At 69.3% G+C, this 226,783-nt stretch carries 207 protein-coding genes, 3 tRNA genes, 3 pseudogenes and 1 riboswitch (2 of these 214 only partly in view); of the genes and pseudogenes, 102 read left to right on the forward strand and 111 right to left on the reverse strand.

Features of this window, described 5'->3' with window-relative positions; genetic code table 11:
• From ACFW9O_RS06845 to ACFW9O_RS06855, 3 genes are all read left to right on the forward strand, one after another.
• Positions 1–613: the 3' end of an MFS transporter gene (locus ACFW9O_RS06845; protein WP_384605938.1), read on the forward strand. 644 nt of this gene lie to the left of the window's left edge; only the last 613 of its 1,257 coding nucleotides appear in the window; its start codon lies off the left edge, out of view; it ends in the stop codon at positions 611–613.
• Positions 614–789: 176 nt separating this feature from the next.
• Positions 790–2,166 (forward strand): NtaA/DmoA family FMN-dependent monooxygenase, encoded by a 1,377-nt coding sequence (locus ACFW9O_RS06850; protein ID WP_384605941.1) that lies wholly within the window; start codon positions 790–792, stop codon positions 2,164–2,166.
• Positions 2,163–3,395: an LLM class flavin-dependent oxidoreductase gene (locus ACFW9O_RS06855; protein ID WP_384605945.1), complete on the forward strand. Its 1,233-nt coding sequence runs from the start codon at positions 2,163–2,165 to the stop codon at positions 3,393–3,395. Before ACFW9O_RS06850 ends, ACFW9O_RS06855 begins: the two co-directional genes overlap by 4 nt.
• A 39-nt stretch (positions 3,396–3,434) precedes the next feature.
• Here ACFW9O_RS06855 and ACFW9O_RS06860 read toward each other — a convergent pair whose 3' ends face one another.
• Positions 3,435–3,962 carry a GNAT family N-acetyltransferase gene (locus tag ACFW9O_RS06860; protein WP_384605947.1) on the reverse strand — a complete coding sequence of 176 codons (528 nt, stop codon included), beginning with the start codon at positions 3,960–3,962 and terminating at the stop codon, positions 3,435–3,437.
• Between the two features lie 75 nt (positions 3,963–4,037).
• On the opposite strand from ACFW9O_RS06860, the gene ACFW9O_RS06865 reads away from it, so the two are divergent.
• The gene (locus ACFW9O_RS06865; protein ID WP_384605950.1) at positions 4,038–4,628 is read left to right on the forward strand and encodes a TetR family transcriptional regulator; all 591 of its coding nucleotides are present in this window, start codon (positions 4,038–4,040) and stop codon (positions 4,626–4,628) included.
• A 48-nt stretch (positions 4,629–4,676) separates the two neighbouring features.
• Entirely contained in the window at positions 4,677–9,299 is a 4,623-nt protein-coding gene (locus ACFW9O_RS06870) for a HEAT repeat domain-containing protein (protein ID WP_384605951.1), read from the forward strand.
• A gap of 195 nt (positions 9,300–9,494) precedes the next feature.
• On the opposite strand, the gene ACFW9O_RS06875 is transcribed toward ACFW9O_RS06870, so the two are convergent.
• Entirely contained in the window at positions 9,495–10,406 is a 912-nt protein-coding gene (locus tag ACFW9O_RS06875) for a glycoside hydrolase family 11 protein (protein WP_384606620.1), read from the reverse strand.
• 597 nt (positions 10,407–11,003) lie between these two features.
• Positions 11,004–11,924 carry an NAD(P)-dependent oxidoreductase gene (locus tag ACFW9O_RS06880; RefSeq protein ID WP_384605954.1) on the reverse strand — a complete coding sequence of 307 codons (921 nt, stop codon included), beginning with the start codon at positions 11,922–11,924 and terminating at the stop codon, positions 11,004–11,006.
• 46 nt (positions 11,925–11,970) lie between these two features.
• On the opposite strand from ACFW9O_RS06880, the gene ACFW9O_RS06885 reads away from it, so the two are divergent.
• The 3 genes from ACFW9O_RS06885 to ACFW9O_RS06895 all read left to right on the forward strand — a co-directional run bounded on the left by ACFW9O_RS06885 (position 11,971) and on the right by ACFW9O_RS06895 (position 15,092).
• The gene (locus ACFW9O_RS06885) at positions 11,971–12,327 is read left to right on the forward strand and encodes a winged helix-turn-helix transcriptional regulator (protein ID WP_384605956.1); all 357 of its coding nucleotides are present in this window, start codon (positions 11,971–11,973) and stop codon (positions 12,325–12,327) included.
• A 79-nt stretch (positions 12,328–12,406) separates the two neighbouring features.
• A complete protein-coding gene (locus ACFW9O_RS06890) occupies positions 12,407–13,150 on the forward strand; it encodes an aminoglycoside 3'-phosphotransferase (protein WP_384605959.1) in 744 nt (247 codons plus the stop codon).
• A gap of 127 nt (positions 13,151–13,277) precedes the next feature.
• Positions 13,278–15,092 carry an alkyl/aryl-sulfatase gene (locus tag ACFW9O_RS06895; protein WP_384605962.1) on the forward strand — a complete coding sequence of 605 codons (1,815 nt, stop codon included), beginning with the start codon at positions 13,278–13,280 and terminating at the stop codon, positions 15,090–15,092.
• A gap of 43 nt (positions 15,093–15,135) precedes the next feature.
• On the opposite strand, the gene ACFW9O_RS06900 is transcribed toward ACFW9O_RS06895, so the two are convergent.
• On the reverse strand, positions 15,136–16,482 hold the full coding sequence (locus ACFW9O_RS06900; RefSeq protein ID WP_384605965.1) for an SGNH/GDSL hydrolase family protein: 1,347 nt from the start codon (positions 16,480–16,482) through the stop codon (positions 15,136–15,138).
• Positions 16,483–16,534: 52 nt separating this feature from the next.
• Positions 16,535–17,260, reverse strand: coding sequence for a polysaccharide deacetylase family protein (locus tag ACFW9O_RS06905; RefSeq protein ID WP_384605968.1), 726 nt, complete (start codon positions 17,258–17,260; stop codon positions 16,535–16,537).
• 323 nt (positions 17,261–17,583) lie between these two features.
• Here ACFW9O_RS06905 and ACFW9O_RS06910 point away from each other — a divergent pair, with 323 nt between their 5' ends.
• Entirely contained in the window at positions 17,584–18,540 is a 957-nt protein-coding gene (locus tag ACFW9O_RS06910) for an alpha/beta hydrolase (RefSeq protein WP_351166127.1), read from the forward strand.
• A gap of 12 nt (positions 18,541–18,552) precedes the next feature.
• Here the strand turns inward: ACFW9O_RS06910 and ACFW9O_RS06915 are convergent, their stop codons facing one another.
• Positions 18,553–19,755 (reverse strand): PucR family transcriptional regulator, encoded by a 1,203-nt coding sequence (locus ACFW9O_RS06915; RefSeq protein WP_384605970.1) that lies wholly within the window; start codon positions 19,753–19,755, stop codon positions 18,553–18,555.
• Between the two features lie 41 nt (positions 19,756–19,796).
• On the opposite strand from ACFW9O_RS06915, the gene ACFW9O_RS06920 reads away from it, so the two are divergent.
• The 5 genes and pseudogenes from ACFW9O_RS06920 (at position 19,797) to ACFW9O_RS06940 (ending at position 24,437) form a co-directional block, all read left to right on the forward strand.
• Entirely contained in the window at positions 19,797–21,113 is a 1,317-nt protein-coding gene (locus ACFW9O_RS06920; RefSeq protein ID WP_384605973.1) for a PHB depolymerase family esterase, read from the forward strand.
• A gap of 348 nt (positions 21,114–21,461) precedes the next feature.
• Positions 21,462–22,061, forward strand: a pseudogene (locus ACFW9O_RS06925) (ATP-binding cassette domain-containing protein); the annotation flags it as partial.
• A 231-nt stretch (positions 22,062–22,292) separates the two neighbouring features.
• Positions 22,293–22,938, forward strand: a pseudogene (locus ACFW9O_RS06930) (ATP-binding cassette domain-containing protein); the annotation flags it as partial.
• Between the two features lie 296 nt (positions 22,939–23,234).
• Positions 23,235–23,945 carry a class E sortase gene (locus ACFW9O_RS06935; RefSeq protein ID WP_384605975.1) on the forward strand — a complete coding sequence of 237 codons (711 nt, stop codon included), beginning with the start codon at positions 23,235–23,237 and terminating at the stop codon, positions 23,943–23,945.
• Between the two features lie 24 nt (positions 23,946–23,969).
• The gene (locus ACFW9O_RS06940) at positions 23,970–24,437 is read left to right on the forward strand and encodes a cyclic nucleotide-binding domain-containing protein (protein WP_384605978.1); all 468 of its coding nucleotides are present in this window, start codon (positions 23,970–23,972) and stop codon (positions 24,435–24,437) included.
• 325 nt (positions 24,438–24,762) lie between these two features.
• Here ACFW9O_RS06940 and ACFW9O_RS06945 read toward each other — a convergent pair whose 3' ends face one another.
• On the reverse strand, positions 24,763–25,575 hold the full coding sequence (locus tag ACFW9O_RS06945; protein ID WP_384605980.1) for a transglycosylase family protein: 813 nt from the start codon (positions 25,573–25,575) through the stop codon (positions 24,763–24,765).
• A gap of 124 nt (positions 25,576–25,699) precedes the next feature.
• Between ACFW9O_RS06945 and ACFW9O_RS06950 the strand changes: the two genes are divergently transcribed.
• Positions 25,700–26,065: a PH domain-containing protein gene (locus ACFW9O_RS06950; protein ID WP_351166143.1), complete on the forward strand. Its 366-nt coding sequence runs from the start codon at positions 25,700–25,702 to the stop codon at positions 26,063–26,065.
• Between the two features lie 41 nt (positions 26,066–26,106).
• On the opposite strand, the gene ACFW9O_RS06955 is transcribed toward ACFW9O_RS06950, so the two are convergent.
• Both ACFW9O_RS06955 and ACFW9O_RS06960 read right to left on the reverse strand, forming a co-directional pair.
• Positions 26,107–26,844: a peptidoglycan recognition protein gene (locus ACFW9O_RS06955; RefSeq protein WP_384605983.1), complete on the reverse strand. Its 738-nt coding sequence runs from the start codon at positions 26,842–26,844 to the stop codon at positions 26,107–26,109.
• Between the two features lie 73 nt (positions 26,845–26,917).
• Positions 26,918–27,562 (reverse strand): ScbR family autoregulator-binding transcription factor, encoded by a 645-nt coding sequence (locus ACFW9O_RS06960; protein ID WP_351166147.1) that lies wholly within the window; start codon positions 27,560–27,562, stop codon positions 26,918–26,920.
• A 105-nt stretch (positions 27,563–27,667) separates the two neighbouring features.
• Between ACFW9O_RS06960 and ACFW9O_RS06965 the strand changes: the two genes are divergently transcribed.
• Entirely contained in the window at positions 27,668–28,576 is a 909-nt protein-coding gene (locus ACFW9O_RS06965; RefSeq protein ID WP_384605986.1) for a ScbA/BarX family gamma-butyrolactone biosynthesis protein, read from the forward strand.
• 21 nt (positions 28,577–28,597) lie between these two features.
• Here the strand turns inward: ACFW9O_RS06965 and ACFW9O_RS06970 are convergent, their stop codons facing one another.
• Both ACFW9O_RS06970 and ACFW9O_RS06975 read right to left on the reverse strand, forming a co-directional pair.
• Positions 28,598–29,362, reverse strand: a complete 765-nt coding sequence (locus ACFW9O_RS06970; RefSeq protein ID WP_384605988.1) for an SDR family oxidoreductase — start codon at positions 29,360–29,362, stop codon at positions 28,598–28,600.
• A 21-nt stretch (positions 29,363–29,383) separates the two neighbouring features.
• Positions 29,384–29,974, reverse strand: a complete 591-nt coding sequence (locus tag ACFW9O_RS06975; protein WP_384605991.1) for a ScbR family autoregulator-binding transcription factor — start codon at positions 29,972–29,974, stop codon at positions 29,384–29,386.
• A gap of 190 nt (positions 29,975–30,164) precedes the next feature.
• Between ACFW9O_RS06975 and ACFW9O_RS06980 the strand changes: the two genes are divergently transcribed.
• The gene (locus ACFW9O_RS06980; protein ID WP_384605994.1) at positions 30,165–31,073 is read left to right on the forward strand and encodes a zinc-binding alcohol dehydrogenase family protein; all 909 of its coding nucleotides are present in this window, start codon (positions 30,165–30,167) and stop codon (positions 31,071–31,073) included.
• A 52-nt stretch (positions 31,074–31,125) separates the two neighbouring features.
• Positions 31,126–32,205 (forward strand): acyltransferase family protein, encoded by a 1,080-nt coding sequence (locus tag ACFW9O_RS06985; RefSeq protein ID WP_384605997.1) that lies wholly within the window; start codon positions 31,126–31,128, stop codon positions 32,203–32,205.
• A gap of 66 nt (positions 32,206–32,271) precedes the next feature.
• Here ACFW9O_RS06985 and ACFW9O_RS06990 read toward each other — a convergent pair whose 3' ends face one another.
• The 4 genes from ACFW9O_RS06990 to ACFW9O_RS07005 all read right to left on the reverse strand — a co-directional run bounded on the left by ACFW9O_RS06990 (position 32,272) and on the right by ACFW9O_RS07005 (position 35,360).
• Entirely contained in the window at positions 32,272–32,580 is a 309-nt protein-coding gene (locus tag ACFW9O_RS06990; RefSeq protein WP_384606000.1) for an SCO5918 family protein, read from the reverse strand.
• A gap of 51 nt (positions 32,581–32,631) precedes the next feature.
• Entirely contained in the window at positions 32,632–34,194 is a 1,563-nt protein-coding gene (locus ACFW9O_RS06995) for a DEAD/DEAH box helicase (protein WP_384606003.1), read from the reverse strand.
• 316 nt (positions 34,195–34,510) lie between these two features.
• Positions 34,511–34,714, reverse strand: coding sequence for a cold-shock protein (locus ACFW9O_RS07000; protein WP_031090619.1), 204 nt, complete (start codon positions 34,712–34,714; stop codon positions 34,511–34,513).
• 301 nt (positions 34,715–35,015) lie between these two features.
• Entirely contained in the window at positions 35,016–35,360 is a 345-nt protein-coding gene (locus ACFW9O_RS07005; protein ID WP_384606006.1) for a MerR family transcriptional regulator, read from the reverse strand.
• Between the two features lie 341 nt (positions 35,361–35,701).
• Between ACFW9O_RS07005 and ACFW9O_RS07010 the strand changes: the two genes are divergently transcribed.
• Positions 35,702–36,286 carry a hypothetical protein gene (locus ACFW9O_RS07010; protein WP_351166163.1) on the forward strand — a complete coding sequence of 195 codons (585 nt, stop codon included), beginning with the start codon at positions 35,702–35,704 and terminating at the stop codon, positions 36,284–36,286.
• Between the two features lie 33 nt (positions 36,287–36,319).
• On the forward strand, positions 36,320–37,168 hold the full coding sequence (locus ACFW9O_RS07015) for a GNAT family N-acetyltransferase (protein WP_384606009.1): 849 nt from the start codon (positions 36,320–36,322) through the stop codon (positions 37,166–37,168).
• A 4-nt stretch (positions 37,169–37,172) separates the two neighbouring features.
• On the opposite strand, the gene ACFW9O_RS07020 is transcribed toward ACFW9O_RS07015, so the two are convergent.
• On the reverse strand, positions 37,173–37,583 hold the full coding sequence (locus ACFW9O_RS07020; RefSeq protein WP_384606011.1) for a hypothetical protein: 411 nt from the start codon (positions 37,581–37,583) through the stop codon (positions 37,173–37,175).
• A gap of 104 nt (positions 37,584–37,687) precedes the next feature.
• On the reverse strand, positions 37,688–38,422 hold the full coding sequence (locus ACFW9O_RS07025; RefSeq protein ID WP_384606014.1) for an alpha/beta hydrolase: 735 nt from the start codon (positions 38,420–38,422) through the stop codon (positions 37,688–37,690).
• A gap of 161 nt (positions 38,423–38,583) precedes the next feature.
• Here ACFW9O_RS07025 and ACFW9O_RS07030 point away from each other — a divergent pair, with 161 nt between their 5' ends.
• The 3 genes from ACFW9O_RS07030 (at position 38,584) to ACFW9O_RS07040 (ending at position 41,209) form a co-directional block, all read left to right on the forward strand.
• The gene (locus ACFW9O_RS07030) at positions 38,584–39,069 is read left to right on the forward strand and encodes a peroxiredoxin (RefSeq protein ID WP_351166171.1); all 486 of its coding nucleotides are present in this window, start codon (positions 38,584–38,586) and stop codon (positions 39,067–39,069) included.
• 105 nt (positions 39,070–39,174) lie between these two features.
• A complete protein-coding gene (locus ACFW9O_RS07035; RefSeq protein ID WP_351166173.1) occupies positions 39,175–39,696 on the forward strand; it encodes an NfeD family protein in 522 nt (173 codons plus the stop codon).
• Between the two features lie 73 nt (positions 39,697–39,769).
• On the forward strand, positions 39,770–41,209 hold the full coding sequence (locus tag ACFW9O_RS07040) for a flotillin family protein (protein ID WP_383175107.1): 1,440 nt from the start codon (positions 39,770–39,772) through the stop codon (positions 41,207–41,209).
• Positions 41,210–41,282: 73 nt separating this feature from the next.
• On the opposite strand, the gene ACFW9O_RS07045 is transcribed toward ACFW9O_RS07040, so the two are convergent.
• Positions 41,283–41,711 carry a DUF6892 domain-containing protein gene (locus tag ACFW9O_RS07045; RefSeq protein WP_384606018.1) on the reverse strand — a complete coding sequence of 143 codons (429 nt, stop codon included), beginning with the start codon at positions 41,709–41,711 and terminating at the stop codon, positions 41,283–41,285.
• Positions 41,712–41,851: 140 nt separating this feature from the next.
• On the opposite strand from ACFW9O_RS07045, the gene ACFW9O_RS07050 reads away from it, so the two are divergent.
• Positions 41,852–42,322 carry a cation:proton antiporter regulatory subunit gene (locus ACFW9O_RS07050; RefSeq protein ID WP_384606020.1) on the forward strand — a complete coding sequence of 157 codons (471 nt, stop codon included), beginning with the start codon at positions 41,852–41,854 and terminating at the stop codon, positions 42,320–42,322.
• 2 nt (positions 42,323–42,324) lie between these two features.
• Entirely contained in the window at positions 42,325–43,578 is a 1,254-nt protein-coding gene (locus ACFW9O_RS07055; protein WP_384606023.1) for a cation:proton antiporter, read from the forward strand.
• Between the two features lie 72 nt (positions 43,579–43,650).
• Here the strand turns inward: ACFW9O_RS07055 and ACFW9O_RS07060 are convergent, their stop codons facing one another.
• Positions 43,651–44,721: a PucR family transcriptional regulator gene (locus tag ACFW9O_RS07060; RefSeq protein ID WP_384606025.1), complete on the reverse strand. Its 1,071-nt coding sequence runs from the start codon at positions 44,719–44,721 to the stop codon at positions 43,651–43,653.
• A 305-nt stretch (positions 44,722–45,026) separates the two neighbouring features.
• Here ACFW9O_RS07060 and ACFW9O_RS07065 point away from each other — a divergent pair.
• Positions 45,027–45,401: pseudogene (locus ACFW9O_RS07065) on the forward strand (hypothetical protein); the annotation flags it as partial.
• Positions 45,402–45,469: 68 nt separating this feature from the next.
• Positions 45,470–47,452, forward strand: a complete 1,983-nt coding sequence (locus ACFW9O_RS07070) for an NAD-binding protein (protein ID WP_384606027.1) — start codon at positions 45,470–45,472, stop codon at positions 47,450–47,452.
• Between the two features lie 33 nt (positions 47,453–47,485).
• On the opposite strand, the gene trpS is transcribed toward ACFW9O_RS07070, so the two are convergent.
• Positions 47,486–48,553 (reverse strand): tryptophan--tRNA ligase, encoded by a 1,068-nt coding sequence (gene trpS / locus ACFW9O_RS07075; RefSeq protein ID WP_384606029.1) that lies wholly within the window; start codon positions 48,551–48,553, stop codon positions 47,486–47,488.
• Between the two features lie 174 nt (positions 48,554–48,727).
• Positions 48,728–48,856, reverse strand: coding sequence for a DUF6126 family protein (locus ACFW9O_RS07080; protein ID WP_329209287.1), 129 nt, complete (start codon positions 48,854–48,856; stop codon positions 48,728–48,730).
• A 155-nt stretch (positions 48,857–49,011) separates the two neighbouring features.
• Here ACFW9O_RS07080 and ACFW9O_RS07085 point away from each other — a divergent pair, with 155 nt between their 5' ends.
• The 3 genes from ACFW9O_RS07085 to ACFW9O_RS07095 all read left to right on the forward strand — a co-directional run bounded on the left by ACFW9O_RS07085 (position 49,012) and on the right by ACFW9O_RS07095 (position 51,320).
• Entirely contained in the window at positions 49,012–50,109 is a 1,098-nt protein-coding gene (locus tag ACFW9O_RS07085; protein WP_384606033.1) for an LLM class flavin-dependent oxidoreductase, read from the forward strand.
• A gap of 5 nt (positions 50,110–50,114) precedes the next feature.
• Positions 50,115–50,774, forward strand: a complete 660-nt coding sequence (locus ACFW9O_RS07090; RefSeq protein ID WP_384606034.1) for an FMN reductase — start codon at positions 50,115–50,117, stop codon at positions 50,772–50,774.
• Positions 50,775–50,897: 123 nt separating this feature from the next.
• Complete coding sequence (locus ACFW9O_RS07095; protein ID WP_384606037.1) at positions 50,898–51,320, forward strand: universal stress protein; 423 nt, start codon at positions 50,898–50,900, stop codon at positions 51,318–51,320.
• 67 nt (positions 51,321–51,387) lie between these two features.
• On the opposite strand, the gene ACFW9O_RS07100 is transcribed toward ACFW9O_RS07095, so the two are convergent.
• The 4 genes from ACFW9O_RS07100 to ACFW9O_RS07115 all read right to left on the reverse strand — a co-directional run bounded on the left by ACFW9O_RS07100 (position 51,388) and on the right by ACFW9O_RS07115 (position 54,299).
• Positions 51,388–51,759 (reverse strand): hypothetical protein, encoded by a 372-nt coding sequence (locus tag ACFW9O_RS07100; RefSeq protein WP_356417024.1) that lies wholly within the window; start codon positions 51,757–51,759, stop codon positions 51,388–51,390.
• Between the two features lie 133 nt (positions 51,760–51,892).
• Positions 51,893–52,750: an ABC transporter permease gene (locus tag ACFW9O_RS07105; protein WP_384606039.1), complete on the reverse strand. Its 858-nt coding sequence runs from the start codon at positions 52,748–52,750 to the stop codon at positions 51,893–51,895.
• Positions 52,747–53,718, reverse strand: coding sequence for an ATP-binding cassette domain-containing protein (locus tag ACFW9O_RS07110; protein ID WP_384606041.1), 972 nt, complete (start codon positions 53,716–53,718; stop codon positions 52,747–52,749). The genes ACFW9O_RS07105 and ACFW9O_RS07110 overlap by 4 nt, the downstream gene beginning before the upstream one ends.
• A gap of 170 nt (positions 53,719–53,888) precedes the next feature.
• A complete protein-coding gene (locus ACFW9O_RS07115) occupies positions 53,889–54,299 on the reverse strand; it encodes a hypothetical protein (RefSeq protein WP_384606043.1) in 411 nt (136 codons plus the stop codon).
• Between the two features lie 126 nt (positions 54,300–54,425).
• On the opposite strand from ACFW9O_RS07115, the gene ACFW9O_RS07120 reads away from it, so the two are divergent.
• Together ACFW9O_RS07120 and ACFW9O_RS07125 are read left to right on the forward strand one after the other, a co-directional pair.
• Complete coding sequence (locus tag ACFW9O_RS07120) at positions 54,426–55,304, forward strand: hypothetical protein (RefSeq protein ID WP_384606046.1); 879 nt, start codon at positions 54,426–54,428, stop codon at positions 55,302–55,304.
• Between the two features lie 99 nt (positions 55,305–55,403).
• A complete protein-coding gene (locus tag ACFW9O_RS07125; RefSeq protein ID WP_351166205.1) occupies positions 55,404–56,345 on the forward strand; it encodes an NADP-dependent oxidoreductase in 942 nt (313 codons plus the stop codon).
• A 24-nt stretch (positions 56,346–56,369) separates the two neighbouring features.
• On the opposite strand, the gene ACFW9O_RS07130 is transcribed toward ACFW9O_RS07125, so the two are convergent.
• Positions 56,370–56,774, reverse strand: a complete 405-nt coding sequence (locus ACFW9O_RS07130) for an RNA-binding S4 domain-containing protein (protein ID WP_351166207.1) — start codon at positions 56,772–56,774, stop codon at positions 56,370–56,372.
• A 333-nt stretch (positions 56,775–57,107) separates the two neighbouring features.
• Positions 57,108–59,177 (reverse strand): PhoX family protein, encoded by a 2,070-nt coding sequence (locus tag ACFW9O_RS07135; RefSeq protein ID WP_384606050.1) that lies wholly within the window; start codon positions 59,175–59,177, stop codon positions 57,108–57,110.
• 270 nt (positions 59,178–59,447) lie between these two features.
• Between ACFW9O_RS07135 and ACFW9O_RS07140 the strand changes: the two genes are divergently transcribed.
• Positions 59,448–61,025, forward strand: coding sequence for a VWA domain-containing protein (locus ACFW9O_RS07140; RefSeq protein ID WP_384606052.1), 1,578 nt, complete (start codon positions 59,448–59,450; stop codon positions 61,023–61,025).
• On the opposite strand, the gene ACFW9O_RS07145 is transcribed toward ACFW9O_RS07140, so the two are convergent.
• Both ACFW9O_RS07145 and ACFW9O_RS07150 read right to left on the reverse strand, forming a co-directional pair.
• The gene (locus tag ACFW9O_RS07145; RefSeq protein ID WP_384606622.1) at positions 60,959–62,152 is read right to left on the reverse strand and encodes a sensor histidine kinase; all 1,194 of its coding nucleotides are present in this window, start codon (positions 62,150–62,152) and stop codon (positions 60,959–60,961) included. The genes ACFW9O_RS07140 and ACFW9O_RS07145 overlap by 67 nt on opposite strands.
• Positions 62,153–62,214: 62 nt before the next feature.
• Positions 62,215–62,868: a response regulator transcription factor gene (locus ACFW9O_RS07150; RefSeq protein WP_351166241.1), complete on the reverse strand. Its 654-nt coding sequence runs from the start codon at positions 62,866–62,868 to the stop codon at positions 62,215–62,217.
• 147 nt (positions 62,869–63,015) lie between these two features.
• Here ACFW9O_RS07150 and metG point away from each other — a divergent pair, with 147 nt between their 5' ends.
• Entirely contained in the window at positions 63,016–64,629 is a 1,614-nt protein-coding gene (metG, locus tag ACFW9O_RS07155) for a methionine--tRNA ligase (protein ID WP_384606054.1), read from the forward strand.
• Between the two features lie 73 nt (positions 64,630–64,702).
• Here metG and ACFW9O_RS07160 read toward each other — a convergent pair whose 3' ends face one another.
• From ACFW9O_RS07160 to aspS, 3 genes are all read right to left on the reverse strand, one after another.
• A complete protein-coding gene (locus ACFW9O_RS07160; protein WP_384606056.1) occupies positions 64,703–65,458 on the reverse strand; it encodes a hypothetical protein in 756 nt (251 codons plus the stop codon).
• Positions 65,459–65,664: 206 nt separating this feature from the next.
• Complete coding sequence (locus tag ACFW9O_RS07165; RefSeq protein ID WP_384606058.1) at positions 65,665–66,597, reverse strand: intradiol ring-cleavage dioxygenase; 933 nt, start codon at positions 66,595–66,597, stop codon at positions 65,665–65,667.
• Positions 66,598–66,743: 146 nt separating this feature from the next.
• A complete protein-coding gene (gene aspS / locus ACFW9O_RS07170) occupies positions 66,744–68,561 on the reverse strand; it encodes an aspartate--tRNA ligase (protein WP_351166219.1) in 1,818 nt (605 codons plus the stop codon).
• Positions 68,562–68,756: 195 nt separating this feature from the next.
• Between aspS and ACFW9O_RS07175 the strand changes: the two genes are divergently transcribed.
• Entirely contained in the window at positions 68,757–70,865 is a 2,109-nt protein-coding gene (locus ACFW9O_RS07175; RefSeq protein ID WP_384606060.1) for a SpoIIE family protein phosphatase, read from the forward strand.
• 27 nt (positions 70,866–70,892) lie between these two features.
• Here ACFW9O_RS07175 and ACFW9O_RS07180 read toward each other — a convergent pair whose 3' ends face one another.
• From ACFW9O_RS07180 to ACFW9O_RS07190, 3 genes are all read right to left on the reverse strand, one after another.
• Positions 70,893–71,948, reverse strand: a complete 1,056-nt coding sequence (locus tag ACFW9O_RS07180; protein ID WP_384606063.1) for an AI-2E family transporter — start codon at positions 71,946–71,948, stop codon at positions 70,893–70,895.
• An 88-nt stretch (positions 71,949–72,036) separates the two neighbouring features.
• Positions 72,037–72,993: a pirin family protein gene (locus ACFW9O_RS07185; RefSeq protein ID WP_351166225.1), complete on the reverse strand. Its 957-nt coding sequence runs from the start codon at positions 72,991–72,993 to the stop codon at positions 72,037–72,039.
• A gap of 185 nt (positions 72,994–73,178) precedes the next feature.
• Complete coding sequence (locus tag ACFW9O_RS07190) at positions 73,179–73,619, reverse strand: SseB family protein (protein ID WP_351166227.1); 441 nt, start codon at positions 73,617–73,619, stop codon at positions 73,179–73,181.
• A 166-nt stretch (positions 73,620–73,785) separates the two neighbouring features.
• On the opposite strand from ACFW9O_RS07190, the gene ACFW9O_RS07195 reads away from it, so the two are divergent.
• The 3 genes from ACFW9O_RS07195 to ACFW9O_RS07205 all read left to right on the forward strand — a co-directional run bounded on the left by ACFW9O_RS07195 (position 73,786) and on the right by ACFW9O_RS07205 (position 77,411).
• The gene (locus tag ACFW9O_RS07195) at positions 73,786–75,612 is read left to right on the forward strand and encodes an acyl-CoA dehydrogenase (protein WP_384606066.1); all 1,827 of its coding nucleotides are present in this window, start codon (positions 73,786–73,788) and stop codon (positions 75,610–75,612) included.
• A 174-nt stretch (positions 75,613–75,786) separates the two neighbouring features.
• Positions 75,787–77,085 carry a M18 family aminopeptidase gene (locus ACFW9O_RS07200; RefSeq protein ID WP_384606069.1) on the forward strand — a complete coding sequence of 433 codons (1,299 nt, stop codon included), beginning with the start codon at positions 75,787–75,789 and terminating at the stop codon, positions 77,083–77,085.
• Positions 77,086–77,189: 104 nt separating this feature from the next.
• Positions 77,190–77,411, forward strand: a complete 222-nt coding sequence (locus tag ACFW9O_RS07205) for a DUF6458 family protein (protein WP_351180967.1) — start codon at positions 77,190–77,192, stop codon at positions 77,409–77,411.
• Positions 77,412–77,573: 162 nt separating this feature from the next.
• On the opposite strand, the gene ACFW9O_RS07210 is transcribed toward ACFW9O_RS07205, so the two are convergent.
• Positions 77,574–79,385, reverse strand: coding sequence for an NHL domain-containing thioredoxin family protein (locus ACFW9O_RS07210; protein WP_384606072.1), 1,812 nt, complete (start codon positions 79,383–79,385; stop codon positions 77,574–77,576).
• 64 nt (positions 79,386–79,449) lie between these two features.
• On the opposite strand from ACFW9O_RS07210, the gene ACFW9O_RS07215 reads away from it, so the two are divergent.
• Positions 79,450–79,956, forward strand: coding sequence for an LURP-one-related/scramblase family protein (locus tag ACFW9O_RS07215; RefSeq protein WP_384606075.1), 507 nt, complete (start codon positions 79,450–79,452; stop codon positions 79,954–79,956).
• A 62-nt stretch (positions 79,957–80,018) separates the two neighbouring features.
• Here ACFW9O_RS07215 and ACFW9O_RS07220 read toward each other — a convergent pair whose 3' ends face one another.
• Entirely contained in the window at positions 80,019–80,810 is a 792-nt protein-coding gene (locus ACFW9O_RS07220; RefSeq protein WP_384606077.1) for a carbon-nitrogen family hydrolase, read from the reverse strand.
• Between the two features lie 198 nt (positions 80,811–81,008).
• On the opposite strand from ACFW9O_RS07220, the gene ACFW9O_RS07225 reads away from it, so the two are divergent.
• On the forward strand, positions 81,009–81,833 hold the full coding sequence (locus ACFW9O_RS07225) for a maleylpyruvate isomerase family mycothiol-dependent enzyme (protein ID WP_384606080.1): 825 nt from the start codon (positions 81,009–81,011) through the stop codon (positions 81,831–81,833).
• 125 nt (positions 81,834–81,958) lie between these two features.
• On the opposite strand, the gene ACFW9O_RS07230 is transcribed toward ACFW9O_RS07225, so the two are convergent.
• Both ACFW9O_RS07230 and ACFW9O_RS07235 read right to left on the reverse strand, forming a co-directional pair.
• Positions 81,959–83,266 carry a nitrate/nitrite transporter gene (locus ACFW9O_RS07230; protein WP_384606083.1) on the reverse strand — a complete coding sequence of 436 codons (1,308 nt, stop codon included), beginning with the start codon at positions 83,264–83,266 and terminating at the stop codon, positions 81,959–81,961.
• On the reverse strand, positions 83,263–83,925 hold the full coding sequence (locus ACFW9O_RS07235) for a GntR family transcriptional regulator (RefSeq protein ID WP_351180985.1): 663 nt from the start codon (positions 83,923–83,925) through the stop codon (positions 83,263–83,265). Before ACFW9O_RS07235 ends, ACFW9O_RS07230 begins: the two co-directional genes overlap by 4 nt.
• Before the next feature lie 198 nt (positions 83,926–84,123).
• Here ACFW9O_RS07235 and ACFW9O_RS07240 point away from each other — a divergent pair, with 198 nt between their 5' ends.
• Positions 84,124–85,023 (forward strand): D-alanyl-D-alanine carboxypeptidase family protein, encoded by a 900-nt coding sequence (locus ACFW9O_RS07240; protein WP_384606085.1) that lies wholly within the window; start codon positions 84,124–84,126, stop codon positions 85,021–85,023.
• Between the two features lie 74 nt (positions 85,024–85,097).
• On the opposite strand, the gene ACFW9O_RS07245 is transcribed toward ACFW9O_RS07240, so the two are convergent.
• The 3 genes from ACFW9O_RS07245 to pdhA (ACFW9O_RS07255) are packed head-to-tail and all read right to left on the reverse strand — an operon-like array spanning position 85,098 to position 88,659.
• Positions 85,098–86,516, reverse strand: coding sequence for a dihydrolipoamide acetyltransferase family protein (locus ACFW9O_RS07245; protein WP_384606087.1), 1,419 nt, complete (start codon positions 86,514–86,516; stop codon positions 85,098–85,100).
• An 11-nt stretch (positions 86,517–86,527) separates the two neighbouring features.
• On the reverse strand, positions 86,528–87,508 hold the full coding sequence (locus ACFW9O_RS07250) for an alpha-ketoacid dehydrogenase subunit beta (RefSeq protein ID WP_329209228.1): 981 nt from the start codon (positions 87,506–87,508) through the stop codon (positions 86,528–86,530).
• A gap of 2 nt (positions 87,509–87,510) precedes the next feature.
• Complete coding sequence (pdhA, locus tag ACFW9O_RS07255; protein WP_384606091.1) at positions 87,511–88,659, reverse strand: pyruvate dehydrogenase (acetyl-transferring) E1 component subunit alpha; 1,149 nt, start codon at positions 88,657–88,659, stop codon at positions 87,511–87,513.
• A 347-nt stretch (positions 88,660–89,006) separates the two neighbouring features.
• On the opposite strand from pdhA (ACFW9O_RS07255), the gene ACFW9O_RS07260 reads away from it, so the two are divergent.
• The 3 genes from ACFW9O_RS07260 (at position 89,007) to ACFW9O_RS07270 (ending at position 91,267) form a co-directional block, all read left to right on the forward strand.
• A complete protein-coding gene (locus ACFW9O_RS07260; RefSeq protein ID WP_351166411.1) occupies positions 89,007–89,666 on the forward strand; it encodes a response regulator transcription factor in 660 nt (219 codons plus the stop codon).
• 85 nt (positions 89,667–89,751) lie between these two features.
• Entirely contained in the window at positions 89,752–90,183 is a 432-nt protein-coding gene (locus ACFW9O_RS07265) for a pyridoxamine 5'-phosphate oxidase family protein (RefSeq protein WP_384606096.1), read from the forward strand.
• Between the two features lie 82 nt (positions 90,184–90,265).
• The gene (locus tag ACFW9O_RS07270; RefSeq protein WP_384606625.1) at positions 90,266–91,267 is read left to right on the forward strand and encodes a phosphotransferase; all 1,002 of its coding nucleotides are present in this window, start codon (positions 90,266–90,268) and stop codon (positions 91,265–91,267) included.
• A gap of 14 nt (positions 91,268–91,281) precedes the next feature.
• On the opposite strand, the gene ACFW9O_RS07275 is transcribed toward ACFW9O_RS07270, so the two are convergent.
• Complete coding sequence (locus ACFW9O_RS07275; RefSeq protein ID WP_384606098.1) at positions 91,282–92,853, reverse strand: protein kinase; 1,572 nt, start codon at positions 92,851–92,853, stop codon at positions 91,282–91,284.
• 292 nt (positions 92,854–93,145) lie between these two features.
• On the opposite strand from ACFW9O_RS07275, the gene ACFW9O_RS07280 reads away from it, so the two are divergent.
• The 6 genes from ACFW9O_RS07280 to ACFW9O_RS07305 all read left to right on the forward strand — a co-directional run bounded on the left by ACFW9O_RS07280 (position 93,146) and on the right by ACFW9O_RS07305 (position 101,063).
• Entirely contained in the window at positions 93,146–94,783 is a 1,638-nt protein-coding gene (locus ACFW9O_RS07280; protein ID WP_351166417.1) for a protein kinase, read from the forward strand.
• A 977-nt stretch (positions 94,784–95,760) separates the two neighbouring features.
• On the forward strand, positions 95,761–95,991 hold the full coding sequence (locus ACFW9O_RS07285; protein WP_384606100.1) for a hypothetical protein: 231 nt from the start codon (positions 95,761–95,763) through the stop codon (positions 95,989–95,991).
• Positions 95,992–96,040: 49 nt separating this feature from the next.
• The gene (locus ACFW9O_RS07290) at positions 96,041–96,673 is read left to right on the forward strand and encodes a PadR family transcriptional regulator (protein WP_384606102.1); all 633 of its coding nucleotides are present in this window, start codon (positions 96,041–96,043) and stop codon (positions 96,671–96,673) included.
• Positions 96,674–96,784: 111 nt separating this feature from the next.
• Positions 96,785–97,549 (forward strand): ABC transporter ATP-binding protein, encoded by a 765-nt coding sequence (locus ACFW9O_RS07295; RefSeq protein ID WP_384606105.1) that lies wholly within the window; start codon positions 96,785–96,787, stop codon positions 97,547–97,549.
• Positions 97,546–100,413, forward strand: a complete 2,868-nt coding sequence (locus tag ACFW9O_RS07300; RefSeq protein WP_384606107.1) for an FtsX-like permease family protein — start codon at positions 97,546–97,548, stop codon at positions 100,411–100,413. Before ACFW9O_RS07295 ends, ACFW9O_RS07300 begins: the two co-directional genes overlap by 4 nt.
• A gap of 101 nt (positions 100,414–100,514) precedes the next feature.
• Positions 100,515–101,063 carry a bacterial proteasome activator family protein gene (locus tag ACFW9O_RS07305; protein ID WP_329209210.1) on the forward strand — a complete coding sequence of 183 codons (549 nt, stop codon included), beginning with the start codon at positions 100,515–100,517 and terminating at the stop codon, positions 101,061–101,063.
• A 136-nt stretch (positions 101,064–101,199) separates the two neighbouring features.
• On the opposite strand, the gene ACFW9O_RS07310 is transcribed toward ACFW9O_RS07305, so the two are convergent.
• The 7 genes from ACFW9O_RS07310 to pdhA (ACFW9O_RS07340) form a co-directional block, all read right to left on the reverse strand.
• Entirely contained in the window at positions 101,200–102,186 is a 987-nt protein-coding gene (locus tag ACFW9O_RS07310; protein ID WP_384606109.1) for an NAD(P)H-quinone oxidoreductase, read from the reverse strand.
• A gap of 69 nt (positions 102,187–102,255) precedes the next feature.
• The gene (locus ACFW9O_RS07315; protein WP_384606112.1) at positions 102,256–103,398 is read right to left on the reverse strand and encodes a potassium channel family protein; all 1,143 of its coding nucleotides are present in this window, start codon (positions 103,396–103,398) and stop codon (positions 102,256–102,258) included.
• The gene (locus ACFW9O_RS07320; protein WP_384606114.1) at positions 103,356–104,936 is read right to left on the reverse strand and encodes a molybdopterin molybdotransferase MoeA; all 1,581 of its coding nucleotides are present in this window, start codon (positions 104,934–104,936) and stop codon (positions 103,356–103,358) included. Before ACFW9O_RS07320 ends, ACFW9O_RS07315 begins: the two co-directional genes overlap by 43 nt.
• Positions 104,937–105,031: 95 nt before the next feature.
• A complete protein-coding gene (locus ACFW9O_RS07325) occupies positions 105,032–105,907 on the reverse strand; it encodes an NTP transferase domain-containing protein (protein ID WP_384606116.1) in 876 nt (291 codons plus the stop codon).
• A gap of 57 nt (positions 105,908–105,964) precedes the next feature.
• The gene (locus tag ACFW9O_RS07330) at positions 105,965–107,392 is read right to left on the reverse strand and encodes a dihydrolipoamide acetyltransferase family protein (protein WP_384606119.1); all 1,428 of its coding nucleotides are present in this window, start codon (positions 107,390–107,392) and stop codon (positions 105,965–105,967) included.
• A complete protein-coding gene (locus tag ACFW9O_RS07335) occupies positions 107,392–108,423 on the reverse strand; it encodes an alpha-ketoacid dehydrogenase subunit beta (protein WP_351166439.1) in 1,032 nt (343 codons plus the stop codon). Before ACFW9O_RS07335 ends, ACFW9O_RS07330 begins: the two co-directional genes overlap by 1 nt.
• Positions 108,420–109,574, reverse strand: coding sequence for a pyruvate dehydrogenase (acetyl-transferring) E1 component subunit alpha (gene pdhA, locus ACFW9O_RS07340; protein ID WP_384606122.1), 1,155 nt, complete (start codon positions 109,572–109,574; stop codon positions 108,420–108,422). Before pdhA (ACFW9O_RS07340) ends, ACFW9O_RS07335 begins: the two co-directional genes overlap by 4 nt.
• A gap of 212 nt (positions 109,575–109,786) precedes the next feature.
• Between pdhA (ACFW9O_RS07340) and ACFW9O_RS07345 the strand changes: the two genes are divergently transcribed.
• Positions 109,787–110,308, forward strand: coding sequence for an Lrp/AsnC family transcriptional regulator (locus ACFW9O_RS07345; protein ID WP_384606124.1), 522 nt, complete (start codon positions 109,787–109,789; stop codon positions 110,306–110,308).
• A 25-nt stretch (positions 110,309–110,333) separates the two neighbouring features.
• Here the strand turns inward: ACFW9O_RS07345 and ACFW9O_RS07350 are convergent, their stop codons facing one another.
• Positions 110,334–110,927, reverse strand: coding sequence for a TetR/AcrR family transcriptional regulator (locus ACFW9O_RS07350; RefSeq protein WP_351166445.1), 594 nt, complete (start codon positions 110,925–110,927; stop codon positions 110,334–110,336).
• Positions 110,928–111,050: 123 nt separating this feature from the next.
• Between ACFW9O_RS07350 and paaN the strand changes: the two genes are divergently transcribed.
• The gene (gene paaN, locus ACFW9O_RS07355) at positions 111,051–112,751 is read left to right on the forward strand and encodes a phenylacetic acid degradation protein PaaN (protein ID WP_384606128.1); all 1,701 of its coding nucleotides are present in this window, start codon (positions 111,051–111,053) and stop codon (positions 112,749–112,751) included.
• A gap of 86 nt (positions 112,752–112,837) precedes the next feature.
• On the opposite strand, the gene ACFW9O_RS07360 is transcribed toward paaN, so the two are convergent.
• From ACFW9O_RS07360 to ACFW9O_RS07370, 3 genes are read right to left on the reverse strand one after another with little or no spacing between them, the layout of a single operon-like run.
• Positions 112,838–113,548: a TrmH family RNA methyltransferase gene (locus ACFW9O_RS07360; protein WP_351166449.1), complete on the reverse strand. Its 711-nt coding sequence runs from the start codon at positions 113,546–113,548 to the stop codon at positions 112,838–112,840.
• Positions 113,545–114,894, reverse strand: coding sequence for an HTTM domain-containing protein (locus ACFW9O_RS07365; RefSeq protein ID WP_384606130.1), 1,350 nt, complete (start codon positions 114,892–114,894; stop codon positions 113,545–113,547). Before ACFW9O_RS07365 ends, ACFW9O_RS07360 begins: the two co-directional genes overlap by 4 nt.
• A complete protein-coding gene (locus ACFW9O_RS07370; protein ID WP_384606133.1) occupies positions 114,813–115,808 on the reverse strand; it encodes a DUF5819 family protein in 996 nt (331 codons plus the stop codon). The genes ACFW9O_RS07365 and ACFW9O_RS07370 overlap by 82 nt, the downstream gene beginning before the upstream one ends.
• 115 nt (positions 115,809–115,923) lie before the next feature.
• Here ACFW9O_RS07370 and paaA point away from each other — a divergent pair, with 115 nt between their 5' ends.
• From paaA to ACFW9O_RS07395, 5 genes are read left to right on the forward strand one after another with little or no spacing between them, the layout of a single operon-like run.
• Positions 115,924–116,943, forward strand: a complete 1,020-nt coding sequence (gene paaA, locus ACFW9O_RS07375) for a 1,2-phenylacetyl-CoA epoxidase subunit PaaA (protein ID WP_384606136.1) — start codon at positions 115,924–115,926, stop codon at positions 116,941–116,943.
• Positions 116,940–117,230, forward strand: coding sequence for a 1,2-phenylacetyl-CoA epoxidase subunit PaaB (paaB, locus tag ACFW9O_RS07380; protein ID WP_030972485.1), 291 nt, complete (start codon positions 116,940–116,942; stop codon positions 117,228–117,230). Before paaA ends, paaB begins: the two co-directional genes overlap by 4 nt.
• Positions 117,227–117,928, forward strand: coding sequence for a 1,2-phenylacetyl-CoA epoxidase subunit PaaC (gene paaC / locus ACFW9O_RS07385; protein WP_384606139.1), 702 nt, complete (start codon positions 117,227–117,229; stop codon positions 117,926–117,928). Before paaB ends, paaC begins: the two co-directional genes overlap by 4 nt.
• Positions 117,922–118,419, forward strand: a complete 498-nt coding sequence (paaD, locus tag ACFW9O_RS07390; protein WP_351166457.1) for a 1,2-phenylacetyl-CoA epoxidase subunit PaaD — start codon at positions 117,922–117,924, stop codon at positions 118,417–118,419. Before paaC ends, paaD begins: the two co-directional genes overlap by 7 nt.
• The gene (locus ACFW9O_RS07395) at positions 118,420–119,481 is read left to right on the forward strand and encodes a 2Fe-2S iron-sulfur cluster-binding protein (RefSeq protein ID WP_384606142.1); all 1,062 of its coding nucleotides are present in this window, start codon (positions 118,420–118,422) and stop codon (positions 119,479–119,481) included.
• A 201-nt stretch (positions 119,482–119,682) separates the two neighbouring features.
• On the opposite strand, the gene ACFW9O_RS07400 is transcribed toward ACFW9O_RS07395, so the two are convergent.
• The 4 genes from ACFW9O_RS07400 to ACFW9O_RS07415 form a co-directional block, all read right to left on the reverse strand.
• Positions 119,683–120,027, reverse strand: coding sequence for a rhodanese-like domain-containing protein (locus tag ACFW9O_RS07400; protein ID WP_351166461.1), 345 nt, complete (start codon positions 120,025–120,027; stop codon positions 119,683–119,685).
• 46 nt (positions 120,028–120,073) lie between these two features.
• The gene (locus tag ACFW9O_RS07405) at positions 120,074–121,063 is read right to left on the reverse strand and encodes a hypothetical protein (protein ID WP_384606146.1); all 990 of its coding nucleotides are present in this window, start codon (positions 121,061–121,063) and stop codon (positions 120,074–120,076) included.
• Between the two features lie 58 nt (positions 121,064–121,121).
• Entirely contained in the window at positions 121,122–122,570 is a 1,449-nt protein-coding gene (locus tag ACFW9O_RS07410; RefSeq protein ID WP_384606148.1) for a DUF2252 domain-containing protein, read from the reverse strand.
• 145 nt (positions 122,571–122,715) lie between these two features.
• Positions 122,716–123,789, reverse strand: coding sequence for a hypothetical protein (locus tag ACFW9O_RS07415; protein ID WP_384606150.1), 1,074 nt, complete (start codon positions 123,787–123,789; stop codon positions 122,716–122,718).
• 80 nt (positions 123,790–123,869) lie between these two features.
• Between ACFW9O_RS07415 and ACFW9O_RS07420 the strand changes: the two genes are divergently transcribed.
• On the forward strand, positions 123,870–124,322 hold the full coding sequence (locus tag ACFW9O_RS07420; protein WP_351166469.1) for a MarR family winged helix-turn-helix transcriptional regulator: 453 nt from the start codon (positions 123,870–123,872) through the stop codon (positions 124,320–124,322).
• A gap of 102 nt (positions 124,323–124,424) precedes the next feature.
• Here ACFW9O_RS07420 and ACFW9O_RS07425 read toward each other — a convergent pair whose 3' ends face one another.
• Entirely contained in the window at positions 124,425–124,769 is a 345-nt protein-coding gene (locus ACFW9O_RS07425) for a helix-turn-helix domain-containing protein (protein WP_329209169.1), read from the reverse strand.
• 157 nt (positions 124,770–124,926) lie between these two features.
• On the opposite strand from ACFW9O_RS07425, the gene ACFW9O_RS07430 reads away from it, so the two are divergent.
• Entirely contained in the window at positions 124,927–125,538 is a 612-nt protein-coding gene (locus ACFW9O_RS07430) for an FMN-dependent NADH-azoreductase (protein WP_384606154.1), read from the forward strand.
• Positions 125,539–125,780: 242 nt separating this feature from the next.
• Positions 125,781–126,458, forward strand: a complete 678-nt coding sequence (locus tag ACFW9O_RS07435; protein WP_384606627.1) for a response regulator — start codon at positions 125,781–125,783, stop codon at positions 126,456–126,458.
• Positions 126,459–126,496: 38 nt separating this feature from the next.
• On the opposite strand, the gene ACFW9O_RS07440 is transcribed toward ACFW9O_RS07435, so the two are convergent.
• The 3 genes from ACFW9O_RS07440 to ACFW9O_RS07450 form a co-directional block, all read right to left on the reverse strand.
• Positions 126,497–127,135 (reverse strand): phosphatase PAP2 family protein, encoded by a 639-nt coding sequence (locus tag ACFW9O_RS07440; protein ID WP_384606156.1) that lies wholly within the window; start codon positions 127,133–127,135, stop codon positions 126,497–126,499.
• 158 nt (positions 127,136–127,293) lie between these two features.
• Positions 127,294–128,940: a sensor histidine kinase gene (locus ACFW9O_RS07445; protein ID WP_384606159.1), complete on the reverse strand. Its 1,647-nt coding sequence runs from the start codon at positions 128,938–128,940 to the stop codon at positions 127,294–127,296.
• 189 nt (positions 128,941–129,129) lie between these two features.
• Positions 129,130–129,212, reverse strand: a tRNA-Leu gene (locus tag ACFW9O_RS07450).
• A 315-nt stretch (positions 129,213–129,527) separates the two neighbouring features.
• Between ACFW9O_RS07450 and ACFW9O_RS07455 the strand changes: the two genes are divergently transcribed.
• The 7 genes from ACFW9O_RS07455 (at position 129,528) to ACFW9O_RS07485 (ending at position 137,922) form a co-directional block, all read left to right on the forward strand.
• The gene (locus ACFW9O_RS07455) at positions 129,528–130,388 is read left to right on the forward strand and encodes an FhaA domain-containing protein (protein ID WP_384606162.1); all 861 of its coding nucleotides are present in this window, start codon (positions 129,528–129,530) and stop codon (positions 130,386–130,388) included.
• Positions 130,389–130,398: 10 nt separating this feature from the next.
• Entirely contained in the window at positions 130,399–130,914 is a 516-nt protein-coding gene (locus ACFW9O_RS07460; RefSeq protein ID WP_384606165.1) for an FHA domain-containing protein, read from the forward strand.
• Positions 130,915–131,043: 129 nt separating this feature from the next.
• Positions 131,044–132,537, forward strand: a complete 1,494-nt coding sequence (locus ACFW9O_RS07465; RefSeq protein ID WP_351166483.1) for a Stp1/IreP family PP2C-type Ser/Thr phosphatase — start codon at positions 131,044–131,046, stop codon at positions 132,535–132,537.
• 23 nt (positions 132,538–132,560) lie between these two features.
• Complete coding sequence (locus ACFW9O_RS07470) at positions 132,561–133,961, forward strand: FtsW/RodA/SpoVE family cell cycle protein (protein ID WP_384606167.1); 1,401 nt, start codon at positions 132,561–132,563, stop codon at positions 133,959–133,961.
• Entirely contained in the window at positions 133,958–135,412 is a 1,455-nt protein-coding gene (locus ACFW9O_RS07475; RefSeq protein ID WP_351166487.1) for a penicillin-binding transpeptidase domain-containing protein, read from the forward strand. Before ACFW9O_RS07470 ends, ACFW9O_RS07475 begins: the two co-directional genes overlap by 4 nt.
• Before the next feature lie 171 nt (positions 135,413–135,583).
• Positions 135,584–137,575, forward strand: a complete 1,992-nt coding sequence (gene pknB / locus ACFW9O_RS07480; RefSeq protein WP_384606170.1) for a Stk1 family PASTA domain-containing Ser/Thr kinase — start codon at positions 135,584–135,586, stop codon at positions 137,573–137,575.
• Positions 137,576–137,685: 110 nt separating this feature from the next.
• Positions 137,686–137,922, forward strand: a complete 237-nt coding sequence (locus ACFW9O_RS07485) for a hypothetical protein (RefSeq protein WP_384606173.1) — start codon at positions 137,686–137,688, stop codon at positions 137,920–137,922.
• Positions 137,923–137,950: 28 nt separating this feature from the next.
• On the opposite strand, the gene ACFW9O_RS07490 is transcribed toward ACFW9O_RS07485, so the two are convergent.
• From ACFW9O_RS07490 to ACFW9O_RS07510, 5 genes are all read right to left on the reverse strand, one after another.
• Positions 137,951–138,682, reverse strand: coding sequence for a class E sortase (locus ACFW9O_RS07490; RefSeq protein WP_384606175.1), 732 nt, complete (start codon positions 138,680–138,682; stop codon positions 137,951–137,953).
• Between the two features lie 26 nt (positions 138,683–138,708).
• Positions 138,709–140,028 carry a class E sortase gene (locus tag ACFW9O_RS07495; RefSeq protein ID WP_384606177.1) on the reverse strand — a complete coding sequence of 440 codons (1,320 nt, stop codon included), beginning with the start codon at positions 140,026–140,028 and terminating at the stop codon, positions 138,709–138,711.
• Positions 140,025–140,663, reverse strand: a complete 639-nt coding sequence (locus ACFW9O_RS07500) for an aminodeoxychorismate/anthranilate synthase component II (RefSeq protein ID WP_384606179.1) — start codon at positions 140,661–140,663, stop codon at positions 140,025–140,027. Before ACFW9O_RS07500 ends, ACFW9O_RS07495 begins: the two co-directional genes overlap by 4 nt.
• The gene (locus tag ACFW9O_RS07505; RefSeq protein WP_351166497.1) at positions 140,660–140,848 is read right to left on the reverse strand and encodes a hypothetical protein; all 189 of its coding nucleotides are present in this window, start codon (positions 140,846–140,848) and stop codon (positions 140,660–140,662) included. Before ACFW9O_RS07505 ends, ACFW9O_RS07500 begins: the two co-directional genes overlap by 4 nt.
• A 142-nt stretch (positions 140,849–140,990) precedes the next feature.
• Complete coding sequence (locus tag ACFW9O_RS07510; RefSeq protein WP_384606181.1) at positions 140,991–141,716, reverse strand: DUF881 domain-containing protein; 726 nt, start codon at positions 141,714–141,716, stop codon at positions 140,991–140,993.
• Between the two features lie 179 nt (positions 141,717–141,895).
• Between ACFW9O_RS07510 and crgA the strand changes: the two genes are divergently transcribed.
• Positions 141,896–142,150 carry a cell division protein CrgA gene (gene crgA, locus ACFW9O_RS07515; RefSeq protein ID WP_329209142.1) on the forward strand — a complete coding sequence of 85 codons (255 nt, stop codon included), beginning with the start codon at positions 141,896–141,898 and terminating at the stop codon, positions 142,148–142,150.
• Between the two features lie 257 nt (positions 142,151–142,407).
• Here the strand turns inward: crgA and ACFW9O_RS07520 are convergent, their stop codons facing one another.
• Positions 142,408–143,316 carry a rhomboid family intramembrane serine protease gene (locus ACFW9O_RS07520; protein ID WP_351166501.1) on the reverse strand — a complete coding sequence of 303 codons (909 nt, stop codon included), beginning with the start codon at positions 143,314–143,316 and terminating at the stop codon, positions 142,408–142,410.
• Positions 143,317–143,545: 229 nt separating this feature from the next.
• Entirely contained in the window at positions 143,546–144,073 is a 528-nt protein-coding gene (locus tag ACFW9O_RS07525) for a peptidylprolyl isomerase (RefSeq protein WP_384606184.1), read from the reverse strand.
• A 349-nt stretch (positions 144,074–144,422) separates the two neighbouring features.
• Here ACFW9O_RS07525 and ACFW9O_RS07530 point away from each other — a divergent pair, with 349 nt between their 5' ends.
• Entirely contained in the window at positions 144,423–145,148 is a 726-nt protein-coding gene (locus tag ACFW9O_RS07530) for a DUF5324 family protein (protein ID WP_351166505.1), read from the forward strand.
• Positions 145,149–145,547: 399 nt separating this feature from the next.
• Here ACFW9O_RS07530 and ACFW9O_RS07535 read toward each other — a convergent pair.
• Positions 145,548–145,620: transfer RNA gene (locus tag ACFW9O_RS07535), tRNA-Ala, on the reverse strand.
• Positions 145,621–145,790: 170 nt separating this feature from the next.
• Between ACFW9O_RS07535 and ACFW9O_RS07540 the strand changes: the two genes are divergently transcribed.
• Positions 145,791–146,339, forward strand: a complete 549-nt coding sequence (locus ACFW9O_RS07540) for a DNA-binding protein (RefSeq protein WP_266922196.1) — start codon at positions 145,791–145,793, stop codon at positions 146,337–146,339.
• A gap of 106 nt (positions 146,340–146,445) precedes the next feature.
• A complete protein-coding gene (locus tag ACFW9O_RS07545; RefSeq protein WP_384606187.1) occupies positions 146,446–147,828 on the forward strand; it encodes a serine/threonine protein kinase in 1,383 nt (460 codons plus the stop codon).
• A 24-nt stretch (positions 147,829–147,852) separates the two neighbouring features.
• Here ACFW9O_RS07545 and ACFW9O_RS07550 read toward each other — a convergent pair whose 3' ends face one another.
• From ACFW9O_RS07550 to ACFW9O_RS07560, 3 genes are all read right to left on the reverse strand, one after another.
• On the reverse strand, positions 147,853–149,190 hold the full coding sequence (locus tag ACFW9O_RS07550; RefSeq protein ID WP_384606190.1) for a hypothetical protein: 1,338 nt from the start codon (positions 149,188–149,190) through the stop codon (positions 147,853–147,855).
• Positions 149,187–151,136, reverse strand: coding sequence for a VWA domain-containing protein (locus ACFW9O_RS07555; RefSeq protein ID WP_384606193.1), 1,950 nt, complete (start codon positions 151,134–151,136; stop codon positions 149,187–149,189). Before ACFW9O_RS07555 ends, ACFW9O_RS07550 begins: the two co-directional genes overlap by 4 nt.
• A gap of 174 nt (positions 151,137–151,310) precedes the next feature.
• Complete coding sequence (locus ACFW9O_RS07560; RefSeq protein WP_003958712.1) at positions 151,311–151,445, reverse strand: DLW-39 family protein; 135 nt, start codon at positions 151,443–151,445, stop codon at positions 151,311–151,313.
• Between the two features lie 294 nt (positions 151,446–151,739).
• Here ACFW9O_RS07560 and ACFW9O_RS07565 point away from each other — a divergent pair, with 294 nt between their 5' ends.
• On the forward strand, positions 151,740–152,114 hold the full coding sequence (locus tag ACFW9O_RS07565) for a DUF6344 domain-containing protein (protein WP_384606196.1): 375 nt from the start codon (positions 151,740–151,742) through the stop codon (positions 152,112–152,114).
• Between the two features lie 354 nt (positions 152,115–152,468).
• Here the strand turns inward: ACFW9O_RS07565 and ACFW9O_RS07570 are convergent.
• The 9 genes from ACFW9O_RS07570 to dnaA all read right to left on the reverse strand — a co-directional run bounded on the left by ACFW9O_RS07570 (position 152,469) and on the right by dnaA (position 165,233).
• Positions 152,469–152,542 (reverse strand) — tRNA-Ile (locus tag ACFW9O_RS07570).
• Positions 152,543–152,612: 70 nt separating this feature from the next.
• Complete coding sequence (locus ACFW9O_RS07575) at positions 152,613–153,209, reverse strand: DUF3566 domain-containing protein (protein WP_329209125.1); 597 nt, start codon at positions 153,207–153,209, stop codon at positions 152,613–152,615.
• Positions 153,210–153,302: 93 nt separating this feature from the next.
• Positions 153,303–155,930: a DNA gyrase subunit A gene (gene gyrA, locus ACFW9O_RS07580; RefSeq protein ID WP_351166516.1), complete on the reverse strand. Its 2,628-nt coding sequence runs from the start codon at positions 155,928–155,930 to the stop codon at positions 153,303–153,305.
• A 46-nt stretch (positions 155,931–155,976) separates the two neighbouring features.
• Positions 155,977–158,046: a DNA topoisomerase (ATP-hydrolyzing) subunit B gene (gene gyrB, locus ACFW9O_RS07585; RefSeq protein ID WP_351166518.1), complete on the reverse strand. Its 2,070-nt coding sequence runs from the start codon at positions 158,044–158,046 to the stop codon at positions 155,977–155,979.
• 403 nt (positions 158,047–158,449) lie between these two features.
• Positions 158,450–159,028: a DUF721 domain-containing protein gene (locus tag ACFW9O_RS07590; protein ID WP_384606199.1), complete on the reverse strand. Its 579-nt coding sequence runs from the start codon at positions 159,026–159,028 to the stop codon at positions 158,450–158,452.
• Positions 159,025–160,155 carry a DNA replication/repair protein RecF gene (gene recF / locus ACFW9O_RS07595; protein ID WP_329209123.1) on the reverse strand — a complete coding sequence of 377 codons (1,131 nt, stop codon included), beginning with the start codon at positions 160,153–160,155 and terminating at the stop codon, positions 159,025–159,027. The genes ACFW9O_RS07590 and recF overlap by 4 nt, the downstream gene beginning before the upstream one ends.
• Before the next feature lie 52 nt (positions 160,156–160,207).
• Positions 160,208–161,086 carry a phosphogluconate dehydrogenase (NAD(+)-dependent, decarboxylating) gene (gene gnd, locus ACFW9O_RS07600; protein WP_384494699.1) on the reverse strand — a complete coding sequence of 293 codons (879 nt, stop codon included), beginning with the start codon at positions 161,084–161,086 and terminating at the stop codon, positions 160,208–160,210.
• Positions 161,087–161,218: 132 nt separating this feature from the next.
• Positions 161,219–162,349: a DNA polymerase III subunit beta gene (dnaN, locus tag ACFW9O_RS07605; protein WP_329209120.1), complete on the reverse strand. Its 1,131-nt coding sequence runs from the start codon at positions 162,347–162,349 to the stop codon at positions 161,219–161,221.
• Positions 162,350–163,442: 1,093 nt separating this feature from the next.
• Positions 163,443–165,233 (reverse strand): chromosomal replication initiator protein DnaA, encoded by a 1,791-nt coding sequence (gene dnaA, locus ACFW9O_RS07610; RefSeq protein ID WP_384606202.1) that lies wholly within the window; start codon positions 165,231–165,233, stop codon positions 163,443–163,445.
• A 382-nt stretch (positions 165,234–165,615) separates the two neighbouring features.
• On the opposite strand from dnaA, the gene rpmH reads away from it, so the two are divergent.
• From rpmH to ACFW9O_RS07655, 9 genes are all read left to right on the forward strand, one after another.
• Positions 165,616–165,753: a 50S ribosomal protein L34 gene (gene rpmH, locus ACFW9O_RS07615; RefSeq protein ID WP_078850492.1), complete on the forward strand. Its 138-nt coding sequence runs from the start codon at positions 165,616–165,618 to the stop codon at positions 165,751–165,753.
• An 18-nt stretch (positions 165,754–165,771) separates the two neighbouring features.
• Entirely contained in the window at positions 165,772–166,143 is a 372-nt protein-coding gene (gene rnpA / locus ACFW9O_RS07620) for a ribonuclease P protein component (RefSeq protein ID WP_351166526.1), read from the forward strand.
• Complete coding sequence (yidD, locus tag ACFW9O_RS07625) at positions 166,140–166,499, forward strand: membrane protein insertion efficiency factor YidD (RefSeq protein WP_356430091.1); 360 nt, start codon at positions 166,140–166,142, stop codon at positions 166,497–166,499. The genes rnpA and yidD overlap by 4 nt, the downstream gene beginning before the upstream one ends.
• A gap of 3 nt (positions 166,500–166,502) precedes the next feature.
• Entirely contained in the window at positions 166,503–167,756 is a 1,254-nt protein-coding gene (yidC, locus tag ACFW9O_RS07630; protein WP_351166530.1) for a membrane protein insertase YidC, read from the forward strand.
• 14 nt (positions 167,757–167,770) lie between these two features.
• Entirely contained in the window at positions 167,771–168,280 is a 510-nt protein-coding gene (locus ACFW9O_RS07635) for a R3H domain-containing nucleic acid-binding protein (RefSeq protein WP_329209109.1), read from the forward strand.
• A gap of 108 nt (positions 168,281–168,388) precedes the next feature.
• Entirely contained in the window at positions 168,389–169,105 is a 717-nt protein-coding gene (gene rsmG, locus ACFW9O_RS07640) for a 16S rRNA (guanine(527)-N(7))-methyltransferase RsmG (protein WP_383174820.1), read from the forward strand.
• 303 nt (positions 169,106–169,408) lie between these two features.
• Positions 169,409–170,485 (forward strand): AAA family ATPase, encoded by a 1,077-nt coding sequence (locus ACFW9O_RS07645; RefSeq protein ID WP_351166564.1) that lies wholly within the window; start codon positions 169,409–169,411, stop codon positions 170,483–170,485.
• Positions 170,482–171,582: a ParB/RepB/Spo0J family partition protein gene (locus ACFW9O_RS07650; protein ID WP_384606209.1), complete on the forward strand. Its 1,101-nt coding sequence runs from the start codon at positions 170,482–170,484 to the stop codon at positions 171,580–171,582. Before ACFW9O_RS07645 ends, ACFW9O_RS07650 begins: the two co-directional genes overlap by 4 nt.
• A gap of 304 nt (positions 171,583–171,886) precedes the next feature.
• The gene (locus ACFW9O_RS07655) at positions 171,887–172,504 is read left to right on the forward strand and encodes a GNAT family N-acetyltransferase (RefSeq protein ID WP_384606211.1); all 618 of its coding nucleotides are present in this window, start codon (positions 171,887–171,889) and stop codon (positions 172,502–172,504) included.
• A gap of 118 nt (positions 172,505–172,622) precedes the next feature.
• On the opposite strand, the gene trxA is transcribed toward ACFW9O_RS07655, so the two are convergent.
• The 7 genes from trxA to ACFW9O_RS07690 all read right to left on the reverse strand — a co-directional run bounded on the left by trxA (position 172,623) and on the right by ACFW9O_RS07690 (position 182,071).
• On the reverse strand, positions 172,623–172,955 hold the full coding sequence (trxA, locus tag ACFW9O_RS07660; RefSeq protein WP_351166538.1) for a thioredoxin: 333 nt from the start codon (positions 172,953–172,955) through the stop codon (positions 172,623–172,625).
• 48 nt (positions 172,956–173,003) lie between these two features.
• Positions 173,004–173,975, reverse strand: coding sequence for a thioredoxin-disulfide reductase (trxB, locus tag ACFW9O_RS07665; protein ID WP_351166540.1), 972 nt, complete (start codon positions 173,973–173,975; stop codon positions 173,004–173,006).
• 126 nt (positions 173,976–174,101) lie between these two features.
• Complete coding sequence (locus ACFW9O_RS07670) at positions 174,102–175,016, reverse strand: anti-sigma factor family protein (RefSeq protein WP_384606214.1); 915 nt, start codon at positions 175,014–175,016, stop codon at positions 174,102–174,104.
• Positions 175,013–175,708, reverse strand: coding sequence for an RNA polymerase sigma factor SigM (gene sigM / locus ACFW9O_RS07675; protein WP_384606216.1), 696 nt, complete (start codon positions 175,706–175,708; stop codon positions 175,013–175,015). Before sigM ends, ACFW9O_RS07670 begins: the two co-directional genes overlap by 4 nt.
• Before the next feature lie 25 nt (positions 175,709–175,733).
• Positions 175,734–177,434, reverse strand: coding sequence for a protein kinase family protein (locus tag ACFW9O_RS07680; RefSeq protein ID WP_384606218.1), 1,701 nt, complete (start codon positions 177,432–177,434; stop codon positions 175,734–175,736).
• Positions 177,435–177,564: 130 nt separating this feature from the next.
• The gene (murJ, locus tag ACFW9O_RS07685) at positions 177,565–179,724 is read right to left on the reverse strand and encodes a murein biosynthesis integral membrane protein MurJ (RefSeq protein ID WP_384606221.1); all 2,160 of its coding nucleotides are present in this window, start codon (positions 179,722–179,724) and stop codon (positions 177,565–177,567) included.
• Between the two features lie 49 nt (positions 179,725–179,773).
• Positions 179,774–182,071 carry a DUF6049 family protein gene (locus tag ACFW9O_RS07690; RefSeq protein WP_384606225.1) on the reverse strand — a complete coding sequence of 766 codons (2,298 nt, stop codon included), beginning with the start codon at positions 182,069–182,071 and terminating at the stop codon, positions 179,774–179,776.
• 180 nt (positions 182,072–182,251) lie between these two features.
• Here ACFW9O_RS07690 and ACFW9O_RS07695 point away from each other — a divergent pair, with 180 nt between their 5' ends.
• The gene (locus ACFW9O_RS07695; RefSeq protein ID WP_384606228.1) at positions 182,252–183,694 is read left to right on the forward strand and encodes a CCA tRNA nucleotidyltransferase; all 1,443 of its coding nucleotides are present in this window, start codon (positions 182,252–182,254) and stop codon (positions 183,692–183,694) included.
• A gap of 101 nt (positions 183,695–183,795) precedes the next feature.
• On the opposite strand, the gene ACFW9O_RS07700 is transcribed toward ACFW9O_RS07695, so the two are convergent.
• The 3 genes from ACFW9O_RS07700 to ACFW9O_RS07710 form a co-directional block, all read right to left on the reverse strand.
• Positions 183,796–185,085: an MFS transporter gene (locus tag ACFW9O_RS07700; RefSeq protein ID WP_384606229.1), complete on the reverse strand. Its 1,290-nt coding sequence runs from the start codon at positions 185,083–185,085 to the stop codon at positions 183,796–183,798.
• A gap of 122 nt (positions 185,086–185,207) precedes the next feature.
• Positions 185,208–186,290, reverse strand: a complete 1,083-nt coding sequence (locus tag ACFW9O_RS07705; protein WP_383174785.1) for an inositol-3-phosphate synthase — start codon at positions 186,288–186,290, stop codon at positions 185,208–185,210.
• Positions 186,291–186,349: 59 nt separating this feature from the next.
• A complete protein-coding gene (locus tag ACFW9O_RS07710) occupies positions 186,350–187,051 on the reverse strand; it encodes a helix-turn-helix transcriptional regulator (protein ID WP_351173570.1) in 702 nt (233 codons plus the stop codon).
• A gap of 387 nt (positions 187,052–187,438) precedes the next feature.
• Between ACFW9O_RS07710 and ACFW9O_RS07715 the strand changes: the two genes are divergently transcribed.
• Positions 187,439–190,129, forward strand: a complete 2,691-nt coding sequence (locus ACFW9O_RS07715) for a transglycosylase domain-containing protein (RefSeq protein WP_384606232.1) — start codon at positions 187,439–187,441, stop codon at positions 190,127–190,129.
• 145 nt (positions 190,130–190,274) lie between these two features.
• Positions 190,275–191,777 (forward strand): glycosyltransferase family 87 protein, encoded by a 1,503-nt coding sequence (locus ACFW9O_RS07720; protein ID WP_384606235.1) that lies wholly within the window; start codon positions 190,275–190,277, stop codon positions 191,775–191,777.
• 42 nt (positions 191,778–191,819) lie between these two features.
• Here ACFW9O_RS07720 and ACFW9O_RS07725 read toward each other — a convergent pair whose 3' ends face one another.
• The 3 genes from ACFW9O_RS07725 to ACFW9O_RS07735 form a co-directional block, all read right to left on the reverse strand.
• Entirely contained in the window at positions 191,820–192,851 is a 1,032-nt protein-coding gene (locus tag ACFW9O_RS07725; RefSeq protein ID WP_351173561.1) for an alanine racemase, read from the reverse strand.
• Between the two features lie 76 nt (positions 192,852–192,927).
• The gene (locus ACFW9O_RS07730; protein ID WP_351173558.1) at positions 192,928–194,046 is read right to left on the reverse strand and encodes a peptidoglycan bridge formation glycyltransferase FemA/FemB family protein; all 1,119 of its coding nucleotides are present in this window, start codon (positions 194,044–194,046) and stop codon (positions 192,928–192,930) included.
• A gap of 128 nt (positions 194,047–194,174) precedes the next feature.
• Positions 194,175–194,495, reverse strand: coding sequence for a hypothetical protein (locus tag ACFW9O_RS07735; RefSeq protein ID WP_384606238.1), 321 nt, complete (start codon positions 194,493–194,495; stop codon positions 194,175–194,177).
• A 284-nt stretch (positions 194,496–194,779) separates the two neighbouring features.
• Between ACFW9O_RS07735 and rpsF the strand changes: the two genes are divergently transcribed.
• The 4 genes from rpsF (at position 194,780) to rplI (ending at position 196,519) form a co-directional block, all read left to right on the forward strand.
• On the forward strand, positions 194,780–195,070 hold the full coding sequence (gene rpsF / locus ACFW9O_RS07740) for a 30S ribosomal protein S6 (RefSeq protein WP_006604399.1): 291 nt from the start codon (positions 194,780–194,782) through the stop codon (positions 195,068–195,070).
• 74 nt (positions 195,071–195,144) lie between these two features.
• A complete protein-coding gene (locus ACFW9O_RS07745) occupies positions 195,145–195,774 on the forward strand; it encodes a single-stranded DNA-binding protein (RefSeq protein ID WP_384606241.1) in 630 nt (209 codons plus the stop codon).
• A 43-nt stretch (positions 195,775–195,817) separates the two neighbouring features.
• Positions 195,818–196,054 (forward strand): 30S ribosomal protein S18, encoded by a 237-nt coding sequence (gene rpsR / locus ACFW9O_RS07750; RefSeq protein ID WP_003967857.1) that lies wholly within the window; start codon positions 195,818–195,820, stop codon positions 196,052–196,054.
• Positions 196,055–196,072: 18 nt separating this feature from the next.
• Positions 196,073–196,519, forward strand: a complete 447-nt coding sequence (gene rplI / locus ACFW9O_RS07755) for a 50S ribosomal protein L9 (RefSeq protein WP_329209068.1) — start codon at positions 196,073–196,075, stop codon at positions 196,517–196,519.
• 147 nt (positions 196,520–196,666) lie between these two features.
• Here the strand turns inward: rplI and ACFW9O_RS07760 are convergent, their stop codons facing one another.
• A complete protein-coding gene (locus tag ACFW9O_RS07760; RefSeq protein ID WP_384606244.1) occupies positions 196,667–198,004 on the reverse strand; it encodes an MATE family efflux transporter in 1,338 nt (445 codons plus the stop codon).
• Between the two features lie 458 nt (positions 198,005–198,462).
• Between ACFW9O_RS07760 and dnaB the strand changes: the two genes are divergently transcribed.
• The gene (gene dnaB / locus ACFW9O_RS07765; protein ID WP_329209064.1) at positions 198,463–199,938 is read left to right on the forward strand and encodes a replicative DNA helicase; all 1,476 of its coding nucleotides are present in this window, start codon (positions 198,463–198,465) and stop codon (positions 199,936–199,938) included.
• Between the two features lie 294 nt (positions 199,939–200,232).
• Here the strand turns inward: dnaB and ACFW9O_RS07770 are convergent, their stop codons facing one another.
• Positions 200,233–201,378, reverse strand: coding sequence for an RNA polymerase sigma factor (locus ACFW9O_RS07770; RefSeq protein WP_384606248.1), 1,146 nt, complete (start codon positions 201,376–201,378; stop codon positions 200,233–200,235).
• Positions 201,375–201,782, reverse strand: coding sequence for a YciI family protein (locus tag ACFW9O_RS07775; RefSeq protein WP_384606630.1), 408 nt, complete (start codon positions 201,780–201,782; stop codon positions 201,375–201,377). The genes ACFW9O_RS07770 and ACFW9O_RS07775 overlap by 4 nt, the downstream gene beginning before the upstream one ends.
• A 622-nt stretch (positions 201,783–202,404) precedes the next feature.
• Here ACFW9O_RS07775 and ACFW9O_RS07780 point away from each other — a divergent pair.
• Positions 202,405–203,505 (forward strand): NADAR family protein, encoded by a 1,101-nt coding sequence (locus ACFW9O_RS07780; protein WP_384606250.1) that lies wholly within the window; start codon positions 202,405–202,407, stop codon positions 203,503–203,505.
• 24 nt (positions 203,506–203,529) lie between these two features.
• On the opposite strand, the gene ACFW9O_RS07785 is transcribed toward ACFW9O_RS07780, so the two are convergent.
• Positions 203,530–204,111 (reverse strand): TetR/AcrR family transcriptional regulator, encoded by a 582-nt coding sequence (locus ACFW9O_RS07785; RefSeq protein WP_384606253.1) that lies wholly within the window; start codon positions 204,109–204,111, stop codon positions 203,530–203,532.
• Between the two features lie 149 nt (positions 204,112–204,260).
• Here ACFW9O_RS07785 and ACFW9O_RS07790 point away from each other — a divergent pair, with 149 nt between their 5' ends.
• Positions 204,261–204,845, forward strand: coding sequence for a dihydrofolate reductase family protein (locus tag ACFW9O_RS07790; RefSeq protein ID WP_384606256.1), 585 nt, complete (start codon positions 204,261–204,263; stop codon positions 204,843–204,845).
• A 98-nt stretch (positions 204,846–204,943) separates the two neighbouring features.
• The gene (locus ACFW9O_RS07795; protein WP_384606259.1) at positions 204,944–206,323 is read left to right on the forward strand and encodes a serine hydrolase domain-containing protein; all 1,380 of its coding nucleotides are present in this window, start codon (positions 204,944–204,946) and stop codon (positions 206,321–206,323) included.
• Between the two features lie 51 nt (positions 206,324–206,374).
• Here the strand turns inward: ACFW9O_RS07795 and ACFW9O_RS07800 are convergent, their stop codons facing one another.
• The 3 genes from ACFW9O_RS07800 to ACFW9O_RS07810 are packed head-to-tail and all read right to left on the reverse strand — an operon-like array spanning position 206,375 to position 208,505.
• Entirely contained in the window at positions 206,375–207,538 is a 1,164-nt protein-coding gene (locus tag ACFW9O_RS07800; RefSeq protein ID WP_384606261.1) for a winged helix DNA-binding domain-containing protein, read from the reverse strand.
• Between the two features lie 28 nt (positions 207,539–207,566).
• On the reverse strand, positions 207,567–208,019 hold the full coding sequence (locus tag ACFW9O_RS07805) for a GNAT family N-acetyltransferase (RefSeq protein ID WP_351173520.1): 453 nt from the start codon (positions 208,017–208,019) through the stop codon (positions 207,567–207,569).
• Positions 208,020–208,046: 27 nt separating this feature from the next.
• Positions 208,047–208,505, reverse strand: coding sequence for a MarR family transcriptional regulator (locus ACFW9O_RS07810; RefSeq protein ID WP_351173517.1), 459 nt, complete (start codon positions 208,503–208,505; stop codon positions 208,047–208,049).
• Positions 208,506–208,644: 139 nt separating this feature from the next.
• On the opposite strand from ACFW9O_RS07810, the gene ACFW9O_RS07815 reads away from it, so the two are divergent.
• Positions 208,645–209,856, forward strand: a complete 1,212-nt coding sequence (locus ACFW9O_RS07815) for an MFS transporter (RefSeq protein WP_384606265.1) — start codon at positions 208,645–208,647, stop codon at positions 209,854–209,856.
• Positions 209,857–209,940: 84 nt separating this feature from the next.
• A complete protein-coding gene (locus ACFW9O_RS07820; protein ID WP_384606268.1) occupies positions 209,941–210,375 on the forward strand; it encodes a heme-binding protein in 435 nt (144 codons plus the stop codon).
• 80 nt (positions 210,376–210,455) lie between these two features.
• On the opposite strand, the gene ACFW9O_RS07825 is transcribed toward ACFW9O_RS07820, so the two are convergent.
• From ACFW9O_RS07825 to ACFW9O_RS07845, 5 genes are all read right to left on the reverse strand, one after another.
• Positions 210,456–210,941, reverse strand: coding sequence for a DUF2269 domain-containing protein (locus ACFW9O_RS07825; protein ID WP_384606270.1), 486 nt, complete (start codon positions 210,939–210,941; stop codon positions 210,456–210,458).
• A gap of 108 nt (positions 210,942–211,049) precedes the next feature.
• Positions 211,050–211,529: an NUDIX hydrolase gene (locus tag ACFW9O_RS07830; RefSeq protein WP_351173505.1), complete on the reverse strand. Its 480-nt coding sequence runs from the start codon at positions 211,527–211,529 to the stop codon at positions 211,050–211,052.
• A 52-nt stretch (positions 211,530–211,581) separates the two neighbouring features.
• Positions 211,582–212,478 (reverse strand): LysR family transcriptional regulator, encoded by an 897-nt coding sequence (locus ACFW9O_RS07835; protein WP_384606632.1) that lies wholly within the window; start codon positions 212,476–212,478, stop codon positions 211,582–211,584.
• Between the two features lie 283 nt (positions 212,479–212,761).
• Positions 212,762–213,886: a cystathionine gamma-lyase gene (locus ACFW9O_RS07840; RefSeq protein ID WP_384606274.1), complete on the reverse strand. Its 1,125-nt coding sequence runs from the start codon at positions 213,884–213,886 to the stop codon at positions 212,762–212,764.
• 66 nt (positions 213,887–213,952) lie between these two features.
• Entirely contained in the window at positions 213,953–214,330 is a 378-nt protein-coding gene (locus ACFW9O_RS07845; RefSeq protein WP_351173499.1) for a phage holin family protein, read from the reverse strand.
• Between the two features lie 78 nt (positions 214,331–214,408).
• Here ACFW9O_RS07845 and ACFW9O_RS07850 point away from each other — a divergent pair, with 78 nt between their 5' ends.
• From ACFW9O_RS07850 to ACFW9O_RS07865, 4 genes are all read left to right on the forward strand, one after another.
• Positions 214,409–214,726, forward strand: coding sequence for a cupin domain-containing protein (locus ACFW9O_RS07850; protein ID WP_351173496.1), 318 nt, complete (start codon positions 214,409–214,411; stop codon positions 214,724–214,726).
• A 127-nt stretch (positions 214,727–214,853) separates the two neighbouring features.
• The gene (locus ACFW9O_RS07855; protein ID WP_351173493.1) at positions 214,854–215,063 is read left to right on the forward strand and encodes a DUF5326 family protein; all 210 of its coding nucleotides are present in this window, start codon (positions 214,854–214,856) and stop codon (positions 215,061–215,063) included.
• A gap of 293 nt (positions 215,064–215,356) precedes the next feature.
• Positions 215,357–216,127, forward strand: a complete 771-nt coding sequence (locus tag ACFW9O_RS07860; protein ID WP_351173490.1) for a helix-turn-helix domain-containing protein — start codon at positions 215,357–215,359, stop codon at positions 216,125–216,127.
• Between the two features lie 101 nt (positions 216,128–216,228).
• Complete coding sequence (locus tag ACFW9O_RS07865) at positions 216,229–216,666, forward strand: SsgA family sporulation/cell division regulator (protein ID WP_329209020.1); 438 nt, start codon at positions 216,229–216,231, stop codon at positions 216,664–216,666.
• A gap of 51 nt (positions 216,667–216,717) precedes the next feature.
• On the opposite strand, the gene ACFW9O_RS07870 is transcribed toward ACFW9O_RS07865, so the two are convergent.
• Complete coding sequence (locus tag ACFW9O_RS07870; protein WP_384606278.1) at positions 216,718–218,073, reverse strand: YibE/F family protein; 1,356 nt, start codon at positions 218,071–218,073, stop codon at positions 216,718–216,720.
• A gap of 71 nt (positions 218,074–218,144) precedes the next feature.
• A riboswitch (TPP riboswitch) is annotated at positions 218,145–218,278 on the forward strand.
• Here ACFW9O_RS07870 and thiC point away from each other — a divergent pair.
• Both thiC and ACFW9O_RS07880 read left to right on the forward strand, forming a co-directional pair.
• Positions 218,271–220,100, forward strand: coding sequence for a phosphomethylpyrimidine synthase ThiC (gene thiC / locus ACFW9O_RS07875; protein WP_351173484.1), 1,830 nt, complete (start codon positions 218,271–218,273; stop codon positions 220,098–220,100). It overlaps the preceding riboswitch by 8 nt.
• Before the next feature lie 315 nt (positions 220,101–220,415).
• A complete protein-coding gene (locus ACFW9O_RS07880) occupies positions 220,416–220,772 on the forward strand; it encodes a DUF805 domain-containing protein (protein WP_351173481.1) in 357 nt (118 codons plus the stop codon).
• A gap of 192 nt (positions 220,773–220,964) precedes the next feature.
• Here the strand turns inward: ACFW9O_RS07880 and ACFW9O_RS07885 are convergent, their stop codons facing one another.
• The 3 genes from ACFW9O_RS07885 to ACFW9O_RS07895 all read right to left on the reverse strand — a co-directional run bounded on the left by ACFW9O_RS07885 (position 220,965) and on the right by ACFW9O_RS07895 (position 224,326).
• Positions 220,965–221,801 (reverse strand): hypothetical protein, encoded by an 837-nt coding sequence (locus ACFW9O_RS07885; protein WP_351174424.1) that lies wholly within the window; start codon positions 221,799–221,801, stop codon positions 220,965–220,967.
• A gap of 182 nt (positions 221,802–221,983) precedes the next feature.
• Complete coding sequence (locus ACFW9O_RS07890) at positions 221,984–223,039, reverse strand: metallophosphoesterase (protein WP_384606282.1); 1,056 nt, start codon at positions 223,037–223,039, stop codon at positions 221,984–221,986.
• A 174-nt stretch (positions 223,040–223,213) separates the two neighbouring features.
• Positions 223,214–224,326 (reverse strand): LacI family DNA-binding transcriptional regulator, encoded by a 1,113-nt coding sequence (locus ACFW9O_RS07895; protein WP_384606285.1) that lies wholly within the window; start codon positions 224,324–224,326, stop codon positions 223,214–223,216.
• Between the two features lie 404 nt (positions 224,327–224,730).
• Between ACFW9O_RS07895 and hisC the strand changes: the two genes are divergently transcribed.
• Positions 224,731–225,810, forward strand: coding sequence for a histidinol-phosphate transaminase (gene hisC / locus ACFW9O_RS07900; protein ID WP_384606288.1), 1,080 nt, complete (start codon positions 224,731–224,733; stop codon positions 225,808–225,810).
• A 284-nt stretch (positions 225,811–226,094) separates the two neighbouring features.
• Positions 226,095–226,783: the 5' portion of a cytochrome ubiquinol oxidase subunit I gene (locus tag ACFW9O_RS07905; protein WP_384606291.1), read on the forward strand. The gene runs 820 nt beyond the window's last position; the window shows 689 of its 1,509 coding nt (coding positions 1–689); the start codon lies at positions 226,095–226,097; its stop codon lies beyond the right edge, outside the window.

A 226,783-nucleotide genomic window follows, 5' to 3' on the forward strand; every position in this document is an offset into this window, starting at 1 on the left:
GCGGCCGAAGATGCTGCGGACCCTGCGCATCCCCGGCGTGACCCCGGTCCTGTTCGTCACGCTCGTCTTCGTGCTGGCCCACACCGTCCTGTACGCGTACATCGCCGCGTTCCTCGACGACCTGGGCCTGGACGACAGCACGGGCCTGGTCCTCCTCGTCTTCGGCGCCGCGTCGCTGGCGAGCATCTGGATCGTCGGCGCGCAGATCCAGCACCGGCTGCGCGGCCTCACGATCGCCGGCGCCCTGCTGGTCGCCGTCGCCGCCGCACTCCTGGCCGTCGCCTCCGACACGACCGCCCTCGTGTACGTCGCGGCCGTCCTGTGGGGCCTGGGCTGGGGCGGGGTGCCCACCCTGCTGCAGACCGCGGTCGGCGACGCGGGCGGCGAATCCGCCGACGCCGCCCAGGCCATGCTCGTCACCCTCTGGAACGTCGCCATGGCGGGCGGCGGCATCATCGGCGGCATCCTGCTCGACGCGGTCGGCAGCGAATCCTTCCCCTGGACCGTCCTGCTGCTCCTGCTGCCGGTGATCGCGGTCGTCCTCCGCGCACGCGGCGCCGGCTTCCCCGCCAGGCGCCAGGTGTCCCAGGACGTCGGCCCGGACCCGAGCTGATCCGCCGAGCCCGGTCCCATCCGGCCCGAGCGCCACGGAGTCGGCGTCCTCGGCACTCCCGACACGCGTGAACAGCACATGAAGTCAGGCCCGTTGACCCGCGCACGCCGCCACCGGCCCGTGCACGCCCGGAGGGCCCCACCCACAGCCGGACCTTCACAGGAGGAGACCGCACCGTGCCCGTCACCGGAAAGAAGCAGGTGCACCTCGCCGCGCAGCTGCCCGGCATCCACAACGTGACCGTCTGGTCGAACCCCCGGTCCGGGAGCCAGATCTCCGTCGACTCCTTCATCCGGCTCGCGCAGACCGTCGAACGCGGCAAGTTCGACTTCTTCTTCCTCGCCGAGGGGCTGCGGCTGCGCGAGCACAAGGGGCAGATCTACGACCTGGACATCGCGGGGCGCCCGGAGAACCTGACCGTGCTCAGCGCACTGGCCGCCGTCACCACGCACCTCGGCCTCGCCGCGACCGTCAACGCCACCTTCAACGAACCGTACGAGGTGGCGCGCCGGCTCGCGACGCTCGACCACCTCAGCGGCGGGCGGTCGGCCTGGAACGTCGGCACCAGTTACGACGCCTTCACCGGCGAGAACTTCCGCCGCGGCGGCTTCCTCGACGAGGCGGACCGCTACACCCGGGCAGCCGAATTCCTGGCCACCACACGCGAGTTGTGGAACAGCTGGGCGGACGGGGACCTTCGTGCCGACACGGCTGCGGGAGAGTTCGTACGGCCCGGGGCGGGCCGGTTCGCCCATCACGGGGAACACTTCGACATCTCCGGCCGGTTCACGACACCGCCCGGCCCGCAGGGACACCCCGTGATCATCCAGTCGGGCGAGTCCGACGCGGGCCGTGAGTTCGCCGCGTCCGACGCGGACGTGATCTTCAGCAAGCACAACCAGCTCGATGCGGCCCGCGACTTCTACCGGGATGTGAAGCGGCGCCTGGCCCGGTACGGGCGGACCCCGGACGAACTGAAGATCATGCCCACCGCCAATGCCGTCGTCGCCGACACCGACGAGGAGGCCGTCGCGTACGCCGCCGAGGTCGCCCGCGACCTGGTGAGCCCGCAGACCGCGATCACCCACCTGGAGGCGGTCTGGGGCCGCGACCTGTCGGGGTACGACCCGGACGGGCCGCTGCCCGGCATCGAGCCCGAGGACGACGCCCATTTCCTGAAGGGGCACTCGGTGTTCCGCAAGGGCCGCGCCGAGACGGCCCGGCGGTGGCGGAAGCTCGCCGAGGAACGGAACCTGAGCATCCGCGAACTGGTCATCGAGGTCGGCGGCCGGCAGACGTTCGTCGGCAGCCCGCAGACCGTCGCCGACGCCATCGACCACTTCGTCCAGACCGAGGGCGCCGACGGATTCGTCCTCGTCCCCCATCTGACCCCCGGCGGGCTCGACGACCTGGTGGACCGGGTGGTGCCGCTGCTCCAGGAGAAGGGCGTGTTCCGCGAGGACTACGCGGGGACGACGCTCCGGGACCACCTGGGCCTGAGCGCCCCCGACCGCACCGAACGGCCCGTGGACAACGAGAAGGAGGCCTCGTGACCGGCACGACCGGCAGCACCCCGCTCCACCTCGCCGTCGCCCTCGACGGCGCGGGGTGGCACCCGGCCGCCTGGCGGGCGGCGGACGCCCGGCCCGGTGAGCTGCTCACGGCCGCGTACTGGGCCGGCCTGGTCGCCGAGGCCGAGCGCGGCCTGCTCGACTTCGTCACCTTCGAGGACGCCCTCGGACTGCAGACCGCGGCCTTCCACCTGCCGGACGACCGCACCGACCAGGTCAGGGGCAGCGTGGACGCGGTGCTGCTCGCCGCCCACCTGGCCCCCCTCACCCGGCGCATCGGCCTGGTCCCGACGACTAACGTCACGCACACCGAACCGTTCCACCTCGCCATCGGCATCGCCACGCTCGACCACGCGAGCAAGGGCCGCGCCGGCTGGCGTCCGCAGATATCCTCGCGCGCCGCCGACGCCTCCCACTTCGGCCGCCGCAGCACACCTCAGCTCACCGACGACGACGTACGCGACCCCGAGCTGATCGCCGCGCGACTGCGTGAACTCTTCGCGGAGGGTGCCGAGGTGGTGGAGGCCGCACGGCAGCTGTGGGACAGCTGGGAGGACGACGCGGAGATACGGGACGCGGCCACCGGCCGCTTCATCGACCGCGACAAGGTGCACCACATCGACTTCCGGGGAACGCGGTTCAGCGTGAAGGGCCCCTCGATCACACCGCGGACCCCGCAGGGGCAACCCGTGGTGGTGAGCCTCGCGCACGCCTCCACCCCCTACGAGTTCGCGGCGCTCGGCTCCGACCTGGTCCACATCACCCCGCACGACCGTGCGGGCACCGCGGCGGTCCTCGCGCAGGTCGACGAGGCGGTGGAGCGCACCGGCAGGGACATCCGGGACCGGCCCCTGCGGAGGTTCGCGGAGCTCCTGGTCTTCCTGGACGGGGAGCCGGGCGCGGCCGCACGCCGCAAGGCCCGCCTGGACGAACTGGCCGGCGCCGAACTCGCCTCCGACGCCGAGATCTTCACCGGCACACCCGGCGAACTTGCCGACCTGCTGCTCGATTGGCGTACCGCCGGCCTCGACGGCTTCCGGCTGCGGCCCGGCACGCTGCCGCACGACCTCACCGCGATCACGCGCGGCCTGGTCCCGGAGCTGCAGCGGCGCGGCGTGTTCCGTACGGCGTACGACGCCACGACCCTGCGCGGCCACCTGGGCCTGCCGCGCCCCACCAGCCGCTACGCGGAGGCGGAAGCCCGTCGATGACGGCCGGTCGCGCCAGGTCGGCACCGGTCCGCCGTCGGTTCAGCGGGCCGCCCGGCCCGCGGCCAGGTCGAGGGTCCAGTTCTGGCCGACGAGGTCGTGGCCGAAGCTGTGGTGGGGTTCCTCGTCGGTGAGGGTGAAGCCGAGGCCTTGGTAGATCTTCCGCGCGGCCACCAGGACGTCGTTGGTCCACAGGGTCACCTGCCGGTAGCCGGCTCCCCGCGCGAAGGAGAGGCACTCCTGGACGAGTCGGGTACCGAGGCCGAGGCCCCTGGCCTTCCTGGTGACCAGGAGGATGCGCAGCTTGGCGACCCCGGGTTCGTCGCCGGCGACGAGGAAGACGCAGCCCGCGCGCTCACCGTCGACCTCGGCGATCCACGCGGCCTCCCTCGCCGGGTCGTGGCCGGTGCCGTAGTCGGCGACGATCTTGGCGACCAGGGCCTCGAAATCGGTGGTCCAGCCGAACTGCTGGTCGTAGACCTCACCGTGGGTCATCACCACCCAGCCCAGATCTCCGGGGCGGTCGGCGCGGCGTACGACGACGTGCGGCTGGTGGTCCCGCTGCGACATGGGTTTTCCTCTCCTGGCCACCGGGCGGCACCCGGGCTACTGACACAACTGTTTCAGTAACGTTAGGCTACCTCCATGCCCCAGGAAGCGACAGTTCCCTCCGCCCGGCAGGTCGAGCTGCTGGAAGCCGCCTACCGGTACGCGCTCGCGCACGGTCTCTCCGACCTCTCCCTGCGCCCGCTCGCTGCGGCTGTCGGCTCCAGCCCCCGCGTCCTGATGTTCCTGTTCGGCAACAAGGACGGCCTGGTCAGGGCGTTGCTGGCGCGGGCGCGCGTGGACGAGCTGACGGCTCTGGAGCAGCTCGGCGATGCCGACCGGCCCATCGGCCTGGCTCCCGCGGCGGGGCGGATCTGGTCCTGGCTCGCCGCCCGGGAACACCGTCCGCTGCTGCGGTTGTGGGCCGAGGCGTACGCACGGTCACTCGTCGAGCCCGAGGGCGCGTGGGCCGGCTTCGCCCGCACCACCGTGAACGACTGGCTCGACGTCCTGGCGGCCTGCCAGCCCGAATCCGAACGCCACAGCGAGGACGGCGTCACCCGCCGCACCCTGGTCCTGGCCGTGCTCCGCGGCGCGCTGCTCGATCTCCTCGCCACCGACGACGAAGCCCGCACCGCCGCCGCCGTCCACCACCAGCTCGCGAACCTGTCCGCCCCGGCGACCCGGTAGCTCCCGAAATCCCGCTGGTGGAGCCGGGATCGCCCTGGCTAGCATCCGATGGTGACGATGCCGGACCCGCTCTTCCACGATGCCGTACGCCGGGCCGACGTCGGCCTGCTGTCCGGACACCTCGACGCGCAGGTCTGCCCACCGGCCGTCCTCGGGCGTCTGATCCGGCACGGGGATCCCCGAATGCGGTACCTGGGGCTGGTCCTTCTTGCCGAGCGAGTCACCTCGGGCCCGCCCGTCGCACGTCCCGAGACGGCCGAACTCGCCGCGCTCCTGCCGGTGTCGGTGACCGGGCCGCCGGAGACGGCACTCGTCATGGCCGGGCTCTACGAGCGGCTCGGGCCGCTCCGGAAGGACCGCCCCTGGCCTTCGTGGCGCACGGCCGAGCTACCGGTGCGCGTGCGGATCGCCTGGCTGCGCGCCGAACTCCTCAACGACCCCACGGTCATCCGGAGGGAACCTGCCGGTGAACTGCTCTACCAGGCGGTACGGGAGGCGAGTGCCACCGGCGCGCACCGGCTCGCGCCCCTCCTGGACGAACTGGCGGACACCGGCGACCCGGTGTTGCGGACCGAGACCCTCCGACTGGCCCGGCAGGGACTTCACGCGGGCCTGCTGGCCCCCGCCCGGGTCCGCGAGGTCCTCGTCGGCCTGCTCGCCGGCGGCGGCGCGGTCGTCATCGCCGCCCTGGAGGAACTCGCCCGCCCCTGGGCGACGATGGACCCGGTCCCGCCGGGACACCTGTCCCCCTTCCTTGCCGCCGGTCCGGCGGGCCAGAGACCCGAAAATGCCGACGCGGCCCTCGTGGCCGCCGCCCGCCACGGGCACGCCGGCCTGCTGCGGCAGGTCGTCGGCGATCCGGAACTGCCGCCGGTCCTGCGCCGGAGAGGGATGGAACTGCTCGGTGACCTGGCGGACCGCGAGGACATCGGCGAACTGACAGCCATCGCCGCACAGGACCCCCTGCTCTTCGCCGGGCCCGCGGTGACCTGCCTGCGCGGGCTGCACCGGCGGGGGCACTTCGCGGGCGACCCGCACGCCCCGTCCGTGGTCGGCCTTGCGCTCGCGGACCACTCGATTCCGCCCGGGGAGGTCGCGTCGGTCCTCTTCACCTGTCGGCAGGTGGTGTTCCGGGCACTGATGGACGCGCCCGTGGACGATCCCGGCTGGCCGCGCCGGCTCGACCTGCTGGTAGCCCTGGCCGGGCAGGGCGCGAAGGAGCTCCCGGTCGGGGAGGCGATCACACGGTTGCTGCCGCGCGTCACCGCGCCGGGGCCGTTCCTGGCCGCGATCCGCGAACTTCGCCATGCGGACGCCGAGGAGGCCGTGCTCGCGCTGCTCCCGTCGGCACCCGCCGCGGCCTTGGAGACCCTGGAAGCCATCGGCGGACACCGGACGGTTCTGGTGCTGAGGAAGGGACTCGGCCTCGCGGGCACGGACGCACCCGGGAGCAAGGGGGTGATCGCGCCCCATCTGCGGGCCGCGCGAAACCGCGCCCTGGAGCTCCTGTGGCATCTCACCGGAGATCCGGCACAGCGGCGTGCCCTCCTCGTCCGCCTCGATCCCGCCGACCTGCCGCCCCGCATCGCCCGCGACCTCGGCGGGCCGGACGAGCAGGAACTGGCGCTCCTCAGCTCCCACCTGGACCCCGGCAAGCCGGTGGCGGCGCTGTGCAGACTGGCGGCCCACGGCGGCGCCGGCACCCTGCCGGTCATCGAGGACCTGCTTGCGCGCATCGTGGGCGACCTGGCGGCGGCCTGGGAATCGGGTGCCACCGACCCGGGGCCCGACAGCGGGCACACGGCCGGTGAACCCGCCGTACCCCAGGAGGTACTGGACGCCGTCCACGCCCTGGGCCGCCGCCTCCACGAACGGGGACGGATCAGGCCCTCCTGCCTGCTCGACGCGGCGGACGCGCACACGGCCGGGCACGCGCTCGTCGCGACGACAGCGCTGAATCTGCTGGACCGGCCGGGACTGTCCTCCGGTGAGCGGACGATCCTGCTCGAACTGCTGCTCCGAGCCCCCGGCACGCGCACCCGCGCACGGCTGCACCGCATGCTGCGGCACCGCGACGGCCACGTACGCAAGCACGTGATCGCGCTGCTCGCCCGCGACGCGCAGGGGGACGACGCGCAGACGCTGTCGGCGACCCTGATCGCGCTGACCACCTCCCAGGACGTCCGGACCGTCCGGCAGGCACTCCTCGCCCTCGGCCACGCGGGAGCCCGCTGGGCCGGTAGCGCGATCGCGGCGTGCCTCGACCACCCGAACATGAACATCAAGAAGACAGCGGCCGCGGTCCTGGCCGAGGTCGGCACACCGACGGCCGTACCCGCCCTGCTCCTCCGCCTCGGGCACAGCGACAACCCCGGGCTGCGCACCGCACTCGTCGAGGCGCTGCGTGCAGTGCTCGGAGAGGCGTACGCCGCGACCCTGCTGGCCGCCGCCGAGCGGAGCGACAGCGCCCGCGCCCGCGAACTGCTGCTGGAAGGACTCGACGGCACACTGCCGGTCCGTTCGGTACTCGCGCTGAACGACCAGGCATCGCCAGTCGTGCCGACCCTGCTCGCTCTGGTCGCGGGCGGTGCGGTCCGTCTCGCCTCCGGGACGGTCGCGGACCTCTCGGCGTCGTCGGCCGAGCACGGCATCACCGCGCCCGCCGCACGCCGGCCGGCAGCGGACGAGGGCACCGGGCCGGATCCCGACGTCACATGGCTGCTGAGGGAGGGCTGGGATCCGTCGCTCGCGTTGCGCGTGGCCGTGAGGGACGAGCACCCGCACCCCGACCGGGTACGCGGACTGCGGCCCATGCTGGCGGACTGGCTCCGGCTCGCCGGCTCCGAACCCGCAGCCCGGGACCGGGTGGTGCGGTTCACGCTGCGGCTGTGCCCCGCACCGTGGGCGGCGGAGGAGCTGACGGCCCTCGCCCGGTTCGCCCCGCTCCTGACCGATGTGCTCGCCGAGGCCTCGGACGAGGGCCTGCACGACCTCTTCGCCGTATTCGAGGCGATCGCACCCACCCTCTCGCCGGTCAAAAAGGCGGCCGTCGCCGACGCCGTACGCGCCCGGCCTCCCGTCCCTGGGGGAGGCCGGTCCGCGCTGGCTCTGCTGCGCCGCCTCGACGCCGTGCTGGTCCGCGCCGATCTCGATCAGGCACTCGCCGCGGCCCGGCTCGGTGCCGACCCCTGGCTCGCCGAGGCCGCCGTACTGCGGGAGGCATTCGCGGTCCCGGAGCCCACCACGGACTCCGGGCCCGCCGAGGCCGCAGTGTGGCGGGCCGCGCTGGAGGACGCGGTGCGCACACCGGGCGCCCTGGAGGAGTTCCTCCGTACGGACACCTCCAGGGTCCTCTCCGCGGACCGCCTGAAGGCACTGATCGAGGTCCACCCCTCGGCCGGCCCGGAGGTCCGCGCCGCCCTCGTCGACCGGATGGAAGGCCTCCAGCCCCTCGACGCACCCCCGTGGAACATCGCCGAGACCGCTCACCTGCCCGCGCCGGCGGCACGGAAGGTCAGCGCAGACGATCTCGACCAGCCCCGTTCGACCGCACTTCGCGAGCGCCTGTTGGTCATGCTGCGAGGATCCGCGCCCGATCGCAGAACGACCGCGGCACTGGCACTCCTGAAGTGGCCCGAGCCCGAGGCCCGGCTTCCCGTGCTGCGGGCGTTTCTCCGCGGCCACGTCGACATACCCGTCGGGGACGACCTGGCCCGCATGCTCAGCGCCCTCGGCGAGAGGGAACTCCGCGCCGACGGCGTCCTGCGCGACCAGGTTGCTCTCGCGGCCCTGCGACTCGACCCGGAGGAACTCGATCCGCTGGTGCCGCTGCTGCTCGAACAATGGGAGGACGGCCGAACGACGGCCGCGACGGGACAGGCGCTGCTCAGTGTCCCGGCCGATGTCCTGGCGGAGCACCTCGGCAGCCGCCTGGACCGCGGGGCCTGGGGGTACCTCGACCTGCTCGTCGGCCGTCCGTTGCTGCGCACATCCGCACTGGTCACCGTCTGCCGACGGCTGCGCGCCGAGGGACGTGACGACCTCGCGGACAGGATGCGTCTCGTCGAGGGCCCGCTGCGCGGACCCGACGCAGCCCGACAGGACGCGGCCGCACTGGAGGCGCTCCGCGTTCGCGCGCCGCATGCCGCGCCCACCGGGGCCCGACAGTGTCCGTCCCGGCAGGAGTTGCTGGACCAGGCCCGTACCGGCGATCCGGACCGCGTACGCCGGGCACTCACCCGGCTCGCCGAGACGTACCCGCGCCCGGACACGGACACGGCCGAGGATCCCGAATTGCGGGACCTCGTGCTTGAGTTGCTGCGCCACCCCAGGACGAAGGTCCGTCTGCACGCCCACCGGGCCTCGCGGGCGATGCTGGACCGCCAGACCTACCTCCGGCACACCGAGGTCCTGCTCGACGACCCCCGGCACGACGTCGTCCGGGCCGCCGTCCGCGCCCTCTGCCACGCCTCCTGGACGCCCGCTGCCCCTGCCGTGACCGGCCTGCTCGCACACGCACACCCGGTGGTCCGTAGGGCCGCGGCCGAGGGGCTCCTCGCGATGGGCATCTCGGCGGTCCCCGCTCTCCGGCGTGCCGCCGACCACGCCCGTCCCGACAGACGGTCGCTCTACACGGATGTCCTCGACCGGATCGCGGCCTCCCAGGAGTGAGCGCCGCTACTTCGCCGCGGTGCGCGTTCGCCGCTGACCGCGGAGGCCGAAACTGAGCACGAAGAGCACCGTCGTCACCACCACGGCCGTGCGCATGCCGGCAGTCTGCCGGGTCGCCGTAAACCTGCGCCGATCGGGGCGGCGGCCGGGTGCCGCCGCCCCGCCCGGTGCGCTACGGGCGTGCTCCGCGTCAGGTCAGCCTGCGCTGCAGGAGACCGACGGCCAGGTCCAGGATCCGTTGGCCTGGAGGGTGACCCCGAAGTTGTTGCCGCTGCCGTTGGATTTGGCCGTCAGCACCTGGGCGCTCGGGTAACTGGCGGTCGTGTTCCAGGTGGAGAGGACCTTCTGGGGGGACGGGACGTTCATCGTCACGGTCCAGTTGCTGGAGCCGGAGACCGCGACGTTGAGGTTGTACCGGTCGCTCCACTTGTCGCCTGCGGACAGGGTGGCTGTGCAGCCACCACCGCCGCCACCGCCGCCACCACCGGAGGAGCTGCCCAGCGTGATGTTGGAGTTCCCGCTGCTCTGGTAGCCCTCGGTGGCCATGATCATGTAGTTGAAGGTGCCCAGGTTCATCCCCTTCTGGGCCCAGGCGTCGAAGTGGTTACCCGTGGTGATGGTTCCACCGGTCCTCTTCGCCTGCCTGACGCTCCAGAACTGCTTGAACGTCTTGGTGCCTTCGATGGAGGGGGCGTTGGTCCGCGTCGTCTCGTAGATGTCGTACGTTCCGCCGTCGCTGGAGACCGTGCCCTTGAACGTTCCCGTGGGCCGGTAGGTGCCCCAGTTGTCGACGATGTAGTACTCGACGAGCGGGTTCGTCGACCAGCCGTAGAGCGTCAGGTACGCGTTGCCGGACGGGTTGAAGGTGCCCGAGTAGGTCACGCTGCGGCGCCCGCCGGTGCTCCAGCCCTTGCCGGCCACGAAGTTCCCGGTGTTGCTCCACGAGGTGCCGTAGGTGCCGCCGGATCCCAGGTTCATCGAGACCGTACCGGCACTGTCCGTCCAGAACGAGTAGTAGTAACCGTTGTTCGTTCCGGTCTGATTCGAGTTGATGACCGTGTCGGCACTGGCGGTGCCGGGCAGCGCGATTGCGGCCACGCAGGCCATCGCCACGGCGAAGGCACTGCGGATGAAAAGCCTGAAGCGGCCGAATGACCTGGTGCGGCCGAATGATCTGGTGCGGCCGCTTGCACGGCTCGTCGCATGTGCGGGTGCGTCGTTCATGTGCGTACTTCCTCCTCGTCCTCGTAAGGCCGTTGGGGCCGGACACCGCGACACGTATCGCGAAGGTGCCGGTGAACGGGCGACGACGGCGCGTGCGCGTCGGCGCCGCGCAGCCCGGCCGAACACCGGGCCGCTCGTTGTGTGTTCGGCTGCCCGGCCCCGGTGACGGGTCGTGGTGGACCCGGATCGGCAGCGACTGAGGTCTGCCGACGGCGCTCAGTGTTGATCTGACCCCGTCAACTGTCAATAGTTTCGGCACGAGTTACGAAACAGTCGATCGACCGAGGAGTATGTATGGCGATCATATTGCCTGCTCATAGGCGCTATGGCGCCCATCGATTCCACGAAGGCCGCGCAGGACGTAATTGACGACCCGGAATCAAAGATCTTCATTTCCGAAAGTTTCGAATTCTTTCGGAATGCCTTGCGTGGAGGAACGCGCTCACATCCGACGCGACGCCGCGAGGGGCGCGTGAACCCTCACTCACCCCTCAGCAGGCCGACCATCCCCGCCAGCCCTTCGTCCCCGTGCCCCTGGGCCACCCGTCGGCGCATCAGCTCCATGTACGGGGTGAGCAGCCGGGGATCGACCGACTGGCCCTCCGCCGTGGCCAGGAGCGCGTCGTTGCCCGCCGTCATCATGGCGAGGTTGGAGGTGACGCCCTCCGTGTAGTGGCCGCTCTCCAGCTGGGCGGCCATCTCGTGGGTCGTGCCGGACATGGCGCCCAGCCAGTCCGCGAGCAGGGCCGCGAATCCGGCCCGGTCGAGGTCCTTCTCGGCGCCCACCAGGGCGAAGGCGTGGGTGATGCCCGCGAGCATGCCGGTCATCGCGCTGAGCAGGGCGATGTCGTGCAGCGCCGCGTGACCGGGGTCCTCACCGACGAACTTCACACCGGCGGGAACCTCCAGGGCCCCCCTGTGGCGTTCGAACAGTGCACGGTCGCCGCTGTAGAGGATGTAGCCGCCGGTCTCCGGCCGGCCGATCATCGGGGGTACGGCCATGATCCCGCCGTCCAGGAAACGGGCGCCCCGCTCCCCGGCCCAGCGGGCACGTCGCCGGGCATCGGCGGGGGTGCTCGTGGTCAGGTTGACCACGTCCTTGCCGGTCAGGTCGACGCCGTCCAGTGCCTCTTCGACCGAGGCATCGTCCAGCAGGCAGAGGACGACGGGGCCGGTTGCCGACGCGACCGCCCCGGCCGGGGTCGACGCCACCCGCGCACCCTCGCCCGCCAGTCGTCCGGCCTTCTCCGGCGTGCGGTTCCAAACGGTCAGCGGGTGTCCCGCGTCGAGCCAGGCACGGGCGAGCGCGGTGCCCATGTCGCCGAGGCCGAGGAGGGTGACGGGGGTCCGGGGAGTGGTGTGGGTGTCCATGGCGATCAGGCTGCTATGCACCCGAATCATGATCAAGTACGCACTCTTTTGTGGGTGGTTACCTTAAGGTGAGCGGATGACCAGGCGGGACACGTACGTGTGCGGCATCGACGCGGCGATCGACGTGGTCGGCGGCAAGTGGAAGGTGCTCATCCTGTGGGCGCTGGACGAAGCGCCGTGCCGGTTCGGTGAGTTGGGACGCGGCATACCGGGCGTCACCGACAAGGTCCTCGCCTCGCACCTGCGGGAGCTGCAGGCCGACGGCATCGTCTTCCGGGAGGAGTCTCTCGAGGGAGCGGTACGCCGTGTCACCTACGGCCTCACCCCGCTCGGCATCTCCCTGAACGAGGCACTCGGCCCCCTGGGCGCCTGGGGCAGGGAGCACCTCCTCGGAGGCCGGAGCGCGGACGGGTCACAGCCCCGGGACGGGTGAGGGAACCACGGTCACGCGGGTGACGCCGCTCCCGGAAAACCACTCGCCCGGGCCGCGCGGTGGAGGAGACCATGAGGTCATGGCCTTCTCAGGACCACCGCCCTCCCCCGTGCGGGTACCTGCGCGCATCGCCGGCCTGGCCGGAAACCAGCCCCTGCTGCCCGTGTGGCAGAACGAGTTGGGCGGCCTGACCTTCCGTATCGGCGACGGGGACGGCCGGCTCTTCGCCAAGTGGGCCCCGGCGGGCTCCGGACTGGACCTGACGGCCGAGGCCGAGCGTCTGCGGTGGGCCCGCCGGTTCACGCCCGTGCCCCGCGTGCGCGAGTACGGAGCCGACCGGGACGGCGCCTGGCTCGTCACCGCCGGGCTTCCCGGCGAGAACGCCGTCGCTCCCCGCTGGAAGGCGGATCCCGGCACAGCCGTGCGCGCGCTGGGTGCGGGGCTGCGGGCCCTGCACGAGCGGCTGCCCGTGTCCGACTGCCCCTTCGGCTGGTCCGTCGAGGACCGTCTGACGCGCGCCCGCCGCGTGGGCGTCCAGGTGCCCGCGGACCTGTCCGTGCCCCCGCCCGTCGACCGCCTCGTCGTGTGCCACGGCGACCCGTGCGCACCGAACACGCTGCTCCACGAGGACGGCACCTGGTCCGCTCACGTCGACATGGGGGCCCTCGGTGTCGCCGACCGCTGGGCGGACCTGGCCGTTGCCACCTGGAACACCGAGCACAATTACGGGCCCGGCTGGGAGGACACCCTCCTCGACGCCTACGGAATCGCCCCCGACCCGTACCGGACCGCGTTCTACCGCCGTCTCTGGTCCGCGACGTGAACCGCTCTCCGTGACGGCTGCGGCATCGACGGCGCCGCACCGCTGAGCACCCGGACGGCCCACATCCCCCGGCACGGCCACTGCCGCGCCCCCAGGATGGACACAGTGCCAACCCCTGGAGGCCCGCGTGACCAGTGTCGACGTCACCCCCGACTTCGAGGACCGGACCGACTTCGAGGACGCCGACCGAGGGCTGGTCGCGCCCCCCGCGGCCGGGACGATCACCGCGGCGGACGGCAGGGTGGTCTGGAGCTTCGACGACACGGCCTTCCTGGACGGCGACTGCCCCGGTACGGCGAATTCCAGCCTGTGGCGGCAGTCCCAGCTGTGCGCCCGCGCCGGCCTCTACGAGGTGACCGACGGGGTGTTCCAGGTCCGCGGTTTCGACCTGTCGAACATGACGCTCATCGAGGGCGACCGCGGTGTGATCGTCGTGGACCCGCTGGTGTCCGAGGAGACGGCAGCCGCCGCACTCGCCCTCTACCGGGAACACCGCGGTGAACGGCCCGTCACCGCCGTCCTGTTCACGCACTCCCACCTCGACCACTTCGGCGGCGTCCACGGCGTCGTCGGCGCCGGCGAGGACGTCCCCGTCGTGGCTCCCGAAGGCTTCATGGAGAGTTCGGTCGCGGAGAACGTCTACGCCGGAACGGCCATGCTGCGGCGCGGCGCCTACTACGCGGGCGCCAACCTCGACCGCGACCCCGAGGGCCTGATCGGCATGGGCCTCGGCTTCACCGCGTCCACCGGCCTGCCGGGACTCCTCGCGCCCACGATCGAGATCAGGCACACCGGCCAGGAGCTGACCCTCGACGGGGTCCTCCTGCGCTTCCAGATGACGCCGGGCACCGAGGCACCCTCGGAGATGAACTTCCTCATCCCCGAGCGGCGCGCCCTGTGCATGGCCGAGAACGCGACCCACAACCTCCACAACATCCTGACGCTGCGCGGTGCACTCGTACGGGACGCCCGCATCTGGTCCCGCTATCTCAACGAGGCCCGCGAGCTGTTCGCGCACGACGCCGACGTGCTCTTCGCCTCCCACCACTGGCCCACCTGGGGCAAGGAACGCCTCCGGACCTTCCTCGCCGAGCAGCGCGATCTGTACGGATACCTGCACGACCAGACGCTGCGCCTCGCCAACCAGGGGTACACCGGCACCGAGATCGCCGAGGTGCTCGAACTCCCGCCGGTGCTGGCACGCGCCTGGCACGCCCGCGGCTACTACGGTTCCGTCAACCACAACATCAAGGCGATCTTCCAGCGGTACATGGGCTGGTACGACGGGCATCCCTCATCGCTCTGGGAGCATCCGCCCACCGAGAGCGCGCAGCGGTACGTGGACTGCATCGGCGGACTCGAAGCGGTCCTCACCAAAGCGCGCGCGTACATCGCCGAGGGCGATCTGCGCTTCGCCGCCCAACTGCTCAAGCACGCCGTGTTCGCGGCCCCCGACAGCACCGACGCCAAGGACCTCCTGGCGCAGGCGTACGAGCAGCTCGCGTACGGCGCCGAGTGCGCGACCTGGCGCAACTGCTACCTCACGGGAGCCGCCGAGCTGCGCCACGGCATCACACCGACCGTCATCACCGCCGGCACCATGGCCACCGCCCTGTCCGTCGAGCAGCTCTTCGACTCCCTCGCCGTCCGGGTCAACGGCCCCGAGGCGTGGGACCACTCCTTCACGGTGCACTGGCAGTTCACCGACCTCGGTGAGGCGTACCGCATGACCCTGCACAACGGTGTCCTGATCCACTCCCGCACCTCACAGCCCGGCGACGGCGCGGATCTCGCTCTCACCCTCACCGAGCCACAGCTCATGCAGCTCCTCGGCGGCAACGGGCTCGACGGGATCGAGCACACCGGCGACCCCGGTGTGCTCGTGACCGTCCTCTCCCTCCTGGACGATCCCGACCCCGACTTCGCCGTCGTCACGCCCTGAGGGCCGGGTCCCGGCGCCGCTCGCCGACGGCTCCCGCGAGGACTCAGCGCAGCAGGTGGAGGGGGACGGCCCGGGCCATCGCCTCCGCTCCGGCCTCGTTGGGGTGCAGGTGGTCGCCGCTGTCGTAGCGCGCCAGGAGGCGTTCCGGGTCCGCCGGGTCGCGCAGCGCCCTGTCGAAGTCGATCACCGCGTCGTACGCACCGCTCGTACGGATCCAGTGGTTCACGGCCTGCCGGGCGGCCTCGTTCTGCGGACTGTAGAAGCCGAGAGTGTCGTTCTTGAAGGGCAGGATCGTGCCGCCGTACGCCTTGAGACCGCGGTCGTGCGCGCGGGCGATGATCTGGCGGTGGGCGTCGACGATGTCGGCCGCGGTGACCCTCTCGGACTCCGGGGCGACCGTTCCGGGATGGCCGAGGTCGTTCACGCCGAGGAGCACGACGAGGTGCTCGGCTCCGGGCTGGGAGGCGACGTCGCGGTCGAAGCGGCGCAGGGCGCTCCGGCCGAAGTAGGCCGCGAAGTTCTCCGCCTCGGATCCGGCCGGGGGGTTGGGATCGTGCAGGAGGCGGTTGCCACTGATGCCCTGGTTGAGCACGCCCACGGCACGCGGACCGTAGGCGGCGTTCAGTCGCCCGGCCAGGAAGTCGGGCCAGCGGTGGTTGGCGTCCATGCCGGTCTCGGCGCCGTCGGTGATGGAGTCGCCGAACGCGACGACGGCCGAGGGGCGTTCGGAGCGGCCGGTGCTCACGCTCACTCCGGTCAGGAAGTACCAGCGGTCGATGGTGGCGGTCGTTTCGATGTCGCTGCGCCCGGTGACGTTTCCCGCGGCGACGTAGTTGTGCTGGAGGGCGAACGCGTGGAGCGTCGAGCCTTGGGTGCGCTCGGGCAGATGGATGCTCACCACCAGATCGGAGCCGGCGGGCACCCGCAGGGAGACCGGGTCGCTGAGCGCGGGGGCGCCCGCGGGGATCGACACGGAGGTACGGCCGCCGAAGGTGAGCGGTCGGTCGGTGCGCGGGTCGGTGCGGGAGGCCGGCCCGTCGGCGGCCCGGCGGGCGACGCGCGCCTCACCGATGACCAGGGGCAGGCTGCCGAACTCGTTCGACAGCCGGATCCGCACCCGGTCGCCGCCGATGCTGGTGCGGACGGTCTGCCGGACGGTCTCGTCCTCGAACGCGGTGGTGTCCGAGGCCGGGGCCTCCGTGGGCGTGGTGGCCCAGGTACCGGTCCACGCGGCGCCGGCGGCCCGGTGGGACGCCTGCCGGACAGAGGGTTCTGCGGAGGGTTCGGCGGACGTGGCCGGCGCCGTGGCCAGGAGCAGGGCCCCGGTGAGTACGGCCACCAGATGGCGGCCCGCGCGTCGGACGCCGGACCCTGTGGATCGTGCTCTCATACGGATCTCCTGAAGAGGTGTGGGGCTGCGCGGGGAGCGGCTCGGAGCCGTCTCACGCTCTGCGGGCGGGCTTGTCGAAGCGCCAGTGGGCGGCCCGCAGCGCGGGAACGATCCGGCCGACGGCCTCGACGGTCTGGCTGCGGTCGCCGCCACCGTCGTGGAGCAGCACCACCGCCCCGGGGGTGAGGCCCTCCTCGATGCGGCGGACCAGCTCGTCGGTGCCCGGCGGCTCCCAGTCCCCGATCGCCAGCCGCCAGCCCAGCGGCTGCATTCCCAGGTCGGCCGCCACCTGCGGGGTCTGCCCCCAACTTCCGTACGGAGCACGGAAGTAGGGAATGCGCGCACCGGGTGCGGCGCGGCGGATCTCGGCGTTGGTCCGCTTCAGGTCCGCGCGGATGTCGTCGGCCGGCCAGGCCGCCATGTCGTCGTGGCGCATCGTGTGGTTGCACAGCGTGTGGCCGCCCGCGACGATCGCGCGCACCAGTTCGGGGTGCTCCTTGACGTGGTCGCCCCACAGGCAGAACACCGCCTTGACGTGGTGCTTGCGCAGCACTTTCAGCAGCCGCGGGGTGTCGGTGGGGTTCGGGCCGTCGTCGAACGTCAGGGCGACGGCCTTGCCGCCGTGCCGGGTGGAGTCGACGATGCCGGTGCCCGCCTGCTGCCCGGCGTACGCCGGGCTCGTCGCGGTGAGCGCCGCCAGGCACAGTCCCCCGGAGAGCAGCAGGGGCGTCACACGGCGGCGCAGGTGGATGCGGACACGGGTACGGAAAGTGGTCAACGCTGGTCCCTCTCGGAGGCGTTACGCATCGTCGGACACGAAAGTTTCGATCAGTCCGGCGATCGGGCGAGCAGACGGTAGAGAAGCCACCCGGTCGGCGTCAAGGGGGCCCAATTCCCTCACCCTGCACGCGTTTTCGCTGGTCGCGGCCGGTAATCGCGGGCATTCGGGGCACCGCCGGGGCCGAAGACGGGTGGGAAGACGCACACCTGTCGGACGGATGCGGCCATTGACCCGACACATGTCGGATGACCTGGGGGAACGCACCGTGACACCGTCTCACTCACGACGCCGCCGCCCGCGGCCCGGACCGGAGGAGGGGCATGCTCTCGCACCACCGTTTCGATCCGGAACTGGCCGCCGCGCTCACGATGATGCCCGAGGTCGACATCACGGACGTGGGCGCCGCCAGGGCCGCGCAGGCCCGGCAGCTGACCGCGTCCCTCACGGGGGCGGACACCGCGGGGGTGGACGTCCGGGAGGTCACCGTCCCGGGCCCGGACCACGCGCCGGACGTCGCGCTGCGGCTGTACCGGCCCCGGTCCGCGCAGGGGCCGCTGCCCGCCGTCTACAGCATCCACGGCGGCGGCTTCGTCCTGGGCTCGCCGGACGTCGACCACGACTGGAATCTGCTGCTCTGCCGGGAACTGACGGCGCTCGTGGTCTCCGTCGACTACCGGCTCGCCCCCGAACACCCCTTCCCCGCACCCCTGGAGGACTGCTACGCCGGACTCGCCGGACTCGCGGCGAACGCCGTGGAGCTGGGGGTCCGGGCCGACCGGATCGCCCTGTGGGGCGACAGCGCCGGAGCGGGACTCGCCGCCGCCCTCACCCTGCTCGCCCGGGACCGCGGAGGGCCCGCCGTCTGTTTCCAGCATCTGTGCAGCCCCGCGCTCGACGACCGGCTGGAGACGTCGAGCGCACGGCAGTTCACCGACACCCCCGTATGGAACCGGCGCAGCGCCCACCTGAGCTGGGAGGCCTACCTGGGGGAAGGGGTACGGGGCACCGCGGGCGTCTCCCCGTACGCGGCACCGGCCCGTGCCGGGGCCGCCGCCCTGTCGGGACTGCCGCCCGCCTATGTGTCGGTGATGGAGTTCGACCCGCTGCGGGACGAGGGCGCCGACTACGCCCGCGCGCTCCGGGCCGCCGGCGTACCCGCGGAGCTGCGACTGTTCCCCGGGACCTTCCACGGGGCATGGGCCGTGGAGCACGCCGCCGTCATACGGAACGCGACCGCCGAGGCGGTCGCGGTGCTCCGCACGGCACTGGGGCGGTAGGCCGGTGCGCGCTCATCCGCCCGTGCCGTCACCCTCCTCGCCGTCGGCGCCGTTGTCGGTCCGCGCCAGCCGCCATGCGTACAGGGCGAGCTGGGCACCGAACCGGTCCCGCGGATCACGCAGCCGGAGGCCGAGTTCCTTCTCGACGTGGGCCAGCCGAGCCGCCACCGAGCTGTGGTGCAGGTGGAGTTCCACGGCGGCCTGCCGGAGCGAGCCCGTACGGCAGAACGCGGCCAGCGCGGCCAGGAGGTCGCCGCCCTGTCCCGCCGCCTCGCCGCAGGCCAGCTTCGTCAGGCGCCGTACGTCCTCCTGGGCACGCAGCCGCTCCACCGGGATGTCCGCCAGCAGCGCGACCGGGCCGAGTTCACCGTGGTCCGCCACCGACTCCTCGGGAGTGCCCGCCACGGCGAACCGCAGGGCGGAACGCGCCTGTTCCCACGAGAGCCGCGCGTCCAGCGGGGCGGCGGACCCGCCGACCCCCACCCGTACCGCGTGCGCGGGACGGTGGGCCGTCCCCCGCTCACGGCCCCGTTCGTGCAGGGCCGACCGTAGTTCCGCGGTCGTCGACGCCGTACGGGAACCGGGCCCTGCCGCGTCCGGACCCTGCACCAGCACCGCCCCCAGCGCACCGGCCCGCGCCACCCGGACCGTGCCCCGCACAGCACCCCGCCCCAGCAGCGCCACCGCCTCCAGCCCGGCGTCCGCCCCCGGCCGGCCGGTCACCGCGACCACCCGCAGCGGCACATCGGGGGCAAGGCCCAGCAGCCGCAGCGCGCGGATCCGGTCCGTGGCGTCCTCACGCCCGGACAGCACCAGTTCCACCAGGGCCGGATCGGCCGCGGTCGGCACCCGGGGCTGCCAGGGGCGGCCCGCGAGCACCCGGGCCGTGATGGCCATCCACTCCAGGACGAGCTCGTCGAACGGCCCCGGCGCACCGGGCCGTTCCAGCCAGACACCGCCGGACGGCTCCAGCTCCACCCGGCCGGAGACCCGCGCGGGTACGCCCGGCAGGGCGACGCCGTCCGGTCCGAAACGTGCCGCCCGCCCGTCGGGCAGCTGGAGGCCCGCCGCACAGCCGGCCAGGCCCGCGGTCGACCGCGTCAGGGACACCGGATCCGGGCCGCCCCCCAGCAGGGCCTCGAAGTGGGCGATCACGCGCACGGCGGTGGCGGCGTCCGCGTCCAGCGCCGACAGCCGCAGCAACAGTCCCTTCACAGCAGTCCCTTCACAACCGGCAGTCTAGAAAGGACAGTTACATGACCGACAGATCCCTGCACGCACCGGAGGCCGGAAGGCGATCGGTGCGAGCGCTGCTGACAGCCCTCCTCGCGGGCGTCCTGCCCCTCGTGTCGGCGCTCCTCCTCGCCGTCGCGCCCCCGGCGTCCGCCGCCTCGCTGACGGAGGTGACCTCCTTCGGCAGCAACCCGAGCGGTCTGAGGATGCACGTGTACGTGCCGGACACCGTCCAGCAGCGGCCGGCCGTCCTGGTGGCGGTGCACTACTGCACAGGATCGGGCCCGGCGTTCCACTCGGGCACGGAGTTCGCCTCGCTCGCCGACCGGTACGGGTTCATCGTCGTGTACCCCTCGGCGACCAGGAGCGGCAACTGCTTCGACGTCTCCTCGCCGCAGGCCCTCAAGCGTGACGGGGGCAGCGACCCCGTGGGCATCCGGTCCATGGTCTCGTACGTCCAGCAGCGGTACGGCGCCGACTCGGGCCGGATCTACGTCACCGGAGCCTCCTCGGGCGCCATGATGACCAACGTCCTGCTGGGCAACTACCCCGACGTCTTCAAGGCGGGGGCCGCGTTCATGGGCGTACCGCACTCCTGCTTCGCCACCACCGACGGATCGGGCTGGAACAGCGCCTGCGCCAACGGCACGGTCGACAGGACCCCGCAGGCGTGGGGCGCCCTGGTGCGTGCGGCGTATCCCGGGTACAGCGGTGCCCGGCCCCGGATGCAGATCTGGCACGGCACCGAGGACAGCACGCTGCGCTACCCGAACTTCGCCGAGCAGATCGACCAGTGGACCGATGTCCACGGCGTGAGCCGCACCCCGGCGGCCACCGACACCCCGCAGTCCGGCTGGACCCGCACCCGTTACGGCGCCACCGGCAACCAGGCCCCCGTGGAGGCCATCAGCGTCCAGGGCGTCGGCCACTCCCTGCCGACCGGCGGCATGGCGGCCCGGGCCCTGACGTTCTTCGGACTGGACGGCACCACGACCACCCCGCCCGACCCCGACCCGGAGCCGGGTGCCTGCCGGGTGGGCTACACGACCAGCGCCTGGAACACCGGCCTGACCGCGACCCTCACCCTCACCAACACCTCCGCCGCGGCGATCGGCGGCTGGTCGCTCGCCTTCACCCTGCCCGCGGGCCAGACCATCACCTCCGGCTGGGGAGCGACGTACAGCCCGAGCAGCGGTGCGGTGACGGCCAGGAACGTCGCGTACAACGGCACGATCGCCCCCGGCGGCTCGGTCCAGATCGGCCTCCAGGCGAGCCATACGGGTAACACCGGGCAGCCCGCTTCCTTCGCGCTGAACGGATCCGTCTGTTCCAAGGCGTGACAGCGTCCCGGTCCCGGCAGTACGTCCCCGCTGCCGGGACCGGGCATCCCCGCGCACCGGCGGGCCCCCGCCCCGTTGCGCTACAGTCGTGTGGTCCTGTTGTCTCCGATAGAGGTGGACGTTGCGCATCTGAGGTTCGCGATCATCGCGCGGTACGGCACTTCGCCGTAGCCCTGTCACGCTGCCGTCGGCTTTCCTGCCGCCCCGTGACCCCGCGTGGATGCGACCTCGGTGCATGAGCCGTCCCCCGCACTCCGGAGGACCGCACCCCTTTTCCCATGGCCCGGTCGCCGCGTGGTGCTCGCATACGAAGCCCCTGTTCCTGTGCTTGCGACTGCGAGGATCACCATGTCCCACCCCCTCACGCCCACGGCTTCCCTCACCTGCTCCGCCCTGTCCTTCCGCTGGCCCGACGGCACGGAGGTCTTCGACGGGCTCTCCCTCGGCATCGGCCGGGGCCGCACCGGCCTCGTCGGCGGCAACGGCTCCGGCAAGTCCACCCTGCTGCGTCTGCTGGCCGGACGGCTGCGCCCCGCCCAGGGCTCGGTGACGGTGGGGGGCAGCCTCGCCTACCTTCCGCAGAACCTCACCCTCGACACGGGGCTGCGCGTGGATGCTGCCCTCGGCATCGCCGAGCGGCGCACGGCGCTGCGCGCCATCGAGGCCGGCGACGTCGCCGACGAGCACTTCGAGGCCGTCGGCGACGACTGGGACGTCGAGGAACGGGCCCTGGCGACCCTGGGCTCGCTCGGACTCGGCGGCATCGACCTCGACCGCACGGTCGGGGAGCTGTCCGGCGGCGAGACGGTACTGCTGCGCCTGGCAGCCCTGCTGCTGGAGCGCCCCGACGTCCTGCTGCTCGACGAACCGACCAACAACCTCGACCTGTTCGCGCGCCGCAGGCTCTACGAAGCCGTCGAGTCCTGGCGCTCCGGCGTGCTCGTCGTGGTCAGCCACGACCGCGACCTGCTGGAACGCATGGACCGCATCGCCGAGCTGCGGTCCGGATCCGTGAGCTGGTACGGAGGCGGCTGGTCCGACTACGAGGAGGCGGTGGCCACCCAGCAGGAAGCGGCGGGACGCATGCTGCGGTCCGCCGAGTCGGACGTGCGCCGGCAGAAGCGCGAACTGGAGGAGACCCGGATCAAGGTGGCCCGCCGGCAGCGCCACAACAAGAAGATGGACGCCGAGCGGCGGGCCCCGCGCATCGTCGCCGGGGCGCACAAGCGGTCCGCGCAGGAGTCGGCGGGCAAGCTGCGCGGCCTTCATGAGGACCGCCTGCAGGAGGCGCGCGAGCGGCTCGACGAGGCCGCGGACGCGATCCGCGACGACGCCGAGATCCGGGTGAGCCTCCCCCACACCGCCGTCCCCGCGGGCCGCACCGTCCTGAGCCTGCACGGGCTGCACCCGCGGTTCGGCGCGCTGCGCGACGGCGAGCTCCAGGTGAAGGGGCCCGAACGCATCGCCCTGGTCGGACGGAACGGCGCGGGGAAGACGACGCTGCTTCGGACCCTCACCGGGGAGCTCGCACCGCTGTCGGGCGAGGCCAGGACCTACGTACCGCTGCGCTTCCTCCCCCAGCGCCTCGATGTGCTGGACGAGGAGCTGAGCGTCGCGGCGAACGTGGCCCGGCTGGCTCCGGGGATCACCGACAACCACATCCGCGCCCAGCTCGCACGGTTCCTCTTCAAGGGGGCGCGCGCCGAACAGCCGGCGGGCACCCTCTCGGGCGGCGAACGCTTCCGTGCCGCACTTGCGGCGACGATGCTCGCCTCGCCCGCCCCTCAGCTGCTGATGCTCGACGAGCCGACCAACAACCTGGACATGGCGAGCGTGCGGCAGCTGGCGAGCGCGCTGGACGCCTACGAGGGAGCGCTCGTGATCGCCGGCCATGATCTGGCCTTCCTGGAATCGGTCGGCATCACCCGCTGGCTGCTCGTCGGGGAAGAGCTCCGGGAGACGACCGCGGAGGAGGTGCGCGACCTGCTCGCGGCCCCGGAACCCGGCTGAGCGGAACCCGTCGGGGGAGCGCCCGACCGGGAAGCGGTGGTGTACTGGGAGGAGCGGGCCGTGGACCGCGGTCCGCTCCGGCACCTGCCGGCAACCGATCCGGATCTCCCCATGCACAGTCTCCGAAGAGTCCCCCGGGCGCTCGCGGGCGCGATACTCGTGGCGCTGGCCGCCGGCTGCTCGGCAGCGACGGCCGGGCAGGCCGCAGCACCGGCCCCCGTCCTGGCCGCAGCACCGGCCGCTCCGGCGCCGGCCGCACCGGCACCGACCACGGACCCGGCGCAGCCACCGGCCGACCGGACCGATCCCCGGACCGAGACCGCGACCCTCTCCATCCCGTCCATCGGCCTCACCGATCTGCGCGTGGTTCCGTACAAGGGGACGACGGACGACTGGCCGGGGACCCGCATCCAGAACCGCGGCGTCGCGGCCAGCCCGTACGGCAAGGACGGCGGCGTGGGCCCGGGCGAGGTCGGCAACTATCTCGTGACGGCCCACCGGCTCTCCGCGGGCGGCCCGCTGCGCGAGCTCCCGTCCGTCGAGAAGGGCGACTCCGTCTTCGTCACGGAGGGCGGCACGGTGTACGAGTACCGGATCACCGAGTCCAGGACGACCTCCTTCCGGTCCGAGCGCTCCCTCGCCGAGCAGCGCGCCGAGGTCCCCGGCTCCCCGGGGGAGAACCCGACCAGGGCGATGATCACGCTCTCCACCTGCGCCACGCCCGAGGACAACGCTGCGGGCAACTTCTGGCGCGACGACAGGGACAATCCCGAACACCGCATCGACAGGATCGGCGTACTGGTGGCCTCGCGGCCGTCATGACGTTTCACAGGGAGCGAGGCCCTCATGCCGAAGACCCGGAGTCTGCTGGACGCGCTCCCGTCGGAGAGCCGGGCTCGCCTGCTCGCCGGGGCGTCGCACGAGGTTCCCCTGGTGCTGGACGCGCGCGTATTCGAAGAGGGCCGGCGGGCCGACCGCTTCTGGATCATCCGGTCCGGCCGGGTCGAGATCGACATCCGGGTACCCGGGCGGCGTGCGGCGGTCGTCGAGACGCTGGGCCGTGACGACCTCCTCGGCTGGTCGTGGCTCTTCCCTCCCCATGTGTGGCACCTGGGCGCGCATGTCGTTCATGCGGGACGGGCGGTGGAGTTCGATGCGGCGGCCGTGCGTGCCCTGTGCGACGACGACGCGGAGCTGGGCCGTGCGGTGTACAAGTACGTCGCCGAGACGGTCGCGGAGCGGCTGTACGGAACCCGTGAGCGGCTGATGCAGCTGTACGGGCCTCAGAACGGGGCAGGCACCCCGGAAGATTGAAGTAAAAACTATGGAAAACTGTCGGCATGTCCGCTGTAGGGCTACCGTAAAAGCATGGCCAGAATCGAGCGTAAGCACGAACGACAGGCGGAGCACGCGTGTCCGGCCTGCAAGCACCACGTCGAGACGAAGCTGAAGCGACACAAGACCCTCGGAATCTTCGTCCCCGTATGGGGTCCGGGTCCGTGTCGGAATCCCGAGTGCTCGGCGTACACGGCCGAGGCGGAGGAGACCGGGGCAGCGAGTTCGGGTAAGGCCGCCCGCAACCGCGGGGACACTGCCGTCGCCGACCGATGACCGGCACCACGAGCCGGGCATGCCTGGCTCAGATGGCCAGCCTCAGACGCTGACCGGGGTAGATGAGGTCCGGTCCGTGGTCGAGCATGTCGCTGTTGATCATGTACAGCTCGTCGGCGCCACCGGGTACGGCCGCACGCTCGGCGATGACGGAGAGGCAGTCTCCCGGCTCGACGACGTAGGTCCGCTCACCGGCGAGCTCGTGGGAGTCGACGGCCTCAGCGGCCTCCGAGGTTTCGACGGCTCCACCGGCTCCGTGGGTTCCGGACGCCTTCGGTGAATGACTCTGCGCGTTGCTCGAACCGCCGGTCGACTGCCGGTTCGGGGTGGCCTGTGCCGTCTCGTTCCGCCGGTCGGTGCTGCCGGACTGCGGTGTCGACGTCCGGTTGGCGCCGAGGCGTCCGCAGGTGGGCCAGGCGGACAGTCCCTGCGAACGGGCGACGCGTTCACCGACGGCGATCTGTTCGGACCGGGTGGCGAGGTCGGCGCGCGGCGCGTACCGCCCGCCGCCGTACGCCCGCCAGGTCGAAGGTGCGAACTGCAGGCCCCCGTGGTAGCCGTTGCCGGTGTTAATGTTCCAGCGGCCGTTGCTCTCGCACGCGGCGATGCGGTCCCAGTCGGTGCCCGTGACGAAGGCCGGAGCGGCGACACTCTGCACGGTGGCTGCCCGGACGGTGACCGCCTGAGCGTCGACCGGCTGAGCCGGGGCAGCCTGTGCCGGGACTGCCCGGGCCGGCGTCTCCGCGGCGCTGCGGCCTGCCAGGCCCAGCACGCTCAGCAGAATCAGCAGAAGGGCAAGCGCCGATTCGACGGGCCGCTTGGCGAGGGGTGATGCCGGCATGACGGTATTCCTCCGCTGTGCTCCGAAAGCTTTCAAGGGCACGTACAGATAAGCCGCCGATATGCTTTTTGATGGGCTTTGACGCGTTCAACGCCCGCACATTCACTCGGGTGGAGGCTTTCGCATGGCACTGTTCGGCAACGCTCACACGGTCGACCCGGCCGCGGCACAGCGGGACTACGCACGGCTGCTCGGCCAGGGCGAGCAGATACACGCCGCGTACCTGCTGATCCGCGACACGATTCTGTTCACCGACCGCAGGCTGGTCCTCGTCGACAAGCAGGGGATCACGGGCAAGAAGGTCGAGTACCACTCCGTCCCGTACCGCAGCATCACGCACTTCGCGGTCGAGACGGCCGGCACGTTCGACCTCGACGCCGAGCTCAAGATCTGGGTCTCCGGCACCTCCGTGCCGATCCAGAAGACCTTCACCAAGGGCGTCGACATCTACGAAGTGCAGGCGATCCTGACGCAGTTCGTGGCGCGCTAGGGGCTTTTCGTACGGACCGGAAGGGACGCGGGGACCGGGCGTTACGCGCGCGGTTCCCGCAGCCGGGCCATCTCCTCACGGATCGCCGGCAGTTGCGCGTACAGCTCCTCGCCGGGGCAGCTGGTCTGGTAGGTGTCCCGGTGGCCGGACACGGCGTGGAGGCGGACCACCTCACCCCGCTCGTACAGGCTCTCGTCGTTCGTCGAGACCATCCGTACGGTGCCCGTCGGGTCGATGCCCCGGCGCAGCTTCCACGCGCCCACCTTTGCGATCCCCTCGATGAGAGCCAGCGGTACCGGCACCCCGGGCCCGAAGTTCCCCAGGGCCGCGATCCCTACGCTGTGGGCGTTGAACCCCGTGGCGTGCGCGCCGCGTACGGACCGTCCGACACCGCCGGCCCTGCCCTCGTATATGGTCCCGCAGCGGTCCACGACGAAGTTGTAGCCGATGTCGTCCCAGCCCTCGCCGGAGACGTGGTCCTCCTCCATCGCCCGGAGCATCCTGGGGGCATCGGCGCAGTCGTAGTAATTGGTGTGGTTGGTGTGGTGGACGAAGACCGCGTTGACCGCGCCCGTGTACGTGGCGTGCTCCTTGACCAGGCTCTCGTCCGCGTGCCAGGCCGCCCGGGTGACGATCGTCGGCCGCGGGGCCGCGGCGGGCGGCGTCTCGGGCTTGGCAGTGGTCGGCTCGGGCGCGACAAGCCGCACCGGCGCATCCCGGAACACCAGGACGGTCAGCGGCACCACCATGGCGCCCAGGGCTGTTCGACGAAGCCACATAGGGCCACCCTGCCCCCTGACCAGCCACTTCGCAGTCGCGAGGCACCCACTCGGGTGAAGCCGGAACGCCTGGTCAGGACGCGGCGGCCGTTCTGCTCTCCTCGAGGAGACGCTGCGCCCGGTGCGGGGAGATGTCCAGCCGCGCCAGCACACCGGGAACGGCGTTGTTGGGAAGGATGAGCTCGAAGAGGGCGGAGATCTCGGCGACCAGGTCGGGCGGCTCCGCCATCGACTCGGTCACCAGCTGGACCCCGGTCCATGCCCCGACGAACAGCCGCGACGTCATGACCGGATCGACGTGCGGAAGCAGCTCGCCCCGTTCCTTGGCCTCGACGAGCATCTCACTGCCCAGGGCGATCCAGTCCGGCCAGCGGGTACCGAACAGTCCGCGCGCCCGAGGGTCCACGGACAACCGGATCGACGCGCTGAGCATGGGTTCTCTGGGCAGCCGGTAGGCGAGCAGAAGCGCCGTGTCCACCCATTCCTGAAGCTTGAACGTCTGGGGTGTGACGCCCTCCGAGGTCACCGCCTCTTCGAGGACGCCGCGGGCCAGCTCTTCCTTCGAGGTGAAGTGGAAGTACAGCGCGCCCCTCGTGAGACCTGCCCGTTCGAGGATGGCGGCGATCGTCGCGGCGTCGTAACCGTGCTCGTCGAAGACCTCGGCAGCGGCCTCGAGGAAGACTCTGCGCGTCCGGATCGCCCGTTGCTGTCTTGCCAACTCGCGCTCCCCTTGACTTGACGCTGCGCTCGGTCGAAAAATACCGGTGAACCGGTATCATATCAGCGCCAGGGGCCCGCTTTGCGCAAGAGTCCGGGGGGGACCGTGCCAGAAGTACCTGTATTCCCGCATCCGCCACACGTCGACGTACGGGGCGGGGTACCGAAGGAATACCTCCACCTCGGACGCGCCACCACGGCTTTCGTCACCGGATGGCGGCGCCTCGACGACGGCGAGTTCGCGCTCACCGCCCGATGGCCCTCTCCCGGCGACGGCCTGCGCTATGACCCCCGGGTACTCACACAGACCATCCGGCAGAGCGGCCTGGCCATAGCGCATGCAGCGTACGGCGTTCCGCTGTCGCATCACACCCTGCTGCACCACTTCGACTTCACGGTCGTTCCGGGATTCCGGGTTTCCCCCGGCCGGCCGTCCATCCTCGGTGTCGAGGTCTCCGTCGCCGAGCCGAAGAGAAACAGACGGACCGTCAGTTCCCTGGGTGTGGATATACGGCTCTTCCACGACAACACCATGGTGGCGCGGGCCGATTCGGAGTTCGGCTGGATATCTCCTGGCGCCTATCGCCGACTTCGCGGTGAGCACCTCACCGCGGGCTGGAACGAATGGCCCCTGCCCGCGCCGGCCGAACCCCGCACCGTCGGCCGGACGTGCGGCACGGATGTGGTCCTGGCACCCGGCGAACGGCCGGACCAGTGGCAACTGCGCCACGACACGGAGAGCTTCCTCCTGTACGACCACCCGGTCGACCATGTGCCGGGGCTCGTCCTCATGGAGGCCGCCCACCAGGCCGCGCTCGCACTGCTGCACCCCCTCCCCTTCGAACCCACCGCCGTCGCCAGCACCTTCGAGCGGTACGTCGAGTTCGACCGGCCCTGCTGGATCGGGGCGGAGGCGGTACCCGCCCCCGGCCCCGGGCAGTCCGCCGTTCTGGTCACGGGGACGCAGGACGGGCAGACCGTGTTCCGGGGCCGGCTGAGCGGGCCGTGCGGCTGACAGCCCCCGAAGGCCGTCGGCTCACTGGTTGACGAAGCCGCCGTCCACCGGCAGGACCGTGCCCGTGAGGAACGGACAGCGGTCACTGAGCAGCCAGGCGACCGCGTTCGCGATCTCCTCCGGCTCGGCCGTACGGCCCTGCGGCGTGAGGCCGTTGACCATCTCCTCCAGACCCGGATTGCGCCCGAACCAGTCGGCGGTGATCTCGCTGCGCGTCGTACCGGGCGCCACGGCGTTGACCCGGATTCCCTGCTTTGCGTATTCGTCGGCCGCGGCCCGGGTGAGCCCGACGACCGCGTGTTTGGCCGCTATGTACGGCGCGGCGGCGGGAATGGCCACCAGGCCGCCCACACTGCTGTTGTTCACAATGGAGCAGGCCCCGCCGTTCGTCAGCATGGCCGCTATTTCGTAGCGCAGACAGTTCCAGACGCCCCGCACATTCGTGTCCATGACGGCGTCGTAGACGTCATCGCCCATCAGATGCAGCGGAGTCCGGTCGCCGCCGAGCCCCGCATTGTTGAATGCGGAATCGAGGCGCCCAAAGGTGTTCACCGTGAAGTCGACTGCTCGGGCAGCGTCCTTGGCCACCGTGACATCACAGACGACATGGGCCGCCTGACCGCCTTTGTCCCGCAATTCGGCGGCCAACGCGGCCAGCCGGTCCTCTCTGCGCGCGGCCAGCACCACCGTCGCGCCTTCCTGGGAGAAGACCCGTGCCGCGGCTGCGCCGATACCACTGCTCGCCCCGGTGATGAGGACGACTTTGCCGTTCAGAAGATCGCTCATGGCCGCAGTCTCGCAGGCATGTCAGGGCCCGACCATGGCCGTGCTGATCCGCGGCAGCAGCAGATTCCAGAACCGGTCGACAGCCTGCCGCGGCGACCAGTCCGAGTCCGCGCGGCCCAGGGCCTGCGCTCCCACCACCGACGCGGTCACCGCGGACGCCAGGTCCTCGATGAGGACGTCCGCCGCCAGGACGCCTTCGGCGCGGGCCCGGGTCAGCATGGAGCGGACCCAGGTGTGCCACACCCCCCACAGTGCGACGTTCTCCTGCCAGGCGGCGTCCCCGGCGAGACCGAACCCGGCGCGCAGCACGACGTCCTCGGCGAGCCGGCGGGCCAGGACGTGCGAGGTGTCGACCAGATTCCGCAACGACGCGGGCCGTTCGCAGGGGTGCGGGGCGAGGATGTCCTGGAGGATCCGGGCCGCCTCGGACTCGACGGCGGCACCCAGCGCGCGCTTGCTGCCGAAGTGGAAGTGCAGCGCACCGCTGCTGACTCCGGCTCCGACACTGATCTCCGTGAGTGACGACGGAGCGAACCCACTCCGGTCGAAGGCCTCGGCGGCCGACCGGATCAGCTCCTGACGCGTGCGTACGGCGCGATCCTGCTTGGCCATCCTGGCGCTCCGGTGAGTACGGGGTTCCGATGGTTGCGGAAGCGGCTGCCCATGCGGCGCGATCAGGAAGCCACTCAGAGTGAGCACTCTAACAAACCGGATGTTCTGTTTTCTGTGCGGTCCTCCGAAGGTGGCCGAAAGCCGCTTCCCTGACGCCCTGCCCCGCCGGTCCACCGCGATACCGTGCGACATGCTCGCCATCCAGTTCGACCGCTTCGGCGGTCCCGAAGTCCTCCGGCCCACCCAGCTGGCCGCCCCCGTACCGGGCCCCGGCGAGGTGCTGATCACCGTCGAGGCCGCCGGGGTGAACTTCGCGGACACCCACCAGGTGGACGGCTCCTACCTGACGGCCGACGCCCTTCCGTACGTACCGGGCAGCGAGGTCGTCGGCCGTACTCCGGACGGCAGGCGGGTCCTGGCCCGGGTTTCGCACGGGTACGCGGAGCAGGTGGTCGCCAAGGAGTCCGCCGTGCTGGACATGCCCGAGGAGCTGGGCGCCGCCGAGGCACTCGCCCTGCTCGTGCAGGGACTAACGGCCTGGCATCTGCTGCGCACCTCGGCCCGGCTGCGTACCGGCGAGACCGTCGTCGTCCACTCCGCCGCGGGCGGGGTGGGCAGCCTCGCCGTCCAGCTGGCCAGGGAGTTCGGCGCGGGCCGGGTGCTCGCCCAGGTGTCCTCCCCGGCCAAGGAGCGGCTCGTGCTGGACCTCGGCGCGGACGCGGTGATCAGCTACCCGCTCCAGGAGAAGGCGGACGTCGTCCTGGACGCCGCCGGTGGCGAACTCTTCGACCAGGCGCTGGCCTCTCTGGCGTCCTTCGGCCGCCTGGTGACCTACGGCAACGCGTCCCGCACCGGCTTCACCCCGGTGGACCCCGCCATGCTCGGCCGGCTCAACGCCTCCGTGGTCGGATTCTGGCTGCGTCCCACCCTGGCTGTGCCCGGCGCCGTCTCCGGGCCGGTCAAGGAGCTCTTCGCCCTGGCCGCCGCGGGACGGCTCAGGCCCGTGGCCGGCGGCAGCTACCCGCTCGCCGAGGCCGGCCGTGCCCACGAGGACCTGCTGGCACGCCGGACGACCGGCAAGGTGATCCTGGTCCCCTGACGGGCCTCGGCACGTGGCCCGGGGCGCTTGCGCGGGTGATTAGGGTGGCCGGATGCCGTCCTTGACCTCACTGACCCCGGGCCCGGCCTCCCCGGGGGCCGCGCCCCCGGCCGCGCCCCGGGCCGGCCGCGATCCGTACTTCGACAACGCGAAGTACCTGGCGATCGTCCTCGTGGCGATGGGGCACGCCTGGGAGCCGATGCCCGGGAGCGGCCGCCTGGTCGAGACGCTCTACACCTTCGTCTACACCTTCCACATGCCGGTCTTCATCATGATCGCCGGTTACTTCTCCCGCAGCTTCGACCTGCGTCCCGAGCGGGTGTGGAAGCTCGTCACCAGCCTGGTCGTGCCCTACGCCGTCTTCGAGATCGCGTACACCCTGTTCGAGCGCCTCACGGGCACCCCGGACTTCCCGCTGAGCCCCCTCACGCCGTACTGGCTGCTGTGGTTCCTGCCCGCGCTGTTCCTGTGGCGTCTCACCACGCCGATCTGGCAGACGGTCCGGTGGCCCCTGGCGTTGTCCCTGGTCGTCGCAGCCATGGGAGCGGTGACCAGCAACATCGGCGGTGATCTGCAGCTCCAGCGCGTCCTGCAGTTCCTGCCGTTCTACGTACTCGGCCTGCGGCTCCGGCCGGCGCACTTCGACCTGGTGCGCAGCCGCGCCGTGCGGATCGCCTCCGTGCCGGTCTGCCTGATCGCCCTGGCCGCGGCGTACTGGGCGGTCCCGCGCACGACGACCTCGTGGTTCTTCCGGCGGTACGGCGCCGAGCAGCTCGGCTCGCCCGCCTGGACGGGTGCCCTCGTGACGCTGCTCCTGTTCGGCTGCGCCGTGGTGCTCAGCGCCTGCTTCCTGGCCTGGGTGCCGAGCCGCCGGCTGTGGATGACGGCGCTCGGCGCGGGAACGCTGTACGGCTACCTGCTGCACGGCTTCGTCATCAAGGGGGCGATCCACCTCGACCTCTTCGAAGCCGGCATCGTCTCCACCCCGCCGGGCCGGATCGCTGTGTCGCTCGCCGCGGCGGCCGTCGTCACGCTGCTGTGCAGCCCGCCCGTACGGCGGGTCTTCCGGTACGTCGTGGAGCCCCGGCTCGACTGGGCGAAGAAGCGGCACCCGGATCCGGCGCCCTCCTGACGCACCGCACCCCCTGTGCCCGTCCGGGCCCAGGGGGTGCGGTTCTCAGCGGGCGGCGTCGGCTGTTCAGCCGTTGCCAGGCGTTCCGAGCATCGCGGACGCGTTCTCCAGCGGGGTGAGGGGCACCGCGGGGGCGGGCACCTCGGCCGGACGGACGGTGAAGCCCAGGCGCGACAGCGCCCTGGTCACCTCGGCGGCGCTGAAGTCGCGACGGTCCTGCCGGGTGATCACTTCCCCGACCTGCTTGACGGGGTAGACGCGGCGGCTGATGACCACCGCGTCACCGGTGACGGGTTCGGGCTTGATGCCCTTCATCGAATCCTCCACCTCGTTCTTGAACAGATCGAAGGGAAAGCGGGCGATGACACAGCGCATAGTGCCTCAACAGGGTCGTAGAGAAAGCCGGGAAGGGACTGCCGGTCAGGTCTAGGCGGCCCGGTTGGACCGACGCAGCGCGGCAGCCGCACGCGCCTCGGGGTTCGCGGTGCCTGCGTTGGAGCGGCGGCCCTGCGGGGGCCTGCTGCCACGCCGGCGCGAGGAGGAGCCGTTGCCCTTGCCCCGCTCCGTCAGCGGCGCGGAGATGGTCACGGGGACGCCCGAGGGCGCCTGCGCCCCGGTGATGCGGCTGAGCTCGGCCTCGCCGGAGCGGACCTGGGCGACCTGCGGGGTGATTCCCGCATCGGCCATCAGACGGGTCATCTCGCGGCGCTGGTTGGGCAGCACCAGCGTGACGACACTGCCGGACTCCCCGGCACGGGCGGTACGGCCGCCGCGGTGCAGGTAGTCCTTGTGGTCGCTCGGCGGGTCGACGTTGACGACGAGGTCGAGGTTGTCGACGTGGATGCCGCGGGCCGCGACGTTCGTGGCGACCAGCACCGTGACGTGACCGGTCTTGAACCGGTCCAGGGTGCGGGTGCGCTGCGGCTGCGACTTGCCGCCGTGCAGGGCGGCAGCCCGTACACCGCTGTTCAGGAGGTGGTCGGTGAGCTTGTCCACCGCGTGCTTGGTGTCCAGGAACATGATCACCCGGCCCTCGCGGGCCGCGATCTCGGTGGTCGTGGCGTACTTGTCCGAACCCTGGACGTAGAGCACGTGGTGCTCCATCGTCGTCACCGCACCGGCCGCGGGGTCGACCGAGTGGACGACCGGGTCGTGCAGGTAGCGGCGGACCAGAAGGTCCACGTTGCGGTCGAGGGTGGCCGAGAACAGCATCCGCTGGCCCTCGGGGTTCACCTGGTCGAGCAGCTCGGTGACCTGGGGCATGAAGCCCATGTCGGCCATCTGGTCGGCCTCGTCGAGGACGGTGATGGCGACGCGGTCGAGCCTGCAGTCGCCGCGCTCGATGAGGTCCTTCAGTCGGCCCGGGGTCGCCACGACGACTTCGGCACCACCACGCAGGGCACTGGCCTGGCGGCCGATCGACATGCCGCCGACGACCGTGGCCAGCCGGAGCTTGAGGGAGCGTGCGTACGGGGTCAGCGCGTCGGTGACCTGCTGGGCCAGCTCCCGGGTGGGAACGAGGACCAGGGCCAGCGGACGGCGCGCGTCGGCGCGGTTGCCCGCGGTGCGGGCCAGCAGGGCGAGGCCGAAGGCGAGCGTCTTGCCCGAACCGGTGCGGCCGCGGCCGAGGACGTCACGCCCGGCGAGCGAGTTCGGCAGGGTCGCCGCCTGGATGGGGAACGGCACCGTCATGCCCTCGGAGCCGAGCGCCGCCAGCAGGGGCGCGGGCATGTCCAGGTCGCCGAACGTCTCGGCGGCGGGGAGTGCCGGGGTGATGGTCACCGGAAGGGCGAACTCACCCGAGACGGAGGAGGACCGGCGGCCGTAGCCTCCGGAGCGTCCGCCGCCGGAGCGGCCCTGGGAGCCGGAGCCGCCCTGCCGGCTGGAAGCCGCCGAGCGGAATCCGTTGGCCGTGCGGCCGCTCTGGGGCCCGCCGGAACGGGTGCGAGAAAATCGGTCGTTCGTGCGAGCTGTGCGATCGCGGTTCAATGGAGAACCCTTCCCTCGAATGGCACGTATCGAGGGATTCTTTTTCCGGGCGGCTGCAGCCAAGTACGGCGCCAAGAATCGCAAGAACGAGCCGATGAAATAATGAAGAACGAAGCCCGTCCGCCGGTAATCAGCTGTATGCGGTGCTTCGGAATGACTGCAAAGGGACTGCTCCGGCACGACCCGTGTGCACCAGAAATTCACGTACTGGGCCTACCGCGGCGACGACGCCGGGGTCACAGTGCCGGGAAACAACAACGAGCTGGGGCCCGCACCCCAAGGTGCGGGCCCCAGCTGCGCCATACGCCTGAGGTGATCAGGCGGGGGTGATGTTCTCCGCCTGCGGGCCCTTCTGGCCCTGCGTGACGTCGAAGTTCACCTTCTGGCCTTCCTGCAGCTCGCGGAAGCCCTGGGCGGCGATGTTCGAGTAGTGGGCGAAGACGTCAGCGCCGCCACCCTCCTGCTCGATGAAGCCGAAACCCTTTTCCGCGTTGAACCACTTCACGGTGCCAGTAGCCATGTCATATCTCCTTCGGGGCGTTGCCCGTGTCCCGCACTGTGCGAGCCACGTCGCCGCAAATGATTGCCCCGTCCGGAAGAAACCGGAAATACAAAAGTGCACCCACCCGAGTGAACCGGCGAGAGCACTTGAAGTTTTGGGAACCACAACTGCAACTGAGGTCAACAGTAGCACGATTTGGGCAGGTGCGGGCTGTACGCCATATCACTCCGGCACCGTTCCGCTGCGCACGGTATAAACCTTCACCGCTCATTGCGCGTATTTCTGTGCTGGCGAAAACAGATATGCACCCGCCCGCCGGTCAGGAATCGGCGGCGCTCCGGCCCACCACGGGCCTCCGCAGTTCCTCGTTGAGGCGCAGGGCCTCCTCGAGCTGGTCCTCCAGGATGACGATGCGGCAGGCGGCGTCGATCGGGGTGCCGGCGTCCACCAGCTCGCGGGCGCGGGCGGCGATACGCAGCTGGTAACGGGAGTAGCGGCGATGGCCGCCCTCCGAGCGCAGGGGCGTGATCAGGCGGGCCTCGCCGATGGCCCTGAGGAAACCCGGTGTCGCACCGATCATCTCCGCGGCCCGCCCCATCGTGTACGCGGGGTAGTCGTCGTCGTCGAGACGGTCCGTGCCGTGCGAGGGGGTTTCCGGGGGCATCTGCACCTCTTCTGCTGCGCGCCGACCCACTGATGTGGCCCGGCTGCACAAGAAACCCTAGGCGTACCGGTAGGTCATGTCTATCGCCACCGGAACAGATTTCCCCGCTTCGCGGCGTCCCACCCGGACCGTGGGGCCGTCCGGACCGCTCACGGGGCGCTGCGAGGATTCCCTCGAATGCCCCAACGCGACTGACCGGCCGGTCAGTTGTCCGCCGCCCTGCCGGCGGTCATACTGCAGGAGTAGCCCTTCACGCATCCCCCGTCGTGAAGGGCTACAGTCACGCCCGGCCACCGGCATCACGAGGCCGGCGGAGCCCGCCGAGCCCCGGAGAACACGGTATGAGCACCAGCAGCAGGACCACGACGGCGGCCCGCACGGTCACGGACGTCCTCCAGCCCCGCAACGTCCTGCTCGCCGGCATGCTCGCCATCGGACTCGCGTCCGCCGGTGACTGGACCGGGCTGCCCTGGGGCCTCCTCGGCGCCCTCTGTGCCGGGCTCGTCCCCGCCGGGTACGTGGAGTGGGAGCGCAGCCGCGGCACCTGGGGCGACCGCCATGTCGTGGACCGGACCCAGCGTGCGCCCATCTTCCTCGTGATCCTCGGCTCCCTCGGCGCAGGTTCGCTGATCATGGTCCTCGGCGGTGCCCCCGCGGGCATCCTGATCGCGATGGTCGCCCTGTGGGCGATGACGACCGTGCTGCTTGCCGTCAACACGGTCTGGAAGATCTCGGTGGACTCGGCGGTCGCCTCGGCCGTGGTGGCGCTGCTCTGCGTGGTGCACTCCCTGTGGTGGCTGACCGCCTGTGTACCGGCGGTCGCCGTGTGCTGGTCGCGGGTGGCGCTGCGCTACCACTCGGTGGCGCAGACGGCCGCGGGGGCGTTCGTCGGTGCGGCGACCGCGGCGTTCTTCCTCCTCGTCTGAGCCAACGGGTCCCGTACCGGGTACGGGTGATCCGTGCCGACATTCGAGATCACCACCGCGAGCGCCGATGACATCGCCATGCTGGGGGACTGGGCCCATGACGAGGGCTGGAACCCCGGCCTCACCGACGACCGGGCCTTCTTCGCCGCCGATCCGTGCGGCTTCCTGATCGGCCGGCTCGACGGCGAGCCCGTCACGTCCGTCTCCGTCGTGCGCTACGGCGCCTGCTTCGGCTTTCTCGGCTTCTACCTGACCCGGCCGTCGCTGCGTGGCCGGGGGTACGGGACCCAGGTCTGGCGCGCCGGCCTGGCCCGGCTCTCCGGGCGCACCGTCGGACTCGACGGCGTACCCGCCCAGCAGGACAACTACCGCAGGTCCGGATTCCACACAGCCTGGAGCAACGCGCGTTACGAGGGGGTGGCGCCCACGGACGTCGCACCGCCGGCCGGTGTCACGCTCGTCGACGCGCAGACGCTCCCCTTCGGCATGCTCAGCGCGTACGACCGGCGGTTCTTCCCCGAGGCGCGCGACAGTTTCCTGGCCCCCTGGATCACCGCGCCCCGGCGGACGGCGCTCGCCGCGATCCGTGACGGTTCGCTCGTGGGCTTCGCCGTGCTGCGCGCCTGCCGGGCCGCCTCGCGCATCGGGCCGCTCCACGCCGACTCCCCCGAGGTGGCCGGCGCCCTCGTGAGCGCGCTCGCGGCAACCGCCCGGGACACCGCCGTCGCGATCGACGTCCCCGACATCAACCCGGCGGCCGTACGCCTCGCGGAACAGCTCGGCCTGGCCCCGTCGTTCGGCACGGCCCGCATGTACGCCGGGCCCGTACCGGAAACAGACCGGGCGGGCCTGTACGGCATCACCAGCCTCGAACTCGGCTGACCGATCACACCGACCGGCCGGAACCCACCCGTATCCGCCCGCGCAGCCGCTCCAGCACCCGGCCGCGCAGCGTCTCGTACTCCTCGCGGAGCCGTACGATCTCCGCCGGCCGGTCGATCACCGTGCCGCCGGTGACGACCTCGTGCGGTCCGAACTGCTCCCGGGTGAGGTCGATCTCGATGCCCAGGCCCAGCCTGTTCCACCAGTGGAAGTCGGTCTGTTCCCCGCCGACCGTCACCTCGCCCCTGATCAGCTCGCCGCCGAGCAGGTCGTTGACCACGAGCGCGGTGACTCCGCACTGGTCCCGCGCCGGGTTGTCCGGGTCCCACCGGGGCCGGTGCTCGGGCGTGGTCGTGTCCGCGTCCCAACTGCTGCGGATGGCGGCTTCGATGTCGGCGAGGAGCAGAGGTTCCATGGCGCCGATCCTCGCACCCGCCGCTGACAACGGGCGCCGGAACCAGGGCCGGCGCCGTCCCGCGTGCTTCGCCCGAGTGCCGTTCCGGCCCGGACCTCCCGGACTCAGATGCGCGGCGCTCCCCGTACCGGCCGCCGGCCGGGCCCGGCGGGGAGGCTGTCCAGCGCCATGGTCCCGTCGGCCGCCGATGCGTCCACCGGAAGTTCCAGAGCGGCGGTGACCGCGTCGGGAAGCGGCCCGAGTCCCAGCACGCCCCTGACCAGGTCGGCCGTCAGGCGGTGCCAGGACGGTGCGCGCCGGAGCATCGCGTGGTCGCTGTCCCGGATGGTGACCAGGCAGGTGCGGGCACCCGCACGGCGGGCCCTGGCCGTGAGGGACTGGGTGGCCTGAGGGCTCGTCACACGGTCCCGGGTGCTGTGGAGCAGGACGACGTCGCGCCCCGCGAGCTGGGTGACCGGATCCCCCGGCGGGCACCACGGGGCGAGGCCCACCACCGAGCGGACCAGCGGATGGCCCGCGGCGTGCAGAGCGGCACGCGCACCCATGGAGTGGCCCAGGAGGACCACGGGGATGTCGCCCGCCTCGCGCCGCAGGGCGTCCAGCTCCCGTACGACGTCGCGCATCGGGTCCTGGCGGGCGCCGTTCCAGCCGCGGTGGGTGTAGCGCACCCGGCGGACGCGTACACCGGGTGCGGGGCGGACGGCCCGGGCGACGGCGCGGGCGATCGGGAGCATCCGAAGGCCGGGCAGGTTCATGACGCCGGGCGGGGGCGGCGCCAGACCCGTCTCGTACCCGCCGTGCAGGACGAGCACGGCTGCGGACAGCGGTCGTTCGGCCACGCGTACCTCCGGGTCGGGGTGCGGAGCCCGTGCCCGCCCACTCCTCCCATATTCGGTGCCGGGCGGCGCAAGGATGGGTCGAACGTGTCGATACGTGGGAAGTGCCGTTCACTGTACGAGGCACGGACCCACTCACGCACCGGACCAAGGGAGCTGCCGTCATGGCATCAGGACCCCAAATCGGCCAGAACGTCCAGGACTTCACGCTTCCCGGCGGAATACTGGCCGAGGACACATTCGAGCGGCACGACTACACGCTCTCCGCCGCACGCGGCCGGGCTGTCGTCCTCGCCTTCTACCCCGGCGACAACACGGCCGTCTGCACCAAGCAGCTCTGCTCCTACTCCTCCGGCCTGGAGACCTTCGAGGGCCTCGACGCCGAGGTCTGGGGAATCAGTCCACAGGGTGTGGACAGCCACGAGTCCTTCGCCCGCACCCACCGGTTGCGCATGCCGCTCCTGGCCGACACGGGACGGGACATCGCCCGGGCGTACGGGGTCGCGGCGCCGGGCATCGGAGTGCGGCGCTCCGTCTTCCTGATCGGGCCCGACGGGGTGCTGCGCTGGAAGCATGTCGCTCTGCTCGGCGCCACGTTCCAGTCGCTGGACACGCTCGCCGGGCACCTTTCCGGCATCGGAACCGCGTAAAGACTGCCGGACTCCGGCAGTATCCCTGGCCGGTGGTGTATGGGATCATTCAGGCAGTTCGACGGAAACATTTCGGGGGAAATCGAAAGCCGGGGGAGTGATCACGTGACCATATTTCTCGGTCTCGGCATTGCGGGAATCGCTCTTCTCACGCTCTCCCTGATCTTCGACGGGATCCTCGAAGGGCTCCTCGGCGACGCGCTGGGCGGGCTGCTGAACGGCTTCTTCGACGGCCTGCTCTCCCTGCCCGTCATCGCCGGCTTCATCTCCATGCTCGGCTTCGGTGGCGCGATCGTCCTCGGCACCACCGGCGCGGGCACCCCGGTGGCCCTCGCCGCCGGTGCCGCGGCGGGGCTCGTCGCAGCCTGGCTGACCTGGAGGCTGAGCAGGGCCCTGATGCGGGATCAGACCACGGCCACACCGCGCGGCGAGGACCTCGTGGGCACCTCCGGATCCGTCGTCACCCCGATCCCGGCCGACGGCTACGGCGAGGTCCTGCTGCGACTCGCGGGCCAGACCGTGAAGTTCTCCGCGAAGAGCGAGGTTCCCGTCGAACGGGGCGCCGAGATCTGGGTGGAGGCCACCCTCTCGACCACCTCGGTCACGGTCCGGCCCGTCGAGCGCTGACCGCAGCCGCGCCACACGTCTGTCCACCACCTGAACGAGCTGCCACCCCGTCGGGGGGCAGGGGGGATCCTTCATGAGTCCAGTAGTGATCGCCGTCATCGGCATAGTCGTTCTCGTCGTGCTCCTCGGCCTCGCGGTCATCACCCGCTACAAGGTCGCGGGACCCAGCCAGGCCTTCATCATCACGGGCCGCCGCGGCAAGAAGTCGACCGACCCGGTGACCGGCCGTACCAGCATCGACAACAGCGGCCAGAAGGTCGTCGTCGGCGGCGGCGTCTTCGTCGTGCCGTTCGTCCAGCAGAAGTTCACCCTGGACCTCTCCAGCCGGCACATCCCCGTCGCCGTACGCGGAGCGGTCACCCTGCGCGGCGTGAAGTCCAACCTCGAAGGCGTCGCGATCGTCAAGGTCGGCGGCAGCGAGGACGCGATCCGCGCCGCCGCTCAGCGCTTCCTCCAGCAGCAGAACGGCATCGTCGGCTTCACCCAGGAAGTGCTCTCCGGCGCCCTGCGTGCGATCGTCGGCCGGATGTCGGTCGAGGACATCATCCGCGACCGCGCCGCGTTCGCCGGCCAGGTCGCCGAGGAGGCCGAGGCCAGCCTCTCCGGCCAGGGCCTGATCCTGGACGCCTTCCAGATCCAGGACATCACCACCGAGGGCTCCTACCTGGAGGACCTCGGACGCCCCGAGGCCGCCCGCGCCAAGCAGGAGGCCGACATCGCGGAGGCCATCGCCCGGCGCGCCTCGGAGCAGGCCCGGCTGAAGGCGGCCGAGGAGATCGCCATCGCCGAGCGGACGTTCTACCTCAAGCAGGCCGAGATCAAGGCCGAGACGGCGGCCGCCACCGCCAAGGCCGACGCCGCAGGTCCTCTCGCCGAGGCGGCCCGCCAGCAGGAGGTCCTCGCCGAGCAGGAGAAGGTCGCCCAGCGCCAGGCGGCCCTGACCGACCGCGAGCTCGACACCAAGGTCCGCAAGCCCGCCGACGCCGCCCGCTACCGGGCGGAGCAGGAGGCCGAGGCCCGCCGCATCGCCCAGGTCAAGGAGGCCGAGGCCGACGCGGAGCGCTCCCGTCTGACCGGTCAGGGCGAGAAGCTCCACCGCTCGGCCCTCGCCGACGCCGTACGCATCGAGGGCGAGGCCGAGGCCGCCGCCATCGCCGCCAAGGGCTCCGCCGAGGCCGAGGCCATGCAGAAGAAGGCCGACGCCTTCGCGCAGTACGGCGACGCGGCGGTGCTCCAGATGCTGGTCGAGGTGCTCCCGCAGGTCGTCGCCAAGGCGGCCGAGCCGCTGAGCGCCATCGACAAGCTGACGGTCATCTCGACGGACGGCGCCAGCCAGCTGTCCCGCACGGTCACGGACAACGTGGCCCAGGGCATGGAACTGCTGAGCTCGACCACGGGCGTCGACCTGGGCGCGCTCCTGCAGAACCTGAAGGGCAAGGTGGGCGGCGCGGAGTCCGTGCCGGCGCCGGCCGCCCCCCAGCACACGAACAACAAGATCGAGGTCACGGACTGACGCGCCCTCGCTCCACCGGGCCCGGCGGCGATCCTTCACCGCCGGGCCCTTTCACCCGGTGGGGAGCACGGCGTCAGTCCACGACGATCCCGCGGGCCGCGAGGATCTCGGATGCGCCGGGGACCCGCAGCTCGGCTATGCAGGTGATGCGCTCGAGGTTCGGCAGCAGGGCCAGGTCGTCGAGCGACCGGACGTCGAACAGGTCGTCCTCGCCGTCCCAGACCGGGGAGCACTCGTAGTACACCTCGTGCCCGCCGTCGACGAGCAGCGTGTCCACGCCCGCCAGCAGCTCCTCAGGGATCTCCAGCTCCTCGAAGAAGGCGCGGGACTCGTCGAGCACCGTGAACGCCAGGTCGTTGTCGAACACGTGGGTCTGCACGTCCTCGATGCCTCTGGCGCGCATCCGCTCGTCGATGCTGTACGCCGGTACGAGTGTTCTGTCCTCGTACATGAGCTTCTCGATGACCAGCAGCTTGAAGTTGAAGTCCTTGAAGTCAGCCATGCCCGGAGAACTATCACGCCGATCCGACAGCGCTCCACCTGCTGCCACATGGCCGGTTTTCGTCGCCGGATAAGGTAATGGAAAGCTAAAAGGATCACCAAGACGCATCGCCGAACCGCCGCGCTCCTCGGGAGGAAGCCATGGGAACCCACCGGACATCGCTGCCAGGGGTCGGCGTCCAGTACGACTACACCACCGAGTCGGGACAGCACATCTCCGTGGTCGTGCACCACGACGGGCGGCGCTTCCTCGGGTTCTACGACAAGGACGATCCTGATTCGTGCGTGCTCTCCGTGCCCCTGACCACCGCTGAGGCCACCGGGCTCGCGCATCTGATCGATGCCGCGCCGATCGACGCCGTACGGACCGAGGGAATAGATCTCGTCACCGAGCACATTCCGCTCGGGACCCGCTCCCCGTACGGCGGGCGGGTACTCGGAGAGACCAGGGCGCGGACCCGGACGGGCGCGTCGATCGTGGCCGTCCTGCGCACGCACAGTGCACATCCGTCGCCCGGCCCGGACTTCCGTCTGGCCATCGGGGACACGCTCGTCGTCGTAGGCACACGTGAGGGCGTCGACACGCTCTCCGAGATCATTGCGGAGGGCTGACCGTGCACGACACGACCGCACTGCTCATAGAACTCGGCTCCGTCATTCTCGGGCTCGGCATCATCGGCCGCTTCGCCGGGCGGATGGGCCTCTCGCCGATTCCGCTCTATCTGCTGGCCGGGCTGGCCTTCGGGGAAGGCGGCCTGCTGCCGCTCGGCGCCAGTGAGGAGTTCACCGCCATCGGGGCGGAGATAGGCGTCATCCTGCTGCTGCTCCTGCTCGGGCTCGAGTACAGCGCGTCCGAACTCGTCACCAGCCTCAAGACGCAGTACCCGTCCGGGGCCGTCGACTTCGTGCTCAACGCGACGCCCGGGGCGATTGCCGGTCTGATGCTCGGGTGGGGGCCCGTGGGGGCCGTCGCGCTGGCCGGGGTCACCTGGATCTCGTCGTCCGGCGTGATCGCCAAGGTGATGACCGACATGGGGCGCCTCGGTAACCGCGAGACGCCTGTCATCCTCGGTGTCCTCGTCATCGAGGACCTCGCCATGGCCGTCTATCTGCCGCTGCTCACGGCGATGCTGGCCGGGGTCGGTCTGGCAGGTGGCAGCATCGCCCTGCTGATCGCGCTCGGGACCGTCGGGTTCGTGCTGTACCTGGCGCTGCGGCACGGGCGGCTCATCAGCCGTGCGGTGTCCTCCGACAACCCGGAGATGCTGCTGCTCGTCGTCCTCGGGCTCACCGTCCTGGTGGCCGGTGTGGCACAGCAGTTGCAGGTGTCCGCGGCCGTCGGCGCGTTCCTCGTAGGTATCGCCCTGTCGGGCGAGGTCGCCGAGGGTGCGCGCAAGCTGCTGACGCCGCTGCGCGACCTGTTCGCCGCTGTCTTCTTCGTGTTCTTCGGTCTGTCCACCGACCCGGCGGACATCCCTCCCGTGCTGCTTCCGGCGGCTCTGCTGGCGATCGTCACCGTGTTCACCAAGATCGGCACCGGCTGGTACGCGTCGCGGCGCGCCGGAATCGGTCCGCGGGGCCGTTGGCGCGCGGGGGGCACGCTGGTCGCGCGCGGCGAGTTCTCGATCGTCATCGCCGGTCTGGCCGTGGCGACGGAACCGCGGATCGGGCCCATCGCCACCGCGTACGTGCTGATCCTGGTGATCGTCGGACCGCTCACCGCCCGCTGGACCGAACCGGTCGCCTCCCTGCTCCAGGCGAAGCTGGCCGGCAGGGGGAAGGGGCCGGCGCCGGCCGTGGCGAGCAACGGGCCCATGCCCTCGCACGACGACCTCACCCCGGAGCCCGCAGGGCGCGACGCCGACTGAGACGGGGAGCCGGGGTGCCCGGTGGCCCTGATCCGCGGGGCACCCCCGGGGAACAGGGCCGCCGTCGCCGCCTCAGAGCTCCTTCGCCGGCCAGTCCAGCAGCCGGGCCCCGATCACCGCGGTCTGGAGCGTGTAGCGGTGCATCGGATCGGACGGATCGGAACCGGTCAACTGGTGTATGCGCTCCAGCCGGTACGTCAGCGCGCGCACGCTCAGTGCCAGCCGGCGGGCCGTCTCGGCGGCGACACACCCCGCGTCGAAGTACACGGACAGCGTCCGCAGCAGCGGTTCCGCGCCGCCCCGTGCCCCCTGGAGCGGGCCGAGCTCGCTGCGCACCAGGTCGGCCATCGCCTGCCGGTCCCGCGTCAGCACCGGGTAGACCAACAGGTCCGTGGCGTACAGCACGGGCTCGTCGAGCCCCATCCGCTGCGCCAGTTCGAGGGCCTCGAGCGCCTCGTCGTACGAGTGGACGACGCCGCCGGGACCCGGGTGTGCGCGCCCGACCGCGACCTGGCCGCCGTCCGTCGCGGCGTGCGCCTGCTTGGCGAAGTACCTCAGGACGTCCGGCTGACTGCCGGGGGCGATGCAGACGAGACGCCCGTCCTTCGTGGTGAGCAGGATCTTCCGGCCGCTGAAGCGGGTGAGCAGCGCCGTCTCCACGCTGCGGGACACGGCGTCGGTCTCGGTGTACGCCTCCGGCCCCGTCGCCACGGCGACGGCGTGCGCCCGCGAGAGCCGCAGCCCGAAGCGCGTGGCGCGCTCCGCGAGCCTGCCCAGGTCGCTGCGCCCGTACAGCAGGTCGTCGATGAACTCCCGCCGTGCCGCTTCCTCGCGCCGGACGGTCAGCCGCTGTGCCCGCTCGAAGCCCTCCGCGAAGGCGTCGACCGCCTGTTCCACCGCGGCCAGCACGGCTTCGGTGGCCGCACCGGACCCGGTCGCCGTGCGCGGCCACGCGGTGCGGGTGGCCGCCAGATGCAGATTCACCAGGGCGCGCAGCTGGTGCCCGGCCTCCGCGGCCTCACGGCCCAGCGCGCGACGGGCCTCCAGCTCGTCACGGGTGAGCCGGCGGCCGGTGTCCGCGACCTCACCCAGCACACGGGCGTGGTCCCCCAGGAACTTCTCGGGGATCTCCGGCTCTGCCACGGCTCACTCCTCCTGCGTCCCGTACGTGATGGCGCCTAACAGCGCCGATCATCTCTCCAACGCACGCGGACGGGTGCCGGTGCCCGGCATCAGGATCTCGCAAAGACTGCCGGATCCCGGCAGTGCGGGGAAAGGACCCCGGCTGGCACGATCTGTTCAGCAACACACGGGGGAAGCACGGGGGTTACGGGGAGAAGAACCGGTTGCTGCGGTGCCGTTCGCGGTGTCGCAGCGCCGGGGCCCCGGCGCACCCCTCCACCACCCCTGGCCGACAGAGGCGCGCAGCGGCGCAGGGGGTGGCCCGGATGACCGAATTCCTTTCCGCGGCACTCACCTTTCCCGCCGTCGTCTTCGGCGCCGCACTGGTGGTCGTCGTCTGCTTCTGGCTGCTGGTGCTGGTCGGGGCCGCCGCGACGGACTCCTTCGACAGCGACCTCGACGCCGACGCGGCGGGCATCGGCGGGGTACCGGTCGCCGTGTCCGCGTCGCTCGCCGTCGTCATCGCCTGGTCCACGGCCCTCACCGGTTCGGTCCTGGTCCAGCGCAACGGTGTCACCGGCACCGCCCGCTCCCTGCTCCATGTCGCCGTCCTGGCCGGGGCACTGCTGATCGCCCGGTGGGCCGTCCGCATGCTCGTACGCCGCTTCCGCCGGTACTTCCCGTCGGAACCTCCTCCATCGCCGCAGGCCCGCTCCGCCCACCGCGGGTGATCGAAAGCTGATGACCGGGAATCGAGAGAGGACAAGGCATGCTGGGTTTCGTGCCTCCCCTTCCTCAGCAGCCCCAACGACCCACCATCAGCGGCCACATGGTGGTCTGCGGCGACGACACGCTCGCCCGGCGCCTGGCCGTGGAGCTGCGCTATGTGTACGGGGAGCGGGTCACCCTGCTGCTCCCGCCGGGCCGCGACACCGGCCGCCCCGATCTGCCGTTGACCCAACGCGCCCGGGCGGCAGCCCTGTTCGGCCGCATGTCGGCGGCGATGAACCGCAACGGCGGGGCGGGCGGGACCGGTGACGGCGACACCAACGCCGGGGTCGAGGCCGTACGCATCATCGAGGCGCACGAGCCCTCCGACGACGTACTGGAGGAGGCGGGTGTCGACCGGGCCGCCGCGCTCGCGCTGGTCTACGACGACGACGAGCGCAACATCCGGGCCGCGCTGACGGCCCGTCGCCTCAACCCACGCCTGCGGCTGGTCATCCGGCTCTACAACCGCAAGCTCGGCCAGCACCTGGAGACCCTGCTCGACCAGGCGGCAGCCGTCGCGATGCCGGGGCTCGACCCGGCCGCCCTGGACGCCTCCACGACCGTGCTGTCCGACGCCGACACCGCCGCCCCCGCCCTGGCCGCCACCGCACTGACCGGCAGCAGCAAGGTCATCCAGGCCGAGGGCGTGCTCCTGCGTGCCGCCGAGCGCACCCCGCCCCGGCAGGGCGAGCTCGCCGACCCCGGCCTGTGCACGCTGGCCCTGCTCTCCTCCACCACCCATGACCCCGCGGGCACCGAGGGCTCCGACAGCAGCGGCGAGGAAGGCCCCCAGCTCCTGCCCGACCATGCGACGGTGGCCGCGGCCACCGGCCGGGGCACGGTCGTCCTGGAAGCCATCAGCCAGGCGGGACCCGACCGCACGCCCACCCGGATGGGCGGCAGGGGCGCCCCGCTCGGGCATATCTTCTCGCGCCGGCTGCGCTGGTCGGCGGCGGGCGTCGCGACGGCCGTCGTGGCCCTGGCCGTCGCCTCGGTCGTCACGACCGGCGACAGCCCCGTACACGCCGCCTACCTGACCCTGCTCGACCTGCTCGCGATGGGTGACCCGGCGGACGGGGACAAGGACCCGGCGTCCCGCCAGATCATCCAGCTCCTCTCCGGAACGGCCGGACTCCTCCTCCTGCCGCTACTGGTCGCCGCCGTTCTGGAGGCCTTCGGCTCGCTGCGCACCGCGTCCGCGCTGCGCAGGCCCCCGCGCGGCCTGTCCGGTCATGTCGTGCTCCTCGGGCTCGGCAAGATCGGTACGAGGGTCCTCGTGCGGCTGCGGGAGCTGGACATCCCCGTCGTCGTCGTCGAGGAGGACCCGGAGGCGCGCGGCATCCCGCTGGCCCGCAGCATGCACATCCCGACGGTCATCGGCGATGTCACCCAGGAGGGCGTCCTGGAAGCGGCCAAGATCCGCCGGGCCCGCGCCCTGCTGGCCCTGACCAGCGTCGACACGACGAACCTCGAAGCCGCCCTGTACGCGCGTTCGGTGAAGCCGGACCTGCGGGTGGCGCTGCGCCTGTACGACGACGAGTTCGCCACCGCCGTCTACCGGACCCTGCGCACCGCCCACCCGCAGGCCCTGACCCGCTCCCGCTCCGTCTCCCACCTGGCCGCCCCGTCGTTCGCGGTCGCCATGATGGGCCGCCAGATCCTGGGCGCGGTCCCGGTCGAACGCAAGGTCATGCTGTTCGCGGCCCTGGAGGTGGCGGGCCATCCGCAGCTGGAGGGCCACACCGTCGAGCAGGCGTTCCGTCCCGGTTCCTGGCGCGTCCTGGCCCTGGACGCCACCCCGCCGGCCGACCGCCGCCCCGATCTCGCCTTCGGCCCCGACACGACGGACCGGCCGGCCGGCCTGGTCTGGAACCTGCATCCGGGCTACGTGCTGCGGGCGGAGGACCGGGTGGTGATCGCGGCGACCCGGCGGGGGCTGGCGGAACTGCTGCGCAGGCAGCGCTCGTTGAACCGCCTGTGACCCGTTGACGGGGCTCGCCACGGGCCGGCGCGGCTAGCGGGGCGTGCCCATCGCCTCGCGCACCTCGTCGAGCGTCGCCTCGGCGATGGCGTTCGCCCGTTCGTTGCCCGCGCGCAGTACCGAACGCACGTACGTCATGTCCCGCGCGTACTCCGCCCGGCGGGCCCGGATCGGGGCCATCGTCGCGTTGACCGCGTCCGTCACGGTCCGCTTGAGCGCGGCGCCGCCGCCGTTCCCGATCTCCTCGGCGACGTCGTGCGGGTCGCGCCCGAGGCAGAGCGCGGCCAGCAGCACCAGGCCGGACACCCCGGGCCGCCGTTCGGGCTCGTACGTGATGTGCCGCTCGGCGTCGGTGGTCGCGCCCTTGATCAGCCGGGCCGTCTCGTCGGCGTCCGCGCCGAGGGCGACCGAGTTGTTCCGGCTCTTGCTCATCTTGGTGCCGTCGGTGCCGAGCAGCAGGGGCGCGGCGGAGAGCAGCGCGTCCGGTTCCGGGAAGACAGCCCCGTACCGCTCGTTGAAGCGGCGGGCCACGGTGCGGGTGATCTCCAGGTGGGGCAGCTGGTCCAGCCCGACGGGTACGAGGTTGCCCTTGCAGAACAGGATGTCGGCGGCCTGGTGCACCGGGTAGGTGTACATGAGCCCGCTGACCGCGGACTGCCGGGAGTGGGCGATCTCGTCCTTCACCGTGGGGTTGCGGCCGAGCTCGGCGACGGAGACGAGGGAGAGGAACGGCAGGAGGAGCTGGTTGAGGGCCGGTACGGCGCTGTGGTTGAACACCGTCGTCCGGGCAGGGTCGATCCCGATGGCCAGGTAGTCCAGCAGCAGCCCCTCCACATGCTCGGTGAGCCGTTCGGCGACGTCCCGGTCGGTGAGGACCTGGTAGTCGGCGATCAGGACGAAGACGTCCACGCCGAGGTCCTGGAGGCGCACCCGGTTGTGGAGGGTGCCGAAGTAGTGCCCGACGTGAAGGGCTCCGGTGGGCCGGTCGCCGGTGAGGACCCGGAATCGGCCCGGGTCCTTGGCGAGCTGTTCCTCCAGCTCGGCGCTGCGGCGCAGGGCGGGTGCTGCGGGGCCGGCGGGCGGCAGGTCTGTGACGGTCACGTGGCTCTCCTCGCTGATCGCGTATGCGTGGAGGACGGCCCGCCGACGGACATCGGGGCAGCAAAAAGGGCCGTCCATGTCGAACGGCCCTGGTTCCGTGCAGATGAAGGTGGCCGCTCCTAGGAGGAGCGCCACCAGTTCAGGCACGGGACGTAGGTCATGCGCCCACTGTAGTCACTTGTCCGCGTGGCCGCCCACATAGAAGAGCAGCATGATGAAGCCGGCGAAGAGGTGCGTCGCGAAGATGTAGACGAAGACGCGCAGGACGACACCGCGCTCCTTCCAGCTCTCGCTCTCGCTCATGACCTCCCTCTTCCCGCTCCGTCACCGCGACAGGCCCGGCTCCAGGGTACGCAGCCCCGTGCGGCGCGGGCCCCGCGGAATAGGGGGGCGGGGTCTCCCGTTGTAGGGTGTGTTCACATAGTTCAACGTTCAACCACTAGCTGGAGGCGGGCGCCATGCAGTTCGGGATCTTCACCGTCGGGGACGTCACCACCGATCCCACGACCGGTACGACGCCGAGCGAGAACGAGCGGATCAAGGCGACGCTCGCGATCGCGCTCAAGGCCGAGGAGGTGGGTCTGGACGTCTTCGCCACCGGCGAGCACCACAACCCGCCGTTCGTCCCGTCCTCGCCGACGACCACGCTCGGCTACATCGCCGCCCGCACCGAGAACCTGATCCTGTCCACGTCCACCACCCTGATCACCACCAACGACCCGGTGAAGATCGCGGAGGACTACGCCACGCTCCAGCACCTCGCGGACGGGCGCGTCGACCTGATGATGGGCCGCGGCAACACCGGCCCCGTCTACCCCTGGTTCGGCAAGGACATCCGCCAGGGCATCCCGCTCGCGATCGAGAACTACGCCCTGCTGCACCAGCTGTGGCGCGAGGACGTCGTCGACTGGGAGGGCAAGTTCCGTACGCCGCTCCAGTCCTTCACCGCGACCCCGCGCCCGCTGGACGGCGTCCCGCCGTTCGTCTGGCACGGCTCGATCCGCTCCCCGGAGATCGCCGAGCAGGCCGCGTACTACGGCGACGGGTTCTTCCACAACAACATCTTCTGGCCCCTGGAACACACGAAGAAGATGGTGGACCTCTACCGCCGGCGCTACGCCCACTACGGGCACGGCACCGCCGAGCAGGCCATCGTGGGCCTCGGCGGCCAGGTGTTCATGCGCAAGAACTCGCAGGACGCGGTACGGGAGTTCCGCCCGTACTTCGACAACGCGCCGGTCTACGGGCACGGGCCCTCCCTGGAGGACTTCACGGAGCAGACCCCGCTGACGGTCGGCTCCCCGCAGGAGGTCATCGAGCGGACCCTGTCCTTCCGCGACCACGTCGGCGACTACCAGCGCCAGCTGTTCCTGATGGACCACGCGGGACTGCCGCTCAAGACGGTCCTGGAGCAGCTCGACATCCTCGGCGAGGAGGTCGTGCCCGTGCTGCGCAAGGAGTTCGCCGCCCTGCGCCCGGCCGGCGTGCCGGACGCACCCGTCCACCCGGCGGTCACCGCCGCCCGCGCCGCCCGCGCCACCCAGAAGGAGGTCTGACCACCGTGTTCACCACCGCCCCCCTGAAGATCGTCGCCGTCGCCGCCGGGCTGAGCAGCCCCTCGTCCACCCGGCTGCTGGCGGACCGGCTGGCCGACGCCGCCCGTGAGCAGCTGGCGGCCGGCCAGGACCGCAGGGTCGACATCCAGGTCATCGAGCTGCGCGACCTCGCCGTCGACATCGCGAACCACCTCGTCACCGGCTTCCCGCCGAAGGGCCTCAAGGCGGCGATCGACGCGGTGACCGGGGCGGACGGGCTGATCGCCGTGTCGCCCGTGTTCACCGCCTCGTACAGCGGGCTGTTCAAGTCCTTCTTCGACCTGATCGACAACACCGCCCTGACCGGCAAGCCCGTCGTCGTCGCGGCGACCGGCGGCACGGCCCGGCACTCGCTGGTCCTCGAGCACGCGATGCGCCCGCTCTTCGCCTACCTGCGGGCGGTCGTCCTGCCGACGTCCGTGTACGCGGCGTCCGAGGACTGGGGCTCGTCCGGCGACGAGTACACCGAGGGGCTGCCCTCCCGGATCCGCCGCGCGGGCGGCGAACTCGCCTCCGCGGTCATGGGGCGGACGGTCTCCGGGGCGTCCCGGTCACTCACCCTCGACGACGGCGAGGACGCCGTCGTGCCGTTCGAGCAGCAGCTCGCCGGAGTGCGCACCACCTGAACGGAACATCTGGGGCCCACCGTCGACCCACAGGCCCCTGATGCCCGTTTTGGTTAGAGTTGTCGCGAACAGAGGCATGGTGAGAAGCAGGCCAGGAGTGAGCGGACCGAACGGGAGACAGACATGGGCAGGATCGTCGTCGGCGTGGACGGCTCGGATGCGTCGATCAAGGCGCTGCGCTGGGCCGTACGCCAGGCCGAACTGACCGGGGACACGGTCGAGGCGGTCAACAGCTGGGAGTACCCCGCGTCCAGTTGGGCGTCCATGATGCCGGGCATGCCGGAGGACTTCGACCCGCAGGCCGTGGCGATCGTGGCACTCACCGAGGCACTGGAGGAGGCTCTCGGCGCGGAAGGCGCGGCGTCGGTCAGCAAGGTCGTCGTGATCGGGAACCCCGCGCAGTCCCTGCTCGACCGGGCCGCGGGCGCGAATCTGCTGGTCGTCGGGGCCCGCGGCTACAGCGGCTTCAAGGCGACGCTGCTCGGCTCGGTCAGCCTCCACGTCGTACAGCACGCCCCCTGCCCGGTCACCGTCGTCCGCGACTAGGACCTCCCGATCCGGAACTAGGGCGGGCCACCCAGGCGGTGGCCCGCCCTTTCATGGCCGGACGGTTTCAGCCCTGGGAATTGACGTGTTCGAGCACCCGGGCGAACTCCTCGGTGGGCGAGAAGTCCACGTACTCGCAGTCCTCGAGCGCCTCGGGGGCGTGGCCGGGAGGCCAGTAGTACGCCTGCCCCTCCTCGTAGATCTCGTACGACTCCGAGTCGGCACCTGTCCACATCTTCAGCCGGCCCTTGAGGAGATAGCCCCAGTGGTTGCAGGGGCACAGGTCGTCCGGCATGCCCTTGAGCGCCGGGCGCATGTCCGTGCCCTTGGGAAACCGGACGAAGGCGACCGTCAGGTCTCCCCCGATCTCCTTCATGCGCAGTTCCGCACCCTCGCCTTCGAAGGCAACGGGCGTCTCGTTCCTTGTCGTGGCCGTCATGGCTCCTCCAGGGCTTCTCAGGGCAGGTCCCTGTCCCTGTCTTCCAGTCTGGTCCCGGCCTGCGGAGGGGGCGAGACAAGGAGCACGGCCCCACCGTCGGAGCGCACCCCGCCGGGAGGGTCGACGGCCGGAGTCACTTCCGGTTGTAGAGCCGCATCGTCACCGTGCCGAACACCACCACGAACAGGGCCGACCAGCCCAGCGACCAGGCGATGTCCGTCGCCGGCCAGTTGCCGGCCATGAGCTCCCTGACCGCCGTGGCCACATGGGTGACCGGGCTGTTGTTCACGAAAGCCTGCAGCCATCCGGGCATGGTCCTCGGGTCGACGAACACGTTGCTCAGGAACGTCAGCGGGAAGATCACCATCATGCTGACGCCCATCACCGACTTCTCGGTGCGCAGCAGCAGCCCGAACATCGTCCAGATCCAGGAGAAGGCGAACGAGAACACCAGCAGCAGGGCCACGCCCGCCAGCACTCCCAGCACCCCGCCGTCCGGCCGGTAGCCGATGATCACGCCGACGGCGAGCATGACCGCCGAGGCCAGCACATAGCGCAGGACGTCGCCGAGCAGATAGCCGACCATCGGCGCGGGCCGCCAGATCGGCAGCGTACGGAAGCGGTCGAAGACACCCTTGGTGATGTCGGTGTTCACCGAGACACCCGTGTACATCGTGATCATCACAACGCTCAACACCAGGATGCCGGGCAGCAGGAACTGGATGTACGCCTCGGTGGAACCGGCCAGCGCTCCTCCGAAGAGGTACGTGTACATCAGCACCATCATGATCGGGAACGCCGTGACATCGAACAGCTGCTCGGGCACGTGCTTGATCTTCAGCATCGCCCGCCAGCCGAAGGTGAGGGACGCCGACAGAGCACTGGGCCTGGGCGGCCGCTCCTGGCCGACCAGCAGGGAGGCGAGCGTCTCGGCGTCCGGCGTGGCGAGCTCGAAGTCTTCCGTCTGGGTCCTGGCCGGTGCGGTACTCACGCCGACACCCCCTTCTTGTCCGTGAGCGCGAGGAAGACCTCGTCGAGGCTGGGCTGCCCGAGCGCGAAGTTGTCCACGTGGATGCCGCACCTGGCCAGCTCGGCGAGCGCCCGCGCGGCCTGTTCCGCCGCGCCCTTCTCCGTGCCGTGGCCGTTGACCGTGGCCGTCAGCGCCACGGGGTCCGGGTCCAGCTGGACCGTGGCGTCGAGCTCCAGCGCGAGCACCCGCTCGGCCTCGGGCCGCTGGGCGGGGTCCCGCAGGCGCAGATGGACCGAGCCGGAGCCCACGGATGCCTTGAGCTCGCCCTTCGTGCCCTCGGCGATCACCTTGCCGTGGTCGATGACCGCGATGCGCGAGGCCAGCTGGTCGGCCTCGTCCAGGTACTGCGTGGTCAGCATGACCGTCGTGCCCTGGGCGACGACCGCCCGCACGATGTCCCACACCTGATTGCGGCTGCGCGGGTCGAGCCCGGTCGTCGGCTCGTCGAGGAAGAGCAGGTCCGGGGTGTTCAGAATGGACGCGGCGATGTCGATACGGCGCCGCATGCCGCCCGAGTAGTTCTTCACCTGCCTGCCTGCCGCCTCGCTCAGCCCGAAAGCCTCCAACAGCTGTTCCGACCTGGTCCGGGCGGCGGGCTTGGAGTGCCCGAGCAGCCGGCCCAGCAGCACCAGGTTCTCCGTACCGGTCAGGTCCTCGTCGACGGAGGCGTACTGCCCGGTGAGGCTGACCCGGCTGCGGACCGCGTCGGCGTCCTTCACGACGTCGTGGCCGAAGACCCGTGCCCGGCCCTCGTCCGGGCGCAGCAGTGTCGCCAGCATCCTTACGGTGGTGGTCTTCCCGGCGCCGTTGGGTCCGAGGACGCCGTAGACGGTGCCGGTGGGAACGGTGAGATCGATGCCGTCCACGGCACGGTTGTCGCCGAAGATCTTCACCAGCCCCGTTGTCTCGATGGCCAGTTCAGTGCTCATGGTCCCTTCCTTGCCGGGATTGCCGGGACCGCCGGGAGGAGGCCGAGGAAGTCGGGTGGGTCAGGGCCACGATGGCACGGGAGAACGGCGCCGCGGGGTACGTCGGAAGGAAAAGCGTGGCCGCCAGATCCGGTCTGGCGGCCACGCACCCGTCCGGCGGGACCCGGCACTCAGTCCTCCCGCGTGTAGTAGATGTAGAAGGCACTGCAGAACATCCCTGCGCCGACGACCAGGCCCAGCACGCTCGACGAGAACACGCTGTTGCCGTTGAGGCTGTAGAGGAAGCCGATCGCGATCCCGGTCAGCGCGCCGTACGCCGCCGCCCGCAGCTCCCTCGGCAGGGCGGGCCCGACCCGGCCCAGCACGAAGCACAGCGCGGCGAAAGCCACTCCTGACACGACACCGAGCCAGATCTGCCCGTCGGTGGTCGCCCCGCCGTCGCGCCGGATGAAGAAGGCCCAGAAACCGAGGATCACGCCCAGCGTGAGGGGCAGCGCCCAGGCGAGCGCGCTGTGCGTACGCCGTGCCGGTGTGCGGGCATGCGTGCGTCGACGCGTCGGCATCGTTGCGTGAGTGGCCATGGCGGACAGTTCCTTCCCTCGCCCCCGTCCTCCGTCACTCCAGGGCACACCCGACCGCGCCGACCGGCAACTCGAACGGGCTACGGCCCGGAGCGCCGCGGCCCCGCACGGGATTGTCTGGGTGGTGTGCGGACCTACCTCTCAGCGGCTCTGTCGGCAGTACTGCTCGTCCTTCTTGCCGTGCTGGTGCCGGTGAGCGCGCTCTCCGCGTGGGTCGACCTGGAGATCGACGACACCGACCGGTACCTGGCCGCCGTCTCCCCGCTGGCCTCCGACCCCGACGTCCAGAACACCGTCGCCACCCTGGTCACCGACGAGGCGATGCAGAACATCGACCTCGGCCCGCTCCAGGAGACCCTGGAGCAGTTCCTGCACGAGACCGTGCAGTCGTTCACCACCACCGAGTCCTTCCAGCGGGCCTGGGACAGCGCGAACCGGACGGCGCACCAGGCCGTGACCGCCGCGCTGCACGGTGACAGCGGGCAGCCGGTGATCATCGATCTGGCGCCGGTGATCGAGCAGGTCAAAGGAGAACTGGTGAACTCCGGAGTGCCGTTCGCCGACCAGATCCCGGTCGAGAGCACCGCGATCACGGTGCTTTCCGCCGACCGGGCGGACGACCTGCGGGGCTCCTTCCAGTGGCTTCGCCGGTGCAGCGTCTGGCCGGCCGTGTGGACGGTGGTGCTCCTCGTCCTGGTGGTGGGTCTCGCGCTCGTACGCGGAGGTCTGCGGGCCGGGCTGGGCGCCGCCGCCGTGGTGGGCGGCGGACTCGTGCTCGGCGCGATCGTGCTGCGCATCCTGGTCGCGGTGGGCCGCGACCGGGTGCTGGACGAGGTGCCGGGCAGCGACCGGGGCGGTGCCGCGGCCGTGTACGACGCGCTGACCGCTTCGCTGCGGACGACCGTGTGGATCGTGATCGTGGTGGGCGCGGTCCTGGTGGTCGGCGGACTGGCGGGACGGTACCTGTCCGGGCGGCGGAGCACCGGACGGAACGCCGGGCCGTAGCGGGTGGCTCCGACCCGCCGGCCTCCGACATGCGCGGGCGCGTGGGCCGGGCGAAAGTGGGACCCGTGAGAGCAGGGGGGCGACTGAGAGGTCTGCCGTATGCGAGCCATCGCTGTCAGCGCGTTCTGTGCGGAGCCCTGTCTCGTCGAAGTGCCGAAGCCCGATCCCGACGCGGGCGACGTACGGGTGAAGATCGAGTACGCGGCGCTCAACCCGCTCGACTGGCAGACCGCGGACGGCGCCCTGGACGGGGTCGCTCCCCACACCTTCCCGCTGATCGTCGGAGTCGACTTCGCGGGCCGGGTGGACATGATCGGCAGCGGCGACAACCGCTTCCGGGTGGGTGACGCCGTCTTCGGCCGGGTGACCGCGCCCCCGGTCGGGCGCTGCGGGGCGTACGCCGAGTACGTGTCGGTGCCGCAGGACTCCCCGATCGCCCTGGTGCCGCGCGACCTGCCGCTCCAGATCGCGGCGGCGCTCCCGTCTGCAGGGACGGCCGCCGCGCAGATTCTGGGAGGCACGGCGGTCCGCAGCGGCCGGAGTCTGCTGATCATCGGCGCGGCGGGCGGCGTCGGCACCTTCCTGACCCAGCTCGCCGCCGCCCGGGGGATCGGGGTCGTCGCCGCGGTACGGGGCGACGAGGAGAAGCGGATGCGGGCGTTCGGCGCCGCGGCCGCGGTCGACACGACCCTCGGTCCCGGCGAGCTGGCCGCGGCGGTACGGGACGTGTACCCGAACGGGGTCGACGCGCTGGTCGACCTGGTCTCCACCGACCCGGACGACTTCGCCGCGCATGCCGCGCTGGTGCGCGACGGCGGCGTCGCCGTCACCACCCGGGGAGTGGCCGGCCCGCCCGGCGTCGCGCGGGTCGACTTCCGGCTCGCCCCCACGGCGGAACTGCTCGAATCACTGGCCGCCGGCGCGGTGCAGGGCGAGCTGGCCGTACCCGTGGACGCCGAGCTCCCTCTGGAGAAGGCCCCGCAGGCGCTCGCCCAGAACCGCACGGGCGGTGCGCGCGGAAAGACCGTCTTCGTCCTCTGAAGCCGGTCCCCCGGAACTGACGCCCTAGGACGGGCCGGGTCCGCGCTCCTGGAGGCGTTCCATCTCCCGGCGGTCGCGCTTGGTCGGACGGCCCGCGCCGCGGTCGCGGACCGGGACCTGGATCGCGGCCTCGCGCGGCGGCGGGGGCGGGCTGTTGTCGACGAAGCAGTCGGCGGCGACCGGCGGCCCGACACGCTTCTTCACGATCTTGGAGACGACCACGATCCGGTCCCGTCCCGCATGCCGCAGCCGTACCTCGTCGCCCGTCTGCAGCGCCTGGGCGGGCTTGGCCCGCTCGCCGTTGACCCGCACATGCCCTGCCCGGCAGGCGGCAGCGGCCTGCGACCGGGTCTTCGTCAGCCGGACCGACCAGATCCAGACGTCGACCCGGACACTGCCCGCCGCCTGCGGCGCCTCACCGGAAACCATGCGACCGACTCTAGTGCGGTGAGGCGCCCCGGGCGGGGTCAGGAACCGAAGTCGCCGATGACTTCGGCCATGGCGCAGCCGCACCTCTCACGCTTGCACCCGGGCACGCGCAGGTCGGGGCGCGCTCGCCGAGGGAGCGGGCCGGGGCCCCGGTGGCGCCGACGGCCGCCCCGAGTGCCGACGGCGTCCCCCTGCCACCACGGCACGGGCCGTGGGACGTGTCCTGCGGGACGGTATGCCCGTGCGGGAGCCTTTTGTACGACACACATCAGGCCTGCACCACTTGGGCACAGGCCTGATGATCACCGAGGGCGGCAGTGGGAATCGGGCGGTTCAGACGCCGATGTCGCTGCCGTCCTTGCGCCAGACGGCGACGACGGACGGGCGGACGATCCGGCCGGGTCCGTCCGGCCAGGTGCTCGCCGGCTTCTCGACGGACGCGCCGTCGATCTCGCCCGGGTGCTGCACGGCCACCAGGACCCGGCGGTCCTGGATCACCGGACCGCAGGTCTCGGCGCCGGACGGCACGGTGAGGAACTGCTTGAGTTCGCCCCGCCGTTCGCCCTGCGTCGCGACACCGAACAGGCCGTCGTGCGAGCCCAGCTGGGCGCCGTCGGTGGAGATCCACAGGTTGCCGTGGTCGTCGAAGGCCACGTTGTCCGGGCAGGAGATGGGGCTGACCTTCTCCTTGGGGAAGCCCGCGAAGTACGTCGACGGGTCGTTCGGGTCACCCGCGACGAGGAAGAGCCGCCAGGCGAAACCGTCGCCCGCCGGGTCGTCCCAGTTCTCCGCGAGCTCCAGGATCTGGCCGTGCTTGTTGGCGTTGCGCGGGTTGGCCTCGTCCGCACCGGGCTTGCCCGCCTTGCCGCGATCGGTGTTGTTGGTGAGGGCGATGTAGACGCGGCCGGTGCGCGGCGACGGCTCGACGTCCTCGGGGCGGTCCATCTTCGTGGCGCCGACCTTGTCACCGGCGAGGCGTGTGAAGACGTACACCTCCTCGGCGGTCATGCCGGGCACGTGCGAGGTGCTGCCCGTGGCGAGCGGGATCCAGACGCCGCTGCCGTCGAACTCGCCGTCGGAGGGGAGCTTGCCCGTGCCGTCGAACTCCGCGGCCGGAGAGTCGCCGGTCAGCTTGGCGACGTACAGCGTGCCCTCGTCCAGCAGGGTGAGGTTGTGCTCGCGTGCGGCACGCGAGTTCCCCTTCTTCATCTTCTTGCTGGAGACGAACTTGTAGAAGTAGTCGAACCGCTCGTCGTCGCCCATGTAGACGACGGGGCGGCCGTCGGCGGTCAGCCGGGGCTGCGCCGCCTCGTGCTTGAAGCGGCCGAGCGCGGTCCGCTTGCGCGGGACGGACTCGGGGTCGTACGGGTCGAGTTCGACCACCCAGCCGAAGCGGTGCGCCTCGTTGGGCTCCTGGGCCAGGTCGAAGCGCTTGTCGAAACGCTCCCACTTGCGCTCGGTGCCGCTCGTCGCGATGCCGTAGCGCTTGTCCGTGTCGCTGGAGCCGTTGGCGAAGTACTGGTTGAAGTTCTCCTCGCCGTGCAGCGTGGTGCCCCACGGGGTGGTGCCGCCCGCGCAGTTGTTGAGCGTGCCGAGGACCTTGCGTCCGGTGGGGTCGGCGGAGGTACGGAGCAGGGGGCTGCCCGCTGCCGGGCCGGTGACCCTGAACTCGCTGGTCGCGGTGAGGCGGCGGTTCAGCGGGTGACGGCTGACCGGGCCGAGCCTGCCGGTGCGGTTCTCCTCCTGGACGACGACCACGGAGAGTCCGTGCGCGGCCCAGGCGATCTCGACCTGCTCACGGGTCGGGTTGGCCGGATCGTATCCACGGAACATCAGGATCTCGTCCGTGTACTCGTGGTTGGCGACCAGGACCTGGCGGCCCCGTTCGCCGGGGAGCGGGAGCAGGGAGAGGAAGTCGTTGTTGTAGCCGAACTGGCCCGCCTGTGCCTTCGCCGACTGCTTGTCCGGGTCGAAGGCGGGGGCGCCGCGCAGGATCGGCTCGCCCCAGCGGATCACCACGTTCTGGCTGTAGCCGTCCGGGACGGTGACCTTGTCGTTCTTGTTCGGTGCCACGGGCGCGAAGCGCAGGCCGCGGGCGCCCGAAGGGGTGTTCTGGTGCGGGGGCTTCGGCGTGTGGCCGTGGCCCGCGAGCGCGGCGGCTTCGGCGCGCGGGGCTCCCGGGCCGGTGAGAGCGGCGGTTCCGGCGGCAGCGGCGACGGTCACCACCGCGGCGGCGCGCATCATCGACCGGCGCGACAGGGCACCGGCGATGATGTCGCCGGCGTACTCGTTTCCGCTGGTGTTCGGTATCTCCTGGAAGCAGGCGTCACCGCAGCGGTAGCGGCACGTCAGCGCAGAGCGCCCGCCCTGGTGCGAGCCGATGAGCGGCAGCAGATTGCGCACGTTGTTCGTCCCTCCGTCTGTGTGTCCTGCGTGACGGTAGGTGTGCATCCACGCGGTACGAGGGACGGCCGGTGAACGAGGGGTGAAGTCCGGGCCACCGCTGGTCTCAGGGCTCAATTGGGGCTCGGTTGGAGCTCGGTTGACACAGGGGCGGGCCGCGCCACCGAACGGCCGGATCCGGCCGCTAACCTTACGTATCCGCCCTGGCCAGGGATCAATTCCCGCAGTACGGACATTTATCGCCACCAACTCATGCGAAAGGCCTCGCCCATGGGCATTCGGAGCTTGCTGCGCAAGGTGTTCGGCCGCACGGAGCAGGACGAGCCGGTCACGGCCACCGTCCCGCCCCAGGCCGAGCGCACCCAGCCCACGGAGCCGGAGCCGGAGACCACCACTTCGGCGGCCGAGCCCGCGAAGGCCTCGGTACCGGCACCGGCCTCCTCCTCTTCTGTGCGGTCCACCGCGGACCGGGAGAACGGACTGGCAACGGACCTGGTGGCGGAGGCCTTCGACAAGGCGGCCACCACCACATCCACTTCAGCTTCCGGGCCCACGCCGACGGTTCCGGCACAGGGGTCGGCTCCCGACGCGAAGCCGGCTGCGGCCGTCGCGGAGACCACGACCGTTGCGGACGAGCCGGCTGATCCGGCGCCGATCACGATCGATATCGACACGGAGCCGGAGCCGGAGCCGGCGCCCGTCGCGGTCGCCGAGCCCGCCGAGACGGTCATCGAAGCGGAGCCGGTCGCTGCGGCCGTCGAGGCCGAGGCCGCCCCTGAGCCGGTCGTCGAGGCCGCTGAGGTCAAGGCTGCTCCTGAGCCGGTTGCCGAGGTCGAGCCGGCCGCCGAGGCCGCCGAGGCCGTCGAGGCGGAGACCGCCCCCGAGCCGGTCATCGAGATCGTCGAGGTATCCCCCGAGCCGGTTGCCGAGGCCGAGCCGGTCGTCGAGGCTCCCGCAGCCGAGCCGGTCGCTGAGGTCGCGGAGACCCCCGCAGCCGAGCCGGTCGCAGAGGTCGCAGAGGCCCCCGCAGTCGAGCCGGTCGTAGAGGTCGCCGAGGCCCCTGAGGTCGAGGCCGCCCCCGAGCCGGTCGTCGAGGCCGACCCGGTCGCCGCGGTCGCGGAGACCCCCGCAGCCGAGCCGGCCGCCGCTGCCGGCGGTAAGCCCGCCGTCGCCCTCGCCCGGGTCAAGGCCGCCGCGCCCGAGCTCGTCGCCCCGTACAAGGCGGCGCAGACCGAGCTCAAGGCGCACGGGCTCACCGCCCTCCGGGCGAACGTCTACCTGGTGCTCGACCGGTCCGGGTCGATGCGGTCGTTCTACAAGGACGGCAGCGCGCAGCACCTTGGCGACCGCACCCTGGCACTCGCCGCGCACCTGGACGAGAACGCCACCGTGCCCGTCGTCTTCTTCTCGACCGACATCGACGGCACCGGCGCGATCGACCTCGCCGCCCACGAGGGCCGGATCGACGAGCTGCACGCGGGACTCGGACGCCTGGGACGTACCAACTACCACCGGGCCGTCGAGGAGATCGTCACGCACTACGAGAAGTCCGAGGCCACCGGGCCCGCGCTGGTGATCTTCCAGACGGACGGCGCTCCGGACGCCAAGCAGGCCGCGAAGCAGGCGCTGGCGGACGCGGCGCGGCTGCCGCTGTTCTTCCAGTTCGTCGCGTTCGGCGACGAGGACGCGAAGGGCTTCGACTTCCTGCGCAGGCTGGACGTCGAGAACGCCGGCTTCTTCCACGCCGGTCCGGCCCCGCGCGAGGTGCCCGACGCCACGTTCTACCGCGAGGTGCTCGCCGGGCTTCCCGCCTGGGCAGCGGCCCGCGGAATCGTCGCCGGGGGCTGATCCACCGGCAGCCGTACGGTCACGGCGAGCCCGCCCCCCGGGCCGGGTACCGCCGTGACCGTACCGCCGTGAGCCACCGCGATGGAGCGGACGATCGACAGACCGAGCCCCGAGCCCGGTCCCATCCGGTCCCGCCCCTCACCGCGCCTGAACGGTTCGAAGAACCCGGCGATGTCCCCCTCGGTCACCGCGGGACCGGTGTTGCGGACCACCAGAGCCCCGCCCGCGGACAGCGACACCCGCACGGACCCGTCGGGCACGTTGTACCTCACCGCGTTGGACAGCAGGTTCGCCACCAGCTGCGCGAGCAGCTGCCGGTTGCCGCGTACCGCGCACGGCTCCGCCGCGACCGTCATCTCCGGGTGGGCCGACGGGCGCTCCGCCGCCGCCGAGGGCCGGGCCGCCTCCTCCGTCACCACCTGCGCGAGGTCGAACTCCTCGCGCTCGCTCTCCGCCAGCCCCCGCTCGCTGCGCGCCAGGACCAGCAGCCCCTCGATGAGCCGCTCGCTGCGCCGGTTGTTGTCCAGCAAGGTCCGACGGGTCCGGACGAGCTCGTCCGGCGACGGATCGTCGAGACCCACCTGGATCGCGGCCCGCTGGGTGGCCAGCGGGGTGCGCAGCTCGTGGGACGCGTTGGCGATGAACCGCCGCTGGCTGTCGAACGCCTTCTCCAGCCGGGCCAGCAGCGCGTCCAGCGTCTCCCCGAGCTCCTTCAGTTCGTCGTCGGGGCCGCCGGCCGCGATCCGCTCGTGGAGGGTGTGCTCGGAGAGCCGCCTGGCCTTCGCCGTCATCGCGTGGACGGGCCGCAGGACCCGGCCGGCCGTCCACCAGCCCACGGCGACCGCGCACGCCGTCATGACGAGCAGCGCGGCGACCGACCAGTACATGAGCTCACGGCCGGCGGCGTCGCTCACGTCGTCGGTCAGGTCGTAGACCGTGGGCGGACCGAGGCGGCCCCGCGTGTGGAGGGGGCCGTTGACCGCGAAACCCGGCTGGGCGACCGCGGCTGACGTGGCGATGGCCCGCGCCTGCGAGTCCGTGCCGGCGCGGGATGCGAGATTGACCGTCGTGAGCAGGGCCGTACCGAGGATCAGGAACACCCCGCCGTACACGAGGGCGATCCGCATCCGGATCGTCGAGTGCCGGACCTGCGAGGCGCCGGTGGCCCGCAGCAGCCTCAGCAGCCGCTTCACAGGGCGTACCCCACACCCTGCACCGTGCGGATGAGGGCGGGCTCCCCGAGTTTGCCGCGCAGCTTGCTCATACAGACGCGGACGGCCCCCGTGAAGGGGTCGGCGTTGGCGTCCCAGGCCCGTTCCAGCAGTTCCTCGGCGCTGACGGTCCCCCCGTCGGCCTCCAGCAGGAGTTGCAGCACGGTGAACTCCTTCGGCGACAGGTCCAGGTCCCGCCCGTCCCGCGTCGCCGCCCGCCGCACACTGTCGAGCCGGATGCCCTGCCGCTCCAGCTGCGGCGGTACGGGCCGCGCGCTGCGCCGCCGGAGCGCCCGCACCCGGGACACCAGCTCGGGGAACTCGAAGGGCTTGCTCACATAGTCGTCGGCTCCGAGATCGAGCCCCTCCACCCGGTCCTCCATGGTCCCCGAGGCGGTGAGCATCAGGATCCTGGTCCGGGAGCCGGAGGACACGAGCCGGCGGGCCACGTCGTCGCCGTGCACCCGGGGCAGATCACGGTCCAGGACGACCACGTCGTAGTCGTGGAGGCCCAGGTAGGCGAGCGCCGCGTCCCCGCTGTACACGGTGTCGACGGCGAAACCGGCCCGCCGCAGCCCGGTCGCCACCAGCTCGGCCAGGATCTCCTCGTCCTCGGCGACCAGTACCCGCATCGTGTTGTCTCCCGCCTCGCGCACGCGTGCCCACTCCTCCCAGGATGCGTCTTTGGTACGGGAAGGGATGTTTCGCAAAGCTCTCCGCGTGCGGGGCCGCTTTTATCGATGTGATCGGAACCCCCACGGACCGTTAGGATTTCGACCATGGCGGCCACTGGATCCGAGAAGCAAGGGGGCGACGGCGTGAAGAGTTTCTACGTATCGACCCCCATTTACTACGTCAACGACGCTCCTCACCTGGGGCACGCCTACACGACCGTCGCAGGCGACGTGCTCACCCGCTGGCACCGCCAGCGCGGCGAGAAGGTGTGGTACCTCACCGGCACGGACGAGCACGGTCAGAAGATCATGCGCACGGCCGAGGCGAACAACGTCACGCCCCAGGCCTGGTGCGACAAGCTCGTCGAGGAGGCCTGGAAGCCCCTCTGGGAGCACCTCAACATCGCGAACGACGACTTCATCCGTACGACGGAGAAGCGGCACACCGACCGTGTGCAGGAGTTCGTGCAGGACCTGTACGACAAGGACCAGATCTACAAGGGCGGGTACGAAGGCCCGTACTGCGTGGGCTGCGAGGAGTACAAGCTCCCCGGCGACCTGATCGAGTCCGAGGACGGCACGAAGCTGTGCCCGATCCACAAGAAGCCGGTGGAGCTCCTCAAGGAGGAGAACTACTTCTTCAAGCTGAGCGAGTACGGCCCGAAGCTCATGGAGTTCTACGCGGCCAACCCGGGCTTCATCCAGCCCGAGTCCGCGCGCAACGAGATCGTGAACTTCGTCAAGCAGGGTCTGCAGGACCTGTCGATCTCGCGCTCCACGTTCGACTGGGGCGTCCCGGTGCCGTGGGACCCGAAGCACGTCATCTACGTGTGGATCGACGCGCTGCTCAACTACGCGACGGCGGTCGGCTACGGCGCCAACCAGGAGAAGTTCGACGGCACGTTCCCGGCGAACGTGCACCTGATCGGCAAGGACATCCTGCGCTTCCACTCGGTCATCTGGCCGGCGATGCTGATGGCGCAGGGGCTGCCTCTCCCCGGCAAGGTCGTCGCGAACGGCTGGCTGATGGTCGGCGGCGAGAAGATGTCCAAGTCGAACCTGACGGGCATCAAGCCGCAGGACCTGACCTCGCACTTCGGCGTGGACGCGTACCGCTGGTACTTCCTGCGGGCCATCGCGTACGGCAGCGACGGCTCGTTCTCCTGGGAGGACTTCAGCGCCCGCTACACCTCGGAGCTCGCCAACGACTACGGCAACCTCGCCTCGCGGGTCGCGGCCATGGTCGGCAAGTACTTCGGCGGCGCGCTCCCGGAGGCCACGGCCGCCGGTGACGCCGAGCGGGCGGTCCAGGAAGGCCTCGCGCAGGCCGTCGCCGCGGCTGACCTGAAGATCGGCGAGGAGCTGGACTTCCAGGGCGGCATCCTGGCGATCTTCGACTTCGTGAAGCAGGTCAACGGCTACATCACGGAGCAGGAGCCGTGGAAGGTCGCCAAGGACGAGTCGCCGGAGGGCCAGGCCCGGCTCGCGACCATCCTGTACACGGCGGCCGAGTCGCTGCGCGGTGTCGCGGTCCTGCTCAACGCCGTGATGCCGGACACCTCGCAGAAGCTGTGGGAGTCCCTCGGCGCCGAGGCGTCGCTGGGTGCCCTCAGCGAGCAGCGGGTGCAGGACGCGGGCCGCTGGGGACAGCTGTCCGTGGGGGCGACGGTGACGAAGGGCGCGGTGCTGTTCCCGCGCCTGGAGGAGAAGCCCGCCTAGGAGTACGCGGCCTTCGCGGCCGGCAGAGGAGCCCGGGACCGGCCATCGGTCCCGGGCTCCGTGCGTACCGTGCTCACGCCGCCAGCGCAGCGGCGTCCCCCATCACGACCACGGGGTACTTCACCGGGTCCAGGACGAGCAGGAGCTCCCTCATCCGTTCCTCGGAGAGCGAGACACAGCCCTGCGTCGGGCCGCCGTGGTCCACGTGGATCCAGATGCCGCCGCCCCTCTCCTCGCCGAGCGGCCGGGTGCGGTCCAAGGGGGACACCCCCGGGATCCGGTTGTAGTTGATCGCGACGACATAGTCGAAGGAGCCTTCCAGGGGCTCCCCGAGAAAGCCCTCGCCGCTCACCGCGAAGCGCGGCTGCTCGTCGTACGGAAGCAGCGCACCGGGATCGGCGAGGCGGCCGCCCGCGTCGGTGAGGCCGAAGACGCCGATGGGCGATCTGAGGTCGTCCGCCATGTGGAAGTCCGTCCAGCCCTCCATGCCGTTGTGGGCGGGCCAGGGGCCTGCCTCCGGTCTCCAGCCGAGAGCGGGGTCGTCGCGGGTGTAGAGGACGGCCGTGGAGCGGTTGGCGTCGGGGCCCTCACCTGTCACCACGACGGCCTGCCGGGCCGAGTCCGGGATCTGCGCCCGGGTGTCCGGGCCCAGCCCCGGAATCTCCCGGGGCGGGACGGGCTCGGGAGAGGGGGAGGGGGACGCCGCGGCCGTGGACTCGGGGCCGGCGGCACCACGGGGCGCCGAGGTCTGCACCGCACCGGCGGAGCAGCCGATGACCAGCAGGAACAGAACGACAAGAAGGGCATACGGGCGGCGCAGGAGGGACACGGTGCGGAGCTCCTCAATGACGGGCGGTCGGTCTTCTTCGGTGCCAGTCATTGCCGGGGCCCGCGGCGTCGAATCGGAACCGGGGCCATCCGGCTGTACGGGTTCCATGCCCCCGGGGCGGGGCGGGTTCCGCGCAGCTGTCCGCACGCGGAGAGAAGGGCCCGGAACGGTGGGGTTCCGGGCCCTTCTCCGGGTGACGGGGAATCTCAGAGACCGGTGCCGTCGTTGGTCTCGTCCGGGTCGACGCCCATCGTGATCGAGCCGGTCACACCGCGCGCCATGCGGCCCTTGCCGTAGTTGAGCTTGAGCAGCCCGCCCGTGACACCGCTCCGGTCGTAGATGGTGTCCTCGGTCAGCGTCGTGCGGGTGGTGGTGCTGGTCGAGTACGGCTCGATCCTGGCCGAGTCGAGGACCGCGGACTCGGCGAAGAAGAACTGGCCGGTGTGGCAGGTGTGCCCGCCCTCGTACCCGGCGTCGGTCATCTTCCCGCCGACGTGCACCTTGGTGTGGATGTGCACGGCACGGCCCTGGTACCAGCCGGGGAAGACCGTCGTGAACTCCACGTACCCGTGCTTGTCCGTGAGCTGTGTGCCCCGCAGATACCGCTCGTCGTCGGTGGGTTCGCTGTGCCCGCCGCCTCCGCCGCCGGGGCCGCCGGACGGGGGAGTGCCGGTCGGGGTGCCCGTGGGCGCGTCGGTCGGCACGTCCGTGGGGGCACCGCTCGGCGGGGTCCCGCCGCCGCCGGGGCCGCCCTGGCTCATGCTCTCGTAACCGGAGTAGATCCCCAGCGCGTCGCAGTGCCAGATGTCGACGGCGGCCTGCTTCAGCGGCTTGCAGGTGTCGGAGTCGATCACCTTGAGCCGGAGGGTCAGCGGGATGCCCTCCTTGTCCTCCGTGATGTCCTTCCGGATCTTGTCGGCGTCGATGTAGTACGGACCCTCGGTGGTCTCCGAGGTCAGCCGGTAGCACTCCTCGCCCTCGCCGGACGTCTTGCTGTTGCCGCTCTTCTCCTCGCCGGCCGAGGCGGTCGCGACAACCCCGGCACCGATGCCTGCGGCGGCGATGGCCGCACCACCTGCGAGGATCACGCGTCGGCGGGTCAGATCCTTTTTGTGTGCGGGTCCCTGATTCTCTGTCATGAGGGGTGAGGCTAGGCAGCCCAGCTGGCAGGGACGTGAGCGCAGGCTGTGCGTTCCTGTGTGTATCCCGTGCGCGCACGAAAACAGTCCCCGGCCGGGGCGGCCGGGGACTGTTTCACGTGGAACCGAAGCGGAACCTCTGACGCCTACTTCGCGCCGGTGTCCCTGGCCACCGAGTCCTTGGCCTCCGCCTTCTCCTTGGCCGACGCGACGGGCTTGCGGAGCTGGATGTTCAGCTCGCGCAGGCGGGTCTCGTCCAGCTCGCTCGGGGCGCCCATCATCAGGTCCTGGGCGTTGCCGTTGAGCGGGAAGGCGATCGTCTCCCGGATGTTGGGCTCGTCGGCCAGCAGCATCACGATGCGGTCGACGCCCGGGGCGATGCCACCGTGCGGCGGGGCGCCGAGGCGGAACGCGCGCAGCATGCCCGCGAACTCCCTCTCGACGGTCTCCGCCTCGTAACCGGCGATCGCGAAGGCCTTCAGCATGACCTCGGGCTCGTGGTTACGGATGGCGCCGGAGGACAGCTCGATGCCGTTGCAGACGATGTCGTACTGCCACGCCAGGATGTCGAGCGGGTCCTTCTCCTCCAGGTCCTTCATGCCGCCCTGGGGCATGGAGAACGGGTTGTGGGAGAAGTCGATCTTGCCGGTCTCCTCGTCCTTCTCGTACATCGGGAAGTCGACGATCCAGCAGAAGCGGAAGACGCCCTCCTCGAAGTGGCCGGCGCGCTTGGCGGCCTCGACGCGGACGACGGACATGATCTTGGAGACCTCGTCGAACTCACCCGCACCGAAGAAGACGGCGTGGCCGGGGACGAGGGACAGACGCTCGGTGAGGGTCTTGATGTCCGTCTCGGTGAGGAACTTGGCGATCGGACCCGCCAGCGTGCCGTCCTCGCCGACGCGGACCCAGGCGAGGCCCTTGGCGCCGTGCTCGACCGCGTACGCGCCGAGGCCGTCGAAGAACTTGCGGGACTGGCCCGCGGTGTCCGGCACCGGGAGGGCGCGGACGTGCTTGCCGGCGAAGGCCTTGAACTCCGAGTCCGCGAAGATGTCGGAGATGTCGACGAGTTCCAGCTGGGCACGCAGGTCCGGCTTGTCGTTGCCGTACTTCAGCATCGACTCGCGGAACGGGATGCGCGGGAACGGCGAGGTGACGGGGCGGCCGTTGCCGTACTCCTCGAAGAGCTCGGTCATGAGCTTCTCGATCGGCTGGAAGACGTCCTCCTGCTCGACGAACGACATCTCGACGTCGAGCTGGTAGAACTCGCCGGGCGAACGGTCGGCGCGGGCGTCCTCGTCGCGGAAGCACGGCGCGATCTGGAAGTAGCGGTCGAAGCCGGAGATCATCAGCAGCTGCTTGAACTGCTGCGGCGCCTGCGGAAGGGCGTAGAACTTGCCCGGGTTCAGACGGGACGGGACCACGAAGTCGCGGGCGCCCTCGGGGGACGTCGCGGCGAGGATCGGGGTCGCCATCTCGTTGAAGCCGAGGGCCACCATCTTGGAGCGGATGGAGGCGATCACGGACGAGCGCAGCATGATGTTGCGGTGCATGCGCTCACGGCGCAGGTCGAGGAAGCGGTACTCCAGGCGCCGCTCCTCGTTGACCCCGTCCTCGGTGTTGATCGTGAAGGGCAGCGGGGCGGCCTCGCCCAGCACCTCGACCTCGGTGACCTCGATCTCGATCTCGCCGGTCGGGAGCTCCGGGTTGACGTTGTCGGCGCCGCGCGCGGAGACCTTGCCGTCGATCCGGACGACCGTCTCCTTGGTCAGCTTCGACAGGGCGTCGTTGCCGGGAGTGCCGGGGCGGGCGACGAGCTGCACCAGACCGTAGTGGTCACGCAGATCGATGAAGAGGATGCCACCCAGGTCTCGGCGATTGTGCAGCCAGCCGCTCAGCCGGACGTCGGTGCCGACGTCAGAGGCGCGGAGCTCGCCGCAGGTGTGGGACCTGTACCGATGCATCGTCGTTCATCCAGTCTTCGCGGTCGGGGTGGATTGACACCCCAGGCTACCGCCCGTAGGCGCACCACTTCATTGACATTGATCCCGCACGGCCTCCCGGGCCTCACCGGACGCGGCCGGTGACCCTGCGCGGACGGCCGTCGGGCGGCCGCCCCTCGGTGGCGTGCGTGGAGAACATCTTCATAAAGTGGGGCAATGCGCACCGAGGAGATCCTGGCTGCGATCGTGACCGGCCTGTGGAGCTGGGACAGCTCCGCCGGCACCGTCACGCTCGACGCGGAGGCGGCCCGGCTGCTCGGTCTGCCTGCCGAGGCCTCGGTCTACCCCTCGGAGGAGGTACGCCCCCGCTTCCATCCGGCCGACTGGAACGAGATCGACGGGGTGGTGAACTTCGCGATCGCCGAGGACACCGTGGCCGAGGCCCGACTGCGGATCGTGGACGAACAGGGCACGGTGCTCCGTACCGTGCGCAGCCGCTCGAAGCCCGTTCCCATCAAGGGTCCGGGCCGCTTCGAGTACGTGCTCATGGGCATCCTCCAGGAGGTCGCCGAACCGTCGGCGGGAGTCCCGGCCTCGCTCAGCCCGATCACCGGGGACTGGCGCCGCTCGCGCGAGGCCTTCCTGCTGGACGCGGGGCGCGCGCTGGCCGAGGCCGGTTCCACCGAGGAGGTCATGCGGGTCGCCGGGTCCCTGTCGATGCCCGGGTTCTCGCCGGACGGACTGGCCGTCTTCGGCGTCTCGGGCGAGCGCCTGACCGTCGTCGGCCACCACGGGCACAACATGGGCGACGAGAAGCCCTTCACCGACATGCCTCTGGAGACCGACTATCCGGCCGCCGAGGTGGTGCGGACGGGGCAGGCCATCTACCTCCCCTCGCCCGAGGCGTACCGGCAGCGCTTCCCGACCACCTGGCCGCTCGCCCGCGGCTTCGGACGCCACTCCTGGGCCTTCGTACCGCTGATCGCGTCGGGGCACACCATGGGCGCCTGGATGGCCGCGTTCCGGCACAGTGTGGCCTTCTCGCCGGACGAGCGGGCCGTCCTGACGACCGTGGCCAAGATGCTGGCACAGGCGCTGGCCCGCGCCGGGGCGGCCGAGACGGAGCGCGAACTGTCGCTGGGGCTGCAGAAGGCGATGATGCCGTCCCTCGGCCCCGGGGTCCCCGGCCTGACCGTGGCCGCCCGCTACATCCCGACCGGAGGGGGGCTCCAGGTCGGCGGCGACTGGTACGACATGATCCCGCTCCCCAACGGCCGTATCGCCCTCGTCATCGGTGACGTCCAGGGCCACGACGTACGGGCGGCGGGGCTGATGGGCCAGTTGCGGATCGCCCTGCGGGCCTACGCCTCCGAGGGGCACCGTCCCGACGCCGTGCTCTCCCGGGCCTCGCGCTTCCTGTCCGGACTCACCGAGGAGTACGACGCCTCGGGGGAGGAGAACGAGGCCACCGCCGCACGCTTCGCCACCTGCCTGTACGCGGAGGCCGACCCGGACACCGGCACCCTCGACATCGCCCGGGCCGGCCATCCCGACCCGGTCGTGATCAGCGTCGACGGCACCGCCGTGATCCGCCAGACCGCCGGAGGCCTGCCGCTGGGCATCGAGAAGGACGCGGACTATCCGACGACCCGCGTCGTCCTGGAGCCGGGCGAAACGATCATGCTGTGCACGGACGGGCTCATCGAGACCGGCGGGCACGACATGGCCACCGGCTGGACCAGGCTCAGGCCGGTCCTGGAGGAGCCCACCGAGGACCTGGAGAAGCTCGCCGACTCCCTGGTACAGGCGGTGCACGGCCCGGGCTCGCACCACACGACCGGGCCCTTGGTTGACCGCCGCGAGGACGACATCGCGGTGCTCGTGCTGCGCCGGGAGGGCGCGACGACCCTCACGGCACCGGGGCGCCGCTCGGCGATGACCATCGCCCAGGCCGAGCCCGAGCGCATCGCCGCCGCCCGCCAGCAGGTGCGTGAGCTGCTGCACGACTGGTCCGACGGGGAGCAGATCGACGCGGCGGAACTGCTGGTCTCGGAGATGTCGACGAACGTCCTCGTCCACACGGACGGGGACGCCCTGCTCGTCGCCGAGGTGAGCGGGGAGCAGGGCGAACGGCTGCTGCGCGTCGAGGTGGCCGACGCCAGCGACGAGCTCCCGCACAAGCGGCGCCCCGGCGAGATGGCGTCCAGCGGGCGGGGACTGGTCCTGATGGAGATGCTCGCCGACACGTGGGGGGTGGATCCGCGGGGGGAGGGGAAGTCGATCTGGTTCGAGCTGTGCGAGTCGCCGGAACCACCGGAGTCCTGAGGCGCGCGGGTGCCGGCGGTCAGGCGGTCATGAGGGTTCCGGGGCCTCGTAGCCCTTGCGCAGCTCACCGATCACGCCGAACACCGCCGCGCAGAGCGGCACCGCGAGCAGCATGCCCAGCAGGCCCGCGACGCTCGCGCCCGCGGTCAGAGCGATCATGATCATGGCGGGGTGCATCTGGACCGTGCGGCTCTGGATGGCCGGCTGCAGGACATGGCCCTCCAGTACCTGGACGGCGAGCACCACCCCGAGCGCCCAGAGGGCGATCACGAACCCCCGGTCGGCGAGCGCGACGAGCACCGCGACCGCACCCGAGAGGAAAGCCCCCAGATAGGGGATGTAGGCGCCCACGAAGACCAGCGCCCCCAGCCCCACCGCGCCGGGCACCCGCAGGATCAGCAGGCCCACCGTGATGCACAGGGCGTCGATGAGGGCGATGAACGTGGTGCCCCGCATGAAGCCCTCGACGGCCTCGAAGGCCCTGCGCCCCATGGCCTCCACGAGGCCGCCGGTGCCGCGCGGGGCGAGGTTGTGGGCGAGGCTCACGGCCCGGTCGGAGTCACGCAGGAAGAAGAAGGTCAGCAGCAGCGCCAGGACGCTGGTGGCGAAGAGTGAGCCGATCAGGCTGATGCCGGTGAGCAGTCCGCCCGCGGCGCTCGCACCGAACTTCTCGACGAGTGTCTTGGCGTTGTCGGCGAGGTCGTCCACATCGGCGACGCCGGCGATGTCGAAGTGGTCGATGACCCACTGCGCGGTGTCCTTCAGGGAGTCGACGATCTGGGGTCCCGTGTCGACGAGCGCCTTGACGACGATGTACCCGGCACCGCCGACCACGCCGACGAGTGCCACGCAGGTGAGCCCGGCGGCCAGCGACCTGTTCACCCTGCGGGCGGTCAGCCAGCGATGGACCGGCCCCAGCAGTGCCGTGCCGAGCAGGGCGAGCAGGACCGGGGTGACCGCGGTCTTGAGCACGACGACCAGCCAGATCGCCACTGCCGCGACACCGGCGGCCAGGAGCAGCACGCCGCACCAGGCGGCCGTCCGCCGCGCGATGTCGGGCAGGAGGGGCTTCCGGGTAGGCACCCTCCCACCCGATCACGGGGCAGACACGGTGTCCCGCCCGCACGGGCGTACGGGTGACGGTCCGTCACCCGCGCCCCGTGCGGTGCGGTCACATGCCGTGGACGGCGGGCACCGTACCGAGGCGGCCCGCCTGGAAGTCCTCGAAGGCCTGCTTGAGCTCGTCCTGGGTGTTCATCACGAACGGCCCGTAGTGCGCCATCGGCTCACGGATGGGACGGCCGCCGAGCAGCACGACCTCCAGGTCCGGGGTGTTGCCGTCCTGCGCCTCGTCGGCGCGGACGGTCAGCGAGGACCCCGTACCGAACACGGCGGTCTGCCCCATACGGACCGGGCGGCGCTCCTGGCCGACGGTCCCGCGTCCGGCCAGGACGTACGCGAGGCCGTTGAAGTCCTCGCGCCATGGCAGGGTCACCTCGGCGCCCGGCCGGACCGTCGCGTGGACCATGGTGATCGGGGTGTGGGTGATCCCCGGGCCCTCGTGGCCGTCCAGGTCACCGGCGATGACGCGCAGGAGCGCGCCGCCGTCCGGGGAGGCGAGGAGCTGGACCTGGCCACCGCGGATGTCCTGGTAGCGCGGGGCCATCATCTTGTCGGCCTTGGGCAGGTTCACCCAGAGCTGGAGGCCGTGGAAGAGACCGCCCGACATGACGAGGGACTCCGGCGGGGCCTCGATGTGCAGCAGACCGGAGCCCGCCGTCATCCACTGGGTGTCGCCGTTCTCGATGGTGCCGCCGCCACCGTTGCTGTCCTGGTGGATGAAGGATCCGTCGATGAGGTAGGTGACGGTCTCGAAGCCGCGGTGCGGGTGCCAGGGGGTGCCCTTGGGCTCGCCGGCGGCGTACTCCACCTCACCCATCTGGTCCATCATGATGAACGGGTCGAGGTGCCGGTAGTTGATCCCGGCGAAGGCGCGCCGCACCGGGAAGCCCTCACCCTCGAAGCCGCTCGGCGCGGTCGTGACGGTCAGCACGGGACGGGCCACGGCATCGGCCGGGGCGGCGACCTTGGGCAGGGTCAGCGGGTTTTCGACGGTCACTGCGGGCATGGGAGCCACCTCCGGAGGGTCTTCTGCACTCAATTTAGTTGAACGGTGAACATCTAGCAAGGCGACATTCATTCCCGCCCGGCCCTGGACCGCGCAAAAGGGGCCCGTACCCAGTCGGTACGGGCCCCTCCCGGGTCCCGCGATCGGCGTCCGCGCAGCGACGAAGCCCTTGAGCCGCGCCGCCCTCAGCCGTACATACGGCGCATGGCGAAGTCGACCATCTGCTCCACGGCCTTGGCGTCGAAGACCATGCGGTGCTCACCCTCCATGTCCAGGACGAAGCCGTAGCCGGTCGGCAGCAGGTCGATCACCTCGGCCCCGGTGATCACGAAGTACTTGGACTCCTTGCCCGCGTAACGCCGCAGCTCCTTGAGCGTGGTGAACATGGGGATCACCGGCTGCTGGGTGTTGTGAAGGGCGAGGAAACCCGGGTTGTCGCCGCGTGGGCAGTAGACCTTCGAGGTCGCGAAGATCTGCTGGAAGTCCTCCGCCGACAGGGAGCCGGTCGTGAAGGCCCGTACCGCGTCAGCCAGGGAGGGCGGCGAGGGTTCGGGATACAGCGGCTGCTCGCCGTAGCCGCCACCCATCTGCTGCTGTGCACCCGGGTTCTGGTCGTAGCCATACATGCCGCAAAGAGTAATCGGACACATCAAGCCTTGAGGGGTTGCGTCTTATTACTGACGGGTAGCATCATCGTAGGGGTCAGCTGATATACCCACGTCCGCCCGTCGCCCGATCCTCACTCCTCCACGGGGCGCTGCGCGCCACTGCTATTGATTACGGAGCCTTCCCATGGGGCACTACAAGTCGAATCTCCGCGACATCGAGTTCAACCTCTTCGAGGTCCTCGGGCGCGACAAGCTGTACGGCACCGGCCCGTTCGCGGAGATGGACGTCGACACGGCGAAGACCATCCTTGACGAGATCACCCGGCTCGCGGAGAACGAGCTCGCCGACTCCTACGCCGACGCCGACCGCAACCCGCCGGTCTTCGACCCGGAGACCAACACCGCGCCGGTCCCCGACACCTTCAAGAAGTCGTACCAGGCCTTCATGGACTCCGAGTACTGGCGCCTGGGCCTTCCCGAGGAGATCGGCGGCACCACCTCCCCCCGCTCCCTGATCTGGGGTTACGCGGAGCTGCTGCTCGGTTCCAACCCGGCCGTCTGGATGTACTCGTCCGGCCCGGCGTTCGCCGGCATCCTCTTCGACGAGGGCAACGAGGCGCAGAAGAAGGTCGCGGAGATCGCCGTCGAGAAGCAGTGGGGCTCGACGATGGTGCTCACCGAGCCGGACGCCGGTTCGGACGTGGGCGCCGGCCGTACCAAGGCCGTCGAGCAGGAGGACGGCTCCTGGCACATCGAGGGTGTGAAGCGCTTCATCACCTCGGGCGAGCACGACATGTCCGAGAACATCCTCCACTACGTGCTGGCACGCCCCGAGGGCGCGGGCCCGGGCACCAAGGGGCTCTCCCTCTTCCTGGTCCCCAAGTTCGAGTTCGACTGGACCACCGGTGAGCTCGGTGCGCGCAACGGCGCCTACGCGACGAACGTCGAGCACAAGATGGGCCTCAAGGCGTCCAACACCTGCGAGATGACCTTCGGCGACCAGCACCCCGCGAAGGGCTGGCTCATCGGTGACAAGCACGAGGGCATCCGCCAGATGTTCCGCATCATCGAGTTCGCCCGCATGATGGTCGGCACGAAGGCCATCGCCGCCCTGTCGACCGGCTACCTCAACGCGCTGGAGTACGCCAAGGAGCGCGTCCAGGGCACCGACCTGTCGCAGTTCATGGACAAGACGGCCCCCAAGGTCACCATCACGCACCACCCCGACGTGCGCCGCTCCCTCATGACGCAGAAGGCGTACGCGGAGGGCATGCGCTCCCTCGTGCTGTACACCGCCTCCGTCCAGGACGCGATCCAGGTGCAGGAGGCCGCGGGCGAGGACGCCAAGGCGCTGAACGGCCTCAACGACCTGCTGCTCCCGATCGTGAAGGGCTACGGCTCCGAGAAGTCCTACGAGCAGCTCGCGCAGTCGCTCCAGACCTTCGGCGGCTCCGGCTACCTCCAGGAGTACCCGGTCGAGCAGTACATCCGTGACGCCAAGATCGACACCCTGTACGAGGGCACGACGGCGATCCAGGGCCAGGACTTCTTCTTCCGGAAGATCGTCCGCGACCAGGGCGCCTCGCTGAACACCCTCTCCGAGGAGATCAAGAAGTTCCTCGCGGGTGCTCAGGGCAACGAGGAGCTGTCCGGCGCGCTGGACAACCTCGCCAAGGCCGTCGTGGACCTCGAGGCGATAGTCGGCACGATGATCACCGACCTCACCGCGACCGGCGAGGACGTCAAGAACATCTACAAGGTCGGCCTCAACACCACCCGCCTGCTCATGGCCTCCGGCGACGTCGTCGTCGGTTACCTGCTGCTGAAGGGTGCGGCCGTGGCGGCCGAGAAGCTGCCGAGCGCCTCCGCGAAGGACGTCGCCTTCTACCAGGGCAAGATCGCCGCCGCGAAGTTCTTCGCCGCGAACGTCCTGCCGGGTGTCTCGGCCGAGCGCGCGCTCGCCGAGGCCGTGGACAACTCGCTCATGGAGCTGGACGAGGCCGCGTTCTAAGGTCCTCCTTCCGCCCTTCGGCACAGACGGCCCGCCCCGGGTACCCGGGGCGGGCCGTCGCCATGATCGGCACCCGTGTCCTGCGCACGGGCTGCGGCCTTTTCCGGACGAAGGGCCGCGGCCGTCGTCCGACGCGGCGAATGCTCCCGTTCAGCCGTCGTTAAAGTGAAGAGCATGAGTTCTCCCCTCCGCTTCGACCGCGGTCACACCGACGACCTGATGGCCTTCCTGATGGCCGGCCCCTCCCCGTACCACGCCGTGGCGGCCGCCGCGGCCCGGCTGGAGAAGGCGGGTTTCCGGCAGGTCGAGGAGACCGCGGAATGGGACGCCACCACGGGCGGGAAGTACGTCCTGCGCGGCGGAGCGATCGTGGCCTGGTACGTGCCGGAGGGGGCCACGGCCCACACCCCGTTCCGGATCGCGGGTGCGCACACCGACTCCCCCAATCTGCGGGTCAAGCCGATGCCCGACACCGGGTCCTACGGCTGGCGGCAGATCGCCGTCGAGATCTACGGCGGAACGCTCCTCAACACCTGGCTCGACCGCGACCTCGGCCTCGCCGGCCGCATCTCGCTCCGCGACGGCACGCACCGGCTGGTCAACATCGACCGCCCGCTGCTGCGCGTGCCGCAGCTGGCCGTGCACCTGGACCGGTCGGCCAACACGGAGGGGCTCAAGCTCGACCGCCAGAAGCACATGCAGCCGATCTGGGGGCTCGGTGAGGTCGAGGAGGGCGACCTCATCCGCTTCGTCGCCGAGGAGGCCGGTGTCGACGCCGACGACGTCACCGGGTGGGACCTGATGCCGCATGCCGTCGAGGCGCCCGCCTACCTGGGACGCGACCGCGAGCTGGTGGCCGGACCCCGTATGGACAACCTGCTCTCCGTACACGCCGCGACGGCCGCGCTGGCCGCCGTGGCCGGACAGAACGACGACGAGATCCCGTACATCCCCGTGCTGGCCGCCTTCGACCACGAGGAGAACGGCTCCCAGTCCGACACCGGCGCGGACGGCCCGCTGCTCGGCGCGGTCCTGGAGCGCTCCGTGTTCGCCCGCGGCGGCAGTTACGAGGACCGCGCCAGGGCCTTCGCCGGAACCGTCTGCCTCTCCTCCGACACCGGCCACGCCATCCACCCCAACTACGGCGAGCGCCACGACCCGACGCACCACCCGGTGGTCAACGGCGGCCCGATCCTCAAGGTCAACGTCAACATGCGGTACGCGACGGACGGCAGCGGCCGGGCCGTGTTCGCGGCGGCGTGCGAGAAGGCGGGCGTGCAGTGGCAGACGTTCGTCTCCAACAACGCGATGCCCTGCGGCACGACGATCGGTCCGATCACCGCCGCCCGGCACGGCATCCAGACCGTCGACGTCGGTGTGGCGATCCTGTCGATGCACAGCGCCCGTGAACTGTGCGGCGCCGACGACCCCTACCTGCTGGCCAACGCCCTGGCGGCATTCCTGGCCGGCTGACCCTCCGCCTCCTCAACAGGTCACCGGGACATGGTTGCTGCCGGGCCGGGTACGCGACCGGTACACCGGCCCGGAATCACCGGGCCGTCGAGGAGGCGGAAATCATGGGACTCGGAGGATGCATTCTCCTGATCGGTGCCGGGGCGATTCTCGCTTTCGCCACCGACTGGAAACTCGACACGGTCAACGTCGACCTGGTCGGCTGGATCATGATGCTGGTCGGCCTCGTCGGGGTCTTCGTCTACATGAGCATCGCGCGTCGTCGTCGCATGGTCGTGCCGCCCACCACCACGGTCGTGTCGGAGGACGAGCGCCGCTACCAGTGACCCGAGGGCGCGGACGCGGTGTCGTACGGGGTGGAGCCTGCCCCCGGGCGAGGCGTACCGCAGAGCCCGTCGGCCCCCGACGGTTCGGGGAACGGCTGATGCGGCGTCGTTGCGCAGCCCGGCGTCACGGGCTGCGCAACGGCGCCGGCGGCTTCCGGTTCGTCAGCCCCGGTCGTCCATACCGGCCAGCACCAGCGGGAGCCGGGACACCCCGTCGGCGGTGACGCGGACGGGCACGCCCCAGTCCTGCTGGTGCACATGGCAGGCCGGGTACTCGTTCTCCGGGTCGTCGTCGCAGGACGCCGCCATCGCGGAGACATGCAGGACACCCTCGGTGGCACCGTCCGCCAGGACCAGGTCGCGGCCCAGGTCCGTACCCGGCCCCGAACCCTCCGCCAGCAGTTCCGGCGGGGTCGAGGAGACGAGCAGCCGGGTCGAGGGACCGTACCGGGTGTCCAGCTTCTGGCCCGCGGGTGCCTGGAAGACCACGTCCAGCCGCAGCGTCCCGCCGGCGATCTCGGTGGCGGCGCGCTTGGTGCGATGCGCCTGGTCGGCGACGCGTACCGCCTCTTCGGGCAGCCGCAGCCGGGTCAGCCGGTGCCGGGCCGACTCGACGACGACCAGGTCGCCGTCGACGAGCACGGCGTCACTCGGCTCACGCAGGTCCGTGGCCAGCGTGGTGACCTCACCGCTCTCGGGGTCGTAGCGCCTCAGGGCGTGGTTGTACGTGTCGCTGACGGCGACGGAGCCGTCGGGCAGGGCGGTGACGCCCAGCGGGTGCTGGAACAGCGCCTGGCCGGCCGGACCGTCGCGGTGGCCGAAGTCGAAGAGTCCGGTGCCGACCGCGGTGTGCACGGCGCCCTCCCGGTCGACGTAGCGCAGCGAGGACGTCTCCGAGTCGGCGACCCACAGCCGGTCCTCGGCCGCGGCGAGACCGGACGGCTGCGCGAACCACGCCTCGGCACCGGGTCCGTCCACCAGCCCCTCGTTGGTCGTCCCCGCGGCGACCCGCACCGTGCCCCCGGCCGGGTCGTACGTCCACAGCTGGTGCACCCCGGCCATGGCGATCCACAGCCGGTCACCGAACCAGGCGATGTCCCACGGCGAGGAGAGGTCCACGTCCCGGGCCGGACCGCTGGTGGCGGAGCCCTGCCACCACTGACGGCCCGTTCCGGCGAGTGTGGTCGTGAGCCCGGTCGTGAGGTCGAGCGCACGGATCGCGTGGTTCACCGTGTCCGCGACCGCGATCCGGCCGTCGGGCAGGACCGCGAGCCCCTGCGGCTCGCTGAACCGGACCTCGTCGGGTCCGCCGTCCACGAGCCCGCGCTCACCGGCGCCGAAGTGCCTGCGGACCGTTTCACCGTCCGCGTCGAGCTCGACCAGACGGTGCCGGGTGGTGTCGGAGACGAGGAAGCCACCGTCGGACAGCAGCAGCGCCTTGCCGGGGAAACGCAGATGCGTGGCGACGGGCTCGGGCGCCACGTACGGGCCGTCACCGCGGCGCAGTGTGCCCTTCTCCGCGTGCTCGGCCTCCAGCTCCTCGACGAGCTTCTCGATCGCGTGAGCATGCCCCTCGCCCGCGTGCTGGGCGACGACGTAGCCCTCGGGGTCGACGACGACGAGCGTCGGCCACGCCCGCACGGCGTACTGCTTCCAGGTGGCGAGCTCGGGGTCGTCGAGTACGGGGTGGTGCACCTCGTAGCGCTCGACCGCGTCGACGACCGCCTGGTGCTCCGCTTCGTGCACGAACTTCGGCGAGTGGACGCCGATGATCACCACGGTGTCGCGGTGCTTCTCCTCCAGCTCGCGCAGCTCGTCCAGGACATGCAGACAGTTCACACAGCAGAAGGTCCAGAAATCCAGGATCACAATGCGTCCTCGCAGATCAGCGAGGGTGTACTGCTGGTCGCCTGTATTGAGCCAGCCGCCCTTGCCGATGAGTTCGGGGGCGCGAACGCGTGCACGTGCAGTCATGACAACAGTCAACATCACCTCCGCCTGCGCGCATTCCGGTGGGGCGTCGGGGAACCTGTGATCCATGAGACTTCTCGTACGTGAGCGTCTGTTCGCCGTCGGCGACGACTACTGGATCGAGGACACGGACGGGCGCAAGCTCTTCCTCGTCGACGGCAAGGCCATGCGGGTCCGCGACACCTTCGAGCTCAAGGACCCGGACGGCCTGGTGCTGGCCGAGTTCCGGCAGAAGCTGCTCAGCCTGCGCGACACCATGATCATCCAGCGGAACGGGGAGAAGCTCGCCGAAGTCAGACGCAAGCGGCTCTCGCTGCTGCGCAACCACTACCGGGTGACCTTGGTGGACGGCACCGAACTCGACGTCAGCGGCAAGATCCTGGACCGCGAATTCGCCGTGGACTACGACGGCGAACTGCTCGCCCAGATCTCGCGGCGGTGGCTCACGGTCCGGGACACGTACGGCATCGACATCGTGCGCGAGGACGCCGACGCGTCGCTGCTCATCGCGGTGGCGGTGTGCGTGATCGTCCTGGCGGACAAGGAGCACGACAAGGCTCTCGGCGACGGCTGACAGCCGGGCAGGCTGTTTCACGTGAAACGCCCGCTCGGCCGGTACGCCGCGACGTCCGAACGTCAGCGCGGCGGAGCGAGACCCAGGCGCCGGTCCTTGAGTGCCGGGAACTGCTCCCGTGTGGCGGCCGTCCTCGCCGGGTCGAATTCCACGGTGAGCACCTCCTCCGCGGCCCCTGCCTCGGCGAGCACCTCGCCCCACGGGTCGACGACGATGCTGCGCCCGGCCTGCTCGACCCCGGCGTGGGTACCCGCCGTGCCGACGGCCAGGACGTACGCCTGGTTCTCGACGGCCCGTGCCTGCGCCAGGAGCGTCCAGTGCGAGCGGCGGCGCTCCGGCCAGCCGGCCGCGACGACCAGGGTGTCGGCACCCGCGTCGACCAGGCCCCGGAACATCTCCGGAAAGCGCAGGTCGTAGCAGGTGGCAAGACCGAGAGTGGTCTGCGGCAGGGCGACCGTGACGAGCTCCTCGCCGGCGCCCATCATCACCGCCTCGCCCTTGTCGAAGCCGAAGCGGTGGATCTTGCGGTAGGCGGCGGCCCGCTCGCCCTGGGGCGAGAAGACCAGCGAGGTGTTGTAGAGGGTCCCGTCATCGGCCCGCTCGACGAAGGAGCCCGCGTGCAGCCAGACCCCGGCCTCGGCCGCGGCCTTCGCCATCACGTCATGGGTTGGCCCCTGGAGCGGTTCGGCCTCGTCGGCGAAAGCGGTGTAGTCGAAGGCGCCGACCGGCCAGAGCTCGGGCAGGATCACCAGATCCGCGTCTCCCTGGGCCACGACCAGCGAAGCTGCTCGTTCCCTACGGGAATTGACTGATTCGTCCGGGTCTACTGCGATCTGGATGAGGGAGGCGCGCACACTACCACCGTCCTGGCATTCGAGCCGTCAACACGGGCCTACGATCGTCACACGAAAGCACTGCCGGGGTGCCTGCTCGCAGCGTAACTTAGCGAGCGAACCTCCCACGCAGCCCGCAGACAGCGCCGTCGGTGCCGGCCAGCCGCCAGCACTCCCTGCACTCCAGCCCATGCACCGCAGAACCGCACGAGGGGTCCCGTGACCGTCCATCCCAGCCTCCAGACCTACGCCGATGCCTGGACCCAGTCCGTCGAGTCGATAGCCGAGCTGGTGAAGCCGCTCGCCGAGGGGGAGTGGAACCGCCGCACGCCCTGCCCGGGCTGGTCGGTGCGCGACATCGTCTCGCACGTCATCGGCATGGAGTGCGAGCAGCTCGGCGATCCTCGCCCGATCCACACACTGCCGCGCGACCTCTACCACGTGCAGAACGACCACCAGCGGTACATGGAGATGCAGGTCGACGTACGGCGCCACCACACGGCGCCGGAGATGACCTCCGAGCTGGAGTACACGCTCATCCGTCGGATGCGTCAGCTGCGCAACGAGACCCGGGCGCCCGAGACGATGGTGCGTGCTCCCCTGGGCGCCGAGCAGACGCTGGAACTGGCACTGCACATGCGGGCCTTCGACGTCTGGATCCACGAACAGGACCTGCGTGCGACGCTGGGACAACCGGGGAACATGGACTCCCCCGGCGCCCTGATCGCCCGGGACACCCTCCTGGCCGCGCTGCCCGATGTGGTCGCCAAGGACGCGGGCGCGCCGCCCAATTCGGCGGTGGTGTTCGACGTGCACGGCCCCGTGGAGTTCCTGCGGACGGTCCGCGTCGACGGGGACGGGCGCGGTTCGGTCGACGGTGCGCCGTCGCTGGGCCCCGCGGCGACCCTGGGGATGGACTGGGAGACGTACTACCGCCTGGCCTGCGGCCGGGTGCGCCCGCAGGCGGTCGAGGACCGGATCAAGGTCGACGGCGACCAGGACCTGGCGGCGACCATCCTGCGGAACTTCGTCGTGACGTCGTAGTGCCTTCGCGGCACCGACGGGGCCTCGTGCCCGGGTGAAGTGACCGGCGGCGCCCGTCCGTCGATGAACAGGGACGGGCGCGCCGCCGGGACGAAGCCACGCGGGCACGGGCTGCCGGGACGAGGTCACGCGGGCACGTGCACGGCTTCCACCCGACTGACCACGTGATGGTCGCGCTCCCTGTGCGTGGCACTCGCGTGCAGCCGCAGGATCTGCAGCACCCCGAGCACCTCCAGGACGAAGACCGAGGCGAACGCGACGCGGTAGTTGTCACCCGTCGCGTCCAGCAGCACGCCGACCGCGAACAGTGTGGTCATCGAGGCGACGAAGCCGCCCATGTTGACGATGCCCGACGCGGTGCCCTGACGCTCCGGAGGATTGGCGGGCCGGGCGAAGTCGAAGCCGATCATCGACGCCGGTCCGCAGGAGCCCAGCACCACGCACAGGGTGACCAGCAGCCACATCGGGGCGTGGTCACCGGGGTGGAGGATCGTGGCCGCCCAGAGCAGCGCGGTCACCGCGACGGTACCGAGGGCCAGCGGGGCGCGCGCCGCATGGTGCCGGGCGATGATCTGCCCGTAGACGAGCCCCACCCCCATGTTGGAGAGCACCACCAGGGTGAGCAGTTCACCGGCGGTCCCCCTGCTCAGCCCCTGCGCCTCCACCAGGAACGGCATGCCCCACAGCAGCAGGAAGACCATCGCGGGGAACTGCGTGGTGAAGTGCACCCACATGCCGAGCCTGGTGCCCGGTTCCCGCCACGCGGCGGCGATCTGCCGGCGCACGTAGGCGGCGCCCGCGTGTTCGGCGGGCGGCGGTTCGTGGCCCTCGGGGTGGTCCTTCAGGAAGAGCGTCAGCACAACCAGCACCACCACGCCGGCGAGCGAACTGCCCACGAAGGTCGTGGTCCAGCCGAACCCGTGCAGCGCGCGGGCGATGAAGAGGGTCGAGACGAGGTTGCCCGCCATGCCGAACAGTGCGGCGACCTGACCGATCAGCGGTCCGCGCCGGGCGGGGAACCAGCGGGCACCGAGGCGCAGCACGCTGATGAACGTCATGGCGTCGCCGCAGCCGAGCAGGGCACGGGAGGCGAGCGCCATTCCGTACGAGGGGGAGAGCGCGAAGCCGAGCTGTCCCAGGGTGAAGAGCACCGCCCCGATCGTGAGGACCTTCTTGGTGCCGAGCCGGTCGACCATCAGGCCGACCGGTATCTGCATGCCCGCGTAGACGAGCAGCTGGAGGATGGAGAACGTCGACAGCGCCGAAGCGTTGACGTCGAACCGGTCGGCGGCGTCGAGCCCGGCGACCCCCAGACTCGTACGGAAGATGATGGCCACGAAGTAGACGGCCACCCCGATGCCCCAGATCCGGGCGGCACGCCGGCCGCCGGGCGGATCGCCCGGCAGGGAGAGGGTGGGGACACCGGACGTCACCGGTCATCCCCCCTGACCAGCACCTTGACCCGGCTGACGTGGCGGCGCACGACCTGCGCGGCGCCTTCCGCGTCACCGGCCCTGATGGCGTCCAGCAGCTCGCCGTGCTCGGTGAGGTTGGCGGCGATCCTGCCGGGGTGCGCCTCCATCACGGCGACACCCATCCGCAGTTGCCGGTCGCGCAGCTGGTCGTAGAGGCGCGAGAGGATCTCGTTGCCCGCGTTCCGCACGATCTCGGCGTGGAAACAGCGGTCCTTCACCGACACGGCGGACAGGTCCCCCTCCTCGGCCAGCTGCCGTTGTTCCTCCAGCAGCTGTTCGAGCCGGGCGATCAGCTGTGCCGGGGCGGGGACGGCCTTGCGGGCGGCGAACTCCTCGACGAGCAGACGGGTCTCCACGACGTCCGCGATCTCCTGCGCGGACACGGCGAGCACCAGGGCGCCCTTCTTCGGGTAGAGCTTGATCAGCCCTTCGACCTCGAGCCGCAGCAGTGCCTCCCGCACGGGGGTACGGGATACGCCCACGGCCTCCGCCAGATCGCCCTCGGTGAGGAGGGTGCCGCCCTCGTAACGGCGGTCCAGGACCGCCTTCTTGATGTGTGTGTACACACGCTCGGCGGCAGGGGGCTGCTTGACGGGGGCAGGGGGTGCGGCAGGCATGCACACAGCATAGATACAACATGCACCCATGACAGGATTCGTCCACGATGCGGGACACACCCCGGAGCCGCACGGCCCGTCGGCCCGTGCGGCCGAAATCACCCGCACGGGGGCACATCCATTCGCGACTCTCAGGAGTCTCACCTTCGAGCGGCACCCTCATGTAGCCGCATTTCAGCGGTATTTGGAGCGTTTGACTTGAAACTCGGTCTTAAGGGCATAAATCGCGCAACCGTTGCCGCCACCGTGGTCCTCACCGCGGGCGCCGTCCTCACCGGCAGCGCGTTCGCCTCCACGGCACAGGCAGCGGCTCCGCCCACGCCCACGATCGCCGCCAAGGGCGGCTTCGTGATGGACAACGGCACCGCGAGGGCGCTCTACAGCAAGAGCGCGGACATACGCCGCTCCACCGGCTCCACCACGAAGATAATGACCGCCAAGGTGGTGCTGAGCCAGAAGAACCTGAATCTGGACAGCACGGTCACCGTCCAGAAGGCCTACAGCGACTACATCGTCGCCAAGACCGCCTCGTCGGCACGGCTGATCGTCGGCGACAAGGTGACGGTCCGCCAGCTCCTGTACGGGCTGATGCTGCCGTCCGGCTGCGACGCGGCGTACGCCCTTGCCGACAAGTTCGGCACCGGCACCACTCGCGCGGCACGGGTCAAGTCCTTCATCGGCAAGATGAACGCCGACGCGAAGGCTCTCGGCCTGAAGAACACGCACTTCGACTCGTTCGACGGCATCAGCAGCGGATCGAACTACTCGACGCCCCGCGACCTGACGACGATCGCCAGTGGCGCGATGAAGAACTCCACGTTCCGCGCCATCGTGAAGACGAAGTCGACGAAGCAGAAGGTCACGACGAAGAGCGGCGGCTACCGCTACATGTCGTGGTCCAACACCAACACCCTGCTCGGCAGCTACACCGGCGCCATCGGTGTGAAGACCGGCTCGGGCCCGACGGCCAAGTACTGCCTGGTCTTCGCCGCGACCCGTAACGGCAGGACCGTCATCGGCACCGTTCTCACGTCGACGTCCTCGACCACCCGGACCGCGGACGCGACGAAGCTCCTGGACTACGGCTTCAAGAAGTAGCCCCGGACACGGCAGACGGAGAGGGGCCTCCCGCATAGTGCGGGAGGCCCCTCTCCGTCTGTGGAACAGGCTCGCTAGGCCCAGGTGATCAGGCGCTTCGGCTGTTCCAGGATCGCGGCGACGTCCGCGAGCACCTTCGAGCCGAGCTCGCCGTCGACCAGCCGGTGGTCGAACGACAGTGCCAGCGTGGTCACCTGGCGGGGCTTCACCTTGCCCTTGTGGACCCACGGCTGCGGCTTGATCGAGCCGACCGCGAGGATCGCGGACTCACCCGGGTTCAGGATCGGCGTACCCGTGTCGACGCCGAAGACGCCGACGTTCGTGATGGTCACCGTGCCGCCCGCCATGGCCGCCGGGGACGTCCTGCCCTCGCGCGCCGTGGAGACCAGCTCGCCCAGTGCCGCGGCCAGCTGGGGAAGGGTCTTGTCGTGCGCGTCCTTGATGTTCGGCACGATCAGTCCGCGCGGGGTGGCCGCGGCGATACCCAGGTTGACGTAGTGCTTCTGCACGATCTCCTGGTTGGCCTCGTCCCAGGCCGCGTTGACGTTCGGGTTGCGCTTGATCGCGACCAGGAGCGCCTTGGCGATGATCAGGAGCGGGTTGACCCGGACTCCCGCGAGGTCCTTGTCCTCCTTGAGCTCCGCCACCAGCTTCATCGTGCGGGTCACGTCGACCGTCACGAACTCGGTGACGTGCGGAGCCGTGAAGGCGCTGCCGACCATGGCTTGCGCGATGGCCTTCCGTACGCCCTTGACCGGGATACGGGTCTCCCGGGCGCCCTGGACCGCAGCCACAGCGGGGGCGGCGGGAGCGGCCGAAGCAGCCGGAGCGACCGCCGGCGCCGGTGCGGCGGGGACCTCGGCAGCAGCGGGCGCGGCCGCCGCGTGGACGTCCTCGCGCGTGATGACCCCGCCCTCACCGGTCGGTGTGACCGTCGCGAGGTCGATGCCCAGGTCCTTGGCGAGCTTGCGCACCGGCGGCTTGGCGAGCGGCCGGGTCTCCGGGACCACGGAACCGTGGCCGTTGATCTCGGCCTGGATCGCGGCCGCGGCCGGACCCGGGACCTCGACGCCCTTGCGGGCACGGCGCTTGGTGGAGGCCTCGGCCACGCCGTAGCCGACGAGCACCGGCTGACGGCCCTTGGGCGCCTCCGGCTCCGCCTTCGCCACGGGCTCCGGAGCGGCCGCGGGCGCGGCGTCCGGAACGGCGGGGGCGTCACCGCTGCCGGGTGCCACGTCCACCGCGATGATCACCTCGCCGACATCGACGGTCGTGCCCTCGGGGAAGCGCAGCTCGTGCACCACCCCGTCGAACGGAATCGGCAGCTCCACGGCGGCCTTCGCCGTCTCGACCTCGCACACCACCTGTCCGTCGGTGACGGTGTCGCCGGGCTGGACGAACCACTTGAGGATTTCCGCCTCGGTCAGTCCTTCGCCCACATCCGGCATCTTGAACTCGCGGAAACGAGCAGACGTTTCGGTCATCGTCGTCACGATCCCTCTCCTCAGTACGCCAGCGAGCGGTCGACGGCGTCGAGCACCCGGTCGAGACCCGGCAGGTACTCGTCCTCGAGACGGGCCGGCGGGTAGGGGACGTGATAGCCGCCGACCCTCAGTACCGGTGCTTCGAGGTGGTAGAAGCAGCGCTCGGTGATCCGGGCGGCGATCTCGGCCCCGGAGCCGTAGAACACCGGCGCCTCGTGGACCACCACGAGCCGGCCGGTCTTCTCGACCGACGTCTGGACGGCGTCGAAGTCGATCGGGGACATCGACCGCAGGTCCAGGACCTCCAGCGACTTGCCCTCCTCCTGCGCGGCGGCGGCCGCCTCCAGGCAGACCTTCACCATCGGGCCGTACGCGGCGAGCGTGAGGTCGGAGCCCTCACGTGCCACCGCGGCCTTGTGCAGCGGGCCGGGGATGGACTCGGTGTCGAGCTCCCCCTTGTCCCAGTAACGCCGCTTCGGCTCGAAGAAAATGATCGGGTCGTCGCTCTGAACGGCCTGCTGCATCATCCAGTAGGCGTCGCTCGCGTTCGACGGCGAGACGACCTTCAGGCCCGCGACGTGCGCGAACAGGGCCTCGGGCGACTCACTGTGGTGCTCGACGGCACCGATGCCGCCGCCGTACGGGATACGGACGACGACCGGCATCTTGATCTTGCCGAGCGCGCGGGCGTGCATCTTGGCGAGCTGCGTGACGATCTGGTCGTACGCGGGGAAGACGAAGCCGTCGAACTGGATCTCGACAACCGGGCGGTATCCGCGCAGGGCCAGGCCGATCGCCGTACCGACGATGCCGGACTCGGCGAGCGGGGTGTCGATGACCCGGTCCTCGCCGAAGTCCTTCTGGAGCCCGTCCGTGATGCGGAAGACCCCGCCCAGCTTGCCGACGTCCTCACCCATGATGAGGACCTTGGGGTCGGTCTCCAGTGCCTTGCGCAGCGACTCGTTGAGCGCCTTCGCGATGGACATCTTCTCAACGGCCATGGCTAGTTGCCCTCCTCGGCGAACGATGCCTGGTAGGCGGCGAACTGTGCGCGCTCCTCGTCGACGAGCGGGCTGCCGTCGGCGTAGGCGTGGTCGAAGATCGCCAGCCGGTCCGGGTCGGGCATGGCCCGCACCGCTTCGCGTACCCGCTTGCCGAGGGTCTCGCTCTCCTCCTCCAGCGCGGCGAAGAAGTCCGCGTCGGCGAGGTTCTCGTTCTCCAGGTACGTGCGCAACCGCAGGATCGGGTCCTTGGCCTCCCATGCCACCCGCTCCTCGTCCGCCCGGTACTTGGTCGGGTCGTCGGAGGTGGTGTGGGCGCCCATCCGGTAGGTGAACGCCTCGACGAGGGTGGGACCCTCGCCCCGGCGGGCACGCTCCAGCGCCGACCTGGTGACGGCCAGACAGGCCAGCACGTCGTTGCCGTCGACCCGGACACCAGGGAAGCCGAAGCCCTGTGCGCGCTGGTAGAGCGGCACTCGGGTCTGCTTCTCGGTGGGCTCGGAGATCGCCCACTGGTTGTTCTGGCAGAAGAACACCACGGGGGCGTTGTAGACGGCGGAGAAGGTGAAGGCCTCCGCGACATCGCCCTGGCTGGAGGCGCCGTCACCGAAGTACGCGATCACGGCCGAGTCCGCGCCGTCCTTGGCGACGCCCATGGCGTAGCCGGTGGCGTGCAGGGTCTGCGAGCCGATGACGATCGTGTAGAGGTGGAAGTTGTTGGTCGTCGGGTCCCAGCCACCGTGGTTCACACCGCGGAACATCCCGAGCAGATTGGTCGGGTCGACCCCCCGGCACCAGGCGACACCGTGCTCCCGGTAGGTCGGGAAGACGTAGTCGTCGTCGCGCAGGGCCCGGCCGGAGCCGATCTGAGCGGCTTCCTGGCCCAGCAGCGAGGCCCACAGGCCCAGCTCGCCCTGGCGCTGCAGCGAGGTCGCCTCGGCGTCGAAACGGCGGGTCAGAACCATGTCGCGGTACAGACCGCGCAGCTCCTCGGCGCTCAGGTCGATCTCGAAGTCCGGGTGCTCGACGCGCTCGCCCTCGGGCGTCAGCAGCTGTACCAGCTGGGGCTCGGAAGTCTGTGGTGTCTTCGCGGCGCTGGTCCGCTTGCTGGCGCGTCGCGGTTTGCGCGCGGCAGTGCTTTCCACGGTCACGTGCGTGCTCCTCCGTCGGTCCGGCCCCCGGGATGGCCGGGAAGCCAGTGCGGCTCGCCTGTGTCCGGACCCGTGCACGGGGTGGGTGCCGCTCGGCCGGGAACAGGCGTGACAGGTGCCCCGGCGAGCGCCCTGTCATAGGCACGTTACCCAGTGCACCGCATAACTGCGAAACACCTTGTGACCTGCGATTTTGCTTGGATTTCCAAGTAAATCGAAAAAATCGCGAAGTCTTGCTGGTCACAGCACTGGGAACAGCCTTGCAGGCCGCCGGAACAACGGCACGTTATCCCGGCCGACACCGCCAGGGAAGGGCATACAGGAAAGGAATGTGTGAGACTGCGATTGTGCCCGAAGATGGAAAAATCACCGTATTTCTGCTGGATGACCATGAGGTGGTCCGGCGCGGAGTTCACGAGTTGCTCTCCGTCGAGGAGGACATCGAGGTCGTCGGCGAGGCCTCCACGGCCGCCGACGCGCTGGTGCGTATCCCGGCGACACGGCCGGATGTCGCCGTCCTGGACGTACGGCTGCCGGACGGCAGCGGGGTCGAGGTCTGCCGCGAGGTCCGCTCGAAGGACGAGTCGATCAAGTGCCTGATGCTCACTTCGTACGCCGACGACGAGGCCCTCTTCGATGCGATCATGGCCGGCGCCTCCGGATACGTACTGAAGGCGATCCGCGGCAACGAACTGCTGAATGCCGTGCGGGACGTCGCGGCCGGGAAATCGCTGCTGGACCCGGCGGCCACCGCGCGGGTCCTGGAACGGCTGCGTGAAGGAAAGGACGGCAAGGGCGACGACCGGCTCTCCGGACTGACCGACCAGGAGCGCAGGATCCTCGACCTGATCGGCGAGGGGCTGACGAACCGGGTCATCGGCGAGCGGCTGCACCTGGCCGAGAAGACCATCAAGAACTACGTCTCCAGCCTCCTCGCCAAACTGGGCATGGAGCGGCGCTCGCAGGCCGCGGCGTACGTGGCCCGGCTGCAGGCCGAGAAGCGCTGAGTCGCGCGGCCGGGACTTTGGTCCCGGCACGACCGGGGCGGCCGACTCTTACCCGGCCCCTACACGGTGCCGGAGAGTGGAGCGCATGCCCTCTCCCCGCCCCTCCGACGAACTGCACGCCATCGAACTGCTCGGCAGCGTCCGCTACGGCCGGCTGGCCACCAGCGTGCGCGCTCTGCCCTTCCTGGCCGTGGCCCGTCACCTGGTGACCGAGGGCGGTGTCGTCCTGCGGATGCACCGGGGGCACGGCCATCACGAGTCCTGCGACGGGAGCGTCATCGCCTACGGGGCGGACAACTTCGACTCCCGGACGGGCAGCGCGTCCGACGGCACGGAGGACCTGTGGTCGGTCCAGTTCACCGGCCTCGCCGAAATCGTGCACCCGACCGCTGACCAGCGGGAACTCTTCGGGGCCGGCCCCGCCGAGGTGAACGGCGAGACCTTTGATCCGGTGTTCCTCCGGCTCGATCCGCACGTCGTCCAGATGCACACTCTGAGCTTCGACGCAAGTCAGTGAAATCAGCCACTCAGCGTCACCTAACATGTGGCGAGTGCTGCGCTCATCTGTGACCCTCCCACCTGTTCCGCCGGTCGGCGAGGTGCTGCGCCGCTATCCGGACGCCGGTGAGCCCCTCGCCTGCGAGCCGCTCACCAAAGGCCTGCTCAACCACGGCTACCGGATCTCCACCACCCGCGGCGCGTACTTCCTCAAGCACCACCTGGACAAGCACCACCTCGACGACGCCAGCGGCGACCACGCCACGATCGTCCGGCAGCACCGGGCGACCCAGCAGCTCCACTCCCTGGGTGTACCGGTCGCCCCGCCCCTCGCGGACACAGAGGGTGACACCGTCACGGTGATCGACGGTCAGCACTATGCCCTGCACCCCTGGGTGGACGGTCTCCACCGGGACGGCGCCCAGCTGACGACCGCCCAGTCACAACGGCTCGGGGCGCTCCTCGGAGCCGTACACACACATCTGGAGCAGGTCATGGAGGCGGACGATCCGCCGCCTCCGGTACCGGGGCAGAGCCCTGATCCCGCCGATACGTTCGCGCTGATCGACGACCTGCTGGCGGCCGCGCGCGGCATGGGCCCCCGGGACGCCTTCGACGAACTCGCCGTGCACCGCCTCGTCGAACGCCGCGCCCTGCTGGAACAGCACGCGCACCGCCGCCCGCCCACCCCGGCGGGGCCGGCCAGGGGCTGGGTGCACGGCGACTTCCATCCGCTGAATCTGCTCTACCGGGGTGCGGACCCCGTCGCGATCGTGGACTGGGACCGGCTGGGCGTGCAGCCCCGTGCCGAGGAGGCCGTGCGGGCCGCGGCGATCTTCTTCGTCCGGCCGGACGGGGAACTGGACCTGGAGAAGGTCCGGGCCTACGCGCGCGCCTACCGGCGGTCGGCCGGCGCCGGAGCGGCCGAACTGGCGGCGGCGGTGCACCGCGTGTGGTGGGAGCGGCTGAACGACTTCTGGATACTGCGCTGGCGCTACCGCCTGCACGACCGAAGGGCCGACCCGCAGTTTCCTGCGGTGTCGGCCCTGGCGGTGTGGTGGACGCGGGAGTACGAGGCGGTGTGCGGGGCCTTCACGGGCTGAGGGCCCCACGGTGCCTACGGGGTGGCGCCTCCGGCGGTGTCGCCCGCGGCGCCCTCGTCCGCGCCCCCGTCCTCGCCGCCACCGCCGGGAGTACCCGGATCCGTGGTGGGCTCGGTCGGGTCGGTGGTCGGTCCGCCGTCCCCGCCCTCATTCGTGTTGCCGTCCGACGTGCCCGTGTTGGTGCCCGGCGACGACGTGGGCTCGGTCGGCGTCTCCGTCGGCTCGGTCGGCTCGGTGGACGGGGTCCACGTCGGGTCCTTGGTGGGCCACGTCTGGCCGCCCGTGGAGTCGTCCGGTTCCTCGGTCTCCTCCGTCTCCTCGTCGGTCGGCTCCGGGGAGGCGTCCGACTCGGACGGGGACACCGAGGTCGACGGGTTGGTCGGTGTCTTCTTGTTGTTCGCGTCGTTCGCCGCGTTGACGGCGAACGCGACACCCGCGCCGATCGCGATCAGGGCCAGCAGGACGAAGAGCCACATCTTGCCGCGCCCGCCACCGTTGTGGTGCCCGCCGGCGTACGCACCGTCGTCGGGGTTCATGGGCGGCAGGATCGGGCCCTGCGAGGTGTCCCCGTGCATCGGGTGACCCATCGCCGCCGTACCGCCGCCGATGTTCATCGGCGCGGTGTGGCCGCCTTCGTGCATCACGACGGGGCCGGTGTTCCAGGTGCCCGTGTGGCCGCCCTGGACCTGGAGCATCTGCAGGCTGTACTGGACCAGGCCGCGCATCTCCTCGGCGCTCTGGAACCGGTCGTCCGGGTCCTTCGCGAGCGAGCGCATGACGAGGCCGTCCAGCTCCGGCGGCACGCCGTCCGAGGCCTCGGAGGGCGGCACCGGAATGTCCTGGACGTGCTGGTACACGACGGAGAGAGGGGTCTCACCGGTGAACGGCGGGCGCAGGGCGAGAAGTTCGTAGAGCAGGCAGCCGGTGGCGTACAGGTCGGAACGGTGGTCGACCGCCTTGCCGAGCGCCTGTTCGGGGGAGAGGTACTGAGGCGTGCCCATGACCATGCCCGTCTGGGTCATCGTCGACTGGGCGCCGTGCAGCGCACGGGCGATGCCGAAGTCCATCACCTTGACGGCGCCGGAGTGCGTGATGATCACGTTCGCGGGCTTGATGTCCCGGTGCACGATGCCGTGCTGGTGGGAGTACGCGAGCGCCTCCAGCACACCCGAGACGATGATCAGCGCCTGCTCGGGGGGCGGGGCCTCGGCGTTGAGCAGCAGATCGCGGATCGTGCGGCCCTCGACGAGCTCCATGACGATGTACGGGACGGTCGCGCCGGCCACGACGTCCTCGCCGGAGTCGTACACGGCGACGATCGCATGGTGGTTGAGGCCCGCGACCGACTGCGCCTCGCGTGTGAAGCGGGCCTTGGAGACCGGGTCCTCGGCGAGATCGGAACGGAGCAGTTTCACCGCGACCGTGCGCCCCAGGCGCACGTCCTCCGCGGCGAAGACCTCGGCCATACCGCCACGTCCCAGCCGGTGGGTCATGCGGTAACGGCCGTCCCCGACCACGCCGCCGACGATCCCGGAGTCGGTGCCATCCGAGAATCCGCCGCCGTTTGCTTCGGGTTCGGGTGCCATCAGTCCTCGCCGTCGTATCTGTCCGCGCTTCTGCGCGTTCTCACGGTGCCTTGCTGCATTGCCACGTCACGCTACAGCCTCTGCCGGACACACCGGTTCCGAGAGGGACGGGTCATCCAATCGGCTGGCGCGCCGCTCACGCAAATTCCATGCGGTTCCTGTAACGCTTCCGAGACGCTTCTTGTGCGTAGGGTCACGGAACGGGCACCTGGCTTGACGTGTCGGACCCCTCGGGCAGACTTGGCCCGTAATAGGGATCACGCGTCCGTGGGCGCCGAGGGGGATGCAAGTCATGAGCCAGGACGGCGCACACGGCGCACAGGGTCGCTACGCGGGCGGTTCCGTGGCCGGCGGCCGCTACCAGCTTCGCGACCTTCTCGGCGAAGGCGGAATGGCATCCGTCTACCTCGCGTACGACGCCGCCCTCGACCGGCAGGTCGCGATCAAGACGCTGCACACGGAGTTGGGGCGCGAGCAGTCCTTCCGCGAGCGGTTCCGGCGCGAGGCGCAGGCCGTCGCCAAGCTGCAGCACACCAACATCGTCTCGGTGTTCGACACGGGCGAGGACGAGCTCGGCGGCGCGCTGATGCCGTACATCGTCATGGAGTACGTCGAGGGGCAGCCGCTCGGCTCGGTCCTCCAGGCGGACATCCAGAACTACGGCGCGATGCCCGCCGACAAGGCGCTCAAGGTGACGGCCGACGTGCTCGCCGCGCTGGAGACCAGCCACGAGATGGGCCTGGTCCACCGCGACATCAAGCCCGGCAACGTGATGATGACCAAGCGCGGCGTCGTCAAGGTCATGGACTTCGGCATCGCCCGCGCCATGCAGTCGGGCGTCACCTCGATGACCCAGACCGGCATGGTCGTCGGTACGCCCCAGTACCTCTCGCCCGAGCAGGCCCTCGGCCGCGGCGTGGACGCCAGGTCCGACCTCTACTCGGTCGGCATCATGCTCTTCCAGCTGCTCACCGGCCGGATCCCGTTCGAAGCGGACTCGCCGCTCGCCATCGCCTACGCGCATGTGCAGGAGGAGCCGGTCGCGCCGTCCAGCATCAACCGGTCGATCACTCCCGCGATGGACGCGCTCGTCGCCCGCGCGCTGAAGAAGAACCCGAACGAGCGCTTCCCCAGCGCCGCCGCGATGCAGGACGAGGTCGTCCGCGTACTGAGTGCCGGCGGCCACGGCGGCGCTCCGGTGATCATCGGTGGCTCCGCCCCGGCGAACAGCGGCTCGGGCGTCGGCTCGGCTGTCTTCCCGCCCGTCGACCAGACCACACCCGCACCGCACAGCGTGCAGACCCCGTACCAGCCGCAGACCCACCAGCACCACCAGCCCGGCCCCTACGGCCCGGTGACCCCCGCGCCCACTCCGGGTTACGGCTACCCGCAGGCGCCCCAGCCGTACGGAACCCACGCGCCCCTGGCACACCAGACGCCGCCCCCGTACACGCTGTCCCCGCAGTCCTCCACCGCCGTCAACGGCGGCGGCTCCAAGCGCAACATGCCGGTCGTCGTGGGCTCGATCGTGGTCGCCCTGCTCGCGATCGGCGGCCTGGTCACCTTCCTGAACCTGAAGGACGACCCGGACAACGGCAAGGGCGGCGACCCGGACACCGGCGAGTCGACGGTGGCGGGCGAGCACAAGCCGCCGGAGCGGAACCGGACGATGGACACCGAGGACTGCACCGACGCCCCGGAGGACACGGACGACCCGGCGAAGGTCCAGGCGCCGAGCTTCATCTACAAGGACGTCCTGTCCGCCAAATCCTGTACGGACGCCGCCGGCTGGACTGTCAAGGTGATCAAGGTGGAAGGCAACACCTACGCCGAGGATCAAGTGGTCGACCAGTTCCCTTCTTCAGGCACTGCCATCCCTGAGCGGGGCGCCCACTTCGAATTGCGCATTTCCACAGGTGACCCGGCCTAAGGTTCCTGGGGCATTGACCCCCACACGGTGATCATTTCGCATGCACGCGACAAGTCACTGGTGGGGGTCAATTTCAATGCGTGAACATCACGCCATCCTGGCAGTAGCAGTTGCACCGGCTGCTGTCGCTGTGCCTCTTGCCGCATCACCGGCTGCAGCCGCAGTGACCGGCACTTCATGCAGCGCCGAAGGGGCATTCGGACAAGGCACGTGGACTTGGAACGGCAAGAACAGCATCAGAGGGCTGAATCTCACCGTGACAGACACCGTCGCCGACGGACACCACGTGGCATTCGCCTGGTCACGTCAGACTCGGATCCGGATGCCCACCATTGGTCTTGGCATCATCTTTATGCCGGTAAGGGCTCTTCAGACACCTGGAGCACCACCGCCGAAGACAGCCGAGAGCTCAAGAGGGTCTCGATCGAAGCTGCGGTGTTCGAGGGCAACGATCACAAAGCTCGGCTGCCCCGCCGGCAGCCTCTTGAATCCGGCTTTCCAGTTCGTGGTCGAAAACCGAAACAACCTCCTGCATTTGCGCCAGATCCGGCGTCTCCCGGGCCCCGGTCACTCAACATGCCGGAAGGGTCCAGGCGTGTGAGGCTGATCCCATGCCTCATGGACCCTCTCCACTACGGGCGTCGCAGTACGTGACCGGTGTCGCGTTTGCAGCAGTGGTAACGCTGGGGCCTTTGAACGGGAACTCGCACGCGGGCGGGCATTGGGCTGCTATAACACCTGGTTCTTCGCCGATGCATCGGGCAAAGGTCTCAGCGGTCACACCCCTTGGGCCCGGAGTTCAGGCCCGCCTCGCGGACAGCGACCCGCTCGCACCCATGTGGCTTTCCGGCCACTCTGCGAAGCCGTCCACAGGTCCAGCAGCGAGCATTCCTCCCCACACTTCCAGCGAGAAGCCTCAGCATGCCGGGAGGCAGGCCGGGGAGGGACGGGCGCGGCCCGGGCGGTCCCTCACTCCCATGGAGCTCGCGGACGCCTCGGCCTCCGCCGACGAGGTCCCGCCGGAGGCCGATCCCGTACCTGCGGTCACACCCCCGCCCGACGCGTTCCCCGAGCCCGGGCGGACCTCACGGCAGGCACTGGACGAGCCCGCCGTACGACAGGTGCAGCAGGTGTCGCTGGGGGTGGGAATCGCCCTGGTCGGCCTGGGGCTGGGGTTCCTGGGACTGCGGTTGCGCCGCCAGAACTGATCGGCGGCGGGGCTTGCACTCGACAACATACTCGGTATACATACTCAGTATGTCGATCCGCCACGGGCTGCTGGCCCTCCTGGAGCGAGGGCCTCGTTACGGCTCCCAGCTCCGTACCGAATTCGAGTCCCGCACCGGCTCCACCTGGCCGCTGAACGTCGGCCAGGTCTACACGACCCTCAGCCGGCTGGAACGTGACGGCATGGTCGCCCAGGACGGTGAGGACGACGCGGGCCACGCGTTGTACTCGATCACCGACGACGGCCGCACCGAGCTGCAGAACTGGTTCGAGACCCCGGTCGACCGCAGCAACCCGCCCCGGGACGAGCTGGCCATCAAGCTCGCGATGGCGGTCGGGGCGCCCGGCGTCGACATCCGGGCCGTCATCCAGTCCCAGCGCAGCCACACCGTGAAGGCCATGCAGGACTACACCCGGCTGAAGGCGCAGGCACTCGCGGACGTCCCCGCCGACCGCGACGAGGTCGCCTGGCTCCTCGTGGTGGAGCAGCTGATCTTCCAGGCCGAGGCCGAGGCCCGTTGGCTGGACCACTGCGAGTCCCGCCTCGTCCGCCTTGCCGAAGCCGCCGCCACCGAACCCGCTGCCCGGCCGGGGCCCACCGCGGCCACCGGTCGTGGAAGCGCCCGCTCAGCGGCCTCCCGGCTGCGCGGCACCCGCCGCTGACAGGGGACGGCTGACCGCCCGCACCTTGTCGGCGGTGACAGACCGCCGACGCCGCACCGATCCGGCCCGCCCCGACCTTCCGCACGTCGTTCCTAGGGGGAACCGCCCACCATGTCCTCGTCCGCACCGCTCACGTCCTCCGGCCTGCCCGTGGACGCCCCTGTCCTCGAACTGAGGGAGCTGACCCGTACCCACGGCTCCGGCATCGCGGAGGTGCACGCCCTGCGCGGCATCAACCTCTCCGTGCACGCGGGGGAGCTCGTCGCCGTGATGGGCCCCTCCGGCTCCGGCAAATCCACCCTGCTGACCCTGGCCGGCGGTCTCGACACCGCGAGCAGCGGCCAGGTCGTCATCGAGGGCCAGGACATCTCCACGCTCGGCCGCAAGGGCGTCGCCGCCCTGCGCCGGCGCAGCGTCGGCTACGTGTTCCAGGACTACAACCTGATCCCCGCACTCACCGCCGCGGAGAACATCGCCCTGCCCCGTGAGCTCGACGGCGTATCCGTCCGCAAGGCGCGCAAGGAGGCCCTCGCCTCACTGGAGGAGATGCACCTCACCGAGATCGCCGACCGCTTCCCGGACGAGATGTCCGGCGGCCAGCAGCAGCGTGTCGCCATCGCCCGCGCACTCGTGGGCGACCGCCGTCTCGTCCTCGCCGACGAACCCACCGGGGCCCTCGACTCCGAGACCGGCGAAGCGGTCCTCGCCCTGCTGCGCAACCGCTGCGACGAGGGAGCGGCCGGCGTGATGGTGACGCACGAGCCGCGGTACGCGGCCTGGGCCGACCGTGTCGTCTTCCTCAGGGACGGGTCGATCGTCGACCAGACCCTGTCGTCGGGCGCCGAATCGCTGCTCACCGCAGAGGGTGCCAAGTGAAGGTCTTCACGGGGTGGCGCGCCGCCCTCCGGATCGCCCGGCGCGACGCCCTGAGGTCCAAGGGCCGCAGCGCACTCGTCGTCGCGATGATCGCCCTGCCGGTCCTCGGTGTGACCGCCGCCGACGTCACGTACCGCAGCTCCACGCCGACCGCTGCCGAGAAGCTGACGGCCGCGATGGGCTCGGCGGACGCCGTGTTCAGTTCGGCGGGCATCGGGCCCGTCCAGGTCGAGCAGCTGCCCGACCTCAGGACCTACGACGTTCCGCCCGGCGCGCCGCAGCCGGACAGCGGCACCGCGAAGCCGGTCGACGTACCGGGTGCCTTCCCGAAGGGCTCGCGGTACGTCACGGAGCAGTCCGTGCCCGCCACGGTCACCACCCGGCACGGCATAGCCAACATCGAGATCGTGGAGCTGCGCACCTCCGACCCGGCGGTCCGCGGCAAGCTCGACCTGGTCGACGGTGCGTACCCGGCAGGCAAGGACGAGGTCGTCGCGACAGAGCACTTCCTCGAGTCGACCGGGCTGCGCATCGGCTCCCGCACGACGGTGAGCGGCCCCGAGCAGACGTACACGATCACCGGCAGTGTCGAGCTGCACAGCGAGCTCGGCGCGAGCACGCTGTACGCCGACCCGGGTGCGGTCGTCGCACCCTGGAAGGCCGCGGCCGCCCAGGACGACAAGATTGTCCCGCCCAACCCCGGAGACACGAAGTGGCTGGTCCAGGGTGCGCCCGGCGCCGGTATCACCTGGCCGGACGTGCTCGCGGCCAACAAGAAGGGCGTCCTGGTGCTGTCCCGCCAGGTGGCCCTCGACCCGCCGCCGGACTCCGAGGTGCCGCTGGCCGCACGCGCCGGCATGGGCTTCCCCGAAGGCTCGGCCGAGCTGAGCGCGGCCGTCGTGACCGTCGTCGCCATGGCGGTCCTGGAAGTCGTCCTGCTGGCGGGCCCCGCCTTCGCGGTCGGTGCGCGGCGCTCGCGCAGGCAGCTCGGCCTCGTCGGTACCTGCGGAGGTGACCGGAGCCAGGTACGGGCGGTGGTACTGGCCGGCGGTGCGGTGCTCGGCGGATTCGGCGCCGTGGCCGGCGTCGCCGCCGGTCTCGGGCTGACCGTCCTGTTCCGTCCGATGATCGAAGGCTGGTCCGGGAATCGTTTCGGCTCGCTCGAGATCCGCCCATGGGAACTCCTGGCGATCGCCGTGATCGGCCTGGTCACCGGAATTCTGGCCGCGCTGGCCCCCGCGATCGTGGCAGGCCGCCAGTCCGTGCTGGAATCGCTCACCGGCCGCCGCGGAACACGTCGGAGCTCACGCGTCCTGCCTGCGGTGGGCTGTGTGGCGATGGCCGGCGGCATCGCGGTCGCCGTCATCGGCGGCACATCAGGCAACACGAACCTGGTCGCCGGCGGCTCGGTCGTCGCCGAACTCGGCGTGCTCGCCTGCATCCCCGTGATCGTCGGCTTCCTGGGCCGGCTCGGCTCGCGGCTCCCGCTCTCCCCGCGGATGGCACTGCGCGACGCGGCCCGCAACCGGGGCCGCACCGCACCCGCGGTCGCCGCCGTGATGGCCGCCGTCGCGGGCACCGTGGCCATCGCCACGTACACGGCCAGCGTGATGGCTGAGCACGAGTACGACCACATACCCATGCTCACGCCCGGCACAGCGGCGCTCGTGGGCTCACCGCCGACGGAGGGTGAGCAGCTTCCCCTGGCCCGCGCAGCCGTCGAGCGGAACCTGGCCGTCAGCGGCGGCCGTGCCGACTTCGGACGTGTCTGGGCCGGCTCCGACTGCTCCGTCTACTACGAGGAGGAGAACGGCTGCGGCTCACTCGAGCTGGTCAAGCCGACCGGCAAGGGCCACAGCTGCCCGCTTCAGGGAGCGGGAGCCAGGAAACTCGCCGAAGGGCTCTCGGCCGACGCCCACAAGAAGCTGATGGGCTCCCCCGCCTGCGTCGACGAGTACATCCAGGCGTACTCGTTCGATTCGGGCATCGCCAAGATCGTCGTGGGAGACGCTTCCGTACTGACCTCGTACGTGAAGCTCGACGACCCCGAGGCGGCCAGGGCACTGGCGGACGGCACACCCGTGCTGCTCAACCCGGCGTACGCGGAGAACGGCCGGATCAGCCTGAAGGCCGTCCACACGTACAACGAGCGCGACACCGAGAACCGGAAGCTGCACCCGGGCAAGGCCAGGACAACGACGGACCGGATCAAGGTGTACGTCGCGCCCGGAAAGTACGCCGCCACTCCCGGAATCCGCATGATCCTGCCGCAGGAGACGGCGGACCGGCTGGGACTGCACACCCAGGACTACGGCAGCATCTACACCGTCACCCACACTCCGACGGACGCCGAGCAGCAGGCGGTGCAGGCAGCGTTCGCGCAGACCGGGGGCGGCTCCGCCTACCTCCAGACGGAAGGCGGGGCCGGAGCGCAATCCCGGGACGAGGATGTGATCCTGCTGATCCTCGCCCTGTTCGCGGGCGTGGTCACCCTGGGCGCCGCCGCCATCACGACCGGCCTGGCCAAGGCCGACGCGGAGGCCGACCTCACCACGCTCAGCGCGGTGGGCGCACCCCCGGGCGTGCGGCGTTCACTCTCCGGCTTCCAGTGCCTGGTGGTCGCCCTCACGGGGGTGCTGCTCGGCACGGTGGCCGGCATCGTGCCCGCGGTGTCGCTGCGGCTGATCGACCTGCGCGAGGCGATGGCGGCCATGCGCAAGGAGCCCATGGATTCCGCGTACACGCCGATCGTGGTGCCGTGGGAGACCATCGGCCTGCTGACCCTGGTCGTGCCCGTCCTGGCCGGGCTGCTCGCCGCCGCGTTCGCCGGGTCGCGGCTGAAACTGGCCCGCCGCGCGGGGTGAACGACCGCTGACCGGCTGTTCCGGTGCCCCTGGAAAGGGTGGATCATCCCTTTCCGGGGGCACCACCGTGATGTGCAGCAGGTATACGAGACAATGGCGGCATGGAGATGCCGAGGAATGACCGGTCGCAGGAGCACCCGCAAGTCCTTGTGGTGGGACAGGACGGAATGGCTATCGGCGGCGGTGGCAGTGACGACGAGTCGCGCGAGGTCCCGGTGACGGAGATGGTCGAACAGCCCGCGAAGGTCATGCGCATCGGCAGCATGATCAAACAGCTCCTTGAGGAGGTCAGGGCGGCTCCTCTCGACGAGGCGAGCCGGGTCCGGCTCAAGGAGATCCACGCGAGCTCGGTGAAGGAGCTCGAGGACGGGCTGGCGCCGGAGCTGGTGGAGGAGCTGGAGAGGCTCTCGCTGCCGTTCACCGAGGAGTCGGTCCCGTCCGAGGCCGAACTGAGGATTGCGCAGGCCCAGTTGGTGGGCTGGCTGGAGGGCCTGTTCCACGGCATCCAGACGGCTCTGTTCGCCCAGCAGATGGCGGCCCGTGCGCAGCTGGAACAGATGCGTCGCGCCCTTCCTCCTGGCGTGGGCCACGAGGACGAGGAAGGCGGCACGGACCCGCACGGGCCGGCCCGATCCGGCCCGTATCTGTAGGCCTCGCCTTCGTCATCCGACCTCTGGCCGCCGAACGCGGTACGCGCAGGGGCCCGGCACACGCTGTGTGTGCCGGGCCCCCGCGCGTAGGCGGTGCCTGGTGCTCGTGTTCGGCGTTCCGTAAGGCCGTACGGTGTCAGGCGCCGGGTGCGAGCAGGAGGACCTTGCCGATGTGCGCGCTCGACTCCAGCACCCGGTGGGCCTCCGCAGCGTCCGACATCGGCACCGTGCGGTCCACGACCGGCCGGACGACCCCCTCACCGATCAACGGCCAGACATGTTCCCGTACGGCTGCGACGATCGCGGCCTTCTCCGCGAGTGGACGACCGCGCAGGGAGGTGGCCGTGACGGCAGCACGCTTGCTCAGCAGGGCGCCGAGGTTCAGCTCGCCCTTGACGCCCCCCTGGAGCCCGATGATCGCCAGCCTGCCGTTGACGGCCAGGGCACGCACGTTCCGGTCCAGGTACTTCGCCCCGACGATGTCGAGAATGACGTCGGCACCCGTGCCGTCCGTCGCCTTGCGCAGTTCCTCGACGAAATCCTGCTCGCGGTAGTCGATGAGGATGTCGGCGCCGAGCTCCTGACAACGCGCCAGCTTCTCCGCCCCGCCCGCGGTCACCGCGACGCGCGCGCCGACGGCCTTCGCGAGCTGGATCGCCATCGTGCCGATCCCACTGGACCCGCCGTGGACCAGCAGCGTCTCGCCGGGGCGCAGATGGGCGACCATGAAGACGTTCGACCAGACCGTGGCGGTCACCTCGGGCAGCGCGGCAGCCGTCGCCAGGTCCACACCCTCGGGCACGGGCAACAACTGCCCGGTCGGCACGGCAACCTTCTCCGCGTAGCCACCGCCCGCCAGCAGCCCGCACACCTCGTCGCCCACCGACCAGCCGGTCACGCCCGGCCCCAGGGCGGCGACACGGCCTGCGCACTCCAGACCGGGGTAGGGGGAGGCACCGGCCGGAGGGTTGTAGAAACCCTGCCGTTGCAGGACATCGGCCCGGTTGACGGCGCTGGCCACCACCTCGACGAGGACCTCGCCCTCGCCTGGTACGGGATCGGGGACCTCGGCCCATACGAGCGCCTCGGGGCCACCGGGTTCGGGGATCGTGATCGCATGCATGGCCGCGAGGCTACTCCGCTCGGCCCGGCGAACGCGGCACACGAACACGGCACGGTCCCGGTGGAGGTCCTAGGGACGCTGGTTGGACTGCGGCGGATGGTTCATGGGCGGGATGTGAAGCGGGCTGGCGCGCACGATCGTGATCACCCGGTCCGTCAACTGCAGAGGGCTGGCCGCCGGATCGTCGTAACCGAGCAGTCTGTGGCCACGCAGCACACTCACCACGAGGTCGTCGGTCTCCCGGACGCTCTTGCCCACCTCGGCCTTTATCACCGGCCGTTCGACGAGATCCAGACCACTTCCCTGCTGAATGAGGTCCTCCATCACCGTGCCCGCACTGGGGCTGAGTACGGAGAGACCCAGCAGACGGCCCGCCGCGCTCGCGCTGGTGATCACAGCGTCGGCGCCGGACTGACGCAGCAGAGGCGCGTTCTCCTCCTCGCGCACGGCGGCAACGATCTTCGCGCCCCGGTTGAGCTGACGCGCGGTCAACGCGACCAGTACAGCGGTGTCGTCGCGCTGGGTGGCGATGATGATCTGCCGCGCTTTCTGGACCTCTGCCCGCAGCAGTACATCGCTGCGTGTCGCATCGCCCAGCACTCCGACGAAGCCTTCGGCATTGGCTGCTTCGATCACCTTGCCGGCCGGATCGACGATGACGATCTGGTCCTTCTTGAGACCCGTGGCGCAGAGCGTCTGAATTGCCGAGCGGCCCTTGGTGCCGAAGCCGACGACAACTGTGTGTTCACGCAAGTTGGTTCTCCAACGGTTCAGCCGGAAGTCCTCCCGGGTCCGTTCCGTCAGGACCTCGAGGGTGGTGCCGACCAGGATGATCAGGAAGAGCACGCGCAACGGCGTCACCAGCAGCACATTGACCAGCCGGGCCGTCTGACTGTAGGGGACGATGTCGCCGTATCCGGTCGTCGACAGCGTCACCGTCGCGTAGTAGACGGCGTCGAGGAGATCGACCTTCCCGTCGGCGTTGTCGTGGTACCCGTCGCGGTCGATCCAGACGATGAAGACCGTGGTGGCCAGCACCGTCAGCGCCATCGCCAGCCGCTTGGCGACCTGACGCAACGGCCTGTCGACGACCCGTCGGGGCAGGAGCACCCGAGTGGGGACGATGTTCTCGTCGGCGCGCCTGGCCATCGCGTCCTGGCCCGGAAGTTTCACGTGAAACACCCTTCCGTCCACGGCGTCGCCGAGGCCCACGGTAGATCGAGGATCTCCACCTCGGTGCCGGACCGTACCCCGCCGGGCGGCACAACGGCCAGTCCGTCAGCAGCGGCGATCCCACGCAACATCGCAGGTCCGTTGTAATGCAGGGGAACGACGTGGTCCGTACCGCCCGCACTGTCCGCACGATGGACCACGGGGACGAGCCGGGTGTCGTGCGGATGCCCGTGCACTTCGTCCCGCACGATCGCCCGGTACGGATCCTGGGCGGCTCGTCCGGCGATTCCCCTGAGCAAAGGCTCGGCCAGGGTGAGCAGTCCGGAAACGGCGGCGAGCGGATTGCCGGGCAGCCCGACCACATAGGGGCCGCCGTCGGCCTGCCGGGCAAGGAGCATGGGGTGCCCCGGGCGCACGGCCACCCCGTCGACCAGCAGCTCGGCCCCCGTCTCGGCCAGAACCGGGTGGACGTGGTCGACCGGCCCGGCGGCGGTGCCACCGGTGGTGAGGATCAGATCGGCATCCGAGGTGGTGAGGGCGTGTCGGAGCGCCTTCGCGTCATCGCCCAGGCGTTGAGGGGCAGTCACATCGGCTCCCAGGGCCCGGAGCCAGGGCGCGAGCATGGGGCCGAGTGCGTCCCGGATCAGCCCGTCGTGCGGAAGTCCGGCGGTGAGGAGCTCGTCGCCGAGAACGAACACGTCCACCCGGGGCCGGGGCACGGCAACGAGGGCGTCGTAACCCGCAGCGGCTGCCAGGCCCAGGACAGGAGGGGTGACCAGGGTGCCGACGGGCAGGAGCTGATCGCCGGAGCGGCACTCCTGACCACGGGGCCTGATGTCCTGCCCGGGGACGACCTGGCGCGTCGCGTGGAGCAGCCCTTTGGCCTCGTCGCTGCGGGCGTGTTCGCTACGGATGACCGCGGTGGCGTCCACCGGAATGCGGGCCCCGGTGGCGATCCGTACCGCTTCACCGTCGGGAAGCGGCGCCGGCGCGCTGCGTCCGGCGAGCAGCCCTTCACCCGCACGTACGGTCCACGGGCCGGGTCCGGCGACGGCCCAGCCATCCATTGCGGACGTGTCGAAGGACGGCAGATCGGTGAGCGCCACGACCGCCTCGGCCAGGACGTGGCCGAGCGCCCGGTCCAGGGGAAGCCGATGGGCGGCAAGGGGTGCGACACGGCCGAGGCGCTCAGCCAGAGCGCGCGCTTCCGCCCAAGGGGTGCTGTGGGCGCGAGTGCGGCGGGCTTGGGCGGAGGGCGAGACACGCGCGGGGGACGGGGCCCCGGAGCGACTCGGGGAGCCCGGGGAGTCCGGGGGTGTGTCGCCGGGCGACTGAGGTCCGGAGGGCTGGCGCCTGGGGGACTGGGCTGTAAAGGACTGAGAGGCGGAGGGCTGGGAGGCGGAGGGCTCCGCCTTCGCCGAGTCCGGCGCAGAGGACGGCTCCGGCGAGGAGGACGGGCCGGCCGAGTGGACGGGATCCGGTGCCGGGTGCGCAGCCCGTGGCCGACGCCCGACGAGTGCCAGGGCCTGCTCCACGGCGCGCTCTTCTTCAGCGGCCCGCGCCTCCTCCACCGACATCGACGAAGCCCGGCCCGCGTTCGGAGCCGGGGTCCCGGATCCGCTGCCCGTACGTCCGGACGGCAAAGGGCCTCCGTCGTCGCCTCCGAGTGCCGTCATGGTGTGCCGGCCCCGTTGCCGCTCCCCGCCTCTTCCTCCCACCGGAGGGCGAGCGCGGTGGCCTTCCTGGCGGCCTCCGCCACCGCTTCGGCCGCGGCTTCCGGGCTCGCGCCGCTGCTCGCCTTCGCCGCCGCGTACCCCACCAGGAAGGTGGTCAGAGGTGCGGCAGGTCTGGCGACGCCATGGGCGGCATCACGGGCGAGGTCGAGCAGAACGCCGGTGTCGACGTCGAGTTCGATGCCCAGTTCGTCCTTGACTGCGTTGATCCATTCATCCAGCACGGTCCCATGCTCCCTGATGCGCGCCCTGGCGGCAGCAATGTCTTCCCAGGTGTCGCAGTCGAACGAGGCCAGGGGACCGGCCTCGACCCGGACCAGGTCCAGTTCGCCGGTCAGAAGCCGCAGGGGCAGCCCGGCGAGGCTGCCGTACTCGGTGGCGAGAAGTGCGAGCTCACGGCGCAGCGGCTCGGCTCGGTAGACCGCGACCAGCGGCTGGTCCCGCCCGTCCGGGTCGGTGCACAGGGCGCCTTCGTGAACTCCCGTCGCGGCAGCGGCCAGCAACGAATTGACGGTCGTCTCCCCCAGGAACGGCAGATCCGCGGAGAGCACCAGAACGCTCTCCGCGGACGTGTGCCGCATCCCTGCCCCGAGCGCGGCCAACGGCCCGCCACCCGGTGGCACTTCGCGTGTCCAGGTGACCGGACGCGCGGTAGGCCTTCGCCCGCCCACCACTACGGTGGCCCCGGCGTCGGCGCAGACGCCGAGCACCCGGTCGAGCAGCGCGCGGCCGCCCACCCGGACCCCTGGCTTGTCGGCTCCCCCGAGCCGTTTCGCGGCCCCTCCGGCAAGAACGATGGCGTCATACACGGTCATGCTCCGAGTATGCGTGCCACCCCGCGCCACCGATCCCGCGGGGGAGCCCGCATCCGGCTAAAGCGTGCGCAGCAGAACCGTGGGCTGCTCCACGCAGTCGGCCACGTACCGCAGGAATCCGCCCGCCGTCCCGCCGTCGCAGACCCGGTGGTCGAACGTGAGCGAAAGCTGGACGACCTGGCGGACCGCCAGCTCACCCTGGTGCACCCACGGCTTGGGCATGATCCGGCCAACCCCGAGCATGGCCGCTTCGGGGTGGTTGATGATCGGTGTCGACCCGTCCACGCCGAACACCCCGTAGTTGTTCAGCGTGAATGTCCCGCCGGTCAGATCCGCCGGGGTCAGCTTCCCCGTCCGGGCCACCTCGGTCAGCCGGGCGATCTCCGCGCCGACCGACTCCACATTTCGGGAGTGCGCGTCCCGGACGACCGGAACGACGAGCCCCCGCTCGGTCTGGGCCGCGAAACCCAGATGGACCTCGGACAGCCGGACGATCTCCCGGGCCTCGGTGTCCACAGTCGAGTTGAGCTCGGGGAACCGGGCCAGAGCCGCTGTGCAGATGCGCGCCAGCAGAGCGAGCACCGACACCTTGGGCGCGGTGGAGCCACCGGCCTTGTTCATCGCGGCCCTCGCCGCCATCAACTCGGTGGCATCGGCGTCGACCCAGCACGTTGCATCGGGAATCTCGCGCCTGCTGCGCGCCAGCTTGTCGGCGACAGCGCCACGCACCCCGCGCAACGCAATCCGCTCACCCGTCGAACGGGACGCCGAAGCCGCCACCGGACGAGACGCCGGAGCCGCCGAGGCAACCTGCTCCTCCTCCGCAACCCTGATCGCGGATTCGACATCGGTACGCAGAATCAGTCCGTCGCGCCCGGAACCCGCCACCAGCCGGAGATCGAGACCGTGCTGCCGCGCGAGCTTCCGAACAAGAGGAGAGATGACCGCCACCGGGCCCGGCGCCTCCTCCGCGAAAGGAACCGGAGGCAGAACCGGAGCCGTGGCCGCAAGCGGAGCCGTGGCTGCAAGCGGAGCCTTGGGCGTGCCCGGAGCCGTGGCCGTCCCCGTGAACGACTCGGGCAGAACCCGGCGACGGCGCGCAGCGGGTGCGCCCGTGCCGTAACCCACGAGCACGTTGCCGGACGTTGAGTCGCTACCGGACGTCTGCCCCGTCTCCGTCGCGGCACGGGATCCGGACGGGGAACCGGAAGCCGGCCCCTGGCCCGTCAACAGCTCCTGCGACCCGACGGCCACCGTCAGCAGCGGTGCGCCGACCGGAAGTTCGGCACCCTCCTCGCCGAACCTCGCCGTCACCACACCCCCGTAGGGGCACGGCACCTCCACCATCGCCTTGGCCGTCTCGACCTCGACGACCGGCTGGTCGATGGCGACGACGTCGCCGACCTCCACCAGCCAGCGCACGATCTCCGCCTCGGTCAGCCCCTCGCCGAGGTCGGGCAGCTTGAATTCGAGCACCTGCGGCATCAGTTGTCCGCCTCCCACTGAAGACGGGCCACCGCGTCGAGCACCCGGTCCACGCCCGGCAGATGGTGGCGCTCCTGCATCGGGGGCGGATACGGGATGTCGAACCCGGCCACCCGCAGCACCGGCGCTTCCAGGTGGTGGAAGCACCGCTCGGTGACCCGGGCGGCGATCTCTCCACCCGGACCGCCGAAACCGGAGGACTCGTGGACGACCACCGCACGGCCCGTACGCCGCACCGAAGCCGCGACCGTCTCGTCGTCGAACGGCACGAGCGAACGCAGGTCCACGACCTCGAGATCCCAGCCCTCGGCCGTGGCTGCCTCCGCCGCCTCCATGCACACCGGCAGCGACGGCCCGTACGTGATCAAGGTCGCGCTGCGCCCCGAGCGGCGGACAACGGCCCGCCCGATCGGCTCGACCACGGCAGGCGCATCCGGCGACCACGCGGCCTTCGACCAGTAGAGCCGCTTCGGCTCCAGGAAGACCACCGGGTCGTCCGAGGCGATCGATTCCCTCAGCAGCCCGTACGCGTCCTCGACCGTGGCCGGCATGACGACGTGCAGACCGGGCGTCGCCATGTAATACGCCTCGGAGGAGTCGCTGTGGTGCTCGACCCCGCCGATCCCGCCGCCGTACGGCACCCGGACCGTGATCGGCAGCGGCATGGCGCCCCGGGTCCGGTTCCTCATCTTCGCGACATGGCTGATCAGCTGCTCGAACGCCGGATAGGCGAACGCGTCGAACTGCATCTCGACGACGGGCCGCAGCCCGTACATCGCCATACCGACCGCCGCGCCGAGGATTCCCGCCTCGGCCAGCGGCGTATCCGTACAGCGGTCGTCGCCGAACTCCTTCGCCAGACCGTCCGTGACGCGGAAGACGCCGCCGAGTGTGCCGACGTCCTCACCGAGTACGTGCACGGTCGGGTCCTCGGCCATCGAGTCGCGCAGTGCACGACCGAGCGCCTGCGCCATGGTGGCCGGCTTGGCCGTGCCCGCCCGCTCGCCGGCCATCGCCGCCACCGTCGTCATCGACCTTCCTCCGCGCCGCTCTCGCCGTGCTCGGCGTCCAGCTCGACCCTCAACCGGGCCGCCTGCTCACGCAACTGCTCGGTCTGTTCCTCGTAGACATGGGAGAACAGGTCCATCGGATCGAGCACCGGATCAGCGTTCATCTGCTCGCGCAACCCCGCCGCCATGCGTTCCGCCGCCTCCCGCACCGTCTCGATACCGTCCTCGTCCAGCAGGCCGCGCCCGGTCAGTTCCCGCTCCAGCAGCAGGATCGGATCGTGCGCACGCCACGCCTCCACCTCGCTGTCGACGCGGTACCGGGTGGCGTCGTCGGCGTTCGTATGGGCTTCCATGCGGTACGTGACGGCCTCGACCAGCGTCGGCCCCCCACCACGCCTGGCCCGCGCCACCGCCTCGCCGAGCACCTGGTGCACGGCTGCCGCGTCGTTTCCGTCGACCAGGCGGCCCGGCATGCCGTACCCCACAGCCTTGTGGGCCAGGGACGGCGCCGCCGTCTGCTTGGCCAGCGGCACGGAGATGGCGAAGCCGTTGTTCTGGACGAGGAAGACGACCGGGGCGCGCCAGACGGCCGCGAAATTGAGCGCCTCGTGGAAATCGCCCTCGCTCGTCCCGCCGTCACCGACCATGGCGAGTGCCACCACGTCGTCGCCCTTGAGCCGCGCCGCGTGGGCCAGACCCACGGCATGCGGCAACTGGGTGGCCAGCGGGGTGCACAGCGGGGCGATGCGGTGTTCACGCGGGTCGTAACCGGTGTGACGGTCTCCCCGCAGCAGCGTCAGCGCCTCCACCGGGTCGAGACCGCGCGCCACGGCGGCGAGAGTGTCCCGGTAGCTGGGAAACAGCCAGTCGCGCTTCTCCAGCACGAGCGCCGCCGCGATCTCGCACGCTTCCTGACCGGTGCTCGACGGATACACCGCGAGCCTGCCCTGCTTGGTCAGAGCGGTGGCCTGCGTGTTGTACCGGCGGCCTCGCACCAGCTCCCCGTAGAGCCGCAGCAGCAGCTCGGGGTCGACGTCGGCGGCGGCGTCCGTACCGAGCACGCGGTACGGCTCAGGGTCCGGGAGCAGCGGCGCGGGGTCGGTGAGCGGCTTCCAGGCCGGGGGCGGCGTGGGCCTGTAGGCGGCTGCGCCGGGCAGCTCTTGGACCGTCATGACAAGCACCTCCTGGCATCGAGATACATCGAGGGGTGTTCGAAATCTTCAGGAATGTCAAGGAATAGGCGAGGCACGGGTGTGGTGTGCCTCACCTACCGATTGTTCGGTCGTGGGCGCATTTTGGCTACAGGCACCGTCAGCCTGTGGACAAACGGTTCTCCACAGCCTGGGATAGAGACAGGTCGTCCACAACAGGGAGGCACGGGCAGATGGCAGCTGAACAAATGGCCGACAGGGGCGAGGGCCCCGGCCAGGTTCCGCCCGCGCGGCCACTGGACTCCATCGACCGCGACATCCTCCGCATCCTGCAGACGGACGGCCGCGCCTCCGTGCGGGCTGTCGCCGAACGCGTCCACGTATCGCGGGCCAACGCCTACGCACGGATCAACCGCCTCGTCGAGGACGGAGTCATCCGCGGCTTCAGCGCACGGGTGAATCACGAGCGGGCGGGGCAGGGCGCCTCCGCGTACATCACACTCAAGATCGTCCAGAACTCCTGGCGCACCGTGCGCGAACAGCTCCAGGCCCTGCCGGGAGCCACTCACATCGCCCTGGTCAGCGGCGACTTCGATGTCCTGCTCCTGGTCCACACCCCGGACAACCGGGCACTGCGCGAACTGGTCCTGACCAGGATCCAGGCCATACCCGAGGTGCTCTCCACCCGCACCCTGCTGGTGTTCGAGGAGACCGACCTGGGCCCCCGCCCGGACCGCACGGCAGAGCTCGCCTAGGGCTTCGCTTCCGGACCGGGCCGGATCAGCGGCTGGCCCGCATCCCCTCGAAGGCCAGCTGGACGACGGTGTCGGCCAGCTGCTCCCGCTCGGCCGATCCACCCGGCTGCGGGCGGTACCACTCGACCAGGGAGTTCACCATCCCGAAGAGCAGCCGTGTGGCCATGCGTATGTCCACGTCGGCGCGCAGGTCGCCGTCCGCCACGGCGGCCTTGAGCAGTTCCGACACCCGCTGGTCGAACTCGCGCCGCCGCTCCAGGGCCAGGCGCTCGGTCGCGGTGTTGCCGCGCACGCGCAGCAGCAGCGTGACGTACGGCAATTCGTCCATCAGGACCTCGACGGTGCGGCGCGTCACGTACTCGACCCGCTCGATCGCCCGCCCCCGCGTCGCGCCCGGCTCGTCGAGAATCCCGAACAGCCCGTCGAGCGCCCGGCTCACCGCGCGCCGCAGCAGCTCTTCCTTGCCGGCCACGTGGTGGTAGATCGACGATTTGGAGATGCCCGCCGCCTTGGAGAGGTGCTCCATGGACGTGCCGTCGTAACCGCGCTCGTTGAAGACACGGACGGCAACGGTGAGGAGGGTCTCCGGGGTGTACGTGTCCCGCTTGGCCGTGGTCATGACCGCGATCCTCCCCCATGAGTTGTCCACAGGTTTCTTGGGGCCCCTTGTCCCGACCGATCGTTCGGTTACTCTAACTCCGTCCGCACATCCCTGCCCAGCTCGACGAGGAGTTGGTCCGTCATGGCCGCCGAGCTTTCCACCGAGAAGCTGTCCGAGACCCATCGCCCGACGCTCGACCAGGCCCTCGACGCGATCCGTACGCGCGCCTACTGGTCCCCGCACCCCGAGCACCCGAAGGCCTACGGCGAGGGCGGCCTCCCCGGCAGCCTGGGCGCGGCCGAGGGCAAGGCCGCGTTCGACGCGGTGCTGAACACCACACTCGATCTCGGCCAGCCCGGGACCGACGGCTGGACCGGCGGGGAGGTCTCGCCCTACGGGCCGGAGCTCGGCGTCGAGTATCCGCACGCCGATCCGGACGTCCTGCTCCCGGCGATGACCGCCGGGTCGGGCGCCTGGCGGGCGGCCGGACCGGAGACCAGGGCCCTGGTCTGCCTGGAGATCCTCGCCCGGATCAGCGCCCGCACCCACGAGCTCGCCCACGCCGTGATGCACACGAGCGGGCAGGCTTTCATGATGGCGTTCCAGGCGGGCGGCCCGCACGCCCAGGACCGCGGCCTGGAAGCGGTGGCCTACGCGTACGCGGAGCAGGTCCGCACGCCCCTGACCGCCGACTGGTCCAAGCCCCAGGGCAAGCGCGACCCGCTCCAGCTGCACAAGTCGTACACAGCGGCCGGCCGCGGCATCTCGCTCCTGATCGGCTGCAACACGTTCCCCACGTGGAACGGCTACCCGGGCCTCTTCGCCTCACTGGCAACCGGTAACCCGGTCCTGGTCAAGCCGCACCCCAGGGCGGTCCTGCCGCTCGCGCTGACCGTCCAGCTGGCACGCGAGGTGCTGTCCGAGGCCGGCTTCGACCCGAACCTGATCGCGCTGGCGGCCGAGCGGCCGGGCGAGGGGATCGCCAAGACCCTCGCGGTACGCCCCGAGATCAAGATCATCGACTACACGGGATCCTCCGCCTTCGGCGACTGGCTGGAGGCCAACGCCAGGCAGGCCCAGGTCTACACGGAGAAGGCGGGCGTCAACACGATCGTCCTCGACTCCACCGACAACTACCGGGGCATGCTCGCCAACCTGGCCTTCTCGCTCTCGCTCTACAGCGGCCAGATGTGCACCACCCCGCAGAACCTGCTCATCCCACGGGACGGCATCACGACCGACGCGGGCGCCAAGTCGTACGAGGACGTTGTCGCGGACATCGCGGAAGCCGTCAACGGGCTCCTCGGTGACGACGCCCGGGCCAACGGGCTGCTCGGCGCCCTGGTGAATCCCGACGTCAAGGCCCGCCTGGAGGCGGCAGCGTCACTGGGTGACGTCGCCCTCGCCTCGCGCACCGTGGCCAATCCCGACTTCCCCGACGCGGTGGTCCGGACACCGGTCATCGTCAAGCTCGACGGCACCAAGCCGGATGAGGGGGCGGCCTACCTCTCGGAGTGCTTCGGCCCCGTGTCGTTCGCTGTCGCGGTCGACTCGACCACCGACGCGCTGGAGCTCCTGCGCCGCACCATTCGGGAGAAGGGCGCGATGACGGTCGGCGCGTACACCACGTCCCCGGACGTGGAGCGCGCGGTGGAGGACGTCTGCCTCGACGAATCCGCCCAGCTCTCGCTGAATCTGACAGGCGGGGTGTACGTCAACCAGACCGCGGCGTTCTCCGACTTCCACGGTTCGGGCGGCAACCCGGCGGCCAACGCGGCGCTGTGCGACGGAGCCTTCGTCTCCAACCGTTTCCGGGTGGTGGAGGTCCGCCGCCAGGCGTAGGGATCCACCGGCGGCCGGTGCCGGCTGTCCGGTGCCCCCGTGTCCGGTGGAGCGAGGCGAGCACGGCGTGTGCCCCGCTCCACCGGCTACTGGACCCGCGGGTCCGGGATGTCCGCGTACCGCTGCACCCACGCGTGCATCGCGATGGCCGCCGCCGCACCGGCGTTGATCGACCGTGTCGAGCCGAACTGCGCGATCGAGCACACCATCGACGCGTGCTTGCGGGCGTCCTCCGTCAGCCCGGGCCCTTCCTGCCCGAACAACAGCACGCACCGTCGCGGCAGCTCCGTACGCTCCAGCGGTACGGCCCCGGGAAGATTGTCGATCCCGATGATCGGCAGCCCCTCGGCCGCGGCCCAGGCGGTCAGGTCCGCGGTGTCGGGGTGGTGCCGCACATGCTGGTAGCGGTCGGTGACCATCGCCCCCCGCCGGTTCCAGCGCCGCCGGCCCACGATGTGGATCTCCTTGGCGAGGAAAGCGTTGGCGGTGCGCACCACCGAACCGATGTTGAAGTCGTGTCCCCAGTTCTCCACCGCGACGTGGAAGTCGTGCCGTCGCAGATCGAGATCGGCGACGATCGCCTCCCTCGTCCAGTACCGGTAGGAGTCGCCCACGTTGCGCCTGTCCCCCTGGGCGAGCAGCTCGGGGTCGTAGCGCTCCCCCTCGGGCCAGGGCAGCGGATGGGGGCCGACGCCGATCTCCGTGCCGTAGCCGTCGTCGTACTGGATCGGCTCGGCGGACGGATCGGGCGCCGTGGTCGCCGGGGGCTCTTGTGTACTACCGGTCTCGCTGCTCACCCGACGAGCGTATGGCCACCGCCACCGCCGTGCTGCGGTGCCTCCCGCTCCTGGCCGCCCGGCTGCCGCTGCCCGGGCAGCACGGGCGTGCCCGCCGGGCGGGAGAACAGCCGCTGCCGGCCGCGCGTCACCCTGGCTCCCAGCCACACCAGGAAGACGGTCGGCAGGAAGACAGCGTCTGCGGCGATCATCGCCATCGAGAAGAACGGCAGGCCCAGCAGGACGGCGATGCCGGCGTGCTCGCCGATCATGACGACCAGCAGGACGTTCTTGACCCGGCGGTTGAACAGCGTGAAGGGGAAGGCGACCTGCACGATGACCGTGGCGTACGTCAGCACCATGACGGCCAGGGCGCTGGACGCGAGAAGACCGGACAGCCCTGGCCACGGCGTGAAGTAGTCGAGCTTGAGCGGGTAGTAGAGCGCGGTGCCGTCCTGCCAGCGCGAGCCCTGGATCTTGTACCAGCCGGCGGTCGCGTAGATCAGGCAGACCTCGGCCATGATCACGACGAGGGCGGCGCCGTGGGCGAGGTTGGCCACGACATCGAGCAGCGTGCGCAGCTCACGGTCGGGTGCGTAGCGGTTCAGCAGCCACCAGACGGCGTTCCCCAGCCACAGCACCCACAGGAGCGACTTCAGCCACCACGTGCCGCCCAGCCCACCCATCAGCGTGGCCACGAGCAGGACGGGACCGACCGCGGCCCAGAGGAGCGGCCCCGCCACGTCCCGGACCGGAGCGCGGCCCCCCGCGGAACGGGCGGCGTCCCGTCCCGCCCGGCGCGCATCCAGCGACCAGACACGCGCACAGCGCGTGAGCACCAGGTAGATGGCCAACAGGTGGATGACGTTGTCGCCGCCGTCGCCCATGAAGATGCTGCGGTTCTGCAGCGAGAGGACCCCGACCATGAAAAGGACGGCCGTGACGCGGGTGCGCCACCCGATCATCAGGAGCGCGGCCGACAGCAGCGTGAGCGCGTACACGATCTCGAACCAGAGCGTGCTGTCGGACCACATGAGGACGGTGAAGGCTTCGTTGCTGTGGATGAGCTGACGCGCCATGTCCCAGCGCCAGGGGCCGTCGGGGCCGTACAGCTCATGGCGGTGCGGCAGCTCACGCAGCAGGAACAGCAGGTATGTGGCTGAGACACCGATCCGGACGACGGCACTCTGGTACACGCCGACGGGCGAAGCGGTGACGCGCTGGATGCCACGGGCGAGACGGTCGGCGTTCCGTACGTTCTTACGGGTCCGAGCGGTGGGTGCGCTCACTTCTCCGCCTCCTCGGCCTGTGCTGCCCGGTCCGCCGCGGCCGACTCGGGAAGATCGTCGGAGGTGACTGTCCACCATGGGAGCACCCGGTAGTTCGGCTTGGTGCTGATCTTCTCCTCGCTCCACGGCGGCACCCCGACAGAACGCACGGCGGACCGCACCTGGATGCGTTCGACCGTCCCGGCGTAGTTGTGGTCGATGAGGCGCAGCATCACGATCCGGCGGATGTAGCGCTCGGAGAGCTCGCCGCGCAGACCGTTGGCGCGGTTCTCGTTGTCGTGGGAGCCCACGTAGAAGTCCCAGGCGCGGCGGAGCTCGTTCTGGTCGACGTGGCTGGGGAGGGGGTTTCCGCGTATCGCCTCGCCGTCCTCGCTGGAGAGGCTCATCCAAGGCGTGGTGCGTCGGCCGTCATCGCCGGCGATCTCGGCCCGTACGTGCACGGCGACGTTCTGCTGGAGCGGATTGGGGGCGAACAGCTTCCAGTTCTGCTCGAACTCCGGGTAGACCCAGGCGTCGACCGATTCGCCGTGCTGCTTCGTCAGCGTGTTGGACGGTGCGACGTGCAGGAACACCATGGCCAGGTGTCCGAAGGCCAGCAGCCCGATGACCGACAGCGCCAGCGCTGCGGTGACTTGGTACGGAAGCGAGAGCGCGGCTATTCCGGCGCTCGGACGGCGAGGCTGCCCAGGTGCCGCGCCGACTGCGGGGGTGGTGCCGGGGGTCGGTCCAGGATCCTCGCCGGGTACGAGGGCGGGTGCGGTGCCGGGTGCGGGAGCTGTACCGGGTGCGGCATCCGTTGCCTTGTCCGGCCGGCGGCCCGCCCCGGTGCGGGGTATCTCCGCCGATCCGGCACCCGCGTCTTCGTCCCCGCTGTCGGGGTGCGGGGCTGCAGCGTGCGGCTCCCCGTCCGGACCGGCTTCCCGATGACTCACCACCTCCGGCCAGGCGAGCTTCTTCTCGCTTCCGGCGTGCCCACCGTGGTCCGAATCCATCCCGCCCCGATCACCATCGATCACCACTCAGTTATCCACAGGGTTGACACCCTACGGGCCTCCGACTCACCATTGAAGTCAGTGAACCGAACGATCGGTCGGTAGGGAGTGCGGGATGGCGGCAGTGACTGCGGACCAGACGACGCAGGGGACGGCAGGCACGGCGGACGCGGCGCGCGCCGCGGCATTCGACGCCGCGGTGGCAGCCGACGACCGGATCGAGCCGCGGGACTGGATGCCGGACGCCTACAGGGCTTCACTCGTCCGCCAGATGGCCCAGCACGCGCACTCCGAAATCATCGGTATGCAGCCCGAGGCCAACTGGATCACCCGCGCGCCCTCGCTGCGCCGCAAGGCGATCCTGATGGCGAAGGTGCAGGACGAGGCCGGTCACGGGCTGTATCTGTACAGCGCTGCCGAGACGCTCGGCACCAGCCGCGAGGAGCTGCTCGACAAGCTCCACGCGGGCCGGCAGCGCTATTCGTCGATCTTCAACTACCCGACGCTGACCTGGGCGGACGTCGGTGCGATCGGCTGGCTGGTCGACGGCGCCGCAATCACCAACCAGGTGCCGCTGTGCCGCTGCTCCTACGGCCCCTATGCGCGGGCGATGGTCCGGATCTGCAAGGAGGAGTCCTTCCACCAGCGCCAGGGTTACGAGCTCCTCCTCGCCCTCAGCCGAGGTACTGCAGCGCAGCACGAGATGGCTCAGGACGCGGTGAACCGATGGTGGTGGCCGTCGCTGATGATGTTCGGCCCGCCCGATGACGCATCGGCGCACTCGGAACAATCGATGGCCTGGAAGATCAAGCGCCACTCCAACGACGAGCTGCGCCGTCGCTTCGTCGACATCTGCGTCCCGCAGGCAGAAGCGTTGGGTCTCACCCTCCCGGACCCCGACATCCGGTGGAACGAGGAGCTCGGACAGCACGACTACGGAGCGATCGACTGGACGGAGTTCCAGGAGGTCCTCAAGGGCAACGGCCCCTGCAACGAAGAACGGCTCGCCCAGCGACGCACAGCCCACGAAGAGGGCGCCTGGGTCCGGGACGCGGCAGCGGCATACGCAGACAAGCACGCAGCAAAGCCCGGGGCATCCGGAGCAAGCGCAGAGCCCGGGGAGGCAACAGCATGAGCAGCTCGACCGACTGGCCGCTGTGGGAGGTGTTCGTGCGCTCACGGCGCGGGCTCTCCCACACTCACGCAGGCAGCCTGCACGCGCCCGACGCGGAGATGGCACTGCGCAACGCACGCGATCTGTACACACGCCGCTCGGAAGGCGTGTCCATCTGGGTTGTTCCCTCGACCGAGATCACCGCTTCCTCGCCGGACGAGAAGGACTCGTTCTTCGAACCCGCCGGGGACAAGCCCTACCGCCACCCCACGTTCTACGAGATCCCCGAAGGGGTGAAGCACCTGTGACCGCGGCCCTCGCACTCGGCGACGACGCGCTGGTGCTCTCGCACCGGCTGGGGGAGTGGGCGGGGCATGCCCCCGTTCTGGAGGAGGAAGTGGCCCTGGCCAACATCGCCCTGGACCTGTTGGGGCAGGCCAGATTGCTGCTCTCGTTCGTCGGCGACGAGGACGAGCTGGCCTTTCTCCGCGAGGAGCGCTCCTTCCGCAACCTCCAGCTGGTCGAGCAGCCGAACGGCGACTTCGCCCACACCATCGCCCGCCAGCTCTACTTCTCCGTCTACCAGCACCTGCTCTACGAGCAGCTGGCCGCGGGCGGGGGCGAGTTCGCAGACCTCGCCGCGAAGGCCGTGAAGGAGGTCGCCTACCACCGCGACCACGCGGAGCAGTGGGTCCTGCGGCTCGGCGACGGCACTGCGGAGAGCCACGAGCGCATGCAGCGCGGCCTGGACACGCTCTGGCGGTACACCGGCGAGCTGTTCCAGCCCGTCGAGGGAGTCGACGTCGACTGGGAGGCCTTGCAGAACAGCTGGCTGACTGCCGTCACCTCCGTCGTCGAGCAGGCCACGCTGACGCTCCCATCCGGCCCGCGGTCCGGAGCATGGACGGCAGGGGCGGGCCGGCAAGGACTACACACCGAGCCGTTCGGGCGGATGCTCGCCGAAATGCAGCACCTGCACCGCAGCCACCCGGGGGCGTCATGGTGACCGAGACCCTCCTGGAAGCGGAGCTCCACCGGCTCGCGGGCTCCGTGCCCGACCCCGAGCTGCCGGTCATCACCCTGGACGAGCTCGGTGTGCTCCGCGGTGTGCAGGTGCACGGCCCCGACAGCGTCACCGTGCGGCTCACTCCGACGTATACCGGCTGCCCGGCGATCGAAGCCATGTCCGCCGACATCGAGCGGGTGCTTCACGAACACGGCGTGGCCGACGTCTCAGTGGTGACCGTCCTCGCCCCGGCCTGGTCGACGGACGACATCAGCGACGAGGGCCGACGCAAGCTCGCCGAGTTCGGCATTGCGCCGCCCCGTCCCGGAGGCATGCGGGGCGGACCGGTGCCGCTGACCCTCGCGGTGCGCTGCCCTCACTGCGGTTCCACCGACACGGAGCTGCTGAGCCGCTTCTCCTCCACCGCGTGCAAGGCGCTGCGCCGCTGCGTCGACTGCCGCGAACCGTTCGACCACTTCAAGGAGTTGTAGATGTTCCATCCGCTCCGGGTCAGCGCCATAGAACGGATCACGGACGATGCGGTGGCTGTCACCTTCGCCGTGCCGCCCGAGCTGCGCGAGACCTTCCGCCACAGCCCCGGCCAGCACCTCAACGTGCGCTACAGCGCCGACGGCGAGGAGATCCGCCGGTCGTACTCGATCTGCGCACCGGCCGTCCAGGCGCCCGGCGACCCGGTGCTCCGGGTGGGCATCCGCATGGTCGACGGCGGTGCCTTCTCCACGTACGCGCTCAAGGAACTGGCCGTCGGGGACCAGGTGGAAGCAATGGCGCCGATGGGCCGCTTCGTGCTCGACCCTCGCCCCGGCCACTTCGCGGCGATCGTCGGCGGCAGCGGCATCACGCCGGTGCTGTCGATCGCGGCGACGCTGCTGGCGAGGGAACCCGCAGCCCGCTTCTGCCTGATCCGCAGTGACCGTACGGCTGCCTCCACGATGTTCCTGGACGAGGTGGCCGAGCTCAAGGACCGCTATCCGGACCGGTTCCATCTGGTGACGGCGCTGTCCCGGGAGGAGCAGGCGGCCGGGCTCCCCTCCGGCCGGCTGGACCGCGAGCGGCTCACCGGACTGCTGCCCGCGATGCTGTCGGTGCCCGACGTGGACGGCTGGTTCCTGTGCGGGCCGTTCGGTCTGGTCCGTGGAGCGGAAGGTGCGCTGCGGGAGCTCGGCGTCGACCGGGCCCGAATCCACCAGGAGATCTTCCACGTCGCCGACGAGGGAACGGCATCACCGTCCGTTGCCCGGGCCGCCGTACCGGCGGACAGCACGCTCACAGCGACCCTCGACGGCCGCTCGGGCAGCTGGCCCGTGCAGGACGGCGAATCCCTTCTGGAGACGGTCCTGCGGAGCCGCTCGGACGCCCCTTACGCCTGCAAGGGCGGAGTGTGCGGAACGTGCCGGGCCTTCCTGGTCTCCGGCGAAGTGCGGATGGACCGCAATTTCGCGCTGGAGCCGGAGGAGACCGGGGCGGGGTTCGTGCTGGCCTGCCAGTCGCACCCGCTCACCCCGGATGTTGAGCTCGACTTCGACCGCTGAGGCGCTGCCCGCTGAACCGTGTGCCCGCTGAACCCTCTGTCCGCCTTACCGCAGCAGCGCGAAGCGCCGTGCCGGCGGGTGGAGAGCCGTCGGGGCCAGAACGTGAACGAGGACCGAGCGGCCGGTGGCTGCTCGGTCCTCGTTCACAACAACTGAAGGACGTTGAGGAACGTCAGAGAAAAGGACCCGGAGAAGGGAACCTCAGAGAACGAAGGCCGCGCTGCCGTTGTCGGTGACCATCGGGCGCCCCGCACCGTTCCAGGCGAGCATTCCGCCGTCGATGTTCACCGCGTCGATCCCCTGCTGCACCAAGTACTGGGTGACCTGTGCGGACCGGCCACCCACCCGGCACATCACATGCACGCGCCGCCCGTCCTCGGCCGCCTCGGTCAGCTCACCGAACCGGCCAACGAAGTCACTCATGGGAATGTGCAGCGCACCCTCGACATGCCCGGCCGACCACTCGTCGTCCTCCCGGACGTCCAGCACGAAGCCGTCCGACGGCACTGTCGCGACGTCCACAGAGGGCAGTGGGGCGAAATTCATGGGTCATGCCTTCTCTCGTACATACGCGCCTGAGTCACCGGAAACGCTACTCCACCAGGCCCGCCAGCTCGGCCTCACGCCGGGACACCTCGCCCAGCAGCTTCTCGCCGATGTCGTCGAGAAGCCGGTCCGGGTCGTCCGGAGCCATCCGCAGCATCGAACCGATCGCGCTGTCCTCCAGCTCTCTGGCAAGAACCGTGAGCAGTTCCTTGCGCCTGCTGAGCCAATCCAGCCGGGCGTAGAGCTCCTCGCTCTCGCTGAGCCGGAGCTCCGGTGCCACCGGGCCCGCCGCCCATTCGCCGGCCAGCTCCTTCAGCAGGTCCACGTCTCCACGGCCGTAGGCAGCGTTGACGCGGGCGATGAACTCATCGCGGCGTTCCCGCTCCGTCTCGTCCGGTGCCAGGTCCGGGTGCGCCTTGCGGGCCAGCTCGCGATAGAGCCTGCGCGCCTCCTCGCTGGGCCTGACCCTCTTCGGAGGCCGAACGGGCTGCTCCGTGAGCATGGCCGCGGCCTCGGGTGAAAGACCGTCGGAGTCCATCCAGTCGTGGAACAGCTCGTCGACCCCCGGCATCGGCATGACGATCGCCCGGGCCTCCTGTGCCTTGCGCAGATCCTCCGGATCACCGGACTTCGCGGCCCGCGCCTCCGCGATCTGCGCGTCGAGCTCGTCCAGTCGCGCGTACATCGGGCCGAGCTTCTGGTGATGCAGACGGGAGAAGTTCTCCACCTCCACCCGGAAGGTCTCCACCGCGATCTCGAATTCGATCAGCGCCTGCTCGGCCACCCGGACGGCTTTCGCAAGCCTCTCCTCGGGCCGGGGCGCACCGGCCGCACCGGGGTCAGCAGCGCCGGACCCGGCCGCATCGGACTCGGCCGCACCGGCATCGTGCAGATCGGCCCGCGGTGCGTCGTACGCATCACCCTGCAGGCCACCCTGCGACGCGTCGGGAGCGGCATTCGGCTCGTCCTGCCGGTCGTGGTTCTGCCGGTCTTCGTCGTTCCGGGTGGTCGGCACCCCGGCGGCTTCGTCGGTCACCCGTCCAGCGTATGGCCACGGCCCGCGCGCCGAGGACCCGCGGTCGCCCGCAAGCCCTTCATACGCCGAGCTCTGCGGCTATCCGCCCGGCCCCGACGGCCCGTACGAGCTCGGCGTGGTCCGCCTCGGTCCTGTCCGCGTACGTCACAGCGAAATCGGCTACCGCCTCGTCCAGCTCGGCATTCTTCCCGCAGTAGCCCGCAAGCAGGCGGGGATCGACACTGTGCGCGTGGGCCCTGGCCAGCAGCGCGCCCGTCATCCGTCCGTAGTCGTCGACCTGGTCCGCGGCGAGGGCGGCCGGGTCCACGCTCCCCTTGCGGTTCCTGAACTGCCGTACCTGGAAGGGCCTGCCGTCGACCTCTGCCCAGCCGAGCAATATGTCGCTGACGACCTGCATCCGCTTCTGCCCGAGCACCACCCGGCGCCCTTCGTGCACCACGTCCGGCACATCGAAGCCGGCCTGCGGGAGATAGGGCGCCAAGGCGGAGGGGCGGGCCTCCTTCACCTGCAGGACCAGCGGCTCGCCCCGGTGATCGAGGAGCAGCACCACGTACGACCGGGTGCCCACGCTTCCCGTACCCACCACCCGGAACGCCACATCGTGGATCGCGTACCGGGCAAGCAGCGGAACACGGTCCTCCGAAATCGTGCCGAGGTAACCGCGCAGACCCTCCGCGACCGCCGCGGCCTCCGCGTCCGGCACCCGGCGCAGCACGGGCGGTGCGTCGACGAAGCGCCGCCCGCCGTCCTCGGAGTCCTCCGTGGACCGTGCGGCGAAGCGGGCACTCGTGTTGTTGCGGGCCTTCGCCGAGACCCGCTCCAGTGTCCCGAGCAGGTCCCGGGCATCGGTGTGGGAGACGAGCTCCTCGTCCGCGATGGCGTTCCAGGCGTCGAGTGCGGGCAGCGCCGCAAGCAGGCGCATCGTGCGGCGGTAGGCGCCCACCGTGTCGTAGGCGCCCTGACGGCAGGTGTCCTCGTCCGCTCCGGCTTCACGGCCCGCGAGCACCAGCGAGGTGGCAAGCCGCTTGAGGTCCCATTCCCACGGACCGAAGACGGTCTCGTCGAAGTCGTTCAAGTCGATGACGAGGCTGCCGCGGGCATCACCATAAAGACCGAAGTTGGCCGCATGCGCGTCGCCGCAGAGCTGTGCGCCCACACCGGTGACCGGCGTACCCATGAGGTCGTGGGCCATCAGCCCGGCCGAGCCGCGCATGAAGGCGAACGGCGTGGCGGCCATCCGCCCCACCCGGATCGGCGTGAGGCCGGGCACCCTGCCGCGGTTCGACTCCTCGACCGCCTGCACTGCGTCGGGCCGGCCGGCAGGCAGGACCAAGGAGTTGTGCGAGGCCCGCGGAACCGTGGCGCGCAGCGCCTTGCCCGCCGCCTTCGGAGATCCCCTGTCCGACGCGCCTGTGGCCACACGCTGCGCGAACCCGGGCACGACCGGGATGCGCGCATCCAGCGCTGCCGCCCGCTGTACCGGCACCGCCGCATCGACTTCACTCATGTGCCGCCGCCTCCCCCGCACTCGTCGACCTGTTCCGTCCAACATCAACTGCGGACGACGGTACAGCTGTCCCGCGACGGCCGTCTGCCCCTGTGGACAACTCCGGGAACCGACCTGTGGACAACTCCAGGACGCCGCGAACGGATCAGACCGCGACCGCCTCGTCCATCTCCTCCTCGGCCCCCGCCCCCGGCGCGGCAGGCGCTTCGGCGCGGGACCGCTCGGCAGCCGCGCGACGTCCCTTCGACTCGGCCCTGCCGGCCACACCCATGACGGCCAGTCCGACCACGAACCACACCGCGAGCACCAGTACGTGGCCGCCCAGCGCGTGGCCTCCGAAGTACACGTGACTGCGGACACCTTCGACGAAACCCGCTCCGTTCCAGAAGGCATGGAGCGAACCGAAGAATCCCGGCTGGAGCTCCGGCCGGAAGATGCCGCCCGAACTGGTGAAGTTGAGCATGACGAAGAGCACCATCACGCCGAGTGTGGTCCACCGCTTGAGGAAGGTGTGCAACCCGACGCCGATCAGCAGTATCCCCGCCGAGTAGAGCCACGCCATGGCCCAGAGCCCGCCGAGTCCATGGTCCACGAGGCCGAACAGCGGCCCTGCGAACACCGCACCGATCGCGCTCACCACGAGCGAGGCGCCGACGGCGAGCGCGGCCCTGATCCGCAGCGCCAGCACCGCGCCCGCGCCGCCGATCACCGCGACCGACGCGTACGACCCGATACTGACGGCCACCAGAAGGAAGAAGATCCCCTGGCCGGTCGGATCGCCGTCCGCGGTCGGCTCGACGTTCGTCACCTTGAGGGGCGCCCCCTGTTCGGCAGCGACGCCGGTAAAGACCTTCTGCACCACTGTCGCACTGGTTTCCGACGAGGCGGTGGCCACAATCAGTTCGGGGCTGCTCCCGGGCAGGTAGGCACCATAGATCTGCTGTGTCCGCAGGTGGTTCACCGCTGTGTCGCGGTCGGCTACCGTACGCACACTCAACGCACCGTCGCCCCTGTCCTGCAAGGTCTGTGCGAGCACGTGGGCACTCGCTCCCGAGCCGACGACGTCCACCCTCAGGTCGTGCGGTTCCGGAGCGTGAAAGGCACCCAGGTAAGCAAGCCCCATGCCGACGCACATCAGCAGCGGCGTAACGAGATGACTGAGCACATGACGCAGCGCACCGGCAGTGGAGCCGGACGGCGCACTCGGACCCGCAGACATTCGAGCGGCCTCCAATTCGTTGGCTTTTACAACCTCTAACTCGTTGTAGCATACAACTAGATTTCGAGAAAGGTGACCCCGTGGCAGGCGCCCCCCGGAAACGCGAAGAGTCGCTGGATGTCATCCAGCGCGAACTGACGGCCTTCGCACGCCGTGCGCGCGCAGCCGCGGCACGCCTCCACCCGGAGCTGCCCCTGGTCTCGTACACACTGCTCGCCCACATCGACCACCGGCACGGCTGTCGCGCCACCGACCTGGCGGCGCACTACATGCTGGACAAGTCCACGGTCAGCCGACAGGTCGCCACCCTGGAGAAGCTCGGCCTGGTCGAGCGTCATCCGGATCCGGACGATCACCGCATCCAGGTACTGCACCCCACCGCCACGGGCACGCAGGCGCTCGCCTCCACCCAGGCCAGCCGCCGCGCGGCCTACCGGGAGCGCCTTTCCGAGTGGACCGCGGACGATCTGGCCCGATTCGCGGAGTACCTGCTGCGCTACAACACGTCAGGCGACGACGACACCAAGCGGTAGACGTTCGCCCGCACCGCCGGGCTCGCCCCGTGAGGGATCAGGCGTACCCGCCGATCCGCCCGCCAGGCGATCACGCGCACCGCAGGCCCACCCGGCGGCAGGTCAGCAGCCGCCCGAATCGATCAGATACGTATCGGCCCACTGCCCCAGCTCCTTGAGCGCCGGCCCCATCGCGGCACCGGCCTCCGTCAAGCGGTAGGAAACGCGCAGCGGGGGCCCTTCGTCGACCTCGCGCACGACGAGACCCGCAGCCCCCAGCTCGGAGAGCCGGTCCGAGAGCATGCGCTCGCTGATGCCCGGAATCGCCCGCCGCAGATCCGCGAAGTGCACCGGCTGCTGCATCAGCACCGAGACGATCGGGCCCGTCCACCGCTTGCCGAACAGCTCGAAGACGCGGCTGATGCCCACATCCACCCGCCGACAGGCCTGTGCGTCGTGATCTGCCATGGCCCCAGAGTACTGCGCCACCGTGAGGGACTTATGAAAAGTAAGTGACTATGCTATCAATAGGTACGTACGAAAACGCCGGGCACGGTTCGATGCCCTCGCGGCGTACCCGTGAACCGGAACCGAGCCCCGCCCCCGACTCCCTGTGGAGATCCCCATGGCCACGCTTCTGCACCTCGACTCCGCTGTCTTCCCCCAGGACTCCGCCTCTCGCGCGATCACCGCCGCATTCGTCGAGGCCTGGCGCGAGCAGCACCCCGACGGTCAGGTCGTGTACCGCGATCTCGCCGCCGACCCCCTGCCCCACCTGGATGCCACGGCGGTTTCCGCCGGCGCCGACGACGCACTGCGCAGCAAGCTGGCCGCTGAGCTGGCCGGCGCGGACGCCGTGCTGATCGGCGCTCCGATGTACAACTTCTCGATCCCGTCCACCCTGAAGGCGTGGCTGGATCAGGTGATCATCGTCGGACACAACGTCGGCGCCGACAGCCCGGTCACCGGCACCCCTGTCACCGTCGTCGCCAGTCGCGGCGGTTCATACGCACCCGGCACTCCTCGCGAGGGCTTCGAGTTCGTCCAGAATTACCTGGAGAAGGTACTGACCGGCATGTTCGGCGTCGAAGTCGACTTCATCGTGCCGGAGTTGACGCTGGCACACTCGAATCCCGCGATGGCCGAACTCATTCCGCTCGCCGAGGCCTCCCGCGCCCAGGCATTCAACGACGCCACAGAGAAGGCCAAGGCCCTGGCGGCACGTCTCGCCGCTTGAGCGTTCGCAAGCCTCCGGAACAACCGGGCAGCCCGACCGGGGCCACGGAGCAGACCGACGCTTCGTGGCCCCGCTTCGCGCCTCCTCACAGCTCCTGGAGGGACGCCCACACCACTTCCGCACGACTCCAATTCAGTGCGGATCCGACGTTTCACGTGAAACAACGGCCACATCCAGCCGCCAACCCCGTTACGGTCATCCGCTGGCCCCTATTCACCACCGAGCGGGAAGCGGAGACAGTCATCCCCACCATCCGTATCGTTCTGGCCGACGACGAGGCGATGATCCGCGCCGGAATCCGCGCCATCCTCTCGGGGGACCCCGAGATCGAAGTCGTGGCCGAGGCCTCCGACGGCCGCGAAGCTGTGGCTCTTGCCCTTGAACACCGCCCCGATGTCGTCCTCATGGACATCCGTATGCCGGTCATGGACGGACTCGCGGCAACTGAGGAAATCAAGCGAGCCTCCACCGGAATTTCCGTCCTCGTCCTGACGACATTCTCCGAAGACGAATACGTCAGCAGGGCGCTCAGCGGTGGGGCCAGCGGCTTCATGCTCAAGTCGGGGGACCCACGCGAGTTGCTCGCGGGCGTGCACACCGCCGCAGCCGGCGCTTCCCATCTCTCCGCGAAAGTCGCGCAGCACGTCATCGCGGAACTGAAACGAGGCGCCGGAACGCAGGCCGACGCGCGCAGCACCGCGCTGCGCGCGAGGGTGGACGCGCTGACCGAACGGGAACGGCAGGTGCTCGTCCTGCTCGGCAGCGGGCTGTCCAATGCGGAGATCGGGCAGCGGCTCCACGTCGTGGAGGGCACGGTGAAGAGCTATGTGGGATCGGTCTTCTCCGCGTTGGGCGTACGCAACCGTGTCCAGGCCGCGATCGTCGCCTACGAGACCGGGCTGATCGGCGGCGTCGCCTGAATCGGGGGCTGCCCCCTTCAACGCCGGCAGAAGACCGTTCAGCGCCCGAGGACGGGCACCAGCCCTCTCTGTCTCCGTAGACGGCCCACTGCCCAGCTGCCGGGCGCCGCCAGAATCCCCAGCAGCAGCGGGGCAACCAGTACTCCGAGCAGTAGACCCGCCGCCACATCGTGCAGATAGTGGACGCCCACGTAGACGCGGGACAGCGCGATCAGTACCGCCAGGGGCAGGACCAGCAGCCCGACCAGGCGCCAGGTGAGCAGCAGAGTCATGGCCGACGCCGCAGCGATGACCGCGTGGTTGCTGGGAAAGGACCAGTCGCCCGGCTCCGGGCACGAGGCGATCGGTCTGACGCCGGGGATGTCCCGGCAGGGGCGCTCCTCATGAAGCCAGACTTTGACGATCTCGCTGACGATGTAGACCACGGCGACAACGAGCGGGGCGAGCAGAGCGTGGGCCATTGCCCTGTTGTCGCGCGTGCGGGCCCTCCACCACTGGGCCACGAAGAGAACGACGAACACGAGAATTCCGCCCTCGGTGACCAATTCACCCAGCCCCTGCATCCACCCAGGCGTGCCGGCGGCCCATTCCGTGATGTCGCGGTACACGCCGACCCCGTACTCCGGACCCGCCTTCGCCGAGCGGACCAGGCTTTCCGTCCGAATCGTCTGAATCACGTTGCTGTACATACTCGGTGCCGCTCTCCGTACGCCGATTCCCGCGTCTCCATGTCATCTGGAACGTAGGTTCCGGCCGGGCACGGCCACATCCCGCGAAAGCAAGCAGTCACCCCCACTTTCGTCATGCCGTGGGAGGACCTTCGGCATCCCAGACGTCAGTCGCGATCCGCCTGGAGGCGCGATTCGGCCGTCAACTCGGTCTTGTCGACCAGCCGGTCGTGGGCGAAGCACAGGCGGTACACGTCGACGGTGACGAACAGATCGGCACTGGCCCTGTAGTAGCTGCAGGTGGCTCCCGACGGCTCGGGCCGGTGCTCGGAAGGGGCGTCGCTCATTTCCCTGGACGGAAGCAGCCGACTGACCGTATCCGCAGCTGCACCGGTCTCCATTTGCGCGTACGCGGACGGCGGAAGCACCGATGAAGCCGCTCCGTACGCGTAATAACCCAGCATCGCGACGGCAAGGCAGGCGAACAGACCGAGCGGAAGGCCGACCGCAACGACGAAACGCCGCCGCAGCCCCGCAGTGGCGCGCAGGAGCCCACCCGAAGCCGCTCCCTGACCCGAACCAGCCGATGACGCTCCAGCGGGCAGCGCCCCCGCAGGAATCGCCTCCGGGACACCGGCCGCCGCCCCGTCCGCCCGGGCGCCGGACCGGCCCGGCACACGCGGGAGACGGGCGGTCACTTCGAACCCACCGTCAGGCAGCGCACCCGCCCGGAATTCACCTCCCGCCAGCCTGGTCCGCTCCTGCAGCCCTACCAGCCCGCGACCACCCCGCGCACGGTTCTCCAGCGGGTCCCGCACCGGCGGGCCGTTCCGTACGACCACGGTGACGTCGAGCGGGGTGTGGTCCAGACGCACGGTCACCGCCGCCCCGGGAGCGTGCTTCATCACATTGGTCAACGACTCCTGCACCACCCGGTACACAGCCTTGTCCGTCATGCCTGGCAGTTCGCCGGCCTCGCCGGTACACCGGAGCTCCACACCCGCGCCGGAGGCACGCGCCCGGTCCACCAGCACCCCCACGCCGGAACGCGAAGGCTCCAACGGCGCCGGTGCCCCCTCCTCGCGCAGGACCCCGATGATGTCCCGCAGCCGCTCCATCGCCTCGGCCGCACCCGCACGGAGTTCTGCCGCCGTCTCCCGATGGTGGTCCCCCAGGCCCGGAGCGATCTGCAGGGCCCCGGCCCGCAGAGCGATCAGATTCAGCTCATGCCCCAGGGAATCGTGCATGTCCTCCGCGATGCGGGCCCGCTCCCGCAGCCGTGCCTGCTCGACCCTTCCGCGCTGCTGGAGCTCCAACTGCCTGGCATGTTCCCAGCCGGCCACCTGCAGCTCGTGTCTCTGGCGTGCGTACCGGCCCAGCATCCAGGGGAGCAGCCCGGCGAAGATCATTCCCGACGCCGTCACCGCCCACATGGGCACCGTCAGCTCCGACCAGACACCGCCGGCCAGCGCCGCGACACCCACCGGCCCCAGCACCCGCAGCGCCGCCCGCCGGTCCACCTGCAGTCGTCCCACGGCGTAACTCATGACACACAAGGCCGGAAGGCGGGCCATGACGGCAACGGAGTCGACATTGTCGAGCAGCAGCGCGAGAGCCCACCACAGGCCCGCACACAGGGCCAGGGACACCAGCGGCCGCGTACGCCGGACCGCGACAGCGATGCCGACGGTGACGGCACCGAGGAGGGTCTCCCACCGTCGGCTCCCGTCGAGTCCCGATCCGGGGACCAGAGCGACGACCGGAACGTTGAGTGCCGCCCACAGCAGGACCGAGCCGACGCGGGTGGATTTCACGCGGACCACGCTAGCCGTGCGGAGAAGTTTGGAACCGTTCCGGTGGGCAGGAAGCCGGGCCGGGGAGCCGCGCGCACAAGGGCTCCGAACGCGCCAGTGGTCCGCACAACGAAGAACCCCCGCTCCGGAATCTCTCCTGAGCGGGGGTTCTGTCGAACCAACCCGGCAGCTGCAAGCAACTGCCCGTTGTGCGCGAGGGGGGATTTGAACCCCCACGTCCCTAAGGACACTGGCACCTGAAGCCAGCGCGTCTGCCGTTCCGCCACTCGCGCATGAGTGGTGTTTTCAGACTCTCCCACCGAGTGGTGCGAGCGCCTGGCGACATCCGGAAGATTAGCACGCTGGACAGGGTGGATTCACATCCGTTGTTTCGCCGGACGCATGGAGGGAAGCGGGAACGCGGGGCCGACGCCCCCACTCCTCCTGAGTGCACCCGGAGTGCGGGACACTGTCAGGAGGCCACCTCTACGATCCGTGTGAGAGGTGACACTCATCCACTGTGCAGACAAGGGGAACCAGCCGATTTCCCGACGCGTGGATACGATCAGTAAGCAGTACAGGGACGACGACACCGGAGGAGGTGCCCCATGGGAGTCATGAAGCGTTTCGAGCAGCGTCTCGAAGGTCTGGTCAATGGCACCTTCGCCAAGGTCTTCAAGTCCGAGGTGCAGCCGGTCGAGATCGCGGGAGCCCTCCAGCGCGAGTGCGACAACAACGCACAGATCTGGAACCGCGAGCGGACGGTCGTGCCCAACGACTTCATCGTCGAGCTCAGCACCCCCGACTACGAGCGGCTCAGCCCGTACTCGGGTCAGCTCGGCGACGAGCTGTCCGGCCTGGTCAGGGACTACGCCAAGCAGCAGCGCTACACCTTCATGGGACCCATCAAGGTCCATCTGGAGAAGGCGGACGACCTCGACACGGGGCTCTACCGGGTACGCAGCCGGACCCTGGCGTCGAGTTCGTCACAGCAGGGCCAGCAGGGCGGGCCCGCACCCCACGCCCAGCCGAACCGTCCCGCGGCCCCACAGGCGCCGGGCGGCTACGGCTACCCCCCGGCCTCCCCACCGCCCATGCCCGCGGCTCCGCCGCCGGGCTCCGGGCGCCAGGGAGGCCCTTCCAGCGACTGGCGCCCGCCGGCCGCGTCCGGGCCCGCGCCCGACGCGCAGGTACGGCGCTGGATCGAGATCAACGGCAACCGCCATCAGATCTCCCGCCCGACGTTGGTGATGGGACGAAGCACCGACGCCGACGTGCGGATCGACGACCCCGGCGTATCGCGCCGGCACTGTGAAATCCGGACCGGAACGCCCTCGACGATCCAGGATCTCGGGTCTACCAACGGCATCGTGGTAGACGGGCAGCACACCACCCGCGCTACGCTCCGCGACGGCTCGCGGATCGTCGTGGGCAGCACCACCATCGTTTACCGGCAAGCCGAAGGGTGAAGCGGGGGCAATGTCAGAGCTGACCCTGACGGTCATGCGGCTAGGTTTCCTAGCTGTTCTGTGGCTATTCGTAATCGTGGCCGTCCAGGTCATTCGCAGCGACCTGTTCGGAACGCGCGTCACGCAGCGCGGCTCACGCCGCACTGCAGCCGACGCGCGCCCGCAGCAGGCTCGCCAACAGCAGGCAGCGCCGCCTCAGCAGCGCCAGCAGCCCGGTCGCCAGCGGCGCGGGGCACCCACCAAGCTGGTCGTCTCCGAAGGCTCGCTCACCGGCACCACCGTCGCGCTCCAGGGCCAGACCATCTCCCTGGGCCGGGCGCACGACTCAACGATCGTGCTGGACGACGACTACGCGTCCAGCAGGCATGCCAGGATCTACCCGGACCGTGACGGCCAGTGGATCGTCGAGGATCTAGGGTCCACCAACGGCACCTATCTCGACCGGACCCGGCTCACCACCCCGACACCTGTTCCGCTGGGCGCGCCGATCCGCATCGGCAAGACCGTCATCGAGCTGCGGAAGTAGTACGACAATGAGCGAGCGGAGCGAGCGAGCCGCGGCGGTCCTGACAACGGACCCGGCCCGGCTCCCGACCGGAGGGTGGGCAGTGTGGCTCGAGACCGGCTGTACCCCGAACCGACGGGCGAGGTGCGCATGAGCTTGTCGCTGCGCTTCGCCGCCGGATCGCACAAGGGCATGATCCGGGAAGGGAACGAGGACTCCGGCTACGCCGGTCCCCGCCTTCTCGCCATCGCCGACGGCATGGGCGGCCAGGCGGCCGGTGAGGTCGCCAGCTCAGAGGTGATCTCCACGCTCGTCCAGCTCGACGACGACGTCCCGGGCTCCGACATCCTCACCTCGCTCGGTACGGCGGTCCAGCGGGCCAACGACCAGCTGCGTGTCATGGTCGAGGAGGACCCCCAGCTGGAGGGCATGGGCACGACGCTCACCGCCCTGCTCTGGACCGGTCAGCGCCTGGGTCTCGTCCACGTCGGCGACTCCCGCGCCTATCTGCTGCGCGACGGCGTCCTGACGCAGATCACCCAGGACCACACCTGGGTGCAGCGTCTCGTCGACGAGGGCAGGATCACCGAGGAAGAGGCCACCACCCACCCGCAGCGCTCCTTGCTGATGCGGGCCCTGGGCAGCGGCGACCATGTCGAGCCCGACCTCTCCATCCGTGAGGTCCGTGCCGGTGACCGCTACCTGATCTGCTCGGACGGGCTCTCCGGCGTCGTCTCCCACCAGACGATGGAAGAGACCCTGGCCAGCTACCAGGGCCCCCAGGAGACCATTCAGGAGCTCATCCAGCTCGCCCTGCGCGGCGGTGGCCCCGACAACATCACCTGCATCGTCGCCGACGTCCTGGACGTCGACAGCAACGACACCCTGGCCGGGCAGCTCAACGACACCCCGGTCATCGTCGGCGCGGTCGCCGAGAACCAGGCCGCCCAGCAGGGCGACAGCCGGGCCATGGAAACGCCCGCAGGACGCGCGGCCGGCCTCGGCCGTCCCGTCCCGCCGCCCTCCGGAGGCTTCGGCCCGCCCGGCAGCGGTGACGACATGGGCTACGGCTCCGGTCCTGACGACGCCTTCAACTCGTACAGCGACGACGACTTCGTCAAGCCCCGCGGCGGCCGCAAGTGGCTGAAGCGGTCCTTCTACATCGTCCTCGCGCTGGCCGTCATCGGCGGCGGCGTGTACGGCGGTTACCGATGGACCCAGACCCAGTTCTACGTGGGCGCCAAGGACGAGAACGTCGCCCTGTTCCGCGGCATCAGCCAGGACCTCGCCTGGGTCTCGCTCTCGGAGGTCGAGGAGAGCACCAAGATCGAACTGAAGTACCTCCCGCCCTACCAGCGCAAGCAGGTCGAGGCGACCATCGCCGAGGGCAACCTCGCCGATGCCCGCAAGAAGGTCAGTGAGCTCGAAGCTCAGGCCTCCGCCTGCAAGAAGGACGCGCAGCGCCGCGCAGCCGAGGCGGACAGCAATGCCGCCACGGGCCAGGGCGAGGCAGGAGGCACCGCCGGTGCCCCCGCCGCCAGGACATCCTCCGCCAAGGGGACCAAGACGACCGCGACTCCCACTCCCGGCCCCAGCCTCTCGGAGGAAGAGAAGAAGCTGGTCCCGCAGTGCGGTAAGCAGTAAAGCCGTAGGGGGCCTTCAGCACCATGAGCGTTGTCACCAACACCACCACCATCGGCGCGATCGATGCGCCGAGCCGCCGCAACACCGAGCTGGCGCTGGTTGTATTCGCCGTTCTCATCTCGGTGTACGCGTACGCCAACGTCGGCCTCGCCCTCAACGGCGAGCTGCCCTCCGGCATGCTCGGATACGGGCTCGGCCTCGCCCTGCTCGGCGGCGTGGCGCACCTCGCCGTCCGTAGATTCGCTCCGTACGCGGACCCGTTGCTGCTGCCTCTGGCGACGCTGCTGAACGGTCTGGGCCTCGCGATCATCTGGCGGCTGGACCAGTCGGAGCGGTTCCAGGCGCTCACGACGTTCGCGCCTGCCGCCTCGAAGCAGCTGCTGTTCTCGGCAGTGGGCGTCGCCCTCCTGGTCGTCGTTCTCGTGGCCCTGAAGGACCATCGCATCCTGCAGCGCTACACCTACATCTCCATGCTGGTCGCGCTGTTCCTGCTGATCCTTCCGATGTTCTTCCCCGCGGTGAACGGCGCCAAGATCTGGATCAAGATCCCCGGCGTCGGCACGATCCAGCCGGGAGAGTTCGCCAAGATCATCATCGCGGTGTTCTTCGCGGGCTACCTCATGGTGAAGCGTGACGCCCTGGCCCTGGCCAGCCGCCGCTTCATGGGGCTCTACCTCCCCCGTGGCCGTGACCTCGGGCCGATCCTCATGGTCTGGGCCTTCTCGATCCTGATCCTGGTCTTCGAGACCGACCTCGGGTCCTCGCTGCTGTTCTTCGGCATGTTCGTCGTCATGCTGTACGTCGCCACCGAGCGCACCAGCTGGATCGTCTTCGGTCTGCTGATGTCCGCGGCAGGTGCCGTCGGCGTGGCCACCTTCGAGCCCCACGTCCAGGACCGCGTCACCGCCTGGCTCGACCCCTTCGCGGGCTGGGGTGTGGAACCGGCGAGCGAGCAGATGGCCAAGTCCCTGATGGCCTTCGGCTCCGGCGGAACCCTCGGCACCGGCCTCGGCCAGGGCAACTCCGACCTGATCGGCTTCGCCGCCAACTCCGACTTCATCCTCGCCACCGTCGGCGAGGAACTCGGCCTGGCCGGAATGATGGCCGTTCTGCTGGTCTACGGCCTGATCGTCGAACGCGGTGTCCGCACCGCGCTCGCCGCCCGTGACCCCTTCGGCAAGCTCCTGGCGATCGGCCTCTCCGGCTCCTTCGCCATCCAGGTCTTCGTCGTCGCCGGTGGTGTCATGGGTCTCATCCCGCTGACCGGTATGACCATGCCGTTCCTCGCGGCCGGTGGTTCGTCCGTCATCGCCAACTGGGCCCTGATCGGCATCCTGATCAGAATCAGCGACACCGCACGCCGTCCGGCGCCGGCCCCCGCACCCTCCCCGGACGCAGAGATGACCCAGGTGGTCCGACCGTGAACAAGCCCCTCCGCCGGATCGCCATCTTCTGCGGCATCCTCGTCCTGGCCCTGCTGATCCGTACCAACTACCTCCAGTACGTCCGCGCCGACGAGCTCAACTCCAACGAGCACAACCGCCGCGTCCAGATTGAGCGCTACGCCCACGAGCGCGGCAACATCATCGTCGACGGGGAGCCCGTCACCGGCTCCGTCGAGACCACCGGAAGCGACTTCAAGTACAAGCGGGTCTGGAAGAACGGCCCCATGTGGGCGCCCGTCACCGGCTACTCCTCGCAGGCCTTCGACGCCTCCCAGCTGGAGAGCCTCGAGGACGGCATCCTCACCGGCAACGACGACCAGCTGTTCTTCGACCGGACGCTCTCGATGTTCACCGGCGACAAGAAGACCGGCGGAAACATCGTCACCACCCTGAACGGCGCCGCCCAGAAGGCCGCCTTCGAAGGGCTCGGCAGCAGGAAGGGCGCCGTCGCCGCGCTCGACCCGCAGACCGGCGCCATCCTGGCCCTGGTCAGCACCCCCTCGTACGACCCCTCGGTCTTCGCGGGCAACAGCCTCAAGGACTCGGACGCCCGGCAGAAGCTCCTGAAGGACAAGGACAAGCCGATGCTGAACCGGGCCCTGCGGGAGACCTACCCGCCCGGCTCCACGTTCAAGGTCGTCACGGCCGCCGCGGCGCTGGAGAACGGCCTCTACACCGACATCGACGCGAAGACGGACTCGCCGCTGCCCTGGCGGCTCCCGGAGTCGACCAACCTGCTGCAGAACGAGGGGAACATCCCCTGCAAGGACGCCTCGCTCCGCGAGGCACTGCGCTGGTCCTGCAACACCGTCTTCGGCAAGATGAGCGACGACCTCGGCAACGACAAGATGATGGAGCAGGCCGGCAAGTTCGGCTTCAACGAGGAAGTCTTCACCCCCGTCCGTGCCGACGCCAGCGTCTACCCGAAGGACATCCGGCCGCAGAACGCCATGGCGGGCATCGGCCAGGCGTCCAACCGCTCCACACCGCTCCAGATGGCGATGGTGGCGTCCGCGATCGCCAATGACGGCAAGCTCATGCAGCCGTACATGGTCGCCCAGCGGCAGGCACCCAATCTGGACCCCGTCTACACCCACGAGAAGGAGCAGCTCAGCCAGCCGCTCTCGGGTGAGAACGCCCAGAAGCTGCAGCAGATGATGGAGACCGTGGTCAAGAACGGCACGGGAACCAACGCGCAGATCGACGGCGTCACAGTCGGTGGCAAGACCGGAACCGCGCAGCACGGGCTGAACAACAGCGAGAAGCCCTACGCCTGGTTCATCTCGTACGCCAAGACCGACAGCGGCTCACCCGTCGCCGTCGCCGTGGTCGTCGAGGACGGCAACGCCAATCGCGACGACATCTCCGGCGGCGGCCTGGCCGCACCGATCGCCAAGAGTGTGATGCAGGCGGTTCTGGACGGAAAGTAGTGATACCAGTCACAGCATCCGTCAACACCAGCACATTGGGATACCGGTCGGATATCAGGTGACGGGTGCGGGCTGATCACGCCGGGAGTGCCCGGTAGCGTATGCGCGAACAGCGCACCGCCGGACCACACACGGGTGCGGTCGGGACTGACGGAGAGGGCTGGATCAGTTATGGAAGAGCCGCGTCGCCTCGGCGGCCGGTACGAGCTGGGCTCGGTGCTCGGCCGTGGTGGCATGGCCGAGGTCTACCTCGCGCACGACACCCGGCTCGGCCGCACCGTCGCTGTGAAGACGCTGCGGGCGGATCTCGCCCGCGACCCGTCCTTCCAGGCCCGGTTCCGCCGTGAGGCCCAGTCGGCCGCCTCGCTCAACCACCCCGCGATCGTCGCTGTCTACGACACCGGCGAGGACTACGTCGACGGGGTCTCCATCCCGTACATCGTGATGGAGTACGTCGACGGGTCGACCCTCAGAGAGCTTCTGCACTCCGGCCGCAAGCTGCTGCCCGAGCGCACTCTCGAAATGACGGTCGGCATCCTCCAGGCCCTGGAGTACTCGCACCGCGCCCAGATCGTCCACCGCGACATCAAGCCGGCGAACGTCATGCTGACGCGCACCGGCCAGGTCAAGGTCATGGACTTCGGCATCGCCCGCGCCATGGGCGACTCCGGCATGACGATGACCCAGACCGCGGCGGTCATCGGCACCGCCCAGTACCTCTCCCCGGAACAGGCCAAGGGCGAGCAGGTCGACGCACGCTCCGACCTGTACTCCACCGGCTGCCTGCTCTACGAACTCCTGGCCGTCCGGCCCCCGTTCGTCGGGGACTCCCCCGTCGCTGTCGCCTACCAGCACGTGCGGGAAGAGCCGCAGCCGCCGAGCAACTTCGACCCCGAGATCACGCCCGAGATGGACGCGATCGTGTTGAAGGCCCTCACCAAGGACCCCGACTACCGCTACCAGTCGGCCGACGAGATGCGCGCCGACATCGAGGCCTGCCTCGACGGTCAGCCGGTCGCCGCCACGGCAGCGATGGGCGCGGCGGGCTACGGCGGCTACGACGCCTACGGCAACGACCAGCCCACCACGGCCCTGCGCCAGACGGACCCGGGCGGCGCCCAGACGTCCATGCTGCCGCCGGTCAACCCGGACGACGGCGGCTACGGCTACGACGACCGCCCCGACCGCCGGCGCCAGAAGAAGAGCAACACCTCGACGATCCTGCTGGTCGTCGCAGGCATCCTGGTGCTCATCGGGGCGATCCTCATCGGCCGTGAGGTCTTCAGCTCCACCGACGGGGGCAGCGGCCAGGCCGACGTCCCGAACATGGTCGGCTCGACGCTGGAGGACGCGCAGAAACTCGCGCAGAATTCCGAGCTCGTCCTCAAGGTCGGAGCGAAGGAACCCTGCGAGGACCAGGAGAAGGACAAGATCTGCAGCCAGACCCCGGAGGACGGCACGCTGGAGGTCGGTGGCACCATCACCGTCGTCGTTTCCACCGGTGCTCCGAAGGTCGAGGTCCCCAACGTCGTCGAGAAGACCGAGGAGACCGCTCGCAAGGAGCTGGAGGACAAGGGCTTCACGGTGACGGTCCAGGCGGTCGAGTCCGAGGCGACGGCAGGCACGGTCACCAAGCAGAGCCCCGAGGGCGGCACGAAGGCCGAGAAGGAGTCCGAGGTCACGATCACCGTGGCCAAGGAGGCCACGCAGACCGTGCCGCCCGTCGTCGGCAGGCAGTTCACGGACGCCGAGGCACAGCTGAAGGGCGTGGGCTTCGCCAACGTCTCCAGGACCGACGTCGACTCCCAGGAGCCCCTGGGCGTCGTGGTCGAGCAGACCCCGGAGGCGAACAGCAAGCAGGCCAAGGACGTCCAGATCGTTCTGAAGGTCTCCAAGGGCCCCGCACAGCCGGAGCAGGTCACCATCCCGGGTGACATCGTCGGCCAGCGATTCCAGCAGGCGAAGGCCACGCTCGAAAGCCTGGGCCTCGTGGTCGCCCTCGCCCCGAACTCGTCGGACAAGGGGAACGCCCTGGTGGTGAAGGCCGAACCGGGGCCCAACGCTCAGGTCCCCAAGGGCCAGACCGTAACCCTCACGACGATCGGCGGGGACGGCGGCGGAGACGGCAACATCTTCGGCGGCCCGTCCGGCACGGCGGACTGACCCGCAGGCCACGGCACCACCAAAGGGCCCCGTTCACCTCGAGGTGAACGGGGCCCTTTGCTGTGCGGTGCAAGAACCTCGCTCCGTACCGCTCGGTGTGGAGCGGTGAGATGCAGAAGTTCGTCGGCACGAAGACGCTGCACCAAGCCGACGCAGCGGTCTACGTGGCCACCTGCCCGTTCTCCCGCGAGGCCCTCGACATCGCCGTGCAGGTCGGTGTCACCGCGGGCTGCTGGAGGCGTGGAGCGCGGGCGCGACACTGCAGGTTCCGCGCTGAGGGCCAAGGACGCCGAAGCCCGAAGTCGCAAGGTCTGGTTGCGGCTTCGGGCCCGGTTCATCCTGGGTGAGCGAGGCGCTCGAAGGACCTCGCTCGCCTCAGCGCAACTCCGGCGGCTTCGTCCTGTCCCGGTCGACCTTCTCGGTCCGCACCAGCTCGCCCCACACGATGTAGCGGTACTTCGACGTGTAGACCGGTGTGCACGTGGTCAGCGTGATGTAGCGGCCGGGCTTCTTCACGCCCGCCCCCTTCGGCACCGGTGCGATCGCGTCGACGTTGAACTTCGACGTCTCGGGAAGCTCCGCGAAGACCTTGTAGACGTACCAGGTGTCCTTGGTCTCGAAGACGACCGCGTCGCCCTTCTTCACCTTGTCTATGTTGTGGAACTTGGCGCCGTGCCCGTCCCGGTGCGCGGCCAGCGTGAAGTTGCCCTGCTCGTCCGTGGGCAGCGCCGACTTCACCGGGTCCGTGTAGTAGCCGGCGATGCCGTTGTTGAGGGTCTTGGGGTCGGTGCCCTTCTTGACCAGCACCTCGCCGTTCTTCATGGCGGGCACGTGGAGGAAACCGATCCCGTCCCCGGTGTCCAGGGCTCCGGGTCCGCCCGCCCAGCGGTCGCGGATGGTGTTGCCCTGTTTGTCGGCCTCGCGGTCGGCGAGCACGTTGGTCCACCACAGCGAGTAGACGACGAAGAGCCCCAGCACCAGGCCGGCGGTGATCAGCAGCTCACCGAAGACGCTGACGGCCGCCGCGACGGGATGGCGGGTACTGCCGCGTCGCACCGGTGGCGCCGACTCGTCGGCGCGCTCTTCGTGCTCGGTCCTCGCTGCCACCGCACCCGTCCCTGTCGTGATGATGTTCAGCCGACGAGCGCGTCGGGCTTGCCCTTGCTGCGCGGCCGTTCCTCGACCATCTTGCCCCACACGATCATTCGGTACGTACTCGTGAATTCCGGTGTACACGTCGTCAGCGTGATGTACCTGCCCGGGCCGGTGAAGCCGGACCCCGGAGGCACTTCGCCGATCACCGAGACGTTGGACGGAGACGTCTGGGGAAGGATGCTGAACATCTCGTAGGTGTAGTACGCGTCCTGCGTCTCGACCACGATCGGGTCGCCCGGCTTCAGCTTGTTGATGTAGCGAAACGGTTCGCCGTGGGTGTTGCGGTGGCCCGCCACCGAGAAGTTCCCCTGCTTCGCCGACGGCATCGCGGTCTTCAGCTTGCCCTCGCCGTAGTGACCGATCATGCCCCGGTCGAGAACCTTGTCCTTGCTGATGCCCTCGGCGATCGGGGCGACCACGTCCAGCTTCGGGATGTGCATGATGGCAAAGCCCTTGCCGGGCTCGAACGCGCCCGGTGTGCGCTCGCCGTTCGCCCATTCGTCCTGGATCTTGTTCGTCTCCCGGCCGGCGATCTGGTCGGCCCTGATGTTGGTCCACCACAGCTGATAGGTGACGAACAGGAGCATCAGCACACCGAAGGTGATGAACACTTCGCCGACGACCCTGCTGGCGACGACTGCAGGGCTGTCCTTGGCAGCACGAGCCGCGCGCCGGGCCTCCAGCCGCGACATCGGGACGGCCGGCTTCGCCGTGCCCCTCTCAGCCGCGGGCACGGGTTCTCCGCGCCGTCGTCCCCGCCCCTTGGCCGCCCGTCGGCGCTCGGCCCGCCCTCCCGTCGCGGGAGGCTCCGCCACGGCTCCGGCCGCCGATTCGTCGTCCTCGGCCGCCCGCTCCGCGCGCCGGGTATCGGCTGTCCGCAGGGCGACGGTCTCGTCGTTCCGAACCGGGGGAGCGGGGGCGCGGACCTGTGCGGGCGGCCCGGGATCGGGGATCACGGCCGCGCGCGGGGCGGGAACCGGCTGAGGAGCCGGTTCTCGCGGCCCCTGCTGCCCGTACCAGTCCCGTTGATACCCCTCGGGGTCGTACCACTCCCTCGGGGGCTGCTGGGGCTGCTGAGACGCCTGCTGGGCCTCTGTCGAGGGCTCCTGCCGAACACCACCGCCCGCCGGAACGCCCTCCGTCCGGAACCAGGGCGACGCGTGCTGCCCCGGGAGTGGATCGCTCAAAGGGTCGGCAAGCCTGTCCACCGCCGCCTCGAACATGCCGTCGCCCTCGTACGCTCCCTGCGCGTACGGGCCTTCCTGCCCGGCATCGGGTTCGGGGCGGAGTGGGGTCACGCGACGGCCTTGCCCACCACCGGGGCAAGCCCCGCCGACCTCGCGACCGCCCCCGCATCGCCGCACTGCTCCAGCCAGTTGGCGAGCATCAGGTGACCGTGTTCCGTGAGCACCGACTCCGGGTGGAACTGCACACCCTCCACCGCGAATTCGCGGTGACGCAGCCCCATGATGATGCCGTCGGCGGTGCGCGCCGTGACCTCGAGCTCAGGCGGAACGGTCTCCGGTTCCGCGGCGAGCGAGTGGTAACGCGTCGCGGTGAAGGGCGACGGCAGCCCGGCGAAGACTCCCTTGCCCTCGTGGATCACGGGAGAGGTCTTGCCGTGCAGCAGCTCGGGCGCACGGTCCACCACGCCTCCGTACGCGACCGCCATCGACTGCATCCCCAGGCAGACGCCGAAGACAGGAACGCCGCTCCGCGCGCAGTGATGCACCATGTCGATGCAGATGCCCGCCTGTTCCGGCGTGCCGGGACCGGGGGACAGCAGGACACCGTCGAAGCCGTCCTGTGCGTGCCCCGTGGTCACCTCGTCGTTGCGCACGACCTCGCACTCGGCACCGAGCTGGTAGAGGTACTGGACGAGGTTGAAGACAAAGCTGTCGTAGTTGTCGACGACGAGAATGCGTGCGCTCACTGACCGGTCCCCGTTCCACCGGTGCTGTCGCCGTCCACCGTCACATCACCGAACGGGAGCAGAGGCTCCGCCCAGGGGAAGACGTACTGGAAGAGCGCGTAGACAACGGCCAGGACGAGCACGAGCGAGATGAAGCCCCGCACCCATGTGTTGCCCGGCAGATGCCGCCAGATCCAGCCGTACATGCTGTCGCCTCCATTCGGTACGGCACCAGACTAAAGGGCCCGGGCACAGGCGTGGGTCAGCTGTGGAAAGCTTTCGGCTCACTGTCCGTCACAGGCTGTTCGGCGCCGCGTCGGAGGCACTCGGGGCAGGTGGGGCGCGTGGTCACTCCACAGGCTGTGCGTAGTGGAGATCGATCGTGCCCGAGTAGCCGGGAAGGGTCGTCCGGTCGTGCTCCTCGACCTTCCAGCCCAGGCCGTACGCCTTCACGTACAACTGGTAGTTCTGGATCGCCGGAGAGTCGTCGAGCGCCTGCTTGAGCTTGTCCTGGTCGCCCACGGCCGTGACCTTGTACGGAGGCGAGTAGACCCTGCCCTGCAGGATCAGCGTGTTGCCGACGCAGCGGACCGCGCTCGTCGAGATCAGCCGCTGGTCCATCACCTGGATACCGCGGGCTCCGCCCTCCCAGAGCGCGTTGACCACAGCCTGCAGGTCCTGCTGGTGAATGACCAGGTCATTGGGTTGCGGCTCGGGGTACCCGGGGTTGGCCGTGGCGTTCGGCGGGGCGTCGTTCAGGGTGACGCCGATGGCCGCGCCGGTGAGCTTCTTGGTGCCGGCGGCCCGCTCCAGGGCGGCGAGCTCGGCGTCCTGCGCCCTGGTGCTCCCGTCGTCACGCTGGGCGAGCGCGTCGATGTCGGCACGCACGGAGGCGGTCGATTCGTCGAGCTCGGCGTTGTGCTCGCTGCGCTGCTGGATGAGGTCGGAGAGCTTCAGTAGGGAGGAGTCTGTCCGGATATCGGTACCCTTGGCCGTGTTTGCACTGGTGACGAAAATCAGTCCGGCCAGGGCGAAAACGGCAGCGGTGAGCCCCCGGACCGGCCATCGGGACATGCGCCGGACCGGCGATTGAGGAGAGTCGGCAGAATTGCTCAACGTACCCTTATCTCCTTAGGCGCCACGGAAGCACTACGCTAACGGACGCCCCGGGGAGGCAGCATTCCCCCTTGCGCCCCCGGCGCCAGCCACAGATCCCTGCGCGGTCACGCAGCGCATCGACAGGAGAGCCCCTCGTGCCGAAGTCACGTATCCGCAAGAAGGCCGACTTCACGCCTCCCCCGGCGAAGCAGGCAACCAACATAAAGCTGACCAACCGCAGTTGGGTGGCGCCGGTCATGCTGGCGCTCTTCCTGATCGGGTTGGCCTGGATCGTGGTCTTCTACGTCACCGAGGGTGATCTTCCGATCGACGCCCTGGGCAACTGGAACATTGTGGTCGGCTTCGGCTTCATCGCCGGCGGCTTCGGCGTCTCCACCCAGTGGAAGTAGCAGCCCTGCCCTGAAGTTACCCACAGAGTTATCCACAGTCAGGGGAAAAGGTCAGACGATCTGTGGATAACTTCCGTCGAAGTTGACGCCGGTGTGACTGCACACTCTCGCATCGCGGGAGGGTACGCCCCTTGTCCTGACTGGAAAAACCCAGTTCAGCGACAAGGGGCACACCTGTTCCCCACGTCATGCACAAGATCCGGCACACTCTGTGGACAACTCAGCCCCAGGCTCTGCACCTGAACACCTGATTCCGCTCAGGTGAGCGCTGCGGTCCTGGCGAGGACGATCCCTACGACCGCCACCAGGACCAGCGCACAGGCTCCGTACTGCACGAGATTCCGGTGTTCACGCGGTGCGTGCACCATGGCGATCGCGATCAGCGTGCCGGCGACCAGTCCGCCGACGTGCGCCTGCCAGGCGATACCGCCCCACGGGTTGAAGGTGAAGATCAGGTTCACCACGAGGAGCGCGATCACCGGCCGCATGTCGTAGTTCAGCCGGCGCATCAGCACGGCAGTGGCGCCGAGCAGCCCGAAGACGGCACCGGAAGCCCCGAGCGAACCCTGCGCGGGATCGGAGATCCAGTAGGTGAGCGCGCTGCCCGCAAGGCCGGAGAGCAGGTAGAGCGTGAGGTAGCGGGCGCGGCCGAGCGCTTCTTCCAGCGGCCCGCCGAGCCACCACAGGCCCAGCATGTTGAAGGCGATGTGCCACACCTCCTGGTGCAGGAACATCGATGTCGCCAGGCGATACCACTGCCCCTCGGCAACCCCCTCGACGCCGGCCCCCGCGTCGCCCGAATAGGCACGGCCGAACAGCAGGAGATCGTCCACCAGCCAGGACCTGCCGGTGACCCATACGGCGACGAACACCGCGAGATTGATCCCGAGCAGGATCTTGGTGATCAGCCGGGGATCCTCCGCGACGGTGCCGCCCGCCAGGGTGCGCGGACGGTTCGCCGCCGGGTGGTGCCCCGTACCGGATCCTTCACGGACGCACTCCGGGCACTGGAAGCCGACCGAGGCGCTGATCATGCACTCGGTACAGATGGGCCGCTCGCACCGTACGCAGCGGATCCCCGTCTCCCTGCCCGGGTGCCGGTAGCACGTGAGTGGACCCTCCGTGCCCGATGACGGGTCCTGGCCTTCTGGCGGCTGCTGCTCCATCGGTCATGGCCCCTTCGGTCCTCGTCCGTGGAGGCGGCGCACATGCCACCGCCCCGCTCGCCCGTTATGCAACAGTACGGACAAGCAGGGCGGTTGGTTCCCCACGCGGGACCCACGGGTTCCTGCGGGATCCGGGTTCCTGCGGGATCCCACAAGGTTTTCCACAGGGTCCCGCAACGTTTCCCGCACGCGGTGCCCTCGCGTGGCGGCGGCCGACGGCCGGCTGCGGTCAGCGGGTCTCGATGACGACCGACTCGATGACCACGTCCTTCAGCGGACGGTCGGTGCGCGGGTTGGTCGGAGCCGCCGCGATGGCGTCCACGACCTTCTTGCCGGCCTCGTCCACGACCTCACCGAAGATGGTGTGCTTGCCCGTCAGCCATGCGGTGGGCGACACCGTCAGGAAGAACTGCGAACCGTTGGTGCCCGGGCCCGCGTTGGCCATCGCCAGCAGGTAGGGCTTGTTGAAGCCGAGGTCCGGGTGGAACTCGTCGCCGAACTCGTACCCCGGGCCGCCCGTGCCGTTGCCCAGCGGGTCGCCGCCCTGAATCATGAATCCGCTGATGACACGGTGGAAAACGGTGCCGTCGTACAGCCTGTCCGTCGACTTCTGACCGGTCGACGGGTTCGTCCACTCGCGCTCGCCCGTGGCGAGCTCGACGAAGTTCTTGACCGTCTTGGGCGCGTGGTTCGGCAGAAGCCGGATCTCGATGTCGCCTTGGCTGGTCTTCAAGGTGGCGTAAAGCTGCTCGGCCACGATCTGCCTTCCGTAAGTCTTCGCTGACGACCACCGATACTCGCACGGAGCACCCCCTCCGCCGCCCGGTCGCCGCCCCGGTAGCCGGCCGCACTCACCTTGTTGCCCGCGTCCGGGCACCCTTCGGACACATCCGGCGGGATAAATGCGGCCAAGTGCGCGACGACGCGGCGCGCACCGGCGCGAACCGTGGCATTGTCGTCGGCACGCTCCCCTTGCACCGCATTGACCGAGAGTGCCCCTCATGACCCGGATGCCCGTCCCGCATGGCGCGGACGACCCCAGCAGGCATGATTTCGAAATGGGTGGATAGGCGGAGTACCTACCCGCCACCAAGGAGGAGGATCCCGTGACCCGCATCGACAGCGTGCGCGCCGCAACCTACTCGGCGAAGGACAGCGCGCAGCACGCCGCGGAAGTGGTGGCGCCCTACGCCGACACGGCCAAGGAACAGGCCGCGCACTACGCGCAGGAGGCTCGCGCACTGCTCGCGCCCAAAGTGTCGAAGGCAGCCGCGCAAGCCCGTGTCCAGTACGACGCGTATCTGGCACCACGTATCGAACAGGCGCTGACCCACGTGCCCCCCAAGGTCGACGATGCCGCACACCGCGCGGCCGTCCGGACCCGCAGGGCGGCCCGAAGCGCAGCCGACTACACCGTTCCGCGGGTCGAGCACGCGGTCGCCGTGGCCCAGCCCGTCGCCGAGGAGGCCACCGCCCGCAGCGCCGCCGCACTCGCCGCGCTGCGCGGCCAGGTGACGGCCAAGGAGATCCAGAAGCTCATCAGGAAGCACGAGCGACGGGCCAGGGCCGGCCGGGTGGCCAAGGGGCTGCTCGTGCTGGGCGCCCTGGCGGGCGGCGCATTCGCCGCCTGGAAGTGGTGGGACAAGCAGGCCAACCCCGACTGGCTGGTCGAGCCTCCGGTCGCCACCGAGGTTCCCGACGACCGCACCCCGCTGACCTCGGTCGACGGCAGCGGCGGGGCAGTACTCGACCCGGAGGTCAGGGCCAAGCAGGACGACGCCGAAGCCGGCTCGGAGACCGCGGACGGCAACGACCGCGACGACCGTCGCTGAGCACACGCTCAACGCCCAGCGCGAGAGGGGCGCCGAGGACCTCACGGCCTTCGGCGCCCCTCTCTGCTGTGTGGTGCACGAGTACCCAGGGCGTGGACGGCTCGATCGGCTGAGAGGTCTCTCTCGGCCACGGAACATCGACAGCACCCGGCCGTACGTCGCCGTACCCACGGCGCCGGATCCTCGGGCCGCCGGTACGAGCCGGCGCTGAGCCGGAGATCACAGCGACCGAAGAACCACGCGGCCGAAGGGCGCCCCGCACACCGTGGGCGCCACCGCTTCGCCGGCAGCGCGGGTGCGCAACGCCCCCTCGGGCCCCGACGGCCCCGACGGCCCCACCGATGGGTACGAAAATGCCCCCTGACCTGCGTTACCGCAGGTCAGGGGGCATTTTTGCTGTGGAGCCTAGGAGATTCGAACTCCTGACATCTGCCTTGCAAAGGCAGCGCTCTACCAACTGAGCTAAGGCCCCGAAAAGGGGACAGCACCGGACACTTGCGTGTCACGACGTCCGCCGCAGAACAGAGTACCGGGTGACCCCCTGAATCTTGCAAAAGGATTGGGACTCCCGGTCTGCAACCGCTCTCCGTAAGATGCACGACGAGGTTCGCAGCAGCGAAGCCGCAGCGAAGGGGAGACGCAATGGACGCCGCGCAGCAAGAGGCAACGGCTAGAGCCCGGGAGCTCCAGCGCAGCTGGTACGGAGAGCCGCTGGGGGCGCTCTTCCGCAGGCTGATCGACGATCTGGGCCTGAACCAGGCCCGGCTCGCCGCGGTGCTCGGGCTGTCCGCCCCCATGCTCTCCCAGCTGATGAGCGGCCAGCGGGCCAAGATCGGCAACCCCGCGGTGGTCCAGCGCGTCCAAGCCCTGCAGGAACTCGCCAGTCAGGTCGCCGACGGCAGCGTCAGCGCGGGAGAGGCCACCGACCGCATGGAAGAGATCAAGAAGTCCCAGGGCGGCTCCGTCCTGACCAACACCGGCCAGACCACGACCACCGGAGGGGCACCCACCGTCCGCCGCGTGGTCCGAGAGATCCAGTCGCTGCTGCGGTCCGTCGCCGCGGCCGGCGACATCATCGATGCCGCGGACTCCCTCGCCCCGACCCACCCCGAACTGGCAGAGTTCCTCAGGGTGTACGGAGCAGGGCGCACCGCCGACGCGGTCGCGCACTACGAAGGCCACCAGAGCTAGACAGACCCTCAGGCCCGGGGAGCAGGGTCCCGCTCGACGGGGCCCTGGCATGATCCCGACGGCCCGGGACACAGCCGAAACCGGAACGGGGAGCGGGCGCAGCGCAATGGGTGAGGTCTTCGCTGGTCGGTACGAACTGATCGATCCGATCGGACGTGGTGGGGTCGGCGCCGTCTGGCGCGCCTGGGACCACCGGCGCCGCAGGTATGTGGCGGCCAAGGTCCTGCAGCAGAGCGACGCGCACACGCTGCTGCGCTTCGTCCGTGAGCAGGCACTGCGGATCGAGCACCCCCATGTCCTCGCTCCCGCGAGCTGGGCCGCCGACGACGACAAGGTCCTGTTCACGATGGACCTGGTCAGTGGCGGATCGCTGGCCCATGTCATCGGCGACTACGGCCCGCTGCCCCCGCGCTTCGTCTGCCTCCTGCTCGACCAGCTGCTGTCCGGGCTGTCGACGGTGCATGCCGAGGGCGTCGTGCACCGGGACATCAAGCCGGCCAACATCCTGATGGAGGCCACCGGAACCGGCCGGCCGCATCTGCGGCTCTCCGACTTCGGTATCTCCATGCGCAAGGGCGAGCCGCGCCTGACCGAGACCAACTATGTCGTCGGCACGCCTGGTTACTTCGCGCCGGAACAGATGATGGGAGCGGAGCCCGACTTCCCCGCGGACCTGTTCGCCGTCGGTCTGGTCGCGCTCTACCTGCTGCAGGGGCAGAAGCCCGACGCCCAGGCGCTCATCGAACACTTCGCCGCGCACGGCACCCCAGGCGCACCCCAGGGCATCCCCGAGCCCTTGTGGCAGGTCCTGGCCGGTCTGCTGCAGCCCGACCCCCAGGCCCGCTTCCGGACCGCCACGGGTGCCCGCAAGGCCCTGGCGGCGGCGGTCGAGATGCTGCCGGAGACAGACACGGACAACGAGCCGGTGGAAGTCTTCGACCAGATCGGCCCCCTGCCGGACGGATTCGGCCCCGACGGGCCCGTCAACGGCTCCCAGGGCGCCCAGGGCCCCGCCAACGGCCGCCGGACGCCCACGCAGGGCCCCACGGGCGGGCAGCAGATGCCTCATCAGGCACCACAGCAGGCCCCCGTACAGCAGCCCTACGCCCAGCCGCACACCTCGATGTCGGAGACGGGCAGCTTCCACCTCGCCCCGCCCCCTCAGCAGGCGCAGCCGAACACGCCCCCCACCCCGTTCCCGGCGCACGTGGCCTCCCCTCCCTCCGCTTCCGCGCCGGACTTCGCCCAGGCCCCGACAACAGCGGTGCAGCACGATTCGTTTCCTACTCGTGCATACACCGCCCAGCACCCTCAGGTTCCGCACCCGGGCACGGCAGTTGTCCCGCCCGCCACCGGCCACCTCGTCCACGGGAACGTCCCGCACGCTCCCCGGACGCGATCGGGACCGCCCCCGAAGGTGGCGGTCCCGGTTCTGCTCGTTGCTCTGATCTGCTTCGCGGTGGGCATCTGGGCGCTGACCCAGACCTGACGGTCGGGCCCGCCCGGAGGGCGCCTACCAGGCCTGGGGAGGTCCGCCGAACGGCGGCTGCCCACCCGCGCCCGGCGGCACAGCGGCCGGTTCGGTTCGGCGCCTGGCCATCAGCGTCCACGCCCCGAGCCCGAGCACCAGCACGGAACCCGTGCCGATCCCCGCCGCGGCCACCATCTTCATGGTGTCGCTCTCGCGGGCCTGGGGCGCGCTCTGCCCGGTCTCGGCCATGTCCTTGTCCTCTTCGGTGACGCCGAAGATCCCTGCGTCTCCCTTGTAGGGCGTCGGACCGGCCTCGTCACGCACATTGATCCTGAGAGTCAGTCCGATCCCGGTGTCCCCGTAGTGCTCGGCGGCCTCCGGGGTGAGCGTCACCGACAGGTAGTACCAGCCCGCGAACCGCATGGCTGCGACTTTCGAACTCGAGGCGTAGCGGTTCTCGTACGCGACGGCGGGCAGCGGGTCCAGAGCGCCCGAGACGGGCGCCCCGGAGTAGGACAGCGTCGCGTCGTCGACATGACCGCGCGCCGGATTGTCCAGCGACAGCGCCAGCGCGTTGCCGAGGTACTCGGTCGAGGCGTTGTTGTTGCTGAGCGAGGCCGAGGCGAAGATCCGCTGACCCCAGTCGACCGGCACACGGTAGAAGCGCGTCTGTCCGGGCGTGATGCTGTCCACCCACTCGCCGGACTTCACACTGGTGGCGTCGTAGTAGCTGCTGCCACCGGCCCGCTTCTGCTTCCCGGCGGGGGGAGCGGGCGAGGCGGACGACCAGTTCTCCGGCGCCTCGGTCGGCAGCGAGCCGGCGTCCTTCAGCGCCGGCTCCGCGTCGTACCGCAGCTCCAGGTCCCACTCGTCCGAGGCCGATGTCGCCTTGCTCTCACGCTCGATCAGCACGTTGTACGTGCCGGCCGCGCTGCACGGGTCGTCGCTGTCCTCCACGGTCCGATGGGCGTAGGCGGCGATCGGACGCGGGAACTCCGCCGATTCGAAGATCGCGTCCTCGGAACTGCACCGGGTGTCGTCGAGGTCCCTGATGCTGACCGTGATGCCGTCCCCGTAGGCGACCTTGCCGGCCTTCCTCGGCACGACCACCGCGGAGACGTACGCGTTGGTCGTGGTGTCGAGTTCCAGGCGGTAATAGAGCTTCTGGCCCCGCTGAATCGAACTCCTGTAGACCGACCCCGGCTTCAGTTCCTCAGCGTCGGCGTTCGTCTCCGTGCCCTTGACCGTTGTCGCCGCAGGATCGAAGGCGTACGAGCCGGGACCATCGGCCGCGTGCGCCTGTCCCGGCAGCACCAGCGCGGCGCACACAGCCGCGATCGATGCCAGGATCACCCGGCCCCTGTTGCGCTGCCTGTTCACGCACTTCCCCTTGTCGTCCGCCGGCCCGGCCTGCGACGACCGCGTACGAAGAGGAGCCCCGCGATCAGAGTGACCACGGCGCCCGCCCCTGCCGCGGTCGCGATGCCGGTCCATCCTGCCCCGCCCGAACCACTGCTGTCTGCGGCCACAGGCGATTTGCCGCCATCGTCCGCCTTCGTGTCACCGGACTTCCTCGTCGACACGGGAGCTCCGTGCTGGGGGCCCGCGAGAGCGTCACCGAGGACCCCCACGCGCAGCACCACGCCGATCCTGGGGTGCTCGGCGATCTGCGCGGCCTTCGCCCCCAAGGTCACCGCGATGTAGAAGTCGCCCCCGGCGTGCACCGGCTGGACCGCGGACCGGGACTCGTAGCGGTTGGTCCAGGCAACCGGGACCGACCCCATCCTGATCGCGGCGGGCCTCCCGTCGTACATCGCCGTGGAGCTGAACTCACCACTGCCGCCGACCGGAAATCTGGCCGGAGTGAACAGCTGCGTCCCGCCGTAGGAGTACGTGGAGGAACCGCCCTCCACGGTCGGCTCGTTCGCGAACTCCACGTCGTAGCGCACCTGCTGGCCCCAGCCGGCCGGAACCTTGTACCAGAGGGTCTGCGAAGGCAGGATCCGGTCCCGCCACACCCCCTGGCCGAGCTCCCTGGCGTCGTTGAATCCGCTTCCTCCACGGACCTCACGCGGATCCCCCGAGGGCAGTGCGGCCTCCTTCCCGCCGTCCCCGTACTCCGGCCGGGACTGGGCCGGGGTGACCCCGTCGGCCAACGGCGCCTCCACCCCGTACAGCAGCTCCAGGGGCCAACGGGCGGCATCCGAACCCTTCTTGCTCTGCCGTTCGACCACCAGCCAGTAGCGGCCCGCGTCGTCGCAGCCGCGGCTGCCGCCCTCGGAGGGAATCCGGGAGACGGCGGAAGTCAGGGGGGTCGCCCCCTCCTTCTGGAAGAAGTGCGCGGTGTTCGTCCCGCAGAGGGAGTCACCTGCGCCGTGGGCGATGCCGGTACTCAGGGCGTCGAGGCTGTCGACGGCCGCACCGGGCTGCGGAACCGCGGTCGCCGAGAAATCGGCAGTGGACACCGCGTCGAGGTCGACCGCGTAGTACCGCTTCTCGCCCGGCCCGATGGTGCCCAGATACTGCCCGGGAGCGATCGCGGGAGCCCTGTCCGCAGTCGTCGCTCCTTCGACGCGCTCGCCCTTCAACCGGTAGCCGTCCGAGGAGAGCTGCGCCGAACGCTGCAGTTGCCTGGCGAGCGCCTCGGCATCGGGTGCGTCGTAGTAGCGCCCGTTGCCGGCCTCCGCGATGCACTCGAGCTGCTTGCGGGCCGAGCCCTTCACCTGGAAGCCCACGGTGTCGATCCGCAGCCCGACCCCCTCCTTGCCGAGCTGTTCGGCGACCTCGCACGGCTGCGGCGTCCCGCAGGTGTCCTCACCGTCGGAGACCAGGAGGATCGTGCGCGTCCCGACGCCACCGTCCGGGGGTTCGGGCAGGTCCGCCGCGGCCTTCTGCAAGGAAAGCCCGATGGGGGTGTCCCCTCTGGGCCGCACACCTGCCACGGCGCTCTTCATGGCGGCCCTGTCGAGCTTCTGCACCGGTCGTACGAGGCGGGTGTCGGTGCAGCCCCGGGGCCGGTCGGCGCCGTACACACGAAGGCCGGCCTGATAGCCGTCGGGCAGCGCATCGACCACCGCGCCCACGGCCGCACGGGCGCTCTCCATCCGGGTCCTGCCCGAGCCGTCGTCGTCGCCCATGGAACCGGAGGAGTCGAGCACCATCACCAGGCTGCTCGAGCCGTCCTGAGCGCCCGAGGCCCCCGGCCTTGCGGGTAAGGAAGCCGCGGCAGGCACTCCGCCCGCCGAGAGTGCGAGCAGCACCCCGCCGGCCAGTACCCCTGCCGTCGCCGTACGGCGACGGGTTCCCACCCTCGTCCGTGTCCCCATGGAAGCCCCCTCGACCTGAAATCCACCTGAAACCCCGGCCGCTTTGCTCTCGCAACCTATTGATTTGCTTAGGTGAATTCAAGGGCACAGGCGTCACGGTCCCGCAACAGCGGGTCCGGACAGCAAGGAGCCCCGGTCGCTCAGCGACCGGGGCTCACAGCAGGCTGTTCCGTCTCACACACCCGAACCTGCGGGCACGGAGTCGGTCGCCTCCGTCCACAGATCCTGCTCGGCGCGATCCGCCTGGATCTGGCGGTACACGAGGAGCCCGCCGATGGCAGCCAGTGCGACCAGGAGAAGCTTCTTCACCGCGCGACCTCGTCTTTCCTTGACGTAAGGGACTTCTGCCGCCCGACTATACACACCGGCCGATACCGATCGGTGACCTCCCTGGAACCCAACCGCCGCACCGTTCCCGGCACTCGCCCGGGGATCTTCCGGGCCGCTCACCACCCCCGGAAACAGCATTTCGGGACCGGTTGAACCATAAGAGTGGTGTTCATCAGAAGATCGGCGCAGCGGGGGCGTCGGTCCAGGGATTCGGCAGCCACATCCACATCATCAGGAAGGTAAGCAAACCGGACCACCTGAAAGCGAGGGGCCATGAGCACCTTCAGGGTCAAGAGCATCTGGACCGCCTTCATCACCGCCTTCTTCGCACTCCTCGCCTCGCTGGGCCTCGCCACAGCGCAGGCCACGGCGGCGCAGGCCACGGCCGCGGAGCCCACGACCACGACCCAGGAGCACACGGGTGCGACCGCGGCAACCGCGACCACCCCGTCGGTGCGATGGACCCTTCCGCGTGACAGGGCGCTGCCCCCCACGATGAAGCAGCGCATCCGCGCCGAGGCCCACGGTTCCTCACCGGCCACCCGCCAACTGTCCACGGACACCACGGACGCCGCGCACGCAACGAACAGCACCCGCTCCACCCACGGCGGCACACCTGCCGGGGACTCGTCCCCGCTACCGCCCTGAGAGCGCCTCAGACGTCACACAGGGCCCCTGGTCCGGTTCACACCGGACGGGGGCCTTTCCCGTGCGCGCGCCCCTGAGCGGCGCCCGTCCGCACGTACACACCCGGGACAGGCACTCCCCACCCGAACCCCCGCGCACCCCGCAGCCGCGTGAACCCGGGCAGCAACGGCCCATCAGGAGCCGCACCCCCTGAGCTACGACCGCAGGGGCCAGGCAGAACACACAGCCCGGGAGGCCCGTCCGAGAACAGCGGCCCTCCACGGAAGAACCGGAACCCGGAAGACGTCCGATCCGGCCGGACGACGGAAACGCAGAAGGCCCCCGGTCCGTGAGGACCGGGGGCCTTCTTGCCTGTGGGGCTAACAGGATTTGAACCTGTGGCCTCATCCTTATCAGGGATGCGCTCTAACCAACTGAGCTATAGCCCCGCCGCGCTGTGCGCTGACTTCTGAAGATTAGCGCACGTCGGGGCCAGTCCCAAAATCGATACCCGGCTGCCTACTCGTCCTCGGCCAGAGTGAGCTCCACGCCACCCACGAAGCCGGCCGACAAGTTGTAGATGAAGGCACCCAGCGTCGCCAGCGCAGTGGCCAGCACCACATCGATCACCGCGATGACCGAGGTGAAGATGAGGACACGCGGCAGCGACAGGAACGACTGCAGATCGAAGCCGTTGCTCTCGTTCGAGCCCGTGGCCTCACTGATCGTGCCGCCCACGGTGGAGAAGACGCCCATGGCGTCCATCACCATCCACAGGACCGCCGCCGCCACCACCGTGCAGATGCCCAGCGCGATGGACAGCAGGAAGCTGACCTTCATCACCGACCACGGATCGGCCTTGGCCACCCGCAGGCGCGCCTTACGGGTACGCGGAGTGGTCCGGGCCCCGGTACGGGGCCGACGCGTCGCCTGTACGCCGCCCACGCCCTGCGCTCCGCCCTGTGTGCCGCCACCCTGCGTACCGCCCGCGGGGGACGGGTACGCCTGCGGCGGGTGGTAGGGCCCCGCCTGGCCCGGTGCGGGCTCGCGCTCACCGGGCAACGGCCCGGTCGCGTACCCCTCGTACTGGGGCTGAGGTCCCCGAGTGTCCGTCACAGTTCCCCCTTGGGAGTCCGTGGCAGGGCCACGGGCACCGCTCGCTCCAGCTCCGGAAGAGGCCGGACCGGCGCCCGTGGCTCCACTCACGCTCTACTCCTCGTGCTCCCCGGCCGAGGGCTCCGTGCCCTCGGCAGTGCCCTCGACCACGCTCGCGGCATGGGCCTCGACCGTGTTGCCTTCGGCTTCATCGGTCCCGTCGACCTCTTCGGCCTCACGACCGGCCTCGGCGTTGCGTGCGATACCGACGACGGCATCGCGCTTGCCCAGATTGATCAGTTGGACGCCCATGGTGTCACGGCCCGTCTCCCTGACTTCATTGACTCGCGTACGAATCACACCGCCGCCCAGCGTGATGGCGAGGATCTCGTCCGTCTCCTCCACCACCAGCGCCCCGACGAGCGATCCCCGGTCCTCCACGATCTTGGCGGCCTTGATACCCAGACCACCACGACCCTGGACGCGGTACTCGTCGACAGCGGTCCGCTTCGCGTAACCACCATCGGTCGCAGTGAACACGAACGTACCGGGCCGGACAACATTCATCGAGAGCAGTTCGTCGCCCGCGCGGAAACTCATGCCCTTGACACCCGAAGTGGCACGGCCCATCGGGCGCAGCGCATCGTCCGTCGCAGTGAACCTGATCGACTGGGCCTTCCTGCTGATGAGCAGCAGGTCGTCCTCGGCCGACACCAGCTCCGCACCGATCAGCTCATCGTCCGCACCGCTCTCCGTCTCACGGAGGTTGATGGCGATGACACCACCGGAACGCGGCGAGTCGTAGTCCTTCAGCGACGTCTTCTTCACCAGGCCGCCCTTCGTGGCCAGGATCAGGTAGGGCGCCGCCTCGTAGTCACGGATCGCCAGGATCTGCGCGATCTGCTCGTCCGGCTGGAACGCCAGCAGGTTCGCCACGTGCTGACCACGCGCGTCCCGCCCGGCATCCGGCAGCTCGTACGCCTTCGCCCGGTACACCCGGCCCTTGTTCGTGAAGAACAGCAGCCAGTGGTGCGTCGTCGACACGAAGAAGTGGTCGACGATGTCGTCTTCCTTGAGCTTCGTCCCGCGCACACCCTTGCCGCCGCGCTTCTGCGAACGGTAGTCGTCCGTCTTCGTGCGCTTCACATAGCCGCCGCGGGAGATCGTGACGACGATGTCCTCCTCGGCGATCAGGTCCTCGATGGACATGTCACCGTCGAAGGGCACCAGCTTGGAACGCCGGTCGTCGCCGAACTTCTCGACGATCGCCGCCAGCTCCTCGCTGACGATCTGACGCTGCCGCTCGGGCGACACCAGGATCGCGTTGTACTCGTTGATCTTCGCCTGGAGCTCGTCGTGCTCGGCGGTGATCTTCTGGTGCTCCAGCGCGGCCAGCCGGCGCAGCTGCATCTCCAGGATCGCGTTCGCCTGGATCTCGTCGATCTCCAGCAGGCCCATCAGGCCCTCGCGCGCGATCTCCACCGTGTTGCTGCGACGGATGAGTGCGATGACCTCGTCGATCGCGTCCAGCGCCTTGAGCAGACCGCGCAGGATGTGCGCCCGCTCCTCCGCCTTGCGCAGGCGGAACTTCGTACGCCGGACGATGACCTCGATCTGGTGCGTCACCCAGTGCCGGATGAACGCGTCGATCGACAGGGTGCGGGGCACGCCGTCGACGAGCGCCAGCATGTTCGCGCCGAAGTTCGTCTGCAGGTCGGTGTGCTTGTACAGGTTGTTCAGCACGACCTTGGCGACGGCGTCACGCTTCAGCACGACCACCAGACGCTGGCCGGTCCGCGAGGACGTCTCGTCACGGACGTCCGCGATGCCGCCGACCTTGCCGTCCTTCACCAGGTCGGCGATCTTCTGCGCGAGGTTGTCGGGGTTGGTCTGGTACGGAAGCTCCGTGACCACCAGGCACTGACGTCCCTGGATCTCCTCGACCGCCACGACCGCACGCATCGTGATGGAGCCACGGCCCGTGCGGTACGCGTCCTCGATGCCCTTGCGGCCCACGACGAGCGCGCCCGTCGGGAAGTCCGGGCCCTTGATGCGCTCGAGCAGGGCGTCCAGGAGCTCCTCGTGCGAGGCTTCCGGGTGCTCCAGGTACCACTGCGCACCGGCCGCGACCTCGCGGAGGTTGTGCGGCGGGATGTTGGTGGCCATACCGACGGCGATGCCCGCCGAACCGTTGATCAGCAGGTTCGGGAAGCGCGCCGGGAGAACCACCGGCTCCTGGTTGCGGCCGTCGTAGTTGTCCTTGAAATCGACGGTCTCCTCGTCGATGTCCCGGACCATCTCCATGGACAGCGGCATCATCTTGCACTCGGTGTACCGCATCGCCGCGGCCGGGTCGTTGCCCGGAGAACCGAAGTTGCCGTTGGAGTCCACGAGCGGCATGCGCATCGACCAGTGCTGCGCCAGTCGCACGAGCGCGTCGTAGATCGAGGAGTCGCCGTGCGGGTGGTACGTACCCATGACGTCACCGACGACACGGGCGCACTTGTAGAAGCCCTTCTCGGGCCGGTAGCCACCGTCGTACATCGCGTACAGCACCCGGCGGTGGACGGGCTTCAGACCGTCCCTCACGTCGGGCAGCGCACGCGACACGATGACGGACATCGCGTAGTCGAGGTAGGAGCGCTGCATCTCCGTCTCGAGCCCCACGGGCTCGACACGCATGCCCACACCCGCGACCGCGGGTTCCTCTTCAGGTGTCACAGGGGTGTTCTCGTCGGCCATTGCTGGTCAAAGTCCTTTCGCGCTGCGGCTTGCTTGTACGGCCGACTCAGATGTCGAGGAAGCGGACGTCCTTGGCGTTGCGCTGGATGAACGAGCGCCGCGCCTCGACGTCCTCACCCATCAGCACCGAGAACAGGTCGTCGGCCTGCGCCGCGTCGTCCAGCGTGACCTGGCCGAGCACCCGGTGGTCCTGGTCCATCGTCGTGATGCGCAGCTCCTCGGCGTTCATCTCGCCGAGGCCCTTGAAGCGCTGGATCGAGTCTTCCTTGATCCGCTTGCCGTTCTGCTTGCCGAGCTCCACCAGAGCGTCGCGCTCACGGTCGGAGTACGCGTACTCGAAGTCGTCCCGGCCCCACTTGATCTTGTAAAGCGGCGGACGGGAGAGGTACACGTGCCCGGACTCGACCAGCGGCCGCATGAACCGGAACAGGAAGGTCAGCAGCAGGGTGTTGATGTGCTGGCCGTCGACGTCGGCGTCCGCCATCAGAATGATCTTGTGATAGCGGAGCTTCTCGATGTCGAAGTCCTCGTGGACCCCGGTACCGAAGGCCGAGATCAGCGCCTGGACCTCGGTGTTCTGAAGGATCTTGTCGATCCTGGCCTTCTCGACGTTCAGGATCTTGCCTCGGATGGGCAGGATCGCCTGGTACATCGGGTTACGGCCCGACTTCGCCGAGCCGCCGGCGGAGTCACCCTCGACGATGAAGATCTCGCACTTGGTGGGGTCGTTCGACTGACAGTCGCTCAGCTTGCCGGGCAGCGAGGCGCTCTCCAGCAGCCCCTTACGCCGGGTCAGGTCACGCGCCTTGCGGGCCGCGACGCGCGCCGTGGACGCCGCGATGCCCTTGCGGATGATGTCCGCGGCCTCGTTGGGATTCCGGTCGAACCAGTCCGTCAGCTGCTCGTGCACGACCTTCTGCACGAAGGTCTTGGCCTCCGTGTTGCCCAGCTTGGTCTTCGTCTGGCCCTCGAACTGCGGCTCGCCGAGCTTCACCGAGATGATCGCCGTCAGACCCTCGCGGACGTCCTCACCCGTGAGGTTGTCGTCCTTCTCGCGCAGCAGCTTCTTGTCGCGCGCGTACCGGTTGACCAGGGAGGTCAGCGCCGCACGGAAGCCCTCCTCGTGCGTACCGCCCTCGTGCGTGTGGATCGCGTTGGCGAAGGAGTAGACCCCCTCCGTGTACTGCGTGTTCCACTGCATCGCGATCTCGGCCGAGAGGAGTCGCTCCTTGTCCTCGGCCTCGATGTCGATCACCGACTGGTGAATGACGTCGCCCTTGCGGGAGTTCAGGTACTTCACGAAATCGACGATGCCGTTTTCGTAGTGGTACGTGACCGTGCGAGCGGCCTCTTCCTCGGCGGGCTCGACCGCGTCCGCGCTGTCCGCGCCCGCCGTCGCCTTCGCCGACTCCCGCTCGTCGGTGAGCTTGAGGGTGAGGCCCTTGTTGAGGAACGCCATCTCCTGGAAGCGGCGCGAGAGGGTCTCGAAGCTGTACTCGGTGGTCTCGAAGATGTCCCCGTCGGCCCAGAAGGTGACCGACGTACCGGACTCCTCGGTGGCCTCGTGCTGGGCCAGCGGGGCGGTCGGGACGCCGAGCTTGTAGTCCTGGGTCCAGCGGAAACCGTCCGTCCTGACCTCGACGGCGACCCGAGTGGACAGGGCGTTGACGACGGAGACTCCGACGCCGTGCAGACCGCCGGAGACGGCGTAACCGCCGCCGCCGAACTTGCCGCCCGCGTGCAGGACGGTCAGCACGACCTCGACGGCCGGCTTCCCTTCGGACGGCACGATGCCGACCGGGATGCCCCGGCCGTTGTCGATCACGCGCACCCCGCCGTCCGCGAGGATCGTGACATCGATGGTGTCCGCGTGCCCGGCCATCGCCTCGTCGACCGAGTTGTCGACGACCTCTTGCACGAGGTGGTGGAGACCGCGCTCACCGGTTGAACCGATGTACATACCAGGTCGCTTGCGGACCGCGTCCAGGCCCTCGAGGACCGTGATCGCGCTGGCGTCGTACGAGGCGGTGACCTCGCCGTGCGCACCGGCTGTGGACGGGTTGTTCTCGTTGGGGTTGCCGGAATCGGCCACGAAGCGCCCTTTCTGGCACAGCACAGGCCGTTCTCCGGACAGGCGGGAGCGGCTGCGTCGTTCGGCTTGTATCGACGACTCCCGCACAGAAGCGGGATTGCGCACCAGTCTACCGGTAGCGCCGACATGAATGGGGGTTTGCCGGTACCTGAGTCCGCATGTGCCGCCCTGAATGAGCGCCCGCCGACTCCCCATATTCAGGAAGGGGCTCTGAGAGGCTCACGCGGGCATTGAGCGCTTCGGCCTGTCAACCTCCCACTACGGTGAGGGACGCCTCACACTCGACGCCCGGCACGAATCACCGCACAACCGTGCATTCAGGTAGACAAGGACAACCCGCGCAACGGCACCGAAGAGGGCGGTCCGCCCCTCGCGAAAACCCGGCACCGGCCGTGATCGCAGGAGCCCGGAGCAGGAAAATGCCTGCTCAGCCGTAGGTGTCCCCCGGGCCCGTACTCCCCGGCGCCCGCAGCGGACCGAATTTGCGCTGCGGGCCACCGGGCCCCAGCACCTTGATCATCCTCACCGTGCCATGGCCCAGATCCGTGTTCAGCCTGGCCACCAGCTGAGGTGCCAGCAGCCGCAGCTGCGTCGCCCACGCCGTCGAATCGCACTGCACCGTCAGCACCCGCTCGGCCGGATCCTCGTCGTACCGCAGCGGCACACAGTGATTGGCCAGATCGTCACCCACGATCTGCGACCACCGCCCCATCACACCGCCCACGGCCGCCGGAGTCTCCCAGCCCCGCTCAGTGATCAACCGGTTGATCGCCGACCCCAGAGCCAACGGATCACGGCCGTCGGAGCGCGCGCCCGACCTCAGCCCACCACCACGCCTGGCCTGCTTCTTCTGCTGCGCGGCATCACCGCGGGCACGGGCCTGCTCCTTCGCCGCACGCAGCGCCACCCGCGCCAGATCGACACCCGACGCCTCGGGCTGCTTCGCCGCCGCACCGCTCACCGGATCCGGCAACGCCCGCCCGCCGTTCTCCGCCCGGCCGCTCACAGCCGCTCCACCTCACCCGCGGACACCGCGTACCGGGCACCCGCCAGCACACCCGGGACGTCGTCGTCGACCGCCGCAGTGACCAGCACCTGCTCGCCCGGTGCCACCAGCTCCGCCAGGCGCTCACGACGCCGCGCGTCGAGCTCGGCGAACACGTCGTCCAGCACGAGCACCGGCTCATTGCCCTCGGAGCGCAGCAGGTCGTACGAGGCCAGCCGCAGCGCCAGCGCGTACGACCAGGACTCCCCGTGGCTCGCGTACCCCTTCGCCGGCATCCCGCGCAGCCCCAGCACCAGATCGTCACGATGCGGACCGACCAGCGTCACGCCTCGCTCGATCTCCTGCTTGCGGGCCTGTACGAGCGCCGCCATCACCTGCTCGTACAACTCCTCACGGGTGCGCGCGGGCTCGACGTCGGCACCGACCGAGCTGCGGTACTCCAGGGTCACGGGACCACCGCCCGGCGCCACGTCCGCGTACGCCTTGTCCGCGAGCGGCTGCAGCGTCGCGATCAGGTCCAGCCGTTGGGCCAGCAGCTCGGCCCCGACCTGGCCCAGATGCTGGTCCCACACGTCCAGCGTGGACAGATCCATCGACCGGCCACCGTGCCGGCGGGCCATCGCCGCGGACTTCAGCAGGGTGTTGCGCTGCTTCAGCACCCGCTCGTAGTCGGACCGGACACCCGCCATACGCGGCGAACGCGCCGTGATCAGCTCGTCCAGGAAGCGGCGACGCTCACCCGGGTCGCCCTTCACCAGGGCCAGATCCTCGGGAGCGAACAGCACGGTCCGTACTATCCCCAGCACGTCACGGGGCCTGACCTGCGACGACCGGTTGATGCGGGCACGATTCGCACGGCCCGGATTGAGCTCGAGCTCAATCAGCTGTGACCGCTCGCCCTGCGTGACCGCGGCCCGGACGACGGCACGCTCCGCGCCCATCCGCACCAGGGGGGCATCGGACGACACCCGATGGCTGCCGAGCGTCGAGAGGTAGCCGACGGCCTCCACCAGATTGGTCTTGCCCTGGCCGTTGGCCCCCACGAACGCGGTGACGCCCGGGTCGAGAGGAACCTCGACCCGGGCGTACGAGCGGAAGTCGGCCAGCGAGAGATGCGTGACGTGCATGGTCGCCGACCTTTCCGACTTCGTGCTCTGTGTTCTGCCGTGCTGCGTACTACTACTTCTTGTTCTCGACCGCGTGCCCGCCGAACTGGTTGCGCAGCGCGGCGATCATCTTCATCTGCGGGGAGTCGTCCTGCCGCGAGGCGAACCGGGCGAACAGGGACGCCGTGATCGCGGGCAGCGGCACCGCGTTGTCGATGGCGGCCTCGACCGTCCACCGGCCCTCACCGGAGTCGGCGGCGAAGCCACGGAGCTTGTCGAGGTGCTCGTCGTCGTCCAGTGCGTTGACCGCCAGGTCGAGCAGCCAGGAACGGATGACCGTGCCCTCCTGCCAGGAGCGGAAGACCTCACGCACGTCCGTGACGGAATCGACCTTCTCCAGCAGCTCCCAGCCCTCGGCGTAGGCCTGCATCATGGCGTACTCGATGCCGTTGTGGACCATCTTCGCGAAGTGGCCGGCACCGACCTTGCCCGCGTGGACGGAACCGAAGTCGCCCTCGGGCTTGAGCGCGTCGAAGATCGGCTGGACCTTCGCCACGTTCTCGGCGTCGCCGCCGTACATCAGGGCGTAGCCGTTCTCCAGGCCCCAGACACCACCGGAGACACCGCAGTCGACGAAGCCGATGCCCTTGATGCCCAGCTCCACGGCGTGCTTCTCGTCATCGGTCCAGCGGGAGTTTCCGCCGTCCACGACGATGTCGCCCGGGGAGAGCAGCTCGGCCAGCTCATCGACGGTGGACTGGGTCGCGGCACCCGCCGGAACCATCACCCACACGACGCGCGGACCCTTGAGCTTGCCCACAAGCTCTTCGAGGCTGTGGACATCGGCGACGTCCGGGTTGCGGTCGTAACCGATGACGGTGTGGCCTGCGCGGCGGATGCGCTCGCGCATGTTGCCGCCCATCTTGCCGAGGCCGACGAGACCGAGCTCCATCAGAGATTCCTTAAGCGTTGTGCCGATTCGTACCCGGGACCGAGCCTACGCCCGGCCTGGGGACAGCGCGGAGGGCCTGCTCAGCGCTGAGCGTGCCCTCCGGAAGCTGCCGTGACAGGAACGATCGCCGGATCAGCCGGAGAGGCGGACCGGCATGATCAGGTACTTGTACGCGTCGTCCGCTTCGGCATCGACGGCGGGACGGCCGCTGAGCAGGGCGGGCTTGGTGGACGTCGTGAAGGAGAGCTGGGCGACCGGGGAGTCGATCGCGCTGAGCCCGTCCAGCAGGAACGTCGGGTTGAAGGCGATCGAGATGTCGTCGCCCTCGAGCACGGCGTCGACGCGCTCCACAGCCTGTGCGTCGTCGCTGGAACCGGCCTCCAGGATCAGCACACCCTGCTCGAAGCTGAGCCGCACCGGGGTGTTCCGCTCGGCGACGAGGGCCACACGCTTGACGGCCTCCACGAACGGAGCGGTCTCGATGACCGCCACCGAGTTGAACTCGGTGGGGAAGAGAGTCCGGTACTTCGGCAGGTCGCCCTCGAGAAGCCGCGTCGTCGTGCGGCGGCCCGCGCCCTCGAAACCGATGAGGCCTTCACCGGCCCCCGAGCTCGACAGCGCCAGCGTCACCGTGTCACCGCTGGTCAGAGCCTTGGCGGTGTCCAGGAGCGTCTTCGCGGGCACCAGGGCGACGGCAGAGGCGTCCGGGTTCTCCGGCTTCCACAGGAACTCACGGACCGCGAAGCGGTAGCGGTCGGTCGAGGCGAGGGTGACGGTGTCGCCCTCGATCTCGATCCGGACGCCCGTGAGGACGGGCAGCGTGTCGTCACGGCCGGCGGCGATGGCGACCTGGGCCGCGGCCGAGGCGAAGACCTCACCAGGGACGGTGCCTGTCGCGGTCGGCATCTGCGGCAGCGCCGGGTACTCCTCCACAGGCAGGGTGTGGAGTGTGAATCGCGAGGACCCGCACGCCACGGTGGCCCGCACACCGTCGGTGGAAATCTCCACCGGCCGGTTCGGAAGGGCGCGGCAGATGTCGGCGAGGAGCCGGCCGGAGACGAGCACCGTGCCTTCCTCCTCGATCTCGGCGTCCACCGAGACCTTTGCCGAGACCTCGTAGTCGAAGCTCGAGAAGCTGAGGGCGCCGTCACCGGCCTTCAGCAGAAGGCCCGCAAGAACGGGCGCCGGCGGACGGGCCGGGAGGCTGCGGGCCACCCAGGCCACCGCCTCCGCGAGTACATCGCGCTCCACCCGGATCTTCACCGGAACCGCCTCCTGCTGTTGCTCGCTCGCCCTGCTGGCCTTCGTCGTCTGGTTCGGGGTCTCCCTGCCGAAGGGCTGAGGGGAGGACGCCGGGGTCCAGTCTGACGTACGGCACCGACACTCGTTGCTGCTCGGGGTCAAGTCGCGACAAGCGGTCCTTGGAGCTCCCTGCCCAAGTTGTGCACAGGCCCCACTTCGAAGCGGATTCCTGGCTAACTCTGAGTGGCAGTAGTAGTAGGGCCTGTGGAAACCGTGGATAACGTCGTTTCCGCAGGTCAGTGCCCATTTTTTGTCCACCGGCCCTGTGGGCGGCACCAGTGGACAACTTGGTGATTCTGTGGACACCCGAAAGTTCTGCACACCCGATGCACAGGCCGGCGTGCCTTCTCCCCAGGGCTGTCCCCAGCTTTACCCGGGTTCCCCACAGCCCAACCGAGGTCCTTGGTGTGACGCCTTTCACTCTCGGCAGTGAAAGCGGGTGTTGGGTTGCCGAACAGTGGACAGGGGTGTGGAGAAGCTGGGGACAACGTCGTCCAGCCTGTGGGCCGATGGTGGACAACATCATCAGTCCCCTGTGGACGAAAAATCTGTCCACAGGCTGTGGATCATCGTTGACCACAAATCCCCAGGCATGTGACCTGGCCTGATGGAGTATCGGCAGCGAGCCCTGTGGATGCAATATGGACAACTTCTCAGTCCCCAGGCTGTGGATGCCCATTTCCTCATCGATCTGTGGAGAAGGGCCTCTTTGCGGACCGTATTCGAACACTCGGAGTACTTCGTGAGGGTGCGACACGGCTCGGAGCGGGGTGCGCGCGGCGCGGGCGGGCGTCCGGGAGGGCCTCCGCGGAGGCGTTTCTGTCCCTTCCGACGGTCTCCGGGAGGCTTTTCACAGCCTCCTGGCGCAGCCCTGGCGCTGCGGCGGACGAGGCGGAGCAGGGCGAGGGGCGGGCCCGGCTTCCGAAGCCCTGTCTGTCCGGCGCACTGGTACGGCAGCCGCGGTCCTGCTTCCGGACATGACGAAGGGCGCCCCGCGAGGACTCCTTGTGTGGTCCTTGCGGGGCGCCCCGGGATCGCTCGGCGGGCCGGCTCGTCAGCCGTTCTTGATGCGGTTGGTGAGCTCCGTGACCTGGTTGTAGATGGAACGCCGCTCCGCCATGAGCGCGCGGATCTTCCGGTCGGCGTGCATCACCGTCGTGTGGTCGCGTCCGCCGAACTGGGCACCGATCTTGGGCAGTGAGAGGTCCGTCAGCTCGCGGCACAGATACATGGCGATCTGGCGCGCCGTCACCAGCACGCGGCTGCGGGAGGATCCGCAGAGATCCTCCACCGTGAGACCGAAGTAGTCGGCGGTGGCCGCCATGATGGCCGGAGCGGTGATCTCGGGCGCCGAGTCCTCGCCGCCCGGGATGAGGTCCTTGAGGACGATCTCGGTCAGGCCGAGATCCACCGGCTGCCGGTTGAGGCTGGCGAAGGCGGTCACACGGATCAGCGCCCCCTCGAGCTCGCGAATGTTGCGCGAGATGCGGGAAGCGATGAACTCGAGGACCTCCGGCGGTGCGTTGAGCTGCTCCTGGACCGCCTTCTTCCGGAGGATCGCGATACGCGTCTCCAGCTCGGGCGGCTGCACGTCGGTGGTGAGGCCCCACTCGAAGCGGTTGCGCAGCCGGTCCTCGAGCGTCACCAGCTGCTTCGGCGGCCGGTCCGAGGACAGCACGATCTGCTTGTTGGCGTTGTGGAGCGTATTGAAGGTGTGGAAGAACTCCTCCTGCGTCGACTCCTTGCTCGCCAGGAACTGGATGTCGTCGACCAGAAGGATGTCCACGTCGCGGTACCGCTTGCGGAAGGTGTCGCCCTTGCCGTCACGGATCGAGTTGATGAACTCGTTGGTGAACTCCTCGGAGCTCACGTACCGCACGCGGGTCCCCGGGTAGAGGCTCCGCGCGTAGTGCCCGATGGCATGGAGCAGGTGGGTCTTGCCGAGCCCCGACTCCCCGTAGATGAAGAGGGGGTTGTAGGCCTTCGCCGGAGCCTCGGCCACGGCTACCGCCGCCGCGTGCGCGAAGCGGTTGGAAGCGCCGATGACGAAGGTGTCGAAGAGGTACTTGGGATTCAGCCTGGCGTGCGGCTCACCGGGACCGGGTGCGGGTGCGGGCTGGGCACCCATGGGGCCCGGGCCGCCGCCGCCAGTACGTCCGGGGCCGCCCTGACGGTGCTGGGGCTGCTGGTCCTGAAGATCATGGCGGTCGCGCGCGTCCCGCTGCTGCTCGTATCCCTGGCGCTCGGGCGGCTGCGGCCGGTAGTCGTGCTGAGGCTGCTGTGGCCGAGGGTTCGCGTAGGGATCGCGGTCCTGGTACCCGCCGTGCCGGGGCTGCTGCCAGGAGAGGTCCTCCTGGGAGCGGGGCCAGGCGCCGGGCTCCGGGCGCTGCTGCTGGTAGTCCGGGTACGCGGGACGGGCTGTCGGCATGCCGTCGTCCGAGGGACGGTGGCCGTAGGTGTCGTACCCGTCGTTGTGCGAGGGGTCGTCGCGCTGTGGCCCTTGGTAGCGGTGGGACTGCTGGCCTTGGTGCGACTGGTGCATCGGGGGTGCGGGCGGGCCGGAGGGTTCGGCCGCGGAGTCGTCGACCGTGATGGCGATCCGGATCGGCCGGCCGCACTCACGGGTGAGCGTCTCGCTGATGAGCGGCGCGAGCCGGCCCTCCAGGACACGCTTGCCCCATTCGTTGGGGACGGCCAGTAGTGCGGTGTCGGCGACGAGTGCCAGCGGCTGGCAGCGCTCGATCCACTGCTTGTCCTTCGGCTCGATGCCCTGCTGGCCCTCCCCGAGGAGTTGTTCCAGCACTCGTGGCCACACTGCGGCAAGATCGGCAGGTACGTCAGCCACAAGGCACGCTCTCTCGCATGTCCCACGAATGTGTGGTTCTCGGGACGGGATGGGTCGGGTCGGGTGAGGCCCGGCAGGTGGGAAGGAAAGGAACCGGAGTTCAGCCACGGTAGTCAGGGCGACCCGCACGGTTCAAGTTGTTGTCCACAGGCTGTGTACAGACAGAGGGTTGCGCGGAGCCGGTTTGACCGGATGGCGTAGCCGCGCGTACCGTGACCAGGTCGAGTTGTCGATGGCTGCTGCCGCCTGCCTCCGATGGGCAAAGATCACGATCTGTGATTGTGAAGCGGTGCACTAAGGCGTTTACGCGAGTTCCTCGTGGGCGCACGGTGACAGCCAGGCGATGTCCCGCCAACACACGAATCATTTCTGGAGCCCCCGAGTGAGCAAGCGCACCTTCCAGCCGAACAACCGTCGTCGCGCCAAGACCCACGGCTTCCGGCTTCGCATGCGTACCCGTGCCGGCCGCGCGATTCTCGCGAACCGCCGTGGCAAGGGTCGCACCAACCTGTCCGCCTGATCGCGGCCAGGTCATGACGTGCTGCCTACCGAGAATCGGCTGAGGCGGCGCGAGGACTTCGCGACCGCGGTACGCCGAGGACGTCGGGCCGGACGCCCGCTACTCGTCGTACATCTACGCAGCGGTGCCACGGACCCGCACGTGACTGGGGAGAGTGCTTCCCCGCCGCGTGCGGGTTTCGTTGTCAGCAAAGCAGTGGGTGGAGCGGTCGTGCGCACCGCGGTGAAGCGGAAGCTTCGCCATCTGGTCCGCGATCGGCTGGCTCAGCTGCCCCCCGGTAGCCTTGTTGTCGTACGAGCGCTGCCCGGATCGGGCGACGCCGACCATGCACAGCTGGCCCGAGACCTGGACGCCGCTCTGGAGCGGCTGCTGGGAGGGGGCGCGCGATGAAGTACCCGCTGCTGGCTCTCATCAAGCTGTATCAGTGGACGATCAGCCCACTCCTCGGGCCTGTCTGCCGTTACTACCCGTCGTGTTCCCACTATGGATATACGGCGATCGACCGGCACGGTGCGATCAAGGGGACTGCGCTGACGGCATGGCGCATCCTCCGTTGCAATCCGTGGTCACCCGGCGGCGTGGATCACGTACCGCCACGCAAACGTCCGCGTTGGCACGAACTGCTGCGCAGCTGTGTGCGTGGTGGCAAGGGCGGGGACTCCGCCGCCGATGTGCCTTCCGGGGGGTCGGTCTCCGAACCCCTGAGCCCGGCCACAGAGACCTCGCCCAAAGCTCAAGGAGCCTGATTAGTGGACACGATTGCCAGTCTGTTCAGCTTTATCACCACACCTGTTTCGTGGGTCATCGTCCAGTTCCACAAGTTGTACGGGGCGCTCTTCGGCGACGACACGGGCTGGGCCTGGGGCCTGTCCATCGTGTCCCTGGTGGTTCTGATCCGGATCTGTCTGATCCCGCTTTTCGTTAAGCAGATCAAGTCGACCCGGAACATGCAGGTGCTCCAGCCGAAGATGAAGGCGATCCAGGAGCGCTACAAGAACGACAAGCAGCGTCAGTCCGAAGAGATGATGAAGCTGTACAAGGAGACGGGCACCAACCCGCTCTCCTCGTGCTTGCCCATCCTGGCGCAGTCGCCGTTCTTCTTCGCCCTGTACCACGTGCTGTCGTCCATCGCCTCGGGCAAGACGATCGGTGTGATCGACCAGCCGCTGCTCGACAGTGCCCGTCAGGCGCACATCTTCGGCGCTCCGCTGGCCGCGAAGTTCATGGACAGCGAAGAGAAGGTCCAGGCGCTCGGCGCCTCGCTGACCGACGTCCGAGTCGTCACCGCGATCATGATCGTGATGATGTCGGCGTCGCAGTTCTTCACCCAGCGCCAGCTGATGACGAAGAACGTCGACCTGACGGTGAAGACCCCGTACATGCAGCAGCAGAAGATGCTGATGTACATCTTCCCGCTGATCTTCGCCGTCATGGGCATCAACTTCCCCGTCGGTGTCCTCGTGTACTGGCTGACCACCAACGTCTGGACCATGGGTCAGCAGATGTACGTGATCAACCAGAACCCCACGCCGGGCAGCAAGGCGCAGGACCAGTACCTGGGCCGTCTGCTGAAGAGCGTGACCGCTCATGGTCAGGTGCGCGGCAGGACGAGGCGCAACACCGTGAAGCGGATCGTCGTCAAGGGTCCTGACCGCAACGACATCGAGCGCAAGTTCATCACCGGTCTGGCCAAGCTGGGTCTCGCGGCTCAGGAGGACGGGACGGTGGCGAAGAGCGAAACCGCCGTTGCCGAAGCCGAGGGCGGGGCCGCGGCGAAGCGGCATCAGCCCAAGCGGCAGACGAAGGCGAAGCGCCAGACTGCTGCTACGCATCCGGGTGCGGCCAAGGACTCCGATTCCGACGAGCCGGAACCCAAGACGTCGCTCGAGAAGCAGGACGACAAGCCGAAGCCGGCGGGCAAGCCCGCGTCCGGCTCCTCACGCCAAGCCAAGTCCGGACAGCGCAAGGGCCCGCAGCGGCCCAAGCACCCGTCCAAGAAGTAAGAAGGAGTCCATCCGTGACGGAAGGCACCACCACCACGGCCGCTGAGGGCAGCGACACTCTGACCCGCCTGGAGCAGGAAGGGGAGATCGCGGCCGACTATCTCGAAGGTCTGCTCGACATCGCTGACCTCGACGGCGACATCGACATGGATGTCGAGGCGGACCGGGCTGCGGTTTCGATCATCAGCGACTCGGCGCGCGAACTGCAGAAGCTTGTGGGCCGCGACGGTGAGGTGCTGGAGGCGCTTCAGGAGCTGACGCGCCTGGCTGTTCACCGGGAGACCGGTGACCGTAGCCGTCTGATGCTGGACATTGCCGGCTTCCGTGCCAAGAAGCGGGAAGTTCTTGCCGCTCTGGGTGCCAAGGCGGCGGATGAGGTCAAGAGCTCCGGTGAACCGGTGAAGCTGGACCCGATGACGCCCTTCGAGCGCAAGGTCGTGCACGACGCGATCGCGGCCGCAGGTCTGCGCAGTGAGTCCGAGGGCGAGGAGCCGCAGCGCTTCGTCGTCGTACTCCCTGCCTGAGGGATCCTTGTACTGTCGGCCCCGTCTGTTCGCAGGCGGGGCCGATCTTTGTCAGCCTGATAGTCAGCCACCCACAGTGCGTTAGTGCGGTACGGAAGGACGGTCCCCGTGACGGAGGCAGCAGAACTCCCTCAGGCGCCCATGGAGGCGCAGGCGGTATTCGGTGAGTTCCTCCCAGAGGCTGTCCGGTACGCGGAGCTGCTTGCGGACGCGGGGGTCAAGCGGGGTCTGATCGGTCCTCGCGAGGTTCCGCGGCTGTGGGAGCGCCACCTGCTGAACTGCGCGGTGCTCTCCGAGGTGGTTCCGGAGGGCGTCACGGTGTGCGACGTGGGGTCCGGGGCGGGGCTTCCCGGTATTCCACTGGCTCTGGTGCGCCCTGATCTGAAGATCACGTTGCTCGAGCCGCTGCTGAGGCGGACCAACTTCCTTCAGGAGGTCGTCGAGCTGCTGGGGCTGGATCATGTGACGGTCGTCCGCGGTCGGGCCGAGGAAGTGCTCGGGACGCTGCAGCCTGTACATGTGGTGACTGCCCGGGCCGTGGCTCCCCTGGACCGCCTCGCCGGCTGGGGGGTGCCCCTGCTGCGTCCCTACGGGGAGATGCTGGCGCTCAAGGGAGGCACCGCCGAGGAGGAGATCCAGGGGGCTCGTGCCGCCCTGAGCAAGCTCGGCGTGGTGGAGACGGAGGTGCTGCATGCCGGTGAAGGCGTCGTTGATCCGTTGTCCACCGTGGTGCGCGTGGTCGTCGGGGAGAGCCCGGGCGGTGTGAGGTTCGCCGCAAAGCGTGCCAAGGCGGCGAGGGCGGGCCGGGCGCGCCGACGTCGCTGAGGCGACTCGGACTCATTTCCGCAGCGAGCTGTTTGGGCAAGTTTTTGACATATGGGCCATTTGTTACTGATGCTCCGTGAAAGCAGCCATATGTGATTGCTGCGGAGTGTCGGGAGTCCGCCGCTAGCCTGCGCAGGCATCGTGTTTCACGTGAAACGTCGCTCTCTGCTGCAGGGAATTATCGGCCGCGGTCGTGCGGCTGCCACACCGCGCGACCGCAAGCCCGTACGGGCTACCGAGTTGTCCACAGAAGTGGATTCATCCACAGAACAGTCGGCCTCGCTGGTTCGCGACCCCGAAAGCATGGCAGGCTCTGTCCATTGCGAGCCTGAAGTCGAGGAGAGTGAATCCTTGCGGTCCGACGCCAACATCGCGGGACCGATGACCGATCCGGTCCCCGGTCCCCGAACCGAGTCCGCGGGGGACGGTGTTTCACGTGAAACACTGCCGCCCATGGACGACACACCCATCGGTCGTGCGGCCCAGCTGGCGGTCGAGGCCCTCGGCCGCGCCGGCGAGGGTCTGCCCCGCCCTGACCAGACGCGCGTCATGGTGGTTGCCAACCAGAAGGGCGGAGTGGGTAAGACGACCTCGACGGTCAATCTTGCTGCTTCGCTCGCGCTCCATGGCGCTCGTGTCCTGGTGGTGGACCTCGACCCGCAGGGCAACGCCTCCACGGCTCTGGGGATCGACCATCACGCCGACGTTCCCTCCATCTATGACGTCCTGGTGGAGAGCATGCCGCTCTCCGAAGTGGTTCAGCCCGTCCCGGACGTCGAAGGTCTCTTCTGTGCCCCGGCCACCATCGATCTCGCCGGTGCGGAGATCGAGCTGGTGTCACTGGTGGCACGGGAGAGTCGACTGCAGCGGGCGATCCAGGCGTACGAGCAGCCGCTGGACTACATCCTCATCGACTGCCCGCCTTCGCTCGGACTGCTGACGGTCAACGCGCTTGTTGCCGGAGCCGAGGTGCTCATTCCCATTCAGTGCGAGTACTACGCGCTGGAGGGCCTCGGGCAGTTGCTGCGAAACGTTGACCTGGTACGGGGGCACCTCAACCCGGATCTTCATGTGTCGACGATCCTGCTGACCATGTACGACGGCAGGACCAGGCTTGCCTCGCAGGTGGCGGAGGAGGTCCGTAGCCACTTCGGCAAGGAGGTGCTGCGGACGAGCATTCCGCGTTCGGTTCGCATCTCGGAAGCTCCGAGTTACGGGCAGACCGTGCTGACCTATGATCCGGGATCCAGTGGGTCCCTCTCCTATCTCGAGGCGGCCCGAGAGATCGCCTTGAGGGGCGTGGGGATGCACTACGAGGCCGAGCATGCCCATACGGGCAGCCAGAACAGCCAGCAGAGCAATTCGGAGGGCATGCGGTGAGTGAGCGTCGTAGAGGGTTGGGGCGTGGGCTCGGTGCTCTGATCCCCGCAGCTCCGCAGGAGAAGCAGGTGACGTCTCCTGGGGCTGGAGCGGGTCAGGGAGGTGTGCTCCCGGTGATGACGGCCGAGCGGGGCGTGGCCGCGGCGAAGGTGACTGCGCTGCCTTCCGGCCCGATGGTGCCGCAGCCGAGTGGTCCTGCCTCGGAAGGGGAGACCGTTCCCGGCTCCGCTGAGTCTGCCGGTGCGTACTTCGCGGAAGTTCCTCTGGACTCGATCACGCCGAACCCGAGGCAGCCTCGTGAGGTATTCGACGAGGACGCTCTGGCCGAGCTGGTGACCTCCATCAAGGAGGTCGGTCTCCTGCAGCCCGTCGTCGTGCGCGCGGTGGCAGACGGACGATACGAGCTCATCATGGGTGAGCGTCGCTGGAGGGCCTGCGGTGAGGCAGGTCTGGAGCGGATCCCGGCGATCGTCCGGGCTACCGACGACGAGAAGCTGCTTCTCGACGCGCTCCTGGAGAACCTTCACCGGGCTCAGCTGAACCCCTTGGAGGAGGCAGCGGCGTACGACCAGCTGCTGAAGGACTTCAAGTGCACGCACGACCAGCTCGCGGACCGGATCGGGCGGTCACGTCCGCAGGTGTCCAACACCCTTCGTCTGCTCCGTCTCTCGCCCCCGGTCCAGCGCAGAGTTGCCGCCGGTGTCATCTCTGCCGGACATGCGCGGGCGCTCCTCTCGGTGGATGACTCCGATGAGCAGGACCGGTTGGCTCACCGGATCGTGGCCGAAGGGCTGTCGGTTCGTGCGGTCGAGGAGATCGTGAACCTTCTCGGTTCCGAGCCCACGAGTTCGGCCAAGCCGAAGGGGCCTCGTGCCGGCGCGCGGCTGTCGCCGGCGCTGACCGACCTGGCGTCAAGGCTCTCGGACCGCTTCGAGACGCGAGTGAAGGTCGATCTGGGCCAGAAGAAGGGGAAGATCGTCGTCGAGTTTGCCTCGATGGAGGATCTGGACCGCATTCTCGGCAGTCTCGCTCCTGGTGAGGGACGGGTGCTGGATCGGAATCTCTCCGAAGAGCCGGCAGAGAACGACGAGGGCTGAGTCCTGAAGAAGGCTTGAGGGGCGGTCTGTTTTCCGGAAGTTCTCGGAACACAGACCGCCCCTTTGCTCTCTCTCGGTATCCGCATCACGTCTGGGTGGATACGATTCGTTCTGGTATGGCGTATCCACCGTGATCCACCTCAGAGGAGGCGGGGGCCGTGCGATCAGTGAATCGCAGCCACCTGGTGACAGTCGGGTTGGGGCTTGGTGCTGTCGGAGGGTTTGTCGGCAGCCTCTTCCAAGAACGGAGTGCGCTGGCAGCCGCACGTGATGCGGCGGGCGAAGGAAGTGAGGGACCGCCTTCATGGGGCGTCGGCTTGTACCGCTCACACTGGACAACCTTCCGGATCTCCCCGGGCGTTGCCGCTCGTGTGTCTTCTGGGAACTTGATCCGGTCAGCGGGGAAGCTGCGGTAAAGGCAGGAAAGCCTGAGCTGGAGAAGGAAGCCTGGATCTCCGCCGTGCTGCTGGAATGGGGTTCCTGCGGGCGGGTCGTCTATGTGGACGAAGTACCGGTCGGCTTCGTTCTCTATGCGCCCCCTGCGTATGTCCCGCGGTCGATGGCCTTTCCGACCAGCCCTGTCTCCCCCGACGCGGCACAGCTCATGACTGCGTTGATCATGCCGGAGTTCCAGGGCCAGGGACTGGGCCGGGTCATGGTGCAGACGGTTGCCAAGGATCTGCTGCGACGGGGCTTCAAAGCGATCGAAGCCTTCGGCGATGCCCGCTGGAAGGAGCCCGCTTGTGTGCTCCCGGCAGACCACCTGCTTGCTGTCGGCTTCAAGACCGTGCGACCTCATCCGAAGCATCCGCGGCTGAGGCTGGAGCTGCGTACGACGCTCTCCTGGAAGGAGGACGTCGAGTTGGCGCTGGACAGATTGCTGGGGGCGGTTCAGAAGGAGCCGGCCCTACGGCCGCTGTAACCGTGGTCGACTTCGGCCGGCAAAGGGATGATCCCCGACGGATGGCGTGGAGTATGCAGAACGGGCCCACCCCGAAGGGTGGGCCCGTTTCACGTGAAACACGTGCGAGTCGTTGGTACTACTCGCCGATGAAGCTCTCGAGGTCGCGAAGAATCGCTGCCTTCGGCTTGGCGCCGACGATGGTCTTGGCGACCTCGCCGTTCTGGTAGACGTTGAGCGTCGGGATGGACATCACGCCGTACTTCGCCGCGGTGGCGGGGTTCTCGTCGATGTTGAGCTTGACGATCTCGATCTGGTCGCCGTGCTCAGCTGCGATGGCCTCCAGCGAAGGGGCGATCTGGCGGCACGGGCCGCACCAGGCAGCCCAGAAGTCCACCAGCACAGGCTTCGCGTTCTTCAGGACGTCTTCATCGAAGGAGTCGTCGGTCACGTTCTTCAGGGCGCCGGCCACGGCGGCCTCCTTAACTTCGCGGGGTGTGGGGGTGAATTGAGGCTTCGGTCAGACCGCGGGGGTCTTCTCCGGCTCGGCGAGCTTCTCGTCGGCCAGGGCGGAGAGGAAGCGCTCGGCGTCGAGAGCGGCGGAGCAGCCGGTCCCAGCGGCAGTGATGGCCTGTCGGTAGGTGTGGTCGACAACATCGCCCGCGCCGAAGACACCGGACAGGTTGGTGCGCGTGGAGGGCGCTTCGACCTTGAGGTAACCCTCGTCGTCGAGGTCGAGCTGGCCCTTGAAGAGTTCCGTGCGCGGGTCATGGCCGACTGCGATGAACAGGCCGGTCACCGGGAGCTCGGACGTTTCGCCGGTCTTGGTGTTGCGCAGGGTCAGGCCGGAGAGCTTCTGCTCGCCGTGAACGGTGGCGACCTCGCTGTCCCAGGCGAACTTGATCTTCGGGTCGGCGAAGGCGCGATCCTGCATGGCCTTGGAGGCACGCAGGGTGTCGCGACGGTGAACGATGGTGACGGACTTCGCGAACCGGGAGAGGAAGGTCGCCTCCTCCATCGCGGTGTCGCCCCCGCCGATCACGGCGATGTCCTGATCCTTGAAGAAGAAGCCGTCGCAGGTGGCACACCAGGAGACGCCACGTCCGGAAAGCGCGTCCTCGTTGGGCAGACCGAGCTTGCGGTGCTGGGATCCCGTGGTGACGATGACCGCCTTGGCGCGGTGGACCGTGCCCGCGGTGTCGGTGACCGTCTTGACGTCGCCGGAGAGGTCGACGGAGATCACATCGTCGGGGATCAGCTCAGCGCCGAAGCGCTCGGCCTGGGCGCGCATGTTGTCCATGAGCTCGGGGCCCATGATGCCGTCCTGGAAGCCCGGGAAGTTCTCCACGTCGGTGGTGTTCATGAGCGCACCGCCCGCAGTGACGGCACCCTCGAACACCAGCGGCTTCAGCGACGCGCGAGCGGTATACAGGGCGGCGGTGTAACCAGCCGGCCCAGAGCCGATGATGATCACATTACGGACGTCGCTCACGGGTTTCTTCCTCGTCTCTGCAGACTGCCACTGCCTACTGGGGTCGGTTCCACGACTCTCACCCCACCCAACGGATCCTACGGGGCATGCATTCCCGCTATGCCCCAGCAACTCCCGCCACGGCGCTCAGGGGCGCGTGTAGGAGTGGGTGAGCAGCAGCTGACCCTTTGACGCAGGAGCGGTCCCGACGCACGCTGCGTCGACCACATAGGCCTGCACACGGCTCGAGTCGGTCGCGTGGGGCAGGACGACGAGGAACGCCGCTGAGCCCTCGTAGCTGCCTCGCTCCACCGCCAGCGCCGGGGCGTTACGGCCGGTGCCCCGCTGCACGCAGGGGGGAACGTCGACGACGGGCGTGCGCAGCGGATTCCTGGGCGTCGCAGTGTCGGGGTCAATGTTCTGCGGGGACGACTTGGTGTCGAGGGATGGCTTGGTCTCGCGGGTCTCCGCGGTCTTTGATCCATCCGCTGCGCCGAGAAGCTGGTGGACCTGGTCTTCGAGCGTGTCCCCGGAGAAGTTCCGCCCGCTGTCCTCTGCGGCGCTGGATGCCCTGTCGGCGGAGTTCTGGGCCGGTTGTACCGACTGCAACAGGAAGACGCCCATTCCGACGACTGCGGCTCCGAAGGCGGTTCCGAGAATGACCGTGCGGCGACGGCGACGGGACGGACGCCGACCGGGGCCGGTGGCACCCCGGGGACGGCCTGACGGGCGGTCCACGACAGTGGGCTCCGCAGGCTGCTCGAATGTTTCACGTGAAACAGGACCGGTGACTCCGGAAGCCGCTTCGGCTTGCGCGAGGCTTTCGGAGGCCAACGCCGCATCGATCCGCGCAGCAACGTCCTCGGGCATCTGCTGGTCGACGGGCAGGGTTCCGAGCAGCGAGCGGATCTCTTCCAGCGAGGCTTGGATGTCGCCGCACTGAGGGCACGCGTCGATGTGACGGCGGACATCTGCCGTGCGGGAGGGGGAGAGGAGCCCTTCGGTGAGGTCTGAGATCTCTTCGATGTCCGGGTGCTGAGCTGTGTCGGCTGTGGATGTCATGCGTGCCCACCTCCGCCCTTCACAGCGGCGGGATCGCTTGATCCCGCATCTCTTGGTCCCGACGCAGGTGGGACGGATGCCCCCTGCGTCCGGTTCCTTTCCATGACGCCGTCCCCGCTGTTGCTGCGTAGATGGGTGAGGAGAGGGAGCAGTCTCGCTCGGCCCCTCGCGCAGCGGCTCTTCACGGTGCCGGTCGGCACGTCGAGAATCCGAGCGGCCTCCGCGACGGGATAGGCCTGCATGTCGACGAGCACGAGCGCCGCCCGTTGTTCTGTGGGGAGAGTGGACAGCGCTGCCAGGAGTTCGCGGTGAAGGTCCTGCCTTTCGGCTGGAGCTTCCGCAGATTCGTGCGGCTCCAGAAGCTGATCGAGCCGCTCCGCGTCATCGACCGGCGCCGTTTTGCGCGAGGCGGCCTTGCGAGCACGGTCGAGGCAAGCGTTCACGGTGATCCGGTGGAGCCAGGTCGTGACGGCCGACTGGCCGCGAAAGGTGTGGGCGGCCCGGAACGCCGAGATGAGGGCGTCCTGTACCGCGTCAGCAGCCTCCTCGCGGTCGCCGAGCGTGCGGAGCGCCACGGCCCAGAGCCGGTCACGGTGTCGTCGCACGAGCTCACCGAAGGCGTCCGGTTCGCCTGCGACATGCTGCGCCAGGAGATCCTGGTCGCTGGTGTCGGCGAATCTGGCGTCGTCCAACGGTGAGCCCCCTCCCCTGATGCCGTCAGCTGGTGATCTTGATGTCCGAGACCTTGCCCCTGTAGCGGCCGTCGTCACCCAGCGGCAGTTTGGTCAGCCAGACCAGAACGTACCGCGCCTGCACCGGCTTATCGGGCTTGAGGGACACCTTTGTTCCGGATCCCTTCGCGGCCTCGGTGAAGCCACCGGGCAGCTGAGGAACGGACGATCCGTCTGCGGTCCTCAACTCGACCGAGGTGGTGCCACCGAGGAAGGACACGTCGACGGTTCCGACCTGCTGGACCTTACCCAGGTCGAGGACGACTCCGACACCCTCCTTCAGTCTCCCGAAGTCGGCGGTGTAGTAGCCGTCCGTGGACCAGTACGAGCCGGTGTCCTTGTCGTGGACGTTCTTTATGGTCGCCGGCTTCTCGGAGCCGTCCCCGCCGAGCGGATCGTAGTCCTGGGCGCCGGCGATGGTGACCGGCTTGCTGGGCTCGACGGTGTTGTTGTCGTCGCCCTCGTTCTCGGTGGTCTGCGTGTTGGCGGGCTCGTCGGAGTCCTTACCCCGGTCGAGGACGGTTTCGGCCAGCTGCCAGCTGCCGAGGCCCAGTGCGGCGATGAGCAGCGCGGACACGGCCCATTTGAGCGCCTTGCCGGTACGACTCTGCAGCGGGGGCGGCGGCGCAGCGATGACGGGCTGGGTGACCTGGTTCGGACGCGCCGAAGGGCGCCCGTAGGTGCCCTGCTGGTAGGTGGTCCGCTGGTACTCGGGCGGCCCGGTGAAGACGGGCTCCGGGGGAAGGATGCGCGGCATGGCCGCAACAGCCTTGGCGAGCTCGTCCGGTGTGGTGCACGGCTGCTCCTGGCGTGAGGCCGTGGCGCCGTCGTTGGCGAGCGCGCGCATGGCGAGCTCCGAGAGGCCGCGGTGGACGCCGGCCCGTACCTGGTCCGGAGGAATCAGCCCCACGCCCTTGGGGAGCCCGGAGAGACCGTAGGCATCGCTCTCGTAGGGCCAGCGGCGGGTCAGCGCGGCATAGAGCAATGCGCCGATGGCCTCCGTGTCCGTGCGCAGCGGTTGGTCGGCGGAGATTCCTCGCAGGGCCGCGTTCACAGCGAGGCCACGGATCCGGTACTGCCCGGTCGAGCTGCGCAGCACCGCACCCGGGGTGAGCCGCAGGTGCGCGAGTCCTTCCCGGTGGGCGGCGGCCATGGCCTGGGAGACCTGGCTCACGAGTTGGTACGCGTCGTGGGCTTCCAGGGGTCCTGAAGCGAGTAGTGCCGTGAGTTCGGTGGCGTCGGGGAGCCACTCATGGACGACGTAGACGAGGTCGTCCTCTTCCACTGCGTCCAGGACCTGTACGAAGCGCGGGTCTCCCAGCAGCGCCGAGGAGCGGGCGGCAGCCAGCACCGAGCGTGCGCGGGGATGGTCGGCGGGGAGCAGATGAACGCCCACCGCGCGGCGAAGCTTCTCGTCGACGGCACGCCAGCTGCTGAATCCGTCCAGACGGGTGACGCACTCTTCTAGCCGATAGCGCTTGGCGAGCTTGTGACCGCTGTGCAGATCGGGCGTCGCCGGAACGGTGTCCGCTCTCTCCTGCCCGCCGTCCGCGCTCTTCGGGCTCGCGCCCGCCGTGTCCTCGGCTTGTTCTGTCCCGTCGGTCGTGGCCTCGTCCGCCTTGGCGGCCAGCGGCTCGTCGCCGCCGTTGTCGGCCACGTCGACGGCAGCCGTGCTACGTTCCGCCACCGTCGTTCCTGCCTCCCCATTCGTTGCGCGATGCCAGCCAGCACTGCACAGTCCCGCCAATTGTGCCCACACTCCGGCGCTATGCACGACACGCGGTGTCCGGCGATGGTTGTGCGGATCAGAGCCTTCTTTAGCGCCCGAGCCGTCCCCGGACCATGCCGACCATGCCGTTGAGCTCTTCAATGCGCATCTTCTTCGCAGCGACGAAGAAGATGCCCAGCAGGACGACACTGCCGCAGACCAGGGCCACCACGGAGCCACCGGCTCCGTCCCCGAGAGCCCCCAGAAGGGCGAAGCCCACTCCGCCGCCGACGACGGCCGCAGGGATCGCGGCCAGGCACAGACGGGCGTAGGTGCGCACGATGCGGGCGCCGTCCAGGTCTCCTCCGAGCCGGTTGCGCAGCCGTCGCCAGGCGATACCGACGCCCACGGCGTAGGCCAGGCCGTAGGAGGCGGCCATGCCGACGACTGCCCATTGGGCAGGAAGGACTACGTAGCAGAGGGCGGAAGCCGCAGCGTTGACCGCTGCGACGATGACAGTGTTGTAAAAGGGCGTGCGTGTGTCCTCGTACGCGTAGAAGCCGCGCAGTACGACGTACTGCACGGAGTACGGGATGAGTCCGAGGGCGAAGGCCATCAGGATGAAGCCCATGGACCGCGCGGCCTCGGTGCCGCTGGATGCGTACAGCAGGGTGCACATCGGCAGACCGAGCGCGAGGAATGTGAAGGCGACGGGCACGATCGCCACGGCCGAGTTGCGCAGCCCCTGGGAGATGTCGTCGCGGACGGCCCCGGGATCGTTGTCATGGGCGGCGCGTGAGATACGCGGCAGCAGAGCGGCCATGACCGAGACGGTGATGATCGCCTGAGGCATGCCCCAGATCAGCTGGGCATTGGAGTAGGCGAGGAAGCCCGTGCCGTCCTTGTCGGCGAGGTTGCCTGCCGCGGTTGCCAGCTGGGTGACGACCAGAACGCCGGCCTGATTGGCCAGGACGAAGAGGACGGTCCACTTGGCGAGCTTGATCGTTTTTCCGAGTCCGTGACCCTTCCAGTCGAAGCGGGGGCGGAAGCGGAAGCCTGCCTCGCGGAGGTACGGAATCATCGCCAGGGCCTGGACGGCGAGGCCGAGCAGCGTTCCGATGCCCAGCAGTCGGACGCCCTCCGGCGGAATCGTCTCGACGCCCATCAGGGATTCCCCGGACGTGCCGTAGACCCAGATGAAGAGGCCGAAGGTGAAGATCATGACGATGTTGTTGAGGACCGGGGTCCACATCATCGCGCCGAACTTGCCACGGGCGTTGAGGATCTGGCCCATGACCACATGGACGCCCATGAAGAAGATGGTCGGCAGGCAGTAGCGGGCGAAGGTCACAGCGACGTTGTTCGCCGCCGGGTCGTTCGCGATGGTGCTCGACATCAGGTGGATCAGCTGGGGGGCGGCGAAGACCGCCACCAGGACGATCAGGCCCAGTGCCACCATGACGAGTGTCAGCAGGCGGTTGGCATAAGCCTCGCCGCCGTCCTCGTCGTCCTTCATGGACCGGACGAGCTGGGGTACGAAGACCGAGTTGAGGCCCCCGCCGACGGTGAGGATGTAGATCATTGTCGGCAGGGTGTACGCGATGGTGAAGCTGTCGCCGAGCATGGCCGCACCGAGCGCGGCGGTGATCACCAGACTGCGTACGAAGCCGGTGAGCCTGGAAACCAGGGTGCCGGCCGCCATCAGCGCGCTGGACTTCAGTATCCCGGAGGCACGGCCGCCGGATTTCGGCGGGACGGGAGCCGGAGCAGCCTCCGGCTCGGCTGCGGGGCCCTGGGGCCGTCCTGATCCCTCCTGGTCGCGGAAGAGATGCGCGAAGGCGTCCGGCTCCTCGCGGCCGTCGGATGCCTGTGTCACCAGGTCGTCCACTCCTACGTACTGGGTGGTCGCCGCGTTGTCTCCGTACGGCAGGTGCCGCGAAGGGCCTGCAGGCTCCGGTGGCGGAGTCTGGGCCCAGATGCGGGGGTCGGGGGCGTACTGGGCCGAGGGAGGCTGCTGGTAGAGCTGCTGCGGCTCCTGGTAGGTGCCGGGGGGCGGCGGAGGGTGGGCAGCGCGGTCGTAGAGGGCCTCGGCCACCGGATCCTGGGCGGCGAGGTCCTGAGACCGGTAGGGATCGTGGTCGTAGGCATGCTGCAGGTAGGGGTCCGGTGTCCCCCCGTCCTGACCTGCGTCCGACGGCACCGGCGGCCCGCCGGAAGATCCAGCTCCGCCCGCGCCCTGGGCGCGGTCACCGTCGTACGGCGCGTTCATCGAAACCCCACCTCATCGTCCCCGGCCGACCGGCCCCGACAGACATCGCTCAACGGTCCACTTTCTCACCCGTGCCCGACGGGTCCCCGCTTTCCGGACCGGTGTCCGGGGTCGGGTCACTCGGCTGCTCGGGTTCGCCGCCGTCGTTCCCCGCTGCGCCGTTCGCGACGGCGCGCTTGCGGTGCGTGTACATCCTGATACCTGCCAGGACGAGCAGGAGCAGTCCGCCGGCGATCACGAGGAGCACCGTCGGTGTGACTTCGGAGACCCTAACGTTGAAGGTCATCTCCTCGCCGTACGGTGTTCCGTCCTTGGTGAAGAGTTGTGCGGTGACCTGTGCCTGTCCGTTGGCATTGGCCGAGGCGTCGAATTTCACGGACTGGCTGTGCCCGCCCGCGATCTTGATCGGCTGCTCGGCCACGGCTGCGCCGTCATTGAGCTTGAGCCGTGTCGAGTTGCCCGACGTCAGGCGGAGCTTGAGGTTGTCCACACCCTGCACCAGCTTGTTCTGCACGGTGACAGGGATCGTCGCGCTGCGGCCCGACAGGGTGACGTCGGACTTCGCGATGAGCTGTACCTCGTTGGTGAGGCTCTGCAGGTAGGTGCGGACCGCGTCGCGGTATTGCTGTGCTTCCAAGGGCCTGCCGCGCCACGATGTGGAGACGGAGCGGTTGATCGCGTTGCCGAAGGGTGTCACCACCCGGTCGGGCGCCGTGAGGATGACCTCGAAGCTGTTCAGCGAGTCCTGCGTCGTCCTGATGTCCTGGAAGGCCTGGGTGGGCAGTTCCTGGCTGCGGAGCTTCTTCGGGTACTGGGAGGCTCTCGGCACCTTCGTGGTGGCCTGGGCGTCGGGCTTCTTCCCGGCCGCCGTCACCAGGTCGACGGGCTGCGTCCAGTGCTCGTCGGAGAGGGCGCGCAGGGCAGCGGCCATGGCTTGTGCCTGCGTCGCCGTGGGCGTCCGCTGCGGTGCGACGACGATGCTGCGCGGCTTGTTCGGGGCCTGCTCGGTCAGCGCGAGCGTGTGGGCCAGGAACTTCTGCACAGCGAGCGTCGACTCGTCGGCCCTGGCCATGCCGCCCTTGAAGGCGGTGGAAAGCCGGTAGTCGGCAACGACCGCGGTGGTGCCGCCCCCGATCGGCCGGGCGGCTGTCGGCGTGTACGGCAGACCGCCGGTCTCCTCGAGGCTGTCGCTGCGGGCGATCACCTTGTGGGCGCCGGCCGAGGTGGCGACGTCGACGATCGAGGGATCGATCGCACCGTCCACCGGCCAGGCGAAGTCGGTGGAGGGTTTTACATGGAGGATGGTCTCGACCGTGGGTCCCGCTGCCTCGGTTGCCGTCTGCAGGTGGCTGAGCGTGCCTGTGACGTTCTTGCCGCGGTGGGCGATGGAGGCGAGGTCGGGATCCGCGAACGGCAGGGCTACCACCTTGCCGTCCTTGACTGCCGCTTGCAGCCCGGTGAGCCACTGCTTGGCGATGGCCTGATTAGTCCCCGCGACGGTGGTGTCTCCGACCCTGACGCGATAGTTCCTTGTCATCGCGTCGACGGAGGCCAGCAGGTCCGGGTCGATCACCCAGGTCACCGGAAGCTGACTGCCCAGCGACACCAGCTGCTCCAGCCGGCCACCGGGAGCGAGCTCCTTGACGAGTTCGTCGTTGGCGAAGACAGGAGTCTGCTGTTCGTCGGAGCCCGTCTCGGCGGTGACGTGTGCCGAGGCGATCAGCGGCCAGAGGAAGGTCAGGTCGGTCGTGTTGTCGGTGTCCTCGGGCTGCCAGGGCAGGAAGGTCCGCTGAATGCCGAGCACCTGGTCGTAGCCCGCGTCGGCAGTGCGGCCCGTGACGGAGACGCCGAGCTGATAGACGCCCTCCGTGTCCAGGCCCAGCTTGTCGACGGGAACAGCGAGGGAGAAATCCTGACTGACGCCGGAAGCGAGCTTCGGGATCTTCAGCGTGTACTTACCGCCGAGCCTGGCGGGGTCGTTGCCCGGCAGGTATCCCGTGCGCTTGGCGGCGTCGTCGATTGCGGACCGCCCGGAGAGCGTCGGCCCCACGCGGAGGTCGACCTCGGCTTCGGTGACCGCTTTCTTGCCCTTGTTGGTGAGGGTGCCGGAAACCGTGAGGGTGTCCCCCTCAACCGGTGCGCTGGGGCTGAGCGTGTCCAGAGACACATCGATGGTGCGTGAGCCGGTCGGGGCCTTGGCGATCCCCTCAGCCTGCGCTGCGGGCGCTGCCGGACCCGTCAGGAGCCCGGCGAGCAACGGCGCCCCGACGATCAAGGAGGCTGTGCGCCGGAGCCACCGGCGGGCAGGGGAGGGACTCGTCCCCTGGATGTCTGCCGCCTCGGCCACGCGTACCCGTCCCTCTTAGTCGTCAGCTGATGTCGGTCTTGCCGGTCTCTGCGTCCCCGCATGGTAACGATGTGCCCGATGGCTGAGTGCCGGGGACTGCGCCACATGATCGGGAGAGTCTCGCAGGGCCGTCATAAACGATGACGCCGGGGCCGGTCGGTGCACGTACCCTTTTCTGTTGTGCCGAACGCCAACGAAGACAGCCCCAGTGCACTGAGCCAGGTGCAGCACCGCGCAGTGAGTGAACTGCTGCGGGTGTCCCCGGTCGCCGACGACCTCGCCCGCCGATTCCAGGAAGCCGGATTCGGTCTTGCCCTGGTCGGAGGGTCGGTCCGCGATGCGTTGCTCGGCCGGCTCGGGAACGATCTGGACTTCACGACCGATGCCCGGCCGGAGGACGTGCTCAAGATTGTCCGTCCGTGGGCAGACTCCGTGTGGGAGGTCGGAATCGCGTTCGGCACGGTCGGATCGCAGAAGGACGGCTACCAGATCGAGGTCACGACCTATCGGTCGGAGGCGTACGACAGGACTTCCCGTAAGCCCGAGGTCTCCTACGGCGACTCCATCGAGGAAGACCTCATCCGACGTGACTTCACGGTCAACGCCATGGCTGTCGCTCTGCCGCAGAAGGAGTTCATCGACCCCCACGGAGGTCTCGATGATCTGGCCGAGCGTGTGCTGCGCACACCGGGTACCCCTGAGGCATCCTTCTCCGATGATCCGCTGCGGATGCTGCGTGCCGCTCGCTTCGCCGCGCAGCTGGACTTCGAGGTCGCCCCTGAGGTCGTCACGGCGATGACCGACATGGCCGGGCGTATCGAGATCGTCTCGGCCGAGCGGGTCCGTGAAGAGCTCAACAAGTTGCTGCTCTCCGGGCACCCCCGCAAGGGGCTGGGACTCCTGGTGGATACCGGTCTGGCGGACCGGGTGCTGCCCGAGCTTCCCGCTCTGCGGCTGGAAAGTGATGAGCATCACCGTCACAAGGACGTCTACGAGCACTCCCTGACTGTCCTGGAACAGGCCATCGATCTGGAGGAGGACGGGCCGGACCTCGTGCTCCGGCTCGCGGCCCTGCTTCACGACGTCGGCAAGCCGAGGACGCGGCGCTTCGAGAAGGACGGCCGTGTCTCCTTCCACCACCACGAAGTGGTGGGCGCCAAGATGGCGAAGAAGCGGATGACCGAGCTGAAGTACTCCAACGACATGGTCAAGGACGTATCGAAGCTCGTGGAGCTGCATCTGCGCTTCCACGGTTACGGCGACGGGGAGTGGACCGATTCCGCCGTGCGCAGGTACGTGCGGGATGCGGGACCACTCTTGGACCGGTTGCACAAGCTCACCCGCTCGGACTGCACGACGCGCAACAAGCGCAAAGCCAATGCACTGTCGCGAACCTATGACGGGCTCGAGGCGCGCATCGAGGAGCTGCAGAGCCAGGAGGAGCTGGATGCGATCCGGCCCGACCTGGACGGCAACGAGATCATGCAGATCCTCGGGGTCACACCCGGGCCTGTGATCGGTAAGGCTTACGCCTTCTTGCTCGAGCTGCGGCTGGAGAACGGGCCGATGGAACACGATGCTGCCGTCGCAGCCCTCAAGGAGTGGTGGGCCGCTCAGGAGTGATGCCGGGTGGGTGTCATGTTTCACGTGAAACACGACGCGTGATTCCGGAGCGGGACCCAGTAAGGGCGTTGTTTCACGTGGTTTCACGTGAAACAACGCCCTTACTCCTTGAGGCGGGCGCGCTGGAGCGCCAGGCCGGCGTGCCGCCAGTGGAACATCGCCGCCGAGACCAGGGCGTAGAGCACGGCCACGACGATCACCACGACAACGGACCGGCCGTCTGCGGGAAGCGCGAGGGCGGACAGCGCCGCGGCAGCGACGAAGGCAACGTTGAAGAGCACGTCGTAGAGCGAGAAGATCCTGCCGCGGAATGAGTCGTCGACAGATGTCTGCACTTCGGTGTCCGTTGCGATCTTCGTTCCCTGTGTAATGAGCCCGAGGACGAACGCTGCCGCCAGCATGGGAGCAGGGGCGAACGACAGCCCCAGCGCCGGCTCCAGGAGGGCTGCCGTGCCCGCGCACACCGCCATCCAGCCGTAACGGCCGAGACGCCCCACGGCCCAGGGGGTGATCGCTGCGGCCACGAAGTACCCCGCCGCGGAGGCTCCCAGCGCAAGGCCCAACAGTGCCAGTCCGTCGGACTCGCTGTCGGACCACGCGTAGCGGCACAGCATCAGCACCATCACGGTCAGCGCCCCGTAGCAGAAGCGGATCACCGTTATGGCGGCCAGAGCGCGTGCGGCGTCCTTCCGCTCGGCCAGATGGCGCAACCCGGCGACGAGGCCACGTGCGGTCGTGGTGAGTGCTTCCCGCAGCCGCACGTGGTGCAGGTCCTCATCCGGCCCCAGGAGGCCTCGGGGCAGGGTCAGGGAGGTCAGGGCCGAGAGGAGATAGAGGATCGCCCCCAGCATGACCACGGCGGCGTCGGACCCGTCTGTCAGGACTTGCATGGCCAGGGCGAGCCCTCCGCCGGCCGTTGCGGCCAGCGTTCCGGCCGTCGGGGAGAGGGAGTTGGCGATGACGAGCCGGTCGGTGTCGACGACGCGTGGGAGAGCCGCCGACAGCCCGGCCAGGACGAAGCGGTTGACCGCTGTGACGCAGAGGGCGGAAGCGTAGAAGGCCCACGAGGGCGCGGAGCCCAGGAGCAGCAGAGCTGTGCAGCAGGCCAGGACGGCCCGTAGCAGATTTCCGTACAGGAACACCTGTCGGCGCGGCCAGCGGTCCAGCAGGACGCCGGCGAACGGGCCGATCAAGGAGTACGGAAGCAGCAGCACAGCCATGGCGGACGCGATGGCGCCCGGCGTTGTCTGACCCTCCGGGGAGAAGACGACGTACGTGGCGAGCGCGACCTGATAGACGCCGTCAGCCGACTGCGAGAGAAGCCGCACGGCAAGAAGGCGACGGAAGTTCCGAAAGCGCAGGAGTACGCGTAGATCACGCACGACAGGCATGTGGGCAAGGGTCACACACGTTGGGGGTCCCCGGGCGGATTGCCCGGGGACCCCCAACGTGTGGAGGGGACGGAGCGTTTCCGCTCGTCACCCTGGTGAGGCTGCAGCCGTGGTCGGCCGGATCAGCGCTCGATGTCGCCGCTGATGAACTTCTCGACGTTCTCGCGGGCCTCGTCGTCGAAGTACTGGACCGGCGGGGACTTCATGAAGTACGAGGAGGCCGAGAGGATCGGGCCACCGATGCCGCGGTCCAGGGCGATCTTCGCCGCGCGCACCGCGTCGATGATGACACCGGCGGAGTTCGGGGAGTCCCAGACCTCGAGCTTGTACTCCAGGTTCAGCGGAACGTCACCGAAGGCACGGCCCTCGAGGCGCACGTACGCCCACTTGCGGTCGTCCAGCCAGGCCACGTAGTCCGAGGGGCCGATGTGGACGTTGTCCGCACCGAGCTCACGGTCACGGATCTGCGAGGTGACGGCCTGCGTCTTCGAGATCTTCTTGGACTCGAGGCGCTCACGCTCGAGCATGTTCTTGAAGTCCATGTTGCCGCCGACGTTCAGCTGCATCGTGCGGTCCAGGACGACACCCCGGTCCTCGAACAGCTTCGCCATCACACGGTGGGTGATGGTGGCGCCGACCTGGGACTTGATGTCGTCGCCGACGATCGGGACACCGGCCTCGGTGAACTTGTCCGCCCACTCCTTGGTGCCGGCGATGAACACCGGGAGAGCGTTGACGAACGCGACCTTGGCGTCGATGGCGCACTGCGCGTAGAACTTCGCAGCAACCTCGGAACCGACGGGCAGGTAGCAGACGAGGACGTCGACCTGCTTGTCCTTGAGGATCTGGACGATGTCGACCGGGGCCTCGGCGGACTCCTCGATGGTCTCGCGGTAGTACTTGCCCAGACCGTCGTGGGTGTGTCCACGCTGAACCGTCACGCCGGTGTTCGGCACGTCGGCGATCTTGATGGTGTTGTTCTCGCTGGCGCCGATGGCGTCCGAGAGGTCGAGGCCGACCTTCTTCGCGTCGACGTCGAAGGCGGCGACGAACTCGACGTCGCTCACGTGGTACTCGCCGAACTGAACGTGCATCAGACCGGGCACCTTGCCGGCCGGATCGGCGTCCTTGTAGTACTCGACGCCCTGCACCAGCGAGGCGGCGCAGTTACCCACGCCGACGATGGCTACGCGAACCGAACCCATGCCGATTGCTCCCTGTGTTCTCGGTGTTCCCCGTGGAACCTTGCGGCTCTGCGGGGACTTCACTTGGTGTCGTCGGACGGATCCGGCCGGGTGTTGTCCCGGTGCCGGGGCAGGCCGCCCGTCTCTCCTGATGTGTCGTGCTGAGCAGAGCCCTCGGGCGAGGATCGTCGCTGATCCCGTCCCGATCGCTCGCTCTCGATGAGCTCGTTCAGCCAGCGCACTTCGCGCTCCACGGACTCCATGCCGTGTCGCTGCAGCTCAAGTGTGTAGTCGTCGAGTCGTTCGCGGGTGCGGGCAAGGGAGGCGCGCATCTTCTCGAGGCGTTCCTCGAGCCTGCTGCGGCGTCCTTCGAGCACGCGCATCCGTACATCGCGCTCCGTCTGCCCGAAGAAGGCGAAGCGAGCGGCGAAGTGCTCGTCCTCCCACGAGTCCGGGCCGGTGTGCGAGAGCAGCTCCTCGAAGTGCTCCTTACCTTCTGCCGTCAACCGGTAGACGATTTTTGCGCGGCGACCCGTGAGCGAGGACGTGGGAGCGACCCCACGGCCGGCGGCCGGCGGAAGATCCGGAGTACTTCCCGGCTCCTCGATCAACCAGCCGCTGGCAACCAGCGTCTTGAGGCAGGGGTAGAGCGTGCCGTAGCTGAACGCGCGGAAGATCCCCAACGACGTGTTGAGACGCTTGCGCAGCTCGTACCCGTGCATCGGGGACTCGCGGAGCAGGCCGAGTACGGCGAATTCGAGGATGCCTGAGCGTCTGCTCACCTTCGCCTCCTCCTTCTCCGAGTGCTCCCGCGGAGCCCTTGGGCCCACCTTATGCCGTGCTGATGTATCGACTCGATACATCAGCACGATATGTCGGCGCGTGGTGTTCGACAAGGGGAGGGTTCGTGAGCGGCGTCACATCGACAATTCCTAGGGAGTGACTTGCGTTATTTGGGGTGAAGTTCGGCTCTAGGGGGTTTTTGACCCTGCGTAGTCTGTGCGGCATGCAGACCACCGGGAACCGTGTGACGCCGCCATGCGTCAGTCATCGCGGACTGCCGGATGTACTGCGGATGAGCCTTCCGCAGGGCTCGTCCGTAATTCGGGGGGACCGGATCTCAACTGCCGCTTCCAGGCGCTCTTGCCTGCCCGAGGAGTAGTCGTTCGATGAGCGAGCACCGTCGCAAAACGCCGCAACCGCAAGGTGGAGGGCGTGCCGCGGCCAGACGAGCCGCCCAACAGCCTGCCGGACGCCGCACCGAGTCGTCACGCAGAGCAACTACAGCATCACCTTCCGACGCATACGGCGAGGAAGCCTCCTACAGTGGCCGGGCCGAGGCCCGTCGCGCCGCCCAGCGTGGCGGCGGTGGGAGACGACGTGGAGCCGGCGACACCGGTGGTCACGAAGGCCGCGGCCGGGGCCGGGTCGACGCCCGCTCCGGCAAGAAACGCCTCATCGACTACCCGCGTGCCGGAAAGTACGGCGCACGCCGCTGGGTGCCGTCGTGGAAACTCGTCTCAGGCCTGTGCCTGAGCTTCCTCGGCCTCATGATGGGCGCTGCCGGCATCGCGTACGCGCTGGTGGTGCCGCCGAACATTCAAGACACTGCCAAGGCGCAGAACAACGTCTACTACTGGGACAACGACACCCCGATGGTCGCCACCGGCGGGTCCGTCAACCGCCAGTCGATCGGTTACGCGCAGATCCCCGTAGCGATGCGTAATGCCGTCATCTCGGCGGAGAACAAGTCGTTCGAGACCGACAGGGGCATCGACCCCATGGGTATCGCCCGAGCCTTCTACAACATGGCCCGGGGAGGCGAAACCCAGGGTGGTTCGACGATCACCCAGCAGTACGTGAAGAACTCGAGGCTCTCCCAGGACCAGACCCTGAGCCGGAAGGTCAAGGAACTCTTCATCACGCTCAAGGTCGGCGAGACGGAGAGCAAGAAGAAGGTCATGGAGGGGTACCTCAACATCTCCTACTACGGGCGGGGTGCGTCGGGGCTCCAAGCGGCGGCACGCGCGTACTACGACAAGGACGCCACGGATCTGGACCCGAGCGAATGCGCCTTCCTGGCGACCCTGCTCAAGGGGGCCACCTACTTCGACCCCGAGGGTGCTCCCGATATCGACCCGGAACAGGCCACCAAGGCGAAGAACACGGAGCGCGCGAAGTTGCGCTGGAAGTGGATCCTCGACGAGGAGGTCAAGGACGGCCGGATGAGCAAGGCGGAACGTGCCAAGTACACGACGTTCCCCATGCCGAACAAGCCGACGAAGGACGCGAAGCTGGGCGGCCAGACGGGTTACCTGGTGGACCTCGCGACGAAGTACTTCCTCGCGAACAACGACCGGGACATCACCGAGCGCCAGCTGGCGCAGGGTGGGTACGAGATCCACACGACCTTCAATAAGGACAAGGTCGAGCAGCTCGAGAAGTCGATCAAGAAGGTGTACGAAGACAAGATCGACGTGAAGAAGCGTCCTACGTTGGACTCGCACGTCCAGTTCGGCGGCGCGTCGGTGGACACCAAGTCGGGCGCGATCGTCGCCACCTACGGCGGTCAGGACGCGACGAAGCACTACACCAACAACGCCGATGTGACGGGTGCTCAGGTCGGCTCGACGTTCAAGCCGTTCGTGCTGGCAGCGGCGATGGAGTACGGGAAGCGCGACCCGGAACTCGATGCTGAACAGAGCGCCTCGGAACGCACTCCGGTTTCGCCGAAGAGCGTCTACAACGGCGACAACAAGCTGAAGATCAAGAAGTACAACGGCGAGATCTGGCGGAACGCGAAGGGCGGTGAGTGGCTCCAGACCAACGACGGACACCACGACTACGGCCCCATCGATCTGCGAACCGCCATGCAGGAGTCCGCCAACTCCCCCTATGTGCAGCTCGGCATGGACGTCGGCACGGACAAGGTGAAGGAGGCCGCGCTCGCCGCGGGGCTGCGTGACGACGACTACATGGCGGACGCGAAGGTCCCCTCGTACTCCATCGGCACGTCCTCCCCGAGCGCCATCCGGATGGCCGGCGCGTACGCCACCTTCGCGACCAGTGGCCAGCAGCGCGAGCCCTTCTCGGTCACCGAGGTCAAGCACGAGGGCCAGGTCATCTACCAGCACGAAACGGTGTCCGAACCGGCCTTCCCCAGCATCGTCGCCGACAACGTCACCGACGTCCTGAAGAACGTCGTCGAGAAGGGGACGGGAACACCTGCCCAGCTCCCCGGCCGGGACGTGGCGGGAAAGACGGGAACCACGGACGGCAACAAGTCGGCCTGGTTCGTCGGTTACACCCCGCAGTTGTCGACCGCGGTGAGCATGTTCCGAATGGACGACGACGAGAAGAACAAGGACCGCGAGTTCCTGAAGATGTTCGGCACGGGCGGTGAGGAGAAGATCCACGGCGCCTCGTTCCCCGCGCAGATCTGGCACGACTACATGGCGGTGGCGATGAAGGGCATGGAGGTCAAGAACTTCCCGGAGCCGCAGCCGTACGGCGAGACGCTCTACGGCGGCGGCGCCGCGAGCCCCTCGCCGACGCCCAGCCCGACGCCTTCGCAGACGCCGTCCGGCGAACCGTCGACGGATCCGTCGCCCACCCCGTCCTCGCCGTCCCCCTCACCCAGCAATTCGTGCGGGGCGTTCGACTGGGACTGCAACAACGGTGGCACCGACACCGGCACCACCGATGGCGGCGACAACACGGGTACGACCGACGGCAGTGCCAATACCGGTACGACCGACGGCGGGACCGATACCGGTACGACCGACGGAACAACAGACGGTTCGAACGGCAACGGGAACGGGAACAACGCGTCCGGCGGGTTCTTCGGCGGTGGCGGATAGCACCCACCGCTCGCCCCACCCCCGACGGGTGACCGTCGGACAAGCGTGACGAGGGCCGCCCGCACCTGCCAGGTGCCGGCGGCCCTCTCCGCGTCCCGGGGGCGGCAGACCCCCGCCCACAGCGCCGTACGGCAGGATGTGCGGCATGCCAAGCGCAGAAGACACGAGCGTGCACCAGGAGCGGCCCGTCGTCCGGCCCACGCAACAGGACGAGATCGCCGCGGCGGGCAGCGAGCTGATCGGTGGACCGGTGGGCCGCTGGGCACGGCTCGGTGCCGGGCCGCTCACACCGGTCCGCGTCATCGTGCTCGTGGCGATCGGGATGTTCGCGCTCGGCATGGTGCAGAAGCTGCCCTGCTACGACTGGGCCTGGTTCCGCGGAACCAGCTCGCAGTACACGCACGCGTGCTACTCCGACATCCCGCATCTCTACCTCGGACGCGGCTTCGCCGAGGGCCTCGTGCCGTACTTCGACCGGCTCAGCGGCGACATGGAGTACCTCGAGTACCCCGTCCTCACGGGCCTGTTCATGCAGGTCGCGTCCTGGCTGACGCTGACGCCCGCCGGTGATCCCGTGCAGGAGCGCGAGCAGATGTACTGGATGGTCAACGCGGGCATGCTGATGATCTGCGCCGTGATCATCGCCGTGTGCGTCGCGCGGACGCACCGGCGCCGCCCGTGGGACGGCCTGCTGGTCGCCCTCGCACCGGCACTCGCCCTCACCGCGACGATCAACTGGGATCTGCTCGCCGTGGCACTGACGGCCGCCGCGATGCTCATGTGGTCCCGTGGACGGGCGCTCGCCTTCGGCATCCTCATCGGCCTGGCGACAGCCGCCAAGCTCTACCCCGTGCTGCTTCTGGGGCCGCTCCTCGTGCTGTGCTGGCGGGCCGGGAAGTGGCGCGAGTTCGGGTCGGCGATGTTCGGCGCGGCGGCGGCCTGGCTGCTGGTGAACCTGCCCGTCATGGCGTACGCCCCCGAGGGGTGGAAGAAGTTCTACACGTTCAGTCAGGAACGGCAGATCGACTACGGCTCGTTCTGGCTGATCATCACCCAGCGCACCGGCAGGCCCATCGACGTGGATACCGTGAACACGGCTTCGGTGCTGCTGATGATCGTGCTGTGCGCGGGGATCGCGGGACTGGCGCTGACCGCCCGGCGCAGGCCCCGGTTCGCGCAGCTGGCGTTCCTCGTGGTCGCCGCCTTCATCCTGACGAACAAGGTCTACTCACCGCAGTACGTACTGTGGCTGATCCCGCTGGCTGTGCTGGCCAGGCCGCGCTGGCGGGACTTCCTCGTCTGGCAGGCGTGCGAGGTCATGTACTTCCTGGGGATCTGGCTGTACCTCGCGTACACGACGAGCGGCGACAAGCACCAGGGGCTTCCGCAGGAGGGCTATCAGGTCGCGATCGCCCTGCATCTCCTCGGGACGCTGTACCTGTGCGCCGTCGTGGTTCGCGACATCCTCCTGCCGGAGCGCGACACCGTGCGGCGCGACGGATCGGACGACCCGTCGGGCGGGGTGCTTGACAGGGCTCCGGACGCGGTCGCGTTCGGGCAGGCGGTGCACCATCACGGCCGGCACGCGGCTCCCGCGGTCGAAGGACCGCGGGTGGAGTGGGGCACGACGGACGGAGCGGCCGACTGAGGGCCTGCCGGACCCCGCGTGGCCTGGGTCCGGGCGAGGGGCCTAGCGGTCCACGAGGCGGTCGAACTGGGTGGTCGTGTGGCGCAGGTGGGCCACCAGTTCGTCACCGACCCTCGGCTCCTCGGCGTCCGAAGGCACGAACAGGATGGACACCTGCATGTGCGGCGGTTCGGCGAACCAGCGCTGCTTGCCGGCCCACACGAACGGCGACAGATTGCGGTTGACCGTGGCCAGCCCGGCCCGGGCGACACCCTTCGCGCGCGGCATCACACCGTGCAGGGCCTTGGGAGCCTCCAGACCGACGCCGTGGGACGTACCCCCGGCAACGACCACCAGCCAGCCGTCCGAGGCGGCCTTCTGCTGGCGGTAGCCGAACCGGTCCCCCTTGACGACGCGCGTGACGTCGAGCACGGCGCCGCGGTACTCCGTCGCCTCGTGGTCACCGAGCCAGAGGCGCGTGCCGATGCGTGCGCGGAAGCGGGTCTGCGGGAACTGCTGCTGCAGCCGCGCCAGTTCCTCGGCCCGCAGGTGGCTGACGAACATGGTGTGCAGAGGCAGTCGGGCCGCGCGCAGGCGGTCCATCCAGCCGATGACCTCCTCGACCGCGTCCGAACCGTCCGTGCGGTCCAGCGGAAGGTGCAGGGCGAAGCCTTCGAGACGTACGTCCTCGATGGCCGCGTGCAGCTGCCCCAGTTCCTCCTCCTTCACGCCGTGGCGCTTCATCGAGCTCATGCACTCGATCACGACCCGCGCGCCGACCAGGGCGTGCACACCGTCCACCGACGAGACCGAACGGATGACGCGGTCGGGCAGCGGTACGGGCTCCTCGCCCCGCCTGAAGGGCGTGAGGACGAGCAGGTCGCCGCTGAACCAGTCCTTGATACGGGCGGCTTCGTACGTGGTTCCGACAGCGAGCGTGTCGGAACCGAAACGGATCGCCTCGTCGGCGAGCCGCTCGTGGCCGAAGCCGTAGCCATTGCCCTTGCAGACAGGAACGAGACCCGGGAACTGGTCGAGCACGGACTTCTGGTGCGCCCGCCAGCGCGCGGTGTCGACGTAGAGGGAGAGCGCCATGGCCGGCCCGGAACCTTTCTGGTGGCTGCGGTGTATCAGAGGTATGCGGAGCTTAGTGAAGTGCCTTCGGGCGGTGTCAGCGGCGCGACATGTACATATCGAGCGCCTTGTGCAGCAGCTTGTTGAGGGGGAAGTCCCACTCGCCGACGTACTCGACGGCCTCCCCGCCGGTGCCCACCTTGAACTGGATGAGGCCGAAGAGGTGGTCGGTCTCGTCCAGCGAGTCGCTGATGCCGCGCAGGTCGTACACGGTCGCGCCCATCGCGTAGGAGTCGCGGAGCATCCGCCACTGCATCGCGTTCGAGGGCCTGACCTCACGGCCGATGTTGTCGGACGCGCCGTAGGAGTACCAGACGTGCCCGCCCACCACGAGCATCGTGGCGGCGGAGAGGTTGACCCCGTTGTGCCGGGCGAAGTACAGCCGCATGCGGTTCGGGTCCTCGGAGTTGAGTACCGTCCACATGCGCTGGAAGTACGACAGGGGGCGCGGCCGGAAGTGGTCACGCACTGCCGTGATCTCGTACAGCCTCTGCCACTCGGCGAGGTCCTCGTAGCCGCCCTGGACGACTTCGACACCTGCCTTGTCGGCCTTTTTGATGTTGCGCCGCCAGAGCTGGTTGAAGCCCTTGAGGACATCTTCCAGGGAGCGGTTGGCCAGCGGTACCTGGAAGACGTAGCGGGGCTGGACATCACCGAAGCCGGCGCCGCCGTCCTCGGCCTGCTGCCAGCCCATCTTGCGCAGACGGTCCGAGACCTCGAAGGCACGGGACTCGATGTGGGTGGCCTCGACGTCGCGCAGGCGCTTCACATCCGGATCCTGGATGCCGGACTTGATGGCCGCAGAGTCCCAGCGCCGGATGACGACGGGCGGGCCCATCTTCACGGAGAAGGCGCCCTGCTGCTTCAGATGGGCGAGCATCGGCTGGAGCCAGTCGTCCAGGTTCGGGGCGTACCAGTTGATGACCGGGCCCTCGGGAAGGTAGGCCAGATAGCGCTTGATCTTGGGCAGCTGGCGGTACAGCACCAGGCCGGCGCCGACCATCTCGCCGTTCTTGTCGAACCATCCCAGGTTCTCCGAGCGCCATTCGGTTTTCACATCCGCCCACGCCGGGACCTGGCAGTGACTGGCCGAAGGCAGGTTCTGGACGTACGCCAGATGCTGCTCTCGGCTGATGGTCCTCAGGGTCAGGCTCATGCGGGGCGCTCCTCGGCAGGTGTGTCCCCATCGGTCAGGGGCTCCGGCTCTCGCGCCGAAGCCTACTGTGACCGAGGAGTGCCCCGTCTGGAGCCCGGGCGCCCGGGAATGGCGCCCGGGGGGCACCCTCAGCTGATCACGCCGCCGAAGAGGCCGCCATGGGCCATGCCGAGGAAGAACCCGATCGCGGATGCGCCCAGACCCAGGATCAACGGGAACCGCTCACGCGTGGTCACCGAGACGTACTGTCCGTATGCGCCGGTCAGGATTCCGATCAGCCCGGCCCACGAGCTGATCAGATGCAGGTTGTGGAACATCGCCGTCACGAAGGCGAGAGCGCCGAGGACCAGAGTCACCGCCACCAGGGTGTCCTGGAGGGGATGAGGTCTGCCGTCCGTGGCGAAGAGGGAAACGGGCGGGCGGGGACGGGGTCGCACTGTCTGTGCCATGGAGAACCTCCTGGCCGGAAGGCGGTGCACTGTAGCGCCGCTCACAACCGATGTGTACAGATTGCGTCTCCTCGGCACCGGATTTCAACCGGAAGCCTGTCTGCGGGTACTCTGTACGGTCTGCACCGGTGTCTGCCCTGAGCCAGCACAGCAGCCCCCTCGGATTTCGACGATGGGCGTTGTCAGTGGCGGCTGTTTTACTCGGAGACACTGTTGCTTACGCATCACGACCCTCCTGCCACGGAACGACCGTGGCCGCTGAGTCCAAAGGAGGTGGGTTCCACATGCGTCACTACGAGGTGATGGTCATCCTCGACCCCGATCTCGAGGAGCGAGCAGTCTCCCCGTTGATCGAGAACTTCCTCTCCGTTGTCCGTGAGGGCAACGGAAAGGTTGAGAAGGTCGACACCTGGGGCCGTCGTCGTCTCTCTTACGAGATCAAGAAGAAGCCTGAGGGCATCTACTCGGTCATCGACCTGCAGGCCGAGCCCGCAGTCGTCAAGGAGCTCGACCGACAGATGAACCTGAACGAGTCGGTCCTCCGGACCAAGGTCCTCCGTCCCGAGACCCACTGAGCTTCTAGCTCAGTGGTCATCGGGTTCGAGTAGCAGCAAGCAGCCAGAAGCAATCCCCGCCGAGAGGTTCACCCATGGCAGGCGAGACCGTCATCACGGTCGTCGGCAATCTCGTCGACGACCCCGAGCTGCGCTTCACCCCGTCCGGTGCGGCGGTCGCGAAGTTCCGTGTCGCGTCCACTCCCCGCATCTTCGACCGGCAGACCAATGAGTGGAAGGACGGCGAAGGCCTGTTCCTCACCTGCTCGGTCTGGCGTCAGGCGGCGGAGAACGTCGCGGAGTCGCTCCAGCGAGGCATGCGCGTCGTCGTGCAGGGCCGGTTGAAGCAGCGGTCCTACGAGGACCGTGAGGGCGTCAAGCGCACGGTCTACGAGCTGGACGTCGAGGAAGTCGGCCCCAGTCTCAAGAACGCCACGGCCAAGGTCACCAAGACCACTGGTCGCGGTGGTCAGGGCGGTGGCCAGGGTGGATACGGCGGCGGTGGCCAGCAGGGCGGCGGCAACTGGGGCGGCGGTTCCGGTGGCGGCGGCCAGCAGGGCGGCGGCGGTGCTCCCGCCGACGACCCGTGGGCCACCAGCGCGCCGGCCGGCGGCCAGTCGGCCGGGGGCCAGCAGGGCGGCGGGGGTGGCTGGGGCGGAAGCTCCGGCGGCTCCAGCGGCTCCGGTGGTTCCGGCGGCGGCTACTCGGACGAGCCTCCCTTCTAGGGCTGCTCGTACCCCCACTTCTTGATCACACAGGAGAAACACAATGGCGAAGCCGCCTGTGCGCAAGCCTAAGAAGAAGGTCTGCGCATTCTGCAAGGACAAGACCCAGTACGTGGACTACAAGGACACGAACATGCTGCGGAAGTTCATTTCCGACCGTGGCAAGATCCGTGCCCGCCGCGTCACCGGCAACTGCACTCAGCACCAGCGTGACGTCGCCACGGCAGTCAAGAACAGCCGTGAGATGGCGCTGCTGCCCTACACGTCCACCGCGCGATAAGGGAAGGGTGACCGAATCATGAAGATCATCCTCACCCACGAGGTCACTGGCCTCGGTGCTGCCGGTGACGTCGTGGACGTCAAGGACGGGTACGCCCGTAACTACCTGGTTCCGCGGGGCTTTGCCATCCGCTGGACCAAGGGTGGCGAGAAGGACGTGGCGCAGATCCGCCGCGCCCGCAAGATCCACGAGATCTCGACGATCGAGCAGGCCAACGAGATCAAGGCCAAGCTCGAGGCCGTGAAGGTCCGTCTGGCTGTTCGCTCCGGCGACGCCGGCCGTCTCTTCGGCTCCGTCACCCCGGCCGACATCGCCACGGCGATCAAGTCTGCCGGTGGTCCGGACGTCGACAAGCGTCGCGTCGAGCTCGGCTCGCCGATCAAGACGCTCGGCGGATACCAGGTATCCGTCCGTCTGCACCCCGAGGTTGCCGCGAAGCTCGGTATCGAGGTCGTTGCTGCCTAAGGGCACAGCTCAGCTGAGCTAGGTGAAGGGCCGCACCCTGAGGGTGCGGCCCTTCGTCGTTTCACGTGAAACAGCAAGGGTTGGCCGTCGACCAAACCGGGCGGAGCAAGGCTGTCTCCGCTTCCTGTGCCTCAGGTTCGGTCCAGCTCAGCGAGTGGCGCCGGTAACGATCCACCGGCCCGAGCGGGTCCGGATCCAGAGTGTCACCAGCCGGACCGTCATCATCAGCGTCATCGCCCACCAGAGAGCTGTGAGGCCTCCGCCGAAGGTGGGGACCAGGAGGGCGACCGGAGCGAAGACGGCCAGGGTGAGGAGCATGGCCCAGGCCAGATAGCGGCCGTCGCCCGCCCCCATCAGCACTCCGTCCAGGACGAAGACCACGCCGGCGATCGGCTGGGAGACCGCCAGGACCAGCAGGGCGGGCAGCAGGGTGTCCTGCACGGACTCGTCACCGGTGAAGAGCGGGATGAACAGGGGGCGTGCCAGCACGATCAGTGCCCCCAGGACCAGCCCGGACGCGATACCCCACTGGACCATTCGACGGCAGGCCTCCCGTGCGCCCTTGGCATCGTTCGCTCCCAGGTAGCGGCCGATGATCGCCTGGCCCGCGATGGCGATGGCGTCGAGCGCAAAGGCCGTGAGGCTCCAGAGCGAGAGGATGATCTGGTGCGCGGCGATGTCCGTGTCGCCCAGCCGGGCGGCGACAGCAGTAGCGATCATCAGGACCGACCGCAGGGAGAGCGTACGGACCAGCAGGGGGACACCCGCCTGTGCGCTGGCCCGGATGCCCGCGGAGTCGGGGCGCAGGGAGGCGCCGATCCGACGGGCCCCGCGCACCACGACGATCAGATAGGCGAGAGCCATCCCCACCTGGGCGATCACAGTTCCCCAGGCGGAGCCGGCGATCCCTAGGCCCGCACCGTAGACCAGAACCACGTTGAGTACGCCGTTGGCGGTGAACCCGCCGATGGCGACGTAGAGCGGCGTGCGAGTGTCCTGCAAGCCGCGTAGGACGCCGGTCGCGGCGAGCACGACGAGCATGGCCGGAATCCCGAGGCTGGAGATCCGCAGATACGTGGTGGCGTGAGGAGCGGCGGTGTCAGATGCTCCGAAAGCCTCGACCAACCAGGGGGCCGAGGGGAGGGTGACGGCGACGACGACGGCGCCGAGCAGCAGGGCGAGCCAGATGCCGTCCATGCCCTGGCGGATCGCGGAGGGCAGATCTCCCGCGCCGACCCGGCGGGCGACCGCCGCGGTGGTGGCGTACGCGAGGAAGACGAAGATACTCACGGCCGTCGTCAGCAGGGCTGCGGCGACCCCCAGGCCGGCCAGCTGGGAGGTGCCGAGGTGACCGACGACGGCGCTGTCGACGATGACGAAGAGCGGCTCGGCAACGAGCGCGCCGAAGGCCGGAACGGCCAGTGCGATGATCTCGCGGTCGTGCCGGCGGCGACTGGATCGGCGGGTCGTGGGGGCCTGGGTCATGGGGGCTAATCTAATCTTCCACAGGTAAGAGATGCAATGCGATAGAGGTCCTTACTTTTGATCGAGTTCGGGGTTCCCTGGTGCGTGGTTTGCAGTGATCTTGCGCTGAGAAGAAAAGTTTTTCTCCCCCACAGCCGGTGGATGGAGAAAGTGCAGGTCAGGGTCGCCCTGGTGGTGTCGGTATGAGTTTGTCCACAGTGCTGTCCCCCGCTCCGTGCACAGGTTCCGTGGAGTTCTCCACAGCATCTGGTCCGTCGTCCACATGCCCTGTGGATAACCAGATTGGCTGACGGTGCGGACCGGCCTACCGTTGGGCGGCGCCCGCACTCCGTTCCGGCTTGGAAGTCCGCAGAACTTGACGCGCCGGAACCGGAGTCGGGCGTCTTGTTTGTCGGTGCCGTGCCGTAAGAAAGAGTGGCAGGGCTAGGTCCGCGAAGCGGACGGGAGGAGGTGGCCCGGTGAGCATTCCCGAGCCTTTGGACGATCCCTGGGCCGACGTCGGTCCCAGTGACCGTCTGCCCGTTTCCCGTCAGCGCCGCGGTGAGGGCAAGGGGCGGGACGAGCAGCACGACCGGGGGCGCGAGAGCGGCTGGGACGGTGGCTCGTCCGGGTTCGAGCGTGTGCCTCCGCAGGACCTCGACGCGGAGCAGTCCGTGCTCGGCGGCATGCTGCTGTCCAAGGACGCCATCGCCGACGTCGTGGAGATCATCAAGGGCCACGACTTCTACCGTCCGGCCCACGAGACCGTCTACACGGCGATCCTCGACCTCTATGCCAAGGGCGAGCCGGCCGACCCGATCACCGTGGCGGCCGAGCTGGTCAAGCGCGGCGAGATCACCAAGGTCGGCGGAGCCCCGTATCTGCACACGCTGGTCCAGTCCGTGCCGACGGCCGCCAACGCCTCGTACTACGCGGAGATCGTCCACGAGCGGGCCGTGCTCCGGCGTCTCGTCGAGGCGGGCACGAAGATCACGCAGATGGGATACGCCGCCGACGGAGACGTCGACGAGATCGTCAACTCCGCCCAGGCCGAGATCTACGCCGTCACCGAGCAGCGCACCAGTGAGGACTACCTGCCGCTCGGCGACATCATGGAGGGTGCCCTCGACGAGATCGAGGCGATCGGGTCACGCAGCGGCGAGATGACCGGTGTGCCGACCGGATTCACCGATCTGGACTCCCTGACGAACGGCCTGCACCCGGGCCAGATGATCGTCATCGCGGCGCGCCCCGCCATGGGAAAGTCCACGCTTGCCCTGGACTTCGCCCGCGCTTGCTCGATCAAGAGCAATCTGCCGAGCGTGATCTTCTCCCTGGAAATGGGGCGCAACGAGATCGCGATGCGCCTGCTGTCCGCCGAGGCGCGGGTGGCGCTCCATCACATGCGCTCCGGCACGATGACCGACGAGGACTGGACGAGGCTGGCCCGGCGGATGCCGGACGTTTCGGCAGCCCCGCTCTACATCGACGATTCGCCGAACCTCTCGATGATGGAGATCCGGGCGAAATGCCGTCGTCTGAAGCAGCGGAACGGTCTCAAGCTCGTCGTCATCGACTACCTGCAGCTGATGCAGTCCGGCGGTGCCAAGCGTGCCGAGAGCCGTCAGCAGGAGGTCTCGGACATGTCCCGAAACCTCAAGCTCCTCGCCAAGGAGCTGGAGCTTCCGGTCATCGCGCTCTCCCAGCTGAACCGTGGCCCCGAGCAGCGTACGGACAAGAAGCCGATGGTCTCCGACCTGCGTGAGTCCGGTTCCATCGAGCAGGACGCCGACATGGTGATCCTGCTGCACCGCGAGGACGCGTACGAGAAGGAGTCGCCCCGTGCGGGCGAGGCGGACCTGATCGTGGCCAAGCACCGTAACGGCCCGACGGCGACGATCACCGTGGCCTTCCAGGGCCACTACTCGCGTTTTGTGGACATGGCGCAGACCTGAGTCACCCTTGGGCGGGGACTCGGATTTCGTGTCCTGATCGCTCGTCGCGTTACTGCCGGCTTGATGAGGTCCCGTGCCGGATGCCGTGACCTCAGCGGTTCGTCGAAGCGTCCACCGCCGTTTGGCTGCTGGGCACTTCGACGTGCTCGTACGGCCGTTTGCCTGGGGTGTGGCGTGGAGCTCCCGCGTGCGGTCCGGGCGTCGGCCTGGACCGCGGCAACGGCGGAAGAAGTCGCAGGTCGCAGCGTCGTCCTTTGTGCCGAGCCCGAGATCCGGCACCTCCGCAGGTCTCGATCACCTGCGCAGTCGGGAGTTGAGCCGTGCGGCCTGTCGAGTGAGGTGGTCGCGTTCGGGGAGGCTGGGCGCCGATCGGGCGGCTTCGGCGTAGAGCCGTGCTGCGGTCACCGGGTCACCGTCACGCTCGTGCAGGTACGCCACGACGGCGGTGTAACGGGGCAGGGAGGGGGCGAGACCCGCCAGGGCTGCCAGGCCGGCACGCGGGCCGTCGGCCTCTCCGACCGCGACAGCGCGGTTGAGGCGGGCCACCGGGCTGTCGGTGAGGCGCACCAGTTCGTCGTACCACTCGACGATCTGCACCCAGTCGGTCTCCTCGGTGGTCCGGGCGTCGGCGTGGAGGGCGGCGACGGCGGCCTGGGCCTGGAACTCGCCCAGGCGGTCGCGGGCGAGGGCCGTCTGGAGCACGTCGACGCCCTCGGCGATCAAGCGGGTGTCCCACAGGCTGCGGTCCTGCTCGGCAAGGGGCACGAGCCGGCCGTCGGGGCCGGTCCGTGCCGGGCGCCGTGCGTGGTGGAGCAGCATGAGCGCGAGCAGGCCCGCGACCTCCTCATGGCTGGTTCCGGCCGCGAGTCGGCGCGTGAGCCGGATCGCTTCGGCGGCGAGGTCGACGTCGCCGGAATAGCCCTCGTTGAAGACCAGGTAGAGGACGCGCAGCACCGTGGCGACGTCACCGGGCCGGTCGAAGCGGACGCCGGAGACGGTCCGCTTGGCCCTGCTGATCCGCTGGGCCATGGTCGCCTCCGGCACGAGGTAGGCCTGCGCGATCTGGCGCGTGGTCAGACCGCCGACCGCCCGCAGCGTGAGCGCGACGGCCGAGGCCGGTGTCAGGGACGGGTGCGCGCACAGGAAGTACAGCTGGAGAGGGTCGTCCACCGTCTCGCTCGGGCCGGGCACCGGCTCGCGTTCGACCCGTACTTCGCGTTGCCGTCGGGAGGCATCGGAGCGTGCGGCGTCGAGGAACTTGCGCCAGGCCACGGTGACCAGCCAGCCCTTGGGGTCCCGCGGCGGGTTGTCCGGCCACACGCGGACGGCCTCGACCAGGGCGTCCTGCACGGCGTCCTCGGCCGCCGCGAAGTCGGCTCCGCGGCGGACGAGAACACCGATCACCGGGGGCACAAGCTCCCGGAGCAGCGACTCGTTCACTCGGTGGTCGCGGGCAGCTCGGCGTAGAACGGGCGCAACTCGAGCCACTCGTGGATCGGCTTCCCACCCGCACCCGGCGCCGCGGACAACTCTCCGGCCAGCTCGACCGCCCGCTCGTAGGTCTCGACGTCGATCACCATCCAGCCGGCGATCAGGTCCTTGGTCTCCGCGAACGGTCCGTCGGTGACCGGGGGCCGCCCCTCGCCGTCGGAGCGGACGAACGTGCCCTCCGGGGAGAGCGCCTGGGCGTCGACGAACTCGCCGGTGCCTTCGAGCCGAGCGGCGAAATCACGCATGTACTGGATGTGGGCCGTTACCTCCTCCGGCTCCCACTGGTCCATCGGCACGTCGTTGACCGCTGCCGGCGCGCCCCGGTAGTGCTTGAGCAGCAGGTACTTGGCCATCATGTTCTCCTCGGTGACGTACGGCCCATCGTGGCCGTGTTCGCTCCAGGGACGGAGCCGTGTACGGGTTCTCGACATCCCACGACGAAATTTCCTCGCGGATTTCGGATGCGGACGCCGACTCGTAGAGCGAACGCACCTCGGCCTCCCAGCCGGCCCGCTGCTCGGGCGTCATCCGGTAGGTGCCGCTCGCCTCGAGACGCTCGTCCGGGATGCCATTGACGACATCCAGCTCTGCCCGGCCCGGGACGAGCGAGATCCAGTTCCTGACTGATCGGCCGGTTCGGAGCCTCGGCGATCTCGTTCGGTTGCGCGGCTGCCCCTCCCGATGTCGTCCTTTCGGTCCACCCAGCGTCCCATCGGGCCTGCGCGCTCGACGGTGGCGACTCACGACTCGTTCCGGGAAGAAACCCGTGGCTCCCGACGGACTGTTCGAGTAGCCGCCGAAAGACGGCGTGCCCCGACCGGCGCGGAGGAGGCCGAACTGGGCGACCTGGCCGTGAGGCTCCCGCTCGTCCTGGGGTGATCGTCAGTCCTGAGAGGGCCGGTCGTTTGCGGGGCCGTGGTCTCTCTCGAACGGTAACGTGCACGCATGACATGGCGGGGGCCGACGTATCGGACAGTGGACGGCGAGAGAATCGAAGGGGTCTGGTGCCACGTCTGGCTGCGGAGCCACTGGAACGACCAGTACTTCCTGGACGATCTGCTCGTCTACGCGGACGGGGCAGTCAGGTGCGAGAGGCTGACCGACCTGCGCGGCCTGGAGAAGCTGCTGGCATCGGGTCGGATCGCGGTCACGGAGCCCGGGTCTGCGAAGCTTCCTGACGAGCGGTCGAAGTGGGTTTCCCGAAACAGCGAGCCGGTGACCCCGGAGGGATTCCTCCTCGAAGTAGCCGACAAGGTCGAAGCGCTCAACGAACGGCCTACGGCCAGACAGCGTTGCTGGGATGCGATCGGCCGTTTCCAGCAGGACCCGAGTGAGTCCAACCGCGCCCTGCTCCGAGAGGCGTACCTGGCGGTTCCACCCCACCTCCGTATCTACGTCCTCGGTGACATGGACCGTCAGGACCGTCCCCTGCGGATCCTGTTGACCGACGTGGGTGCCGCTGTCGAGGGGGGCGGTCCAGTGGTGACCTCGGAGATGCATGCGGAGGTCCTCGACTACTTCAACCAGGGTGAGGAGGGGCTCGCGCGGGAGGAGGAGCATCGTGCTGTCCAGCATGCTGACGATCCGGTCATGGCCGGCGAGGCTGCCATCACTTCGGAGGAATCCATCTTTCCGCGGGGCTGGCCGGAAGCACTCGGACTGTTCGTGCTGCGCAACGAGTTCCCGGCGCCGGTGGTCTTCGCCGGGGAGACCTACCCTTCCGTACTCCACGGCTACTGGGCCCTGTCAGCTGCCGAAGCTTCCGAGCACGATCAGATCCGCGATGCGCCGAGCGGGCGGGAGGCGCAGGAAAGGGGAGGCCGGGCAGAGCGCAGAGCGGACTGGCCCGGGATTCGACTCGCCGTCATGGGCGGTTTGATGGAAGCGAAATTCACCCAGCATCCTGACCTCGCCGAGATCCTCCTCTCCACCGGGGACAGCGTGATCAGCTACACAGGCCACTCGGACTCCCCCTTCTGGCGTGACGCCCGCGACGGCCGGGGGCGCAACTGGGTGGGCCGCCTGCTCGAGCTGATCCGTTCCGGGCTCGTCGCCCGACAGGCGCTGCTGAGCTGAAGGACGGCGTCGCTGCGGAACTGTTCAGGCGTGCTGATCGGGCACGACGCTGGTGACCACGAGGTCCACCAGGCGGTCGAGCGTCGTGTCGGAGAGCATGTCGGGCAGGGTGAGGTGCTCCAGCAGAAGGCCTGTCATGGCCAGGTGGAGCGCGAGGAAGGTATCGGCATCGCCCGGCAGTTCCGCGTCCTGGTAGAGGCTACGGCTCCGGTCGAACTCGGCGCGTACGGTCTCGGTCAGGCGGGCCCGCAGCGCCGGGCGGCGTGTGGCTTCCAGACGGAGCTCGAGCATGGCCAGATAGCCGGTGCGGTCATCGGTCATGCGCTGGACCAGCCAGCGCATGAGTGACGTGACCAGCTCGCGTGAGGGCTCAGGACGCATCGCGTGCTCGACCTTGGCCGTGTCCGGTGTCATGCGGTGGTTGATGCGGGAGCCCGCCTGCATGAACAGGTCGTCCCGGCTCGCGAAGTAGTTCGACGACGTGCCGACGGGAACACCCGCGCGGGCATCCACCGCACGGAAGGTGAGTCCGCGGGCTCCTTCGTGGGCCAGCACGTCGATGGCTGCGTCGACGAGCGCCGTTCTGCGCTCCGGATTCCTGGCCATGAGTCATCTCTCCCTTCGCCTGCCTCGGAAAGAGGCTTGCACTACCACTACATGTGAAGCACTCTAGTTGAAGTGGTTGCGCTGCGGGCGGTCGCCGCCGCAGCCGCTTCGCTCTCAGGACCAACAGGCTTGTACAGAACGGGGATCAGATGCGAAAGCTCACTTACTTCGTAGCGTGCTCGATCGATGGATTCATCGGCGATCCGAACGGCGACGCGACATCGATGGTGGCCTTCGTCAGTGAGGAGTTCCTCGGATTTCTCACGTCCGAGTATCCGGAGACGATCTCGGCGCAGGGGCGTGAGGCGCTGGGGTTCAAGGATGCCAAGAACCAGCAATTCGACACCGTGGTCCTGGGGCGGGGCAGTTACCAGCTGGCGGTGGACGCCGGGATCACCAGCCCGTACTCCCATCTGCGGGAGTTGGTTGCCTCCAGGACTCTGCGGGAGTCCCCCGATCCGAATGTGGAGCTCGTGGCCGACGACCTGGTCGGGCGGATCAGGGAACTCAAGGCTGAGGACAGCGAACTGGGCATCTGGCTCTGCGGGGGATCCAGCCTTGCCGGCGAGCTGGTTGATGAGGTCGACGAACTCGTCATCAAGACCTATCCGCAGGTGTACGGGTCCGGAATGCCGATGTTCGGATCGGACTTCGCGACTGCGGACTTCACCCTGGAGGGCGTGCGCACCTTCGAAAACGGGTCGCTGGTGAGGACGTACAGCCGCAAGCGCTGACGCGCCGGTGCGCCCCGGTGCCGTGTGCGCCGGGGTTGCGTCGGCTGTCCAGCGATAAGAATTCGCCCGGCGGCTGCCGTGCAGGTAGTCCTTGTGCCATGACCTCATCCGAAGCGTTGCTTCCCAGTACCCGGCGTGCGCTGCTCCACCGCATTGCCACCGCGCAGTCCGAAGGGCGTACCCCCTCACTCGTCGCCGCAGTTCTGCGGGACGGGCAGATCGCCTGGAGCGGTTCGCGCACGTGTGTCGACGGGCATGCCCCCGATGCCGATACACAGTTCAGGATCGGCTCCATCACCAAGACGTTCACCGCTGTGCTGGTGCTACGCCTGCGTGACGAGGGCCTGCTCGATCTGGACGACCCGCTGGAGAAGCACCTCCCGGGTACAGCAGCGGGGAGGGCGACGATTTTTCAACTGCTGGGCCACAGCGCAGGTCTGGCCGCGGAAACGCCCGCACCTTGGTGGGAGCGGACGCCGGGGACTGTCAGGCCCGAGCTCGCCGATGTTCTGGGCGAGCGGCCGCAGTTGCACCCGGCCGGGCACAGCCACCACTATTCCAACCCCGGTTACACGCTGCTCGGTTCACTCATCGAGGCGCTGCGTGGTGCTCCCTGGGCCGAGGTACTGCACCGCGAGATCCTGGAACCGCTGGGGATGGACCGTACGACTCCGCAGCCGCAGGCCCCGCATGCGGGAGGCTGGGCGGTCCACCCGTGGGCGGATGTCATGCTGCCCGAGCCGGCCGAAGACCTCGGCCTGATGGCGCCGGCCGGTCAGCTCTGGTCGACCACCACCGATCTTCTCCGGTTCGCGTCCTTCCTGGCGCGGGGAGACGACCGCGTCCTCCGTACCTCGTCCGTCGAGGAGATGCGCACGCCCTCGGCGCCGTCCGAAGCGGGCGACTGGGCCGGCACGTACGGTCTCGGCCTGCAGGCCGTACGACGGGAGGACCGGACGCTCCTCGGTCATTCGGGTTCGCTTCCGGGCTTTCTTGCCGCCCTGTGGTTCAGCGTCGAGGACGATGTGGCCGCCGTTGTGCTCACCAATGCCACCTCGGGCCCGCTCACGGGCACGGTCGCCGCGGACCTGGTGCAGATCGTCGCCGAAGCGGAGCCGAGGATCCCGGAGCCCTGGCGTCCACTGCCCGACGTCGACGAGGAGCTCCTGGCTCTCGTCGGCCCCTGGTACTGGGGCACCCATGCCTACGTCCTGAAGCTGGCTGCGGAGCGCGACCTGGAGCTTCAGCCGTTGCGCGGTGCCGGTCGCAGTGCCCGGTTCCGCGCATGTCCGGACGGCACGTGGACCGGCCTCAACGGCTACTACGCGGGGGAGACGCTTCGAGTCGTGCGCGCCGATGACGGCACCGTGGATCATCTCGACCTCGGATCGTTCGCCTTCACACGGGAGCCCTACGACAAGGGGGCGGCGGTGCCCGGTGGGGTGGCCGAGGGTGGCTGGCGGGGACTTGCCCTCTGAGCTCCGGAGCCGGCGTTTCACGTGAAACGCCGAATGGGGAAGACAGACGGTTCAGGCTGACAGTTCGCGCTCCAGCGGGGTACGGAAGCGCGGTGTGATCCGAGCATCGCCCACCCAGGCCGACAGCCGGGATGCCTCTGCCTCGATGAGGCCCGAGGCGTCCCGGCCGACGTCGGACAGCAGCCGCCACACCGGCTCGCCGTCCGCTCGCTGAGCCCAGCCGCCCACGATTTCGCCGTTCCACCACACGGTGGGTCCGACGTTGCCCGCCCGGTCGAAGAGTGCCGCACGGTGGCCGGCCGCCAGGTGGAAGCTGCGATCGGACCAGCCCATGGCGCTCGGGTCGAGGCTGGGCAGCAGTGCCGCCCAGGGCTCCAGTGGCTGTTCCGGAGCCACGTCGCCCGGCGCGACCCAGCCGGAGGCCCCGTTGTCGAGGAGCACTTCCTCCGCGTCGGCGGCGGCCAGCGCCTTGCGCGTCTCACGGAGGCCCCAGCCTGTCCACCACTTCAGGTCGGCTTCGGTCGCGGGACCGTACGCGCGGAGCCAGCGCCGGGCCACCTCCGCCTGTGCCTCCGCGATCGCAGACGTGGGCCAGGGAGCAGCGGGCGTCCAGCGGAACTGGCTGGAGGTCCAGGAACCACGGGGGCGGCCCCGGCGGATGCGTCCGTCGGCGGCGAGGACGCGGATGACTCGGGAGGCGACTCCCTGCACCGCCTCCTGCTTCGTGCCCGGGAAGACAGTGATCTTGGTACGCAGGGCCGGTACGGCGGCGGAGAGCTCGCTCCCCGAGGCGTGGCCGCGCGCCGTCAGAACGGCCAGCGTCTCCTGCTCGGTGGCGGAGAGCCAGGCCTCGTCCAGCCCGTTGCCGTCCTCTCGGAGGCGTTTGAGCAGGGTGCGGCGCTCCTTGGCCGCCACGGCCCGCGCATTGGACGCGTCGATGGCAGGCGCGACGTTCGTCGACATCGCGAACAGGGTGTTCCGCAGGGAGAGCAGTCGCACCAGGGAGACGTCCTCGTAGAGTGCGCGCTCCACTGTCTCTACGCTCGCGTCGGACAGCCGGGCGCACGCGGAGAGGAAGACCGTGGCGGCGTCGGTGGCGTGCAGGGCTACGACGGCGTCGGCAGCCGCCACGACGGAGTCGGCCCGCACGGACGGGGCCAGCAGATGCCTTCTGCCGAGCCTGATCCGACGCTGGCTGTCATCGATGCGATGCATGGCTCCCCTGAGGTGAAGTCGATTCGGTTCAGAGGGCGAGCTTGAAGCCCACATGGCTCGCGGTGAAGCCGAGCCGCTCGTAGAAGCGATGGGCGTCAGCACGGGAGGCATCGGAGGTCAGCTGCACCACCTGGCACTTCTGGCGCCGGGATTCATCGACCGCCCACTGGATCAGCTGGGTACCGAGACCGCTGCCGCGCTCATCGGCGTGGATGCGGACGCCTTCGATGATCGAGCGGGTCGAACCACGCCGCGACAGCCCGGGGACCACGGTGAGTTGCAGCGTCCCCACGACGCGCTCCTCGCGCACGGCGACGACGAGACGCTGATGGGGGTCGTCGGCCAGTCGCCGGAATGCGGAGTCGTACGGGGCGAGGTCGTCCGGTGACTCGCGCTGCGCGCCGAGCGGGTCGTCGGCGAGCATGGCCACGATGGCCGGGATGTCGGTGAGGACAGCAGGACGTATTGCGATATCGCTCATGATCGGCAGACTACGCAACTCACCCGGTCAGGCGGGGACCTTGAGGGCTTCGACGGTCCTGACCAGCGGGGCGAGCTCCGGGTTCTTCGCAGCCTCGTCCAGGGCGGCACGCAGCGCCGTGTCGTTGGTCGGCCGGGCCTCGTCGAGCAGCGCCAGGCCGGCTTCGGTGACATCGGTGTAGATGCCTCGCCGGTCCGTGTCGCAGAGGTAGCGGGTCAGCAGACCGCGGTCCTCGAGCCGGGTGACCAGCCGGGTGGTGGCGCTCTGGCTCAGCACGACGGCGTCGGACACCTGCTTCATCTGAAGATGGCCGCCCGTGCCGCTGTGCTGGCGGCTCAGGACGTCGAGCAGCGAGTACTCACGCACGCTGAGACCGTGGCGGGACTGCAGGGCCCGCTCGATGTGGGCCTCGATCTTGCCGTGGAGCAGCGAGAGGGCGCACCAGCCCTGGGAGAGGGCGGTCAGTGCGGGATCTGTCGCGGTCATGTGTCTCTCCTCCGTGCGGAGCTGCGTGCATCCCAGGATAGGGCACATACGCAATAGCCCGCGTTTGCAATTAACCCGCGCTTGCAATTATTGTGGACGCTCGTAAGGCGCAGACGCAATCTTCAGGGAAGGTGAACCCATGCCGCTCGCGCTCCTCGCCCTCGCCATTGGGGCATTCGGTATCGGAACCACCGAGTTCGTGATCATGGGGTTGCTCCCCGATGTTGCGGCGGACTTCCAGGTCTCGATCCCCACCGCAGGCTTTCTGGTCACGGGCTACGCCCTGGGAGTGGTCCTCGGCGCTCCGCTGATGACGGTGCTGGGCACCAGGGTCACCCGCAAACGCATGTTGATGCTCCTGATGGGGCTGTTCGTCGTGGGCAACGTGGTGTCCGCACTCGCCCCCGTCTTCGGGGTGATGCTCGCCGGACGAGTCATCGCCTCGCTCGCCCACGGAGCCTTCTTCGGTATCGGATCGGTCGTCGCCGCCGACCTGGTCGCTCCGGAGAAGAAGGCCGGCGCCATCGCCATGATGTTCACCGGGCTCACCGTCGCCAACGTCGTCGGGGTCCCCCTGGGCACCTACATCGGCCAGAGTGTCGGCTGGCGGACCACGTTCTTCCTCGTTGCCGGACTCGGTGTCCTCGGCCTTCTCGGCGTGGCGAAGCTCGTGCCCGAGCAGCCCAGGCCCGAGGGCGTCAGGATCCGCCACGAGCTGGCCGCCTTCCGCAATGTGCAGGTGCTGCTCGCCATGGCGATGACGGTTCTGGGCTTCGGCGGTGTCTTCGCGGCGATCACCTACATCACCCCGATGATGACCGAGATCGCCGGCTACTCGCCGTCCTCCGTCACCTGGCTGCTGGTCCTGTTCGGACTCGGCATGGTCGGCGGCAATCTGCTCGGCGGCAAGTTCGCCGACCGCCACCTGATGCCACTGCTGTACGTATCACTCGGCGCTCTCGCCCTGGTCCTGGCACTGTTCACGCTGACCGCCCACGACAAGACGGCTGCCGCCGTCACGATCGTCCTCATCGGAGGGCTGGGCTTCGCGACCGTGCCGCCGCTCCAGAAGCGCGTTCTCGATCAGGCCGCGGGTGCTCCCACCCTCGCCTCCGCCGTGAACATCGGGGCCTTCAACCTCGGGAACGCGCTGTCGGCGTGGCTCGGAGGGATGGTCATCGCTGCCGGGCTCGGATACACCGCACCCAACTGGGTCGGTGCCGTTCTCGCGGCCTCGGCACTGGTCCTCGCCATCGTCTCCGGCGCAATCGAGCGCCGCACGGTCACCCGTAGCGGGCTTGTTGCCGAGCACGCCTCCGAGCCGGTCGCGGTCGCCGTAGGCAGGCACTGACACCCGCTGTCGCCGCCCACCCGGCACTGCAGCCGCTCGCCCCATCCAGAAGTACCCCGCACCCCGCACCAAGGAGTCGTCCCCATGAGCACTGCCACCGTCACCACCACCGCTTTCGCCCCGCTGACCATCCAGGACGCCGAAGCGCTCGTGGACACCGCTCGTCGTGCTGCCGAGGCAGCCGGCGTGAACGTCGCTGTCACCGTCCTGGACGCCGGCGGTCATATGCTGTCCTTCCGCCGCGACGACCGGGCCGTGCTCATCGCCGGAGAGACCAGCACCCGCAAGGCGTACACCGCCCTCCAGCTGAACACCCCCACGGCCGACCTGGTGGACGCCGTCCAGCCCGGCGGTCTCTTCCACACGCTGCCGACCGCCCTCGACCGGCCGCTGCTCTTCATCGCCGGCGGTGTCCCGGTCCATCGCGAGGGTCGGCTCATCGGTGCCGTCGGCGTCGGTGGCGGTGCCCCCGAGCAGGACCACGGGTTTGCGACCGCCGCAGCCGAGTCCCTCGTCTGAGGGTTCCTGACGCCGCGAACACCGGCAACGCTGTCCACCACCCTCGGGGGCCCGCATACCGCGGGCCCCCGAGGTGCGCGTCAGGTCTTCGAGGCACGCAGACGCCGACCTCGCCGGGTCGGTCCCCACGGCTTCAGCACCGAGATCGCGGTGATGAAGAGATAGGTGGCCGTTGCCACCGAGGGCGCGATGACCAGATCGATGTCCGCATCACCCTGGGCGGCGGCCTCATCGATGCCGGGGCGGAGCGAGAAGATCGACAGTCCTGCCGTGACCAGAGTCAGCCAGAACTTCGTCCAGACCCAGCGGTGCCTCGCCAGGCCCCACGGAGTGCCGAGCGACAGCACGAGGCCGCTCAGGAGCGAGAGCAGGGCAACCGGCACGACCAGCCAGTCACCGAAGACCTTCATGGAACGGGTGGCCGCTTCCGTCATCGACGTGTCACCGGTGAGGAACGCGGCGAGGCCGAGGGCCAGCAATCCGACCGTGAGGCCCAGCCAGCTGACGGAAACGGCGACATGGGCGACGAGGAGGGTCCGGCGAACAGGGCGCTTGAGTGGTTTCACGTGAAACACGGTGTCAAGCGTGGAGCGAGCGGTCATCTGACGGCGGGAGTATCCGCATGTACTGGCCTCGGCGTACGGACGGTCGTGGCGCCGGCGTGCCGGAGCCCTTCAGCCCAGGTCGGGCGCATGCATCGCCCGTACGCCCTCGATGTTGCCGTCCAGGTAGTGGCGCAAGGACAGGGGTACCAGGTGTACGGCTGCGATTCCGACCCGGCTGAAGGGCACCCGGACGATTTCGTACTCCCCGCAGGGGTCCTCGATTTCAGGGCCGTGCCGGCGTGACGGATCCATGGATTCCAGTCGGCAGACGAAGAAGTGCTGCACCTTCACACCTTTGACGCCGCCACCCGCGATGTGTTCCACGGTATCGACGAAGCAGGGCACGACATCGACGATCTTGGCGCCGAGCTCTTCGTCGACCTCGCGGTGCAGGGCGTCGATGACGGTGGCGTCCTCGGGCTCGACACCGCCACCGGGCGTGACCCAGTACGGATCCACCCCCGGCTTGGTGCGCTTGATGAGGATGAGGTCATCGCCGTCGAGCAGGACGGCGCGTGCGGTGCGCTTGACCACAGGACGTTCGGTCATGGCAAGAGAGTGGCCCGTGAAACGCGATCTGAAACTCCTACAGGCCGACCGGTCACCAGTCCACGGCTGCACGCACCAGGCATTCGTGCGCCCGCGCAATGTGAGGGAGAGCCAGTGTGCCGGTCCGCACGGCGAGGAAGTACGTCCGCAGCGGCGGTACCGGCGGGTCGAGCAGCGCCACGACTTCGCCCCGCTCCAGTGCGTCTTCGCAGAGATAGCGGGGCAGTACGGCGAGACCGGCGCCCGCGGCCGCACACTGCAGGACCGCGCGGAGATCCGGCGCGATCACCGTGGCGGAAGCGGCGGGTCTGCTGTCGAACACGGCGGCCCAGTACCGGGTGACCAGGGGGAGGCTCTCGTGGACCTCGACCACCGGAAGCTGTTCCAGGACCACCGAGCCCTTGTGCCGCAGTGTTCCGGGCCCCAGCCGCCCGGCCCAGCGCGGCGACGCGACCAGGACGTGCTCCTCGTCGCAGAGGGTCGTCGAGGTGAACAGCCCTCCCCGTGGACGAGCGGTCGTGATGGCCAGGTCATGGTGTCCGGCGGCCAGCCCTTCCAGCGTGTCCTCGGCATTTCCGTTGAACGTGCTGCGCAGCGCGAGACCCTGGGAGATCAGCGGGGTGAGCGCGGGAAGCGCGCGTACGGCGGTGAACTCCGGGGGACCGGCCAGATGGAGGGTGCGCACCCCCGGCTCCTCGTCGAGTCCGGCCCCGGCGATCTCGACCAGGGCGTCAAGATGGGGCGAGGCCCGGTGTGCGAGTTCGTCGCCGATGGTGGTCGGGGTGACGCCGCGGGCCCCTCGCAGAAAGAGCGGGCGGCCCAGCTGGCGTTCCAGCGTGCGTATCTGCGAGGTGACAGCGGGCTGGGACAGCCCGAGCAGCGCGGCGGCCCGGGTGAAGGATCCGGCCCGGTGCACCGTGACGAATGTGCGTAACAGGGCCAGGTCCATGGCTTGCATCTCCACCCTCGCGACGCTCCGGAACGGCACAGTCGGCCCGCACAACTATAAATATGTCGATAGGCAGCTGTCGCTACTGTGATTGGACACTGACGCAGAGTCAATTAGCCTTGTGCAGGCGGTTCTTCGCGCAAGGAACCGGGGTGGTCCGAGCCAAGAGGGGGGAGGCTCGGACCGCCCGTCCCGAGCAGGACCGGCCAGGTGGACGGGGACGCCTGTCCTGGGCCGGTCCTGCCGGACCGCGAAGCGCCTTCGGTCCGTGTCCCGCAGGTGGTCAGCGAGCGGCCTCGTCGAGCGCGCGCTCCACATCGGCCAGGAGGTCGGCAGGGTCCTCGGCCCCGACCGAGAAGCGGATGAAGCCCTCCGGGACGGCGTCGCCACCCCAGCGGGCCCGGCGTTCGGCCGTGGAGCGCACGCCGCCGAAACTCGTCGCGTCGTCGACCAGACGCAGCCCGGCCAGGAAGCGTTCGGCCGTCTCCTTGTCAGCCAGCGTGAACGAGACCACGGAGCCGAAGCGCCGCATCTGCCGCACGGCCTTCGGGTAGGAGGCGTCGGTGGGCAGCCCGGGGTAGCGCAGCCCGGTCACCTCCGCTCGCGCGGCCAGCGCCTCTGCGAGGGCCAGCGCGGTGGTGCACTGCCGGTCGATCCGCAGCTGCAGCGTGGCCAGGGATCGGTGCGCGAGCCAGGCCTCCATGGGGCCGGGAATCGCGCCGACGACCTTGCGCCAGCGCCGTACGCCCGCGGACAGGTGCGGATCCCGGCAGGTCACGTGGCCGAGCAGGATGTCGCCGTGCCCGGTCAGCCCCTTCGTGTCACTGGCGACGGAGAAGTCCGCGCCCAGTTCCAGGGGGCGCTGGCCGAGGGAGGTGGCCAGCGTGTTGTCGACGGCGACCAGAGCACCCGCCGCGTGTGCCGCGGTGACGAGCCGGCGAACGTCGCAGACATCGAGCCCCGGGTTCGACGGGGTCTCGATCCACAGGAGTTTCGCCCCCTCGAGGACCTCGAGCTGGGCGTCGTCCGCAGTCGGCGCGGTCCGTACCTCGACGCCGTACGCCTCCAGCTGCTCCCGTACCAGGGGGAGCGCCTGGTAGCCGTCAGCGGGGAGGACGACGATGTCCCCGGTGCGGGCCTGGGACAGCAGGACGGCTGAGACGGCCGCCATTCCGGAAGCGAAGACAGTGGTCTCGCCCCTCTCCCCCGGTGCTTCCAGCTCGCTGATGGCCCGCTCCAGATGCGTCCACGTCGGGTTCGTCTCGCGGCCGTAGGTGTAGGGGCCGACGGGCTCGCCCGACAGATGGAAGTGGGCGGCGAAGACGGGCCCGGGCAGCGTGGGTTCGTACTGCTCCGGCTCGGGCAGTCCCGCTCGTACGGCGCGTGTCCCGTCGCCCGTGGTGCTCATCTGTTCCCTCGTTTCTCTCCCCGGCGTCACACCGGTCCTGTCCGCACTCTTTCAGGAAGGGGCCGATCAGTCGTTGTCGGGCAGGACGACGTTGAGCGCCCAGGACACGACCGAGATGATGAGGCCGCCGAGGACGGCGGTCCAGAAGCCTTCGACGTGGAAGCTCAGGTCGAAGACACCGGCCAGCCACGAGGTCAGCATCAGCATCAGGGCATTGACCACCAGGGTGATCAGTCCGAGGGTCAGGATGAACAGGGGCACCGTGAGCAGCTGCACCACCGGCTTGACAACGAAGTTGACCAGGCCGAAGAGCAGCGCGACCACTATGAGGGTGAGCACCTCGCGCCCGGTGTCGTCACCGGTGAGCGTGATGTCCTGGAGCAGCCAGATGGCCACGGCCAGTGCACCCGCGTTGGCGATCGTCTTGACTACGAAATTCTTCATGTGTCTGATCGTGGCAGACATGATCGGTGCCGGACACCGGCAGAACAGACGAGAACACATGCAAGGGGCGGACAGGCGATGAAGGCATTCAGACTGGACGAGCTGGAGGCGGAACGGGCCGCCAACGAGGGCGCCTACCTGCAGTTCGTCCGGGAACGCAACATGTCCGTCGGCCTGTACGCACTGGATGCCGGCGAACTCGACCCCCAGAAGCCGCACAATCAGGACGAGGTCTACTTCGTCGTGAGCGGCCGCGCCGCGATCACCGTCGGCATGGAGACCACACAGGTGGGCAGGGGGAGTGTCGTGTACGTCCCCGCCGGGACGGCCCACAAGTTCCATCACATCACCGAGGACCTCAGGGTGATGGTGGTCTTCTCTCCGCCGGAGAGCTGAGCCGGCGCCTCGGGGTTCCCTAGGGGATCGGTCAGGGGACTTCAAGGGCTCCCGGGCCCCCACCGGCCACCCCCACGCCTCTAGCATCGAAGCAGGAACTCACAGAGACGAGGTAAGGACGATGGCGGTGCGGGAGATTTTCGCGGGGATGCCCTGGTGGGTGAAGTGGGTCGCGGTGCCTCTCATCGCGATCGTCGTGTTCGGCGGCCTCATCGCCAGCGTGGTCGGCTTCGTGATCGGCCTGCTGTTCAAGGCGCTGGTGTTCGTCGTCCTGGTGGGCGGTCTGATCTTCGTCGTGCGGAAGTTCCTGGCGTCCTCCTCCCGCAGCGACTGGTAAGCGGGAACGCCGGGAGGTGCCGGGCAGTCGGGCGGAGCGTGAGGGATCGGAGCCGGGCCGCAGATACGGCGATTAGCCCAGCTGAGCTAAGTCCAGGATGAAACCTCACCCGTGACGGACGGTGCCGATACAGTGGCAGACCGCTGCCGTCGGCTGGGAAATGACTGCCCGTCACCGTCCTGATCAGTGGTTTGTGCGACCGCCCGGTCTCCGGACCCCCGGCTCGCGGCGGGCCCGTGGGGGCGGCCCCCGCGGGAGGGCTGAACGCCCGTCACCATGCCTGGGGGTGACCTTTGACCACGGCATCGAGTACCGCTGTCCCGACGTTGATCGGTTCGGTTCAGCGGGCGTTGAGACTGCTGGAGGCTGTGGGCACCCATCGGGAAGGGGCGCCGGCGAAGCAGCTCGCGCGGGAAGCAGGGCTTCCCCTTCCCACCGCCTACCACCTTTTGCGCACCCTCACCCACGAGGGCTACCTGCGCAGGGAGAACGGCGTCTTCCTGTTCGGTGCAGCTGCCGAACGCCTCGTCGGAGGCCGGGCGGCCGCACCTCGTCGCGGTGTGATCATCGAATCGCTCGCGCACTGGGCCGATGTCATCGGCGCACCCGTGTACTGCGCCGTCTACCGCGACGGGGAGATCGACCTCGTCGCGGTGGCTGATACGCCCGACTTTCCCGCCGTCGAGGAGTGGGCAGCCTTCCGTGAGACCGGCCATGCGCATGCTCTCGGTCAGTGTCTGTTGGGCCAGCTCGACGAGAGGGCGCGTGAGGATCATCTGGACCGTCACCCAGTGCAACCGCTGACGCGCTACTCCGTAAGGGATCGTCCGGCGTTTCTCGACCGGATGAGATCGATGAACCGCATGGAACCCGTCGTTGAACGGCAGGAATATGCGCTGGGAACGGTCTGTGCGGCCATCCCGATCACTGTGGGAACTGCCGTGGCGGCCATGGCCATTTCACTGCCCCTGGACCAAGAGGAACGGTTGCTCCCCGCAGTCGAACAACTACGCTGTGAAGTGACCAGTCTCTTGCGCTCGTTCGTGTTCTCTATCAGTATCTGAAAAATCACTCCTTGTGATCTGCTATCGCGTGCACCACGATGGCGTCAATAGGGCCATGGGGGATCATTCCTGGCCAGATTCATCTACTGCGGGGTTGAACGATGCGCGAGTCGGTTCAAGCAGAGGTCATGATGAGCTTCCTCGTCTCCGAGGAGCTTTCGTTCCGTATTCCGGTGGAGCTCCGGTACGAAGTGGGCGATCCGTACGCGATCCGGATGACCTTCCACCTGCCAGGTGACGCCCCCGTCACCTGGGCCTTCGGCCGTGAGCTGCTGCTCGACGGTCTCAACAACCCGAGCGGCGACGGCGATGTGCACATCGGCCCGACCGAGCCCGAGGGTCTCTCCGACGTACACATCCGGCTCCAGGTCGGCACGGATCGGGCGCTCTTCCGCGCCGGCACGGCGCCTCTTGTGGCATTTCTCGACCGGACGGACAAGCTGGTGCCACTGGGACAGGAGCACACGCTGGGTGACTTCGACGGCAACCTGGAAGAGGCGCTGGGCCGCATCCTCGCCAAGGAACAGAACGCCGGCTGAACAGGGATCACCCGCTGAACAGACAACACCGGTGCCCCGTACGCCCGGCGCTCACGCCTTGCGGCGTCGGCCCTTCCCGGTCCGTACGGGGGCAGGGGCTCCGGCTTCCGCGTCGAGCCCCGTGCGGTCCGCGGAGACCACCAGGGCCGCGAGCACCGTCGTCACCGGCACCGAGGCGACCAGCCCGATCGATCCGACCAGGGTCCGGACGATCTCCATCGCGACCAGTTCGCTGGTGGCCACCGTTCCCACGCTGCTCTGGGCGATCGAGAAGAGCAGCAGCAGGGGCAGCGCGGCGCCCGCGTAAGCGAGTACCAGCGTATTGACGACCGAGGCGATGTGGTCGCGCCCGATCCTGATGCCTGCCCGGTAGAGCCGCCGTACGCCCATCGTCGGATCTGCCTGGTGCAGCTCCCAGACCGCCGACGTCTGGGTGACGGTCACGTCGTCGAGCACACCGAGCGAACCGATGATCACACCGGCCAGCAGCAGGCCGCTCATGTCGATGTCCGGGAACAGCCCGTGGATCAGGCCGGTGTTGTCGTCGGTGTTGCCGCTCAGGCTCGCCCAGCCGATGAAGAGCGAGCCCAGCAGCCCGATCAGCAGCAGCGAGACGAGCGTGCCGATGACGGCCACGGATGTGCGCGCGGTCAGCCCGTGGCACATGTACAGGGCGATCAGCATGATGGCGCTGGCCCCGATCACCGCGACGACCAGCGGATTCGAACCCTGCAGGATCGCCGGGAGGATGAACAGCGTCAGCACGGCGAACGAGACCACGAGTGCGATCAGCGCCATCAGCCCGCGCAGCCTGCCCACCACGATCACCGCGAGGGCGAAGATCCCGGCCAGCAGGGCCATCGGGAACGTACGGGCCACGTCGGTCACCGAGTACTGCAGATCACGGGGCGCGTCGGGCGCGTACGCCACCACCACCCCTTGGCCTTCCCTCAGTTGCCTGGTCGCGTCGGGCTGGATGATCTCGACGAACGTACGGCCCTTGTCCTTGCCGGTCGTCACCTCGACCGTGGCCTTCTTGCACAGCCCCGACTGCTCGTTGACCGCCTCACGCCCCGAGGGTGTCGAGGTGTCGCCGGTCGGCGGCACCTGCGAGGCGTTCACGTCCGCGCAGTCCACCTTGGCGACCTCCACCACCTTGCCCTGCTGTGTCTGCCGGTCGAAACCGACCCCCGTGCGCTCGTGGGAGGGCGCGCCGCCCGGCCAGAAGGCCACGAGCCCGACCAGGACCGCGGCGGCGAACGGGATCAGCACCGCGGCGATGACCTTGCGCAGATGCTTGGACACGGGCGCGGCGGGGCCGTGGCTGTGGGTGTGGCCCGGTGCATGGCTCTGCGTGCTGCCGGACCGGGGGCCGTGCGGTTCGGGGGCGCTCGGGGAGGACGTCACCGGGCGATCATCCCAAGAACGGGAGAGGCCCTCTGGCCAGCACGCCAGGAGGGAGGCTAGCGTGGAGGCACCTTTGCACACGCGGGAGCTCGGAGCACCGGGCTGAGAGGGCGCTGACCTCCGTATATCCGTACGGGACACGCTGCGCCGACCGCCGAACCTGTTACCGGGTAATGCCGGCGTAGGGAGTAGGTCTCATGACCACAGCGGACGCACGCACGCCTGCCTCGAAGCAGAATGCGCAGAACACCCAGAATGCGCAGGATGTGGCGAACAGCGAGGCCGGGAAGTCCATCGGCTGGCACAAGGGGTACGTCCAGGGCTCGCGCCCGGACCTCCGGGTGCCGGTCCGTCAGGTGCACCTCACCAACGGCAAGGACGTGACGCTCTACGACACGTCGGGGCCGTACACCGATCCCGCCACCGAGACCGATGTCCGCCGGGGGCTCGCGCCCCTGCGGGAGAACTGGATCATCGCCCGCGGCGACACCGAGGAGTACGCGGGCCGCCCCGCACGTCCCGAGGACGACGGGCTCAAGCACACCGCGCCGCGCGGCGGCCTGCGCAACCTCGACGCGGTCTTCCCGGGCCGTCCCCGTCAGCCCCGCCGCAGCCGCGACGGGCAGCCGGTCACACAGCTCGCCTACGCCCGCCGCGGCGAGATCACTCCGGAGATGGAGTACGTCGCGATCCGGGAGAACGTGGCGCCCGAGGTGGTGCGCGAGGAGATCGCGGCGGGGCGGGCCGTGCTGCCGGCCAACGTCAACCACCCGGAGATCGAGCCGATGATCATCGGCAAGCGGTTCCTGGTGAAGGTCAACGCCAACATCGGCAACTCCGCGGTCACCTCGTCCATCGAGGAGGAGGTGGACAAGATGACCTGGGCGACCAAGTGGGGTGCCGACACGGTCATGGACCTGTCCACCGGCCGCAACATCCACACCACGCGCGAGTGGGTCCTGCGCAACTCCCCCGTGCCGATCGGCACCGTTCCGCTCTACCAGGCCCTGGAGAAGGTGGACGGCCGGGCCGAGGAGCTGACCTGGGAGATGTACAAGGACACCGTCATCGAGCAGGCCGAACAGGGCGTCGACTACATGACGGTGCACGCCGGTGTCCGGCTCCCGTACGTCCCGCTGACGGCACGCCGCAAGACCGGCATCGTCTCCCGCGGCGGTTCGATCATGGCGGCCTGGTGCCTCGCGCACCACAAGGAGTCGTTCCTCTACGAGCACTTCGAGGAGCTCTGCGAGATCCTCGCGGCCTACGACGTGACCTACTCGCTCGGTGACGGACTGCGCCCCGGCTCCATCGCCGACGCCAACGACGAGGCGCAGTTCGCCGAACTGCGCACGCTCGGTGAACTGAACTCCGTCGCCAAGCGGTTCGGCGTCCAGACGATGATCGAGGGCCCGGGCCATGTCCCGATGCACAAGATCAAGGAGAACATCGACCTCCAGCAGGAGATCTGCGAGGAGGCGCCGTTCTACACGCTCGGCCCGCTGACCACCGATGTCGCCCCGGCGTACGACCACATCACCTCGGGCATCGGTGCGGCGATGATCGCCTGGTGGGGGACGGCGATGCTCTGCTACGTCACGCCCAAGGAGCACCTGGGGCTGCCGAACAGGGACGACGTGAAGACCGGCGTCATCACGTACAAGATCGCCGCGCATGCTGCGGATCTCGCCAAGGGCCACCCCGGGGCGCAGGAGTGGGACGACGCGCTGTCGGACGCCCGGTTCGAATTCCGCTGGGAGGACCAGTTCAACCTGGCGCTCGACCCGGACACGGCACGGGAGTTCCACGACGAGACGCTGCCGGCCGAGCCGGCCAAGACGGCGCACTTCTGCTCGATGTGCGGTCCGAAGTTCTGTTCGATGAAGATCAGCAGGAGCATCACGGAGCAGTTCGCCCCCGACCTGCTCCCCTCCGCCTCGGAGGAGGAGATCGAGGCGGGGATGCTGGAGAAGTCCAAGGAGTTCGCCGCGAGCGGCAACAGGGTGTATCTGCCGCTGGCGGACTGATACCGGGGACGCAGAAAAGGCGGCGCTGTCCTGGGCGTTACGTGCCCGGGACGGTGCCGCCTGGCTGTTCATCAGATTGTCCGCATTGGGCACGAAGAGTATGAACAATGGCTGGTTTCACGTGATGGATCCTCTGATCTCCTGATTCCAGGGGCAGTTCGGAGACGGTAGGGACACGAAAACGTGGCAGGTCTATGTACGTTTCGGCAGGGGCATGCCCTGGCTTGACCACTTCCTTATCTGTGCCTTACCTTCCGCTGTGCTTGGCCGAAAAAGTGTGCGCCCCGACGGGGGGCGCCAGGGGAGGGAAACACAGTGAGCTGGTACCTGAACGTCCTCAAGAACTACGCGGGCTTCAGCGGTCGTGCGCGCCGCAAGGAGTACTGGATGTTCGCGCTCTTCAACGTGATCATCGCCGGAGTCCTGCTCGGTATCGGTGCCGCCATCGACACGCAGATCCCGTACATCATCTACATCCTCGCTGTGATCATCCCCTCGCTCGCCGTCGTCGTCCGCCGACTGCACGACACGGGCCGTTCCGGCTGGTGGTTCCTGATCTCGTTCGTCCCGCTCGTGGGCGGCATCATCCTGCTCGTCTTCATGTGCTCCGAGGGCACGCACGAGGCCAACGAGTACGGCGCGAACCCCAAGCTGGCTCCGCAGGGCGTCTGAGTCCGGCGGGTGCTCCGACCGGATCGGAGCACCACCGCACACTGAACACAGCAGAGGCCGGGTGCAGCGAACTGCACCCGGCCTCTGCTGTGCCGGAACGCGGCACGGCGACTCAGGTCCGGGCCCGGAAGGACCACTCCCGGGGAACGGGGCCCGGCAGGACCACTCCGACGTACGGGAACTCGGGCCGGATCACTCCGGCTGGTGTTCAGGCCCGCCGAAGTCGGGACTGGTGAAGTCGGGGCTGGTGAAGGACGGACGCGGTCCGGCCGAGGGGCCGTCCTGCGGGCCGGAGAAGTCCGGTCTGCTGTAGCCGATCTTCGGGATGCGGTTCGCCGAGCGGTGCGGGGTCCGTGAGGCCGGCCCCGCGGTCGGGTCGGCCAGGGCGTCCCGCAGGAAGGGCAGGATGCCCCGCTCCAGCAGTGCGTGGCGCCAGGCCTCCCTGGCGCGTGCCACGTCCTCGGGCAACTCCTGCTCGTCGTCCATGGCCGGCAGCGCGGTGGCTCCGTTCCGCAGCGCGGTGATGAGGAGTCCGATCGCGGCGACCAGGATGGCCGCGGCGGCGACCGCCGCGAAGAACCATCCGGCGGCGACCAGGGTGCCCCCGAACGCCAGGGCCGGGCTGACCGCCTTCAGGAGATAGCCGACCAGCAGGAATATGAGGGCGGCGGAGCCGGCGAGCACGGGGGCCAGTGCGGCGATGACAGCAAGGGTTCCCGCACCTGCCCCGTCCGGTTCGTCAGGGGGCGGTCCGAGGGCTGACCCGAAGGCGGTCTCCGGGGCCGACGCATCGGCCGGTCCGCGCAGTTCGCCGCGGACCTTCACGTAGTGCTCGTACTCGGTAGCGGCCGCTGCGGTGATCAGAGCGGTGGCGTTCAGCGCCATCGTCCGCAGCTGTTCCGCGTTGAGCCGGTCCCCCACACCGTCCAGATCCGGGCGTTCGTGAGCATGGCGCAGAGAGTCGGCAAGGATCCGCTCGTACTCGGGTCGGTCCTCGGCCAGCAGGTGCGGAGCGCTTTTCATGTGCATCCCCCGATGCTCCGTAGGGCCTGATCGACCGCCTGGGCCGGGCAATCGGGCGGAAACGGAGGAGAGCCTGCTACTGATACGCCGATGGTAGAGCGACCACGGCACGGGTTGACAGGGGGTTTCCGGAAATAGGCCCAGTCGTCGGCGTTGTCAGGTCGTGGGTGCGTCTTCCCCGACAGCCGTCAGTCATTCAGGGGAAGTTGGACAACCAGTAGCTTTCCGGCCATGGTCACTCCGCCATCCATGGCGATGGCAAGCCCGTCCGCGTACACGTGCGGACCGTCCACCACGGGGCGGGCGCTGTCTTCGCCGTCCTCGGATCCGACCTCGCCGAGCAGGTACGGGATGGGGCTGTGACCATGCACGACGCGCTGCCCGCCGTACGTAGACATCAGCTCGCGAACGGCCTGCGAACCGCCCTCGTCGCGGAAGGCGAACCGCTTGGTGAGCTTGCGGAAGAGGTCCCAGCACTCATCGGCGTCGTTGCGCGTGAGAATGGCGTGCACCGTGTCGTTGACGTCCTCGATGGTGGTGCCGTAGTCGAGGTAGGCCGTCGTGTCGGAGTGCATCAGCAGGTGCCCGTCCTCCTCGACGACCGCGTCGAGGCGGGCCATCCACTGCAGATGGACGTCCTGGAGCCGCTCCATGTCGGTCTTCTGGCCGCCGTTGAGCAGCCAGGCCGCCTGGAAGGTCGCCGTACCCGCACCGGAGTTCACCGGGGTGTCGCCGAACCTCTTGGCGCCGAGGAGAAGGAGCTCGTGATTGCCCATGAGGGCCTTGCAGTACCCGCCGGCCGCCGCGGCCTCGGCGGAGAGCCGCATGACGAGGTCGATCACGCCGATGCCGTCCGGTCCCCGGTCGGTGAAGTCGCCGAGGAACCACAGTCTGGCGTTGCCGGCGGACCACTGGCCCTCGGAGTCGACGAGGCCCTGCTCGCGGAGTGCGGCAAGGAGCTCGTCCAGGTAGCCGTGGACGTCGCCGACGACGTACAGGGGACCTCGTCCCGTGGCGGAGGCGGGCCGGGGCTGGGGAACGGCCTGCACCTGGACGGTGTCGCCGCGGTTGATCACGGGGAGATCGCGCGCGGTGGGCGTGTACCCCTCCGGCTCGTCGCCCATGACGGCGTTACCGGGATGCGGCAACGGCGAAGGCACAGGTGCCTGCGCATACGGCGGTACGCGGAAGTCACGCAACGTCGCTGTCCGCACCACGGGTTCCTGACCGGCCCCCTGAGTCATCGACCCCTCCACCACCGTCGCGCCGCCGTACACCTGACGGGCCCTGCCTGGTAGAGGTGGTCCGCGGTGTCGTGCGCCCATCATAGGAATGCGGATCGTGCTCTGGGACGCACCAGGGGTGGTGAATCCGAGTGCACGCATGGTTCGCCGACCGATTGGTACGGATTAATCCGATCAGTCCCCGGCGGGGGAGCGCGGAGGGCTGACCGTGGTGCGCGGCGGACGCCGCTGCGAGGAAGTCCGGACGATGAGTTCCGTCGGTATCACCTGCTCCAGCGGTCCGTCGTGCTCGACGCCCTCGATGGCGTCGATGAGGAGCTGGACGACAGCCGTGCCGATTCTGCGCGGCTTGAGCGAGAGCGTCGTGATGGGTGGATCGGTCGCCGCGTACACGGTGGACTCGCTGCAGCAGACCACCAGCAGGTCCTCGGGGACCCGCAAGCCGTAGCGGCGGGCGGCGGCGAGCAGATCGGTCCCGTTGGGGTCGAAGAGCCCGTAGACGGCGTCGGGCCGGTCCGGGCGGGCGAGGAGCCGGTCGGCCGCCACGGCGCCCGCGCAGGGGTCGTGGGCCGGATAGGACTCGTAGACCGGGTCCTGGCCCACCCGCTCGCACCAGTGGAGGTAGGCGGTGGTGGAGAGGCGGGTGTAGGTGTCGGTGGTGGTGCCGGTCAGCAGCCCGATGCGGCGGGCTCCGGCGGCGGCGAGGTGGTCGAGGAGGTCGAGAACGGCTGCCCGGTGATCGTTGTCGACCCAGGCGGTGACCGGCAGCGTGCCCGCCGGTCGGCCGTCGGACACGACGGGCAGGCCCTGCCGCACGAGTTCGGTGACCACCGGGTCCTGGTCGGAGGGGTCGATGACGACGGTGCCGTCCAGGGCGACGTTCGACCAGACGTCGTGGCGCGAGGTGGCGGGGAGGATGACCAGGGCGTAGCCGCGGGCGAGCGCCGCCGATGTGGCGGCCCTGGCCATCTCCGCGAAGTAGGCGAACTCGGTGAAGGTGAAGGGTTCGTCCCCGTATGTGGTCACGGTGAGGCCGATGAGCCCCGACCTGCCGGTACGGAGGGTGCGGGCCGCCGCGGACGGGCGGTAGCCCAGCCTCTCGGCGACCTCGCGGACATGTCGGCGGGTGGCGTCCGGGAGCCTGCCCTTGCCGTTGAGCGCGTCGGAGACGGTCGTGATGGAGACTCCGGCCGCGGCGGCCACGTCCCGGATCCCCGCCCGTCCCGGTCGGCCGCTGCGCCGGGGCGTCTCTGTCCGGCTCACCTGGTGCTTCCCTGCTGCTGTCATGGCGAGCCGATAGTAGGGCTCCGGCGGTGGGTTGGGCCGGTCGCATATGCGTACGTTGACAGGCACGTTTCTGCATGATCATGAGGCATTAAATACCTTGAAAATCAAGGGTGTTGCCGGGTTGGAGGCCAATGTGTCATGTGTCGGTGTGCATGGACCTGCTAATTGGTCCATGTCTCGAAGAGGTCTCAACTCACCTGTTCGAGTGATGCGCGCTACGGAGTGAGCCACGGGCGCGCGCCACGGAGTGCGGCGCTCCCCCCGGGGGACCCGTCGGGCCGCCGGGCATTGACGGTGCTTTCCGGCACAGCGGACGATTCTCCGGGTCCGGCCATTCGCAGGGACGTCGAATCCTCTTAAGGTGAGCAGTATTGATGTGTACGGATGGTCGAGGAGGACCTGCGGTGAGCGAGACGAGCCCCAAGCTGCGCGCCGAGCTGGACGGTGTGCCTGCCTATGTGCCGGGCAAGCCGGCGGCTGCCGACGGACCGGTTGCTTTCAAGCTGTCCTCCAACGAGAACCCGTATCCGCCGCTGCCGGGGGTCATGGAGTCCGCGCTCGGGGCTGCCGCGAACTTCAACCGGTACCCGGACATGGCCTGCACCGGCCTGATGAACGAGCTGGCCGACCGGTTCGGTGTGCCGGTCTCCCATCTGGCCACCGGTACCGGCTCGGTCGGGGTGGCGCAGCAGCTGCTCCAGGCCACTTCCGGCCCGGGTGACGAGGTCATCTACGCGTGGCGTTCCTTCGAGGCGTATCCGATCATCACCCAGGTCAGCGGCGCGACCTCGGTCAAGGTGCCGCTCACCGACGGCGAGGTGCACGATCTCGACGCGATGGCCGGAGCGATCACCGACCGCACCCGGATGATCTTCGTCTGCAACCCGAACAATCCGACCGGAACCGTGGTGCGCAGGGCGGAGCTGGAGCGCTTCCTGGACCGGGTTCCCGGCGATGTGCTGGTGGTGCTCGACGAGGCGTACAAGGAGTTCATCCGGGACGCCGACGTGCCGGACGGCATCGAGATCTACCGGGACAGGCCCAACGTGGCGGTGCTGCGGACCTTCTCCAAGGCGTACGGCCTGGCAGGTCTGCGGGTCGGTTTCGCGGTGGCGCACGAGCCGGTGGCGGCGGCGCTGCGCAAGACCGCCGTCCCCTTCGGGGTCAGCCAGGTCGCCCAGGACGCCGCGGTCGCCTCGCTGCGGGCCGAGGACGAACTGCTGGGCCGGGTCGGATCGCTGGTCGGCGAGCGCACCCGGGTGTACGAGAGCCTGGTGAAGCAGGGCTGGACCGTGCCCGAGTCCCAGGCCAACTTCGTCTGGCTCCGGCTCGGTGACCGTACGCTCGATTTCGCCGCGGCGTGCGAGCGGGCGGGCGTGATGGTCAGGCCGTTCGTGGGCGAGGGTGTGCGGGTCACGATCGGTGAGACCGAGGCCAACGACGTGTTCCTGAAGGTGGCGGAGTCGTACCACAAGGAGCGGTAGGAGGGCGGCTCGACCGCCTGCGTGCCGGTGGCCCCGGACCTCTGTCGACGAGGTCCGGGGCCACTGTGCTGCGCGCCGGGCGGACGCGGACGCGATGCCCGGTATCGGTGGCTCGGTCCGGTCGGCTCGAAACCACCCCCCGCGCGATGGGTTCGAAGATGTGTGCGCCATAATTGCTTGTGAATGTGAACGCGTTCACAAGCGCGCCCCGTTTCATCCCGTCATCGGTGGGATTGGCGGAGCGAGCTGCGGCTGTGATCACGGCGACGCAAGGAGAAGAGGACGTGAACCTAGCTCTGGCGCCAGAGACTCTGGCGCGATGGCAGTTCGGCATCACCACCGTCTACCACTTCCTGTTCGTCCCACTGACGATCTCCCTCGCCGCCCTCACGGCCGGCCTGCAGACCGCCTGGGTGCGCACGGACAACGAGAAGTACCTCAGGGCCACGAAGTTCTGGGGCAAGCTCTTCCTGATCAACATCGCCATGGGTGTGGTCACGGGCATCGTCCAGGAATTCCAGTTCGGCATGAACTGGTCCGACTACTCCCGGTTCGTCGGTGACGTCTTCGGTGCGCCGCTCGCCTTCGAGGCGCTGATCGCGTTCTTCTTCGAGTCCACGTTCATCGGGCTGTGGATCTTCGGCTGGGACAAACTGCCGAAGAAGATCCATCTCGCCTGCATCTGGATGGTCTCCATCGGAACGGTCCTCTCGACGTTCTTCATCCTGGCGGCCAACTCCTGGATGCAGCACCCGGTCGGCTACCGGATCAATGAGGAACGGGGCCGCGCCGAGCTCACGGACTTCTGGCAGGTGCTCACCCAGAACACCGCGCTCACCCAGTTCTTCCACACCATCACGGCGGCGTTCCTCGTCGGCGGCGCGTTCATGGTCGGCATCTCCGCCTTCCACCTCGCGCGCAAGAAGCACATCCGGGTGATGCGGACATCGCTGCGCCTCGGACTGGTCACGGT

The organism is Streptomyces sp. NPDC059499, assembly GCF_042749285.1.
GTDB lineage: Bacteria > Actinomycetota > Actinomycetes > Streptomycetales > Streptomycetaceae > Streptomyces.

Excerpts from the sequence above, each read along its gene's own strand:
- ACFW9O_RS07305 (WP_329209210.1), top strand. The coding sequence starts at position 100,515 with ATGGAGATGCCGAGGAATGACCGGTCGCAGGAGCACCCGCAAGTCCTT.
- paaA (WP_384606136.1), top strand. The coding sequence starts at position 115,924 with ATGGCGGCAGTGACTGCGGACCAGACGACGCAGGGGACGGCAGGCACG.
- ACFW9O_RS07235 (WP_351180985.1), bottom strand. The coding sequence starts at position 83,925 with ATGCCTGCCGCACCCCCTGCCCCCGTCAAGCAGCCCCCTGCCGCCGAG.
- ACFW9O_RS07330 (WP_384606119.1), bottom strand. The coding sequence starts at position 107,392 with ATGCCGCAGGTGCTCGAATTCAAGCTGCCCGACCTCGGCGAGGGGCTG.
- pknB (WP_384606170.1), top strand. The coding sequence starts at position 135,584 with ATGGAAGAGCCGCGTCGCCTCGGCGGCCGGTACGAGCTGGGCTCGGTG.
- ACFW9O_RS07415 (WP_384606150.1), bottom strand. The coding sequence starts at position 123,789 with ATGTCTGCGGGTCCGAGTGCGCCGTCCGGCTCCACTGCCGGTGCGCTG.
- ACFW9O_RS07645 (WP_351166564.1), top strand. The coding sequence starts at position 169,409 with ATGGCAGGCTCTGTCCATTGCGAGCCTGAAGTCGAGGAGAGTGAATCC.
- ACFW9O_RS07465 (WP_351166483.1), top strand. The coding sequence starts at position 131,044 with ATGAGCTTGTCGCTGCGCTTCGCCGCCGGATCGCACAAGGGCATGATC.
- ACFW9O_RS07885 (WP_351174424.1), bottom strand. The coding sequence starts at position 221,801 with ATGCACATGAAAAGCGCTCCGCACCTGCTGGCCGAGGACCGACCCGAG.
- ACFW9O_RS06890 (WP_384605959.1), top strand. The coding sequence starts at position 12,407 with ATGGCCTTCTCAGGACCACCGCCCTCCCCCGTGCGGGTACCTGCGCGC.
- ACFW9O_RS07425 (WP_329209169.1), bottom strand. The coding sequence starts at position 124,769 with ATGGCAGATCACGACGCACAGGCCTGTCGGCGGGTGGATGTGGGCATC.
- ACFW9O_RS07545 (WP_384606187.1), top strand. The coding sequence starts at position 146,446 with ATGGGTGAGGTCTTCGCTGGTCGGTACGAACTGATCGATCCGATCGGA.
- ACFW9O_RS07095 (WP_384606037.1), top strand. The coding sequence starts at position 50,898 with ATGGGCAGGATCGTCGTCGGCGTGGACGGCTCGGATGCGTCGATCAAG.
- ACFW9O_RS07670 (WP_384606214.1), bottom strand. The coding sequence starts at position 175,016 with ATGACATCCACAGCCGACACAGCTCAGCACCCGGACATCGAAGAGATC.
- ACFW9O_RS07410 (WP_384606148.1), bottom strand. The coding sequence starts at position 122,570 with ATGAGTGAAGTCGATGCGGCGGTGCCGGTACAGCGGGCGGCAGCGCTG.
- ACFW9O_RS06865 (WP_384605950.1), top strand. The coding sequence starts at position 4,038 with ATGCCCCAGGAAGCGACAGTTCCCTCCGCCCGGCAGGTCGAGCTGCTG.
- thiC (WP_351173484.1), top strand. The coding sequence starts at position 218,271 with ATGACCACAGCGGACGCACGCACGCCTGCCTCGAAGCAGAATGCGCAG.
- recF (WP_329209123.1), bottom strand. The coding sequence starts at position 160,155 with ATGCACGTCACGCATCTCTCGCTGGCCGACTTCCGCTCGTACGCCCGG.
- rplI (WP_329209068.1), top strand. The coding sequence starts at position 196,073 with ATGAAGATCATCCTCACCCACGAGGTCACTGGCCTCGGTGCTGCCGGT.
- ACFW9O_RS07470 (WP_384606167.1), top strand. The coding sequence starts at position 132,561 with ATGAGCGTTGTCACCAACACCACCACCATCGGCGCGATCGATGCGCCG.
- ACFW9O_RS07295 (WP_384606105.1), top strand. The coding sequence starts at position 96,785 with ATGTCCTCGTCCGCACCGCTCACGTCCTCCGGCCTGCCCGTGGACGCC.
- yidD (WP_356430091.1), top strand. The coding sequence starts at position 166,140 with ATGAAGTACCCGCTGCTGGCTCTCATCAAGCTGTATCAGTGGACGATC.
- ACFW9O_RS07865 (WP_329209020.1), top strand. The coding sequence starts at position 216,229 with ATGCGCGAGTCGGTTCAAGCAGAGGTCATGATGAGCTTCCTCGTCTCC.
- ACFW9O_RS07700 (WP_384606229.1), bottom strand. The coding sequence starts at position 185,085 with ATGCCTGTCGTGCGTGATCTACGCGTACTCCTGCGCTTTCGGAACTTC.
- ACFW9O_RS07280 (WP_351166417.1), top strand. The coding sequence starts at position 93,146 with ATGAGCCAGGACGGCGCACACGGCGCACAGGGTCGCTACGCGGGCGGT.
- ACFW9O_RS07430 (WP_384606154.1), top strand. The coding sequence starts at position 124,927 with ATGGCCACGCTTCTGCACCTCGACTCCGCTGTCTTCCCCCAGGACTCC.
- ACFW9O_RS06935 (WP_384605975.1), top strand. The coding sequence starts at position 23,235 with ATGCACAGTCTCCGAAGAGTCCCCCGGGCGCTCGCGGGCGCGATACTC.
- ACFW9O_RS07070 (WP_384606027.1), top strand. The coding sequence starts at position 45,470 with ATGCTGGGTTTCGTGCCTCCCCTTCCTCAGCAGCCCCAACGACCCACC.
- ACFW9O_RS07165 (WP_384606058.1), bottom strand. The coding sequence starts at position 66,597 with ATGACAGAGAATCAGGGACCCGCACACAAAAAGGATCTGACCCGCCGA.
- ACFW9O_RS06975 (WP_384605991.1), bottom strand. The coding sequence starts at position 29,974 with ATGGCCAAGCAGGATCGCGCCGTACGCACGCGTCAGGAGCTGATCCGG.
- ACFW9O_RS07020 (WP_384606011.1), bottom strand. The coding sequence starts at position 37,583 with ATGGAACCTCTGCTCCTCGCCGACATCGAAGCCGCCATCCGCAGCAGT.
- ACFW9O_RS07205 (WP_351180967.1), top strand. The coding sequence starts at position 77,190 with ATGGGACTCGGAGGATGCATTCTCCTGATCGGTGCCGGGGCGATTCTC.
- ACFW9O_RS07715 (WP_384606232.1), top strand. The coding sequence starts at position 187,439 with ATGAGCGAGCACCGTCGCAAAACGCCGCAACCGCAAGGTGGAGGGCGT.
- ACFW9O_RS07705 (WP_383174785.1), bottom strand. The coding sequence starts at position 186,290 with ATGGGTTCGGTTCGCGTAGCCATCGTCGGCGTGGGTAACTGCGCCGCC.
- paaD (WP_351166457.1), top strand. The coding sequence starts at position 117,922 with ATGGTGACCGAGACCCTCCTGGAAGCGGAGCTCCACCGGCTCGCGGGC.
- rpsF (WP_006604399.1), top strand. The coding sequence starts at position 194,780 with ATGCGTCACTACGAGGTGATGGTCATCCTCGACCCCGATCTCGAGGAG.
- ACFW9O_RS07555 (WP_384606193.1), bottom strand. The coding sequence starts at position 151,136 with ATGGGGACACGGACGAGGGTGGGAACCCGTCGCCGTACGGCGACGGCA.
- metG (WP_384606054.1), top strand. The coding sequence starts at position 63,016 with ATGGCGGCCACTGGATCCGAGAAGCAAGGGGGCGACGGCGTGAAGAGT.
- ACFW9O_RS07720 (WP_384606235.1), top strand. The coding sequence starts at position 190,275 with ATGCCAAGCGCAGAAGACACGAGCGTGCACCAGGAGCGGCCCGTCGTC.
- ACFW9O_RS07275 (WP_384606098.1), bottom strand. The coding sequence starts at position 92,853 with ATGGCACCCGAACCCGAAGCAAACGGCGGCGGATTCTCGGATGGCACC.
- ACFW9O_RS06950 (WP_351166143.1), top strand. The coding sequence starts at position 25,700 with ATGGCACTGTTCGGCAACGCTCACACGGTCGACCCGGCCGCGGCACAG.
- ACFW9O_RS07110 (WP_384606041.1), bottom strand. The coding sequence starts at position 53,718 with ATGAGCACTGAACTGGCCATCGAGACAACGGGGCTGGTGAAGATCTTC.
- ACFW9O_RS07725 (WP_351173561.1), bottom strand. The coding sequence starts at position 192,851 with ATGGCGCTCTCCCTCTACGTCGACACCGCGCGCTGGCGGGCGCACCAG.
- gnd (WP_384494699.1), bottom strand. The coding sequence starts at position 161,086 with ATGGAGCTCGGTCTCGTCGGCCTCGGCAAGATGGGCGGCAACATGCGC.
- ACFW9O_RS07540 (WP_266922196.1), top strand. The coding sequence starts at position 145,791 with ATGGACGCCGCGCAGCAAGAGGCAACGGCTAGAGCCCGGGAGCTCCAG.
- ACFW9O_RS07345 (WP_384606124.1), top strand. The coding sequence starts at position 109,787 with ATGGCAGCTGAACAAATGGCCGACAGGGGCGAGGGCCCCGGCCAGGTT.
- ACFW9O_RS07115 (WP_384606043.1), bottom strand. The coding sequence starts at position 54,299 with ATGGCCACTCACGCAACGATGCCGACGCGTCGACGCACGCATGCCCGC.
- ACFW9O_RS07505 (WP_351166497.1), bottom strand. The coding sequence starts at position 140,848 with ATGTACGGCTGGATCTGGCGGCATCTGCCGGGCAACACATGGGTGCGG.
- ACFW9O_RS07840 (WP_384606274.1), bottom strand. The coding sequence starts at position 213,886 with ATGAGCACCACGGGCGACGGGACACGCGCCGTACGAGCGGGACTGCCC.
- ACFW9O_RS07175 (WP_384606060.1), top strand. The coding sequence starts at position 68,757 with ATGCGCACCGAGGAGATCCTGGCTGCGATCGTGACCGGCCTGTGGAGC.
- ACFW9O_RS07795 (WP_384606259.1), top strand. The coding sequence starts at position 204,944 with ATGACCTCATCCGAAGCGTTGCTTCCCAGTACCCGGCGTGCGCTGCTC.
- ACFW9O_RS07140 (WP_384606052.1), top strand. The coding sequence starts at position 59,448 with ATGGGCATTCGGAGCTTGCTGCGCAAGGTGTTCGGCCGCACGGAGCAG.
- ACFW9O_RS07190 (WP_351166227.1), bottom strand. The coding sequence starts at position 73,619 with ATGTATGGCTACGACCAGAACCCGGGTGCACAGCAGCAGATGGGTGGC.
- ACFW9O_RS07325 (WP_384606116.1), bottom strand. The coding sequence starts at position 105,907 with ATGACCGTGTATGACGCCATCGTTCTTGCCGGAGGGGCCGCGAAACGG.
- paaN (WP_384606128.1), top strand. The coding sequence starts at position 111,051 with ATGGCCGCCGAGCTTTCCACCGAGAAGCTGTCCGAGACCCATCGCCCG.
- ACFW9O_RS07565 (WP_384606196.1), top strand. The coding sequence starts at position 151,740 with ATGAGCACCTTCAGGGTCAAGAGCATCTGGACCGCCTTCATCACCGCC.
- ACFW9O_RS07890 (WP_384606282.1), bottom strand. The coding sequence starts at position 223,039 with ATGACTCAGGGGGCCGGTCAGGAACCCGTGGTGCGGACAGCGACGTTG.
- ACFW9O_RS07850 (WP_351173496.1), top strand. The coding sequence starts at position 214,409 with ATGAAGGCATTCAGACTGGACGAGCTGGAGGCGGAACGGGCCGCCAAC.
- ACFW9O_RS07790 (WP_384606256.1), top strand. The coding sequence starts at position 204,261 with ATGCGAAAGCTCACTTACTTCGTAGCGTGCTCGATCGATGGATTCATC.
- ACFW9O_RS06990 (WP_384606000.1), bottom strand. The coding sequence starts at position 32,580 with ATGCGCTGTGTCATCGCCCGCTTTCCCTTCGATCTGTTCAAGAACGAG.
- ACFW9O_RS07370 (WP_384606133.1), bottom strand. The coding sequence starts at position 115,808 with ATGGATTCGGACCACGGTGGGCACGCCGGAAGCGAGAAGAAGCTCGCC.
- ACFW9O_RS06920 (WP_384605973.1), top strand. The coding sequence starts at position 19,797 with ATGACCGACAGATCCCTGCACGCACCGGAGGCCGGAAGGCGATCGGTG.
- ACFW9O_RS06980 (WP_384605994.1), top strand. The coding sequence starts at position 30,165 with ATGCTCGCCATCCAGTTCGACCGCTTCGGCGGTCCCGAAGTCCTCCGG.
- ACFW9O_RS06885 (WP_384605956.1), top strand. The coding sequence starts at position 11,971 with ATGACCAGGCGGGACACGTACGTGTGCGGCATCGACGCGGCGATCGAC.
- ACFW9O_RS06945 (WP_384605980.1), bottom strand. The coding sequence starts at position 25,575 with ATGCCGGCATCACCCCTCGCCAAGCGGCCCGTCGAATCGGCGCTTGCC.
- ACFW9O_RS07215 (WP_384606075.1), top strand. The coding sequence starts at position 79,450 with ATGAGACTTCTCGTACGTGAGCGTCTGTTCGCCGTCGGCGACGACTAC.
- ACFW9O_RS07735 (WP_384606238.1), bottom strand. The coding sequence starts at position 194,495 with ATGGCACAGACAGTGCGACCCCGTCCCCGCCCGCCCGTTTCCCTCTTC.
- paaB (WP_030972485.1), top strand. The coding sequence starts at position 116,940 with ATGAGCAGCTCGACCGACTGGCCGCTGTGGGAGGTGTTCGTGCGCTCA.
- ACFW9O_RS06970 (WP_384605988.1), bottom strand. The coding sequence starts at position 29,362 with ATGAGCGATCTTCTGAACGGCAAAGTCGTCCTCATCACCGGGGCGAGC.
- ACFW9O_RS07185 (WP_351166225.1), bottom strand. The coding sequence starts at position 72,993 with ATGCCCGCAGTGACCGTCGAAAACCCGCTGACCCTGCCCAAGGTCGCC.
- ACFW9O_RS07320 (WP_384606114.1), bottom strand. The coding sequence starts at position 104,936 with ATGTCGGTGGAGGAGGCGCGGGCCGCTGAAGAAGAGCGCGCCGTGGAG.
- murJ (WP_384606221.1), bottom strand. The coding sequence starts at position 179,724 with ATGAACGCGCCGTACGACGGTGACCGCGCCCAGGGCGCGGGCGGAGCT.
- ACFW9O_RS07455 (WP_384606162.1), top strand. The coding sequence starts at position 129,528 with ATGGGAGTCATGAAGCGTTTCGAGCAGCGTCTCGAAGGTCTGGTCAAT.
- ACFW9O_RS06955 (WP_384605983.1), bottom strand. The coding sequence starts at position 26,844 with ATGTGGCTTCGTCGAACAGCCCTGGGCGCCATGGTGGTGCCGCTGACC.
- ACFW9O_RS07040 (WP_383175107.1), top strand. The coding sequence starts at position 39,770 with ATGAGTCCAGTAGTGATCGCCGTCATCGGCATAGTCGTTCTCGTCGTG.
- ACFW9O_RS07845 (WP_351173499.1), bottom strand. The coding sequence starts at position 214,330 with ATGAAGAATTTCGTAGTCAAGACGATCGCCAACGCGGGTGCACTGGCC.
- ACFW9O_RS07485 (WP_384606173.1), top strand. The coding sequence starts at position 137,686 with ATGCAGAAGTTCGTCGGCACGAAGACGCTGCACCAAGCCGACGCAGCG.
- ACFW9O_RS06900 (WP_384605965.1), bottom strand. The coding sequence starts at position 16,482 with ATGAGAGCACGATCCACAGGGTCCGGCGTCCGACGCGCGGGCCGCCAT.
- ACFW9O_RS06910 (WP_351166127.1), top strand. The coding sequence starts at position 17,584 with ATGCTCTCGCACCACCGTTTCGATCCGGAACTGGCCGCCGCGCTCACG.
- ACFW9O_RS07310 (WP_384606109.1), bottom strand. The coding sequence starts at position 102,186 with ATGCATGCGATCACGATCCCCGAACCCGGTGGCCCCGAGGCGCTCGTA.
- ACFW9O_RS07080 (WP_329209287.1), bottom strand. The coding sequence starts at position 48,856 with ATGAGCGAGAGCGAGAGCTGGAAGGAGCGCGGTGTCGTCCTGCGCGTC.
- ACFW9O_RS07830 (WP_351173505.1), bottom strand. The coding sequence starts at position 211,529 with ATGACCGAACGTCCTGTGGTCAAGCGCACCGCACGCGCCGTCCTGCTC.
- ACFW9O_RS07760 (WP_384606244.1), bottom strand. The coding sequence starts at position 198,004 with ATGACCCAGGCCCCCACGACCCGCCGATCCAGTCGCCGCCGGCACGAC.
- ACFW9O_RS07150 (WP_351166241.1), bottom strand. The coding sequence starts at position 62,868 with ATGCGGGTACTGGTCGCCGAGGACGAGGAGATCCTGGCCGAGCTGGTG.
- ACFW9O_RS07350 (WP_351166445.1), bottom strand. The coding sequence starts at position 110,927 with ATGACCACGGCCAAGCGGGACACGTACACCCCGGAGACCCTCCTCACC.
- ACFW9O_RS07810 (WP_351173517.1), bottom strand. The coding sequence starts at position 208,505 with ATGACCGCGACAGATCCCGCACTGACCGCCCTCTCCCAGGGCTGGTGC.
- ACFW9O_RS07050 (WP_384606020.1), top strand. The coding sequence starts at position 41,852 with ATGGGAACCCACCGGACATCGCTGCCAGGGGTCGGCGTCCAGTACGAC.
- gyrA (WP_351166516.1), bottom strand. The coding sequence starts at position 155,930 with ATGGCCGACGAGAACACCCCTGTGACACCTGAAGAGGAACCCGCGGTC.
- ACFW9O_RS07145 (WP_384606622.1), bottom strand. The coding sequence starts at position 62,152 with ATGCGGATCGCCCTCGTGTACGGCGGGGTGTTCCTGATCCTCGGTACG.
- ACFW9O_RS07005 (WP_384606006.1), bottom strand. The coding sequence starts at position 35,360 with ATGCCCCCGGAAACCCCCTCGCACGGCACGGACCGTCTCGACGACGAC.
- ACFW9O_RS07000 (WP_031090619.1), bottom strand. The coding sequence starts at position 34,714 with ATGGCTACTGGCACCGTGAAGTGGTTCAACGCGGAAAAGGGTTTCGGC.
- ACFW9O_RS07195 (WP_384606066.1), top strand. The coding sequence starts at position 73,786 with ATGGGGCACTACAAGTCGAATCTCCGCGACATCGAGTTCAACCTCTTC.
- ACFW9O_RS07365 (WP_384606130.1), bottom strand. The coding sequence starts at position 114,894 with ATGGTGGACAGTCACCTCCGACGATCTTCCCGAGTCGGCCGCGGCGGA.
- pdhA (WP_384606122.1), bottom strand. The coding sequence starts at position 109,574 with ATGACGGTCCAAGAGCTGCCCGGCGCAGCCGCCTACAGGCCCACGCCG.
- ACFW9O_RS07200 (WP_384606069.1), top strand. The coding sequence starts at position 75,787 with ATGAGTTCTCCCCTCCGCTTCGACCGCGGTCACACCGACGACCTGATG.
- ACFW9O_RS06860 (WP_384605947.1), bottom strand. The coding sequence starts at position 3,962 with ATGTCGCAGCGGGACCACCAGCCGCACGTCGTCGTACGCCGCGCCGAC.
- ACFW9O_RS07835 (WP_384606632.1), bottom strand. The coding sequence starts at position 212,478 with ATGGACCTGGCCCTGTTACGCACATTCGTCACGGTGCACCGGGCCGGA.
- ACFW9O_RS07775 (WP_384606630.1), bottom strand. The coding sequence starts at position 201,782 with ATGGCCAAGTACCTGCTGCTCAAGCACTACCGGGGCGCGCCGGCAGCG.
- ACFW9O_RS07085 (WP_384606033.1), top strand. The coding sequence starts at position 49,012 with ATGCAGTTCGGGATCTTCACCGTCGGGGACGTCACCACCGATCCCACG.
- ACFW9O_RS07335 (WP_351166439.1), bottom strand. The coding sequence starts at position 108,423 with ATGACGACGGTGGCGGCGATGGCCGGCGAGCGGGCGGGCACGGCCAAG.
- ACFW9O_RS07250 (WP_329209228.1), bottom strand. The coding sequence starts at position 87,508 with ATGGCCGTTGAGAAGATGTCCATCGCGAAGGCGCTCAACGAGTCGCTG.
- ACFW9O_RS07030 (WP_351166171.1), top strand. The coding sequence starts at position 38,584 with ATGGCATCAGGACCCCAAATCGGCCAGAACGTCCAGGACTTCACGCTT.
- ACFW9O_RS06880 (WP_384605954.1), bottom strand. The coding sequence starts at position 11,924 with ATGATTCGGGTGCATAGCAGCCTGATCGCCATGGACACCCACACCACT.
- ACFW9O_RS06870 (WP_384605951.1), top strand. The coding sequence starts at position 4,677 with ATGGTGACGATGCCGGACCCGCTCTTCCACGATGCCGTACGCCGGGCC.
- ACFW9O_RS07655 (WP_384606211.1), top strand. The coding sequence starts at position 171,887 with ATGGGGCGTCGGCTTGTACCGCTCACACTGGACAACCTTCCGGATCTC.
- ACFW9O_RS07045 (WP_384606018.1), bottom strand. The coding sequence starts at position 41,711 with ATGGCTGACTTCAAGGACTTCAACTTCAAGCTGCTGGTCATCGAGAAG.
- ACFW9O_RS07285 (WP_384606100.1), top strand. The coding sequence starts at position 95,761 with ATGGAGCTCGCGGACGCCTCGGCCTCCGCCGACGAGGTCCCGCCGGAG.
- ACFW9O_RS06875 (WP_384606620.1), bottom strand. The coding sequence starts at position 10,406 with ATGGCCTGCGTGGCCGCAATCGCGCTGCCCGGCACCGCCAGTGCCGAC.
- ACFW9O_RS07730 (WP_351173558.1), bottom strand. The coding sequence starts at position 194,046 with ATGAGCCTGACCCTGAGGACCATCAGCCGAGAGCAGCATCTGGCGTAC.
- ACFW9O_RS07265 (WP_384606096.1), top strand. The coding sequence starts at position 89,752 with ATGCCCTCTCCCCGCCCCTCCGACGAACTGCACGCCATCGAACTGCTC.
- ACFW9O_RS07130 (WP_351166207.1), bottom strand. The coding sequence starts at position 56,774 with ATGGTTTCCGGTGAGGCGCCGCAGGCGGCGGGCAGTGTCCGGGTCGAC.
- ACFW9O_RS07400 (WP_351166461.1), bottom strand. The coding sequence starts at position 120,027 with ATGAATTTCGCCCCACTGCCCTCTGTGGACGTCGCGACAGTGCCGTCG.
- ACFW9O_RS07210 (WP_384606072.1), bottom strand. The coding sequence starts at position 79,385 with ATGACTGCACGTGCACGCGTTCGCGCCCCCGAACTCATCGGCAAGGGC.
- ACFW9O_RS07290 (WP_384606102.1), top strand. The coding sequence starts at position 96,041 with ATGTCGATCCGCCACGGGCTGCTGGCCCTCCTGGAGCGAGGGCCTCGT.
- ACFW9O_RS07895 (WP_384606285.1), bottom strand. The coding sequence starts at position 224,326 with ATGACAGCAGCAGGGAAGCACCAGGTGAGCCGGACAGAGACGCCCCGG.
- aspS (WP_351166219.1), bottom strand. The coding sequence starts at position 68,561 with ATGCATCGGTACAGGTCCCACACCTGCGGCGAGCTCCGCGCCTCTGAC.
- ACFW9O_RS07100 (WP_356417024.1), bottom strand. The coding sequence starts at position 51,759 with ATGACGGCCACGACAAGGAACGAGACGCCCGTTGCCTTCGAAGGCGAG.
- ACFW9O_RS07785 (WP_384606253.1), bottom strand. The coding sequence starts at position 204,111 with ATGGCCAGGAATCCGGAGCGCAGAACGGCGCTCGTCGACGCAGCCATC.
- ACFW9O_RS07805 (WP_351173520.1), bottom strand. The coding sequence starts at position 208,019 with ATGAGCGATATCGCAATACGTCCTGCTGTCCTCACCGACATCCCGGCC.
- ACFW9O_RS07820 (WP_384606268.1), top strand. The coding sequence starts at position 209,941 with ATGAGCACTGCCACCGTCACCACCACCGCTTTCGCCCCGCTGACCATC.
- ACFW9O_RS06985 (WP_384605997.1), top strand. The coding sequence starts at position 31,126 with ATGCCGTCCTTGACCTCACTGACCCCGGGCCCGGCCTCCCCGGGGGCC.
- ACFW9O_RS07395 (WP_384606142.1), top strand. The coding sequence starts at position 118,420 with ATGTTCCATCCGCTCCGGGTCAGCGCCATAGAACGGATCACGGACGAT.
- ACFW9O_RS07800 (WP_384606261.1), bottom strand. The coding sequence starts at position 207,538 with ATGCATCGCATCGATGACAGCCAGCGTCGGATCAGGCTCGGCAGAAGG.
- ACFW9O_RS07745 (WP_384606241.1), top strand. The coding sequence starts at position 195,145 with ATGGCAGGCGAGACCGTCATCACGGTCGTCGGCAATCTCGTCGACGAC.
- ACFW9O_RS07510 (WP_384606181.1), bottom strand. The coding sequence starts at position 141,716 with ATGTCCCGATGGCCGGTCCGGGGGCTCACCGCTGCCGTTTTCGCCCTG.
- ACFW9O_RS07010 (WP_351166163.1), top strand. The coding sequence starts at position 35,702 with ATGAGCACCAGCAGCAGGACCACGACGGCGGCCCGCACGGTCACGGAC.
- ACFW9O_RS07815 (WP_384606265.1), top strand. The coding sequence starts at position 208,645 with ATGCCGCTCGCGCTCCTCGCCCTCGCCATTGGGGCATTCGGTATCGGA.
- ACFW9O_RS06940 (WP_384605978.1), top strand. The coding sequence starts at position 23,970 with ATGCCGAAGACCCGGAGTCTGCTGGACGCGCTCCCGTCGGAGAGCCGG.
- ACFW9O_RS07520 (WP_351166501.1), bottom strand. The coding sequence starts at position 143,316 with ATGGAGCAGCAGCCGCCAGAAGGCCAGGACCCGTCATCGGGCACGGAG.
- ACFW9O_RS07460 (WP_384606165.1), top strand. The coding sequence starts at position 130,399 with ATGTCAGAGCTGACCCTGACGGTCATGCGGCTAGGTTTCCTAGCTGTT.
- ACFW9O_RS07125 (WP_351166205.1), top strand. The coding sequence starts at position 55,404 with ATGCGAGCCATCGCTGTCAGCGCGTTCTGTGCGGAGCCCTGTCTCGTC.
- rpsR (WP_003967857.1), top strand. The coding sequence starts at position 195,818 with ATGGCGAAGCCGCCTGTGCGCAAGCCTAAGAAGAAGGTCTGCGCATTC.